Origin of the sequence: Burkholderia catarinensis, assembly GCF_001883705.2 — a bacterium.
Taxonomy (GTDB): Bacteria; Pseudomonadota; Gammaproteobacteria; order Burkholderiales; family Burkholderiaceae; genus Burkholderia; species Burkholderia catarinensis.
On the sequence record NZ_MDEQ02000007.1, the window covers coordinates 168,821 to 346,936 of the forward strand.

A 178,116-nucleotide genomic window follows, 5' to 3' on the forward strand; every position below is an offset into this window, starting at 1 on the left:
ACGAGACGATCCAGTGGGTGATGTTCCAGATGGGCGGCATCGGGCCGATGTTCGGCCAGGTCGGCTTCTTCCACAAGTTCGCCGGCCGCGACTACGAGGACAAGCGCCCGCGCGACCGCTACGTCGACGAATCGAAGCGCCTGCTCGGCGTGCTCGACGCGCATCTCGCGAACCGCCAGTGGGTGATGGGCGATAGCTACACGATCGCCGACATCGCGATCTTCCCGTGGGTGCGAAATCTCGTCGGCTTCTACGAAGCGGGCGACCTGGTCGGGTTCAGCGAATTCCGGAACGTCAAGCGGGTGCTCGACGCGTTCGTTGCGCGGCCGGCCGTCGCGCGCGGGCTCAATATCCCGGCGCGCGACTGAGCGACTGAGCGACTGAGCGGCAGTGCGGGCACGCGCGTGCGGCCCGCGGTTGCGCGTTGCGCAACGACAGTCTGCACAGCCCGCCGCATCGCGCGGCGGGCGTTTTTTTGCCTGCCTGGTGGTCGCGTCCGCATCCGGCGGCGCTACTTTCCGTCCGGCCCTTCCGGCGCGCCGCCTTCCAGCCCCGCCAGCAGCTTTCCCAGCAGTTGCGACAACTGCGCCTGTTCCGCATCCGACAGCGCGGCCAGCAACGCGCGCTGGTTGTCGATGTGCGCGACGACCGCGTCGTCGATCAGCGCGCGGCCGGTGTCCGTCAGCGCGACGAGCGTGCCGCGCCCGTCGGCCGGGTTCGGCCGGCGCTCGACCCAGCCGGCCTTCTGCAGCCGGTCGATGCGCGCGGTCATCCCGCCGGACGACATCATCAGCGCGTCGTACAGCGCCGTCGGCGTCAGCGCGAACGGCGCACCGCCGCGCCGCAGCGTCGCCAGCACGTCGAATTCGCCCGGCTGCATCCCGTAGCGCGCAAACAGCGGATTGAGACGGTCACGCGCGATCACGAGCGCGGCTTCCTGCAGCCGCCCCATCACGACCATCGACGACGCGTCGAGATCCGGACGCTCGGTGCTCCATTGCGCAAGCGCATGCGCGGCTCGATCCATTAACCCTCCTCGGCTCACCAGTTATCTTGACGTCGAGATAAATCGGCGTTTATCTTGATGTCGAGATACTTTACCTGAAAAACGCGCGGCGCCTCGACGGCGGCCGCGCATCGATATCGAGGGCCTCGCGATGAATCGCTTCACTTCCCCCGGATGGCGGCTCGCCGCCATCGTGCTCGTCGGGCTGAACCTGCGGCCGGCGCTCGCCGCGGTCGGCCCGCTGCTCGACTTGATCCAGCGCGCGACCGGCATCGGCGACGGCGCGGCGAGCCTGCTGACGACGATCCCGATCCTGCTGATGGGGCTCGGCGCGCTGAGTGCGCGGCGCCTGCAGCGCGTCACCGGTATCGCGGGCGGCGTCTGGCTCGGCGTCGTGCTGATCGGGCTGGCCTGCGTGTCGCGCGTCGGCGCGCAGCACGCGTGGCTGCTGCTCGCGAGCGCCTGCTGCGCGGGCGTCGGGATCGCGATGGTGCAGGCGCTGTTGCCCGGCTTCGTGAAGGCGCATTTCGCGACGCGCATCGGCGGCGCGATGGGCGTCTATTCGACGTCGATCATGGGCGGCGCGGTGCTCGCGAGCGTCTTCGCGCCGTTCGCCGCGGCCCGCTGGGGCTGGCTCGCCGCGCTCGCGGGTTGGGCGCTGCCGGCCGCGGTGGCCGCGCTGGCCTGGCCGCTGGCCAGCCGCGGCGGCGACGCGCTTGCCGCCGGGCCGGCATCGGCGTCGAACGCGCAGCCGTCGCGCTCGCCGCGCGCCTGGCGGCTCGCGCTGTTCTTCGGCATCGCGACGGGCGCGTACACGCTCGTGCTCGCGTGGCTGCCGCCGTATTACATGCGGCTCGGCTGGTCGCCGACGGCGGCCGGCAGCCTGCTCGGCGGGGTGACGCTCGCGGAAGTTGTCGCGGGGCTGACGATCTCGGCGACGATCGACCGCCTGCCCGATCGCCGGCCCGCGCTGCATGCGGCGATCGCGTCGCTGTTCGCCGGGTTGCTGGTGATGCTGGCCGCGCCCGAAGCGCTCGCGTTGCCGGCCGCGCTGCTGCTGGGGGCGGGGATCGGCGCGCTGTTTCCGCTGTCGCTGATCGTCACGGTCGACCATGCGGCGACGCCGGCCGATGCCGCGTCGCTGACGGGGTTCGTGCAGGGCGTCGGCTACCTGATCGCCGGGTTGTTTCCGTTCGCGGCCGGCGTCGTGCGCCAGCATCTCGCGGACCTGACGCCCGCGTGGGTGGCGATGGCCTGCCTGTGTGTCGCGCTGTTCGCGCTGGCGGCGGGGTTTGCGCCGAAGCGGGTGCTGAGCGCCGCGCGTGCGTAGCGTCGGCTGCCGCTCAGTTGACCGGCTCGCAAAACGGGATCTTGTCGCGCAGCGCGTTGCCTGCGGCGACAGGGTCTCGTCCTGCCGGCAACGTGACGGAAACCGACGTATGCCCGGTCTTGCTTTGCGGTTCCTGGCCCGGCCAATGACTCTCCTTCCAGGTGGCGATCCAGTCGAGATTGCCGGTGCTCGCGCCGGGCACGAAGCGCAGCCGCAGGGAACCGTCGAAGTCTTCGCTGCAATGCGGCGAGTGCTGATAGTCGTGCTCGGTGAAGCAGGCGCGAATCTGCTTGTTGCAGCTGAACGGAAGCTTCGATACGCGTGGCGGGCGGGCATGCCCGCCGTTCGGCCAGAGTTCGACGAAGTCGGCGTTTTCCCAGCTTCCGCCACCGCCTGAATAACTTTCGGACCAACCGGCCAGCACCGCGACCGCGAACCGCTCGCCGCCGAGCGGATACAGCGCCGGGTAGATCCCGAGCGGCGGAGGCTCGCCGTCGCCGTCGACCCGGCCGACGGGCTGGTAGTCGGAGAAGTCCCACTGCTGCACGACCTTCCAGCCGGACGCAGGCGCGAAACTCATTTTGAGCAGTTGCGGCCCCGGCAGGATCACGTAGTAGTTGCCCGACGTGTCGTTCCTGGCCCGATACAGCGACGGCGCCTTGTCCGCGTCGCCGGGCTGACCGGGGGCGCCGCACGATGCCGACGCCAACTCGCAAACCTTGCGCTGCCAGTCGCGATCGGGCACGGCGGTTTTCGCAACCTCGGCAAAAGGCACGGCGCGGGCTTCGTTGGCTTCACCGGCGGCGTTGACCGTGGATGCCGCCAGCAGAGCGGCCGTCAATCCCGCCAGGCCGCACATGCCTGATCGAATACGGATACCCATTCAACGTCGTCCTTGTAAGGTGGTTGGCGCGCCGCGATCCCGCGAAATGGCCCAGTCTGCCCGAAAGTGCCCGCCCCGCCCAGACACTGCATCCTCGGCGAATCGGCGTCGCCGATCGACTTCGTCGGCGGCGCGATCACGATCGGCGCGGCGCTCTACACGTACCTGCCCGAACGTCGTACCGAACGCGGGCCGGCCCGCGCGTGATCAACCGGCGCTCGCGTACAGCGTCGAATCCGCGAACCCTTCGGCGTCCAGCACGCGCCCGATCAGGATCAGCGCGGTGCGCTCGATCCGCGTGCCCTGCACCTTGCCGACGATGTCGGCGAGCGTGCCGGTCACGCGCGCCTCGTCGGGCCAACTCGCGCGATAGATCACCGCGACTGGGCAATCGGCGCCGTAATGCGGCAGCACTTCGTCGACGATGCGGGCGAGATGGCGCACGCCGAGATGGATCGCGAGCGTCGCGCGGTGCGCGGCAAGCGAGCCGAGCGCTTCGCCTTCCGGCATCGTCGTCTTGCCCGCGAAGCGCGTGAGGATCACCGTCTGCGCGACGCCGGGCAGCGTCAGCTCGACGCCGAGCGTTGCCGCGCATGCGGCCGTGGCCGTGACACCCGGCACGATTTCGTACGGAATCCCGAGCGCCTTCAGCCGGCGGATCTGCTCGCCGATCGCGCCGTACAGCGACGGGTCGCCCGAATGCACGCGCGCGACGTCCTGCCCTTTCGCGTGGGCGGCCGCGAGCAGCGCGACGATTTCGTCGAGGTCGAGCTCGGCCGTATTGACGACCTGCTCCGCGCAATGACCGTCGAGCACGGCCGCCGGCACCAGCGAGCCCGCATACAGGATCACCGGGCACGTGCGCACGAGGCGCTGGCCCTTCACCGTGATCAGCTCCGGGTCGCCGGGGCCCGCGCCGATGAAATACACCGTCATCGAAAATTCTCCGTCAATTCGTTGGATGATCGGCCGCGCGGCGTCAGGCGCGCGCGGCCGGATCGAGCGCGTCGATGAGCGCCGCGGCCGAGTCGAACGCGCGGTCGGCGTCGGGCAGCGGCGGCCGGCGCAGCATCACGACCGGCAGCCTGCGTTCGCGCGCGACGTCGAGCTTGGCCTCGGTGGCCGCGCCGCCGCTGTTCTTGCTGACGACGACGTCGATGCCCATCAGCGCGAACAGCGCGCGCTCGCCGTCGAGCGTGAACGGCCCGCGCGCGGCGACGATCTGCGCATGCGCGTTGCCGGGATGTGCGTCGAGGCAGCGCACGAGCCAGAACTGGTGCTCGGGAATCGCGTCGAGATGCGCGAGCGGTTCGCGGCCGAGCGTGAACAGCGGCCGCCTGAACGGCGCGAGCGCGGCCTCGATGCCGGCCCAGTCGTCGACCATCCGCCAGTCGTCGCCGGGTTGCGGCACCCACGGCGCGCGGCGCAGCGCCCACAGCGGCACGCCCGCTTCGCGCGTCGCGGCAGCCGCGTTCGCGCTGATTTGCGCGGCATACGGATGCGTTGCATCGATCACGAGACCGATACCGGCGCTGCGCAGATACGCGGCCAGTCCGGCGGCGCCGCCGAAGCCGCCGACGCGCACGTCGCAGCGCAGGTCGTCGGGCACCTTGCCGAGGCCGGCCAGGCTATAGACGTGACGGGGCCCAAGCGCGCGCGCGATTTTCAGCGCGTCGCCGGTGCCGCCGAGCAGCAGGATGCGCACGCTCATCGCGCTTCCCCGACGAAGCGGCCCTGCCGGTCGATCGCGAACATCTCGACGGCGACCGATGGCGGCACGATGTCGCGCGCGACGCGCAGCGCCTGCGCGCAGACGAGATCGCCGAGCGGCACGCCGTCGGCATGCGCGAGCTTCAGCGCCTCCTGGCTCGTGTTGGCGGCGCGCATCGCGGCCTGCAGCGCATCGCTCGCGCCGGCCTCGGCCGCCCACTGCGCAAGCAGCGGCAGGTCGATGCTGGAATGGCGGCTGTGCAGGTCGAGGTGGCCGGCCGCGAGCTTGCTCAGCTTGCCGAAACCGCCGCACATCGACAAGCGCGCGACCGGCGCGCGCCGCAGGTGCTTGAGCACCGCGCCCGCGAAATCGCCCATCTCGATCAGCGCCATGTCGGGCAGGCCGTAGTGCGCGCGCATCGCGTCCTCGCTCGCGTTGCCCGTGCACGCGGCGATATGCGCGATGCCGTTCGCGCGCGCGACATCGATACCCTGGTGGATCGACGCGATATAGGCCGAACACGAGAATGGCCGCACGATGCCGGTCGTGCCGAGGATCGACAGCCCGCCGACGATGCCCAGGCGCGGGTTCATCGTCTTCAGCGCGAGCGCCTCGCCGCCGTCGACGCCGATCGTCACGTCGAAGCCGCCCGCGTAGCCGTGCTCGGCAGCCAGCGCTTCCAGGTGCGTCGTCATCATCCGGCGCGGCACCGGGTTGATCGCCGGTTCGCCGACCGGCAGCGTCAGCCCCGCGCGCGTGACCGTGCCGACGCCCGGCCCCGCATGAAAACGCACGCCGGGCGCCGCCGCGAGCGCGACGCGCGCGAAGATCAGCGCGCCGTGTGTAACGTCCGGATCGTCGCCGGCATCCTTGATCGTGCCGGCTTCGGCGCCGTCGGCCGTGGTCCGGCAGAACTCGAGCCGCATCATCACGCGCTGCCCCTTCGGCAGCACGATCTCGACCGCGTCGTCCGCATGGCCCGCGAGCAGCAGCTGCGCGGCCGCGAGCGATGTCGCGGTCGCGCAGCTGCCGGTCGTATAGCCGAAGCGTAGCGGCGCGGGCTGTTCGGGGGTTTCGTCGCGCATCACGCGTCCGCTGTGTCCGTTGCGTTCGTCGTGCCCGACGGTCCGGTCGGGTCGGCCGCGTCGGGCTTGCGCACGTCGTACAGCGTGACCGGCAACGGCTGCCGCCACGTGTCGAAGCGGCCGAGCGGTTCGGCATGCGCGAGCGACACGCGCGTGAGCGTGCCCCCGTGCGCATCGCGCCATTCGGCGAGCGCCATCTCGCCCTGCAGCGTGACCGCGTTCGCGACCAGCCGGCCGCCGGGCTTCAGCGACGCCCAGCACGCGTCGAGCACGCCGGGCGCCGTCGCACCGCCGCCGATGAAGATCGCGTCGGGCGCGGCGAGCCCCGCGAGCGCATCGGGCGCGCGGCCCGCGACGAGTTGCAGGCCCGGCACGCCGAGCGCGTCGCGATTGTGCTCGATGAAGCGTTGCCGTTCCGCATGCGCTTCGATCGCGATCGCCTGGCACGACGGATGCGCGCGCATCCATTCGATGCCGACCGAGCCGCTGCCGGCGCCGACGTCCCACAGCAGTTCGCCGGGCGCGGGCGCGAGTCGCCCGAGCGTCATCGCGCGCAGGTCGCGCTTGGTGAGCTGGCCGTCGTGGCGGTACGCATCGTCGGGCAGGCCGGGCGTGAGCGCGCGGCGCGGCGCGTCGGGGCCGGCCTGGCAGTCGAGCGCGACGAGATTGAGTGCGGCTGCTTCGTCGACGTTCCAGTCCTGCGCGAGGCCGTCGACACGCCGCTCGAGCGGGCCGCCCAGGTGTTCGAAGACACTGATGCGCGTCGGCCCGAAGCCGCGTGCGACGAGTTCGGCCGCGACGGCGGCCGGCGTGCGGCCGTCGGCGCTCAGCACGAACAGGCGCCGGCCCGGCAGCAGGTGCCGTGCGAGTGTCGCGAGCGGACGGCCGACGAGCGATACCGCGCCGATATCCTGCAGCGCCCAGCCGAGGCGCGCGGCCGCCAGCGACAGTGACGACGGCGCGGGCAGCACGCGCCATTCGTCGGACGACAGCTGACGCGCGAGCGTCGCGCCGACGCCGAACAGCATCGGATCGCCGCTTGCGAGCACGCACACGGGCGACGGGCGCCGCGCGAGCACGCCCGCGAGATCGAACGGCGACGGCCATGCTTCGCGCGCGGCCGGCAGCCGTGCGGGCAGCATGTCGAGATGCCGTTTCGCGCCGACGACGAGCGTCGCGTCGAGCAGCGCGCGCCGCGCGCTGCGGCCGAGCCCCGAGTAACCGTCGTCGCCGATGCCCACTACCGTCAGCCACGCCGTCATGCACCCTTCCCCATCGTTCGATTTCATCGTGTCGCCGCGCGGCCGTGAAAGCGCCGGTGCAAAAAACGGCATGGTACCGTGTTCCATCCCGCGTTTCATCTGCCGGCCCGCCCGAACAGGGACGTCGTCCGCTTCGCACGCTGCGAGCGGCCTGGCGGTCGCGAACCGCGGTCGAAATCGGGTATCCTACGGCCGTTCGTTCGCCGGTGCCCTTCGGGGCCGAAGAGGGAACACAGGGCGCACCGCGCGCCGCTGTGGCTGCCCCCGCAACTGTAGACAGCGAGCCGATCTCCCCCCTCATGCCACTGGTTCCACCGGGAAGGCCGGGAGCCGGCGCCGACCTGTCAGCCAGGAGACCTGCCGGCCAGAAAGTGCGTGCGTGCCAATGGGCGTCGGGCGGGGTGTACCGATGCGTTGGCCGCGGCGCGACACTGCCCCGGTACCCCGTGAGTTCCGCCCCCGATTCGATTCCTGCGTCGCCTGTCGTGCGCCCGTCGGCCTGCCCGGGGCTCGTGCGCGTGGTCGCGGCCGCCGACGGCGGGCTGTGCCGGATCAAGCTGCCCGGCGGCCGCCTCGACGCGCGCCAGGCGCGTGCGATCGCCGCCGCCGCGCGTGCATACGGCTCCGGCGCGATCGACGCGACCAATCGCGCGAATCTCCAGTTGCGCGGCATTCGCGACGGCGCGGCCGACACGCTGACGCGCGCGTTGCTCGACGCGGGCCTTGGCCCGCCCGTCGGCGCAACCGCAGACGCCACCGCCGATGCGGCCGCGCTAGCCGCGAGCGACGACGTCCGCAATGTGATGCTCAGCCCGCTCGCCGGCCACGACCCCGCTGCGCTCGTCGACAGCCGTGCGCTTGCCGCGCCGCTCTTCGACATGCTGGCGCGCGAGTCGCGCCGCGGCGAGCTGTCGCCGAAATTCTCGATCCAGCTCGACGGCGGCGAAGCGGTCGCGGCGCTCGATCATCCGCACGACATCTGGCTGGCCGCGTGGCGCCGCACCGACGGCGCGGTACGCATCGCGGCCGGGCTGGCCGGCTGCCCGCCGGTCGCACCCGGCGACCGGCCCGCTTCGGTCGACGTGTCGCCCGATCAGTGTGTCGCGCTGGTCCGCGCCCTGCTGCTCGCGTTCCTCGATCTCGCGCCGGCCGACATCACGCGGATGCGCGCCCTGCTCGCGACGTGCGGCGAACGCACGCTGCTCGAGCGTGCTCAGCATTATTTACCCTTCCCGCTCGCGGCCGATCCGGCGCTGGCCGGCTGGCGGCGCACGCGCGCCGACCCGGCGCTGCGTTTCGGTGCGCACCCGTCGCTCGACGCGGCGCGCTGCAGCATCGGCGCGCAATTCGCGCTCGGGCGGCTCGACGCGATGCAACTGGAACGGCTCGCCGCGCTGGCCGAAGCCGACGGCGACGGCACGCTGTCGATGACGCCGTGGCAAGGCGTGTTTCTCCACAGCGTGTTGCACGAACGCGCATCGGCGACGCTCGAGGCACTCGCATCGCTCGGCCTCGTCTGCGCGTCGTCCGACCCGCTTGCGACGCTCGTCGCGTGCACCGGCAGCGCGGGCTGCGCGAAAGCGCGCGCCGATACGAAACACGACGCGCTTGCCCTTGCCGCGCGCATCGGCCATCCGGTCGACGTGCATCTGACCGGTTGCGAGCGCCACTGCGCGCTGCCGCATCCCGCGACGCACACGCTCGTCGCGGTTGCTCCCGGGCACTACGACCTTTACCGGCGCAACGCGACCGCGGGCCTTGGCGCCCCGCTCGCGCGCCATCTGACGATTGACCAGGCCGCGGCCCGACTGACGGACGCGCGGCACAGCCAGGAAATCACCGATGCTTGACTACATTCGCGACGGGCAGGAAATCTACCGCCAGTCGTTCGCGACGATCCGCACCGAGGCCGACCTGTCGCAGGTTCCGCCCGATCTCGAGAAACTCGCGGTGCGCGTGATCCATGCGAGCGGGATGGTCGACGTCGTCTACGACCTGCGCTTCTCGGCCGGCGCCGGCACGGCGGGCCGCACGGCGCTCGCGGCCGGTGCGCCGATCCTGTGCGACGCGAAGATGGTCGCCGAAGGCATCACGCGCGCGCGGCTGCCGGCGGCCAACCGCGTGATCTGCACGCTCGGCGAGCCGGAGGTGCCCGACCTCGCGCGGCACCTCGGCAACACGCGTTCGGCCGCCGCGCTCGAACTGTGGCGCCCGCATCTCGCGGGCAGCGTCGTCGTGATCGGCAATGCGCCGACCGCGCTGTTCCACCTGCTCGACATGATCGACGCCGGCGCGCCGCGCCCCGCGCTGATCCTCGGTTTCCCGGTCGGCTTCATCGGCGCGGCCGAATCGAAGGCGATGCTCGACGCCGACAGCCGTGGCGTGCCGTACGTCGCGCTGCTCGGCCGGCGCGGCGGCAGCGCGATGGCCGCTGCCGCGGTCAATGCGCTCGCGACGGAGGTCGAATGACGTCCGCGCGCGGACGCCTGTTCGGGGTCGGCGTCGGCCCCGGCGATCCCGAACTGATGACGATCAAGGCGCTGCGCGTGCTGCAGGCCGCGCCCGTGGTCGCGTACTTCGTCGCGAAGGGCAAGAAAGGCAATGCGTACGGCATCGTCGAAGCACACCTGCTCGATGGGCAGACGCAACTGCCGCTCGTCTACCCGGTGACGACCGAGGCGCTGCCGCCGCCGCTGTGCTACGAGACGGTGATCGCCGATTTCTACGATACGGCCGCTGAAATCGTCGCGGCGCACCTCGACGCGGGCCGCGACGTCGCGGTGATCTGCGAAGGCGACCCGTTCTTCTACGGCTCGTACATGTACCTGCACGACCGCCTCGCGCCGCGCTACGACACCGAGGTGATACCCGGCGTGTGCGCGATGCTCGGCGGCACGGCGGTGCTCGGCCAGCCGCTCGTCTATCGCAACCAGAGCCTGTCGGTGCTGTCGGGCGTGCTGCCCGAGCACGAACTGCGCGAGCGGCTCGCGCGGGCCGACGCGGCCGTCGTGATGAAGCTCGGCCGCAATTTCGACAAGGTACGGCGCGTGCTCGACGAACTGGGGCTCGCGAAGCGCGCGCTGTATGTCGAGCGCGCGACGATGGCGAGCCAGCGCATCGTGCCGCTCGACGAGGTCGATCCGATGGCGTCGCCGTATTTCTCGCTGCTCGTCGTGCCGGGGGAAAAATGGCAAGGATGACGACCCCGCCCGCGATCGTGATTCTGGGCGCCGGCGCGCTCGACACCGCGCGGCGCATCCAGGCGCGCTATCCGGGCGCCCGCGTGCACGGGCTCGCATCGCGCGTCGATGCCGACGTGCCGTTCGACGAACTCGGCACGCACCTTCGCGAACTCTATGCACGCGGTTTGCCGATCGTCGCGCTGTGCGCGGCCGGCATCGTGATCCGATGCCTCGCGCCCGCGCTCGCCGACAAGGGCGTCGAGCCGCCCGTGCTCGCGGTCGCGGAAGACGGCTCGGCCGTCGTGCCGCTGCTCGGCGGGCTGACGGGCGTCAACGTCATGGCGCGTGAAATCGCCGAATGCGTCGGCGTCGCGCCGTCGATCACGACCAGCGGCGAGCTGCGCTTCGGCGCATGCGTGCTCAATCCGCCCGAAGGCTATGCGCTCGCAGATCTCGCCCAGGGCAAGCGTTTCGTGTCCGATTTGCTCGCGGGCGCGGCGACGCGCGTCGACGGCGTGGCGCCGTGGCTCGACGACGTTGCGCTGCCGCGCGACGACGCGGCCGCGCATGCGATCCGCGTGACGCCCGACGCGTGGCGCGGCACGCGCGACGAACTCGTGATCCATCCGCGCAGCGTGGTGGTCGGCGTCGCTGCGCATGCCGTGCAGGTGGACGAAGCGCTCGCTGCGCGCATCGATGCCGCACTCGATGCGCAAGGTCTCGCACGGCTGGCGCTCGCGGCCATCGTGGCGCCCGCATCGGCGATCGGCGATGCCGCGCTGGAGCAAGCCGCGCAAACGCTCGGCGTGCCGCTGCGCTTCGTCGATGTCGATCCCCTCGCGCAAGCCGACGCGGCCGCGCTGCTCGGCCGTGCGCTGCGCGTCGCGCACACGCTGCGTGCAGCGACGAACGGCCTCGCGTGCGCGATCGCGTCGCATCCGGTCGACCCCGCCACGCTCGGCCGTGCACGCGGCCGCCTGACGGTGCTCGGCCTCGGCCCGGGCGCCGCCGCGTGGCTCACGCCGGCCGCGCGCGCCGCGCTCGCTGACGCGACCGACATCCTCGGCTACACGACCTACGTGAACATGGCCGGCCCGTTCCGCGACGACCAGCGCGTGCACGGCACCGACAATCGCGAGGAGATGCAGCGCGCGCGCCATGCGTTCGAACTCGCGGCCGAGGGCCGGCGCGTCGCGGTCGTGTCGTCGGGCGACCCGGGCGTGTTCGCGATGGCCGCGGCCGTGCTCGAAGCGCTCGACGAATTGCGCGACCCGCAGTGGGCCGCAGTCGACCTGCGCGTGGAGCCCGGCATCTCGGCGTCGCTCGCAACCGCCGCGCAGGCCGGCGCGCCGCTCGGCCACGACTTCTGCGCGATCTCGCTGTCGGACAACCTGAAGCCGTGGGACGTGATCGAGACGCGCCTGCGGCATGCGGCGCAGGCCGATCTCGTGATGGCGTTCTACAACCCGATCTCGCGTGCGCGGCCGTGGCAGCTCGATCGTGCGCTCGATGTCGTGCGTGCGCACCGCGCGGCCGATACGGTGGTCGTGCTGGGCCGCGACATCGGCCGGCCGGGCGCGGCGCTCGCGACGACGACGCTCGGCGCACTGCGCAGCGACCAGGTCGACATGCGCACGATGGTGATCGTCGGCTCGTCGACGACGCGGCGCTTCGCGATCGGCAACGCACGCGAGTGGGTCTATACGCCGCGCTGGTATCGCTGAACCCGGTTATCGCGTCAGCCCGATGCCGCGTGCGTCGGCATGCTCCATGCCGGTCGCGCTGCCGGTTCGCCAGAACCGGTACACGAGCACGCCGACGATCGCCTGCGCAACGACCACGAACGCGACGCAGCCGGCCCATCCCCACCGATGCCAGCCGGGCACCGGCAGGATCGAGCCGAGACTGCCGCCGAAGTAATAGCAGGACAGGTAGATGCCGATCGCCGTCGAGCGCGCGCTCGACGCCGCCTGCGAGATGAACGTGTTGGCCGACGCCTGTTCGACGAACACGGCGGTCGAACCGAGCGCGAGGCCGGCCAGAATCACCGGCACGCTGTCCGACAGCGTGAGCAGCGCCCCGCCGATCGCGAGCGTGGCCGCGGCGAGCGCCGGTGCGCGCGGGCCGCGATGCCGCGCGAGGCGCCCCGCCAGCGGCGTCACGACCACCGCCACCAGGAAGACCGCATAGATCGCGCCGATCCCGACCGTGCCGAAGCCGAACGGCGCGCGGGCAAGCCGCAGGCCGACGAACGTGAACGTCGCGACCTGCGACGCGAGCACGCATGCGCCGATCGCGAACGACGCGAGCAGCGGGCCGCGCGTGACGATGCGCCACGACGGCCCCGCGCCCGCTTCCGCATCGTTGCCGGAGCGCCGCGCGAGCGCGCCGGACGCCGGCAGGCTCGTGTAGATCGCGATGCCCGTCACGAGACACAGCGCCGCGACGACGTCGAGCGCATGCCGCCAGCCCCATATCGACGTCAGCAGGTTGGTCGCGAAGCGGCCGGCGAAACCGCCGAGCGTCGTGCCGGCGACGAATAGCGCGCTGATCTCGGCCGACGTGCCGCGATCGAAGCGTTCGGCGATAGATGCGATCGACAGTGCAAAGATGAACGGCATGACCAGGCCGGCCGCAAAGCGTGCGCCGAGAAACGACGCGAAGCCTGCCGCATGCGCGGACCACACGACCGGCAGCGCGACGGCCAACGCTGCCGACGAAATCGCGACGCGCCGCTCGATGCGCGCGGCCAGCATGCCGACGAACGGCGCGATAATGGCGACGGCCGTCGTGGTCGCGCTTACGCCTTGCCCCGCACGCTCCGCGCTGACGCCGAAGGCGGCCGCGAGTTCGTGCAGGATGCCCTGCGTCGAATAGAGATTGAGAAACGCGGCGAAGCCGCAGAGAAAGAACGCGATGCGTGTGGTCCTGTCGTTCATCGGGGCTGCCCTGTCGTCGATGCCGACAGTCTGACGAGCGCGCCGCGCGCACGCCAATACCGTTTTCACCGCCATTGATACCGGAACGACAACAATGCTCGACCTGCGCCGCCTCCGCTATTTCGTGGTCGTCGCCGACGAACTGCACTTCGGCCGCGCCGCGTTGCGCCTGCGGATCGCGCAGCCGCCGCTCACGCGCCATATCGCCGCGCTGGAAAGCGAGCTCGGCGTCCGGCTGTTCGAGCGTTCGACGCGCGCGGTGCGGCTGACGCCGGAAGGGACGCTGTTTCTCGAGCATGCGCGCCACGTCGTCAGCGCGGCCGCCGAGGCCGAAGCGAGCGCACGCAAGATCGCGCAAGGCATCGCCGGGCGGATCGTGATCGGCTACGCGAGTTCGATTCCGATGTCCGACACGTTCCCGGACGTGATCCGCGCCGCGAGCCGGACGATGCCCGACGTCGAACTCGCGTTCCGCGAAGCGGCGACCGCCAGCCAGCGCCAGCAGATCGCGGACGGCACGATGGACATCGGCTTCGGCTGGGCGTGGGACGGCGCGCCCGGCGTGCCGGTGGCGTCGCTAGTCGCGTCGCGCGAACCGATCGTCGCGGCCGTGCCGGCCGGGAATCCGTTCGCAAGCCGTGCGAGCGTCGACGTCGCGGAGCTGGCAGGCGAAACCTTCGTCACCTTTCCGCCCGGTTACGGTTCGGCGTTGACCGCCGCGCTGGACGACCTGTGCGCGCAAGCCGGATTCGCGCCGCGGATCGGGCCGACCGCGTCGCAGATCACGACGCTCGTGTCGCTGGTGGCCGCCGAACGCGGCATCGCGATCGTGCCGGGCTTCACGGCGACGCTGCAGCGCCCGGGCGTCGTCTACGTGCCGCTCGCCGACACGCGCGCGGTCGAGCAGATCGTGTCGTGGAGCGAGCCGTTTTCGTCGGCGTGCGTCGAGCGCTTCGTCGCACTCGCGCGTTCGCTTGCGCAGCCGGCATCGGCCTGATGCGACTCGAGCGACGCGCGTCGCGCTTGATACGACCGATCGGGAAAATCGCCCGCCCGACGTGTTGCGCAACGCTGTCGAATCGGCAAGATCATTACGTATCGGGAATCAAATAACAAAAAGAACACCTAAGCATTCACTAATCGGCGCGAATCCTCCAAGATGGGCACGCCGCCGGCCGGGCATGCCCGGTCTCGCCCGACCGGCGGCGATACGCGGGCCAGCGTATCCCTCTTCCACTTGGAGAACACAATGAACAACAATGTGTTGCCGCGTTTCATCCCGCGTGCGCTTGCCGCGGGTTGTCTGCTCGCGATGGCGAGCGTGTCCCAGGGCGCCGGCGTTTATGCGCCCTATGTCGACGTGACGCTCTACCCGACGCCACTGGTCGACCAGATCGGCGTCCGGCAAGGCATCCAGCAGTTCACGCTCGCGTTCGTGGTCGCGGGCAGCGGCTGCGCGCCGTCGTGGGGCGGCGTGCAGCCGATCGGCAACGGCGCGAGCGGCGGCCTGCTGACCGCGCTGTCGACGTCGATCGCGAGCTATCGCGCGAAAGGCGGCGAAGTCGCCGTGTCGTTCGGCGGCGCGAACGGCACACCGCTGATGCAGGCGTGCTCGACGGTCCCCGCGCTGAAGGCCGCGTACCAGACGGTGATCGACACGTACGGCCTCACGCATGTCGACTTCGACATCGAGGGCGCGTCGCAGCTGGACACGGCAGCGGTCGCCCGCAACTTCCAGGCCGTCGCGCAACTGCAGTCCGACTACGCGGCGAAGGGCAAGCCGCTGCACGTCACGCTGACGCTGCCGACGATGCCGACCGGGCTCACGCAGGACGGCCTGAACGTCGTCAACGCGGCGATCGCGAACCAGACCGTGTTCGATGCGGTGAACGTGATGGCGATGGATTACGGGCCCGCGAACATCGACATGGGCGCCGCCGCGATCAGTGCCGCACAGGCGCTGTACTCGCAGCTCGACACGGCGTTCAAGTCGGCCGGCAAGCCGCAGACCAATGCACAGCTCTGGCAGATGGTGGGCGTCACGCCGATGATCGGCGTGAACGACGTGCAGGGCGAAACCTTCACGCTCGCGAATGCGCAAAGCGTGCTGAGCGCGGCGGTCAACAACGGCTACGGCTTCTTCGGCAACTGGTCGGTCGGCCGCGATCAGGCGTGCCCGTCCGGCGGCACGTATGCGTCGCCGACCTGCTCGGGCGTCGCACAGCAGCCGTACGCGTTCGCGGCGATCTTCAGGGCGCTCGACGGCAAGTGGGGCGCGGGCGTCACGCAGGACCCGAACTACGGCGGCGGCTCGGACGGCGGCACGCCGCAGCCGGGCGCGCCCTGGGCGGCCGGCCAGGTCTATACGGCTGGCGCGACGGTTACCTACCAGGGCACGACGTATCAGGCGCAATGGTGGACGCAGGGCGACGTGCCCGGCCAGGCGGCCGTGTGGAAGCCGGTCGGCGGCGGCTCGCCCGTGTGGTCGGCCACGACCGCCTACCCGGGCGGCACGTGCGTGATGTACCAGGGCGCGAAGTACTGCGCGAAATGGTGGACGCAGGGCGACAACCCGGGTGCGGGCGGCGTGTGGGTGAAGTCGTGACGTCGCGGCGGCCGATGCACCGACTCATCGGCGCGTGACGCGCGGCGGGCCGTTTCCGGTGCGGCAGGATCGTGCGCCGGAACACGGCCCGCCGCCGGTCGTGGCGTACCGCCCTACCCGCGCACGTGCTCGGCCAGCAGCCGCGCCTTCGCGTCGACGAGCAGCGCCGCATGCGTGTCGCGATGCTGGCGGATCCGCTCGGTCGGCCCGACGACCGACAGCCCGTACCAGTCGCCGTCGAGCGTCAGCGCGACCGCGAGCGCCGACAGCTCGGGCGCGCTCTCGCCGAAGTTCTCGGCCCAGCCGAGTTCGCGAAACCGTGCGGTTTGCGCGACGAGCGCCGGCAGGTCCGCCACTGTCGCGTCGGTGAAGCGTTCGAACGGCAATTGCGCGCCGAGCGCCTGCTGCGCGTCGCCGGCGAGTTCCGCGAAGATCGCCTTGCCGATCGAGTTCGCGTGCAGCGGGCGCAGCTCGCCCGGCTGGCGCGTATAGCGGATCGCCTGCTCCGATTCGACGACGTCGAGGTACGTGACCGACGGGCCCTGGATCTTGCCGAGCACGGCCGTCTCGCGGCTCGCGTCGCGCAGCGCGACGAGATGCGGATGCACGATGTCGACGACGGGATCGGTCGCGTCGATCGCGGCGGCGAGCGTCTGCAGGCGGCGGGTCGGGTAATAGCCGCCGCGCTTGCGCACTTCGTACAGGTAGCCGCGGCTCACGAGCGTGCGCGCCATCGCGAGGCAGCTCGACGCCGGCACATTGAGCAGGCGCGCGAGTTCGGTGAGCGGCAGCGGCCGCCGTTCGGCGGCGAACAGCTCGAACAGGTCGAGCGTGCGGGCAACGAGTTTGACGTCCATGGCGAGCGCTTGAATCGGAACGGGATGTCGCGCACCGGGCCGGCCGCCAGGCCGGTACGGTCAGTACGACTTCGGCAGCCCGAGCACCTTCTCCGCGATGTAGCACAGGATCAGTTGCGGACTCACGGGCGCGAGCCTCGGAATCATACACTCGCGCAGGTAGCGCTCGACATGGTATTCCTTCGCATACCCCATCCCGCCGTGGGTCGCGACCGCCGTCTGGCATGCCTGGAACGCGGCTTCCGCGCCGAGGTATTTCGCCGCGTTCGCCTCCGCGCCGCACGACTGCCCCGCGTCGTAGCGCGTCGCGGCCTTCATCACCATCAGCCACGTGGCCTCGAGCTGCATCCATGCCTGCGCGAGCGGATGCTGGATCGACTGGTTCTGCCCGATCGGCCGGCCGAACACGACGCGCTCGCACGCGTACTGCGTCGCGCGGCGCAGCGCGGCCTGCCCGAGCCCGATCGCCTCCGCGGCGATCAGGATCCGCTCGGGATTCAGCCCGTGCAGCAGATAGCGGAAGCCGTCGCCCTCGTTGCCGATCAGGTCGCCCTCCGGCACGCGCAGGTTGTCGATGAACAGCATGTTCGAATCGACGGCCTTGCGGCCCATCTTCTCGATCTCGCGCACCTCGACATGCGAGCGGTCGAGGTCGGTATAGAACAGGCTCAGCCCGTCGGTCGGCTTCGCGACCTGGTCGAGCGGCGTCGTGCGCGCGATGATCAGCATCTTGTTCGCGACCTGCGCGGTCGAGATCCAGATCTTGCGCCCGCTCAGTACGTAGTGGTCGCCGTCGCGGCGCGCCTGGGTGGTCAGGTGTGTGGTGTCGAGGCCCGCGTCCGGTTCCGTCACCGCGAAGCACGCCTTGTCGCGCCCGGCGATCAGCGGCGGCAGGAAGCGCGCCTTCTGCGCGTCGTTGCCGAACACCTGCACCGGGTTCAGCCCGAAGATGTTCATGTGGACGGCCGACGCGCCGGACAGGCCGGCGCCCGACGCGCTGATCGTGCGCATCATCAGCGCGGCCTCGGTCATCCCGAGCCCGGCGCCGCCGTGGGCCGGGTCCATCGCGATGCCGAGCCAGCCGGCCTCGGCGAGCGCCGCGTGGAAATCGGCCGGAAATCCGCCCGCGCGATCGCGCTCGAGCCAGTAGTCGTCGCCGAAGCGCTCGCAGATTTTTTCGATCGCGCTTTCGATCGCGCGCTGGTCGTCGGTCAGGTCGAACTGCATGGACTGCTCTCCCGTAAAACGTGAACGGCCGCGCCGTTCTCAAGAAGCCGCCGGGTAATCCCCTCGGGGGGCCTGGCGCTCACAATGGAAACACGCCCGTCGCGACCGCGGCGAAGACCATCAGCACGGTGGCGGCGAACAGGAACGGAATCGTGAACTTCTGGTGCTCGGCAAGCTCGACGCCTGTCAGCCCGACGATCAGGAACGTCGCGGGCGTGAGCGGACTCACCGGGAAGCCGGTCGTCATCTGGCCGAGCAGCGCGGCCTGCGCCATCTGGATCGGCGGCACGCCCAGCAGCTTGCCGCTCTCCGCGAGCACCGGCAGCACGCCGAAGTAGAACGAATCGGGGTCGAACAGCAGGCTGAGCGGCATCGACAGCAGCCCGAGCACGAACGGCATGTGGCGCGCATGCTCGACGGGCACGTGCGCGACGACGACTTCGGCCATCGCCTTCAGCATCCCCGTGCCGGACATGATGCCGGTGAACGCGCCGGCCGCGAGCAGTACGCTCGCCATCATCAGCGCGGCCTTCGCATGCGCGTCGATCCGCTCGCGCTGGGCCTGCACGTCCGGGTAGTTGATCACGAGCGCGGCCACCGTGCCGAGCATGAACATCACCATCGGGTCGACGATGCCCGACACCAGCGTGGCGAGCACGACGAGCGTCAGCGCGAGGTTGATCCGGAAGCGGCCCGGCCGGCGCAACGCGCGTTCGGCGTCGCTCAGCTCGCGCGGCGCGATCGCGAGCGACGCCGCGCCGGCGCGGTCGAGCCCGAGCCGTTTGGCTTCGCGCACACCGAGCACGTACGCGGTGCCGAACACGAACACGAGCCCGACGATCTGGACCGGAATCATCGGCATGAAGATCGCCGAGCCGGGGATGTGCAGGGCCGCCGACGCGCGCAGCATCGGCCCGACCCACGGCAGGAAATTGACGCCGGCCGCCATCGACGCGACGCACGCGAGGATGCGGCGATCCATCCCGAGCCGCGTATAGAGCGGCATCATCGCGGGCAGCGTGACGAGAAACGTGACGGCGCCCGAGCCGTCCAGATGGATCAGCAGCGCGAGCAGCGCCGAGCCCATCACGATGCGCGGCGGATGGCAGCCGATCACGCGCAGCACGCCCGCGATGATCGGGTCGAGCATTCCCGCATCGGTGAGGATTCCGAAAAATAGAATCGCAAAAACGAACATCCCGGCGATCGGCCCGATGTTCTGTACGCCGTGCACGATGAACTTGCCGGTCGCGAGCCCGAAACCGGCCGCGAGCGACGCGGCCACCGGCACGACGATCAGCGCGACGAGCGGCGACAGCCGCTTCGTGATGATCAGGCCGAACAGCGCGACGATGGCGATCGCGCCGATCCATGCGAGCATGATGTGTCTCCTCTTCAGCCGGTTCGCGTTCGTGCGCGGGCCGGCGTGCTGTCCGAATGGTCGTGCGGCACGCGCGGCCGTGCGGCGCCGTCGGGCGCACGACACGGCCGGCGGCCGCGATGCCGCTCAGTCGCGGCGTTGGTCGTGATCGTTGTCGTCGGCAAACACCTGCGCCGCGTGCTCGTTCAGCGCGGGCGGCGGCCGCCGGTACGTGGCCGGCGTGCGGCCGAGCTTGATCGGCGACGCGATGCCGCGATGCCGGCCCAGCTCCACCTTCATCTCCCGATGCGCGACATGCGGATGGTCGAGCGCCGCATCGAGCCCGAGCACCGGCGCGCACGGCACGCCGCGACGCATCAGTTGCTCGGCGAGCGCCGCGCCGTCGTGTCCGGCCAGCGCCGTTTCGAGCAGCGTGCGCAGTGCCGCGCGGTTCGCGCTGCGCGCGCGGTTGTCCGCGAAACGCGGATCGGCGAGCCAGTCGCGCGTGCCGAGCACGTCGCACAACGCCGCGAACTGCCCGTTGTTGCCGACCGCCAGGAAGATGTCGACGCCCGCCGTCGGAAAGCTGTCGTACGGCGTGATGTTCGGATGCGCGTTGCCGGTCCGCACGGGCGCGTTGCCCGAATGGAAGAAGTTCGGCGTATGCGGATGCAGGATCGACAGCGCGCAGTCGAACAGCGTCGATTCGACGAACTGGCCGCGGCCGCTCGCGTCGCGCTCGCGCAGCGCCATCAGCACGCCGAGCGCCGCGTTCAGCCCCGTGACGAGATCGACGATCGGCACGCCGACGCGCAGCGGTGCGCCGCCGGCTTCGCCATTGACGCTCATCAGCCCCGCGAGCGCCTGCACGGCCGCGTCGTAGCCGGGCAGCCCGCCGAGCGGGCCGTCCGCGCCGAAGCCCGACACGCGGCAATGGACGAGGCGCGGAAACCGCGCATGCAGCGCGTCGAAGCCGAGCCCCCAGCGCTCCATCGTGCCGATCTTGAAGTTCTCGACGATGGCGTCCGCGTGTTCGAGCAGGCCGAGCAGCCGCTCGCGGTCGCCCGGTTGCGTCAGGTCGAGCGCGATGCCGAGCTTGTTGCGGTTCACGCCGAGGAAGTACGACGCGGTGTCGCCGTCGAACGGCGGGCCCCACGTGCGCGTCTCGTCGCCGGACGGCGGTTCGACCTTGATCACCTCCGCGCCGTGGTCGGCGAGGATCTGCGTCGCGTACGGGCCGCCCAGCACCCGCGACAGATCGATGATGCGCAATCCCGCCAGCGCGCCCTGCTGCTCGTGTTCCGCCATGCGTCTCGCTCCTGGTTCCGGTTGATCGGACTGCCGGTTCCGATGGCCCGGCGCCTGCGGCGCGACCTTCCGGATCCGGCGAATAATTCTTGTATGTGAATTTATATTCACACTCACGAATTATATTGTCAAGCCCGGCAACACCCGGCTGTCGCACGGATAACGTCGCCACCTGCCGGTGAGGACGACACCGAACCCGGGCCAGTTGCGGTGCGGCCCCGCCCTTCGTTAAGCTGGCGGAAAACGTTAATCTCAAAAATTGAGGCGGAATATTCATGAAACGGTTGTTGCTGGCGGCCTTCGTGCTGGCGTCGACGCTTGGCGTCGGACACGCGCAAACCCAGACTTTCCATTTCGGCGAAGGACAGACAGGGCCGGGCGCGGCGCCCCGGGCCGCCGCGCCGACCGCACGGCCCGCGCCCGCGCGCCGTCATGTGACGGCGCCGTCGCCCCACCACCGGCGCGCCGTTCACAAGCGCAGCCATCCGCGCCACGTGAACCCGACGCGCAACGGGATCTATACGCACGCGTGACGCGGCGTCCGTCGCGCGACGCCGTGCACGGAACTGTCACGAACGGCCGGTAAGATCGGTGCGGCTGCCTGCATGCCGTCGCGGTCCGCTGCCGGACGAGCGCTCCGCCGACGCGTATTTTCCCCACGATTCAGCACCTGCTTTGCCGAACATGAGTACCGTGCCGGACACCCTCTTCGTCATCAAGGAACGCGCCACGATCGTGTGCCGCCAGCGCAGCAGCGTGCTGCTGGTCGCCCGCGCCGCGTCGCGCTGGTCGCTGCCGGGCGGCACGATCCGGCGCGGCGAGACGCCGCTTCAGGCCGCGCAACGGGAGCTTGCCGAGGAAACGCGGCTGGAGGGGCTCGCGCTCGACTACGCGGTGCAGTTCGGTGGGCTGACGAAGCTGCATCACGTGTTCGTGGCCGACGTGCCGGCGCACCTGACGCCGCGCGCGAGCAATGAAATCGCCCGCTGCAAGTGGTTCACCGTCGACCGGCTCGAAACACTTCGCGCGAGCGTGCCCACGCGCAAGATCATCGAACTGCTGCGCCTCGACGGTTTTTCGGCGATCGTGAACGGCCCGCTTCGTTGACGCCGATGCGTCCCGCGCCGGTCAAGTGCGCAGGAACGGGCCGGCCTTGCGTTCGAGCAGCGCGACGAGTTCGGGCTGCATGAACGCGTAACGGTCGGGGATGTCGAGGCAGACGATCTTCTTGTGCTTCAGATGCGCGCCGAATTGCGCCGACAGCCTCGCCTTGTGCGCGCGCTCCATCACAAAAACGATGTCGGCCCAGTCGAGCTGCTCGGCCGAGAGGCGCGCGTGCGCATCGGGCGCGAGGCCCGCGGAGTCGGTTTCGACCCCCGGCCACGCGGCGAACACCGCTTCGGCCGTCGGGCTGCGCAGCCGGTTGCGGCTGCAGACGAACAGCGCCCGCGTCATGTCGCTGCTCCGTCCGCTTGCCCGCTCACCCTTGCGGAATCGTGCCCGGCCGCACGTACGCGAGCATGTGCGGCACGTAGTCGGCCTTGCCGAGCTCGACGCCGTGATGGCGCAGGATCGCGTACGCGGCGATCGCGTGGAAGTTGAACTGCGGCAGCGCCCAGTCGCGCGCGTACTGTTCGCCCGTCATGTCGAACGCGACTCCGTTCGGCAATTCGAGCGCGATCGGCAGCGCGGCACCGCCATCGAGCGCATCCGGCGCGAGTTCGCCGAGAAACGCGAGCGTGCCGGCGATGATCGCCTGCGCGTCGCTCAGCGAACCGGGCTGCGCATCCGCATTCCATCCTGCCTCGCGCAATGCCGTCAGCGCAGCGGGCAGCGGCTCGCCGCGCAGCCGGTAGACGGGCTCCATTGCCTGGAAGCAGGAAAAGCGCACCTGTGCGGCAAGCGGATACATGTCGGCCGCCAGCTTCAGCGTCATCGCTGCATCGGGCTCGGCGCCGGCCGCCTGCTGGTGCGCGATGGCCTTGTCGAGCCACGCGGTCTGCGCGCGCAGCATCTGGGTAAATGTCGGAACGAGAAGTTGGGTCGGTGACACGCGTGCTCTCCTGTGCAGTTGTTCGCGCCACGATATCAGCGTCGGCGAGAACGCGCATCGACGTACACGATCCGGCGCGGATCCGGCGATGGGTCGCGTGGCGCGAGCGTTCCGGCACGCGGGACGATCGACGGCGCGCGGCCGCCGAAACGCGGCTTCAGGGCTTGCCGTGTCGTGCCAGGAACCGGTCGAGCTGCGACGCAAACGCCTTGCCGTCGCGCGCGCTGAACGGCGCCGGCCCGCCCGTGTCGATGCCCGCGCTGCGCAACTGATCCATCATCGCGCGCGTCGACAGGCGCTCCTCGATGTTCTCGCGGCTGAACCAGTTGCCGCGCGGGTCGAGCGCCTGCGCGCCCTTGTCGAGGACGGCCGCGGCCAGCGGGATGTCGGCTGTGATCACGAGATCGCCGGCTTCGACCAGCTCGACGATGCGCGCATCGGCCACGTCGAAGCCGGCCGGCACCTGCACCGCCTTGATGAACGGCGACGGCGGCGTGCGCAGAAACTGGTTCGCGACCAGCGTCACGCAGATTTCGGCACGACGCGCGGCGCGAAACAGCATGTCCTTGATGACGGCGGGACACGCGTCGGCATCGACCAGTACTTGCATGGCGGGTTTTCCCAATGGGCAGAAGCAGAAGCGGCGATCATATCGCACCGCAGGCCGGCCATCAGCCAGCCGGGTCGGTGCAAAGCGCATCGGCCGTCACCCACTGCGCGCCCCACGCGGCGGCAAGCCTTGCGCCCTGCCCGATCCGCACGGCCGCATCGTCGAAGTCGACGAACACGACGTGATCGGCCGCCGCGGGCTTCGCCGGCGTCTCGTGCGTGCGCCCGTCGGACAGCACCCATAGCCAGCGCGCTTTGCCGGGCTCGCGCCGCGCATCGCGCGCGAGCAGGCTCGCGGCGGCGGCGATGCCGTCCGCGAGCGGCGTGCCGCCGCCGCCGTCGACGGGTTCGAGCCAGCGCGCATTCCACCAGCGCGGCACGGCCGGGCCGAAGCGCCGCGCGGCGCCGTTGCCGCCGAAGCAGATCAGCGCGGTTTCGACGCGGTCGCGCGCGGCGCGATCGAAATACGCGACGATCAGCCCCTTCGCGAGCGCGAGCCGTTCATGCGACAGCATCGACGCCGAACAGTCGAGCACGAAGCAATGCAGCGCGTGCGGCGTGCCGGCCCGTTTCCGGAAGCGCAGGTGGCCGTGATGCAGCGGGCCGCCGCGCTTGGCGGCAAGCGTCGCCGGCCATGCAACGGCCGTGCCGGCGCGCGCCGTGCCCGGCACGCGTGCGGCTGCGCCTGACTGCCATCGAGGACCGCGAACGGCTTTCGCGGCGGCGCCGGCTCGATGGCTCAGCGTTTTTTTAGCGGCAGCGGCACCACGCTTTTCACGTCGCGCAGCCCGGCCGGCTCGGGCGGCAGGTAGCCCCAGTCGCCCTGCGATGCCGCGGCATCGTTGTTCGTCGCGCCCGGTGGATCGTCGGGCCGCCGGCGTGCATCCGGCGGGGAACGATCGTCGCGTTCGCCGCGCTGCTGCGACGCGCCGGACGATGGCGGCGTACCCGCATGGCGCCGGTGCCGCAGCACCGCTTCGGCCACGCGCTCCACCTGCGACACCGTCACCGCATCGGCCTGCTCCAGCGCGGCGAGCGCGCGCGCGGCGCGCAGCATCACGAGATCGGCGCGCAGCCCGTCGACCGCCGCGTCGATGCACAGCGCGCTCACGCACGCATGGACCGCATCGTCGAAATCCAGCGTCGCCAGCCGTGCGCGCGCCGCGTGAATCCGGTCGCCGAGTTCGCGCTGCGCGGGTGCATGGCGCGCACGGAACGCGTCCGGATCGAGATCGAACGCGAGGCGCGCCTTCACGATCCGCTCGCGCTGCGCGGCATCGAAACAGTTCTCCAGCTCGACCATCAGCCCGAAGCGGTCGAGCAACTGCGGGCGCAGCTCGCCCTCCTCGGGATTCATCGTGCCGACCAGCACGAAACGCGCATCGTGCGCGTGCGACACGCCATCGCGCTCGACGATGTTCACGCCGCTCGCGGCGACATCGAGCAGCGTATCGACGAGCCCGTCGGCGAGCAGGTTCACTTCGTCGACATACAGCACGCCGAGATGCGCACGCGCGAGCAGGCCCGGCCGGAAGCGCACGCCGTTTTCGGCCAGCGCATGCGCGAGATCGAGCGTGCCGGTCACCTGCTCGTCGCTCGCCGACAGCGGCAGCGTGACGAACTGCCCTTCGGGCAGCAACTCGGCAAGGCCGCGCGCGGCGGTCGATTTCGCGGTGCCGCGCGGCCCGCTCACGAGCACGCCGCCGAGCGACGGGTCGATCGCGGCGAGCAGCAGCGCCTGCTGCAACGCATCCTGCGCGACGAGCGCAGCAAACGGAAAGACCGCGCGGGCGCGGTGCAGTGTCGGATCGGTCATCGCCGTCCCCCTTCCTGGAGTTGTTCGCTCGTGAGCCAGACCGATTCGATCCGTTCGCGATAGTCGCCCGGCTGCTGCCACAGGCCGCGCTGCATCGCTTCGACGAAGCGTTCGCAGATGCCGTGCAGCGCTTTCGGGTTGTGCCGTTCGAGGAACGCGCGGGTGGCATCGTCGAACAGGTACGCGTCGGCGACGAGCGCGTACTGGTGGTCGGACAGCACGCGCGCGGTCGCGTCATAGCCGTACAGGTAGTCGACGGTCGCGGCCAGCTCGGCCGCGCCCTTGTAGCCGTGGCGCTTCACGCCGTCGAGCCATTTCGGGTTGACGACGCGCGAGCGGATCACGCGCGCGATCTCCTCGCGCAGCGTGCGCATCTTCGGCGCGGCCGGGTTCGCATGATCGCCGTGATAGATGCTCGGCTGCTGCCCGGACAGGTGCCGCACGGCCGCCGTCATCCCGCCCTGGAACTGGTAATAGTCGTTCGAATCGAGGAGGTCGTGCTCGCGGCTGTCCTGGTTCTGCACGACGACGTCGATCGTCGCCAGCCGCTCGCCGAATACGTCGGGCGCGGCGTCGCCCGCGCTGTTCTGCGCGTACGCATGGCCGCCCCACTGGCGGTACGCATCCGCGAGATCGGCGTCGGTCTGCCAGCCGCGCTGGTCGATCAGGTCCTGCAGGCCCGCGCCGTAGCTGCCCGGCCGCGCGCCGAACACGCGCCAGCCGGCGCGGCGCCGCGCTTCGTCGGGGGCCACGCCCTGCGCAATCGATTGTGCGCATTCGCGCTCGATGCGCGCGCGGATCGGGTTCAGCGCCTCGGGCTCGTCAAGCGCGGCGACGGCCTGCACGGCCGCGTCGAACAGGTGCATCAGGTTCGGGAACGCGTCGCGGAAGAAGCCCGACACGCGCAGCGTCACGTCGATGCGCGGCCGGTCGAAGATCTCGATCGGCAGGATCTCGAAGTCGGTCACGCGATGGCTGCCGTGCGCCCATTTCGGCCGCACGCCGAGCAGCGCGAACGCCTGCGCGATGTCATCGCCGCCCGTGCGCATCGTCGCCGTGCCCCATACCGACAAGCCGATCGCGCGCGGATAGTCGCCATGATCCTGCAGGTGGCGCTCGATCAGTTGCTGCGCGGATTTCAGGCCGAGCGTCCACGCGGCCTGCGTCGGCACCGCGCGCGTATCGACCGAGTAGAAATTGCGGCCGGTCGGCAGCACGTCGGGCCGGCCGCGCGACGGCGAGCCGCTCGGCCCCGGCGGCACGAAACGGCCGTCGAGCCCGCGCAGCAGCTGGCGCATTTCCTCGCCGCCGCATGCGTCGAGCGCGGGCAGCAGCGTCGCGCGGACACGTTCGAGCACCGCGAGCGTGTGCGGCCATTCGCCGGGCGGCGTCGTGTCGGTGTCGATGTCGATGTTGCCGCCGGTCGCCGCGCACAGCCCGTCCAGCCATTGCTGCGCGAGCCGTTCGAGTCGCTCGCGCGTATCGCCCGCATGGCGCCACGGCGACGCATCGAGCGCCTGCAGGATCGCCGGCCGCGGGCCGGCCCACGGCGCGGCCCAGTCGGCCGCGAGCGGGTCGAACCCGTCACCGAGCGCGAGATCGCGTGCGAGCGCGCCGATCAACCCCGCCCGTGCGCCCTTGCCGTCGCCGACCGGAAAGCGCGCGAGCGCGAGCAGTGTGTCGCGCCGCTGGCGATCGGCCGGCGACAGGCCGAATACGTGCAGCCCGTCGCGAATCTGCGCTTCCTTCAATTCGCATAGCCATGCGTCGACGCGCGTGAGCAGCGCATCCTCGTCGCCCGCATCGCGCGGCGGCGACACGCTCAGTTCGTCATGCAGCCGATGCTCGGCGATCGTCGCGAGGATCGTCTTGCGCAGCAGCTTCGCGCGCCGCGCATCGACCATCAGCGCTTCGTAGTATTCGTCGACCTGCCGTTCGAGATCCTGCAGCGGGCCGTAGTTTTCCGCGCGGGTGAGCGGCGGCATCAGGTGATCGACGATCACGGCCTGCGCGCGGCGCTTCGCCTGGCTGCCCTCGCCCGGATCGTTGACGATGAACGGATACAGGTGCGGCAGCGGCCCGAGCGTCAGGTCGGGCCAGCACGCGTCGGACAGCGCGACGCTCTTGCCCGGCAGCCATTCGAGGTTGCCGTGCTTGCCGAGATGGATGACCGCGTCGACGCGATACGCATCGCGCAGCCAGAAATAGAACGCGAGATACGCATGCGGCGGCACCAGATCCGCGTCGTGGTAGCTCGCGTAGTCGTTCTCGCCGCGCGAGCGCGACGGCTGGATGCCGACGAACACGTTGCCCGCGCGCCAGCCGGCGATCGCGAAACGCCCTTGCCGCAGCGTCGGGTCGGCGTCGGGCGGCCCCCAGCGTTCGTTCAGCGCGTCGCGCACGGCCGCCGGCAGCCGCGCGAAATGCGCGACGTAGTCGGCCAGCGGGAAGCTCTGGAATGCCGGGCGCAGCGCATGCACGGCCGGGTCGTTGGTCACGCCTTCGGTGAGCCGCGCGATCAGCGCGTCGCCGTCGGGCGGCAGGTCGGCCAGCGCGTAGCCCGCATCGCGCAGCGCCGCGAGCACGCGCAGCGCGGACGCCGGCGTGTCGAGCCCGACGCCGTTGCCGATCCGCCCTTCGCTCTGCGGATAGTTCGCGAGAATCAGCGCGACGCGCTTGTCGGCGTTGTCGAGCGTGCGCAGCCGGCACCAGCCGCGCGCGAGCGCCGCGACGAACGCGATCCGCTCGGCGTCCGGCTGGTAGCGCACGACGTCGACCTCGGTGTGCGGGCAGCGATACGCGAGCCCCTTGAAACTCACCGCACGCGTGACGATGCGCCCGTCGACCTCGGGCAGCGCGATGTGCATCGCGATGTCGCGCGCGTGCAGGCCCTGGTTGTCGGCCACCCATGCGTCGCGATTGCCGCCGGACAGGATCACCTGCAATACCGGTGCGTCGCCGGCGAGCACGTCGTGCCCGGGGCTGTCGATCGCGCCGGCCGCGAACGCGGTCGTATTCAGCACGAGCGCGACGCCGTGCGTGTCGCAGAGCTGCGTGATGACCTCGCGGCTCACCGCGTCCTTCAGCGACGTCACCGCGATCGGCAGCGGATTCAGCCCCTCTTGCACGAGCGCGTCGGCCAGCGCGTCGAACACGGCCGTGTTCGCGGCCTGCCAGTGCGCGCGATAGAACAGGATCGCGACGACGGGCGCGCCGGGCGTCCAGCGCGGCCGCCAGTCGTCGGCGCTCGCGCGGTCGCGCGCCGGGTGATACAGCGCGGCGGCCGGCAGCGGGCGCGGCAGCTCGGGTTCGTCGCCGAAGCCGAGCGTGTGGAAGGCGATGCTGCGCAGCAGCGCCTCGGCGTTGTGCACGCCGCCTTCGCGCAGGTAGCGCCACCACAGCCGGCACAGGTCGGGCGCGACCGTGCTCTTCGCGACGAGGTTCGGGTCCTCCTGCAGGTCGCCCGAGAACATCGCGAGCTGCTGCCCGCGCTTCGACGCGAGCGACACGGCCTGCTCGATCCCGTACGGCCAATACGCTTCGCCGCCGAGATGATCGATCACGACCGTCTTCGCGTGGCGCAGCACGTCGTCGACATAGAAATCGACGGACGCCGGCTGCCGCAGGAACGTGACGTTCGCGAGCCGCACGCTCGGGAAGCCTTCGGGCAGCCGCGGCACGACGCTCGCGAGCAGCGACAGCGTCGTGTCGGCCGAACTCAGGATCACGATGTCGGCCGGCTGCTGGTCGATCCGGACGACCCCCTGCGTATCGTCGACGAAGCCGCCCGGCGTGGTGCGCAGCAGATGCATCGTGCGTTACGCCTGTTGCGGCTCGGCCGCGCACGCGGCGTCGAACGCGCGTTGCAGCGCGGCCGCGTCGAGATCCTCGCCGATCAGCACGAAGCGGCTCGCGCGCGTTTCGCCATCCTGCCAGCGGCGGTCGAAATAGCTGTCGAAGCGGCGGCCGACGCCCTGGATCACGAGCCGCATCGGCGCGCCGGGCAGCGCGGCGAAGCCTTTCGCGCGATAGATCGTGTGCGTCTCGACGACGCGCTGCAGCGCGGCGATCGTCGCTTCGCGCGTGCCGGCGTCGCCCGACACGACCACCGAGTCGAAATCGTCGTGATGGTGATCGTGATCGCCGTCGTCGGCCGAGCCGTGATGGTCGTGACGCAGGTGGATCGTTTCTTCCGATGCCGATTCGAGGCCGAGCAGCATCGCGAGGTCGAGCTCGCCGCGCGTCGCGCGCACGATCTTCACCTGCGGCGGGATCTCGTCGCGGATCGCGGTTTCGATCTGCGCGAACTGCGCGTCGCCGACGAGATCGGCCTTGTTCACGATCACGAGATCGGCGGACGACAGTTGATCGGCGAACAGTTCGTGCAGCGGCGATTCGTGGTCGAGGTTCGGATCGGCGCGGCGCTGCGCGTCGACGGCCTGCGGGTTTTCCGCGAACTGGCCGCTCGCGGCGGCCGGCCCGTCGACGACGGTCACGACCGCGTCGACCGTGAAGCTGTTGCGGATCGTCGGCCAGTTGAACGCCTGCACGAGCGGCTTCGGCAGCGCGAGCCCGGACGTCTCGATCAGCACGTGGTCGATGTCCGCGCGCCGCTCGACGAGCGCTTCCATCACCGGATAGAACTCTTCCTGCACGGTGCAGCACAGGCAGCCGTTCGCGAGTTCGTAAAGCTGGCCCGACGCCTCGCCCTGCGCGCCCTCCGTATCGTCGCAGCCGATGCCGCAGCCCTTGAGGATTTCGCCGTCGATGCCGAGCTCGCCGAATTCATTGACGATCACCGCGATGCGGCGGCCTTCGGCGTGCTGCAGGATGTGGCGCATCAGCGTCGTCTTGCCGCTGCCGAGAAAGCCCGTGACGATCGTGACGGGAAGCTTGCGTAGGGTCATGGTAGGTTCTGTGTCGAAAAAGAAATCAGGCCGGGATCGTCGCGGCGGTGGCGGCGCGGTAATTCATCGGGCGGAGCGCGGGAGAGTCGCCGCGCGATCCGGACAGACGGCCGCAGGACGAGCGGAACAACGAATCGGACATGGTGCTTCCTTGCGAACGGTCGACATCGTGAATGCCAACACGGCTGCCGCCGGCCCTGCCCGCGCCGCCTGCCGTTCGCCGCACGGGCCCGGATGCGTGTGCGCAAGGGGCGGATCGGCGGAGGGAAGCGGGAAATGCCCGGGCGTCGGGCCTGCTGCGGCCGTGGACGATGCGCCGCCTCCCCGCGGCGCTGAACCCCAATGTTTAGGCCGGTATCCGGGCTGGCGAACACGCCGCTTCGCCTTCCCGGATGCGCGCGGCATCCAGTGGCGGTCGTCCGCATGCGTGCGGCATGCGGCGAAGCGGCGCTGCGTCGCGCTGCGCGCGACACGTTCGCTTACCGTTGCGGGGGCAGCACAGGTTGGCTCGACTGCGGCGCAGGCAGGCTCCCTGTTTCCCGTTTAACTGCGCGCGCCGGAGCGGCGCGCGCGAGCACCAAAACGCGTGCGAGTGTAGGCGGCGGTGCGGGGAGCGTCAAGGCGGCGCGGTGAGCAGCGAACGCGAATGATTGTCGTTTTCAACCAGTCAAGATAAACTTCGCCGATCAACAAAACGAACCACGACGCAACGGCAAAGCGAGGCAGTCATTCAGTGATCCTTAAATTTTCATGTCAAAACGACAGATCTCCGGGCGGCGTTTTCCTGCGCTGGCCCTGTCGCTGTGCTCGATCGCCGGCGTTGCCTCCTGCCCCGCAGCGGCGGCCGAGTTCGACGACGAACTGCCCGCGGTCGAGGTGCGCAGCCGTCGCCATCCGAACGACCCGCGTCCCGAACACGTAAGCACGGCGACCCGCACCGCAAGCGATCCGCGTGACGTACCGCAAACCATCGACAGCGTCTCGGTCGAGGAAACGCTGTCCTATGGCGGCCGCACGCTTGCCGACGCGTTGGCCGGCGTGCCGGGTATTTCCAACACGTCGGATACGCGCTTCGATTCATTCCGCATCCGCGGCTTTTCCGGCGCGGGCGACTTGCTGCTCGACGGCATGCGCGACGATGCCCAATACGTGCGCGGCCTCGGCAACGTCGAACGCGTCGAAGTGCTGAAGGGGCCGGCGGCGGTGTTGTACGGGCGCGGCAGCGGCGGCGGCGTCATCAACCGGATCACCAAGCAGCCGTTGCCGGAAAACTTCGGACACGTCTCGGTGGCAACCGGCAGTTACGGGCGTCTCGGCGCATCGGTCGATCTCAACCGCATGCTGTCGGGGGCATGGAGCGTGCGGCTCAACGCCGGACGCGAACACGCGGGCAGCTTCCGCGACCACGTCGACGGCACGCGCCAGTACGTCGCGCCGTCGATCAAATGGAAGGATGCGCAGCGAAGCTGGCTGCTGCAGTTCGAATACGAGACGTACGAGCGCGTGCCCGATCGCGGCATGCCGGCGCCGGTCGTCGCGGTCGACCCGGCCGGCAAGCCGTTCGCGTTCTCGCTGCCGTCCGCGTCACGCGCAACCTTCTTCGGCGCGGCGGGCCGCGATACCGTCCGCGACGCGAACATGAACTGGCGCTCGGTCTTCACGCACGCGCTCGGCGGCGACTGGCAGGTGCGGCACACGCTGGGCGTGCTGGATTTGCGCAGCACATTCGACAATACCTTCGTCACGCAGAGCTACGTCGCGAAACCCCGCGACTACGGGCACGTGCAACGTGCGCGCTATCTGCAGGACATGACGCACCTCAACGTGCAGACCGGCGTCGAACTGAGCGGCACGCTCGCGACCGGACCGGGGCTGCATCACCTGCTGTTCGGCATCGAATATGGCTGGCAGAGACGTGCCCCGAAGCTCTGGCAGGCCGACGCGGCGCCGGTCCCGATTACCGGGCCGGATCGTTCCGCGCTTGCCGGCCCGGCGCCGCGCCCGTTCGCGATGAACCGCCATCGCGTCAGCGACTACGCGGTGTTCGTGCAGGACCGGATCGACCTCGGGCGATCGTGGAAGCTCCTTGGCGGCCTGCGCTGGGAACGCTTCGACGTCGATTCGGCCAACGTGCTGAACGACTTGCGTTCGCGGCGCACGACAGCGGCATGGAGCCCGCGGCTCGGCGTCGTGTGGTCGCCGGTCGGCGCGCACAGCGTGTATGCGTCGTACAGCAAGAATTTTGCGCCGGTCGGCGGCGACCTGATCGGCATCACGCCGGGCGCGCGCGGCAATGCCAACGATCTCGGCCCGCAATACACCCGCCAATACGAGATCGGCGTGAAAAGCGACTGGCGCGACGGCGCGCTGAGCACGACGCTCGCGCTGTTTCAGCTCGATCTGTACAACCGCCGCGTCGCCGACCCGATCCGGCCGGGATTTTTCGACCTCACCGGCCTCGAGCGCAATCGCGGCCTGGAACTGGGCGTCGCCGGCCGGCTCACGGGCGACTGGTTCGTCCGCGGCGGAATCGGCTGGCAGCACGCGCGGGTGGTCGACGCCGAGCCGAAGTACGCGGGCAAGCGGTCGGCGGGCGTGTCGCCGTCGAACGGCAGCCTGTTCGTCAGCCATGCGCCGCTGCTCGGATTTTTCGCCGAACTCGGGTTGGTCTACGAAGGTGCGCGTTACGCCGATCGCGACAACCTGCTCATGCTGCCCGCGTATGTACGCTGGGACGGCAAGGCCGGATACCGCACGCGCGACCTGGAGGTGACGCTGGCGGCCATCAACCTGACCGATCGCGACCATTACGCCAATGCGACGAGCCTGGCGCAGATCATGCCCGGTTCGCCGCGGACGTTCACGCTGACGGCCGCGTACAAGTTCTGACGTCGAGGGCAAGCGCCGACGCCCGCGCAGCCGGTCCGCCGGGCGGTTGGTCCGATGCACGCTGTGCTATCGTATGCGCCGCGTTCGGTGCTCGCATGCGCAATCCGCGCATGCAGTTAAACGGGAAACAGGAGGCGGACGACCGCCCGGCCTGTGCTGTCCCCGCAACGGTACGCCGCCCGCGCAACGCGCTTCCCCGCGCATGCGCCCAGGCCGCCCGCGATGCCACTGCCCTTCAGCCGGGCGGGAAGGCTGCGGCCTGGCAAGCGGCCAGCCCGGATACCGGCCGACGCAAGGGGCGAGCCCGACGCTCGCCGAACGCCCGGTCCGCGGGGGACGGATGGGGTGCGCACTCCGCCCGCGTTCGCGCGGGCTTCGCCCGATCCGTCATGTCTTGCCTGTTCGCCGGCCGCCGATGTGCCGCCCGCCTTCCCCTTTTCACTGTTTCGACACGGTGCGCGCCGTGCCGCGTGCGATGAGCCGCGCGTGGCTGATCGGCGCCGGCCCCGGCGACGCCGACCTGCTGACGCTCCGGGCCGTGCGCGCGATCGGCGCGGCGGACGTGCTGCTCGTCGATGATCTCGTGAACCCCGACGTGCTGCGCCATGCGCGCGCCGACGCGCACATCGAGCACGTCGGCAAGCGTGGCGGCCATGCGTCGACGCCGCAGGAGGCGATCGTCGCCGCGATGCTCGCGCACCTGCGCGCGGGCCGCAGCGTCGCGCGGCTCAAGGGCGGCGATCCGTTCGTGTTCGGCCGCGGCGGCGAGGAGCTGGTCGCGCTCGGCGCGGCGGGTTTTCCGGTCGAGGTCGTGAACGGCATCACCGCGGGCATCGCCGCGCCGGCCGCGCTCGGCATTCCGGTCACGCAGCGCGGCGACGCGCAGGGCGTGATCTTCGTCACGGGCCACGGCGCGGGCGCCGACGAACCCGACTGGCGCGCGCTCGCGGCAACCCGCATGACGATCGTGATCTACATGGGCATCCGCCGGCTCGACGCGATCGCGGCAGCGCTGCGCGACGGCGGCCTGCCCGGCGATACGCCGTGCGCGGCGATCGAGAACGCGACGCGTCCCGAGCAGCGGCACGTGCTCGCGACGCTCGACACCCTCGTCGAACGCGTCGGCGCGACCGGCATCGGTTCGCCGGCGATCGTCGTGATCGGCCGCGTCGCGGCGCTCGCCGGCGATCCGGCGGTGCGTGCCGCGCTCGGCGGCGGCGCATGATGCGCGTCGCGCTCGGCATCGGTTTCCGCGCGGGCGTGACGGCTGCGCAACTCGATGCTGCGATCCGCGCGGCGCTGGCGCTCTACCCGGCCGCTGAACCGGCGCTCGTCGCGACGCTCGCCGACAAGGCACGTGCCCGCGCGCTGCGCACGCTGTGCGCGCGGCGCGGCTGGCCGCTCATCGCGTTCGACGCGGCGCGGCTGGCGAGCCGTCCCGAACTGGCCGCGAGCGGCCCGTCGGACGCCGCGCTGGCCCGCTTCGGCATCGCGGGCGTGGCGGAACCGTGCGCGCAGCTCGCGGCGCCGCACGGCCGGCTGCTGGGCCCCAAATCCATCCGGGACGGCGTGACGGTCGCACTCGCCGGCCCGCTCTGAACCCTTTGTTTCGCTTTCTTTCGACAGGACGAATCCGATGAAAACCGACGCCGAATCCCATCAACGGATGACCGAACGCCGCCGCGCGGGCCACGAGAAGAAGCAGGCCGCCGCCACCCACGAAAAGGGGCTGCTGATCGTCAATACCGGTAACGGCAAGGGCAAGAGCACGGCCGCGTTCGGCATGGCCGTGCGCGTGCTCGGCCACGGCATGCGGCTCGGCGTCGTGCAGTTCATCAAGGGGGCGCTGCACACGTCCGAGCGCGACTTCCTCGGCGCGGTCGCGGAATGCGATTTCGTGACGATGGGCGACGGCTATACGTGGAACACGCAGAACCGCGACGCCGACATCGCGACCGCGCGCAAGGGCTGGGACGAGGCGCGCCGGATGATCGAAAGCGGCGATTACCGGATGGTGATCCTCGACGAGCTGAACACCGTGCTGAAGTACGAATACCTGCCGCTCGACGAAGTGCTCGCGACGCTCGTCGCGCGTCCGGATTCGGTGCACGTCGTCGTTACCGGGCGCCACGCGCCCGATGCGCTGATCGATGCGGCCGATCTCGTCACCGAAATGCGGCTCGTCAAGCATCCGTACAAGGAGCAAGGCGTGAAGGCGCAGCCCGGCGTGGAGTTCTGAGCGTGCCGGCCTGCCCCGCGCTGTTCGTCAGCGCACCCGCGTCGGGCCAGGGCAAGACGGCGGTGACGGCCGGCCTCGCGCGGCTGCACCGCCGGCTCGGTCGTCGCGTGCGCGTGTTCAAGACCGGGCCCGATTTTCTCGATCCGATGCTGCTCGAACGCGCGAGCGGCGCGCCCGTGCATGCGCTCGACCTCGGGATGGTCGGCGAGGCCGGCTGCCGCGCGCTGCTCGCCGATGCGGCGCGCGACGCGGACCTGATCCTGATCGAAGGCGTGATGGGGCTGTTCGACGGTACGCCGAGCAGTGCCGATCTCGCGGCCGCGTTCGGCGTGCCGGTCGTCGCGGTGATTTCCGCGAAGGCGATGGCGCAGACGTTCGCGGCGATCGCGTTCGGGCTCGCGCGGTTCCGGCCGGGGCTGCCGTTTCACGGCGTGCTGGCCAACCGCGTCGGCTCGGCCCGGCACGCGGAACTGCTGCAACAGGCGCTGCCCGGCGACCTGCGCTGGCTCGGGCACGTGCCGGCCGATGCGGGCATCGCGCTGCCTGAGCGGCATCTCGGCCTGCACCAGCCGGCCGACATCGACGATCTCGATGCGCGGCTCGATCGCGCAGCCGACGTGCTCGCGCAGACGGCGCTCGCCGAACTGCCGCCCGCCGTTTCGTTCGCGGAACCGGATGCCTCGGCGGCGCTGCCGCGTGCGCTCGCCGGCAAGCGGATCGCGGTCGCGCGCGATGCGGCGTTCTCGTTCATCTATCCGGCGAATCTCGCGCTGCTCGATGCGCTCGGTGCGCAGGTACGGTTCTTCTCGCCGCTCGCCGACGAGCCCGTGCCCGACGATTGCGACGCGCTGTTCCTGCCGGGCGGCTATCCGGAACTGCATGCGGCAACGCTCGCGGCGAATGGCGAGACCGCGCGGACGATTCGCGCGCACGCGGCGGCCGGCCGGCCGATCGTCGCGGAATGCGGGGGGATGGTGTACCTGTGCGAATCGCTGACCGATGCGGACGGCTTGAAGACGGCGATGCTCGGCGTGCTGCCGGGCCATGCGACGATGCAGCGCCGGTTCGCGGCGCTCGGCATGCAGCAGCTCGACACGCGCACCGGACCGATGCGCGGTCATACGTTTCATTATTCGCGGCTCGACACGCCGCTGTTGCCGGCCGCGATCGCCGCGCGCCCCGACGGCGCGCCGGGCAGCGGCGAAGCCGTCTATCGCAGCGGTGCGGTGGTCGCGACGTACATGCACATGTACTGGCCGTCGAATCAGGATGCGGTCGTGGCGTTGTTCGGCGGGGAAGCGTTTCTGGATTGATCGATGCCATGCGGTGCCCGCATGCGTGCCGGGAAGGCCGCGCTGTCGAATGGCTTGGCCCCCCCTGATGCCTCACCGGCCTTCAACGCTTCTTGTAACGCACGCGCCTGCGTTTCGTGTAATTCGAGCCGCCGCAAACCGGCTCGCGCGACGTCGCTTGCGGAACCGTATCGCCCCGATTGCACTTGAGCGTCGACGAATTCGGCAAAGTGGTCGTCTTCCGTCACACCAGAAACGCCTCGGCCAGCTTGACCCAGTACGACGCGCCGGTCGGCAGCGCCGCGTCGTTGAAGTCGTAGCCGGGGTTGTGCACCATGCAGCCGCCCTCCCCGTCGCCGTTGCCGATGATCAGGTAGCAACCCGGCCGCTTCTCGAGCAGGAACGCGAAATCCTCGCTGCCGGTGAGCGGCACCATCCCGTCGATCAGGTTCGCATCGCCCACCCACTCGCGCGCGACGCCGCGTGCGAACGCGGTCATTTCCGCATCGTTGACGAGCACCGGGTAGCGGCGCTGGTAGTCGAGCGTCGCGGTCGCGCCGAACACGGCCGCCTGCGCATGCACGACTTCCTTGATGCGCGTCTCGAGCAGGTCGCGCACGTCAGGCTTCAGCGCGCGCACCGACAGGCGCATCTGCGCGCGATCGGGAATCACGTTCGGCGCCTCGCCCGCGTGGATCGCGCCGACCGTGACGATCGCCATGTCGAGCGGCGACACGTTGCGCGACACGATCGTCTGCAGCGCCAGCACGATCTGCGCGCACACGACGACCGGATCGATCGCCTTGTGCGGCACCGCGCCGTGGCCGCCGCGGCCCTGCACGTCGATGACGACGGTATCCGACGACGCCATGAACGGCCCCGGCAGGAAGCCGAACTTGCCAGTCGGGAAGCCCGGCATGTTGTGCATCGCGAAGATCGCGTCGCACGGGAACTGCTCGAACAACCCCTCGTCGAGCATCTTCTTCGCGCCGCCGAGCCCTTCCTCGGCCGGCTGGAAAATCAGGTTCAGCGTGCCCGAGAAGCGGCGCTCGCGCGCCAGATGCTTCGCGGCCGCGAGCAGCATCGCCGTGTGGCCGTCGTGGCCGCACGCGTGCATCTTGCCCGCGATCGTGCTCTGGTACGGCAGCCCCGTCGCCTCGTGGATCGGCAGCGCGTCCATGTCGGCGCGCAAGCCGAGGCGCTGCTGGCCGTCGCCCACCTTCAACTGCGCGACGACGCCTGTGCCGCCGAGCCCGCGATGCACCGTGTAGCCCCACGACTGCAGCTGCTGCGCGACGAGGTCGCTCGTCGCGAATTCCTCGAAGCCCAACTCGGGATGGGCGTGGATGCGGTGCCGGATCTCGATCATTTCGTCGGCAAGGCCTGCGGGGATCACGCTGTGCGTCACGGTGTCGTCTCCTGATGTTCGGTGGGGAATGTGCAGGCAAGGATAGTCCGTGGAGCAGCAACCGAACAGGCAGAAAGTCGTCACTGCGACAACCTGTGGTTGCTAGCCGATCATGGTGGCGCGCGGCGAATCGCACGGACGGTGGAAACCGGCCATCCGGACGACTGCCGCGCCTGATCGGGACCCTCGATACTGCATGTTCAGTCTCGATTTTTACTTGGGGGGGTAGCGTTGAGTGCCGTTCACCATTCCGGAATAATTACGGTACATCAAAGGGTTGAGCGTTCTTGTTCATTTTTTGACGGCTGTACATTTTTTGTGTACGCTGACAAAAAAGTGAACAAGCGAACCGCCCTGATGCCCGAGAACGCCACCTTGCCGATATCGGAACAGCACGTGCTCGACGACGCCTGTGCCGCGTTCGAACGCGTGACCCGACGCTTCGACGCACGGCCTGTCCGCGTGCCGGCCGCATACAGCGCGCATGCCGACGCGATGATCCGCTTCGGCATCGCCGGGCAAACCTTCGAGATGCCGGTGGCCGTGAGCAGCAGCGTCGAATCGCTGCAGGGCGCGCTCGCCGCGCTGCGTCGCCGCGGCGGCGCCCCGATGCCCGGCGAGCGACCGCTGATGCTGATCGTGCCGCATCTTTCGGCCGAACTGGCCGCTCGCCTGGCCGACCATGACATCCCGTTCCTCGATACCGCCGGCAACACATACCTGATTCAGCCGGAGGCGGCGGTGCTGATCTCCGGCCGGCCGAAACCCGCCCGCACGCCGCGCCGGCAGGCGTCGCGCGCGACCACGCCGAAGGGGCTCGCCGTGATGTTCGCACTCGCGACGCAGCCGGGCCTCGTCGCGCAGCCGTACCGGGCGATTGCCGCCGCGTCCGGCGTCGCGCTCGGCACGGTCAATCTCGCGATGGACGACCTGATCGCGCGCGGCCTCGTCGCGCAGCGCCGCAACGGCGAGCGCCTGATTCCCGACTGGCCGCGCTTCGTGCAGGAATGGGTCGCGCTGTACCCGAGCCGTTTGCGCGCGAAATTGCCGAGCCGCCGGTTTGCCGGCCTCGCGCCCGACTGGTGGCGCGATTTCGATTTCGCAGCATTCGATGCGCGGCTTGGCGGCGAACCGGCGGCCGACCTGCTGACGCACGATCTGAAGCCGGCCACGATCACCGTCTATACGCATGGCGCAGTGCCGAACCGCCTGCTGCTCCAGGCCCGCCTGCGTCCGGACGAACGCGGCGACGTCGAAATCCTCGAAGCGTTCTGGCCGCGCTCGCCGGCGCTCGACTGGCGCGAGCAGGACGTGCCGCTCGCGCCACCGCTCCTGATCTATGCGGATCTCGTCTCGTCCGGGGACAGCCGCAATCTTGCCGCCGCCGAACGGATCCATGACCGATACCTCGCCCACCCGCCCGCTTGAAGTCGACGCACGCCGGCCGCTCGAGCCGGCGGCGGTCGCGCTGCTGCAAGCGGTCGGCATGGCCTGCACGCGCGTCGATGCGGCCTTCGTCGTTGCCGGCGCAACCGCGCGCGACATCCTGATGTGGCACGTCCACGGCATCCGGCCGGTGCGCGCGACGCGCGATGTCGACGTCGCAGTGTGCGCGGTGAGCTGGCCGTTTCATGAGCAGCTCGTCGATGCGCTCGTCGCGACCGGCCAATTCACGCGCGCGCCGAAGCATCAGCAGAAACTGCTGTTTGACAGCGGAGCGCGGGGGTTTCGCACCGAACTCGATCTCGTGCCGTTCGGGCCGCTCGAAACGCCGCCCGGCGAAATCGCGTGGCCGCCGGGCGGCGATTTCGTACTGAACGTGCTGGGGTTCCAGGAAGCGGTAGACACAGCGCAGCCGGTGTCGATCGACGCGCGCACCGTCGTGCCGGTGGCCAGCCTGCCGGCACTCGCGCTGCTGAAGTTGCTCGCGTGGAAGGACCGGCGCGCGCGCCAGAACAGCGACGCATACGACCTGCTGTTCCTGCTGCGGAATTATCACGACGCCGGCAATCGTGAACGTATCTGGGATGCCGCACCGGACCTGATCGAGGCGCATGCGTTCCAGCCGGGCCTCGCCGCCGCCGCGCTGCTCGCGCGAGATGCGAAACGGATTGCTTCGCCGCAAACGCGCGACGCCATCCGCGCGCTGCTATCCGACGAAGCCACTTACGCTGTGCTCGGCCAGGATCTGCTGGCACGTGCGTTCGCGCTGTTGCCGGGTGAATTCAGCGATGACGCCGACCGGTATCTCGACGCGTTCCGCCACGCGTTTCTCGTCGATCAGCCCGCCCCGCGTGCGTAACTGCGTGACGCGCCGCTGCGGAACAGCAACGTCATCGCACTTGTGCCCCGCCGCGCTCAGGCCGCCCAGTCTTCGAGCGACAACGCGGCGACACGGCCGAATTCCCGGCCGTTGTTCGTGACGAGCACCGCGCCGGCCGCGATCGCATGCCCGGCGATCGACGCATCGTTCGCGCCGATCGGCGTGCCGCGCGCGGCGAGATCGGCGCGAATCGCGGCCGTTGCATCGACGGCCGCCGTATCCCACGACAGCACGCCATCCAGCCGCGAAACAAAGGCCGTCACGAGTTCCGCATGCTTCGGCGACGCCTTCCTGCCGATCGCGCCGAACCGCATTTCGGCATAGGTAATGGCCGACACGACGATCCGGTGCTGCGCGTTGACGCACGACTGCAACCGCGACAGCACCACGGGCGGCCGCTCGCGCATGATGAACGAACAAATGTTCGTATCGAGCATGTAGAGCGTGGTCACCGGCTGGACTCCGTCGGCGAGCCGGCATCGCCGGACAGGTCGAAACGGCCGGACTCGATGACGGCCGGGCGTTCGGCGAGGAAATCGGCGTCGGCCAGCGGTTCGTTCGAGAACGAGAGCCACGTGGGACGCACCGGCCGCAGCAGCAGCGTATCGCCCTCGCGGCGGATCTCGAGTTCGGTCACGCCCTCGAACTCCATGTCCTTCGGGATGCGGATTGCCTGGTTACGGGCGTTCTTGAAAATGGAAACGGTGCGCATGAGCCACTCCATGGGAGTACGATGCACCCATTCTAAACATATGCTGGCATATGTCAATTTCAGGGGGCGCGAATCGGACGTCGCGCCCCACGCTGTCATGGGTGTTTTTGTCATGCTGCCGCCTGTCGTCGATGAGGAGAGCAATCCATTCTTCATGACGCAGGCCGCGCGGTCCATATCCCGAACGGCCGATGCAGACGCGATGCACGAGCCGCGCGCAACGTCGTACCGACGCTGCGCCCCCACCCCGTCACGGCAACCGGAAAGTGTCGAAGAATGTATCGCGCTCGATCACGGTGAGCGCCGCGCGCTTGTGCGGGAAGTCGAACTCCTTCAGCGTGTAGAACCCGAGCCGGTGCATGTACGCGATGTGCCGCACGTGATCGACCCGCGGCTCGCCGACGAGCCGCTGCGTGCGCGGTTCGTCGACGAACATGTAGTGCAGCACCCCGCTCCACCACGCATGCAGCTTGCCGGCGCTCTGGAAGCGCGGGTCGCCGATCAGCAGGTGCAGCCCGCGATCGTAGTCGTGCGCGTCGTAGAACGGTGCGAGACGGTCCTCCTTCGCCCAGTAGAACTCGAAATAGCCGAACGGCGTGTCGTCGAAATAGCCGATCATCGGGTGCATGTGCGGATCGGCAAGCCGCTCGGCGAGATACGCCGCGTGCTCGTCGCGCGTGCCGCGCTGGTCCCAGAAATGCGCGACGCGATCGAGGTTCATCCAGCCGCTGAACAGTTCCGCGTGCGCGTCGATGTCGACGGTGCGCAGGCTGAACGTCATCCCGACCTGCGGCATATGGCGCGCATAAACCTCGCCGGCCGGCGACGGCGGCCGCACCGGGTGCCGGTGGCCGTTCGTGATCGCGTAGCGCAGCGGCATCCCGCCCGACGCGCTCGCCTTCAGCCACGGCCGCGGGTTCTGCCAGAACGTCGTGCGCGACACGGTGACGCGCAGCATATTGCCCACGACCTGTGCGCCGTCGATCACGCCCTCGCGCACCGCGCGCGCGACGTACGACGCCACGGCCGCCGCATCGGCGCCGCCGAGCGGCACCGAGATCGTCGCCGCGTCGTGTCGCGTGTCGGTGTTGAACAGCGCGACGAACGCCGCGAGCAGCGCGTCCGGCGAATCGTCGGGCCGCCACGCGTCGAGCGTGCGCTCGGCGACCGGCGCCGCCTGCCCGTGCGCGGCGCCGTCGAGCGCGGCGGCCACTTCACCTTCGACGGCGTCCGCGGCGCCGGCCGGTTTCGTCAGCGTGTCTTCCATCACAGTGCTCCCGCGTCGTGGCGGTCGGCGAGGACGTGAAGCCCCTGCTCGAGCGCCGGAAACAGGCTGCGCTGGAAGTTGTTCCAGCGCAGCTCGAGAATCGTGTCGTCCGGCGCGATCGGCGTGTCGAGCACGTCGCAGATCACCTCGCCGGAATCGATGCCGTTGTCGACGTAGTGGAACGATGCGCCCGTCATCGTCACGGGCTCGACGGACGACGTCGCGCCGCTCGCCCAGTCGACCCGTTCGCCGCGCGCGCCGTGCAGCGCGTCGAGCGTCGCCCACGCGCCGCGCCGCTGGTACGGCGAATCGTCGGCCGTGATGCCCGGGTGGATGTTGGCGATGCGCCGGTGAAAGCGCGCACCGGGCCGCACGAGCTCGTCGAGGATCACGAGCAGCCCGTCGAGCACGACGATGTCGGCATCGAGTTCGAGCAGGCGCTCGAGCAGGCGGCGCTCGAACGCCTGCTTGGCCGCAGCGCGCTCGCGCGCGTCGCGCGGCAGCCGCCGGTAAGTCGACGGAATCGAACAGAACAGTTCGTCGACCGGCCGGCCCTGCACCGTCAGAGCGTCGGGCAGGATCCACGGGCGGCCCGGCGTGCGCGCGAACCCGTAATCGGCGACTTTCGCGCGATCGGCCGGCGACCCGTCGTCGTCGTCGACGATCACGCCCCGGAGCGTGTAGCGTTCGCCGAGCGGCGCATCGTTCAGGCGCTCGACGAGGAATTCGAGCGGCGCCTTCATGTAGCGCGCGCCGCCCCGATAAGCGACCGGCTGGCCGGCACGATCGGCCGCGCCGTTGCGCAGCGACTGGATGTAGACGAGATTTTTCTTCGGCATGGATGCGTCGTGGAAAAGCGGACGAAGGCGCCGCGGCCGGCGGGCCGCGGCGCGCGTCGTCACCAGTTGTATTTCGCGGTCGCGATCACGGTGCGGTCGGTACCGAACACGCAGACGTTCATCGACTGGCAACCGCTGATGTAGTGGCGATTGAAGAGGTTCGTTCCGTTCACGGCGAAGCGCCAGTTACGCATGTCGTAATGCACGCCCGCGTCGAACAGCGTGACGCTCGACACCGTCAGCGAATTGTCGGCTGCACCGGCCGACGCGCTCTGGTAGCGAATGCCGCCGCCGAGGCCGAGGCCCGCGAGCGGCCCCGTGTGCCACGTCCAGTCGGTCCACAGCGACGCCATCTGGCGCGGCCGCGGAATGTCGACCGGCCAGTTGTTCAGCGAGATGTCGTTGGCCTTCACGTTCTTCACGTCCTGATAGACGTAAGACGCGATCAGCGACAAGTTCGGCGTGACCTTGCCGGTCGCACTCAGCTCGATCCCGCGCGAACGCACTTCGCCGGTCTGCACCGACTTCGTGCCCGTAATGTCCTGGCTCGGCAGCGCCGGCGTGAGCACGTTGGTCTGGTTGATCTGGTAGATCGCCGCGTTCAGCATCAGGTTCTTGCCGGGCGGCTGCCAGCGCAGGCCGGCCTCGATCTGCTTGCCGCGCGTCGGCTGCGGCAGCCCGCCGCCGAGCAGGTTCACGCCGATCAGCGGGTTGAACGACGTCGCGTAGCTGATGTACGGCGACAGCCCGTAGTCGCCCTGGTACGTGAGGCCGACGCGGCCGGTGAATGCCGTGACGTCCGCCTTCGTCGACGTGCCGGCCGCGCGGTCGTCCATCCGCATGTTGACCCAGTCCTCGCGGCCGCCGAGCGTCAGCGTCCAGCGGTTCCACTTGATCTGGTCCTGCGCGTACAGGCCGAACGTGTTCATCGTCGTGTACGTGTTGGTGCGGAACGTCGAGTCGGGCGTGAACACCGCGGTCGTGACGGGCAGGTAGACCGGGTTGTAGATGTTCAGCGGCGGCGCGGCAGCGAGCCATTCGCTGTCGGTCGCGGTCTGGCGGTTGTACTGGAAGCCGAGCAGCAGCGTGTGCTGGAGCGGGCCCGTCGCGAATCGGCCCTGCACGTTGTTGTCGATGTCGAAACGGCTGTAGTTCATCTGGAACACGCCGGCCCAGCGCGACACGTCGGTCGTGCTGCCTTCGACGAAGCCGTTGCCGAACACCGAACCGTTGTCGAGCGACAGGTGCATCAGGCGCACGTTCTGGCGGAACGTCCAGGCCGACGTCAGGTTCTGCTCGAACTGATAGCCGACCGACCACTGCTTCTTGCGGTAGTAGTTGAAGTTCGGATCGCCTTCGTACACGTCCTTGTTGATCTGACCGTTCGGGTTCGGCAGCACCGTGCCCGACGCGGGCAGGAAGTTCGACGAAATGTCGCCCCAGTCCTGCAGGTAGGTGGCCGACAGCGTCAGCGACGTATCCGCGTTCGGACGCCAGCGGAACGACGGCGCAAGCGCGACGCGCTGGTCGTTGTTCGGGCCGGTCAGCGCGTTGCCGTCGCGCGCGACGCCGACGAACCGGTACGCGTACTTGCCGTCCGGGTCGAGCTTGTCGCCGACGTCGATCATGAACTGCTTGCGCGCGTAGTTGCCGATCTGCACGCCGGCCTCGCGCACGCGCTCGCCGTCGGCGAGCTTGGTCTGCACGTCGACGATCGCGCCCGGGTCGCCCGCGCCGTACAGTACCGAGGTCGGCCCGCGCAGCACGCTGATGCTGTCGATCATGTACGGATCGACGCGCCAGCTCGCGAGGTTGATCGTGTTCGGCACCTGCAGCCCGTCCACGTACGCGGTCGGCGTGAAGCCGCGCAGCGCCGCGTACCAGTCCGAACGGTTGTCCGAGCCGTACGACGAGAAGCCCGGCACGTAGCGCAGCGCCGCGTTCACGTCGGTCGCGCCGGTCATCTCGATCTGCTGCGCGGTGACGACGTTGATCGTCTGCGGAATTTCATTGATCGACGTATCGGTCTTGGTGCCGGTCCTGCTGCGCTTCGCGACGAGCCCGACCGTGCCGTCTCCTGCCGAGGCCGCGTTGACGGTGATCGCCGGCAGCGTGCCGTTCTGCGCGCTGGTCGACGCACTGGCCGCCGCGCCGTTCTGCGCACTGCCGGCCGACGCCGCGGCGCCTGCGTTCACGGCCGGCGCCGTCTGGGCGAATGCGTGCCCTGCCGCCGCCATACCGAACGCCACGCTTGCCGCGGCTGCGATCGCACGCAAACGCGTGCCTGTTGCCCACTGCATCTTGTTCTGCTCCACTTTTTTCATGCGGTCTCCGACCGCGCCTTTGTCAAAGAGCGAAAGCCATCCGGCCCGCGCTCGCCCCGTTTTCCTGTCGTTTTTCATGCGTTGCCCGGGCCGCGCCTTCGTCATGGGCGGGCGCGATCCCGTCTTCGAGCGACGCGCAGATTTCGTCCGCGCGGCGCGCCAGTACCGACAGCAGCGTGTCGGACAAGCCGTGGCTGTCTTCGCAGCAGCCTTGCAGGTAGATGCGCGGCGCGAAGTGCTCGGGCGTCGCGAGCAGGTAGTCGCGCGTGACGTCGCCGCGCGTGAGCGCATCGCCCAGGTGCGGCGCGAGCCCTTCGAGCAAGGCTGAATGCGTGTCGCGGCGGTAGCCGGTCGCGAGCACGAGCGCGTCGAAGCGCTCGACGCGTGTGGCGCCGCTCATCCGGTCGCGCAGCGTCAGCTCGATGCGGCCGTCGGCGGTCCGTACCGCGGCCTCGATCGCGCTGTTCGCGAGCAGCGCATGACGCGGCGTGCCGTCGACGCGCTGCAGGTACAGCATTTCGTAGATCTGCTCGATCAGCGGCCGGTCGACCACCGCGTAGTTGGTGTCGCGATAGCGGTCGAGCAGCGCGCGGCGCGCATCGTGCGGCTGGGCATAAACGACATCGGTGAACTCGGGGCTGAAGATCTCGTTGACGAACGGGCTGTCGTCGGCCGGCTTCAGCGCGCCGGCGCGCATCACGAGGCTCGCGTCGACGTGCGGGAAGCGGCGCGCGAGGTCGATGAATACCTCGGCCGCGCTCTGCCCCGCGCCGATCACCGCGACGCGGCGGCGCTCGCCGTCGGGCGACGCGACGAGCCGGTCGATGTCGGTCAGATACGACGACGAATGGATCACGCGGTCGCGGCCGAGCGCGGCGAACGCGTCCGGAATCGCGGGCGTGCCGCCGACGCCGACCGACAGCGCGCGCGTGACGCGCTGGCGCTCGCGGCCGGCGGCGTCGCGCGACAGCACGCGCAGCGCATCGACCCGCGCGCCGTCGCCACGGATGGGTTCGATCGCCAGCACGGTCTCGCTGTAATGGACGCGATCGTCGAACGCGTCGGCGACCCAGCTCAGGTAGTCGTGGAATTCGACGCGGGTCGGATAGAAGTTCTTCAGGTTGACGAATTCGTTCAGCCGGCCGCGTTCGAACAGGTAGTTGATGAACGTGTAGCGGCTGGTCGGATCGCGCATCGTGACGAGATCCTTCAGAAACGAGATCTGCATCCGGCAGTCGTCGAGCAGCATCCCGCGATGCCAGCCGAATTCCGGCTGGCGCTCGACGAAGCAATGGGCGAGCGTGCGCGCGCCGCTGCGCTCCGCGAGGCGCACGGCCAGCGCCAGATTCGACGGCCCGAAGCCGACGCCGATCAGGTCGAATACGGTTTCTCTCTGCATGTCTCAGTTCCCTTGTCGGTGAATCCGGCCCGTCAGACGTGACGGCCGGAGAAGAACGTCTCGCGCAGCGTGCGCATCCACAGCGGCTGCGCGTCGGCGAGCGCAAGACGGCGCTGCCGCGCGAAGCCGTGCCGCGCGAGATGGTCGGCAACCCGCGCGTGGCCGGCCGGAACGGCACAGCCGACCGCTTCGGTACGCGGGTCGTCGAGAAACAGGTAATGAACGACGGACGGCAGCCAGCCCGCCACGCAATGCGGGCCGCGCCAGCGCGATTCGCCGACCAGCATCCGCAGCCCGCGGTCGTAGTCGCGCGCCGCGACGTGCGGCGCGAGCGCGTCTTCCTTCAGCCAGAACGCTTCGAAATACGCGAACGGTTCGCCGTCGAAACAGCCGACGAGCGGCGTGACGTGCGGATCGGCATCGGGTGCGGCGCCTGGCGCGCCATCCGGGCCGGGTTGCGCGGATGGCGCGGGTTGTGCGCCCGGCCAGCCGTCGCGCACGCGCGGCTCGTCGAACCAGCGCGCGAGCCGTTCGGCATCCTCCGCCGGCTCGCAGCCGCGCAGCGTGAAGCGCACGCCGAGCGCCGGCAGGTCGCGCACGTAGACGTCGCCGCGCGGCGCGGGCGGCCGGCGCGGATGACGCCGGCCGTCGGTGAGCATCGGCAGCGTCGCGCACGGCAGATGCGGGCCGACGAGCCACAGATCGGCCTGTTGCGCCCAGCCGTCGCGCATGCAGCGGCCGCCGTCGGCGAGCACGCCGCTCGCGCGCAGCGCATCGAGCGCCACCGCCGGCCACGCGGCCGGGTCGAGCCGGATCGCCGCGTGTTGCGCTGCGTCCGAAAACGCCGCGGCCAGCGCGGCCAGCAGTGCACGCCGCTGGTCGGCCGGCGCCGCGCGATGGTTGTATGCGACGAGGCGCAGTGCGCCGTCGTCGCCGAGTTGCGCGCGCAGCAACTGCGCGCCGATGCCGTCGCCCTGAGCGACCCGGATCTCCGTGCCGTCGCGCACGGCGAACAGGCCGTCCGCGAACGCGAGGCGGTACGTATCGAGCATCGTGAATCCGTCCGGACGCACTTCAGCCAGCATGGCGTTCCTCCTGCGCTGTTTCTGTTTCTGTTTCTGTTTCTGTTTCCGCTTTCGCATCGAGCCGCGCGCCGAGCGCCGCGAGCGTCGGCGACGCGAACACGTCGGCGACCGTCAGCGCATGACCGGCACGGCCGGCTGCGTCGACGAAGCGCACGACGTCGAACGACGTCGCGCCGGCTTCGAACAGATCCGCATCCGGCTCGGGCGCGGCCGTCGCGAACGTGTCCGACCACAGCGCCGCGAGCACGGCGGCCGCGTGCGGCGCCTGTGACGGCGCGGCGGCGGGCGCGTCGCCGCTTGCCTGCGCGATGCGTGACGCGTACGCAACGGCACGCATGTCGGGCGCGCCGAGCGCCGCCTCCGACGCGCCGGCGAAGCGCGCGACTTCGTCGTGATAGACATCGACGAGCGCATCGACGAAGCCGCGCTCGAGCAGTTCGTCCGCATACGAGAACGCGGCGCTCACCCGGCCGTCCGGATGCTCGACGACATCCAGCTCCAGCGTGAACACGACGCGATGGCGCACGTCGTCGAATCCAGTCAGCGTCAGGCCAGCCCAGTCGCGTGCGGCCGCACCGGTCGGGCGCAGGTAGTTGAACATCACCTGGAACAGCGGATTGGCCTGCGCGGCACGCGGCGCGCGCAGCGCGGCGACGACGTCCGCGAACGGCACGTCGGCATGCGCATACGCGGCAAGCGCCGTGTCGCGCACCTGCGCGAGCACGTCCGTGCGGCGGGCGGCCGGGTCGATCCGCGTGCGCACGACGACCGAATTGATGAAGAGACCGAGTGCATCGCGGGCCGCGTCGCCGGTCAGCTCGCGCGTGGACGCGAGCACGCCGACCGGCTGGTCGGCCGCGCCCGTCGCGCGGAACAGCGCGGTGTTGAGCGCCGCGTGCAGCAGCATCGGCAGCGTTGCGTGCGAGGCCGATGCGGCGTCGCGCGCCGCGCGAATCAGCTGCGCATCGAAGTCGAACGCGATGCGTGCCGCGCGCCATTGCGGCACGGCCGGCGCGTCCGCGCGCTGCGGCAGCACGCGCGACGGCAGATCGGCCAGCGCATCGCGCCAGTACGCGACACGCGCCGGATGGCACGGCGCGGGCAGCACGAGCGGCACGGCCGGTTGGGCGGCCAGTTGGACGACCGGTTGAGCGGCCAGTTGGACCGCTTGTCCGGCCGGCACGGCACTGCCCTGCACACGGGCGACGTAGCTCGCGCGCACCGCATCGAGCCACAACTCGATCGATTCGCCATCCGACACGATGTGATGAATCGTCACCGACAGCACGTGGTCGTCCGCGCCGAGCCGCAGCACGCGGGCGCGCCACAGCGGCGCATCGGCCGCGAGGTCGAACGGCGCGAGCGCGTCCTCGTCGGTCAGCGCCGCCGCGCGGGCAAGCGCATCGGCTTGCGCCGACAGGTCGACAACCGGCAGTTCGACAGAAACGTCTGCATCGATCCGCTGGCCCGGCAACGCGCCGTCGCGGACGACCAGCCGCGCGCGCAGCGCCGGATGCACGGCTGCCGCATCCGCGAACGCGGCGCGCAGCGCCTCGACATCGAGCGGGCCGCGCACGCGCAGCGCGACCGGAATGTTGTACGCGGCGCTGTCCGGCTGCGCGCGCCACAGGAACCACAGGCCGAGCTGTGCGGGCGACAGCGGCCACACGCCGTGTGCGTCGGGTTTGGCCACCGCGACGCCCGGCGCCGCAGCACCGGCATGCACCGCGCGCGGCGCATCGGCCACCTGAAGCGCGTACTGCGCGAGCACGGGCGCCTCGAACAGCGCGCGCACCGGCACGTCGCGGCCAAGCCGCTCGGCCACGCGCGTCGCGACGCGCACCGCGGCGAGCGAATGGCCGCCGAGATCGAAGAAGTGATCGCCGCGGCCGACGCGCTCCAGATTCAGCACGTCGCACCAGATCGCCGCGAGCGCGGCTTCGTCGCCGTCGTGCGGCGCTTCGTACGCGCGTTCGACACGCACCGGTGCCGGCAGCCGCGCGCGATCGACCTTGCTGTTCGCATTGCGCGGCAGCGCGTCGAGCACGATCAGTTGCGCGGGCACCATGTAATCGGGCAGCGTGCGGCGCAGGTGCGCATCGAGCGTCGCGGCTTCGACCGGCTGCGCGGCAGCCCGGGCATCGGCGGTCAGCTCGACATACGCGACGAGCTGCGCGAGCGCGCCCTGCCCGTGCACGACCGCACACGCTTCGCGCACCGCGTCGTGCGCGGCAAGCTGCGCCTCGATCTCGCCGAGTTCGATGCGCAATCCGCGCAGCTTCACCTGGTGATCGACGCGGCCGATGAAGTCGAACACGCCGTCCGCGCGGCGCCGGACGAGGTCGCCCGTACGGTACAGCCGCGCGCCCGGCGCGCCGTACGGATCGGGCACGAAGCGCTCGGCCGTCAGCGCCGGGCGGTCGAGATAGCCGCGCGCGACGCCGATCCCCTCGCCGCCCAGATACAGCTCGCCGATCACGCCGACCGGCAGCGGATGCAGCCGCTCGTCGAGCACGTGCGCGGTACGCGCGCCGACCAGCGTGCCGATCGGCAGATACGCGGCGTCGCCGAGCTTCGCGAGATCGTCGCCGGGCCCGAACATCCACAGTGTCGGCGTGATGACCGTCTCGGTCGGGCCGTAGCCGTTGACCACGCGCACGTCCGGCAGCGCGCGGCGCAGCATCGCGAACGCCTCGCGCGACGTCGCCTCGCCGCCGACGGTCAGCGAACGCAGCGTCGGCGGCGCGCCGTGCGCGAGCGCCCATTCGGCGAGCTGCGCCGCGCAGCCGGGCGGCACGTAGGTCATCGTCACGCCGTCGCGGACCATCATCGCGCAGGTCTGTGCGGGCGGCCACAGCACGTCGGCCGTCACCGATACGGCGGCGCCCGACATGTATTGCGAAAACCAGCCCTCGTGCGCGCCGTCGAAGTTGACCGACTGGAACAGCAGGAACACGTCCTGCTCGCCCGCGCCGTAGCGCGCGGCGATCGCCGCGCAATGCAGCGCGAACGACGCATGGTCGACGATCACGCCTTTCGGCTTGCCGGTCGAGCCCGACGTATAGATCGCGTAGGCTGCATGGCCCGGCAGCACGTCCGGCAGCGCGATATGTGCAGCTTCGTCGAGCGCATCGATTTCATCGGCGCGCCACACACGCAGCGCCGGCAGCTCGGGCAGTGATGCGGCGCTCGCGCCGTCGGTCAGCACGTGCGCGATGCCCGCATCGCCGACGATCTGTGCGAGCCGTTCGCGCGGGTGAGCCGGATCGAGCGGCACGAACGCCGCCCCCGACTTCAGCACCGCGATCAGCGCGACGAGCAGGTCGACCGAGCGCTGCAGCGCGACGCCGACGCGCATCTCGGGCCGCACGCCGGCCGCCGCCAGATGACGCGCCAGACGCGCCGCACGTGCGTCGACTTCGCCGCGCGTCAATGCGCGATCGATATCGGCGACGCCGCGTGCGTCGGGCCGTGCGTGCGCATGCGCGGCGATGCGCGCGTGCACGGGCACGAACGGTTCGGCTTCGGTCGCGCCGGCCGGCGCGTTCCAGGCGAAGAGCTGCGCGCGCTCGTCGGCGGGCAACCAGTCGAGATCGCCGACCGGCATGTCGGGGCGCGCGAGCGCATCGCCGAGCAGCGTGACAAAGCGCGCGGCCAACCGTGCGATCGCGTCGGCGTCGAACAGGTCGAGCGCGTAGATGAATGCGGCGTCGAACGTGCCGTCGGGCGTCGCCTCGACAGAAAGCGTCAGGTCGAATTTCGCGGACGGCGTGCCGGACGGCAGCAAAGCGGCCGACGCCGCGCCCAGCGCCGGCAGCGCACGGCGTTCGCCATATGCGGCCATCACCTGGAACAGCGGATGATGGCTCGCGCTGCGCGGCACGCCGAGCGCGTCGACCACCTGCTCGAACGGTACGTCCTGGTGCATCTGCGCGTCGACGAGCGCGCGCTGCGTGCGGGCGACCAGCGACAAGAAATCGCCATGCGCGGGCACGTCGACGTCAATCGCCAGCGTATTGACGAAAAAGCCGATCAGGCCGGCGACTTCCGCGCGTTCGCGGTTCGCGGCCGGCACGCCGACGCAGATCCGCGCATCGCCGGTCGCACGCGCCAGCAGCGCATCGAGCGCGGCCAGCAGCACCGCGAACGGCGTCGCACCCGACGCGGCCGCGAATGCGCGCAGTTGCGCGCCGACCCGCGCGTCGAGCGAAAACACATGGCATGCGCCGCGCGCACTGCGGCGTGCCGGCCGTGCGGTCGCGCCCGGCAGCGTCAGCACGCCGCGTTGCGGATCGAGCCGTTCGCGCCAGAACGCGAGCTGGCGATCGCGTTCGCCGGCGTCGAGCCAGCGGCGCTGCCACAGCGCGTAGTCGGCGTACTGGATCGGCAGCGGCGCGAGCGGCACCGGCCGGTCGGACGCATACGCGCAATAGAACGCCGCGAGCTCGTCGAGCATCACGCCCGACGACCAGCCGTCCGACACGATGTGGTGCACCGTCAGCGCGAGCCAGTGACGGGTCGCGTCGAAGCGCACCAGGTGCGCGCGCACGAGCGGCGCCGCGCCGAGGTCGAACGGTTCGGCTTCGTCAACTGCCGCGACGGCCTCCGCGCGTGCAACGCGCTGCGCGTCCGGCAGCGCTTCGAGATCGGTTTCGCGCCACGGGCAGCGCAGCGGCGCATGGATCGCTTGCGCGACGCCGTCCTGCGCTTCGTCGAAGGTCGTGCGCAGCGCTTCGTGGCGCGCGATCAGTGCATCGCATGCGAGACGCAGCGCATGCACGTCGAGCGGCCCTGTCAGCGCGAGACGCTCGGTGATGTGGTACGCGTCGGGTGCATCGATCAGCCGCGCATGCAGCCACAGCCGCGTCTGTGCGAACGACGCCGGCACGCGGTCGTGGCGCGCCGTGCGCGGCGGAATCGGCAGCACGCGAAAATCGATGCCGGCCGCGCCGAGCTTGTCGATGAAGACCGCGCGCTGCGCGTCGGGCAGTTGCGCGAAACGCGTCGCGAGCGCGAGCCAGTCGGGTTGAACCTTCGTCATCCGTCGTCCTTATTGGGTTTCCAGTTCGCCGAGCAGCGCGTCGATCGCGCTCGCCGCATCGGTCGCGCCGCGCGCCGCGCAGGCCGCGTCGATCGCTTCCGCGCAGCGCGCGAGCGTGCGCGTGTCGAACAGCGTGCGCAGCGGCATCGCAAGCCCCCAGTGCAGGTTCGCCTGCGCATGGGCCTGCGTCGCGAGCAGCGAATGGCCGCCGAGCAGGAAGAAATCGCCGTCGCGGCCGATCGCGTCCACGTGCAGCACGCGTTGCCAGATTTCCGCGAGCGCGCGTTCGGTGTCGGTCGCGAGTGCGACGGCGTCGGCCGCTTCGCGCACCGGCGCGGGCAGCGCATGGCGGTCGCACTTGCCGTTCGGCGTGACGGGCAACGCGTCGAGTTCGATCAGTTGCGTCGGCACCATGTACGCCGGCAGTTGCGCACGCAACGCATCGAGCAACGCCGCGCGGTCGAGCGGGCCCGCGTCGCCGCGGGCGACATAGCCGACCAGCTGCTCGTCGCGCACGATCACGACCGCATCGTTCACGCCGGGCGCCGCGCGCAGCAGCGCCTCGATCTCGCCCGGCTCGATCCGCTGGCCGCGCAGCTTCACCTGCGTGTCGACGCGGCCGAGGTAGTCGAGCGCACCGTCGGCGCGCCGGCGCGCGAGGTCGCCCGTGCGGTACATGCGCGCGCCCGGCACGAACGGATCGGGCACGAAGCGCTCGGCCGTCAGCGCCGGACGGCCGAGATAGCCGCGCGCGAGGCCCGCGCCCGCGAGGTACAACTCGCCGGTCGCGCCGGCCGGCACCGGCTGCCACGCGGCATCGAGCACGTGCAGTTGCAGGTTCGCGATCGGATGGCCGATCGGTACCGCGACCGCGTTCGCGTCGTCGGGGCCGCAGGTCCAGTGCGACACGTCGATCGCCGCTTCGGTCGGCCCATACAGGTTCACGAGCGTCGCGTCCGGCAGCAGCCGCGCCATCTTCGCGACGAGTTCGGGCGCGAGCGCCTCGCCGCTCGCGACGATCAGCCGCACGCTGTCGCATTGCGCGGCGGCCGGGAAATCGTCGAGATACGCGGCGAACGCGGCGAGCATCGACGGCACGAAGTGCAGCACCGTCACGCCGTGCGCAAGGATCGCGGCCGCCAGGCGCGCCGGATCGCGGTGGTCGCCGGGCGCGGCGATCGCGAGCTTCGCGCCGATGGCCAGCGGCCACACGAATTCCCAGACCGACACGTCGAAGCCGAACGGCGTCTTGTGCAGCACGACGTCGTCGCGCGTCAGCCGGTATGCGTGCTGCATCCACGCGATCCGGTTCGCGAGCGCGCCGTGCGTATTGCCGGCGCCCTTCGGCTTGCCGGTCGAACCCGACGTGTAGATCAGGTACGCGAGCTGCGCGTCGTCGATCGCGGCGGCTTCGCTTGCAGACGTGTCGTCTACTTCTTCGGCCAGCAGGTCCGCCACCGTCAGCAACTGCGTGTCGGAGCCCTCACCCAGCGCGGCCTCGACCTGCTCGCGCAAGTGGGCCTGCGTAATCGCGACGGCCGGCCGCGCGTCGCGCAGCAGGTACGCAATGCGCTCGGCTGGATAGTCGGGATCGACCGGCAGGTACGCGGCGCCGGCCTTCAGCACGCCGACGAGCGCCATCACCATGTCGAACGAACGCTCGACGCACAGCGCAACCGGCGTGTCGGGCCGCACGCCGCGCCGGCGCAGCGCGGCCGCGATGCGCGACGTGCCGGCGTCGAGTTCGCGATAGGTCGCTCGATGCACGCCGCCGTGAATATCCGCGTATTCGAGTGCGATCGCGTCGGGCGTCGCCCGTGCCGCATCAGCGAATTGCAGGTGCAGCGGCTGCCGTTGCGAAGCCGGCCACACACGCGCCGTGTCCTGCGCAAGCGCCAGTGCGTCGCGGGTTGCGTCGTCGGCGATCGACAGCGCGCCGAGCAGCGCGTCCGGCGTGCGGGCCAGCGCATCGAGCGCGCACGCGAACGCGCGGTGCCAGGTCTCGACCTGCCGCTGATCGATGCGCGCGGTGTCGTAGCCGTAGTCGATCGTCAGCTCCGTGCCGCTTTCGATCACGAGCGTCAGCGCGAAATCGGTGGCTTCGATGCTGCGCACGCCGCTCAATGCCAGCGCGCGCGGATCGGCGTCGCGCGCCGTGTCGTCGACCGGGTAGTTCTCGAACACGACCAGCGTGTCGAACAGTGCGCCGCCCGCGCCGCGCGCCCAGCGCTGGATATCGGCGAGCGGCGTGTGCGCATGCTCGGCGGCGGCCGCGTTGTCGCGTTGCAGCGTTTGCAGCCAGTCGGCCGCACGTTGCTGCGGTGCAGGCGCGGTGATGACCGGCAGCGTATTGATGAAGAGACCGAGCACCGAGTCGACGTCCGCGAGCGCATCGGGACGGCCCGCGACGGTCGCGCCGAACGCGACGGCCGGCTGGTGCGTCATCCGCTGCAGCGCGAGCGCCCACGCGCCCTGCACCAGCGTGTTGACGGTCAGCCTCAGTGCGCGTGCCGCCTGCGCGACGCGCGTCATCGCATCCGCATCGAGCGTCGCGCGCCACGTGACCATCTCGGCATCCGCACGGTCGGCCGCGCGCTCCGCGATCAGCGTCGGCGCATCGAGCCGCGCGAGGCGTGCGGTCCAGAAGCGTTCGTCGGCGTCGCGGTCGCGCGTGCCGAGCCACGCGATGAAATCGCGGTAACGCAGCGCCGGGCGGCTTGCGAACGGCGACACGGCGTCCGGGTCGCGATAGTCGCGCAGCACGTCCGCGAGCAGGCGCGCGGTGCTCCAGCCGTCGAGCAGCACGTGGTGACGCGTCCACACGACGCGCCATGCGTCGTCCGTCACGCGGATCAGCGTGAGCCGCATCAGCGGCGGTTCGCGCCAGTCGAAGCCGCGCGCGCGGTCGGCCGCGAGCCATGCGTCGAAATCGGCGTCGAGCGTGCCGCCGCGCGTGCGCCAGTCGAGCTGTTCGACCGGCATTTGCGCATGACGATGCACGCACTGCAGCGGCGCGGCTTCGTCCGGCATCACGCTCGTGCGCAGGATGTCGTGACGTGCGACCGACGCGTCGAACGCGGCCGCGAGCCGGTCCGCGTCAAGCGCAGTTGCAGTCGCGACGAGCTGGTTCACGTAGCTCGCATGACCGGGCGCGAACAGCGCATGGAACAGGATGCCCTGCTGCATCGGCGACAGCGGATACACATCGTCGATCGCGCGCCAGTCGAGCGGCGCGCGTTCGATCGCGGCCTGCGTGAGCCCGGCGGCCTGCGCGAGCGGGAAATCGCCCGGCGTCGCGCCTGCACCGCGATGCGTGATGCGCGACGCGCACGCTTCAACGATTTCGCGCAGCGCGGCCGCGAAACGTTCGGCGAACGCGTCGATCGTCGCGCGCTCGAACTGCGGTGCGCCGTAGACCCAGTGCACCTTCAGCGTGCGCGCGCCGTCGCGGTCCGTATCGAGGTACGCGTGGATCGCGAGCGTATTGCCGAGCGGCCCCTGGCGGTCGCGCTCGACGCCGGTGCCGCCGAAGCGCGGCACGAGCGTCGCGTCGCGCGGTGCGTCGAACTGGCCGAGATAGTTGAACGTGACGCGCGGGCGCGGCACGGCGGCCAGCGCCGCGCGCGTCGCCGCGTCGCCGTAGTGCGCGAGCACGCCGAAGCCGAGCCCCTTGTGCGGCACCGCGCGCAGCGTGTCCTTGATCGCGCACAGCGTGTCGCGCGCGGTGGCCGCGACCGGCAAGGTCACCGGGTAATGGCTCGTCAGCCAGCCGATCGTGCGGCTGGCGTCCGCGTCGTCGAACAGCGCCTCGCGACCATGCCCTTCCAGTTCGATCCGGCACGATGCGGCGCCGCGAGCACCGGCCAGCGCCAGCGCGAGCGCCGCGCCCAGCAGTTCGATCGTCTGCGTGCGATAGGCGGCATGCGCATCGGTCAGCGCCGCGCGGGTCAATGCCGCATCGATCGTCTGCACGACGACGGCCGCATCGGCGTTCGTCGCCGCTGCGTCGGGATGATCGGGCACGAGGTCGTCGCCCTGCGCCATGCCGGCCCAGTACGCGGCTGCGGCCGCGAACGGCGATGCCGGTTCCGTCGCGGCGCGCGCGAGCCGTGCGGTCCATGCGTCCGCGCGCAGGCCCGGCTGCGACAGCCGGACTGGCGTGCGTTCGCATGCGGCGCGGTAGGCCGTGTCCAGGTCGTCGAGCAGGATGCGCCACGACACGCCGTCGACGATCGCATGGTGAATCGCCAGATAGAGCCGAGTCGAACCGTCGGGCAGCCGTGCCGCGCACGCGCAGGCAAGCGGCCCGCGGCCGAGGTCGAGACGGCGCTGCAACGCGTCGAAGCGCGCAAGGGCATCGGCTTCGTCGCGGGCGGCGACTTCGACGAACGGCAGCGTGTCGTATGGCTTCGCGGCATCGCTCGCGTGCCATGTGCCGTCCGCGCCGCGCGTGAAGCGCTGGCGGAATGCGTCGTGATGCGTCAGCAACGCGTCGAATGCGCGCGCGAACGCGTCGGCATCGAACGGCCCGCGCACGTCGAACGCGACCGACTGGTTCCAGTGGCCGCGATGCGGGATGTCGAGCGCGAAGAAACGCTGCTGCGCGGGCGTCAGGATCGGCACCGCAGCCGGCGCCGCCATTGCCATTGCCGTGGCGGTCGCAACCGCGGGCTGTGCTGCGGCGGCGGCCACGTCCTCGGTCTTCGCGATGCGCGCGAGTTCGGCAACCGTCGGGCCGTCGAACAACTGCTTCGGCGTAAAGCGCACGCCGCGCTTGCGCGCACGGGCAATCACCTGCAGCACGAGGATCGAATCGCCGCCGAGCTCGAAGAAGTTGTCGTCGCGGCCGACCTGCGGTGCCTTCAACACGGCCTGCCAGACTTCGGCGAGCACCGTTTCGACCGCGCCCTGCGGCGCGTCCCCAACAGCGACCGCGACCGGCGCGGCCGCCAGTTCGCGCAACGCGGCGCGATCGATCTTGCCGTTCGCGGTGACCGGCAGGCGCGCGAGCGCGACGAACTGCGCGGGCACCATGTAATCGGGCAGCTTCGCGGCGAGCGCCGCGCGCATCGCGGCTTCGTCGAACGCCGCGCCGTCGCGCATCACGACGAACGTCGCGAGCCGCACGCGGCCGTCGTGCTCGATCGCGAGCGTTTCGGCCTGCGCGACCGGGCCGGCCGCGCGCACGGCTGCACTCACCTCGCCCGGTTCGACGCGGTAGCCGCGGATCTTCACCTGGTCGTCGATGCGGCCGAGGAACGCGAGGCGGCCGTCCGCGCACAGCCGCACGCGGTCGCCGGTGCGATACAGCCGCGCACCCGGCGTGAACGGATCGGGCACGAAGCGCTCGGCGGTTTGCGCCGGGCGTCCCAGGTAGCCGCGCGCGACGCCCGGCCCGCCCAGATACAGCTCGCCGGTCGCGCCGGCCGGCACGCACGCGCCGAACGCGTCGAGCACGAGCGCGCGCGCATTCGGCAGCGGCTGGCCGAGCGGCACGCCGCTCGCGGGATCGCGCGCGTCGGCGCCGATCGACGCCGTATCGCATGCAATCGCGCCGACCGTCGCTTCGGTCGGCCCGTAATGGTTGATCACGCGGCAGGCCGGCGCGAGCGCGCCTAAGCGCGCGACGAGCGCCCACGTGAGCGTTTCGCCGCCCGTCACGAGCGCATGACGCGGCAGCACGTCGGCCGGCACGCGCGCGTCGAGCAGCGCCTGCAGGTGGCTCGGCACGATCTTCAGCACGCCGACGTCGCGGCGGCGCATCTCGTCGGCGAACAGGTCCGGATCGAACGCGCATGCGGCCGGCAGCAGATGCAGCGTGCGGCCCGCGCACAGCGCGCCGAACAGCGTCGTGTGACCAAGGTCGGCCGCGACGGTCGACACCATCGCGAACGACGCGTCCGGTGCGAACGCGAGTTCGTCGAGCATCCCCTGCACATAGTCGGCCAGTGCGCCGTGCGACACGACCACGCCCTTTGGCGTGCCGGTCGAGCCCGACGTATAGATCAGGTACGCGCCCTGTTCCGGATGCGGCGCGACGCGCACGCCGGCCGCATGCGCAAGCGTCGCGTCCTGCGCGAGCGTGTCGGCGTCGAGCGGCTGCGTGCCGATGCCGGCCGGCCACGCGGCCGTATCCGCGACGAGCGCCCAGCGCGCGCCGCAGTCGGCCGCTGCCGCGGCCAGTCGCGCGGCAGGTTGCGCGGGATCGAGAAACACAGCGAGCGCGCCGGCCTTCAGCGCGCCGAGCAGGCCGACGACGAAGCGCGCCGAACGTTCGATGCAGACGATGACCGGCGCTTCGGCTGCCACGCCGCGCTGCGTCAGCGCGCGCGCGATGCGGTTCGATGCGTCGTCGAGTTCGGCGAACGTCAGCGATGCCGATGCATCGGCAAGCGCGACGCGATGCGGATACGCGGCCGCCTGCCGCGCGAACGCGGCGACGATGTCGGCATGTTCGACACGCAGCGCACGGCCGTCGCGCGGCTGGCGCGCGGCAGCCGATGCGTCGCACGGCAGCGCGGCCGTCGTGTGTTGCGGGTCGTGCGCGGCCGCGCCGACGAGCGCCGCATAGCTGTCGAGCCACACGCGTGCGGTATCGGCGTCGATGCAGTCGGTCGCGTAAGCCGCGACCAGTTCGATCCCGTTCGCATCGTCGGTGAAATCCAGCGCGAAATCGAAGCGCGCGGCGAGATCGGGCCCCGGCGTCGCGACCGCCGTTGCGCCCGGCAGCACGCTGTCGTGCCGCGCGTCGAACTGCTGCGCGAATTTCACGCGCAGCCATTCGTCGCCGCGCTTGACCGGCGGCTTCACCGCATCGACGACGCGCTCGAACGGCACGTCCTGGTGCGCGACCGCGTCGAGCGCCGCCGCGCGCGCCGCATCGACGAGCGCGCGGAACGGCAGCGTCGGCGCCACGCGCACGCGCAGCGCGACCGTATTCAGGAACAACCCGAGCAACGCGCGGGTTTCCGGGCGCTGGCGATGCGCGACCGGCACCGCGACGACGACATCCGTCTCGCCGGTCAGGCGCGACAGCCATGCGTCGAGCGCCGCCAGCAGCACCGTGAAGACGGTGGCCTGCGCGTCGCGCGCGAGTTGCCGCACGTCGGCCGCGACCGTGTCGGGCAGCCGCACCGACACGCGCGCGCCCTGCAGCGTGCGCGCGGCGCCCGGCTGGCGGTCGACCGGCAGTGCGATCGGGCCCGGCGCGTCGCGCAATGCACCGCGCCAGTAATCGAGCTGGCGCTCGCCCTCGCCGCCGGCCAGCATGTCGCGCTGCCAGTCCGCGTAGTCGGCGTACTGGATCGGCAAATCGGGCAGCGACGGTTCGCGGCCTTCGGCATACGCGCGGTACGCGGCCGACAGTTCGTCGAACGCGCAGCGCGAGCTCCAGCCGTCGGTGATCGCGTGATGCGCGGTCAGCAGCAGGCGGTGACGGTCGTCGGCGAGCGCGACGAGCGTCGCGCGCAGCAGCGGGCCGCGTGCGAGGTCGAACGGCTCGGCCGCGTCGCGCTCGGCGAGACGCGCGGCTTGCGCATCGCGCGCGGCCGGCGGCTGGTCGCGCAGGTCGACATCGGCGATCGACACCGGCAGATGCGCGTGAATCCGCTGCATCACGACGCCGTCGTCGTTGTCGACGAGCGTTGTGCGCCACGCTTCGTGCCGTCCGATCACGTGATCGAGCGCGCGCTGCAGCGCAGCGCGTTCGAGTGCGCCGTCGATCGTCCAGTGCGCGGCGATGTGATACGCGGCGCTCGCGTCACGCGTTTGCGCGAGCACCCAGAAACGCTGCTGCGCGAGCGATGCCGCACGGTCGACATACGGCGTGCCCGAGGCGGCCGCGTCGGCCGTCGCGCAGTATGTCGATCGTGCGGAAATGGCGGCCAGCGGCTCGCCGGTCTCGCGCTCCGCACGATCGACCGTTTCGGCCAGTTCGGCGAGCGCCGGATCGGCGAACAGCGTGTCGAGCCGCAGGTTCACGCGCCATGCGGCGCGGATCGCGGCCTGCAGCTGCATCGCGGTGAGCGAATCGGCGCCCAGCACGAAGAAATGCGCGTCGCGCGCCGGCGCGACATCGAGGCCGAGCAGCGTCTGCCAGAGCCCGGCGAGCTGCTGTTCGGTCGGCGTGCGCGGCGCGTCGCCGGAACCTTGCGCCGTGTCGCGCGCGGCGGCAATCTTCTCGCGCAGCGCGGCACGGTCGAGCTTGCCGTTCAGCGTATACGGCAGCGCATCGCAGCGCACGAACCGGTGCGGCTGCCATGCGGCCGGCAGTTGAGCGGCCACGTGCGCCTTCAGCGCCGCGTCGTCGGCTGCCGCGCGCAGCGCGATGCACGCGATCAGCCGCGTCGGCCCGTTGCCCGTTTCGGCGACCACGGCCGCGTCGGCCACGGCCGGATGCGAGCGCAGGCATGCGGCGATTTCCGCGGGTTCCACGCGCACGCCGCGCACCTGGACCTGGTCGTCGAGGCGGCCGAGATAGTCGAATGTGCCGTCGTCGCGCAGCCGGGCGAGATCGCCCGTGCGGTAGACCCGCGCGCCGGGTTCGCCGTCCGCATCGGGAATGAAACGTTCGGCCGTCAGTGCCGGGCGGCCGTGATAGCCGCGCGCGACGCACACGCCGCCGAGCAGCAGCTCGCCCACACCATCGGTCTCGCCGCCGTCGACGCGCGCGACGCGCGGGCCGATCACGCTGCCGATCGGCAGCGACGCATACGCGTCGTCCGCGGCCAGCACCGGCGTTTCGCCCGGCTCGACCGGCCACAGCATCGGCGAGATCACGGCCTCGGTCGGCCCGTAGCCGTTGATCAGGCGTACCGACGGGAATGTGCGGCGCACGAATTCGAACGCTTGCTGCGGCAGCGCTTCGCCGCCGAACGCGAGCACGCGCAAGGCCGGCGGCACGCCGGCGCGGGCGGCCACAGTCGCGAATTCGCGCAGGTAGGCAGGCGGGAATGCGGCGACATTGACCGCTTCGCGCACCATCAGCGCATGCGCGTCGTCCGGCGCGAACGGTTGCGGCGGCGCCACGACGATACCGGCGCCGATCGCGAGCGGCGCGAGCCAGCATTCGTGCGCGGCGTCGAAGTTGACCGACGCGAAATGCAGCAGGCGGTCGCCGGCCTCGATCGGCAGCGCGGCCGCGAGCGCGTCGCAGTGTGCGGCGAGCGGCCCGTGCTCGACGACGACCGCCTTCGGCGTGCCGGTCGAGCCCGACGTATAGATCATGTACGCGGCCGAACGCGGATGCACCGGCACCGCTTCGTCATCGGCAGCGAGGTCCTGCCCGCCCGCCGCTTCGGCGGCCGCGTCGAACGCGTGTTCGAACGGCGCGCCGAGCGCCGCACGGCCGGCCGCGTCGACGATGCCATGCCGCAGTTGCGCATCCTGCACGATCCAGTCGAGGCGCGCGGCCGGGTGACGCGGATCGAGCGGCACGAACACGCCGCCTGCCTTCAGCACGGCCAGCAGCGCGACAAACAGTTCGCACGAGCGCTCGACGCAAACGCCGACCCGCACTTCCGCGCCGACGCCGGCTGCGCGCAGTTGCCGGGCCAGTTGCGACGCACGGGCATCGAGCGCGCCGCGCGACAGGCGCAGGTCATTCTGGAAAGGTACCGCGATTGCAGGTGCGTCGGGCGCGATGTGCGCCAGTTCGCGGATTCGGTGATGCAGCGCAGTCGGGAAACTCGTCATGTGCGTGAAATCCTTCGGTCCGGCCGCTTCGGCCAAGTCTCGGGGCCGCTTGGGGCGGCTTCACTGGTGTGACGAACGGCGCGGCCGATTTTTTACCGTTTTGCGTTCAACGTGCGTGCGGACGGTTTTTTTGAAGGGGTTGTTAAATATTTGCGTGGCCCGTTCGTCTATCAGGGAGGAAAGCCGGAACGGGGCACGCCCCGTCCGCCGCTTCCACGTCAGTTTTGCCATTCCCGCGTTTTCGCTTGCCTTCCCTTTAACGACGTTGCCGATGACAGCCGCCCACGAGCCTTCTTCCCCGCCGTCCCTCGACGCTTCCCCCGGCCGCCCCGCGGCGCGCCTGATCCTTGCGCTGTTGCGCGAAAGCCGCGTGTCGCTCACGCTGGCGCTCACCGCATGCGTGCTGAACGGCGTCGCGAGCGTGCTGCTCATCGCGACGCTGAACCGCGCGCTCGCGCAACCGGGCGCGGCCGATGCGTCGCTCGCGTGGCGCTTCGCGCTGTGCGCGGTGATCGCGCTCGTCACGCGGATCGTGTCGGGCACGTTGTTCGCCCGCCTGTCGCAGGACACGATGGCGCGGCTGCGCGTGCATCTCGCGCGGCGCGTCGGCGCGGCCGAGCTGCGCGACATCGAGCGGATCGGCGCCGCGCCCGTGCAGTCGGTGCTGACCGACGACGCGACCAACGTGTCGATGCTGTTCTTCGCGCTGCCGAACCTGGTGATGCACGGCTCGATCGTGTTCGGCTGCCTCGGCTATCTCGCGTGGCTGTCGTGGCCCGTGTGCCTGCTGGCGCTGGCCGCGATCATCGCCGGTTCGCTCGGCTATCACACCGGCGACCGCCGTGCGATCGCGTCGCTCGAGGCGGCCGGCCAGGCTCAGGACCGCCTGTTCGGCTATCTCGGCTCGCTGTTTTCCGGCGCGAAGGAACTGAAGCTGCACGATGCGCGCGCACGCCAGTTCGTCGACGGCCAGCTCGGCGCCGCGATCGGCGAAGTGCGCGACCACCGCCGCCGCGCGTTCAGCGCGTACGCGGTCGGCGTCGGCTGGATCATCTTCCTGTTCTATGTGTTCCTCGGCGTCGCGTCGTTCTGGCCGCAGCTCGGCGTGCATGCCGATCCGAGCGCCGCAGCCGGCTACGTCGTCGTGTTCCTGTTCATGCTCGTGCCGCTCGACGGGCTCCTGAACAACCTGCCGACCGTCAACGCGGCGCGCGTGTCGCTCACGCGGATCGAAGGCGTGATGGCCGAATTCGGCGCGCTGCGCACGGTGCCGCCCGCGACCGACGCGCCCCACGTGCCGCCGGCCGGCGCAGTCACGCTGCGCGGCGTCACGCACGCTTATTTCCACGAACGCGACGAACGGATGTTCAGCATCGGGCCGATCGACCTGACCATCGAGCCGGGCGAGCTCGTGTTCATCGTCGGCGGCAACGGCAGCGGCAAGACGACGCTCGCGAAGGTGCTGACGGGGCTCTACGAACCCGAGGAAGGCACGATCGAGGTCGACGGCCGGCCGATCGGCTGGCGCGAGCGCGCCGCGTACCGGCAGCGCTTCAGCGCGGTGTTCAACGATTTCCACCTGTTCGATGCGCTGCTCGGCATCGTCGATCCCGACGCGCCGTCCCGTGCGCAGGCCGATGCGCGTGCCAACGCGCTGGTCGCGAAGCTCGCGCTCGACCACAAGGTGAAAGTGGTCGACGGCGCGTTCTCGACCCGTGCGCTGTCAACCGGGCAGCGCAAGCGGCTCGCGCTCGTCGTCGCGTACCTGGAGGACCGGCCGTTCTACCTGTTCGACGAATGGGCGGCCGACCAGGATCCGTCGTTCAAGGCCGTGTTCTACGAGCAACTGCTGCCCGAGCTGCGCGCGCGCGGCAAGGCCGTGATCGTGATTACGCACGACGACCGTTATTTCGATCTCGCCGACCGGCTGCTGAAGCTCGACAACGGGCGCATCGTCAGCGACACGCAACCCGCGCGCCTGCGTGCGCAGGATGACGTCGATGCGCTGAGCGCGTAAAACGGCAGTCGATGGAGATCGCCGACGCGCTGCAATGGCAGTGCGTCGGCGATTTTCGTTTCAGAGGGGAATGCGGTTGGCGCGATGGAAAGGCTTGGGTCATCCACCGTGAATCAAGCCGATAACAACGCCCTGCTCGCCAAAACGGCGTGATCCGCCGATCAACCTCCGCACGCTCAACGCGCGGCCGGCAGCTTCAGCATCGTATCGGTCATCACGTCGGCCAGCTTCAGCGCCGACATCGGCCCGCCGAACCCCCAGATATTGCGCTCGATCAGCGCGATCCGGTGCTCCTTCAGCGCGGGCACGAAACGCCACACCGGCGAATCGAGTTTCGCCGACAACGGCACGTCCATCCCCGATGCGGTCACGAACAGCACGGCCAGGTCGCGCTGCCTGAGCAGGTCGGCCGACGTCACGTACAGCGTGCCTTCCCGCGTCGGCTTGTTCGGCCACGGATCGAGCCCGAGCGCACGCGCGAGGCCCGCCGACGTGCTGTTGCCCGTATAGGCCCAATAACGGTCGGGCAAGCCGAGATCCTGCAGCAGCGCGATGCGCTCGCCCTTTCGCCCTGCGGCCGCGAGCCGCGCCGCGTTGTGTGCGATTCCTGCATCGAGTTGCGCATCGACCGCCTGCGTGCGCGCGTCGCGCCCCGTCACCACGCCGATCGTCCGGAAGATCCGCCGCATCCAGTCGAGCTGCGTGACGGGCACGCCGCCGTCGGACACGTTCGGGCTGAACTGGAACAGGACCGTCGGCGCGATCCGGTCGAGCGCGTCGAAGATCGGCGCATGCCGGAAACCGACGCCGATGATCAGGTCGGGCCTGACCGCCGCGATCGCCTCGAGCCCCGGCTCCTGCCGCGAGCCGATGTCGGTCACGTGCGCGAGCCGGTCGCTTTCGTAGCCTAGCCAGCCCGGATAGAACGCCGTATCGGCCATTCCGACCGGCACGATGTCGAGCGCGATCACGCTTTCCGCGAACATGAAGTCGAGCGCGACCACGCGCTGCGGCCGCACGGGCATCTTCGCGCTCGCCTGCGACACGACGGGATTGCCGGCCAGCGATACGGCGCCCGATGCACGAACGCCCTGCGCGCCGGGTGCATCGACGGCCGCGGCAACGGCACCGGCCGACGCGGCAAGCGCGCCGCAGCACGCAGCGCCAAGCGCGGCGAGCGCGCCGAGTGCGTGCCGGCGGCCGGCGTGCGTCACCGGATCGCGTCCTGCCCGGCCAGCGCCGCGTCGTCCATCGTCAGTAGCAGGGGGCAGCTTCCACACAGTTGTGTTTCTCCAGGAATTTCGTAGCGCAGGCAGCACACGCGGCGTGCTCGAAACGGCGTCGGCAGCAGCGGCGAGCGCGGCACGGCGTCGCGCACGGGCACGCGCAGCGGATTCGATTCGCCGTGGACGCAGGCCGGACCGAACAGCCAGTCCGCGTCCCGGACGGGATCGGCCGCGCACGGCAGCGAACGGCACGTGTCGAGCAGATAGTCGAGCAGGTTGCCCGCGTTGCTCCACAGCACGCGCGGCGTGACGCGGCCCATCGCCGCGAGCAGGTCGATCACCGCGCCGAGATGCGCGACGAGCCCCGCATAGCGCGGCGCGGGTTCGTCGCACGGCGCGCCGAGCGCGTCCGGCGCGAAATACAGCGCGGCGGGCATCCCGTGGTCGAGCGCAACCAGCGTGCGCTCGGGCGTCATGTCGAGCGGCCGGCCGAGCGTCAGCGCGGCGACGACGCCGGCCGGCGCCGCGCGGCCGAAGTAGTACTTGCTCCATTGCGACATCAGCGCGCGCGCATGCTGCGCCGGATCGCCGCCGTAATGGCGGACCATCGCGTCGAGCACGGCGTCGCGGTGCGCGGGCAACGCGCTCACGGGCACGACGATCCGCCCCGGCGCGTGTGCGTCGTCGGGCATGCCGAGCCAGACGACGTCGAGGTGTTCGGCGAACGGTTCGGGCGCGAACGCCGAGAAACGCGTGGCGCGCGCGCCGGCGGGCAACGGCGTCATCGTCCCGCGCGCCGGGCGCGGCGCCCCTCGAGGATCAGCAGCCCGAGCAGGTACGGCGCACCGATCAGCGCGGTCAGCACGCCGGCCGGCACTTCGCGCGGCGCGACGACCGTGCGCGCCGCGAGATCCGCGACGCCGAGGATCAGCGCGCCGCACGCTGCCGCGAGCCACAGCCGCGTGCGATGCCGGCGCGCGCCGAGCATCGTCGCGACGTGCGGCGCCATCAACCCGATGAACCCGACCGGCCCGACCGCCGCGACGGCCGCGCACGCGGCGAGCGTCGCGATCGTCAGCGCGAGCGGCCGCAGCGCGGCCACCGGCAGGCCGAGCGCGGCCGCCTGGTCGTCGCCGAGCGCGAGCATGTCGAGCGGTTTCGCGAGCCATGCGAACACGGGCACCGCGAGCACGCACCACGGCAGCAGCATCGACACCTCGCCCCAGCTGCGGCCGTAGGTGCCACCGACGAGCCACACGACGAAGCGCGCGGGCTGCACGCTTTCCTGCGTGATCAGCCATTGCGCGAGCGTCGTCCACAACGCGCCGATCGCGATGCCCGTCAGCGCGACCGCGAGCGGCGCATAGCGATGCCGGTGATTCAGCGCGAGCGTGATCGCGAGCGACAGTCCGCCGCCGATCAGCGCGGCCGCCGCGAGCGTCACGTGGCCCATCAGCGGCCACGTCGACAGCGCGAACAGCGTGACGAGCCCGGCGCCCTGCGTCACGCCGAGCACCTCGGGGCCCGCGAGCGGATTGCGCACGACGCTCTGCATCGCGACGCCGCTGATCGCCAGCAGCGCGCCCGCGAGGAGCGCGCACAGCAGGCGCGGCATGCGCAGGTCGATCAGCATCCGCGCGAGCGCATCGTGACCGGACAGCGCCGCTGACCAGCGTGCGGGCGACAGCCATTCGGGGCCGGCCGACACGCCGACAAAAATCGCGAGCGCGCCGGCCACGACGAACAACGCCATGCGCAGCGGCCAGCCGAGCTGCTCGAGCCAGCCGACGAGCCGCGTCGAGCCGCCGCCCGCCGCGCGTTCGGCATCCGCATGCAGCACGCCCGACCACGCGGCGCCGCGCCGGATCATCGCGAGCATCAGCGGCGTGCCGACCAGCGCGATCGCGACGCCGGTCGACAGCGTCGCGTCGAGGCCCGACGCGAGCACTGCGCTGTCGGTGACGAGCACGAGCGCGCCGCCCGCGAGCGCCGACAGCGGCACCAGCACGCCGAGCCGCGCCGCGCGCGCGCCGCGCACCTGGCGCAGCAGGTTCGGCGCGACGAGGCCGACATACGACAGCGGGCCCGCGATACTCACGGCCACACTCGTGAACGCGACCGCGACGATCGTCGCGGCGAGCCGCGTCGCGTCGACGCGCACGCCGGCCGCGGCGGCCGCATCGTCGCCGAGCGTGAGCGGATTCAGCGGCCGGATCACGAACGGCAGCGCGAGCAGCGGCACGACGAGCCAGCGCGCGGCGAGCGCGAGGCCCGTCGCGCCCGGCTGGTAAAGGCTGCCGTTGGTCCAGAGCGCGGCACCCGCGATGTTCTGCTCGAAGAACGCGAGCACGAGCGTCGACAGCGCGGCGAACAGCAGCATGCACACGCTGCCCGCGAGCACGAGCCGCAACGGCGTCGCACGCCAGCCGCCGGCCGCGACGATCGCGCACGCGGCGGCGGCCAGCCCGCAGACGAACAGCAGCGGCACCGACGCGACGCCGGCCAGCGCCGGCACGAGCATCGCCGCGAGCAGGCCGAGCTGGGCGCCGCCCGTCACGCCGAGCAGGTCGGGCGACGCGAGCGGGTTGCGCGTCAGCGACTGGAACAGCGCGCCCGCGATGCCGAGGCAGCCGCCCGCGACGAGCGCGGCCGCGACGCGCGGCAGGTTGAGGTCGAACAGGAACACGTGCGCGAGCGCGGCGGCGTCGCTGCCGGGCGTCGCGTCCCACCACACGCGCAGATCGGGCGCGATGCGCAGCGCCGCGAGTATCGCGATCAGCGTGACGAGACCGAGCGCGATCGCGCCGGCCCGGCCCGGGGCCGCGCCCTTCCCCGTCGCCGCGAGGCGCTTGCGCATCGCGAACGTCGTCATACGGCGAGATCCCGGTCGAACACACCGGCCGCCTGCGGCACGCCGTCGGTCGACGGCCCGTAGGCCGGCACGCACATCGGCGCGCCCGTCTGCGGATGCGCGAGCTTCAGCATCTCGACGCCGAACGCCGCGCGCAGCCGCGCCGGATCGAGCATCGCATCGGGCGAGCCCTGCGCGACGAGGCGGCCCGCACGCATCAGCACGATCTCGTCGCTGTACGCGGCCGCCTGGTTCAGGTCGTGCAGCACCCACACGATCGTCAGCCCGCGCGCGCGGTTCAGCGCGCGCAGCGCGTCGAGGATGTCGAGCTGGTGATGGATGTCGAGATAGGTCGTCGGTTCGTCGAGCAGCACGATCGGCGCCTGCTGCGCGAGCGCCATCGCGATCCACGCGCGCTGGCGTTCGCCGCCCGACAGCGCGCCGACGTCGCGATCCGCGTCGCCGGCGAGGCCGCTCGTCTCGAGCGCCTCGTCGATCGCCGCGTGGTCGGCCCGCGACAGCCCGCGCAGGAAGCCGCCGTACGCATAGCGCCCGTACGCGACGAGTTCGCGCACCGTGAGGCCCGACGGAATCTGGTTGAACTGTGCGAGCATCGTCAGCTCGCGCGCGAGCGCGCGGCGGCGAAACGACGCGAGCGGCCGGCCGTTCACGTCGACATGGCCGGCCCGCGCGGGCTGCAGGCCCGCGAGCGTGCGCAGCAGCGTGCTCTTGCCGCAGCCGTTCGGTCCGCACAGCGCGGTTACGCGGCCGGCCGCGATCGACAGGTCCAGCCCGTCGATCACGACATGGTCGCGATAACCCACCGTCAGCCCGCGCGCGGCAAGCGCGGCGGTACTACGCATCATCAATCCTCCGTTCGGTCGCGCGGGACCGTGTAGCTCTGCGCCATCGCGACGACGACCTTGCGCGGTCCCTCGAACGGGTCGCGCGCATGCGCGGTCAGCATGTTGTCGAGCATCAGCACGTCGCCCGTGCGCCACGGGAACACGATGCGCTGCTGATCGAGCACGCCGCGGATCTCCGCGAGCGCGTCGGCCTCGAGCGGTTCGCCGTCGCCGTAGTACACGTTGCGCGGCACGTTCTCGAGCCCGACCGCGTCGACGAGCGCTTCCTGCATCTCATCGTCGAGCGCCGACAGGTGGAACAGGTTCGCCTGGTTGAACCACACGCGCTCGCCGGTGCGCGGATGGCGCGCGACGGCCTGGCAGCGTTCGCGGGTGCGCAGCAGCAACTCGCCGTCATCGTCGGTGCGCCATGCGCATTCGATGCCGCGCGCCGCGCACATCCGCTCGACCTCGGCCGGCGCGTCGGTGCCGAACGACTGCTGCCACGGCAGGTCGAGCCCCTGTCCGAAATTGCGCACGTACAGCAACTCGCGCCGCTCGAAGCGCGCGACGAGCGCCGGATCGAGCGAGCGATGGACGGCACGGCTGTCCGCGATCGGCGTCGCGCCGCCCTTCGGCGCCGCGAGCGCGCAGTGGAACCAGATCCGCAGCGGCCATTCACGCGTATACGACTGCTCGTTGTGCAGCGGAATCGCGCGGTGCGGCGGGTATTCGGTCGACGTGTAGACAGCGCCTTCGACCTGGCTGCGCGGCGTCGACGCGTATTCATAGCCGATCAGCGGATCGCCGAACGACGCCGCGAACTGCTGGAACGCGTCGATCGACGGCACGTGAAAGCCCGTGAACAGCACGCCGCCCGCCCGTTCGAGCGTGTCGGCCGCGATCTCGCGCGCCAGCGGCGCGACGTCGTCGATCGACATGCCGTCGCCGCCGCGCGGCGACACGACGGTGGGCAGCCCCGGCTCGATACGCAGGTCATCGAGCGTCGGCAACGAAAGCTGGGTCATGCAACGTCCTCTTCAGGTAGCGCGCCGCAAACGCGGCGCAGCGGGTCACGATGCGCGCTCGTCCATCGCACGGCGCAGGCTCGCGGGGCGCATATCGGTCCAGACGGTCTCGATGTGCGCGAGACAGTCGGCCTTCGGGCCGCGCACGCCGACCTCGCGCCAGCCGGCCGGCACGGGCCGGAACGTCGGCCAGATCGAATACTGTTCTTCGTCGTTGATGACGACCGTATGGACGAGATCGTCGGTGTCGGCGGAAGGCGTCGGGGCTTGCGTCATGATCGGAAATCGCTGGGACGGTTGAAGGAGGCGAAGCGGCAGATTCGGCCGCTCCTGTCTGATAGACGATTGGCCGTCGCGATTTTTTACCGCCGCCGCGCGCGGCCGCCCAGGAAGACCGGGCACGCGACGCCGCGGTGGCACGCGTCGAGGCATTCCGCGCAGTGACGCTCCGCGTCGCGCACCATGAAATGCACGAGCGTCTGCGACACGTTCAGCGCGCGCGCCGCGGTCTGCAGCGTCTCCTCGCGCAGCCGCACCATCTCGAATGCCGCACGGCTGCGCGCCGGCAGGTCGTCGAGCGCGGCCCAGACGCGCCGCAGCGTGTCGCGCGTCATCAGCGCGGCTTCCGGCGTCGGCTCGGGCGACGGCACGTCGAAGCCGTCGTCCTCTTCCGTGTGATAGACGTTTTCGAGGCTTTGCCGGCGGCATGCGTCGATCGACGCATTGCGCACCATCCGCGCCACATACGCGACCGGCTGACGCACCGCGTCCTGGTTCGGGAATTCGACGAGCTTCACGAACACGTCGTGCACGACGTCCTCGGCGCGGCTCGCGCAGCCGACGAAGCCTCGTGCGACATTGACGAGCATCGCGCGATGCGAGATCAGCACGTCGAGCAGCGCGCCCTGCGCGCGGGGCTCCGCGGCACGGCGCGCACGCGGCGCGGCGCGCGGCGGCAGGTCCGGATAACTGCCGAGGAACGGGTTCGCCGTTGCCGCCGCCGGTCGGTCGAGCACTTCCGCCATGGCCATCGATCTGCTCCGTCAAATTCCGAGATAGGGAAATTTAACGTAAACGCAAATCATTCTCAATACTATTACCAGATAACCCTTTCAGTCGTCAGGATTTGTCTGAACAATTTCCGGAATCGTTGCCCGGGCAGGCGGGACGCGCACGCGGCGGGCGCGTACGGCTTGCACCCGGCCGACACAGGCTTTCACGTATCTGACGAAGTGCCTGCACCGGTCATGTGCGGTAGCAACTTATTACCACGTGAAATTTTGGGGGCTCGTACGATCGACTTGCCGTTTCCAAGGGAGAACAACATGAAATCCATCGTGTTATCCGCTGTCATGGTTGGCGCGCTGTCGAGCGTGATGCTGACCGGGTGCGTCGCCTATCCTGGCCCTGCCGAAGTCACGCTCGGCTGGCATGGCGATCGTTACTGGGACGGAAATCGCTACTGGGAGCGCCGCGACTGGGAAGCCCAGCATCGCGGCGGACGTGACGAACGCCGCGATGACCGCCGCGACGATCGCCGGGACGACCGTCACGACGATCAGCGGCCGCAGTGGTAATGCCCTGCCGCTCCCGTGACCCGCTAGTCAACGACAAGACCTCAACACGAAGACGATACTCAAAACCCTGACCGTCGCGGCGCTCGCTGCCGCCGTGCTCGTGCCGGCCATCGCCGAAGCGCATCCTCACCGCGTGTGTCACTTCGACCATCACCATCACAAGGTTTGCCGCTGGGTGCGGTAAACGAAACAAGGCGCCGGAGAACCGGCGCCTTGTTTCATCGCTTCACCTGCATGCGACCACGCTCGCTAGCGTGCGGCCGGCAGCAGCAGCCGGCATTGCGCGAGCCGCGCCGGGTTGACGGGCATGCGGCAGACGCCTCGCCGTACCGCTACGTTCGGCTTCGCCGCCAGCATGCGTGACGCCACCTTCGGTTGCACCGCCCGTACCCGCAATGCGTCGGCGCCCGGGCTCGCCGGCGGCAACGCGCGCAGCGTCGCCGCATCGATGTGCACTTGCCAGAACTGCGGCTTCGCGTCGAGGTCGCCTTCGCGATAGCCCTGCCCCGTGATGGTCTGCCCATCGGGGCTCATGCCGATCACACCGGACAGATTCAGCGTGCCGACCGACAGGCCGGCCGCTTCGAGCAACGCAACGAGGCTGCGCATGCCGCTTTGTGGCGTCCAGACGAAGACACGCGTGCCGTCTATCTGCCCGTTGCTCGATTCTCCGACCACGACCCGCCCGTCCGTGCTGATCGACGACACGTAGCTGCTGTTGTCGCCGTCGAGAAAACCGAGACGCTGGATGCTGTCGCCGCCGTTCGTCCACAGCACGGCCTCCGAGTCGACCCGTTGCCCATCCGGCGTGACCACCAGGGTGCCGAGCGAGCCGGCGATCGTTCGTTCGTCTTCGGTCACGCCACGGGCCATATCCATTCTGGCCTCGCCCACGCTGATCGTCGGCAACAGTCGCTCGCCGGATTTTTCGGTCCACAGGAGTGCACGCGAGCCATATACGCCGTCGACATTGCCAGCGAACCCGGTTGCCGCACTACCGGACGGGTTCATCGCCAGCAGGTGCACGAGATAGTCGCCTCCCGATGGCAACTCGCGGAAACCGGTCCGCTCGTCCCACAGGAACCGTGCATTCCGGCCGCCGGTCGCCGTGAAGCCGCCCGTCATCCTGGAGCCGTCGCGGTTCGCGACTTCGACTGATCCGCCCCGGCCCGCCGTACTCGGAACGAGTTCCTGTGTGCGACCGTCGCCGGGCCATCGCACCGCCCATCGATCGAGATTGCTGCTGTTCGGCTGGAGCGCGCTGATCGAGCCACCGATCACCCGGCCATCGGCCGACACCGTCTGTGCCAGCACGTCGTAGACATTCGCCGGTGCGGCCAGCCTCTGCCAACCCGCCGCGGCCGACCACGAGAAGGCCATTGAGCCACCGGGCTGTGCTTCGCTCCAGTAGGAGCCGATGATCGTCTTGCCGTCCGCGCTGACGGCATAGCCGTCGTACCGCGCATCGCGCGGCCCGCCCAGGTCGCCGAGCACGGTCAACGAATACCCGCCTGCCGATACCGTCTGTGCGTGAACCACGCTCATTGCCGACACGGCCAGCACGGCCGTGACGACGTTGCGTCTCAGATGCATCCCCTTCTCCTCCGTCAGTTCGTCAATGAAAGTCCGGTGCAAGCGACGTGTTTCTCGACACACCCCGCTCATGCCGCACAACGCTCAATACAGGAAAATCCGGATCGTCGCGGACGCGTCGAACGGCCCGATCTTCGGTGGTCCGAACGACTTGAGCACCGCGTCGAGCAACACGGTCTGATTCGCGACGTTGGCCGCAAACTGCGTGAGCGTGAACTGCTTGTTGAACTCGATCGCCTTGCCCTGGCTGTCCTCGAGGCCGATACCGAAGTTGCTGTCCTTCGCCGGTACCAGCAACCCGTTCTGCACGGTGCCCTTGGTCGCCTCGAAATAGCCGTCGACGCGGATCGGGATGCTGCACTTCTTCGTCAGCGACAGCGAGAACCGCCGGCGCGGCACGGCCGGAAGGAAACCGTTGCCGGACGCCTGCACCTGGCCGAAATTGACGATGCCGGGCTCGGGCGTCACGAGCACGTCGACGAGGCAGGGCGTCGGCTTCAGGCGCGACAACCCGCTCAGCCGGTATTGAAAACTCGATCGGGCCGCATTGAGGCCATCCCTCCCGTCGAACTGGAAGACCGCGTAGATATCGTTCGGCGGCTGCATCCATTGACCCTTCTTGCGCACCACCACCTGATAGGTAATGCTGAGCGGCACCTTCTCGCAGCGCCCCCGGTCAAAGTCCCGTTGCGAACACGTGCCCACGGTGGTGGTGGTTTCCACGCGCGCGCTCGGCCCGCTACCCAGGCCGAAATAGTCCTGGCCACCATAGCGAATACCGATCTCCAGCCCCCAGGCGGCAGGATCCTGCGACCTCGGGTTCGCATAGAAGTAAACCTTCTCGGCAAAGTTCAGTGCATTCCCGCCGTAGTCCTTGTAGCAGTACCCCGTCGTCGTGCGCGGCGACGATACCCAGATCACGTACCCATCCGGCGCGTCCGTCGGATACGATGCGACACCGCCGATCGGCTCGGTGAGCGAATCCGCGCCGCCGTCGCTCAGGCAGCGCAGCGCCCACGCCGGCTGCACCGCCGCGATCAGCATCGCGAGGACGACCCAGCGCAGCCACGTCGCGAGCGACGACACGCGTTGTCTCGCGCCCCCGCTCATTTCTTCACGCTCTTGCAAGCACCGGCCTCACACGCATACTCGACCGCCACCTGGCCGCCGTAATCGTCGACATGCGTGACGAACAGCGTCGTCGGCATCGCAGCCTTGAACGGTACGTCGGCCGTACTCATCGGGCTGACCATCACCGGGTCCAGCGGCACGGGCGTCTTCTGCGCACCCGAGCTCACGTCGACCACCGTCACGTGGTACGGCGTCGGGTTGTCGAACACCAGCTTGTGCGCGGTCGTATCGACCCGCAGCGTCATCGGCAGCGTCCAGTCCTCGTCGCGTACCGGCCGCACGGACTTCGGCCGGTAGAACAGCTTCATCTGCGTATGCAGCGCGATCTGCAACGAGTTAGGCGTATCGCTCTTCGGCGGCACTTCGCGGATGTTCAGGTAGAACACCGTTTCGCGATCGGCCGGCAGGTCGGCACCCGGCAGCTTCGCGATCCGCAGCACGTTGCGCTCGTTCGCCTCGACGCGTTGCAGCGGCGGCACGACCATCAGCGGCGACGTGACCTTGTTGTGTTTCGCGTCCTCGAGCCACGACTGCACGAGATACGGATAGGTCGTGCTCTTGTTGGTGATCGTGACGATCGCGGCCTGTTCGCCTTCGTTGAAGATCACGCGCGTGCGGTCCGGCACGATCGCCGCCTGCGCGGTGCCCGCGAGCAGCGCGCCGGCGGTCGCGAGCACGCACCATGCGCGCCGCGGGCAAGAAAGGGAGAAGGATTGGTTCATCGCTGGATCCGTGAAATCATCGTTCGACCCGCGCGGCCGCTGCATGCGACTCGCCGGGCGTCTGGCACGTCACCGGGATCGGCGTGCCTTCGAGTTGGAGCTGGTTCGGCAGTGCGTCGACCGTGCAGAGCGTGCGTTCGCCCGCCCGCACCGCGAGCGTGGATTTCGGCTGAACCTGGGTCAGGAACGCCGCCCCACCCTCGCCGACGATGCCGAGCTCCTTGCCGTTCGCCGCGTCCTGCACCGACGCGCCGAACGGCAGCGGCTTGCCGGCCGCGTCGGTCAGCGTCAGGTACAGGTTGCTGCCGCGCGCGGCGGTGAACTTCACGAAACCGATCGCGCCGTCGGTCAGCACCATGCGCTGGATCGGGTTCGTCACCTGCACTTCGAGCGGCAGCTTCTCGACGTTGACGGTCGCGTCGTACACGTTGTACGGCGAGATGCCGTCGAGCACCGCATAGCCGCGCGAATTGGTATGCGTGAGCGAGCCGGACAGCGGCACATCGGGCACGCCGTCGGTCGACACCAGCAGACGCGTATCGCCCGCATTGCCGTTCGCGTGCGCGGAGAGGCCGTACTGCGTCGCGACGAACGAGCCGTCGACTTCAAGCGACGCGGCCGCATACGAGTTGGCAAGCGTCGACGCCTGCGCGGTGAGCTGGTACGCCGACGTGCGCTGACGGAAGCTCGCGTTTGCCGATGCGCGGCCGTTGGTCGCACCCGTGTTGATCTGGTAGGTGCGGCCGTCCGAATCGTCGTAGATGTAGCCGGCGTTCACGCTCGTGCTGCCGCTGCCCGTCGTCACGTTCGACGTGACGGTGTGGTTGACGCCAATCGGCAGCGTCGCGGTGACGGAGAACTGGTTGCCGCTCGCGCCTGCACTCTGCGTGCGAAATGCCGACACGTTCACGCTCAGGTTACGCAGCGTGCCGACCGAGAACGAGCGCGTCAGCGTGATACCGACGCGCTGCTCGGACGCGCGCGCCCAGTAGGTCGTCTGGTCGTACGAGAAATAGGTCGACGTGTCGCCGAAGCGCTTCGACATCGATGCCGAATAGCGCTGCTTGCTGTTGGCAAGACCGTACGAGGTCGGGTCGCCCGTGAACTGCGCGAAGTTCGTGTATTCGCGCTCCGAAAAACGGTAGCCGAAGAAGCGTACGTCGGCATCGAGCGTGTCGAAGTGCTTCGAATAGTTGACGCGGTACGAGTTGCCGTTGCGCGTCGCGCCGTTCCACCACAGGCGCGCCCGCGCATGCGTGACGTCGGCCGACAGCGCGCCGAACGTACCGAAATCGCGGCCGACGCCGAGCGCGATCGACGTATAGCCCGACGCGGCGATGAAGCCGCCGTACACGGTTAAGTCCAGCGGCAGGCCATACGCGGCCTCGCCGAAGCCGAAGAACGGCGTGATGCCGGCGCCGCCGAACAGGCGCGGCTTGCCGAGCGCAGCCTTGTAGCGCAACTGCCCGGTACGCGCGAGGAACGGCACGGCGGCCGTCGTCACCTGGAAGCGCTGCACGCTGCCGTCCTCTTCCTCGACCGCGACGTCGAGCGTGCCCTGCACGCTCGTGTTGATGTTCTGCAGCGCGAAGGCGCCTGGCGACACGCGCGTCACGTACAGCACGCGGCCCGCCTGCGACACGGTCACGGTCGCATTGGTGCGCGCGACGCCCGAGATCAGCGGCGCATAGCCGCGCAACGCCGGCGGCAGCATACGGTCGTCGCTGCGGATCGACGCGCCCGTCAGCGCGAACGTGTCGAAAATGTCGGAGCTCAGGTAGTCGTCGCCGAACGTCGCCGTCGACTGGATCGACGGCAGCGCGCGAAATGCGTAAAGCCGGCTGAAGCGGAACGTGCGGTCCGCGTACGCCGTGTTACCCGCGTTCGATTGCGCCTGGTAGTCGCCGCGAAAGCGCCACGCATCCCAGTTCGCGCCGATCGTCCCGTAGGCCTGGATCGAATTGGTCTGTCCGCCTGTCGCACCGAAATTGCGATTCGTGTTCACGAGCACGCGATAGTCGAGCATCGCACCAGGAATGCCTGCAGACCAGTTCTCGGGCGGCAGGTAAGTCGAATCGGTGAACTCGAGCGCGGCCTGCGGAATCGTGATCCTGAGCCGCCCGTCGCTCTTCAGGTAACGCACGGTCGCCCCTTCGATCGCCGTCAGGTCGACGCAGCTTCCGCCCTGGAAGCGCGGCAGGTCCTTCGCAAGCGACGGCTTCAGGCCGAACCGCGCGACGAGTTCCGGACGCAGGCATGGCTTGCCCGCACCGGACGCGTCGACGGCCACGAACTCGATCGCCTGCAGCCCGAGGAACAGGTCGTTGACCTGCACGTCGAGCATGTACTCGCCCGGCAGCGTGAAGTCGGCCTGCGAGAACTGCGACAGGTCGACGTTGCCCGTTCCATCGATGTCGAGGAACGACGAATTGAATTCCGTCGCATGGCCCGGGCTGCCGACGACCAGCACGGAGACGCAAAGGAAGGAATGTCTGATTCGCACGCGGCGCTACCGGAAGTCCGAGGAGAAGAAAACGGGGAGGAAAGAAGAGGAAGGGATGCATGCACCCCTCCTCCGATACGGGCGCTTACTCGTAGCGAACCGTGAAGTTCGCGACGCTGTCGGCCGTACCCGGCGTCACGCCGGCTGCCGTCGCTTCGTAGCGCGCCGAGAACTTCACGACGTTGTTGCCGTTCGACAGCAACGTCGGCGCTGCTTGCTCGACGCCGTTGTCGACGTCTTCACCCGACGCGCCCTGCAGGCGGATGCCGACGTTGGTCGCGGAGCCGATCGTCGCGAGCAGCTTCGGCTGCGTTGCGCTCGACGAGCCCGTGAACGTGAACTTCGCCTGTTTCGAAACGCTGGTGTCGCAATCCGTCAGCTTGATCTCGAAGCCAACCGGCGCGGACTTGTCGCCAGCCTTCGTGAACGTGTGAGTCGGCACCTTGCCGAGCTGCACGGTCTGGTTGACCGAGCCCGAATCGATGCCGCATGCGCCCGCGACGATCTCGCCGGTGAAGTTGATCGTGCCGGCGCCCGCTGCGAAGGCCGAGGTCGACAGGGCCGCGAGTGCGACAGCGGTCAGGAGGGATTTTTTCATGACGTTTCCCGTAAGGAGTACAAATGGAATGGACGACGTGGCGGACACAAACGGCAGCGTGTGGTTGGCTCCCGTCCGTCACGAGGCAGCATTATCGAGATAATCTTGAAAGTTTTCTGTAAATCATTGTCAAATGCCTCTGACAATGTTCGATTTACCCCTCTAAACCCGCACTATTTCCTGTCGATTTTCAATCCCGCCATTTTTATCCGCAGTCCTTTTTTATTCGACGGAAGCAATTGAAGATTAAATATATTTCCGACAATCAACCAACACCACCCCGCCGATCCTTGCTGACATTGGCCCCCACAAGATCCATCTAAAAAAGACAAAACATTGTCCGGCGCCGCCATCGTTGTCAGTCGACAACGCCAATATCAAATCATTTTCAACAAACAGGAAATTAACCGGCGACTCAATCAATTCGATTTTTTCGCGCAAACGATTGCGACGTGAATACAAACGTTTTGCTGCGACACTTTGCCACCCTCATTAATTCCAATGCATGGATTAATTCGACCGTCAATTCCAGGTCGGAAATCGCGTGCGTGCACGGCCACCGGGACCCGACATCCGGGCCGCATCGCAGGGGAGGAAATGGGAAAAATGAACCGCACACGTTTGCGCCGGATTGCGACACGAGCGGTCGCCGGACGCGGGCCGTTCCGGAACGCGCACTTGCGCGTTGCTGCAGGATGAAAGACGTCCTGGCCGGCCTGTCGGTGGGGAAAGATAGCGCTGGAACAGCGATATCGGTCGAAGGAGGCGGCGACGGCACGTCGCATCGAACCGCCGCCGTCTTGCCGCCCGACGCGCTGTCGTGTCGGGCGACGGGTATTACGCGGAAGCCGCGGCCTCCACCGACGCCGGCGACCAGCCGCCGCCGAGCGCGCGGTACAGCGCGATCGCATTCGCGAGCCTGAGCTGCTTGAGCCGGATCAGCTCCTGCCCCGACTCGTATGTGCTGCGCTGCGCGTCGAGCAATTCGAGATACGTCGCGACGCCACCCGCGTAGCGACGCTCCGCGAGCTTCAGCCGCGCACCGTCCGCCGTATACACGTCCTGCTGCGCGGCAAGCTGGCGATCGATCCAGTCGCGCGCGGCGAACGCGTCGGCTACTTCGCGGAACGCGGTCTGCACCGCCTTCTCGTATTCGGCGACCGCGATGTGCTTGCGCGCGTTCGCGACATCGAGGTTCGCGCGATTGCGTCCGCCCGCGAAGATCGGCAGCGTGAGGCGCGGCGCGAACGTCCACACGCTCGTGCCGCCCGCGAACAGGCTCGAGAACGCGTCGCTGACCGAGCCGTAGTCGGTCGTCAGCGCGATGCGCGGGAAGAACGCCGCACGCGCGGCGCCGATCTGCGCGTTGGCGGCCCTCAGCCGCGCCTCGGCCTGCCGGACGTCCGGCCGCCGTTCGAGCAGCTCGCTCGGCGCGCCCGGCGCCACGGGCGCGATCGACAATGTGTCGAGCGCGGTCGCGTCGCCCGGCACGTTGCGCGCGAAATCGCCCGCGAGCAACTGCAGCGCCCGCACGGCCTGCGCATGCTCGCGCTGCAGCGCGGCCTGCGACGCACGCGCGGATGCCACCAGCATCTCGGCCGAACGCAGCTCGATCGCGTCGCTCGTGCCGGCCGCGTAGCGACGCTGCGTGAGCGCGGCCATCCGTACGCGCGCGTCCAGCGTGCGCTGTGCCAGCGCGAGCTGCTCGTACAGCGAGCGCTCCGATACATACGCGCCCGCCACTTCGGCGATCACGCCGATGCGGACCGTGCGCTGCGCGTCGGCCGTCGCGAAGTATTCGGCGAGCGCCGCATCGGACAGGCTGCGCACGCGGCCGAACAGGTCGAGCTCGTACGCGCTGACGCCGACGCCCGCGCGATACAGCCCGCTGATCGCGCTTTCGCGCACGACCGGATCGTACTGGCGCACGCGTTCATAGCCGAGATTCGCATCGACCGACGGCATCAGGTCCGCGCGCTGCACGCCGTACAGCGCACGCGCCTCCTCGAGCCGGCCGGCCGCGATCCGCAGGTCGCGGTTGTTCGCGAGCGCCGCATCGATCCATGCCTGCAGCGCCGGATCGGTGAAATACGCCTGCCAGTCGTCGAGCAGCGCGGCATCCTGCGCCGCGGCCGGTTCAGCGGCCGGCGCCGTGCTGCCGTCCACCGGCGCATAGGTCGCCGGCACCGGCGCCGCCGGCCGTTCGTAACGCGGCGCGAGCGAGCAGCCGGCGAGCGCCAGCGCGGCGGCCAGCGCGACCTGAACCCGCAGCGCGGCGCGTGCATTCAGCGCAAACATCATGGCGAACCCTCCATCGTCGCCGGCTGCGCCCCGCCGCGCCGGCGCGGGCCGACGTCGAACAGGCGGCCGACGATCACGAAAAACAGCGGAACGAGGAACACCGCGAGCACGGTCGCCGTGATCACGCCGCCCAGCACGCCGGTGCCGATCGCCATCTGCGCGCCGGACGCGGCGCCCGACGCGAACGCGAGCGGCAGCACGCCCACGCCGAACGCAAGCGACGTCATCACGATCGGCCGCAGCCGCAGGCGCGCGGCCTCGAGCGCGGCGTCGACGAGCGACATGCGCTGCGCGACCAGGTCCTTCGCGACTTCGACGATCAGGATCGCGTTCTTCGCGGACAGCCCGATCGTCGCGATCAGCCCCACCTTGAAATAGATGTCGTTCGGCATCATCCGCAGCGTGACGCCGAGCACCGCGCCGATCACGCCGAGCGGGACGACCAGCATCACCGCGAACGGGATCGACCAGCTCTCGTAGAGCGCCGCGAGCGCGAGGAACACGACGAGCACCGACAGCGCGAACAGCATCGGCGCCTGCGCGCCCGACAGCCGCTCCTCGAACGACTGCCCCGACCATGCGTAGCCGATGCCGGCCGGCAGCTTCGCCGCGATCCGCTCGATCGCGGTCATCGCCTCGCCGCTGCTGTGGCCTTCCGCGGCCGAGCCGTTGATCGTGAACGACGGATAGCCGTTGTAGCGCGTGAGCTGCGGCGGCCCGAGCGTCCAGTGCAGCGTCGTGAACGCCGCGAGCGGCACCATCTCGCCGCGCGCGTTGCGCACGCGCAGCTTCTTCACGTCGTCCGGATCGAGCCGGTGCAGCCCGTCGGCCTGCACGATCACGCGCCGCACCTGGGTGCCGTGCATGAAGTCGCCGATATAGTCCGAGCCGAACATCACCGCGAGCGTCGTGTTGATCTCGTCCATCGACACGCCGAGCGCGGAGGCCTTCGCACGATCGATATCGAGCTTCAGTTGCGGCGCGTCCTGCGTGCCGGCGAACATCAGGTCGGTGAGCGCCCGGTCCTTGCCGCCCGCCGCGAGCAGTTGCTCGCGCGCGGCGCTGAACGCCGCGTAGTCGAGACCGCCGCGGTTCTGCAGCCGGAAGTCGAAGCCGCTCGACGAACCGAGATCGGGCAGCGCCGGCGAGTTCATCGCGAACACCGTCGTGTTCGGCGTGCCCGCGAATCGCTCGTTGATGCGCGCGACGATCGCCTGCACGTGATCGCGCCCGGCCTTGCGCTCCTTCCAGTTCTTCAGCGTGACGAAGATCATCCCGCCGTTCGGCCCTTCGCCGTACAGGTTGAAGCCGCCGAGCGCGAACGTATACGCGGCCGGCTCGTCGTGGAGGATAGTCGACTCGACTTCGCGCACGCTCTGCATCGTTTCCGCGAGCGGCGTGCCTTGCGGCCGGATCACCATCACCATGAAGTTGCCCTGGTCCTCGTCCGGCAGGAACGCGGTCGGCAGTTGCGTGAGCATCAGCGCAGCGGCCGCGGTCAGCGCGCCGTACACGACGAGCCAGCGCACCGGCTTCTTCAGCATCGCGCCGACCCGCGTCGCGTAGCGCTGCGTCGCACGCGCGACGAAACGGTTGAACCAGCCGAAGAAGCCGCGCTTCTCGTGATGCTCGCCGGAGACGGGCTTGAGCAACGTTGCGCACAGCGCGGGCGTCAGCGACAGCGCGAGGAAGGCCGAGAAACCGATCGACACCGCGAGCGACAGCGCGAACTGCCGGTAGATGTTGCCCACCGCGCCGCCGAAGAACGCCATCGGCACGAACACCGACGTCAGCACCACGGTGATCCCGATGATCGCGCCGCTGATCTGCTTCATCGCCTTCACGGTCGCGTCGTAGGGCCCAAGCCCTTCCTCGACCATCAGCCGCTCGACGTTCTCGACGACGACGATCGCATCGTCGACGAGGATGCCGATCGCAAGCACCATCCCGAACATCGTCAGCACGTTGATCGAGAAGCCGGCCGCATACATCACGCCGAACGTGCCCGCGAGCGCGACCGGCACGACGAGCGTCGGGATCAGCGTCGCGCGCAGGTTCTGCATGAACAGGAACATCACGAGGAACACCAGCACGCCGGCCTCGATCAGCGTCGTGACGACCTTGTTCATCGACACGCGCACGAACGACGACGTCTCGTACGGGATCTGGTATTTCACGCCCGGCGGGAAGTACCTGGACAGCTCGTCCATCGTCGCGCGCACGCGCTTCTCGGTCGATACCGCGTTCGAGCCCGGCGCGAGCTTGATGCCCATCCCGGTCGCGACCTTGCCGTTCACGTACGACGGATAGTTGTAGTCGTTGCCGCCGAACTCGACGCGCGCGACGTCGCGCAGGTAGAGCGCGGAGCCGTCGGCCTGCGTACGCAGCGCGATCGCGCCGAAATCGGCCGGCGTCTTCAGCGGCGCATCGGCGAACACGGTCGCCGCGATCGGCGCGCTGGCCGGCACCGCGCTGCGGCCGATGTCGCCGATCGTCACGCGCGCGTTGTGCGCGCGCACGGCCGACGCGATCTCCGACGCGGTGAGGCCGTGCCCGGCCATCTTCACCGGGTCGGGCCAGATCCGCATCGCATATTCGGCGCCCCAGAACTGCACCTTGCCGACACCCTCGACGCGGCGCAGCGCCTGCACGACGTTCGCCGACGCATATTCGCCGAGCCTCACGCTGCTCATCCGCCCGTCGTCGGACGTCAGCGACACCACGAGCTGGATGTTGTCGGCGGCCTTCTCGACCTGGATGCCGTCGCGCCGCACGGGTTCGGGCAGCCGCGCCTCGACCGTCTTCAGCCGGTTCTGCACTTCGACGGCCGCGAGATCGGCGTTCACGCCCTGCTTGAACGTCAGGTACAGCGACGCCATCCCGGCGCTGCTCGTCGCCGACGTGTACATCAGCCCCGGCGCGCCGTTCATTTCGCGCTCGATCAGCGCGGTCACCGATTCCTCGACGACCTGCGCGGACGCGCCGGGGTACGTCGCATAGATGCTGACGACGGGCGGCGCGATGTCCGGGTACTGCGCAACGGGCAGCGTGCGGATCGCGAATGCGCCGCCCAGCATGATGAAGATTGCGATCACCCACGCGAAGACGGGGCGATCGATGAAGAAACGTGCCATGGTGGTTGGGTTTGAACCGGTCAGGTTTGACGGGCGGCCGCCTGCGAAGCGGCCGCGGCCGGCGCCGCCCGCGACGGCGATGCCTTCTCGACGGGCTTGACGGCCGTATCGGGCGCGAACTGCGCGGCGTTGTCGACGATCACGCGCTCGCCGCCCGCGAGGCCGCGCGTGATGCGCCAGTCATGGCCGCTCATCTGGTCGGCCGCGACCTCGACGTCCTTGACCTTGCCGTTCGCGCCGACGACGCGCACCGACGTGCGGTCGGTCGTGCGCAGCAGCGCGTCGCGCGGCACGAGGATCGCCCGCTGGTCGACCGCCGTGTCGAGCGCGATCCGCACATACGCGCCGGGCAGCAGCTCGCGCTCCGGATTCGGGAATAGCGCGCGCATCGCGACGGTGTCGGTGGTCGGGTCGACCGCGAGATCGCTGAACAGCAGCTTGCCCTTCAGCGGATACGCGGTGCCGTCCGCGCGCAGCAGCGTCACCGCGACGTCGTGCTGCGCGATGCCCGTCGCGCGCCCGCTCTTCACCGCGCGGCGCAGCGCGTCGACATCGGCGGCCGGCTGCGAGAAGTTCACGTAGATCGGATCGAGCTGCTCGACGGTCGTGAGCGGCGTCGCCTGGTCCTGGCCGACGAGCGCGCCTTCGGTCACGAGCGCGCGCCGCGCGCGGCCGGCGATCGGCGCGGTGACGGTCGCATAGTCGAGCTGCAGTTGCGCACGCGCGAGCTCGGCCTTCGCGGACGCGACCTCGGCCTTCGCCTGCGTGTCGCCGGCGACGGCCTCGGTGTGATCGCGCTCGCTCACCGCGCGGTCGCGCACGAGATCGTCATAACGGCGGCGCTTGTCGCTTGCCGCGAGCGCGGCGGCCTGCGCCTTCGCGAGCGCGCCCTGCGCGCCGTCGCGCGCGGCCTTCAGCGGCGCGGGATCGATGCGGAACAGCACCGCGCCCTGCTTGACTTCCTGGCCTTCCTCGTAGGTGCGCGCAGTGACGATGCCCGCGACCCGCGCGCGCACTTCCGCCTGCCGGTACGCGTCGAGCCGGCCCGGCAATTCGACGGTCATCGGCACGGCCGTCGGGCGCACCGTCACGACGGTCGCCTGTTTCGCGGCCTCCGGCGCGGCGTCCTTGTCGCCCTTTCCACATCCGGCCACGGCCAGCACGGCCGCCAGCGCGAACGGCGCCAGCCGGCGGCGCAACAGGGAGCGATTGTTATTCATGGTGACCTCGGATCGTTCGCCGCCGATAAAATGCGGCAGCTCAGGGTGGCCGATTATAATCAGTCACGACTGATTAATTACGAGCGGTTTCAATCTGACCGCCATACTGTCTCAATAAAACGACAGCGAATTGTAAGGAAATTCACGCCATGGCCCGCAAGACCCGGGAAGAATCGCTCGCCATCAAGCACCGGATCCTCGACGCCGCCGAGCTCGTGCTGCTCGAGAGAGGCGTCGCGCAAACCGCGATGGCGGACCTCGCCGAGGCCGCCGGGATGTCGCGGGGCGCCGTCTACGGCCACTACCGCAACAAGATGGAAGTGTGTCTCGCGATGTGCGACCGCGCGTTCGCGCACACGTCGGAAGGCTTCGACGCGGGCGACGGGCTGCCGCCGTTCGCCACGCTGCGGCGCGCCGCGTCGCACTACCTGCAGGAGTGCGGCGAGCCGGGCCCGATGCAGCGCGTGCTCGTGATCCTCTATACGAAGTGCGAGCAGAGCGAGGAAAACGGCGCGCTGCAGCGGCGCCGCATGCTGCTCGAACTGCAGATGCTGCGGATCACGAAGGCGCTGCTGCGCCGCGCGATCGCGGCCGGCGAAATCGCCGCCGATCTCGACGTGCATCTGGCCGCCGTCTATCTCGTGTCGCTGCTCGAAGGCGTGTTCGCGTCGATGATCTGGACCAACCGGCTGCGCGGCAACCTGTGGAACGACGCCGAAGCGATGCTCGACGCCGGCTTCGACGCCGTCCGCACCTCCGTCGCGCTGCGCGTCCGCGCGCAAAAATTGCCAGACGAGCGCCAATCGTCGTAATAAATGCTGATTTAACCCGATTTACCGCACTGCGAAACGAATGAGCTGACCCCCTTTAAAATTTTTAACGTTTCGCGGAACATCGGTAGACTGACGCTGTCATCTTTCTTTAGCGTCTTCGTGATAACCGGGTTCGACCCGGCATGCACGCCGCCGTTCGAAGCGGGCCCGTCCCGCGCGTTGGGTCGAACGGAAACGACACAGGCCCCTGGCGGGGCCTGTTTTGTTGCACGCCCGCCGCCCGCCCCGTCACCGTTCGACGGTTGTGCCGCCGACGGCCCCTGCCCACACCCCTTTGAACCGCTTTCCTGGATGTGGACACCCTTGGTCAAGCCTGCCGCAATTCCTGATGCTGTCGCGCCCGGCCGCGCGCAGCGCGTCGTGCGCGCGCTCGTGCCGGCCGCCGTGCTCGGCGCCCTCGCCGCATTCGGCCTCGCCGCCGCGCTGCCGGCCGTGTCGCAACTGCCGGGCGCCGTCGACTCGGGCACAGCCGCGCTGCCGCAGCGCGTGCTGTCCGACACGCCGTTTCCTACCGCGCAGCATTTCGTGTCGAGCGAGCTCGCCCGCACGATCGGCGAGCGCGATGAACACACCGACCGCAATGATCGCAGCCTGCAGCCGGGCCTGTTCGCGCCGCTCAGCGCACACCGCAACGACATGCTCGGCTATACGAGCCTGTTTCAGTTCGCGACGCCCGAAAACCAGCACGGGATGCGTGCGGGCAACATCGAGCTCACGCTGTCCGATACGCTGAACCGCCTCGACGTGCCGCCCGAGGTGCGCATCCAGCTCGGCGATCTCGTCAGCGGCAAGGTCGCGATGCGCGCGAGCGCGCAACGCGGCGACTATTACCGCGTCGCGTACGAGTCGAACGATGGCACGCCGCGCCTCACCGCGCTCGAGTTGCGCGTCGCCGGCCGCACGTTCGGCGCGATCTGGTTCCGCGCACCGGGCGCCGAGCACGGCGCGTACTACGCGCTCGACGGCTCGCCGCTCGAAGCCGCCGCATTCACGATGCCGGTCAAGTGGACGCGCATCAGCTCGTTCTTCGGCGAGCGCATCCATCCGCTGTCGCAAGCGATGGCGTTCCACACGGGCGTCGATCTCGCCGCGCCGACCGGCACGCCCGTCGACGCGGCGGCCGACGGCGTCGTGTCGTTCGTCGGCACCGATCCGGGCGGCTACGGCCACTACGTGATCGTCGATCACGCGGACGGCTACTCGACCTACTACGCGCACCTGTCCGCGTTCGCGCGCGGGCTCAAGACGGGCGAAACCGTGAAGCAGGGCCAACGGCTCGGCTCGGTCGGGATGACGGGCGCCGCAACGGGCCCGCACCTGCATTTCGAGGTGCGCGTGGCGAACGATCCGGTCGACCCGCTCGTCACGCTCGCGAGCGCGCAGACGGCGCTGTCCGACATGCAGCTCACTGCATTCCGCCAGGAAGCGGCGCAATGGCGCTTCCGCCTCGCGTCGATCAGCACGGCGCCGTTCGCGTTCGCGCAGAGCGACGGGCCGCTGTGGGGCGATTTCGCCATCGACAAATCGACGCTGCGCGCGGTCTTCAATGCGCACTACGCGGCATCGTGACGCACGTGCCGCCTGCTGCCGATCGAGCAGCGGCGGCACCACTGAAAGGCTGTCCGTCGTCCTTGCCCGCACTGCACGCCGGGCCCGACCGGCCCGCTGCGGATCTTCACTGACGCGCTGTCACCGACAGTTCGCCGCGGCCGCGAGCGCGGCGCGCCGTCATCGCGCGGGTTCCGTGCATTCGGCCGCCGCCTGCGCGGCGCGTTCCGCGCGCGGCCGGCGCGACAGCAGCCAGCGCGCTGCGCCATCCAGCGACGTGCACAGCACCAGATAGATCACCGCGACGAACAGGAAGATCGGCGCCGGATACACCATCAGCCGGTTGTTCACCTGCGTCGCGACGAACGACAGCTCCGGCACGCCGACGATATACGCGAGCGACGTGTCCTTCACGAGCGCGACCCACTGGTTCACGAACGACGGCGTCATGATCCGGATCGCCTGCGGCAGCAGCACATGGCGGATCGTCTGCCAGCGCGTGAGCCCGAGCGACAGCCCGGCCTGCCATTGCCCGTCGCCCGCCGCGACGATGCCCGCATGCACCGCATGCGCGAGATACGCGCCGCCGACGAGCGCCAGTGCGCACACGACCGTCGCGAGCCCCGGCACGTCCATGTGCAGCAGCACGGGCATCAGGAAATACGTCCAGAAAATCAGCATCAGCACCGGAATCGCACGGAAGAAGCCGATGAACGCGAGCAGCAGCACGCGCACCGGGCCGCGCGTGAGCGCCATCGCGACGCCGAGCGCCACGCCGAGCACTGCCGACGCAATCGCGGACGCGATCGCCAGCACCAGCGACAGCGCGGCACCGCCCAACGGGCCCTCCGGGAACGCGCCGACGAGCAGGTACGGCAGATTGGAAAGAAGCAGCGAAAGGTCCATCGTCAGCGCCCCGCTCCCAGCCTGTCACGCCATTGCGTGGCCGCGTAGGCGCCGGCCTCGATCGCGGCCACCGCCGCGACGTACAGCACGGTCGCGACGCCGAACGCGGCAAAGGTCTTGAACGTCTCGGTCTCGACCTGCCGCGATGCATACGACAGCTCGGCCACGCCGATCGCCATCGCGAGCGACGAGTTCTTCACGAGATTCATGTATTGGCCGAACAGCGGCGGCAGCGCGATGCGCACGGCCTGCGGCAGCACCACGTAGCGCAGCGACTGCATCGGCGTGAGGCCGAGCGCGGCTGCCGCGTCGTGTTGCGCACGGCGCACGCCGCGCAGCCCGGCTTCGCATTCCTCGGCGACGAACGCGGCCGTGTACGCGCTCAGCCCGACCCAGCCCGCGACGAATTCGAACGACGGCCACGCGAGCGTGAACGGGCCCGCGCTCACTTCATGGCGCGCGTTCAGCCATGCGATCCACGTGTCGGGCAGCAACGACGCGACACCGAAATACCAGAACAGCAACTGCACGAGCAGCGGCGTGTTGCGGAACGCGACGACGTAGGCGGCGGCGGCCGCGCGCGGCGCCAAGCCGCGCGCATGACGCATGACCGCGAGCAGCAGCCCGCCGGCGGTCGCGACGACGGCCGACGCGGCCGCGAGGCCGAGTGTCAGCAGGAAGCCCTGCCAGAGCCAGGACAGATATTTGGGAGCCAACCCGAGCATGCTGGGGTGCGGGCGCTAAGCGCGCGATCGAAAGAAAATGGAAAGCGCCGCGATGCCGATGTTCCGACCGATCGCGGCGCGCGTGCGGCACGGCTCAGGTCTTGTCGCCGATGCGGAAGATCCGCGTAAGCGGCGTCTTCGTCGTCGGCCCGAACCAGGCATCGTAGATCTGCACGGCGCGGCCGCTCGCCTCGAGCCCCTTCAGCGTGTCGTTGACGAAGCCGAGCAGGCGCGTCTCGCCCTTCGGCACGCCGACGCCCATGTAGTCGTTCGAGATCGTGAACGCCGGAATCTCGTAGTTCTGCTTGTCGGGCACGTTCGCGAGCAGGCCGATCAGCTTCGGGCCGTCCTGCGTGATCGCCTGCACGTTGCCGGCGCGCAGCGCGGCGAACGCGAACGGCGTATCGTCATACGCGACGATCGTCGCCTTCGGGAATTTCTCGCGCAGCGTGATCTCGTTCGTCGTCCCCTTGTCCGCGCCGACGCGCAGGCCGTTCAACTGGTCGGCCGATTTCAGCACGCCCTTCTTCGCGAGAAATTGCTGGCCCGACGAGAAATACGGAATGCTGAAGTCGACCTGCTTCGCGCGTTCGTCGGTGATCGTGAAGTTCGCGAGCACCAGATCGACCTTGCCGGACGTCAGGAACGGAATGCGGTTCGCGGGGTTCGTCGGCTGCAGTTGCAGCTTCACGCCGAGCTTGTCGGCGAGTGCCTTCGCATAGTCGGCGTCGAGGCCGACGATGTGATTGCTCTTGCCGTCGACATAGCCGAACGGCGGGTTGCTGTCGAACGTCGCGACGCGCAGCACGCCGGCCTTCCTGATGTCGTCGAGACGGTCCGCATGCGCGACGGTGCCTGCGGTGACGAGCGCGGCCCCGATGAGCCATATAGCGAGCGTGTGGATTTTCATGAGCACGGCCTGGTTTGTTATGAAGGCCGCCGCGGATCACGCGGCGGCCCGGTTCGAGGAATCTCGCGACGGAGTGTGTCGTCGCGAAGCCGCTAACGTATCAGCGCGTGCGGCGAATCCGAACCAACAAATGGTGCTTTGCTCTGCGGGTTTCGTGATGAGGTCGGCGCGCCCTCACCTCACGCATGCGGCGGTCATGGAAACGTGAACGTGAACTCCGCCGCGCCGCCGGCATAGCCCGCCTTGAGTTCGCCGTCGGCGCCGGTGCGGATGTACTGCGCGCGCAACGGCATGACGGCCGTATCGCCGACGCGCTTCATCGGATAAGGCGGTGCCGCGTTTGGCTCGTCGTATGCGATCCGCTCGCCGGTCAGCGTATTCGTCATCACGATGTTGAACCCGCGCGCGACCGCCTGGCCGCCCGGCGCGCTCAACTGCAGCAGCGTCTTGTCCGGGTTCGGTTGCGCCGCCTTGTCGCGAAAGCTGATGGTCGGCTTCGCCGCGGCCGCGCACTGGTTGAGCGTGATGCTGAAATCGACCGGCTGCGACGTGGCGTTCACGCTGGCGAAGCGGTTGAGCGCGATATTGCCGAGCGAGACCGGCACGATCATGCCCGACTGCACCTCGCAGGTGTTCGGCACGGGAATCGGGCCGCCGCCGCCGATCGTCAGGTTGCCGGCACCGGTATATCGGATCGCCTTGTTGCACAGATCGGGCGGGTTCGTGGCGCCGGGCACCGATACGGCGCCGCCCACCGATGCAACGCCGGCCGGAAAATCGATCGCGTACAGCGCGACGGTCGGATTGCCGGGCAGATTATTGACGACGAGCTCCCCCGGCGGCAACTGCGAGGGCGGCTTCTCGAGAATCAGATACTGCCGGAAGTTCGAAACGATGGTATTGGTCGTCGCGCCCCCAGGATTCAACACGGCGCTCTTGGCCAGGGCGATCGGGTTCACGGCTTGCGGCACCGTGTGCTCGACGCCTTCGCTGGTGGCGCCGGCCCACTTGAATCCGATGCCGTCGACGTTCGTTGGCACCGTTTCGAGGCTACCGGACTGCCAGTGTCCAGCGGTCACCAGTTCGTGCGCCGTCTCAGACGAACCTCCGTACTTGTACGAGACGTACAGCGACACGCCGCGCCTATACAGCGTTGCACCCACCGGCGTCGCGTTCGTCAACGGCGTCACCACGGTCCAGGGCGAGGCCTGGATGTTGCTGAACGTGCAGTCGAGCGCCGATGCATTCTGATTCGCCGCATTCGCGCCACATGCGAACACCGCGCACCAGATTGCCGGCATCCAACGCACGGCCGAACGGCTTCGCCGTTGAGCCTGCTGCAAAAAACTTGTCATGCCACCTCCAGTCGGATCGGCGGCGGGCGCCCCGCAACCTGTCGCACGGACGCCCACCGCGCTCGCCGCGTTACTCGATCACACCGAGGTTGAGCCCTGCGAGCTGCTGCAGCGCTGCTTGGCCTGCCGTGCCGCTCTGCCGGAACACGCCGCGATTGACGCCGACGAGGCCGCCGAAGGTCTGCCGCCAGCTCGAGCTGCTGTTTCCGTTGACCTTGCCGCTCGCGACCGAGCGCAGCACCTCGCCGACGTTCTGGCCGATGAGGCCGCCGAGCGTCGCCGCGCATCCGCCGCCGACCGTGCCCGACGCCGACGTGTCGGCCACGTAGCCGAAGTTGTCGCCCACGAGGCCGCCGACCGAGCTCGACGCGCCGCCCTGCACGTTGCCCGATGCCGCGGCGATCTCGATCTTGCCGGACATCGTGTTGACGCCGACCAGCCCGCCGACCGAAGCCGACGAGCCGGCGGATACATCGCCGCTCGCATCGACGTCGGCCAGCTCGCTCGCGTTATTGCCTGCGAAGCCGCCCGTCTGGCTGTAGCTGCCGCCCGTCGTCTTGCCGCGTGCAACCGAGTGCGAGATCTTGCCGCCGAGATGGCTGCCGACGAAGCCGCCATTCGCGCCCGCCCCGCCCGATACCGTGCCGTGCGCCTCCGCCATGTCGATCCACGCATCGCGGCCCTCGTTAATACCGACGAAGCCGCCCGTCGAGCCCGACGACGAGCCCGAAACGGCACCGGTCGCCTTGCCGTCCCGCACGATGCCCAGGTTTCGCCCGACGAAGCCGCCGATCGCTTGCGCGTACCTGCCGTCAACGATGCCGGTCGCGATCGAATGAACGATCATGCCGCTGTTCAGCCCGACGAGCCCGCCTGCCGAGCCGCCCGTGCCGCCCGTCGTGCGGCCGGACGCCGTCGCACCGTCGATCGTGCCGAACAGGTTGGCGCCCACGAGGCCGCCCACGTTTACGCCGGAGAGGTAGTACCCGTTCGTCGCGCCGAGTGCCGACACGTTGATGAGCTTCCCGCCTCGATTCACGCCGATCAGACCGCCGATCGACGCGACGTTCGACGCGCCGCCGGATACCGTTGCGTTGGTCGAGCTATTGGTCACCCGGCCGTCGCCCAAATTCGCATCGTTCTCGCCGATCAGGCCGCCCACCGCATACGACATGGAATTACCGGTCACCGTCCCGGCAAACGACGCATTGTCGACGTTGCCGCGGTTGATGCCGATCACGCCGCCCAGCGCGTTGCTGCGGCTCGCGCCGGCGCTCACCTGCATGCCCGTCACGTTGATGTTCGAGACCGAGCCACGGTTTTCGCCCACCAGCGCGCCGATCGCCACCGGTCCGACGCCAGCACCGGCGCTGACCCTCAGCGATTTCAGGTTGAGGTTCGCGATGCTGCCGCTGTTGAAGCCGAACAAGCCGGCGTACGGGCCGCCGCTCGTGATGGTCAGGTTGCTGATCGTGTTGCCGAGACCGTCGAACTTGCCGCTGAACGCCGCGCTGCCGCCGATGGTCCTGAACGCGGTGCCGTAATACGAGCCCGCAATGCTGCTGCCGAGCACGTAGAGGCCGCCCAGGTTCGCGTCGATCCCCTGCAACTGGTTCAGGTTCTGAATCACGATATACCGGTAGCCGTTCGACTCGAAGCCCGCTCCGGAACCGGAAAGCGTGACGGCCGCGCCGTTGCCGAGCGAATAGGCGCCGCCGTAATTCAGCGTGAGCAGCCCGCTCACGCCGGTCAGCACGATCGGCGCCGCGATTCGCAGGTTCTTCGCCGCATCGAGCGTCACCGCCGCGTTCGCGCCGGACGCGCGCAGGTCGCCCTTGACCTCGACGTCGCCGTTCAGGCTCGCGAGCGTCAACCGGCTGCCGCTCGCCCACGTCACGGGGCCGCCGACCGACAGGTTGCCGCCCTCGGCGACCAGTTCGACGTGGGTCGTCCCGAGATTGCGCGACAGCGTGTCGGCGGCGATCGTGCCCGGCTGATTCGCCCCCGGCTTGACGGTCACGTCGGACGACGCGATGCGCCACGTACCCGTCCGGCCGTTGCTGGCGCGGGTATCGACCATCGCCCCGAGCGCGACCTTCACGTCGGCGCCGCGTGTGACGATCGTGCCGCCGTCGCCGGGCGTCGCGGCGCTGGCGTTCAGCATGCCCGCAACGTTGACGACACCCTTGTCCTGCCCGTCCAGCGAGATCCGCCCCGCGACATTATTGAGCGTCCTGGCCTCGATGCTGCCTTGATTGTTCACGACCGTTTCCAGCAGCGCATTGGCGGACCTCGCGCTCATCAGCACCTGGCCGCCATCGGCCTTCAGCAGCCGCTCGTTGCCGACGAAAGCATCGAGGATGCTCTTGTCGATCTGCACGCTGAGCAGCCTGCTGCCGTCGAAACTGAGCGTGACGTCGCTGCCGGCGCCCAGTGCGACCGTGCCCATTTGCGCCTGGACCACGCCGCGGTTCATCACTTGCGCGCCGAGCAGCGCGATCGCGCCGCGTTCGCTCGCGACGAGCTTGCCTTCGTTCATCACGACCCTCGGCGAATCGCCGGCGAACCGGTAGCGGCCGGCCGCGAAGTCCTCGTTGCTGATGTCGAGGGTCGACGCCACGAGCCCGCCGACGTTGATCTGCGCACTGGCGCCGAACAGGATCCCGTTCGGGTTGACGAGAAACACGCGGCCGTTCGCGTCGATGTTGCCGTAGATCGCGCTGGCGTCCTGGCCCTTGACCCGGTTGAGCGCGATCGAAGCCGTCGACGGTTGGTTGAACGTGACGCGTTGCCCCTTGTCGACGCTGAACGCCGTCCAGTCCGTCACCAGCTTGTCGGTGTGCTGGTTGATCGACATCTGCTGCCCGTTGTCGTAACGCAGGATGTCCGCCTGCCCCGCCACGATCTTCTCGCCGGTCGGCAATGCGTACGCGGACGTGAACGCGGCGCCCCCCAGCCAGACAAGCGCGATCGCGACACCTGCCCGTGCCGACGACTTGCCACGGCGACGCACCCCTTCGCCGGCCACCTGCCAGATGCGTTGCCCGCTGTTCCACACCAAAGCGTAAGTTTTATTCACTGTCGATTTTCCTTGTATTGGTTGGTCTTGAATCCCTGCCGATTCCCCCGGCAGGATGGGTGCTGCACGATTTGGCGCCGGGCTGGCGGAGGCAGTCGCCCGGCGCCACGCGGGACCGTCATGGCGGCTGGAGCGAAGTACGGTGCTCGCGCGAGGTGCCGTCGTCGCCGACCGCATCGAAGACGATCTCGCGTGACGCCGCGCCGTCGGGCGCATTCAGCGCCATGTCGACGCGGGCGAACGGCGCCACATCCAATGCACCGCCGGTTATCGGAACGGCGTTGCCGCTCAGCAGAAGCCGCGTCAGCGTCACGTAGTACGGCGTCGGGTTGGCAATGACCAGCGACTTGCGCTGCGGCGCATCCGTCAGCGTCCAGCGCAACTGTTTCGGTGCGTCGGTCTGGCCGCCGTTCAAGCCGGCCGGCCGATACAGCAGCTTCATCCGCAGGCGGTATGCGATGCGCAGCGCATTGCCCGCCGTCTCCTTGATCGACGGCACCTCGAGCAGGTTGATCCAGAAGCGCGACTCGCGATCCGTCGCCAGTTCATCGCCGATGGATCGCACGCTGATCGCCAGAGGCTGTTGCGGATCGACCCGCGCGATCGGCGGTGCGACGACGAACGGCACCCGCAACAGGCTCGGGTCGGCGCTCGCGTCGCCGTCGTCCAGCCACGTCTGCACGAGAATCGGCGCGTCGCCCAGGTTGCGCGCGGTGATCGTCAGCGTGCGCGCGTCTCCCGGATAGACGAAGCGCGTCCCGACGACGGCCAACGCCGCGTCGGCGCTGGCGGGCACGATGCACGCGGCCAGCATCGCGATCAGCACATGCGCGATGCGGCTTTCGCCGCGTTTCCCACGCGTTTCGCGCCGCCGGCCGCATGCCGACCGCCATGCGTGCATGTCAATGTCGAACACTTTCCCGAGGCTCCTTGACAACGCGCGTAGGCGTAGGCGTCAGCATCGACAGTGCCGCGGAACGGCACACGCGTGTCAGCATCACGTAGCCGCGCGACGATCGTTGCTCTGCCGGCACCGCGTAATCGACCACGCATTGCTGGTCCGGCTGCGGCCCCCATTCGACACGGATCTGCCCTTCGGCTTCCGCGCTGCGGACGAACAGACGGCTGCCCTGCCCAACCCCGCCAAGCTGCGCGCCCGTTTGCGCATCGACCGCGCGAGCGGCGAACGGCAGCGGCCGGCCGTCCTCGGTCTGTGCGTCGATCAGCAGCGGGCGCGCCTTCAGCGTGTCGTACGACAGCATGACGACCGCGCCGGCGCGCGGTGCGACGCTGCGCGAAACCGTCTTCAGTTCCACGTCGTCCGGAATGTCTTTCGGATCGAGGTCGATTTTGTTGAGCTGGTAAGGAACGAGGCTCGGCACCACGGCATAGCCGCGCCGGTTCAACCGCGCGCTGGAATTCGCCACCGCCGCACCCAGCGCGTCCGGGGCCTGCACGACGCCCACTGTCTCGCCGAGCGTCGGTCCGGCAGTCAGCCCGCCCGGGTGCAGCACCAGGCCGCCGATTGCACTGGCGGAGAACTGCTGATAGCCACGCCCGGCCCCCACGTTCGCGGCCAGCGCCGCGACCGGCAGCCGATAGCCGATGCCGGCGTTGCCCGATGTCGCGCGATTGTTGCTGTCGTAGCCCGACGACACCGAATAAGAGCCGTCGTTGCGCTCGCCGAAGCGGCCCGAGAGGCCGGCCGTCGTGCTGGTTCCCGCATCGCTGTCGTGCGTGGAGAGCAGGTTGAGCGTCGGCGCGCGACGCGAGTTGCGATCCAGCGGAATCGACAGGTTCAGGCTCGCGATCGTACTGCTCGCCCCACGCCCGAACGAGAATGCGTCGGCGGAACCGCTGCGGACCCGCTGCACCGACGCTGTCATCGTCACGTTGCGCCATTGCGTGCTGTAGCCGAGCGTGAAGCTCAACGTACGGCCTTGCTGAGCCCAGTAACTGAGCGCGGACCCGTTCAGATAGAGGTTGCCCGCGCGGCCGATCTGCTGGCTCACGTTGACGTCGACCCGATTGCGCAAGCGGGAGAACAGGTCGGGGGCAGTCCCGTCGCCGCTTCTGCCGTTCAGCAGCAGTGCGTCGCGCAGGCCGAGATACCCCTTGGTCGAATAGCGATAGGCGAGCAGCGAAAAGTTCGTGCCGCTGTTCGGCAGGTTCTTGCTGTAGGACAGGCGGAAGCTCGAGCCATTCTGATGTTCGCGACCGGAGGGCTCGGTGCGCGCAACCGTGATATCCGCCGCCAGGCCGCCGATCGCCGTATTGAGCGCGACACCCATCAGCACCGATTGATACCGGTCCGCGAACGCCGCGCCGCCGTAGGCCGTCACCCTGTTGCTGAGCCCGCGCTGCAGCGAGAACTGGGCGACGTACTGGTTGCCGACGGACGCGCCGAAATCGACCGCCCGGCCGATCATCGCGCTGTAGCGCGTGTTGCCCGGCCTCAGCAGTTGAACCGTCGTCGCGAACGGCACCACGAAACTGCGCGTGTCGCCGTTCGCCTCGGTCACCGTCACGGTCAGGTCGCCGCCGTAGCTCATCGCCTGCAGATCGTCGATCTCGAACGGTCCGGGCGCGACGGTCGTTTCATGAATCAGGTAGCCGCGCTGGAAGATCGCGACCTTCGCGTTCGACTGCGCGACACCTCGCACCACCGGCGCGTAATAGCGCTGCGTATCCGGCAGCATCCGGTCGTCGCTGGCGATCTGCACGCCGCGAAACGATACGGAATCGAAAAACTGGCCGCTCGTCGAACTCTCGCCGACCAGCAACTGCGCCTTCCACGCGGGCAGGTCCGTCTGCACATAGGCGTTCCCGCGTTGATAGCTGACGCCGCCGCGCTGCGACCAGGTCAGGTTGCCGGTGTGGCGAAAGCGGAACGCGCCGGCATTGGCCCCGAAGCTGAGCCCCGTATAGAGCTGCGAGAAATCGTTACCGCCGGACCGGGTCGAAAAGAGATTCGTGCTGTAGTTGAGTAGCGCTGCCGGCACGCCGTTCGTCCATTTCGACGGATCGACGTACGTATTCTGGCTCGACAGCCGCATATAGAACTGCGGTACGGTCAGATACAGCTTCTGCTCGGCCTGATCGAACGAGAATTCGGCGCCGGGCACGTATCGCGACGGGGCGTCGCAAATCAGCCCGTCGGGCATCGGGTTCGGCGCCGCGTCCGGGTCCTGGCCGCGCTCGCTCCTGTCGAGATCGACGCCGGCCCGTTGCAGCAGTGCCCGGTCGTAGCACGGCCGTGCACCCGCGCCGTCCTCACCCGCCAGACGGAACGTGACCTCCTCGACTCCGCGCCACTGCCCGTTGACGACGAAATCGACACGATGCACGCCCGGCGCGACGGTATTCGAGCGCTCGAACGGCCGCGTGTCGATCGGCGCGCTGTCCGCACCGCGCATCAGCATCGAGTCGTCGAATTGAACGGCCCCGGAATCCGCACGGCCCACCGGGCCGGCCAAAGCGTCTGCGCGCGCGCCTGCCGGCGCGATCCCGCTTTCCGCAAACGCGCTGGCGCTCGCTGCTGCCATCGCGACCGGCGCGAAGACCGATGCGACTGCGCGAAGACACGGGGTCTGTCTGGCTCGAAACATCGGACCGGGAATGCTCAAAGGATGGGTTCCTGAAAAACGCCGCATGCTGGATCACATTTGTTGGTATACCGAAACAAATTGCCTGCAATGCAGGCGTGTGCATCGGCATACCCGTTCGAGCCTCTTCGTGCGTTGCTTGATGGACGGGTCAGTCAGCCATTTTTTTCGTTATCGTGCTGCGTCCGCCGTAATCGTCGATGGTCATGTAACGGACCGTGGCCGGCCGGTGCGGCAATGCGGCGACGCCTCGCAGCGGAAACCGTTCGGTTGCGAATGGCGCGACCATCCCGCCGCCGGCCGACACGAACGTCCCGCCCACGTCGCTCTCGACACGACCGAACGATACGAAATACGGAGTGGGATTGTTCACTTCGAGTGCGACGCTCGTTTCGCCGGAGGCCCGGCTTCCATCCGACGACGTACTCTTGACCGCCTTCCAGGTCAAACGGTCCGGCGCACCGTCGGCGCCATCGGCCAGCGCCGCCGGCCGGTAAAACAGCTTGATGCGCGTCCGGAACGAGAAGCGAAGCTGATTTTCGTCGGCATCTTGCTGGACGGACGGCGCCTCGAGCACGTTGAGCCAGAACACGGATTCGCGATCGCCGGGCAGCGGTTGATCCTGCATATACGTGACGCGCAGCACCGCGCTCCTGCCCGGCTCGACGCGCAGCACGGCAGGCGCCACGACGAACGGCGTACGCAACTGTTCCGGCGGAACATCGACCCGGCCGTCGTCGATCCAGCTCTGGGCCAGGACCGGACGGCTCGAAACGTTCTCCATCCGGATCGTCACGTCGCGCGACTGTTCAGGAAAGATCACTCGCGTGCCGTTGAGCACGAGCGCCGCCTGCGCCGGCGCGGCGCAGGCAGCCCATGCCACGACGCAGGCGGTCGCGATCCATGCAGGTATGCGGGGTGACGGCATCATGACATGAGACGGTTCGAGCACGTTCAGTGGTACGCGAGCACGTATCGGATCGACGACAAACCGGAACCGGAACCGATCTGGGCCTTGGTCGACACGTAAGACGCCGTGTAGCTCAGCGTCGCCTTGTTCTTGTCGACGGTCGCGACCTGCGCGTCGGCGAGGTTCTCCGGCTTGCCGAGCGGGATCTTCCCGGTCTTGCCGTTGCCCGCGTTTTTGATCTCGATTTCGATGCCGTCTGCCGGCTTCGTGCCGACGAGCTTCAGGTTGCCGGTCACCGGATTGACGTTGACGGAGCTCGGATCGAAATCGACCACGACCTTGCTGCCATCGGTGCAGCCAGCGTTGCCGCCGATGTTCAACGCAAACGGAACCGGCGTCGACGTCTTGCCGATCGTGTCGAACGTGGACGGACTGATCGCCTCGCCGAGCGGCACTTCAAGCAGGTTGTTGACACCCGGCGCCTCGCCGTTGATGTTGCACGTGACATCCGTGATGCTGCCGTTGAACGAGATCGTGCCGTCGTACGCATAAGCCGCAGCAGGTGCCAGCGCGACGCACGCGATACCGATTGCAGTACTGAACAATGCTTTTTTCATTTCTGTATTCCTTTGAAAAAAAGATGTGTTGCCTCGCCACTACCCTTCGATGCACGTAACGCCTGTTCTTTGCTCAGGGCTTTCGTAACATCGGCAGACCGCCTTTTTTCGGCAATATGGCTCGTTCTCGACCGGCACCGAAAAAAGACAGCCCGGCAATTCTATTAACAAGCCGACCAATTTCATATCGTACGAGTATGAAATTATTTTGCAAATTTCAAATGCCAGGAAAATTACACATTCCGCCAATTATCTTGAAAATATAATGGCAGTTATCGATGGACTTGTTCGTCTCGACTATCTCTTGTCGATCGAGCGGGCCCTTTTCCGTTGGAGATAGCCCTGCGCGAACGTGCGTCGGACTGGCGGGCCGTATGACATCACTCTCGGCAGAGACTTCGGGTGGTTGATACTTTGCTGCTATCGCGTCCTGTGGGGCGCCCGACTATCAATGGACTTCGTTCTTGAATAGGACAAGTCCGCATCACATAGCGACAAAATTGCATTTCTCAACAAAAATCAACCGGCGAGGCCCATCACGCGATACGCCGATTCTCTAAATAAGAAATTTATTATGGTTTTTATCTGCGCGTCGCGCCCCATCCACTTTCGACAAATCGCAAAGCCTGCAATGTGTCAAAAAAAGTGAATCCGAACATCGACCGCGTTGCATGGCCCGGATTTTGAGCGCGATCTTTATCGACTCGCCGAGCGACTTCATCGCGCGATACCCGCGCCGGAGCGCGCAAAAAAAAACGCCCGTTGCAAGCAACGGGCGTGAATCCCAGTCAAGGAGGTGTCACACGAACTACGGGCTCAGGGTAAGCCGTTCGCCTTCCGCCGGCAACGAAGCGATTTCGATATCCTTATTGCTCGCGGTCCGATGAGCTTCCGATCACGGCTCGTGACGCAGATACCCTTCCTTGCTCGGATCGCGCATCCGCCACGACACGATCAGCGAGATCGCGCACAGCACGGTCACGTACCAGTAGAAGGTTTCCTCGCTGCCGATCGACTTGAACCACAGCGCGACGTACTCGGCCGAGCCGCCGAAAATCGCGTTCGCGACCGCGTACGACAGCCCGACGCCCATCGCGCGCACTTCCGGCGGGAACATCTCGGCCTTGATGAGGCCGCTGATCGACGTGTAGAAACTGACGATCGCCAGCGCGACCGTGATCAGCACGAACGCGGCCACGGGGCTCGTCACGTCCTTCAGCGCATGCATCAGCGGCACCGTGCCGATCACCGCGAACGAACCGAACAGGATCATCGACGTGCGGCGGCCGATCCTGTCGGACAGCGCGCCGAACACCGGCTGCATCAGCATGTAGACGAGCAGTGCGACGGTCATCACGTTGCTGGCCGTCTTCGCGTGCATGCCGGCCGTGTTCACGAGGTACTTCTGCATGTACGTCGTGAACGTGTAGAAGATCAGCGAGCCGCCGGCCGTGAAGCCGACCACCGTGAAGAACGCGCCCTTGTGCTCCCACACGCCGCGGATCGTGCCCGCGTTTTTCTTGTCGCGCGACGACGTCGTCGACGTCTCGTCGAGCGATTTGCGCAGGTACAGCGAAACCAGCGCGGCCGCCGCGCCGACCACGAACGGAATGCGCCAGCCCCACGCCTTCAGTTCGTCGGTCGACAGCGTCTGCTGCAGGATCACGAGCACCAGTAGCGCGCACAGCTGGCCGCCGATCAGCGTCACGTACTGGAACGACGCGAAGAAGCCGCGCCGCCCCTTCAGCGCGACCTCGCTCATGTAGGTCGCGCTCGTGCCGTATTCGCCGCCCACCGACAGCCCCTGGAACAGGCGAGCGACCAGCAGCAGCGCCGGCGCGAACGCGCCGATCTGCGCATAGGTCGGCAGCACCGCGATCACGAGCGAGCCGCCGCACATCATCAGCACCGAGATCATCATCGCGTTGCGGCGGCCGTGGCGATCCGCGATGCGGCCGAACAGCCAGCCGCCGATCGGGCGCATCAGGAAGCCGGCCGCGAACACGCCGGCCGTGTTCAGCAGCTGCGTCGTCGTGTTGCCGCTCGGGAAGAACGCCGGCGCGAAGTACAGCGCGCAGAACGAGTAGATGTAGAAGTCGAACCACTCGACGAGGTTGCCCGATGAGGCGCCGACAATGGCGAACACGCGCCGCCGGGTGTCATGCGCGGACAGCGCAGCTTGGTCGGTCTGGACGTCCATGGGTTGGTCTGTTCCTTTTAGTGCTTTCTGGGCGAGACGGCTCGGGCCGCCGCGTGCGGTCGCACGTGGCACCGGTTCCGGTGCACGGCGCTACGGGATTTTAGCGAAATGTAAAGTAACAGGCTTTCCGGGTTCGTCCGGATGTAGAAAAATTTTCTACCGCCACCCGTTCGTCATATGAAAACGCCAGCCTGCAGGCTGGCGTTCGATGCAAACTATTTGAAAGCGGCGTTCAAACGCGCACCTCCGGCGGCACGTAGCGGCACTCGTAGCGCTTGCGCACGGTGCCGCCCTCGTCGACGCTTTCCAGGTACACGTCGAACTGCCAGAGCCGCACCATGTGCTTGAGCACCTCGTCGCTGTCGCTCGACAGGTGGCGGTTGTCGGTCATGAAGTGACGCAGCGTGAGGCTGCGGTCGCCGCGCGTGTTGACGGCCCACACCTGGATGTTCGGCTCGCGGTGATGGATGTCGTACTGCCTCGACAGCGCCTGCCGCACGTACTGGTAGCCGGAATCGTCGTGGATCGCCGACACCTCGAGCGAATCGCGCATGTCGTCGTCGAGCACCGAGAAGAGCCGCATCTCGCGGATCAGGCTCGGCGACAGGTACTGCGCGATGAAGCTCTCGTCCTTGAAGTTGCGCATCGCGTAGTGCATCGCCGGCAGCCACGGGGTGCCCGCGATCTCCGGAAACCACTTGTAGTCCTCTTCCGTCGGCGCTTCGCAGATCCGCCGGATGTCGCTCATCATCGAGAAACCGAGCGCATACGGGTTGATCCCGCTGTAGTACGGCTTCGTGACGGGCGGCTGGTAGACCACGTTGCTGTGCGAATGCAGGAACTCCATCATGAAGCCGTCTTCCAGCTTCCCCTGGTTGTACAGCGTGTTCAGCAGCGTGTAGTGCCAGAACGTCGCCCAGCCTTCGTTCATCACCTGCGTCTGCCGCTGCGGGTAGAAATACTGGCCGATCTTGCGCACGATGCGGATCACTTCCCGCTCCCACGGCTCGAGCAGCGGCGCATTCTTCTCCGCGAAATACAGCAGGTTCTCCTGCGGCTCGGACGGATAGCGGCCTTCCTGCTCTTCCATCAGCTCGGGCTTCTTGCCCGGCAGCGTGCGCCACAGTTCATTCACCTGCGACTGCAGGTACGCCTCGCGCTCGCGCCGCAGCGCCGCTTCCTTCGACAGCGACGGCTTCTGCGGCCGCTTGTAGCGGTCGACACCGTAGTTCATCAGTGCATGGCACGAATCGAGCAGTTCCTCGACGCGATCGAGGCCGTAGCGCTCCTCGCATTCCGCGACGTAGTTCTTCGCGTACACGAGATAGTCGATGATCGCGTGCGCGTCGGTCCACAGCCGGAACAGGTAATTGCCCTTGAAGAACGAGTTGTGCCCGTACGCCGCGTGCGCGATGACGAGCGCCTGCATCGTCATCGTGTTCTCTTCCATCAGATACGCGATGCAGGGGTTCGAGTTGATGACGATTTCGTACGCGAGGCCCATCTGGCCGCGGCGGTAGCTCTTCTCGGTCGACAGGAAATGCTTGCCGAACGACCAGTGACGGTAGTTGACGGGCATCCCGACCGACGCATACGCGTCCATCATCTGTTCGGCGCTGATCAGTTCGAGCTGGATCGGGTAAATGTCGAGCTCGTATTGTTCGGCGACCTGCGAGATGTGCGTGTCGTATTCCTCGAGCAATTCGAACGTCCAGTCGGACGGGCACGGCAGCGGCTTGCGTTCGGCAACGTTCATACGCGCTTCCTTTTGCCCGGAACCGGGCAAGTCGGCGGCCGACGGCGGCGGTTCGGCCTGCGCGCGTTGCTGCGGTGCGGCAGGGCCGGCCGTTTCGTCGCCGGAGGGGCGCGGCTGGTAGCCGCGCGACTCGTTGTGCAGATGGCGGGTCGTCATGACATTTCCACCTGCTTTTCGAACAATTCGCGAAACACCGGGTAAATATCGGCAGCCGATTCCGCTTTTTTCATCGCGAGATGCGGCTGTGACAGGGCCAGTTGCGCGTATTCCAGCCACAGGTTCTGCTCTTCCGGCGCGACCTGGATATACGCGAAGTAACGCGTCTTCGTGAGGATATCCTCTTCCAGGATTTTGCGACACTTGGGCGAATCGTCGGTCCAGTTGTCGCCGTCGGACGCCTGCGCGCCGTAGATGTTCCACTCGGTCGGCGAGTAGCGCTCGTTCATCACCTTGCGCATCAGTTCGAGCGCGCTCGACACGACCGTGCCGCCGCTCTCGGTCGAATGGAAGAAGGTTTCCTCGTCGACTTCCTCGGCGCGCGTGTGGTGACGGATGAACACGACCTCGATGCGCTCGTAGTTGCGCTTGAGGAACAGGTAAAGCAGGATGAAGAAGCGCTTCGCGAGATCCTTGCGCTGCTCGTCCATCGAGCCCGACACGTCCATCAGGCAGAACATCACGGCCTGGCTGGACGGCTGCGGCTGCTTCACGCGGTTGATGTAGCGCAGGTCGAACGGGTCGATGAACGGGATCCGCCAGATGCGCCCCTTCAGGTGATGGATCTCGGCCTCGAGCGTCGCGATTTCCTCGCGGCGGTCTTCCGGATCGATCTTCATCGCTTCGAGCTGCGCCTCGAGTTCGCGCAGCTCGTTGACGAGCGGCGAGCCGAGCGCGATGCGCCGGCCGAGCGCGCTCCTCAGCGAACGCACGACGTCGATGTTGTTCGGCGTGCCTTCCGCCGACCAGCCCGCGCGCACGTTCTTCCAGCTCGGCACCGTCAGCAGGTGCGTCTTCACGAGGCGCGGCAGTTCGAGATCGTCGAAGAAGTACTGCATGAACTCGTCGCGCGACAGCTCGAACACGAAGTCGTCCTGCCCTTCGCCCTCGTTGCTCGCCTGACTGCCGCCGCCGCCCGAGCCGCCCTGCGGACGCGGGATCTTGTCGCCGCGCACGTAGTCCTCGTTGCCGGGGTGCACGTATTCGCGACGCCCGCCCGGCGCGTGCCGGAAATTCGGCTCCGCGATGTCCTTGCGAGGGATCGTGATGCTCTGCGTGCTCTGGATATCCTTGATGCTACGGTCGCGCACCGCGTCGGACACGGCACGACGAATGTAGTTCTTGACGCGACGCAAGAAGCGTTCGCGATTGGCGATGCTCTTGTTCTTGCCGGCCAGCCTGCGGTCGATGATTTGATGAAGCACTCCCGGTCTCCCGCTCGAAAGTCGATCTGCCGGGACGCTCGCCGCACATGCCGTCTGCCGTCATGCGGGCGGCGTCTCCGAAGGCGCCCGTACGGACTCGCCGCACGGGCGCGGTACCGCGCGCGTCATGACGACTTGCGCACGCGCAGGTACCAGTCGCAAAGCAGCCTCACCTGCTTCGGCGTATAGCCCTTCGCGACCATCCGATTCACAAAGTCCTCATGCTTGCGCTGCTCCTCCGCCGACCCCTTCGCGTTGAACGAAATCACCGGCAACAGTTCCTCGGTATTCGAGAACATCTTCTTCTCGATCACGACGCGCAACTTCTCGTAGCTCGTCCACACGGGATTCTTGCCGGCATTCGCCGCCCGCGCCCGCAACACGAAGTTCACGATCTCGTTACGGTAATCCTTCGGATTGCTGATGCCGGCCGGCTTCTCGATCTTCTCCAGCTCCGCGTTCAGCGCGGCGCGGTCGAAGCTCTCGCCCGTGTCGTGATCGCGGAATTCCTGGTCCTGGATCCAGAAGTCCGCATACGTGACGTAGCGGTCGAAGATGTTCTGGCCGTACTCCGAATACGACTCGAGGTAGGCCGTCTGGATCTCCTTGCCGATGAAATCCGCGTAACGCGACGCGAGCACGTCCTTCACGAAGGACAGGTACTTCTGCTCGATTTCCGGCGGGAACTGCTCGCGCTCGATCTGCTGTTCGAGCACGTACATCAGGTGCACGGGGTTGGCCGCGACCTCGCTCGAATCGAAGTTGAACACGCGCGACAGGATCTTGAACGCGAAGCGTGTCGACACGCCCGTCATCCCTTCGTCCACGCCCGCGTAGTCGCGATACTCCTGGTACGACTTCGCCTTTGGATCGGTGTCCTTCAGGTTTTCGCCGTCATACACCTGCATCTTCGAGAACAGGCTCGAATTCTCCGGCTCGTGCAGGCGCGACAGCACCGAGAACTGCGACATCATCTTCAGCGTGCCCGGCGCGCATACGGCCTCGGCAAGCGACGAGTTGCGGATCAGCTTCTCGTAGATCTTGGTCTCTTCCGACACGCGCAGGCAGTACGGCACCTTCACGACGAAGATCCGGTCGAGCAGTGCCTCGTTGTTGCGGTTGTTGCGGAACGCCTTCCACTCCGACTCGTTCGAGTGCGCGAGGATCACCCCGTCGAACGGAATCGCGCCGAAGCCCTCGGTGCCCTTGAAGTTGCCTTCCTGCGTGGCGGTGAGCAGCGGGTGCAGCACCTTGATCGGCGCCTTGAACATTTCGACGAACTCGAGCAGGCCCTGGTTCGCGAGGCACAGGCCGCCCGAGTAGCTGTACGCATCGGCGTCGTCCTGCGCGTACTGTTCGAGCTTGCGGATATCGACCTTGCCGACCAGCGACGAGATGTCCTGGTTGTTCTCGTCGCCCGGCTCCGTCTTCGCGATGCCGACCTGCCGCAGGATCGACGGATAGCGGCGTACCACGCGGAACTGGCGGATGTCGCCGTTGTATTCGTGCAGCCGCTTGACGGCCCACGGACTCAGGATGCTTTTCAGGTAGCGGCGCGGAATGCCGTACTGTTCCTCGAGGATCGGGCCGTCTTCGTCGTAGTCGAACAGCCCGAGCGGCGATTCGTTGACGGGCGAGCCCTTCAGCGAATAGAACGGCACGCGCTCCATCAGTTGCTTCAGACGCTCGGCGATCGACGACTTGCCGCCGCCCACCGGACCGAGCAGGTAGAGGATCTGCTTCTTCTCTTCGAGCCCTTGCGCAGCGTGGCGGAAATACGCGACCACCTGCTCGATCACTTCCTCCATTCCGTAGAACTCACGGAATGCGGGATAGACCTTGATGACCTTGTTCGCAAAGATCCGCGACAGGCGCGGCTCGTTGCGGGTATCGATGTGTTCAGGTTCCCCGATTGCTGCCAGCATGCGTTCACCAGCCGTCGCGTACGCGGATGGCTCGTTCTTGCAGAGCGCGAGATACTCCTCCAGCGAGAGCTCTTCCTCTCGCGTTTTTTCGAAGCGGTTCGCGAAGCTGCTGTAAATATCCATGCTACCTCCCTCGCCTGAGTCTGAAGACGTGCCTGCCTTCGTACGACTGCGCAGAAGCAAGCTCGTTCGAATTCATCCTAAACCCTTTCTTATTTTTTTTCACGAACTCTTCGTATGAAGTTCGTCATTCTCGACAACAGCGCTTGGACAACGCAATTCGTCGTTTTACAATCGATCTCCCGAGCCGCAGAAACTGCATCCGGCGCGTCTCGTCCAACAACGGAACGTCTTGTGCGTTGGACACATCCGACGTCGTCACTTCCCCCCTTCACCCTATACGTTCGAGCGGCCGTTTCCGACGACACGCCGCGCGCGCCGTTACAAATTTTTTTCGCAGTGCCCTTACGGAGATACCCGTACGACAGATGCGGGAACATGACGCATGACGCGCACGCGTGCGCGTATCCGTCGATGCGGGTCTCGCGACGCACGCGACGATGCGCGATCGTTCATGCGCACCGTCACATTTTGTCCAGCGCGGAAACGACAACGCCCGCTGGTCGCGGGCGTCGTTCGTCACCAAATGGGGATAGATGCGCGGCACGCGCGAATCAGAAGGTCTCCCAGTCATCGGCGCCGGCGGCGGCAGCCTGTGCCGGCGCAGCGGATGCAGCGACGGGCTTGCGTGCCGGCGTCGCTGCGGCCGCGTGTTTCGGCGGTGCATCGCGATCGTCGCGCGCAGCAGCCTGTACGGGCGCGGCTACCGCCACGGCGGGCGCACGCGATGCGCGACGTGCCGCAACCGGCGCCGCAGCGCCCGAGCGTGACGCGTCGTCGTCGAGCTGGAATACCGCCGCCGTTTCACGCAGGCGCCCAGCCTGTTCGTCCAGCGACTGCGCGGCGGCCGCGGCTTCCTCGACGAGCGCCGCATTCTGCTGCGTGACCTCGTCCATCTGCGCGACCGCGCGCGCCACCTGGTCGATCCCGCCGCTCTGCTCCTCGGACGCCGCCGCGATCTCGCCCATGATGTCCGTCACGCGCTGCACCGCACCGATCACGTCGCTCATCGTGCGCCCCGCTTCGTCGACCAGCGTCGAACCCGTCCGGATGCGCTCCACCGACGCGTCGATCAGCGCCTTGATTTCCTTGGCCGCGCTCGACGAGCGCTGCGCGAGGCTGCGCACCTCGCCCGCGACGACCGCGAAGCCGCGGCCTTCCTCGCCCGCACGCGCGGCTTCGACGGCCGCATTCAGCGCAAGAATGTTGGTCTGGAACGCGATTCCCTCGATGATCGCGATGATGTCCGCGATCTTCGCCGAGCTGTCGTTGATCTCGCCCATCGTGCCGACCACCTGGCCGACCACCGTATTGCCCTTGTTTGCAATCTCCGACGCGTTCGCGGCCAGCGAGCTTGCCTGACGTGCATTGTCGGCGTTCTGTTTCACGGTACCGGTCAACTGTTCCATGCTCGACGCGGTTTCCTGCAGCGCCGCGGCCTGCTCCTCGGTGCGCGACGACAGGTCGATGTTGCCGGCCGCGATCTGGCGAGCTGCGGTCGCGATCGACTCGCTGCCGCCGCGCACCGTGCGTACCGTGTCGACGAGCCCGCGCTGCATCTTCGCGAGCCCCTCGAGCAACTGGCCCATCTCGTCGCGCCGGTCCACGACGATCGGCCGGCGCAGGTCGCCCGCGGCGATCGCGTCGAAATACGACAGCGCGTCGGCGATCGGGCGGCCGATCGCGCGGCTCAGCGTCAGCCACGACAGCAGCGCGGCGCCGATGCCGGCCACGAGCGCGACGATCGACAACACGCGCAACGTGTCGAACAGCGATTCCGATTGATTGAATCCCGCCTGCGCATCGGTGAACTGGAAGTTGCGCAGCGCGTCGCTGGCCACCGAGAGGTCGTTGTAGAGCGCCTGGAGCTGCTTGGCGCCGTCGGCGATGCGATCTCGCTGGTCCGCCCCGAGCATGCCCGAGAACGCGTCACAGCCGTGCTGCAGCGCCTGACGCTTCGCGGCAACGTCCTGCGCGAGCCGATCTTCTTCCGGGCCGCGCGGCAGCGCGAGGTACTTCTGCCACCACGCGTCGGACTGCGTGCGCATCGCACGGCTGCGCTCGACGGCGGCCGCCGAGTCGGGCGTACCGGCCAGCAGCGCCGCGCGATCGAGTGCGAGGCGCTCGCGCGCGGCGAACAGTTCCGCGATCGACACGTCGACCGCGCTCGGCATCTGGTTCGTGAAAATCTCGCGCGTCGAGTCGTTCGAACGCGTCATCCCGTACAGCCCGAGCACGCCGGTTACACCCAGCAGCACCGCCAGAAACGCCATCGTCAAACCGATGCGCGCACGAATCGTCAGGTTCCTGAACACCATCATCCATCCTGTGTTGCGTCGTCATGAACGGGCCCGGCCCGTTGGCTCGAAGCATTGCTTCACCTGACGCATTTACGACCGTGCAGCGCACAACTTGATGGTTTTCTCTATTTTTTTCGAATTATTCGTCTGTTTATTACAAATGGCTGAAGAATTGACGCAAAGCCCGACAGGCTCGACAAGCCGGATGGGAGAAGGTCCGCCAAGGCTCCGGCGCGTTGCCGGAAACGCGACCGGCCGTCTCATATGACGGACCGGCCGCGATGCGGAATCGGGAATCGGAGATCAGGCCCTAATCGGCCAGCTCGGCGAGCGTCGGAATCGACGGCTGCGCGCCCGCTCGCGTGACCGACAGCGCCGCCGCGCGTTGCGCGAAGCGGATGGCCGTGTCGACGTCCGCGCCGGCCGCGAGCCGCGCGGAAAAGCCGCCGATGAACGTATCGCCGGCCGCCGTCGTGTCGACGGCCTGAACGGCCGGGGCCGGATAGTGCCGCGCGGTGCCGTCGGCCGTCAGCGCGAGCACGCCGCGGGCGCCAAGCGTGACCAGCACGTTGCGCGCACCGCCAGCCTGGAGCGCACGCGCGGCGGCTTCCGCGTCAGCCGGGTCGCGCACGGGCAGCGCGGTCAGCGCGGCCGCCTCGACCTCGTTGGGGATCAGGTAATCGACGAGCGGCAGCCAGCCGTGCGGCAGCGGCGCGACGGCCGGGGCCGGATTGAGCACCACCGTGCGGCCGAGCCGGCGCCCGGCCGACAGCGCCGCGAACACCGCGTCCGGCGGCGTCTCGAGCTGGCAGATCAGCACGTCGGCCGATGCCAGCGCGGCTTCATGCCGTGCGATCGTTTCGGTCGTGACCTCGCCGTTGCCGCCCGCGACGATCACGATCGCGTTCTGGCTCGCATCGTCGACGACGATCAGCGCGACGCCGGTCGACGCCGACGCGCTCGTCGCGAGCCCCGTGCAGTCGATGCCCTCGGCTTCGAGGCACGCTCGCAATGCCGCGCCGTGCGCATCCGCGCCGACGCAGCCGATCATCGCGACCTGCGCGCCAAGCCGTGCGGCGGCGACGGCCTGGTTGCCGCCCTTGCCGCCCGCCGCCTGCGCAAACGCGTGACCGGCGAGCGTTTCGCCCGGCAGCGGCAGCCGCGGCGCACGCACGACGAGATCCATGTTGAGGCTGCCGACCACCGTCACGCGGCCGGCGCCCGCTGCCGGCGCCGTCATGCGCGACCGCCGGAGGCAGGCGGTTCGCGGTAGATCGCCGTCGATTCGCGCAGCACGAGGCGCGGCGACACGACGCGGCGGCGGCTCGGCACGGCCGTCGAGCCGCCGCCGATCCGCTCGATCAGCGTCTGCGCGGCCATTTCGCCGAGCGCGCGCACCGACTGGCCGACCGTCGACAGTGCCGGATACGTGTAGCGGGAAAATTCGATGTCGTCGAAACCGATGATCGAGCAGTCGTCGGGCACGTGGATCCCACGCTCGGCCGCCGCGCGCAGCGCGCCGACGCCCATCAGGTCGTTGCCCGCGAAGATCGCGCTCGGCCGCACCGATTCGAACAGCCGCGACGCCGCGTGATAGCCGCCGAGGCACGAGAAGTCGCTTTCCGCGATCGCGCCCGGCACGATGTCGACACCGCGCTCGGCCATCGCGCGGATGAAGCCGTGCACGCGCATCGCGCTGACGGCCGTGTCGGTCGGCCCCGTGATGCAGCCGATCTTCGCGTGCCCGAGTTCGAGCAGGTGGCGCGTCGCCAGGTACGCACCGCGCTCGTGGTCGATCTGCACGAGGTCGGCCGCGAGCCCCTCGATGTTGCGGTCGACGACGACGAGCGGCGCATGCGTGTCCGCGAGCGTCTGCGCGAGCACCGCATCCTCGCCCGCCGACGCGACGATCAGCCCGTCGATGCGCTTTTCCTGCAGCACGCGCAGGTAATTGCGCTGTTTCACCGGATCGTCGTCCGAATTGCAGAAGAACACGCAATAGCCGTTGGCCGCGCATTGATCCTCGATACCGCGCGCAAGTTCCGCGAAATACGGATTCGTGCTGTTCGGCACGACTAGGCCGATGGTCGCCGTCGAACGCGCCTTCAGCGAGCGCGCCACGGCCGAAGGCACGTAGTTCAGCTCGCGAATTGCCCCCTCGACCTTCGCGCGCACATCCGCGGACACCGGACGCGAATTGTTCACCACATGCGAGACGGTCGTAAACGACACGCCCGCCATGGCTGCCACATCCTTGATCGTCGCCATTTCCCGTTTCTCTCTGGTCTGTTCTGTCTGTCTTTCTACCGCACGCGCGTGCGCCGGCTGCGATAAGTATCGAGCACGACCGCCACCACGATGACCGCGCCGGTGATGATCCGTTTCGTCGGCTCGTTCGCGCCGATCTGCGCGAGCCCCGCGGCCAGCACGGAGATGATCAATACGCCGAAGAACGTGCTGATCACCGAGCCGCGCCCGCCCATCAGGCTCGTGCCGCCGATCACGACGGCTGCGATTACCTGCAGTTCGAGACCCACGCCCGCGTTCGGGTCGGCCGCCTCGAGCCGTGAAATCTGGAACAGCGACGCCAGCCCCGCGAGCGCGCCCATCAGTGCGAATACGAGAATTTTATACGGCCTCGGGTTAACCCCCACAAGTCGGACGGCTTCCTCGTTCGTGCCGATCCCGACGAGATAGCGTCCGAACACGGTGCGTGTGAGCACGAACTGGGCCGCGATCATCACCGCGACCGCGATCAGGAACGCCGGCGAGATGCCCAGCGCGATCGGATTCGACAGGAAATCGAACGCATCGCCGATATAGGCCGTGCGCGAATTCGTCAGCTGGTACGCGAGGCCGCGCGCGGCCTCCAGCACGCCGAGCGACACGATGAACGACGGGATCCGCCAGCCGACCGTGACCGCGCCCGTCAGCGCCCCCGTGACCGTCGCGACCGCGATGCCGATCAGCGCGGCCGGCAGCGGCCCCCACTGCCATTTCAGCGCGGCGACGCTGACCATCGACGCGGCAAGCGCGAGCACCGAGCCGACCGACAGGTCGATGCCGGCGATGATCAGCACGAAGGTCATCCCGACCGACATCACGACCAGATCGGGAATCTGGTTCGCGATCGTGCTGAACGTGTCGTAGGTCAGGAAGTGCGAGCTCAGCACCGAAAACAGCGCGATCATCGCGGCGAGCGCGCCGGCCAGCCCGAGATAGTTCGACAGGCCGAGCCGCGTGCCGGACAGCGTGCGCGCGCGGCGCCCCGTCACGTCCTGCTGTGCGCCTGCGTCGGCCGGGGATACGGGAGGCTGGGTCATTGCTGTCGTCCTGTCGTCGAAGTGCCGGGAGCGGCGCCCAGCGCCGGCCCCGCGTCCGGATGCTGCGCGCCGCCCGGCAGCGCCTCGCGGCCGAAGCCGGCGAACGCCGCGGCCAGCAGCGCATCCTGGGTCCAGTTGCCGCGCTCGAACACGGCGGTCATGCGGCCGGCGGACATCACGCCGATCCGGTCGCAGATCAGCATCAGCTCGCGCAGGTCGCTCGACACGACGACGAGCGCGCGGCCTTCGCGCGCGAGCGCGCCCATCAAAGTGTAGATCTCGAACTTCGCGCCGACGTCGATCCCGCGCGTCGGCTCGTCGAACAGCAGCACGCCCATGTCGCGCGCGAGCCAGCGGCCGATCACGACCTTCTGCTGGTTGCCGCCCGACAGCTCGCCGACCGTCTGCGTCGCGCCATGCGTGCGGATCCGCAGCGCGTCGATCTGCTGCTCGGCGAGCGCCGTTTCGCGCGCAGAATCGACGATGCCGCCGCGCGCAAGCCGGTCGAGCTGGCCGAGCGACACGTTCGCGGTGATCGACTGCGACAGCAGCAGCCCTTCGCCCTTGCGATCCTCGGTGATCAGCGCGATGCCGTGCTTCACCGCATCGACGGGCGAACCGATCCGTGCCGGCTTCAGCGGCTGGCCGACCGCGATCATCCCTGCATCCGGTGTATCGGCGCCGTAGATCAGCCGCAGCAGTTCGGTACGCCCCGCGCCGATCAGCCCCGAGATGCCGAAGATCTCGCCCGCGCGCACCTCGAGCGACACGTCGCGCACGGCCGTCCCGCGGGTGAGGCCCGACACGACGAGCCGCGGCGCGCCGAGATGGCGTGCGCCGAGATCGATGTGCTCGCCGATCTCGCGCCCGACCATCAGCGTGACGAGCCCGTCGGACGTCGTCGCCGCCATGTCGCCCGCATGCACGAGCCGGCCGTCGCGCAGCACCGCGACGCGCTCGGCGACGCGAGCGAGTTCCTCGAGCCGGTGCGAGATGTAGACGATCGCGACGCCGCGCGCCTTCAGCCGGTCGATCTGCTCGAACAGCAGCTCGACCTCGCGCGCGGTCAGCATCGCGGTCGGCTCGTCGAGAATCAGCACGCGGCAGTCGCCGATCAGGTTGCGCGCGATCTCGACCATCTGCTGGTGGCCGATGCCGAGCGCGCCGACCGGCGTATCGGGATCGACCGCGTCGAGCCCGACCTGCGCCATCGCGGCCCGCGCGTCGTCGCGCAGCCGCGCGCGGTCGATGATCCCGAAGCGCCGCGGCAGGCGGTTCAGGAACAGGTTTTCGGCGACCGTCAGCGTCGGCAGCAGGTTCAGTTCCTGCATCACCATGCGCACGCCGAGCGCCTCGGCCTGCGTGCGGCTCGCCGGCACATACGCGCGACCGCCGAGCTGCATCGTGCCGGTGGTCGGTTCGACGAGTCCGCCGATGATCTTCGACAGCGTGCTCTTGCCGGCGCCGTTCTCGCCCGTCAGCGCGAGCGCCTGGCCCGGCGCGAGCGTCAGCGTGACGTCGGAGAGCACGGGTTCGGCATAGGTCTTGCCGATACCGGATACGGACAGCACGGGAACGGCTGAACGGGAGGGTTGGAAGGTCGATTCCATCGCGATCCTGGTTGCGGCCGCGCGCACGCGGCGCGCGGGTATGACGCTCACAAGTGCATGTGCATGCAGTGGCCGTGATCGCGCTCACCCAGAATAACGGCCGCCGCGCCGGATTCTTGAGGGCGGCGGCCGTATCGGGGCCGCGTCACTTCGTCACGAGATCCACCGGCGTCTCGACCACGCCGGACATGTCTGCCTGCTTGCGATGCTCGGCGATCGCCTTGAGCGCGGTGTCGATGCCGAACACGGCCTGCTTCGCCGCATATTGATCGGCGGTCGCGAGCACGCGACCGTCCTTCAGCATCGGCTTGATCGCGTTGATGTTGTCGTAGCCGACCACCGCCACCTTGCCCTGCTTGCCGGCCGCGCGCACCGCCGACACCGCGCCGATCGCCATGTTGTCGTTGCCGCACAGCAGCGCCTTCAGGTTCGGGTATTCGTTGAGCATCGCGGCAGCGACCGCATTGCCCTTGTCGATCTCCCATTCGCCCGACTGCACCGAGACGACCTTCATCCCGCCCGCCTTCATCGCGTCCTGGAAGCCGGCCGTGCGCTGCTGCGCGTTGGTCGTCGTCGACACGCCTTCGACGATGCCGACCTGGTCGCCCGCCTTCAGCCGCTTCGCGAGGTAATCGCCGATCTTGCGCGCGCCCTTGCGGTTGTCCGGGCCGACGAACGGCACGTTCAGGTTCTTCGCCTTCAGCACGTCGGGATCGAGCCGGTTGTCGATGTTCACGACGACGATGCCCGCGTCGACGGCCTTCTTCACGACCGGCACGAGCGCCTTCGAATCGGCCGGCGCGAGCACGATCGCGTCGACCTTCGACACGATCATCTGCTCGACGATGCGGATCTGGTTCGCGGTGTCGGTCTCGTCCTTGATGCCGTTGGTGATCAGGTCGAACTGGCTCGCGTTGTGTTTCTGGTATTCCTTCGCGCCGGTTTCCATCGTCAGGAAGAACTCGTTGGCGAGCGACTTCATCACGAGCGCGACCTTCGGCTTGGCCGCAGATTGCGCGTGGACGGCCGGTGCGGCGGCGACCGCGACGGCGGCGAGCGCGGCGGTCAGGAAGCGACGGCGAAAGCGGACATTCATACACATCTCCTGGCGACTGGCCCGAAGGGCCGGATTATTGTTTGGTTGTTGTTTTAATGTGAGCAAACGTTTGCGCCACACTACCCGGGCAATGGCCATCGATGCTGCTGTCGGTACCACGAAATGGAAGCGAGGCAGACGGCCGACTGCCTGGCGCGTGCTGTCGTTTACGCGCCGCCGCCGGCGGGACGCCGGCGGAGTGAAAGACATGCTGTACCGATTCGCTTCGACGCGCAACCTGTCTGAACAATATTTAAGGGTTTATTCGGAGTGCGCGATCGTGCGTCACGACGCGCAAATGCCACACTTGCGAAAGGCCGCCGCGCGTCACGCCGGGTCCTGCGGCGCCGGTTCGTCTTCATCGGCTGACGGCGGTTCGCCGAAACGGTTCGCATACGGCGTGCCGGCGATGAAGCCGTTCATCACGAGCAACGCGATCGCACCGACGATCGGCACGAAGAGCAGCAGCATCCACCATCCCGACCTGTCAATGTCGTGCAGCCGCTTCACGCCGACGGCAATCGACGACCACACCGCGACGGCCGCGATCGCGACGAAGACAAGCATCGCCAGCAGCGGTAGATCGTCATCCGACGCCCCGCGGGAACCCGCATCGAAAAACACGCTGATCAACGTGGAAACCAGCGCGTAGAGCCACCACGGCAGGCGCCCGATGCGGCCTTCGAAGGAAAAGAGAAACCACTTCAGATTCATTGTTCGCCTCTCCGTCGCGCGTGTTGCGGCCCGCGCAATATGTCGTCGAATGTGTCGGAACCGGTAATTCGCGTGCGTTGTTTTGTGAATGCGGACTGCCTGCCGGTTTCGCTTGCCGCGCTTCGCCCCGGCGTTGCGCCGCAGGTGCAGGTGCAGGTGCAGGTGCAGGTGCAGGTGCAGGTGCAGGTGCAGGTGCAGGTGCAGGTCCAAGCCGGTCGGTCGGGATGACAGCCGTGGGACAGCCTGAACGCCCGTCATCCGGCATTCACGCGCATTGAATCATATCTTCTGAAAAACAGCCCGTTCGGCAAGACGTCCGGCCGGAACCGCAACGAAGCGTTCGGACGTGCCCGTCTTGTTCTTCTGCCCGCAGGCGAACGCGTGTCGATCGCCGCTTGCGGCGAAGCACCGGACTGACAACCGCGATTGCGGTCGACGATTCGATGAGTCGGACAACCATCACGCCGGCCAATCCGTTGCCGTCTCGTGCATGGCGTCCTGCGCGCACGTCGCGCCGCCCGCGGCAACTGCCCGGACGGCGCGCGACGCACGGTGGTCAAACGGCTTCGCGCAACTGCCCCGCGATTTCCGCTTCGTTCAGGTGCGGCGCGAACATCTCGATCAGCCGGTACGCATACGCGCGCAGGAACGCGCCCTTGCGCAGCCCGACCCGCGTCGTGCTCGCCTCGAACAGGTGCTGCGTATCGAGCGCGACGAGCCCCGTGTCGCGCTGCGGATCGTAGGCCATCGCCGCGACGACGCCGATCCCCATCCCGAGTTCGACATAGGTCTTGATCACGTCCGCGTCGATCGCGGTCAGCACGACGTCGGGCACGGCGCCCGCCTGCGTGAACGCCTGGTCGATGTGCGAGCGGCCCGTGAAGTCCTGATCGTACGTGATGATCGGATACTCGGCGATTTCCTCGAGCGTCAGGTTCTCGCGGCCGACGAGCGGATGGCCCTTCGGCACGACGACCGTGTGGTGCCACGAATAGCACGGGAACGTGACGATGTCCGGATAGCGGTCGAGCGCCTCGGTCGAGATGCCAAGATCGGCCTCGCCGTTCAGGATCATCTGCGCGATCTGCTGCGGGCTGCCCTGGCGCAGCGCGAGATGCACCTTCGGGAACACGTCGGTGAACTGCCGGATCACCTTCGGCAGCGCGTAGCGCGCCTGCGTGTGCGTCGTCGCGACGACGAGGTGGCCGCTGTCCTGGTCGGCGAACTGGCGCGCGACGCGGCGCAGGTTCTCGGCATCGAGCAGCATCCGCTCGATCAACTGGTGCACGGCCTTGCCGGGCTCCGTGAGCCCCGTCAGCCGCTTGCCGCGCCGGATGAAGATGTCGACGCCCAGTTCATCCTCGAGATCCTTGATCTGCTTCGACACGCCCGACTGCGACGTGTACAGCACGTTCGCGACTTCCGTCAGGTTCATGTTCTGGCGCACCGCTTCGCGCACGAATCGCAATTGCTGAAAATTCATGGGTATGCCTCTTAGGCTGTCGTTGTTTGATTGTCGAATCGGAGCGAATTCCGCCCCCTGCCGCGCATTGTCTCGTCAACGCGCGGGAAATACGCGCACCGCGCGCGGCACGGCCGTCGCGCCGTCGCCGACCTGCAGCGAGAGCGCACGCCATGCGTCGCGGTCGAGTTCCGCTTCGAGGGCACCGCCCGCGCGCGCCTCGAGCTCCACACGCACCGAACCGCCGAGCGGGATCACGCGGCGCACGTCCACCGCGATGCCGTCGCGGTGCCCTTCGCCCGCCGGCCAGAGCTGCAGGTCGTGCGGCCGCACATACGCGTTCGCGGGGCCCGCGAAATCGGCGTCGACCTCGATCGGCGCGGCCGCCCCCTCGGCAACGAAGCCGCGCCCGGCGACCGTGCCCGGCAGCCGGTTGGCCGCGCCGAGGAATTCGTACACGAACGCGCTCTGCGGATGATCGTAGACGTCCTGCGGGCTGCCGACCTGCTCGACGTGGCCGCGATTCAGCACGACGATGCGGTCCGCGACTTCCAGCGCCTCCTCCTGGTCGTGCGTGACGAAGATCGTCGAGATGTGCAGATCGTCGTGCAGACGACGCAGCCAGCCGCGCAGCTCCTTGCGGACCTTCGCGTCGAGCGCGCCGAACGGCTCGTCGAGCAGCAGCACCTTCGGCTCGACCGCGAGCGCGCGGGCGAGCGCGATGCGCTGGCGCTGGCCGCCCGACAGCTCGGACGGATAGCGCTGCGCGAGCCAGTCGAGCTGCACGAGCTTCAGCAGTTCGTGCACCTTGTCGCGAATCGCGGCGTCCGACGGCCGCTCGCGGCGCGGCTTCACGCGCAGCCCGAACGCGACGTTCTCGAACACCGTCATGTGACGGAACAGCGCGTAGTGCTGGAACACGAAACCGACCTGGCGGTCGCGCGCGCCGACCGATGCGACATCGAGCCCCTGCAGCACGACCTGGCCGGCATCCGCGTGCTCGAGGCCCGCGATCACGCGCAGCAGCGTGGTCTTGCCGCAGCCGGACGGCCCGAGCAGCGCGACCAGTTCGCCGGGCGGGAAGTCGAGCGAGACGTTGTCGAGCGCCGTGAAATCGCCGAAGCGCTTCTGAAGGTTACGGACGGTGATACCCATTCTGGTTGCCTCTTTACGATTTCGACGAAACGGCGGCGACAGGGCCGGCATGTGCGGGAACGGCGTCGCGCGCGCCGGCCAGTTCGGCGGCGAGATGACGCTCGGCGAGCAGCTTCAGCGCGAGCGTGACGAGCGCGAGCAGCGCCAGCACCGACGCCACCGCGAATGCCGCCGCGAAGTTGTATTCGTTGTACAAGATCTCGACGTGCAGCGGCATCGTGTCGGTCTGGCCGCGGATGTGGCCCGACACGACCGACACCGCGCCGAACTCGCCCATCGCACGCGCATTGCACAGGATCACGCCGTACAGCAGGCCCCACTTCACGTTCGGCAGCGTCACGCGGCGGAAGATCTGCCAGCCCGACGCGCCGAGCACGCGCGCGGCTTCTTCCTCGTCGGTGCCTTGCGCCTGCATCAGCGGAATCAGCTCGCGCGCGACGAACGGGAACGTGACGAAGATCGTCGCGAGCACGATGCCCGGCACCGCGAAGATGATCTGCACGTCGTGATCCTGCAGCCATGGCCCGAACCAGCCCTGCGCGCCGAACAGCAGCACGTACACGAGGCCCGAGATCACCGGCGACACCGAGAACGGCAGGTCGATCAGCGTCGTCAGCAGCGCCTTGCCGCGGAATTCGAACTTCGCGATCGCCCACGATGCGCACACGCCGAACACCAGGTTCAGCGGCACGGCGATCGCGGCGACGGTCAGCGTCAGCTTGATCGCCGACCACGCGTCGGGATCGGCCAGCGATTCGAGATAGAAGCCGACGCCCTTTCGCAGCGCCTCGACGAACACCGCGGCGAGCGGCACGACGAGGAAGAACGCGAGGAACACCAGCGCGATGCCCGTGAGCAGCCAGCGCACGACGCGCGACTCGCTGACGGGGTCGAGCCGTTTCGCGGCGCGCGCGGCCGGAGACGGGGTTTTCAGCACGACGGTGGCCTCCTGGCTCATTGCTGGCCTCCTGCTGCGATTGCGGTGACGGTTGCGGGCGCCGGGCCGCTCGCGCCCTTGCTCGTGCGGCGCTGCAGATACCACTGCAGCGTGTTGATCAGCAGCAGCATCAGGAACGACACGACGAGCATCACGACCGCGAGCGCGGTCGCGCCCGCGTAGTCGTACTGTTCGAGCTTCGTGATGATGAGCAGCGACGTGATCTCGGATTTCATCGGCACGTTGCCGGCGATGAAGATCACCGACCCGTATTCGCCGAGCGCGCGCGCGAACGCCAGCGCGAAACCGGTGAGCAGCGCCGGCAGCACGGCCGGCAGCACGACGCGGCGGAACGTCAGCCAGCGCGACGCGCCGAGGCACGCGGCGGCCTCTTCCTGCTCGCGCTCGAAATCCTCGAGTACCGGCTGCACGGTGCGCACGACGAACGGCAGCCCGATGAAGGTCAGTGCGACCAGCACGCCGGCCGGCGTGAACGCGATCTTGATGCCGAGCGGCGCGAGATACTGGCCGACCCAGCCGTTGGTCGCGTAGACGGCCGCGAGCGAGATGCCGGCGACCGACGTCGGCAGCGCGAACGGCAGGTCGACGATCGCGTCGACGATCCGCTTGAACGGGAACGTGTAGCGCACGAGCACCCACGCGACGAGGAAGCCGAACACGGCGTTGATCAGCGCGCCGCCGAGCGCGGCCGAGAACGTCAGCCGGTACGACGCGAGCACGCGCGGCGACGTGACGGCGGTGACGAACTGGTCCCACGACAGCGTCGCGGTCTTCAGGAACGTGGCGGCGAGCGGAATCAGCACCACGAGGCTCAAATAGGCCACCGTGATGCCGAGCGTCACGCCGAAACCGGGCAGCGCGCTCGGCTTGCGAAAGGTGTACGTCGTCATCGGATGCTCTTGCTGGGTCGATGCTGCTCACGGGTCCGACGCAAACGCCGGCGCGATGAATTGCGCCGGCGGCCCGTCGGGAATGCGGCGCACTGTCGTGGCGCGCCGCTGTCGTTATGGCGTTACTGCGGCTTGTAGATCGAATCGAACACGCCGCCGTCCGCGAAATGCGTCTTCTGCGCATTCGTCCAGCCGCCGAACGTGTCGTCGACCGTGTACAGCTTCAGCTTCGGGAACTGCTTCGTCAGCTCCGCCGGCACGTTCTTCGAACGCGGCCGGTAGTAGTTGCGCGCCGCGATCTCCTGGCCCTGCGGGCTGTACAGGAAGTTCAGGTAGGCGTCGGCCAGCTTGCGCGTGCCCTTCTTGTCGACCACCTTGTCGACCACCGCGACGGGCGGCTCGGCCAGGATGCTCACCGACGGCACGACGATCTCGAACTTGTCGGTGCCGAACTCCTTGACCGACAGGAATGCCTCGTTTTCCCATGCGATCAGCACGTCGCCGATCCCGCGCTGCACGAAACTCGTCGTCGCGCCGCGCGCGCCCGAATCGAGCACGCCTGCGTTCTTGTAGAGCTTCGTGACGAATTCCTTCGCCGCCTGCTCGTTGCCGCCCGGCTTGTGCACCGCGTACGCCCACGCGGCCAGGTAGTTCCAGCGCGCGCCGCCCGACGTCTTCGGGTTCGGCGTGACGATCGAGATGCCCGGCTTGGTCAGGTCGTCCCAGTCCTTGATCCCCTTCGGATTGCCCTTGCGCACCAGGAACACGATCGTCGACGTGTACGGCGACGCGTTGTCGGGCAGGCGCTTCTGCCAGTCCTTGTTGACGAGCCCCTTGTTCGCGAGCGCGTCGATGTCGTATGCCAGCGCCAGCGTGACCACGTCGGCCTGCAGGCCGTCGAGCACCGAGCGCGCCTGCGCGCCCGAACCGCCGTGCGACTGCTTGAAGTTGACGGTCTCGCCCGTCTTCGCCTTCCACTCCTTGCCGAACGCCTGGTTGAAGTCCTGATAAAGCTCGCGCGTCGGGTCGTACGACACGTTCAGGAACGTCGTATCGGCCCGGGCATGCGTCACGACGCCCAGCGCCGCCGCCGCGCCCAGCGCGAGTGTTGCGATCAGGCGGCCCGCTCCGCCCACCAGCCCCGTATTGCGCTTCGCCATCCTTGGTTCTCCCGTGTTGTCGGTCTTGCGATGTCGGGCCAGTCTAGCGAACGGGCTACATGATTAAAAATAATCGTTCCTCATTTTTTAATACCCAAAAGTGCTAACGCATACGGGATGGACGGTTGCGGCAGATGAACCGGCGTCCGGACGTCGCGAAACCACGCCGGAACCGGCGTGATCGCGTCGAACCTCAAGTAACACTTGAAATTCGCGAAGTACTGTATAAAAATACAGCGTACTGTCTATCCATACAGTTAAGCCATGACCAAACTCACCGCCCGTCAGCAGCAAGTGTTCGACTTGATCCGTCGCGCGATCGAGCGCTCCGGATTCCCGCCCACCCGCGCCGAGATTGCGGCCGAACTGGGCTTCAGCTCGCCGAATGCGGCCGAGGAGCACCTGCGCGCACTGGCGCGCAAGGGTGTGATCGAGCTGGCCGCCGGTGCGTCGCGCGGCATCCGCCTGCTCGGCCTCGACGACGCCCCGCACCAGTTCACGCTGCCGCACGCCGGCCTGATGCAGTTGTCGCTGCCGCTCGTCGGCCGCGTCGCGGCCGGTAGCCCGATCCTCGCGCAGGAACACATCTCGCAGCACTACGCGTGCGATCCCGCGCTGTTCTCCAGCAAGCCCGACTACCTGCTGAAGGTGCGCGGCCTGTCGATGCGCGACGCCGGCATCCTCGATGGCGACCTGCTCGCCGTGCAGAAGCGCACGGAAGCAAAGGACGGCCAGATCATCGTCGCGCGTCTCGGCGACGACGTCACGGTCAAGCGCCTGATGCGCCGGCCGGGCGGCCTCGAGCTGATCGCGGAGAACCCGGATTACGAAAACATCTTCGTCAAGGCCGGCAGCGCGGAATTCGCGCTGGAAGGCATCGCCGTCGGGCTGATCCGCTCGGGCGAACTCTGACATTCCGTCTCGCTGAGGAGAACATCATGGAACGCCTTTCCCGTTTGCTGCCTTTCCGTCAATTCGGTCGCCTGCGCCATCTGCGCGGCCGCACGCCCTGCGCACCGCTGTCCGCGGCGGCGCCCGTGCAAGAAGAAGTCGCAGTCGAACGGCAGGCGTCCCTGCTGCCGTCGGCGCTCCCCGCTTTCGCGCGGGTGTCGCTGAACGCCGGCCTGAATCACGCGGAGCCAGCGCGCCGCGCGCCGGTGCGCATCTATCACGGTCGTTCGCGCCTGATCATGGTCGGCACGATCGACGCCGTGTGCCGGATGCTCGATCGCTGCATCGCGGAGGAACGATCGGCCGCGCAAAGCGGTCTCTGATTGCGGAGCATTCCCGCACCGGAGGCAACGTGACTGGATCTTCGGGCCGCGCATGGCGGCTCAAGCCCGTGCTGATCGTCGTGCTGGCGGTCGCCGCCATTGCGGCGATTTGCTATGCATACGCGTCACCGTACGTCGCGCTCGGTCGCCTGAAATCGGCGATCGATGCGCGCGATGCGCAGGCCATCAGTGAACATGTCGACTTTCCGTCGCTGCGCATCAGCCTGAAGCAGCAGGTCACGGAAGAATTGATGCGCCGGATCGACGCGGTGAAGAAGGACAATCCGCTCGCGGTGATCGGTGTGCTGATCGGGTCCGCGCTGGTCGGCCCGCTGGTCGATGCGTATGCGACCCCGGAGGGCGTGGCCGCGCTGATGAGCGGATTGCCGCCGCGCGGCAATCGGGGCGAGCGTCCGCCTGAATGGTCGAATCTGCCGCCTAGCGATGCGCGTGGCAACCCGCCGGCCGCACCGCCGGTCAATCCGGCTCCGGCGAGCGCAGCCGTTCCGGGCAGCAACGCGCCCGCCGCCGCGTCATCGCCGGCACCGGCCGCTGCCGCACCGGCCAGTCCGGGCAATGCAACCCATCCGCCGCACCAGCAGCAAACCAGCGCCGGCTACCGGAATGTCGACGAATTCGTCGTGACATACCAGCGCAGCGCCGACGGCACACGCTATGCGGCGATATTCCATCGCTTCGGGCTGTTTTCGTGGAAACTGTCTGCGATCGACCTGCATGCGTAGCCGGCCCGCTGTGCGGCGCAGCGCCTGACCGGCATTCATCGCTGGTCAGGCTGTCATTGCATCATTTGCCGTTCGCCGTGGCCGCTTCACGCTCGCGCGCGATTTCGGCCTTCTGCTCTTCCGCCGACGAACACGCAACCAGAATGCTGCAGTTCACGCGATCGAGCAGTTGCGTATTGCCCGACCCCATCCACCATCTCGACAGCCCGCTGCGGCACCGGTGGCCGACGACGACGAGGTCGACCTTCAGCTCCTTCGCGAGATTCGCGATTTCGTCGATCGGGTAGCCGAACGCGAAATGGCCTTCGGCCTGCACGCCGCGCTCGCGCAGCCAGTTCACACCTTCCTGCAGAATTTCGCGCGCGGTTTCCTCGAATCGGCCGCATGCGACGTCGGTCAGCAGCCCCGCGCTCTGTGCAATGCTCGAGCGCATGTCGACGACCGACAGCAAGTGCGTTTCGGCCTTCAGGTCCATTGCGAGATTGGCGCCGCAACGCAGTGCCTTGCGCCCTTCGAGCGAGCCGTCGTAACACAGCAAAATCTTGTTGTAGCTAGCCATGAAGCCTCCCTATCGCGACTACGAGCCTACGCATTCATCATGGTGCGCCGCAATCCAGGACGCAAGGGATGGAAAACGCTGATTCGCCCCGCTCGGCGCGTGCGCGATGATGCAGTGCACGATCGGTGTGCGCATGCATCGCACCGTGTGCAGGCAGGCCCTGAAGAGACGCAACCGATGCACTAGAATGGCCCGTTCGTACTCCAGCGGATCATCAGGCGCCGGCGTCGTGCGCTTCGGCCATGCCCATGTGACACGCAGTCGCCCGATCCGTTCGCAAACCGGCCACGCATCCGGCATGCGGAACGTTTCCGCGCCCGCTTACAACGACAACATGCCCATGTCCGTCGCACCGATCGATTTACGCAACGTCGAAAAGCGCTATGGCGACAAGCTCGTCGTCAACGGCCTGTCCTTCAACGTGCAGGCCGGCGAATGCTACGGCCTGCTCGGGCCGAACGGCGCCGGCAAGACCACGACGCTGAAAATGCTGCTCGGCCTCGCCCATCCCGATGCGGGCACCATTTCGCTGTGCGGCGAACCGGTCCCATCGCGTGCGCGGCATGCGCGCCGGCGTGTCGGCGTCGTCCCTCAGTTCGACAATCTCGACCCCGACTTCACCGTGCGCGAGAACCTGCTCGTGTTCAGCCGCTATTTCGGGATGTCGGCGCAGGCGGCCCGCACGCTCGTGCAGCCGCTGCTCGAATTCGCGAAGCTCGAGAACAAGGCCGATGCGAAGGTCGGCGAGTTGTCGGGCGGCATGAAACGCCGCCTCACGCTCGCCCGCGCGCTGGTCAACGATCCCGACGTGCTGGTGCTCGACGAGCCGACGACGGGCCTCGATCCGCAGGCGCGGCACCTGATGTGGGAGCGGCTGCGCTCGCTGCTCGCGCGCGGCAAGACGATCCTGATCACCACGCATTTCATGGAAGAAGCCGAACGCCTGTGCGACCGCCTGTGCGTGATCGAGGAAGGCCGCAAGATCGCTGAAGGCGCGCCGCACGTACTGATCGAATCGGAGATCGGCTGCGACGTGATCGAGATCTATGGGCCCGATCCGGTCGCGCTGCGCGACGAGCTGTCGGCATTCGCGAAGCACACCGAGATCAGCGGCGAGACGCTGTTCTGCTATGTGAGCGACGCGGAGCCGCTCAGCGCGCGGCTCAAGGGTCGCACGGGGTTGCGCTATCTGCATCGCCCGGCCAATCTGGAGGATGTGTTCCTGCGGCTCACGGGCCGCGAAATGCAAGACTGATCGATCATGGACGTCCGCAACTATTCCGCCGCCACACCCTCGGCACCGCTGCGCGAGTCACGCTTCGCGATCGCGATGCCCGCGAACGCGACCAACTGGGTCGCCGTCTGGCGGCGCAACTATCTCGTCTGGCGCAAGCTTGCGCTTGCGTCGATGTTCGGCAATCTTGCCGATCCGATGATCTATCTGTTCGGGCTCGGTTTCGGGCTCGGCCTGATGCTCGGCCATGTCGACGGCGTGTCGTATATCGCGTTCCTCGCGGCCGGCACGGTCGGGTCGAGCGTGATGATGTCCGCAAGCTTCGAGTCGATGTATTCGGGCTTCTCGCGGATGCACGTGCAGCGCACCTGGGAAGCGATCATGCACACGCCGCTCGCGCTCGGCGACATCGTGCTCGGCGAGATCGTCTGGGGAGCCAGCAAGGCGATGCTGTCGGGGGGCGCGATCATGCTCGTCGCGGGCGCGCTCGGCTATGCGCGGTTTCCGTCGATGCTCGCGGTGCTGCCCGTGATCGCGCTCGCGGGCCTCGCGTTTGCAAGCCTCGCGATGGTCGTCACGGCGCTCGCGCCGTCCTACGATTTCTTCATGTTCTATCAGACGCTCGTGCTGACGCCGATGCTGCTGCTGTCGGGCGTGTTCTTCCCGATCACGCAGTTGCCGCCGATCGCGCAGCACGCGGCACATGCGCTGCCGCTCGCGAACGCGGTCGAACTGATCCGGCCCGCGATGCTCGGCCGGCCGGCAACCGACATCGCGTTGCATATCGCGGTGCTCGCCGGTTACGCAGTCGGCGGATTCCTGCTGTCCGCGTGGCTGTTCCGGCGGCGGATGATGCGCTGACGGCCGGCGCACCGGGCGCCGGCTTCATGCAACGACGTTACTCGTCGTCGTCGCTCCACGGGATCTCGACGTCGGTCAGGAACGCGACGGTTGCGAGCGGGCCGCCTTCCTGGCGCCCGAGCTTGCCGTCCGCGCGATGCCATTCGACGCGGAACTGCGTGCCCGGATCGTCGGCTACCAGATAAACCGTGCGCAGTTCTTCCTTTTCGGCTTCATCCACCGGGCCGTCGAACGACACCAGCATCTTCTGCGGCCACAGGCCGTTGACGGGATCGTAAATGCGGTCGCCCTGCGGAATGTCGATGCTGGCGTCGACGCCGATCGTTGCGGAGGCCTCGATGATCATCGTGCCGAGTGCGTTCAGCACGGCAGTCGCCCGCGCGGAATTGGCCTGGCGGATCGCGAGATCGCCGCGCGTCAGCGCCTTTTCGAGTCGAGGATGGATCTTCGGTTGGGTCATGCGTTTTCCTGTTTGCTTCTTGTAAAGGGCGCCGCCCCCATGAAACGGCGGCGCCGGGTAAATATGACGATTGCTCCCGACTGGCGCGCCGCTCGGCGCGCGTCAGAACCCCAGCGCGACCGCGAGCAATCCGCTCGCGATCCCGAACACGACGACAAGGATCGCGACGATTGCCAGCATGTAAGGCTTGAACGAACGCGCGAGCATCGCGAGCGACGGCACGCTGATCGGCGGCAGCGTCATCAGCAGCGCGGCGGCCGGGCCGACGCCCATGCCGAGCGACAGCATCGCCTGGATGATCGGCACCTCGCCCGCCGTCGGGATCACGAACAGCATGCCCGCGACCGCGAATGCAACGATCCAGCCGAGATGATTGCCGATGTCCGGACCGATATGCGGGAACAGCCACGCGCGCGCGGCGCCGAGCAGCAGCACGAGCACGATGTATTCGGGCACGAGCCGCACGGCCATGCGCGCGAGCAACTTCACCCAGCGGACAAACGGATTGCCGGCCGCGGCCTGCCCGGCCGCCAGCGCGGCGAGCTGCGCATCGTCGATGCCGCGGTCTTCAGGACGCGCGATGCGGTTCAGCAGATAGCCGATCCCGAACACCATCGCGATGCCGAGCACGAGGCGCAGCGCGCTCCAGTGCCAGCCGAGCACGAAGCCCATGAAGACCAGCGCCGCCGGGTTCAGCACCGTGTTGCCGAGCCAGAACGCGACCGCGCCGCCCGGCGACGCGTGGCGCGCACGCAGGCCCGCGACGACCGGCGCCGCGCAGCACGTACACATCATGCCCGGCAGCGACAACAGGCCGCCCGCGGCGACGCTGCCGAACCCGGTGCGGCCGAGTACGCGCGCAACCCAGTGCGCGGGCAGCAGCGCCTGCACGGCCGAACCGAGCAGCAGGCCGAGCACCATCGCCTGCCAGATCGCCTTGCCGTACGCCCACGCGTAGTCGAGCGCGGCTTTCAGCGACGGCTCGGGTGCGGCCGCCGACGTGCCCATCAGGATCGACTGGCCGATCGAATGATGCTCGGCGGCAACGAACGCCTTGTTGTAGTACGGGAACCATTTCACATAGAACAGTCCCGCGACCGCGATCAGCAGGAAGGTCATCCAGCCGAGGGCGGGATTGGGTTGGGTGCGTGTCGTCGTCATCGTGTGGTCGTCGATTGGTCTTGATCGGTTTCGGATTTCGCGCCTGCGGCAAGCGCGGCCGAGGCGTGCAACCCGGCTTGCGCGAGTTGGGCCAGCAGCATGCGCGCCTGATCGCGCACATCGGCCGCATTGGGCCGGAAAGTGAACGTCAGCGCCCGGTTCGGCTTGTTGTACGTCGCGCGGTAAGTGCGCGCATAGGCGGGATCGTAATGCTTGTCGATCAGTTCGGTGAACAGGTCGGCCCGCGCGTTCGCATCGATCAGCGCATTCCAGTGCGTCACCTCCTCGCGGCTGTGCAGGCCGATCAGCCGATGAAGTTGCGCCTTGAACGCAGCGGGTTCGTCGAACAGGTGGGCGTAATCCTCGAGGAGGAACGCGATGCGCTCGTCGTGTGCGGCGTCGACCTGCACCCACGGTCCTGCGTGAAACGCGTCGATCAGCGCAATCGGCAACTGCACGAGCCCGATCCTGCGGCTTTCCGACTCGACGAACACCGGCCATTCGGGGTCGAAACACCCAAGCGTTTCGACGAGCCCCGAATCGAATCCCTTCTGCGTCGGCTGCGGCTTGCCCGGCAGCGCGCCGAGCAGCGAGCCGCGATGGCACGCGAGCGCTTCTAGATCGAGCGTCTGCGCACCCACGTCGCGCAGCGCGTTCAGCAGGCGCGTCTTGCCGCATCCCGTATGGCCGACGAGCGCGATGTAGCGAAAGCGCGTCGGCAGCGAGTCGAGCGTCGCGCACACCGAGCGCCGGTACGCCTTGTACCCGCCGTCGAGCTGGCGCGCCTTCCAGCCGATCAGGTTGAACCAGGTCGTCATCGAGCCCGAGCGCTTGCCGCCGCGCCAGCAGTAGATCAGCGGCCGCCAGTTGCGCGGCCGGTCGGCGAACGTCGTGTCGAGATGGCGCGCGATGTTGCGCGCGACGATCGCCGCGCCGACGCGCGTCGCGTCGTAGGCCGACACCTGACGGTACATCGTGCCGATGAGCACGCGCTCTTCGTTGCTGAGCACGGGCGCGTTCAGTGCGCCGGGAATATGGTCCTCGGCGAACTCGAGCGGCGTGCGCACGTCGATGATCTCGTCGAACTCGCCGGCGCGATCGAGGGTGACAATCAGGTTCTTCAATTTGGCGTCGAACAGGGGCGATGCGACTCGATGAGCCGCATGGGCACGGAAGGCGGATTGACGATTATCTCACGGGCCGGCGTCTCGGGCCGCGCACGGTAGTCGGCGGCGACGATGCGACCTGCATCGCGTCGATCAGGTGGTCGCGGAACGCCCGTACCGACGCGGGCAGATCGCGCCCCGCCATCGTCTGCACCTGGATGCTGCGTTCGCGCAATTGCGGGTTTGTCATAGGTACGACGACGAAGCCGTCCGCATCGAAGCGGTCGCGCACCGACAACAGCCCCGTGAACATCACCGCACCCGTGCGCCGCGCGTAGCCGTACATCGCCGCCGTGTTGTTGCTCGTCAGTTCGGGTTCGAGCAGCGGCCCGTCGAGCGCGCACGCGATGTCGATCAGTTGGCGCACCGTCGTGCCGGCCTCGGGCAGCACGTGCGCGTGCCGTGCGACATCGGCGAGCGACACCGCGTCGCGCGTCGCGAGCGGATGATCGTGCCGCACCAGCGCGAAAACCGGCGCGCGCTCGGTGTGCTCGACGCGCACGCCCTTCTCCGGCGCGAGGCTGAAGGTCAACGCGATATCCGCATCGCCGTCGCGCACGCGCCGCGTCGCATCCGCCGGCGACACGACCCATACGGTGAAATCGACGCCCGGGTGGCGCGCCTTGAAGGTCGCGAGCGCGCCCGGCAGGAAATCGATCGCGAACCCTTCCGAGCATGCGATCTTCAGCAGGCTGCCGTGCAGCGCGTCGAGCCCGCCGATGTCCTTCATCACGTGCTCGGCCTCCAGCAGGCTGCGCTGCGCAAAGGCCAGCAGCCGCTCGCCGGCCTCCGACAGCGCCATCCCGCGCGGCCGGCGCTCGAACAGCGGCGCGCCGAGCTCGCTTTCCAGTTTCGCGATCTGGCGGCTGATCGCCGATACGGCCACGTGCAACCGCGCGGACGCGTCGCTGATCGAGCCGGTCCGCGCCACCTCGACGAAATACCGCAACGCCAGGCCATGCAGGAAAGCCGCCATCGTTCTGTCTCCGCGCCGCATCCGGCCGTTCTGCTTTGCCTTTTCGGCAAAGAAAGATTCGAAATTCGATCATTGTGACAAAAAAAACGGCTTTCTAGAATCGATCGCACTTCACGTTGCATGCATGACCCGTGTGCACCGCGAACCCGACAGAGGAGACACGACTTGACCCGTACCGCCGCCATCCAGCACGCGCTGAACCAGTTCGAATCCGGCGCGTTCTTCACGACCCTGAGCCGCCGCGTGGGCCTGCGCACCGAAAGCCAGGAAAGCGGCACCGAAGCCGCGCTGCGCGCATACCTGACCGACGAGATCGCGCCCGAGGCCGCCCGCCTCGGCTTCACGTCGCGGATCGTCGACAATCCCGTCGACGGTGGCGGCCCGTTCCTGCTCGCATCGCGCCACGAAGACGACGCACTGCCGACCGTGCTGATCTACGGCCACGGCGACGTCGTGCGCGGCTACGACGCGCAGTGGCGCGCGCCGCTGTCGCCGTGGACGCTGACGGCCGACGGCGACCGCTGGTACGGTCGCGGCAGCGCCGACAACAAGGGCCAGCACACGATCAACCTGGCCGCGCTGGCAAGCGTGCTCGACGCACGCGGCGGCCGGCTCGGCTTCAATGCGAAGCTGCTGATCGAGATGGGCGAGGAAACGGGGTCGCCGGGCCTCGACGCGCTGTGCCGCCAGGAGCGCGACGCGCTCGCGGCCGACGTGCTGATCGCGTCCGACGGCCCGCGCATCGCCGCCGCGCGCCCAACGGTATTCCTCGGCTCGCGCGGCGCGGTCAATTTCAAGCTGAGCCTGCGCGCCCGCGACGGCGCGCACCATTCCGGCAACTGGGGCGGGCTGCTGCGCAATCCGGCGATCGTGCTCGCGCATGCGCTCGCGAGTCTCGTCGACGCGCGCGGCGCGATTCGCGTCGCGGGGCTGCGCCCGCCGCCGATCCCGGCCGCCGTGCGCGACGCGCTCGCTGATCTCTCCGTCGGCGGCGGCCCGGGCGACCCCGCGCTCGACGCCGACTGGGGCGAGCCCGGCCTGTCCGCGGCCGAGCGCGTGTTCGGCTGGAACACGTTCGAGATTCTCGCGTTCAAGGCCGGCAACCCCGAGCACCCCGTCAATGCGATTCCGCCCGCCGCCTTTGCGCACTGCCAGTTGCGCTTCGTCGTCGGCACCGACTGGAAAGCACTGCATGCGCATCTGCGCGCGCACCTCGATGCGCACGGCTTCACCGACATTGAAATCGACGTCGAACGCGGCGCACCGGCGACGCGCGTGCCGCCGGACGATCCGTGGGTCCGCTGGGCCGTCGCGTCGCTTGCGCGGACCACCGGCAAGAAGCCCGCGATCCTGCCGAATCTCGGCGGCACGCTGCCGAACGAAGTGTTCGCCGACACGCTCGGGCTGCCGACGCTGTGGGTGCCGCATTCGTACCCGGCGTGCTCGCAGCACGCGCCCGACGAGCACCTGCTCGCAAGCGTCGTCAGCGAGGGGCTGCAGATGATGGCCGGCCTCTTCTGGGATCTCGGCGACGACGCGCCGCCCGTTCGCCGCGCGGCGCACGCCGCGGCCGGCGCCGCCCTGTAACGCGCTTCGCCCCTTTCTCGGGACTCGCACACACAATGAATACGACCACCCTGACCTCGCAGGATGCTGCCCGCCCTAGCGCCGCGAAGATGCGACGCATCATTTTCGCGGCATCGATCGGCAACGCGCTCGAATGGTTCGACCTGATCGTCTACGGCTTCTTCGCCGTGACGATCGCCAAGCTGTTCTTCCCCGCGACGAGCGAAGCGACGTCGCTGATGCTCACGCTCGGCACGTTCGGGCTGTCCTACCTGATCCGGCCGATCGGCGGCTTCGTGCTCGGCGCGTACGCGGACCGCGCGGGCCGCAAGGCATCGCTGCTGCTGTCGATCGCGATGATGATGGCCGGCACGCTGCTGATCGCGCTGATGCCGACCTACGCGTCGATCGGCATACTCGCCCCGCTCGGGATCATGCTGTCTCGGCTCATGCAGGGGTTCTCCGCGGGCGGCGAATTCGCGAGCTCGACCGCGTTCCTCGTCGAGCACGCGCCGCAGCGGCGCGGCTTCATGTCGAGCTGGCAGTTCGCGAGCCAGGGCCTCGCGACGCTGCTCGCATCGGGCTTCGGCGCGCTGCTGACGTCCACGCTGACATCCGCGCAACTCGAAAGCTGGGGCTGGCGCGTGCCGTTCCTGTTCGGTCTCGCGATCGGCCCGATCGGGCTGTACATCCGCCGCTACGTCGACGAAGGCGTCGAGTTCAAGACGCAGGCGCGCTCCGAAGCACCCGTGCGCGAGCTGTTCGCGGACCAGAAGCTGCGGCTGCTGCTGTCGATCGGCGCGCTGGTGATCTCGACCGCGATCAACTACATGGTGCTGTACATGCCGACCTATGCGATCAAGCAGCTCGGGCTGCCCGCGTCGACGGGCTTCACGGCGACGCTCGCGACCGGCTTCGTGCTGACGCTCGTCACGCCGGTCGTCGGCCACCTGTCCGATCGCACCGGGAGGATCCGCATGATGGCGGTCGCGGCGGCCCTGATGCTCGTCACCGTCTGGCCGACGTTCGCGTGGCTCACGCGCCACGCATCGTTCGCGACGATGCTCGCCGCCCTGGTCTGGATCGGTGCGCTGAAGGCAATGTACTGCGGCGCACTGCCGGCGCTGATGGCCGAACTGTTCCCGCCGCAGACACGCGCAACGGGGCTCGCGGTCAGCTACAACACGGGCGTCACGCTGTTCGGCGGCTTCGCGCCGTTCGTCATCACCTGGCTGATCAGCACGACCGGCAACCGGCTGTCTCCGGCGCTCTATCTGATGGGCTGCGCGCTGCTGAGCCTTGCCGCGCTGTTCGTCGCGCGCACACGGCTCAAGATGCGATAGCAAAAAGCAACGACGGCGGAGCAGCGCCGACGCGGCCCGTAGCGGCATCGCTGCCGCACGGGCCGCCCGCCGTTTACGGCGCCGGGTTCGGCTGCAGTTCGTGCAGCGCGTCGATCTCGGCGAGGATCTCGTCGGACAGCTTCACGTCGATGCTGCCGATGTTCTCCTTCAACTGCTCGAGCGACGTCGCGCCGACCAGGTTGCTGCGCACGAACGGCCGGCTGTTGACGAACGCAAGCGCGAGCTGCGCGGGCGACAACCCGTGACGCTGCGCGAGCGCGACGTAGCGCGAGGTCGCGCCGACGGCCTGCGGCTTGCTGTAGCGCTGGAAACGCTCGAACAGCGTGATGCGCGCGCCGGCCGGACGCGCGCCGTTCTCGTACTTGCCGGACAGCCAGCCGAACGCGAGCGGCGAATACGCGAGCAGGCCGACGCCGTCGCGATGCGTGAATTCCGACAGCCCGTTCTCGAACGTGCGGTTCAGCAGGCTGTACGGATTCTGGATGCTCGCGATGCGTGGCAGCCCGAGCTTCTCGGCCGCGCGCAGGAACTGCGCGACGCCCCACGGCGTTTCGTTCGACACGCCGATCGCGCGCACCTTGCCGGCCTTGACGAATTCCGCGAGCACGCCGAGCGTTTCCTCGATCGGCACCGTGTACGCGTCGTCCACCCACGGATACGCGGGACGGCCGAACGTGGTCGTGCTGCGATCGGGCCAGTGCAACTGGTAGAGATCGACATAGTCGGTCTGCAAGCGCTTGAGGCTGCCGTCGAGCGCTTCGGTCAGGTTCTTGCGGTCGAACTGGTTGCCCTCGCCGCGAATATGGCGCGGATTGTGCGGCTGCCGCGCCGGCCCCGCGATTTTCGTCGCGAGCACGACGCGGTCGCGCTGCGCGCGATGCTGCGTGAGCCAGGTGCCGATGTATTGCTCGGTGCGCCCCTGCGTGTCGGGCTTCGGCGGCACCGGATACATTTCCGCGGCATCGATCAGCGTCACGCCCTGCGCGATCGCGTAGTCGATCTGCTCGTGCGCGTCGCGCTCCGAATTCTGCTCGCCCCACGTCATCGTGCCGAGACCGATCAGGCTGACCTCGATGCCAGAATCGCCGAGTGTGCGGTATTCCATGCTGTTCCTGTCGCGTCGGTGGAAAGCAGGAACGCTATCACATTGAAGCGGCCGCTTCAGACGTGCGCCGCGAACGCTTACAGGCGGCCTTCGACGCCGCCATCGATATTCGAGCCTGCGAGGATGACGGCCTGGCCGCCCTCCGTTACTGAGGCCGCTGGATGAAGCAGGTCGCCGATGCATGCGCGACGATCTTGTCGTCCGGCGTCTTCAGCGTGCCCTCCGCGACGCCCAGCGAACGGGACAGGTGAATCACCCGCCCTTCCGCGATCAGGTCGACGTCGCGCGGCACGGGCCGCAGCATCTTCACATGCAGATCGACCGTACCGTAGCCGACGCCCGCGTCGAGCATCGAATGCACCGCACAACCCGTGACCGAATCGAGCACCGTCGCGGCGAACCCGCCGTGCACGCCGCCAAGCGGATTCAGGTGCCGCCCGTCCGCACGCGCCGAAAACTTCACATAGCCGAGCTCGACGTCCAGCGGACGCATCGGGATCGTCTCGGAAATCGACGCGAGCGGCGCATCGCCCGATACGGCTGCGCGCAGCAGATCGAGACCAGACAGGGAAAGCGGATTCATCGGGTTGTCTCCGGGTTGAAAGCGCGTCGCCGCGCGAGTAAGTTCTAAATTGGAACTTATTATTGACAACGAAGCCGGCGTTTGTCAACGCAGCCGCACCCGTTGCAACCGAAGGCGGGTTCTATAATCGAACCCGCTATTTCGCTGAACCGCCGCCAGAGGCAAGAGACCCGACGATGAAATGGGATGACATCGGTACGCTGAACTGTTCGGTCGCACGCACGCTCGCCGTGCTCGGCGACCGCTGGACCATGCTGATCCTCCGCAACGCATTCCTCGGCTGCCGCCGCTTCGACGCGTTCCAGACACAGCTCGGCGTCACGCGCCATGTGCTGGCCGAACGACTCGCGCGGCTCGTGGACGAAGGTGTGCTGGTCAAGCGCGCGTATCAGGAGCGCCCGCCGCGCTTCGAATACCGGCTGACGGACAAAGGCCTCGACCTCTATCCGGCCCTGCTCGCGCTGATGGCGTGGGGCGACCGCTGGAAAGACGACGGCCAGGGGCCGCCGGTGCAATTGCGCCACCGTACCTGCGGCCAGCTGATGCATGCGGTCACCCTATGCTCGGCCTGCGGCGAACCGCTCGACGCACGCGACGTGCAGCCGGAGCCCGGCCCTGGATGGATCGCATCCGACGAAGCCGGGGCGCCAGCAGCCAGGGATTGACGTGTTGCGCGTGGCTCGCGGCCTGACGCACACGAATCGTTCTTGGCACTCGCGCTTCCGTCACGTGCCGCACCGAGCCCTCGACCGCGCACTGCTTGCCGCCGATATCCCGCCGCTGCAAGCGCAATCGCACGCCGTCAGCAACATCCGTTGATCAACCCGGTCGCACACACGGATGCCGCGCAACGCAACTTTGCGTCATGGTTTTCGCCGCCACGCATCATCGCGCATGCATTCCCTTCACATCCGCGCGTGACCGGGCCGCCGCGTCTGCGTTACACTCACGGCCCGCTGTCTCGAAATTATTCGCTGTCCAAGATGTTGTCGCGCAATCGCCTCGCCGCTGCCTGTCTCGCCACTTCCCTGCTCGCTACACCGTTCGCCGCCTTCGGCAAGACGCAAAGTGAATCGCTGCTCCAGCAGGCGATCGACTTCGTGTCGCAATGGTTGCCGGCGCCCACCCACGAAGCACCCGCGACACAGGTCGTCGAATCGGCGTTCTCGCCCGACGGCGGTGCCGAAGCGCTCGTGCTGAAAGCGATCGGCGCCGCGCGCAGCTCGATCCGCGTCGCCGCCTATTCGTTCACGTCGCCGCCCGTCACGCGCGCACTGCTCGCTGCCAAGCGACGCGGCGTCAATGTCGCGGTAGTCGTCGACGACAAGGGCAACCGCGCAAAGAGCAGCAAGCAGGCGCTGAACCTGCTCGTCAACGCCGGCATCCCGACGCGCACGATCGACGCCTATGCGATCCATCACGACAAGTACCTCGTGATCGACGCCGAGCATGTCGAAACGGGCTCGTTCAACTACAGCGCGTCGGCGGCCAGCCGCAATTCCGAGAACGTCGTCGTGGTCTGGAACAATCCGCAACTCGCGTCGCGCTACCTCACGCACTGGCAAAGCCGCTTCGACCAGGGCGCGCCGTACCGTTCCAGCTACTGACGCATACCGCGCGCGTTTGCCCGGCGCACTTTTGCCCGACGCTCGCCCCCTCACACGCGATCCGCAACGCTACAGATGATCGGCGAACGAGGCGCGAGACTCAATTCAGCCGAATGGCCAACGCGCCGCGTATCGAACGACCCGCGCGACGAACCGCCGCGCTCAATGGATTTCAGGCATCCGTCCAGTCGCGGCACCGGCCTGCGTGGTCGGCGCACAGCGATTCGCGTGCCCGTCGACGCCGCTTGCCGACGACGTCGACAAGCCACCGGCGCTTCCCGGCAGCGCACTGCGCACGCAATCGGTGCTGAATGCCAATGTGTTCTGGACCATCGGGTACAGGAGATACAGCGCAAACGCGAGATAGCCCGCGTACAGAATTCGAATCATGGTGCGATGGGATGCGATGAACGATTGGACTCGCCCTGTTTACGGCATTGCGCCGAGCACCTTGAGATATCGCGCATCCGATTCCGCATCGGGACGAAACGCGGAGCCATGGAGCCCGCTTCTCACCGCATCTGCATCGATCCGGACAGAGCCGAAAACGCCCGGCGCCGGACTCGCGGTTCAGCGTCTGGCACGTCGCCTACGATCCCGCACACCGTCACGCCGTGGCCGACCTGCTCGCATCGGCCGATCACCGGATGTACGAGCACAAGCAGCGCGGCAAGACGGCCGGCACGTGAGCGCGGGCGAACCGGGCGCGGGCGCATGCCGCCGCCCCGCCGTTCAACTCAGGTTGCGCGGCTGCGTCAGCTTCCGCACGGCGGCGCGCTGGCCATTGCCTCCGCGATCTGTTCGGGCGTCAGGTCGCGCTGATGCGTCGCGAGCGACCAGCGATGCCCGAACGGATCCTCGACCTGTCCGTAGCGATCGCCCCAGAACATGTCGGCGGCCGGTATCGTGACCGTCGCGCCGGCCGCGACAGCCTTCGCGATCGCCGCATCGGTGTCCGGCACGTACAGGTGCAGGCAGACCGCCGTGCCTTTCAGCGCCTTCGGCCCGAGCGCGCCGTGCTCGGGCATTTCATCCACCAGCATCAGTGTCGAATCGCCAATCGCGAGGCACGCGTGCGCGAGCCTGCCGTCAGGCATCGCCAGGCGAAACTGTTCGCTCGCATTGAATGCGCGCTTGTAGAAGTCGATGGCTGCTGCTGCGCCGGCGCAGATCAGGTGCGGTGTCAGCGTGCGCATCCCTTCCGGGATCGGTTTGACGGACGTGGACATGGGTGTCGCTCCTTCGGTCGGTTGTCGTATCGGGAAACGGGACGGACGCGCGATGCGCACGCCTCCGATGCTACGACGGACGGACCCGACGGAAATCGACACGGCACCCGACATTTTTTTGTTTTCTTGCGTGGCGGGTCGCGCGGGTCACCCGCATCGGGCGTCATCGGCCTGGTCGTCCGGCACACCGAACTGACGGCGGCAGGCCTCCAGCAACCCGGCCACCGCGTCGAGCGGCAGATCGGCAAACCGGGAGATCGGCAGCATCACGCCACCCGGCACCCTGGTGCGCGACGAATGCGCCGAGAACTGGTAGCCGATGTAGCGATTTCCGGCGACGCTGACGATCCGGAATTCGGCGACGTCGCGCCATGGCGTGACGGGCCTTTCCCGCACCGCCCCGATCAGCGTGAAGCCCGTCTCGTCGATATGCAGTGCCATGTTGCGCCGCGACGAGAAGAAGAAGGCAATGCCCGCCAGCGCCAGCAACACGGCCAGCGCCGCCACGGGCCAGAGCGTCGGGGCGGCCGCATAACCGCACACGCTCGCCGCGGCCAGCACCGCGCAGACGGCCGCCCTTCTTCGCAGGCTCCGGCTGTCGACCGCCAGCGTCACCGGCAACTGGCCGGTGAGCGTTCCCACAACGGGATCGGCCTGCCAGCCGGAATCGTTCGCTTCGCGTTCGCCGTTCATCGTTCAATGACTCGCATCGACAGCAATCGGCCCATCGAGGTCGAGCGCCATATCGCGGCTCCGGGAGTGAATCGGAAAACAGGGGTTGGCGACGGGAAATGTTCGCGGTCGAGGAAGGTTCGCGTCAACGCGCAGCCACGCTCTTTCATTCGTGCGTAACGGACGCTGCTCCGTCAACGTCGGTCAATTGCACACGTTGACGGTGCCGTTGGTCGTGCATTGGCCGGTGGCCCAGTGACTCTGCGCTGCCAGATGAGGCGCCAGGCCGATGCCGCGGATCGGCGCGGCCGGCGACGATGCCGGAACGGCCACCGACGCTGTCTCGGGCGACGGCTGCAGAGGCGGCTCGGACGCGGTCTGGCAGGCCGACAGCATCAGACAAAGTGCAGCTGCCAACGGGGCGAAGCGAGGTCTGGACATGGTCTCGTACGCGTTTGCGATATTCGCTTGGGGTACCGGCTCGCCGCAAATCGCGTGGCCCGTCAAACCATTCGGCGCGACCAGCAATGCAGCACGACGGTGATCCGATACTACTCCTCCCGATCGGCGTTGTGCGGGCGGCCATTCGGCCGGGTGCCGCCATCCATGCGGCGGCACGCGCTATCGCCGGCGCATGCCGCGCCGGTCAGATTTGCGGAAGATCCCGCAACGTGCGCGACTCGCTCGTTGCATCGATGTCGAGCTCGATGCCTTCCGACGCATCGCGATACAGCACGCGTTTCAGCCTCGGCCCGATCGCGGTGGCGTCCCACTCCGAGAAGATCGCACGGACATCGTTGCCGGACGCGAGCGCGCGCGCGACGTCCGCCACCGGCGCCTCGCTCGGCATCGCCGCCCACGACCGGTCGGCCGGATTCACGGCCGCCCAGCGCACATGCGTCACGCGCGCGCTGAGCGGATCGATTCGGACACCATTCACCGCAAACATCGACATCGGAACCTCCTTCCAATTTTTCGAGGCCCGCCATGCAAATGCGCGGGTTACGTGCAGCCCCAAATCTCGCATACGTTACCCACCGGGTCCGCCACGGAAATCGCCACCGTGCCGTCGCCATAGTCCCAGTCGTTCAGGATGCCGACGCGGTGCGATTCAAGTCGCGCAACGGCTTCCGAGACGTGCGCCTCTTCGATTGCCAGCGCGACTCCATGGCCGGTCGGACGAAACTCCGGATACGGAAGCTCGCCGCCCCTGCCCGTATGAACGGTCAGCGTCACGCCCTGCACGACAAAGCGATGCCACGGATTCCCCGCGGCCGACACACCCTCGGAATGCACCGGAAGCGCGAGCGCAAGACGATAGAAATCAATCACTGCCCGATAGCGATCGTATTCGACCGGCACCAGGATGCCCAGACTCGCGATCATGCGCGCTTCCCCGGCCAACGCGATTTTCGATGATACATTGGGACGCTTTGCAACCGTCAACAGACAATCGTGTACGGGAGAAATACATGAGCGACGCCTGGGGAACCTTCCCTGCCAGAATGGGCGACCATCAGGCTTTCATCAGCTTCAACCAAGGCTTTGCGGAAATCGCGGAAGGCGATCCGCGCACGTCGCTGCTCAGCGTGCGCGTTCCCTTTGCGCATCCGACGCCGGAAGGCCTGCCGACCGGCGACGAATTCGCCGACCTCGCGAAGATCGAGGATCTGCTGGACGCCACGATCACCGCGAAAGGCGGCGTGCAGGTCGGCCGCGTCACAGTCGACGGCAACCGCGATTTCCTCTTCTACGTACCGTTCGACGAAGAGGCGGCGGCGGAAATCGTCGACTCGCTGGCCGAACAGACAACCTACGCGCTTCAATACGCACACCAGGACGATCCGGACAAGGAAGCGTACTGGCAGACGCTTTACCCGACCGACGACGACTGGCAGATCATGCGCGACATGCGTGTGCTGGATGCGCTGCGGCAGAAAGGCGATGCCAGCGACGTGAGCCGGCGCGTGATGCACTGGGCGTACTTCCCGGACCCGAGCGATGCGCACCAGTTCGCTGACTGGGCCGAAGCGAAAGGTTATCCGGTCGAATCGGTCGCACCGACCGAAGACGGCAAGTCGGCCGTACGGTTTTCGCACGAAGGCACGATGGCACTGGCCGACATCACGCGCCATACGATCGCGCTCAATCGCGAGGTACGTTCGCTCGGAGGGGAATACGACGGATGGGAAACCAGCGTCGAACCGGCTGGCTGAGCGGGTCGACATGTCCGCAGCGCACGACGTGATGCAACGCATTCGGCGCAAAAAATATCCCGGCAGCGTTGCTGCGCGCCGCCGGGACCAAGGCATCGCCGGCCGAAACCGGCAATGGGCCTGAGGGTTCGCTCAGGCACGAGGAAAGCGATTCGTGCGGATCAGGCAAACGGATGCCGGGGTGCGCAATGGGTGCCATTACGCAGCCTGCCGAACGCCTGTCCGGTTCCGCCGACGCAGCCTTCCGGCGTCGGACGGGCAAAAAGCCCCCGCTCCTGCGCGAGCGAGCGGGGAAACCGTTGACCGGGCCGGGGAAGAACGGTCAACCGGCAAATTGTGATCGCGGGCCGCGCGACGGTATGTGCGGCAACTCACCCTCTGGTGACAATGTCGCGGCAACCGGCGGGCTCGCGTGCCGCGCGGGTAGCGTCACGGCCCGAGCGGTGACGAATTTCTTGCCGCCCTCGGTGACGAGGAGCCGGTCGACGGGCTCTTCGTATCCGATGTCTTCGAACAGCGTCACAGGCCGGCAGCAGTCGTGATTGCGTCAGCCGTCAGCAGCGGCCTTCTTTTCATTTCCGGCGTTCCATTTTTATTTTAATTCAAGTGGATTTTTCAGCCCCGGGCGCAGTTTCAGGCAAGTCGCGCGCATTGTCAAAGCAGGATTATTCTATTTTTCGAGCGATGCAATTCCAGCTTCATTTTTCGTGCGGAATTTCGAAGATACAATGACCTGCGTCACGAAAAGCCGGTTTTTTCATTAAATCGAGCCACTGGAAAACCAGTCGGCGATCATATCGACCCAGTCGAGATCGCTGACGATTTCAATGACGGTTTCGCCCACGATTTCGGCAGTCGACGCGTCTGTCGCCACCACCCCGGAAGCAACCGCGCTCGCCTTCGCAATTTCAGCCGACGCGCCGGACCTCGGATCGGCAAGCCGCTCCAGCCAGTCGACGATATTTGCACGCGCATCCTCTTCATCGGCGAAATCATTCCGCTCGAGAAAACGGTCGAACACGATCCACGCAAGCGTCTTGCGTCGCGCATTGGATTCGAGCTGCCGGTCGACAACGGCGGTACGGCCGGACTCCCTGATTTCGAGCGTCGCGGTGAAACAGTAATCGAGATATTCGATCTCAAGTTTCGACGACATGGCTTTCTCCGGTCAATCTGCCCCCTCTGTTCTTATGATGATCCATGCCTGCCCGGTATCGTGACGCTGCGTGAAGCTTGCATGAATTTCGCGCGGCGCGTTATTCCCGCCGGCAGTATCGCGATATTCTCGCGACCTGTCGATATGGATCGCCGGCACATGACCGCATCCGTTTTTCCACCCAGCTCGTTTTGCGCTTTTGCTCCCGGTTCCTGTCTCGCTGCAAGTCGCTCCGTTTTCCCATTCCAGGTATCGACCTGCTCCGCGATTGCAACCGCGCTGCTAAACTCGAAACACTGAGACCGCTTGCGCTACCAGAGGAAATAATGACACTCGCCCACGCACAACAGAGCGGCGTAGATGTCTGGATTATCCAGCTTCCCGGGCATGTCCCCTATGCCTATACGCACCTCAAGCGGGTATTCTCGTCCGACGACTCGCGACATCGGGTCGTGACGGTCGACCTGAAGAAACTGCTGGCCTGCGCCGACCGCGACACGACGGACTACGTGCTGCCGTCGGTTCAGTACTGGGCCCCTGGAAAAGCCGCGGGTATTCGCGAATTCCTCGATCCGGACCAGGACAGGATTCCGGACATGCCGTTCATCACGTTTCGCGAGACGAGAACGCGAACGCTGCTCGGCATCCCCGGCCTGTCGAAAGTTGGCGTCGCGTCGTTCCGCAACGGCCAGCATCGCGCGCGCTATCTTGCCTATGCCGGAGTGACGACCTTGCCCGTCGAAGTGCACGAGACGGAGGCCGCTTTGCTCGTGCGATATTGCGGCGAGTAACGGCAGAGTACGCTCGGCTTTCGCCCGGCGTAGCGTCGTAGCTGCCACGAATGGCTGCATTCGCGCGCCGCCGTGCGCTCGGATGCCGGCAAGCTTTCATGCCTGTATCGCGTAGATCCGGTCGGTGACCTCCGTCTGGCCGATGCGGCACGTTTCGATACCCGCCAATTGCCAGCCGTTGTGCTCGTAGAAGCCGATCGCGCCTTCGTTGCCCTCCAGCACCTGCAGGTGGACCTTGTCCACGCCGAGCGTTCGTGCCCACGCGCGAACGGCTTCGATCATGCGCTTGCCCGTACCGCCTCCGTGATGCGACGGATGGACGTGCAGGCAGTCGAGCAACGCGCCGAGCGCCGGATCGACCGGGCGCTCGGCACTGACGAAGCCGACGGGCTCGCCATCCGACTCGGCGATCAGCACGAGGCCCCACTCTTTTTCATTGCGATCGAAATACTTTCGCCACCGGATCGCGTGCTCCGTCGGCACCTCGTCGAGCAGATAGGCGGCCGGAAGGATATGGCTGTATGCGGTTTGCCAGCTCAGGGTGTGCAGGCGAGCGATGTGGTTTGCGTCGTGCGTCGTCGCGGCACGCAGCGTGGTCCGGATTTCCGGTATCGGTGGCGGCTCCTTCTGCGTGTTCTCGTGATCGGAATGTCTCGTCGCAAAATATACCGTGCTTTGCGGTACGCGAAGGCCGCCACGGGTTCGGTGTCGTAGCGCGGCGTAGCTGTCAGTGCCATCGCATCAATGTGTCTCCGTCGAACTCCGCGACGATTTTGCATTCCGCGGCGGTTCGTCGCTGAAGCAGCGGGACGCTGGCAAAAAAAATCCCGACGCCTTCTCTGGTCGCCGGGATCGAACGGCCCTGGAAAACATGAGGGCACGAGGAAGACGATACATTACGCGAATGCAAGACTGTTGCGCTTTGTCGGTTTACGCCAAGCTCCTGCTCCATTCCGCCACATTGCCAGCCCATGGCCGCCGTAAACGAAAAAAGCCTGCTCGCGCGGAACGCGAGCAGGCAAGAAAACGGATCAGCATTCGAGGCACGAGGGCTGTCCAGGGTAGATAACGGCACGGCGCGCACGAACCTTAGCCGGGGAAGGAAGTTTCGTTTGCGAACTGGCGTGCGTGTCGTCGGTGGATCGCAAAAGAAAGGCGAAGCACATCTGGCCCGGGTCCGCTGACGTATTGCGATCTGCGCCAGCGACGTCGGAGACACGGGAAGAAGTGAAGCTATCGATTGATACCAAGCACGATGGCGCGCCCAATCTCGACGCCTGCACCCTTCGCCTCGTCCAAGGTGTCATACGAAGTGTCGAAGTCTTATCGCCTCGGCGATTCGACTCTGTCTTCGCAAACCCGAACGTTCGCAATCCAACTGCTACCCAGTGCTGGTTGCACGGACTCGACGATGATTTCGTGACCGTCGGATTCATCGGTATGGCGTTCGATTCTCTTGTGCATATGAGATCCCCGCGCATTCGTTTGACGTTGTTGGTACGGCAGCGGCTTTACGCTTCCCTATGCCGAAACCGCGCTACACGTGGCGCATTGGATATACGCCATACAACCCCTCGTCGAAATGCTTTGGCAAGAACTGGCTACGCGGACTACGGAGCCATAAAGCAAAAAGCCCGGTTCGAGGAACCGGGCTTTTTGCTTGAATTTTGGGGTGGCTGATGGGACTCGAACCCACGACGACAGGAATCAAAATTCTTATACATTTACCACATATTTCAATTACTTGGGATGATACCTTGGAATATGTGGCTCCAGGAAATCCTTGCCTTGTATAGCGTCCATCCCTCATCTTCCAGAATAAGCGTCCGTCAACTTCAGCACTACCTCGCCCAAGGTCACATCTTTCGCACTCGTAGCACTTGCTGAATAGACCGAGAAAGAAGCGCTTAATTAGGCATCGGTTTGCTCCCGACAATCAAAACGACCGTGCCCGGCGCTGGCAATACTGTTCGCATCGGTTCCTGATCACGAACAATTCCGTTATGTTGGAGCGTGCGAAAAAGAGCTGCCGCAGATGCTAAAGTTATTCCGCCATTGTAATTTCCAGGATTCACAATCATTCTAACCCCAGTTGGCGCATCTCCATTTACCAAAATTGGATTCAAAACAACATCCCACCCTGCCTCAGCCAATGCATCTGCAATTTCTCGCGCATATGTCTGACATTCAGCATCCCCAGCCAAACCTTTGACCGAAATATGTTGCCCAGGAAACCCTCTAACAGCCTCAATTAACGCTTGCCTTTGTTGTGGAGATACATCCCTCCACGCCAACTGTTGCTTCAAGCGCAAATTTTCAGCCTCAAGCTGCGCCGTTTGATTATTTAAATCAGCCGTTTTATTGTTTGCGTCCGCCGCACTCTTTTCAGCAAGAGCCGCCCTCTCATTTGCCCCTGAAATTTGCTTGCCGGCATTCGATTGATATTCACGTAACGCTCGATCTTTTTCGCCTTGAATTCTATTACTTGTTATATATTGCACAAGACCAGCACCAAAACTGATTCCAGCGGAGACAGCTGCAACGCCTACAGCCCAAAAATAAACATTAGATGCAACGCCATAAAGTCGCTCATCATCAATTCCGAACATAGATCCCCCGTTTGTTCAGCGTATATTAGTCACTTTTCGCAGCCGGTTCAGCCATCATCTCGTCAGCTGGGGTATAACTGCAACAGCGTGCGCGCGACGTCAGCGTTCGAAGTGTGTAACCACTCGTCATAATCGGACGGCCGCAGGATCACAACAGACCGTTTCTTGTCGCCCGGCCGATGCATGTGCTTCATGACCAGATGCTTATCGGCGTTCACGGTCCACATCGACATCGCCAGCGTCTCGACGCCGTCCGCGCCGCGCCACGCGCGCCAAATACCCGCGACGCAGCACGGCCGCCAGTCCCCGACACCGACCCGATACCGCACGTGCTTGCCGGTCTCCCAGTTCGGTTCTATCGGTGCGAGATAGTCGGGGTAGATCTCAAGTCGATCGCAACATCGTGCGGTTGGCCGATCCCAACATCGAGCATGTGCCGAAAATGCCCGAGTTCGAAGCGCTGACCGATTCCGAACTACGCGAACCATGGCGCACGCATCGCGACCCCGAAGTTCGAGTTCTCATCCTTGAAATCGTGACGCTCAGAAAGTCGCTCCAGAAGATGATGGACTGGTGAGTATTGGTCGACAAATCGACCAAGGATCATGGCAACCTCGGCGGCCCATTCGGACAGTTCCGGAAGTTGTATTTCCTACTACGCGAGGAAATGCGACGTGCAGGGATAGGGTGTTGACACGCCTGTGGCATCCTGATGTGCATCGAACAGGAGGCGACCATGTCTGCGATCGAGGAAGAGTTTCGAAAATCGACGGACGACTGGCACGGCACCGTGTACGCCCACGAGCGCGAGGGCCCAGGTTCGTTTCGGGCCTACCTGCATCGGATCGCACCGGAAATTCCGCCCCATCACGTAATCACGAATGTGCAGATCATGATGCGCGCGACGTACGCCAAGGAATGACGCACCCCATTTCTCAGGATCTCGCACTTCGATGTGGGCGACTCGCCGGACTCCGTCGCGATATTCCACGAACATGTCGCAAGCAACACCCTCGAGTCGAAATTCACCATATTGAAGCGGCCCTGATCTGTTCGAGGCGTTCAGCGACTTCGAGATCAGCCTGACGGGCGCGCGGCTACGACATCGTGCCGATCGAAATTCCAGGTGCCAGCTATTGCGGCCCGGACGAGTTGGATGATGGCCCCGAGAACTGATCATGCGACGCCGGTGCTCGGAGATACGTCAGACGTCAATCTCGAAAGATCGGTTAGACTTGACTTTCATCAAAGAAGAGTACGGGGTGCGAATTGAATCAACACGTCATAAGCCGGTTAAACGGCATTCACAAAATGCTAGTTGGAGCGTATGAATCCAACATTAGCCTATCTTCCAACACCAAAGGACTTGAGCGCCAGACCTTCATCGATAGCTTTCTGTCACAGGTGTTGCCGTCGCATTTTCGCTTTGGTACTGGTGACGCAACTGACCAGGCGGGGAACAGAAGTGGTCAATTAGACGTAGTCATCGAATACCCGTTCGTGCCGAGCTTGCCGATTGTTGGATCGGAAAAGACTCGCCTCTACTTGGCCGAAGGGATTTCTGCTGTTATCGAAGTAAAGTCTGATTTATCGAGTTAATGGAGTGAGGTCGAAGCAACTGCGAACAAGCTCTCAGTCATCAAACGGCAGTTCGGCAGTGGTATCGCCTTCGGCCCAACAGCCCCGCCACACATACCGTTTTTCGTCGTTGGATTCAAAGGATGGAAATCACTCGACACGATGAAATCGAAGTTGAGACCCGGAGTGATCGATGGAATCCTTGCCGTCGATTCGTTGATGTTCTGCAGCACGGACAATTTCCACGGCATTAGCACCCCGGGCAATCCAGCCGCGCTTTGGGCCTTGATCTGTTGCCTGCACTTCGCTGGCAGTATGGGCGGATCCCTTGCGGTCGAAGCACCGCTCCAATACGTGCTGGGGCAATGACTCGGGCTAGGTGTCGGAACTAACATCCCGGCGTTGCCGGGCGCACCGCGCGCACCCACCCCTGCACTGCCTTCAGTTTGTCGATTTCGCGCTGGTCGTCGCCAGCGACGGCGAAAGCGCGTTCCGCAACCGCTGGATCGAGGTCCGCGACGGCGGCGGCACCATCGCCCAGGCCGGCGGCGCCGGTAGTTCCGGGCAGACCGTCGGCACCGGTTGCAGTGCAGTTTCGGACGGCAATGCGCAGCCGCTCAGTGCCAGCAGAGAGCGCAGCGCGATAGCTGCGATTTTCGGTTTCATGGTCGGTTCGCTCCTTCGTGAGTTGTGCGTCGACGGCGGCCATCTGCGAAGCGGCCGAGTCATGCGCGGCGATCGCACGCTGCTCAGCATCAAGCGCAGCCTTCGAGATAGTCGTCAGGTCGTTGGCGTGCTGCTGCCCGCCGGCCGCGCGAGCGGCGCGCTCGTCGGCGAGCTGCCGCGCACCTATCAGGTATTCAACGCTGGCCGAGCCGCGCAGCGCAGCCAGCAGATACTGGCCATGCGGATTTCACGAAGATCATTTTGGCTCCTTCGCATGCAGCTGCTTCAGCTCGTCCGGCGAGTAGACGAAACCCGGCAGCTGGAACGCCTGCACGCTCCAGACCGGGTCGCTTCCCTCATGTCGGCCGTGATCCTTGCCCCGGTGATGGAGCGCGCACAGCAGCAGTTGGTTGTAGGTTGAGTCGACAAACGCCTCGAGCCGTGCCGGATCGAACGCCTCCCAGTCGAAGCCCTGCGTCAGCTTGATCACGTCCCAGATCGGATGCCGGCGCGGGATCGGAACGACGTGCTGCAGCTTGTGACTGAACATCGTGTCGACCTGGTTGAGCGCGACGCCGCGGATCCACTTCCAGTCGATTGCGTGCGAGAACGCCCACTCGAAGAATCGGTGATGCGACTCGACCGCCTGGTCGTCGCCGCAGACCGCGCAGACCTAGCCACCGGCCGCCTTCATCGCCCGCTTACTCGCACGAAACATCGACGACTCGGTGCGCAGTTGGTGGTCCGGGTAGAAGACGTCCGCGGCGAGCGTGCACCGCGTCTCACGTGATTCCGCGATATTCATAAGGTCTCCAAGCAATAAAAAACTCGCCGAGCGCTTGCGCCGGGCGAGTCAGAACAACGGGCAATTGTGTGCAGCGAACAACCATCGTCGCGAAAACCTCACCGGTCCTGCCGATTCTCGGCAAGCAGTAGGCACGCATCGCATTACACTTCACTTTCTACAATATTTCTATTACCCTATGCGATGCGTTGAGATTTAGAGGTCATTTTGCATAAATCTCACGCGCAGACCGTCATTCACACGCGAACGGAGGCACTTGGTTATCAACTTGTGAGATACATGAAAAAGACATCAATCCTTGCAGTGCTGTGCGCATTTGCCGCTTCGACTGCCATCGCAGCAACGCAGTCCTCGATCACAGCATCGGCGAAGTCGGTATCAGCAAAAGACCGGACCGTCAGTATTAACGTTTTGTTGAAAGGGGATATTGTCGTTAGGCGAATCCAGCCAAACCCGCAAAATTCAACATCGAAGATACGAATTTTCGTCAACAACACCGAAGTAGCGAGTTACACAGCGACGCAGCTTAAGCATACGGCCGAATATCCTAGGTATGACTACGTTCAGAACTGCAATCAAAACGGATGTTGGTCCACACAATTGATTTTCTCGAACACCGCACAGGTCGAAGCGTCACACGTTATTACGCTTCCTGCTGGCGTGCGCTCGGTACCCGTATATGCAACCTTCGACGGTGACCGATATTCAACGAGCGCAACTTCGGGAAAGATCGACGCGACACTCAAGTCAGCGACGCCAGTCGGTGCACTTGACCTCCTTCTCAACGACTAATTCACAAGAATCAAAACAATGAAAGCCACGCAGACCATCATCAAAGTAGCATTGGCCGCATCGATCGCCGCTGCGGCGCAATCCAGCTTTGCGTACACGGAGTGCAAAGCCAATGTTCAGAGCATCTATGCCGGGAACGACGGCACGATCGTGGCCGTATTCGATTCTGCAGCCCCCTCGTCGTTCAGCGGCCAATACGCCAAGAACATGCACGCGACTCTTTTGACCGCAATCAGCAGCGGGCAGACGGTCCTCGTGCGTTGGGCCGCCGATGGAGTTCCGTGCAACAACGGCGGCTCTATTCGCGGTGATACGGTCGGCCTCTGGATCAATCGCAACTAAGTCACGATGATTTGGCTCCCGCCGCGCATACCTTGCGGCGGGAGCATTGATACTGCCCCCTCCCTCTCACAGAGGGCACGCTCTTTAGAGCGCCGTTTCACCAGACCAGGCAGCACGCGGCCGCCGGCCGTCACCCACTGCTGCCGGCCGTTGTCCGCCTCGTTCATCGCACGGCAAGCGCCCTTCCAGTCGCCCGCATTGAACCGCTTCGTCGTCGTGCTGCCGCAGTACGCGCCCACACCGACGTTATAGGCAAAGCTCACCGCGGCCGCGAGCTGGTACGTATGCCCCTTCAGGACCAGCGTGCACTTCAGCACCGGCTCGGCAATGCGCGTGCGATGCTCAACGAAGTTGTCGACGAGTTGTCGTGTGGGCTCAACACGTGGGACGAGCTGCCGTGGCCCGGCGTCTGGATCGGCACGATCGTCGTCAACCAGGCCGAGGCCGACCGCGACATCGAAAAGCTGCTCACGACACCCGCGCGGTGCCGGTTTCTTTCCATGGAGCCGCCGCTTGGTACAGTCGATCTCCAAGCGTGGTTCGATCCGACTGGCGTTTGCTGCATGCGGGAAATGCACTCCTGCGAGAACAGCCCCGCCGAGGCGCCATGGATCCACGGTCCGACCACTGAATATGCCGAGGATGGTTCGGGATATAGCTCGCCAGGAATCGACTGGGTGATCATCGGCGGCGAAAGCGGGCCGGGCGCGCGGCCGCATCAGAAGAACCGAATTTCACCGCACTCACAGCATGATTGGACGATGCAAGCGACCGGACGGATTGCCGTTCCGGCTCTACGCGCACTACGGAAAGCACAAGGTCAGCTTCGGCTACAAGCTGCCGAAGGGGCGCTGGGCGTTTCGCCTTTCAGCACCGACACGCCAGAAAGAAGCGATCGCCGAGATCCGCAAGCAGGCGATCGAGCGCGCGGAAGCGCTCAACGAATCCTATTTCGACTGGCAGGGGGGATTGCCAGCGTCCGACGAGCGGCGCAAGGCACAGATCACGCTCGACGAGAACCGTCGCGAAGCGAAACGGCTCGTCGCTGTGTTCGGCAAGATGTCGCCGGTCGCCATCAAGTCGAAGCATGTCTACGGCTTCCTCGATGCACTTTCGTTGCAGCGGACCATCGGCGTCCACGTTTTCGGCAACATGGACGGTCAGGGGTACACGCGCCGCGGATGGAACACGAACTGGTCGCGCCTGATGGGTTACTGCGAGAAGGAAGAGAAGGCGCGCGGCGTACCGTTCGAACGGTTTGCGTTGCGCGACATGCGGCCGGCGGCCGTGACCGATCGGCAAGAAGAAGACGACGACCGAATCATCGATGCGACTGGGCATGCGGACGAGCACATGGTGCGCAAGACATATGACCGACGCCGGCAGAGAAAAGTGCGTGCAACGCGATAGTTGCCTAGGTACTAAGGTAGCAAGTGCCCTTCAGCAGCCTTCAAGTGGCGCGCCATACTTTGCGCCGCAGAATATGCTGCGGTCGACATGAATGCCACGATGCAAGACGATATCGCATAGAACCCGAAGACAAACGCCGGAATGAAACTGACTTTCGATGCACCTATAGCTACAGACCCGCCCGGCGTAAGCCCATGCGAATCAATAATAGAAACGGCTGCCAAGAGTCCCAGGAGGAAGGTGGCCACGACGGCGCCGAAGATCGCCGTATGGCGATACCTCACCTCTTCCCGAAAATAGGCGGCACGCGCCTCCGGGCTCTGCTGCAACACTGCAACTTTCCGAGCAAACTTATCCTTCGATTTTTCCGACCGATCAGCCCATTTCTTACCAAAGTATCGGAAGAGTCGATCTAGACCGCGCGTTGCGTATGCAGCGACGACACTCAAGAGTATGCCTACGGTAACCACCGACAACCACCAAGACGGCGAATGCAGATTCTGCAGAAAGTCGTCCATCACTTCCTCAAAAAATGAGCGCAAAAAAGCCCGCTCATCGGCGGGCTTCCATTTATTCATCTTCCAAATTTTGGAATGTCACCTTCCAAAACTTGTAACACGTCAGCTTATTCCTGCTGCAAGTGCTTGAATTTGTTGGGGTGGCTGATGGGACTCGAACCCACGACGACAGGAATCACAATCCTAGTCATGAAGCCATATGTAGAATGCCTGATGATGAATTTTGTGGAATTTTGATAGTAAACTCGCCTTTGATTCTACAGGGATTTTTCGGCTTCGTTCCATACCATTCCATGCCAATGGGGACGCATCACCGGGCTTGCAATCCTCAGCTTGAATGGGAATACTCTCCATCGGCAGCGGCTGGAATGAGACACCCCCACCGAAGGTGAGCATGGACCGCAATAAAAAACTGATCGGCGACCTTGACGTCAAAAAATTGACGGGGCTGGAGATCGGCCCGCTTTGCCGACCTGTTGTCACGCGATCGGACGGTAATGTGCTGTATGTCGACCACGCGGATACGGAGACGCTCCGCGGCAAGTACGCCAACGACTCAGGAGTTGATGCGGCTGCGATCGTCGACATCGATGCAGTGTGGGGTGCGAATACGCTCTTGGAGGCGCTGGGCGCCCGGAAGGTCGACTACATCGTCGCCTCTCACGTCATCGAGCATGTGCCGGATCTGGTGACCTGGCTGCTCGAACTGCGGTCGGTCCTGAAGGATGGCGCTCAAGTGCGTCTGGCAATCCCGGACAAGCGTTTCACGTTCGACCACCTGCGGCGCGAGAGCAGCCTCGCCGATGTGCTCGCCGCCTATGTCTTGCGCGCGCGCCGGCCGCAAGTTCAGCAGATCCTCGACTATCGGCTCAACGCGGCACCGATCGAATGCAGCCTGGCATGGGCCACCTATATCGGCGACAGGCCGGCGCACATGGAGCACGATTTCTCGACCGCGCTCTCGATCGGTAAGCACTTCGCTACCAGCGACGAGTACCACGACGTGCACTGCTGGGCATTCACACCGAAGTCATTCGCGTTGCTGATGTCGACGCTCGTCGAGCACGACATCGTTGATTTCGGATGCGAGCGGTTCTACGACACGGCTCACAACGAGCTCGAGTTCTTCGCGTGGCTAAAAACCATGTCGAAGGATCGCGCACTCCGAAGCTGGGCGGAAGCGGCCCAATCTGCGGCCAACTTCCCGGCGCCGCCTTCAGCGTTAGAGCTGAAGCTTCAGGCCGATCTTCAGGCGGCTCATGCCGCCCTTCAGGAAAAGAGCGAGCGAGTCGCGGCGCTGGAGCACTCCACTTCGTGGAGGATCACAGCGCCGCTTCGAAGGATCAGCGGCTGGGTACGCAGGTAATCTGGCCGGACGAGGTAGACGTGCCAGAAGCGAACGTGGCTATCGAGACGAGATACAGCGTCGTCGGGTTTGATGAGGCGACGACGCGCTGAGTCGAATTCAGAACCGTGCCGGCCGCGATGCTGCCGCTGTTCAGACCGATGTACGAGGCGAAGCTCGGCATCGATGCGCTCGTCGTGCTCATACCGCTCTGCACCACCGACAGATTATTTGCCGATGACGTCCAGTTCGCCTGAGACGTGCAAAACCACGTGCCGAGGGGAAGCGATACGGAACCCACGTTCGTCGCCGTGTTGGTCGTCAGGGACGCGAAGCCGAAGCTGCCCGTGATGGCGGAGAAGTCCAGCACGGAATTGCTCGAGCTGCCGTTCGAGATATTCTGGCCGTTGGAGTTGAACACGTTGTCGTTCGAAGTGACGTTCGATGTGCCGCTGTTGATCTGAATGGCGACCGTTCCCATCCGGTCGAAATTGTTCCCCGTGATCGATCCGCCGCGCGCACTTGTTGCACCGATGTTCAACCCGATGGCAGACGTCCCGGTCGTTGCCACCGTGAACATATTGCCGATGACGCTAAACTTGTCAGTCGCAGCCAGATTCACACCCGTGGTGCTGTTGGCAACGTAGAACACGTTCCCCATCAGAACGGTGTTGGGGACTGCCGTCGTGAGCAGGATGTCGGAAGTGTTGTTCTCGAACTGACTGCCAACGACTGTCAGCTGATCCAGCCCGGACTCGCTCGCATTCGAGATGATCCCGTAGTTCGCCGAGACGAAGTTCGAATTGCTGACCTGCACCCCTTGCACGTAGTTGCCGTACGTCAGCGAGTTGTTGCCGCCTTCGAAATAGCAATTCGCGAAGTTGAAAATGACCGGCACCTGTGTTGACGTGCCGCCAAGCACGACCTGATTCCCGTTGCCGAGCGGGTTGACGAAGTGGTTATTCGAGAAGTTGACGTTCGAGACGCTGACATTGATCCCGGTCGCCCAGTAGTCGGTCACCTGATAACCATCGTCACCCCTGATGGTCACGTTCGTCACATCGGATTCGGCCGAGTTCGACTGGTTGCTGGTGCTTGCAGCCTGATTCAGTGCGAGAGCAGTTCCTGTCGCCGTGGTGCCGGTGGTGAGCGCCAGGTTCTGAACGTGGGCCGCACTCGTAGTGCCCGCGTAGTTGATGGCGATCCCGCCCCCGGCCGGCCATGCCAGCGTAGTGGATGTCGGGCCAGCCCCAAGAATCGTGATCGAGGCCACGCCTGACGGGATCGTGTACGAGACGTTGCTCCCGAACTTGTACTTCCCGGGCGGGAAATAGATGCACTTGTTCGCGCTCGGACCAAGGGCGAGCGTCGCCGTCCACGCGGACGCGTTGTCATTGGTGAAGGTGTTGTCTCCACCGCTGTCCATGATGGAGTAGCACTGCGGCCGGCCGGCGACAAAAGCTGTCGTCGCGATCTGGGTGCTGTTCGTGCCAACGGCTGCAGTCGGCGCTGTGGGTGTGCTGGCAAATGCCGGCGACGTGGACAACACAACCGAGCCCGTCCCGGTCGACTACCAAGCGTTCACGGCATGGCTCTCGGCCCAAGGCGGCCAGCGCGCAATGATGGGCATGGCGGCCGAATATGCGGCACTCGCCGGCAATCGGAAAGTCGAGTTTCTGGATTTGTCATGGCCGCAGGTTGATCGCAAGGCAGGCCACATCCGCATCAAACGCGCGAAGCAGCGCGGCAAGAAACGTGGCGAGGTCATCGAGCAGATCGAAATCACGCCGCCGCTTGCTGGGTTACTCGACCGTCTGGAGGCCGTCCGCGGCGACAAGGAATGCCTGTACGTCTTCACGACGAAATACGGCACGCACTACACGCGTGACGGCTTCAAGGGATTCTGGGGGAAGTTGATGAACGAAGCGATCGAGGCAAAGGTCATCGCCGGCCGATTCACGTTCCACGATCTAAGGGCGTATTACACGACGCAGTTCAAGCAGGAGCGCGGCACGCTGCCCGACCTTCATGCCAATCCGGCGACCACGGCTCGGGTCTACGACCGTACCAAGATCGTGAAGAGGAAGGCGCTATGAATTCCATTTTGTGGAATTTCAAAACAAAAACGGCACTGGATAAAATCTCAGTACCGTTTCTAACTACTTGATATTGCTATGAATTCAGTGGGGTGGCTGATGGGACTCGAACCCACGACGACAGGAATCACAATCCTGGACTCTACCAACTGAGCTACAGCCACCACTGATACTGCTTTTTGCTCCCCGCTGTTTTTGTTTCAGCAGCGAAGAAGGAAGATTATACGAAGTCTTTTGAATCTTGCAAAGCCTTTTTTTCAAAAAATTCTTCGGCTTCGTTCAGATGCGCGCGTGCCTCGTCGAACACAGCCAGATCGCCGCGCGCGAGCTTCTTGTTGTCGGACAGCACGCGACGCCAGCCGCGTGCGCCCGGCATGCCGCGATACAGCCCGAGCGCGTGCCGCACGATCGCGCCGAGGTAGGTCCCGCGCTTCAGCTCAGCCGCGCAGTATTCGATCAGTTGAGCCTCGGCCTCTTCGCGCGTCGGCACCGCTGCGGTCGATCCGTAGAAGCGCGCATCGACCTCCGCCAACACGTACGGATTGTGATACGCCTCGCGGCCGAGCATCACGCCGTCGACATGCTCGAGGTGCTGCGCGACTTCGTCGAGTGTCTTGATGCCGCCGTTGATGACGATCTCCAGCGACGGAAAATCGCGCTTCAACTGATACGCATAGTCATACTTGAGCGGCGGGATCTCGCGATTCTCCTTCGGCGACAGCCCCTTCAGGATCGCGTTGCGGGCATGCACGACGAACGTTTCGCAACCGGCCTCGGCCACCTTGCCGACGAAGTCGCGCACGAACGCGTAGTCCTCGACCGCATCGACACCGATCCGGTGCTTGACCGTGACCGGCACCGACACCGCATCGCGCATCGCCTTCACGCAGTCGGCGACGAGTTGCGGCTCGTTCATCAGGCACGCGCCGAACGCGCCGCGCTGCACGCGCTCGGACGGGCATCCGCAATTCAGATTGATTTCGTCGTAGCCCCACTGCTCGCCGAGCTTCGCGGCGCGCGCGAGATCGTCACGCTCGCTGCCGCCCAGTTGCAGCGCGACCGGCGATTCGTTCGGCGTGAACGCGAGATGCCGCTGGGCATCGCCGAACAGCAGCGCGCCCGTCGTGATCATCTCCGTATACAGCCACGTATCACGCGTCAGCGTACGGTGGAACGACCGGCAATGGCGGTCGGTCCAGTCGAGCATGGGCGCGACGGATACGCGGCGGGGAGGAAGCGAGGACGGTACGGACATGGATTTCGGGCAACAGGCCAGACGGCGCGGGAACAACCCGACATTTTACCGCAACACGGGCCGCACCTGCCCGGCACGCGCGCTAACCGTCGCCCAGTTCCGCATCGACCGCCCGCCGCGCCTCGTCGAACACGCGCTCGAGCACGCGTCGCTCGGTCAGCAGCATCCCGTCGACCTTGACGAGCCGCCAGTCGATCCGCACGGCATCGCCCTGCAGCACGCGGTAGTGCGCATGCTCGCCGTCCCAGACCTGCTCGGTCTTCACCTCGATCTCGAAGCCGCGGTATGGCTCGCTGAAATCGCCGAGGTCGCTGCCTCTCGGTTCCATCGCACGCTCCGTGGCGACGCAGCGCCAGGCCGCCCACGCGGCAGGCGCCGCGCGCTCAATCGTATTCGTCTGATAAAAAGGATTTGCCGTCGGCCGTCAGGTCGACCCGGTCGGCCGCCGCCTGATAGATCAGCCCCTCGTTCAACAGCGCATAGACGACGTCGCCGAACGCGGCCGGAACCGGCCGGCTTTCGCCGAACTGGTCGATCCACTTCAGCGCCTCGATGGCTTCGGGGGAAAGGATGGGGGTCATGCGTTCGCCTCCGGCATCGGTGTCGTTCCATCCTAGCACTTCGTCCGGACATCGAATACCGAGGCAAACGCGCTGTAGAAATACCGGGCGGCGCCAACTGGCTGGTTGCCTGCGCCGCCGCACTGCGCAGGCAACACCCGTTCAGAGACGCGCGATCGATACCTCGGTCGACTTCACGAGCGCGACGACTTCCGCGCCGACCTTCAGTTCGAGTTCGTCGACCGAACGGGTCGTGATCACCGACGTGACGATGCCGAACGGCGTCTCGACGTCGACCTCGGAGACCACGGACCCGCGAATGATCTCCTTCACCTTGCCCTTGAACTGGTTACGTACGTTGATTGCAGTGATGCTCATCAGGTTGATCGCTCCGAAGAAAAAGTCTCAGAACGGGCGGCGGGTGCCGCCCGGATTTAAACGGCCCAGCGGATCTGCCCGACCGGTCGTACGTTGCTCGCTTCTTCATGCACCTCGCCCGGATCGTCCGCGCCGGGGCCGCCGGCGAGCACGCGTTTCAGCACGCGATCCTCGAGCGCCGCAAACGCCGCCGATGCGCGGGCACGCGGCCGGTCGAGCGGCACGGACTGATCGAGCGCCACGCGTCCCTGCTCGATGAGCAGGATGCGGTCGCCGAGCGCGACGGCCTCCTGCACGTCGTGCGTGACGAGCAACGCCGTGAACCGATGCTCGCGCCACAACCGTTCGATCAGCGCATGCATCTCGATGCGGGTCAGCGCGTCGAGCGCGCCAAGCGGCTCGTCGAGCAGCAGCAGTTGCGGCCGGTGCACGAGCGCGCGGGCCAGTGCAACGCGCTGCCGCTGGCCGCCCGACAGTTGCGCGGGCCAGTCGTTCGCACGTTCCAGCAGGCCGACTTCATCGAGCACCGCGCGCGCCTGGTCGCGCGCGCCGCGCCCGAGGCCCAGCATCACGTTCTGCAGCACGGTCTTCCACGGCAGCAGGCGCGCATCCTGGTACATGATCCGCGTGTCGAGCGCGCCGCCGCCGTCGCCGCGCGTCACGAGCGCGCCGCTGCTCGGCTGCTCGAGTCCCGCGACAAGACGCAGCAGCGTCGATTTCCCGCAGCCGCTGCGGCCGACGATCGCGACGAAGCTGCCGCGCGCGATGCCGAGTTCGACGTTGTCGAGCACCGTGCGCGCGCCGAAGCGCTTGCTGACGCCCGACAGCGTCACCGCGTCGTCGGGTGCCGGACTTCCCGCGCGCCGCCGCGCGAGCGGCACGACCGATGCGCTGCCGTCACGATCGAGGATCGCCGCGTCTCGCGCGTTGCCGTCCGCGACGCGTGCCTGCGCAAGCTCGGCCTCGAGATCTGCGCCGGCTAGCAGGCCGTAGGCGGCCGCCGAAGTCGTCGCATTCATGCCTTTGCTCCTGATTGGTAAGCGGGGTGCCAGCGCAGCGTCACGCGCTCGAGCCATTTCGCCAGCACATCGGCCAGCTTGCCGAGCACCGCGTACAGCAGGATGCCGACCACCACCACGTCGGTTTGCAGGAATTCACGCGCGTTCATCGTCATGTAGCCGATGCCCGACTGCGCGGAGATCGTCTCCGCGACGATCAGCATCACCCACATCAGCCCGAGCGCGAAACGCACGCCGACGAGGATCGACGGCAGCGCTCCGGGCAGGATCACGTCGCGGTACAGTGCAAAGCCGCGCACGCCGTAGCTCTTCGCCATCTCGATCAGGTTCGCGTCGACCGAGCGGATCCCGTGATACGTGTTGATGTAGACCGGGAAGAACACGCCGAGCGCGACGAGGAACAGCTTCGCCTTCTCGTCGATGCCGAACCACAGGATCACGAGCGGGATCATCGCGAGCGCCGGGATGTTGCGGATCATCTGGATCGTCGAATCGAGCGCGACCTCGGCGGCCTTCGACAGGCCGGTCGCGAGCCCCAGCGCAAGGCCGACGCCGCCGCCGATCACAAAGCCGAACAGCGCGCGCCACGTGCTGACCTTCACGTTCGCCCACATCTCGCCCGACGCCACCAGCGACCAGGCCGCGCGCACGACTGCAACCGGCTCGGGCAGCACGCGGGTCGACAGCCAGCCGGTGCGTGCGCCGACCTCCCATGCAACCAGCAGCGCGAGCGGCACGAGCCACGGCGCGACGGCGCGCCATGCACGGGCAGCCACGGCTGCGCCCGTCGTCGATGTTTTCGTTGTCATCGCAGGCCTCCCCTCGCTCAGCTCTGGCTCGCCTTCGGCAGATAGCTGTTGCCGACGATCTCGCCGAACGGCCCCGACAGCGGGCCGGTCGCTTTCTCCGCGCCCTTGCCCTTGATCAGCGGGAACACGAGTTCGGCGAAGCGATACGACTCCTCGAGGTGCGGGTAGCCGGACAGGATGAACGTCTCGATGCCGAGATCCGCGTATTCGCGCATGCGTTCCGCAACCTGCTCGGGATTGCCGACGAGCGCCGTGCCTGCACCGCCGCGCACGAGGCCGACGCCTGCCCACAGGTTCGGATACACCTCGAGCGCGTCGCGGCCGCCGCGCTTGCCGCCGTGCAGCGCGGCCATCCGGCGCTGGCCTTCCGAATCCATGTTCGCGAATGCCTTCTGCGCACGCGCGATCGTGTCGTCGTCGAGACGGCTGATCAGCCGCTCGGCGTCACGCCATGCTTCGTCCTCGGTCTCGCGCACGATCACGTGCAGGCGGATGCCGAACTTGATCTTGCGGCCGCGCGCGTCGGCGCGGGCCCGGATGTCCGCAATCTTCTTCGCGACAGCCTCGGGCGGCTCGCCCCAGGTCAGGTAGGTGTCGATGTGATCGGCCGCGATCGAATGCGCGGCCGGTGACGAACCGCCGAACCACAGCGGCGGATGCGGACGCTGCACGGGCGGATACAGCGCCTTGCCGCCCTTCGACTGCAGGTGCTTGCCGATGTAGTCGAAGCCGCCGTTGTCGTGCGACGCGGCAAGCAGCCCGCGCCAGATGTTCAGGAAATCGTCGGTAATCTCGTAGCGCGTGTCGTGATCGGCAAAGAGGCCGTCGCCTTCGAGCTCGGCCGCGTCGCCACCCGTCACGACGTTGATCAGCAGGCGGCCGCCCGACAGGCGGTCGAACGTCGCGGCCATTCGCGCCGCCAGCCCCGGCGAAGCGATACCGGGACGCACGGCGACCAGGAACTTCAGCCGCTGCGTCGCCGGGATGAGGCTCGACGCGACGACCCACGCATCCTCGCAGGAACGGCCGGTCGGCAGCAGCACGCCGTCGTAGCCGAGCGTGTCGGCCGCCACGGCGACCTGCTTGAAATAGTCGTAATCCGCGGCGCGCGCACCCTCGGCCGTGCCGAGATAGCGGCTGTCGCCATGCGTGGGGATAAACCAGAACACATTCATCTGCTGCTCCTGCTTGACTGTCACTGCCGAAATTTGAAAAAGACATCGCCCTGCTCGCGTCGCGAATGAGCGACGCATGCATGGTGTGCGTTCGAATCGGGATGGCTCGCCGGTCAGGCCGTGCAACGGGCGAGGACGCGATTGCACGGCTGTTTCTGGGAAATCAGTCTAGGGATCGGTGCAGGGCTTTGGAACGATTTTTTTGAGCTTAGGTTTTCCGCTTTCGTGATTAGCATGACGCTGGAGCGAATATCGCGGCGGCCGGGCCCTATAATGACGCACCTATCCGAATAACTCCGCGCGTACGGCCCCGGCCGTGCGCGCCTGCGGTGCACTCATCGATGCAGAAAGTCATCCTGCCATTCCTGTCCGGCTTCCTGGCCGCCCTGTTCTTCCGCGAAGCCACGCTCGCACTCCTTCACACGGCTGACCTGATCGCCGCAACCGGCTTCTCCACGCAGCCGTTCGCGCCGCTCGGCATTCCTGAATTTGTCGCGAATGCGCTGATCAGCGCGTGCTGCGCAATCCCGATGGCGTGGTTGTTGCGCGTCTCGCCGGAACGCGAGGCATCGTGGATCGGCGCGCTGGTGTTCGGCGGCATCGTGCTGACGGCCGCCCGCGTGTTCGCAATCGATCCGCTGCGCGGCATCTGGCCGACCGGCAACATGATGCCCGTGCTCGCGGCCGGCTTCGCGGCGAATGCGGTGTGGGGCTTCGGTGCGCTCGTGTTCATGCGCGCGTTCATGTCGGACGACGCGGGCGACGAGTAACGCGAGTCCTGCCTCCCCATCGTTCGACCGCGGTCGAATCGACGCTCATCAACGAAAAAGCCGCCTGCACATGCAGGCGGCTTTTTCGTTTCGGTATCGCGCGTTACCCGGCCCGGCCGACGTCAGTCCCGCAGATTCCGCAGCGGATGCGTGTCGGGCGTCCACGGGCTGTCGAACATCGCGAGCACGTCTGCGCGATCGATGTCGGCGGCCGACTTGAAGCGCCAGGCCGGCTGGTGATCCTTGTCGACGATCAGCGCGCGCACGCCTTCGATCACGTCGCCGCGCGCGAACGTCGAGCGCGTGAGATCGAGATCGCGCCGCAGGCAATCGGCCATCGTCGCGCCGCGTGCGCGTTCGACGACTTCCAGCGACACGGCCATCGACAGCGGCGACAACTGTTCGCGCATCGCGTGGGTCGCCTTCTCCACCCATCCGTCGACGGCCGCGCAATCCTGCTCGGTGTCGAGCGACGCAAGGATCGCGCCGATGTCCGGCTGCGCGAAATGCCGGTCGATCCCCGCTCGCGCATCGGCAAGCGCCGACGTGTCGGGCGTCGGCACGACCTTGTGCGCGGCAGCCGCGTCGGCCACGCAGGCGACGGCCTGCGCGCCGCTATCGATGCGCGCGTGGCGCAATGTGTCGAGCAGCGCCGGCAGCGCGGCATCGGGCAGATACACGTCGGCGAGTTGCGCGTACAGCGCGCCGGCCGCGTCGAGCGGCGCGCCGGTCACGGCGAGATAGCGGCCGAGCGCGCCGGGCGTGCGCGCAAGAAACCAGCTCATCCCGACGTCCGGGAACAGGCCGATGCGCGTTTCGGGCATCGCCATCTTCGTCGAGTCGGTCACGACGCGCAGGCCGCCCGTATGCCGCGCCGCCTGCGAAATACCCATGCCGCCGCCCATCACGACGCCGTGCATCAGCGCGATGTAAGGCTTCGGATAGGTGAAGATCGCATGGTTCAGCGTGTACTCCTCGATGAAGAACGTGTCGACCGCATCGCGGTCGCCGCGCTGCCACGCGTCGTGGAAGAAGCGCACGTCGCCGCCCGCGCAGAAGGCGCGCGGATGCGGGCTGTGCACGACGACCGCGACGACCTCGGGATCGTCGCGCCACGTGTCGAGCGCCTGCTGCATCAGCCGGATCATGCCGACCGACAGCGCGTTCAGCGCTTTCGGCCGGTTCAGTTCAAGAAAGCCGATGCGGTTCGCGACATACGCGCGTACGTCGGGCTGGGTGGATTCGGCGGAAACGGCGGCGGAAGTGGAATCGGTCATGAGGGCCATCCGGCAAATGGCAGTCGCACGCTCAGTGCGCCTGCATCTTCGAAAACAGGTTCAGCACCACGACGCCGGCGATGATCAGCCCGAGGCCGATCACCGCCGGCAGATCCGGCACCTGACGATAGAGCAGCATCGCGACGAGCGTGATCAGCACGATGCCGGCGCCCGACCAGACTGCATAGATGATGCCGACAGGCATCGTGCGCAACGTGAGCGACAGGCAGTAGAACGCGATGCCGTAACCGACGACGACGAGCGACGACGGCCAGAAGCGCGTGAAGCCGTCCGCCGCGCGCAGCGCGGACGTGCCGATCACTTCCGCGACGATCGCGATCGCGAGCCATGCGTAACCAGGAAGCTGCATCGCTCAGCTCCTTGCAAGGGCCAGCACGGCGTAGTCCTGGCCGAGTTCGGCACACAGCGCCTCGACGACGAATTCGTGATCCGCGCGCTGCGGCAGCCCGGACGCGGTGATCGAGCCGATCACGCCGGCGCCGGCAACGGTCAGCGGAAACGCGCCGCCGTGCGGCGCATACTCGGCGATCGGCAGCCCGTGCTTGTCCGCCAGCGTCGCGCCGGCCTGCTGCATGCGCAGGCCGATTGCATACGAGCTGCGGCGGAAATGCGCGACGACGTTGCGCTTGCGGCGCACCCAGTCGGCGTTGTCGGGTGTCGCGCCGGCGAGCGCCGCATAGAACAGCGGCTGGCCGAACGTGACAATGTCGATCGCGATCGCATGGCCGCGCGACGTCGCGAGCGCATGCATCCGGTTGCCGAGCGCCCATGCGCGGGTCGCGTCGAAATGGGGAAACACGAGCGCCTGTTCCTGCGCGCCGATCGATTGCAGATCGTGAGCGATGTCCATGAATCCGTCGATGCAGTATTGAGAGTCGCAACGGCGCCAATGCGATCGTGCATGGCCCCGCTGCCGGGATGACGACACAAACCGCTCGATTCTAGCGCACGTGCTCCACGTACCGGCCCCACAAGCGATTGCAACGCGATTGTCAGAAAGTAGTTGCACGCATTCTGGTTACCCCCTATAATTCATTTCTTCGACGGACGCGGGGTGGAGCAGTCTGGCAGCTCGTCGGGCTCATAACCCGAAGGTCGTAGGTTCAAATCCTACCCCCGCAACCAAACGTCCAGAATTACGCAAAAAGCCCGGCCCTGCGCCGGGCTTTTTGTTTTCCGCGCACGATCCCGCGCCCTCTTCCCGCAAGCGAGCGCCCCGCTTCGCGCGGCACGCCGCACGCATGCGCGGCCGTTCAAGAATGCCCCGCCCCGGTGATACACTCGCATCACCTCGTCCCTTCCACTCGACATGAAATTCTGCTCCGTCTGCGGTCACGAAGTCATCGCGCGCATTCCTCCGGGCGACAACCGCGAGCGCTTCATTTGCGATCACTGCGGCACGATCCATTACCAGAATCCGCGCAACGTCGTCGGCACGGTCCCGGTATGGGGCGATCAGATCCTGCTGTGCCGCCGCGCAATCGAGCCGCGCTACGGATTCTGGACGCTGCCGGCGGGCTTCATGGAAATGGGCGAGACGACGGCGGAAGCCGCCGCGCGCGAAACGCTCGAGGAAGCCGGCGCGCGCGTCGAGGTGCAGAACCTGTTCACGCTGCTCAACGTGCCGCATGTACACCAGGTTCACCTGTTCTACCTCGCGCGGCTCGTCGATCCGGCGTACGAAGCCGGCGAGGAAAGCCTCGAAGTGAAGCTGTTCGACGAAGCCGACATCCCGTGGGACGAGATCGCGTTCCCGACCGTCAGCCAGACCCTGCGATTCTTCTTCGCCGATCGCGCCGCGGGCGACTACGGCGTGCACACCGGCGATATCTTCCGCTCGCTGCGCAACGGCTGAGCCCGCGCCCATGGTCCCCTGGCTCGGCCCGGACGATCCGTTTCCGCCCATCGAGCGTGCGCTCGGTCCCGCGACCGGCGCGCCCGGGCTGCTCGCCGCGAGCGCCGACCTGCTGCCGTCACGCCTCATCGACGCGTACCTGCGCGGCATCTTCCCGTGGTACTCGGACGGCCAGCCCGTGCTGTGGTGGAGCCCCGACCCGCGCATGATCCTCGCGCCGGCCGAATTCAAGGTGTCGCCTTCACTGCGCAAGACGCTGAAGCGCGTGCTGCGCGAGCCCGGATGGGAAGTGCGCGTCGACCACGACTTTGCGGGCGTGATGCGCGCCTGCGCGCAGGCGCCGCGCCGCGGGCAGCGCGGCACATGGATCACGGCCGAGATCATCGACGCGTACACGTCGCTCTACCGCTCCGGCAACGCGCACAGCATCGAGACGTGGCACGACGGACGCCGCGTCGGCGGCTTGTACGGCGTATCGTTCGGACGGATGTTTTTCGGCGAGTCGATGTATGCGGACGTGACCGACGCATCGAAAATCGCGCTGGCCACGCTCATCGCGCACCTTCGCGAGCACGGGCTGGAGATGATAGACTGCCAGCAGAATACGTCGCATCTAGCGTCGCTCGGCGGCCGCGAGATCGCACGCAAGGCCTTTGTCGCTCACGTGCGCAGCGCGGTAGCCGAACCGCCGATTCCGTGGCAGTTCGACAAGCGCGCGCTCGCCGCGCTGACGGGCCCCGGCGAAACGGCGGCCCCCTCCGGGATCGAGCGCTAGCGGCGGTACTCCCTCCCTGCATCGAGAGCTGCCCATGACTCACCCGACTGAGCTGCCGCTTTCACCGCTTTCGGCGCTGCAATTCTATGCAACGGCGCCCTATCCGTGCAGTTATCTGGACGGCCGCATCGCGCGCTCGCAGGTCGCGACGCCGAGCCACCTGATCAACTCCGACATCTACACCGAACTCGTGAAGGCCGGCTTCCGCCGCTCCGGCGTGTTCACGTATCGGCCGTACTGCGACGGCTGCCGCGCGTGCGTGCCGGTGCGCGTGCCCGTCGACGCGTTCGAGCCGTCGCGCACGCAGCGCAGGATGTGGAAGCGGCATCGCACGCTCGTCGCGACGGTTTCGCCGCTGCACTATGACGAAGAGCACTACGCGCTCTACATGCGTTACCAGTCCGCCCGCCACGCAGGCGGCGGCATGGATCGCGACAGCCGCGACCAGTACGAGCAGTTCCTGCTGCAGAGCCGGATCAACTCGCGCCTCGTCGAATTCCGCGATCTCGACGCACCGGGCGGCGAGCCCGGCAAGCTGCGCATGATCAGCATGATCGACATCCTCGGCGACGGGCTGTCGTCCGTCTACACGTTCTTCGAGCCCGACGATCGGCACACGAGCTACGGCACCTACAACATCCTGTGGCAGATCGAGCAGGCGAAGAGCCTCGGCCTGCCGTACGTGTACCTCGGCTACTGGATCCGCGAGAGCCCGAAGATGGCTTACAAGGCGAACTTCCACCCGCTCGAAGGGCTGATCGACGGCCGCTGGAAGATACTCGATCCGGAACGGATCGACCTGCCGCCCGTCGATGCGGCGCTGGCCCGCGCGCCGCTGCCCGGCGGGCATTCCGGCTCGGACTGACACACGCTGCGGGGGCTACGAAGCAAAGCGCGCCCCTGCCGCGCAACTCCCGGTAAAATACCGGGTTGTCATTCATTCCGGCTGTCCGTCCGCCCAATTCCCGTGTTCAGTTCCCTTTATCCGCTGGCCCGCGCATCCCTGTTCAAGATGGATGCGGAAGACGCTCACCACCTCACGCTGCGCGCGCTCGGCGCGGCCGGCCGCACGGGCCTCGCCTGTGCGCTGTCGGCCCGCGTGCCCGACGCGCCGCGCACCGTGATGGGGCTCACGTTCCGCAACCCGGTCGGCCTTGCGGCCGGCCTCGACAAGGACGGTGCGGCCATCGACGGCCTCGCGGCGCTCGGCTTCGGCTTCATCGAGGTCGGCACGGTCACGCCGCGCCCGCAGCCCGGCAACCCGCGTCCGCGGATGTTCCGCCTGCCGCAGGCTGACGCGCTGATCAACCGGATGGGCTTCAACAACCACGGCGTCGACCAGTTCGTGAAGAACGTCCAGGCCGCCCGCTATCGCGGCATCCTTGGCCTGAACATCGGCAAGAACGCCGATACGCCGATCGAGCGCGCCGCTGAAGACTATCTCTACTGCCTCGAGCGCGTGTATCCGTTCGCGAGCTACGTGACGATCAACATCTCGTCGCCGAATACGAAGAACCTGCGCCAGCTGCAAGGCGCGGGCGAGCTCGACGCGCTGCTCGCGGCGCTGAAGGACAAGCAGCAGCGCCTCGCCGACCTGCACGGCAAGCTCGTGCCGCTCGCACTGAAGATCGCGCCCGATCTCGACGACGAACAGGTCAAGGAAATCGCCGACACGCTGCTGCGCCACAAGATCGAAGCGGTGATCGCCACCAACACGACGCTGTCGCGCGCGGCCGTCCAGGGCCTGCCGCATGCGGACGAAGCCGGCGGCCTGTCGGGCCGCCCGGTGTTCGACGCGTCGAACGAAGTGATCCGCAAGCTGCACGCCGAAGTCGGCAGCGACGTGCCGATCATCGGCGTCGGCGGCATTTTCTCGGGCGAGGACGCCCGCGCGAAACTCGCGGCCGGCGCGGCGCTCGTCCAGCTCTATACGGGCTTCATCTACCGCGGCCCCGCGCTCGTCGCCGAATGCGTGAAGGCCGTCGCCAGCGAGCGCGCCGCGTAATATAGGCATAAACAAACAATATTTAGAGTTCGATTGCGTTTTCACTATCATCGACTCTATTGTCAGAATCAAGCGCCCCGCCGGGGCAAGGAAGCTCACACGATGAAATTTTCGCTGCTGAAGAAGTTGCTGGTTGCCGGCCTGATCGGCACGTCGTTCGCCGCCACCGCGCATGCGGCCGACCTCCTCGACCAGGTCAAACAACGCGGCACGCTGCGGATCGGCCTCGAAGGCACGTTCCCGCCGTTCAACTCGAAGAACCCGCAAGGCGAGCTCGTCGGCTTCGACGTCGACGTCGCGAAGGCCGTCGCCGCGAAGCTCGGCGTGAAGGCCGAGTTCGTGACGACCGAGTGGAGCGGCATCATCGCGGGCCTGCAGGCCGGCAAGTTCGACGTGATCGCCAACCAGGTCGGCATCACCGACAAGCGCAAGGAAACGCTCGACTTCTCGCCGGCGTACACGTACTCGTCCGCGCAACTGATCCAGCGCAAGGACGACACGCGCGAGTTCAAGTCGCTGGAAGACCTGAAAGGCAAGAAGCTCGGCGTCGCGCTCGGCACGAACTACATGGACATGGCGAAGTCGGTGCCCGGCATCGACGTGAAGACGTACCCGGGCGCACCCGAGTACCTGCGCGATCTCGCGGCCGGCCGCCTCGACGCAGCGCTCAACGACCGCCTGATGCTCGCCTACCTGACGAAGAATTCGCAGCTGCCGCTGCGCCCGGGCTCGAACGTCGGCTCGGCGAACCCGTCGGGCATCCCGTTCAAGAAGGGCAACCCGAAGTTCCAGAAGGCGATCGACGACGCGATGGTGCAGCTCGAAGCCGACGGCACGTTCACGAAGATATCGGACAAGTGGTTCGGCATCGACGTGACGAAACCGATCAAGTAAGCACGCCTGCATTTCCCGCCTGACGGCGGGCCGGAAAGGGTGGCATCCGCAGCGATGCCGCCCTTTGTTTTATTCGTCCGGTTTATGATTGCGCTTTCGCGCAAGCATTCGATTCGTATTCCATGTCGACAACGTCCCTGCTCGTCCAATCGCTGCCGGTGCTCGCCCAGGGCGCCGTACTGACCGTCAAGTTCGCCGTTCTGTCGATGGTGTTCGGCCTGCTTGGTGCCGTCGTGCTCGCGATGATGGGCATCCGGCAGAGCGAAGCACTCCAAGGCTTCGAGCGCATCTGGATCAACGCGCTCGCGTGGCTTGCACGCGCGTACGTGAGCCTGATGCGCGGCACGCCGCTGCTCGTGCAGATCTTCGTCATCTATTACGGGCTGCCGAGCCTCGGCATCTCGCTCGACCCGACGCCGGCCGGCGTCATCGCGCTGTCCGCGAACGTCGCGGCTTACATGTCCGAAAGCATGCGCGGCGCGATCAACGGGATCGCCCGCGGCCAATGGCTCGCCGCGTACAGCCTCGGGCTGTCGTGGGGACAGACGCTGCGCTACGTGATCGGCCCGCAGGCGCTGCGCATCGCGGTGCCGAGCCTGTCGAACAGCCTGATCAGCCTGATCAAGGACACGTCGCTCGTGTCCGTGATCACCGTGACCGAACTGCTGCGCAGCGCGCAGGAAGTGATCGCGGCGACCTATCAGCCGCTGCCGCTCTATCTCGCCGCCGCGGCCGTGTACTGGATCCTGTGCCAGATCCTCGAATGGGTGCAGCGCTGGTACGAAAAGCGCCTGTCGCTGCCGTCGCGGCACTGAGCGCACGCGCCCTGCCGGGCACGCGTGCCCGGCGCCCTCTCGTTTCCGCCTACTCGCCCGAATAGCGCACGCCGAGCACGGCGCGCGCCGCATCGGTCATCGCGATCATCTGCCGCGAATGGTCGTGCGTCATGATCGGGCTTTCGGTTTCGCCCGCACGCAGCAGGTCGCAGAAATGCGCGGTCTCGTAGTTCAGCCCGCCGCCGTCGGCCGGCGCGTCGAGTTCAACCGTGCGCCCGTCCGCATAGCGGATCGTCGCGCGCACCGGGTTCCACCACTTCTCGTGAATCGTCACGTGGCCGCCGGCCGCGGCGATCAGGGCGTCGCCGCGCCCCATCACATCGAGCCCGCAAAAGAGCTGCGCGATCCCGCCGTTCGCGTGCAGGCTGTTCAGGCTCGCGAACAGGTCGACACCCGTCGCACCGACGCGGCCGAGCGTCTGCACGTCGAGCGCCGCACCAAGCCAGTCGACCGCGAGAAACGCCTCGTAGATCCCGATGTCGAGCAGCGCGCCGCCCGCACGATCGAGGCGGTAGACGGGATGGTCGTCCGGTACCGACGACGACGCACACCCCGCGCGCACGAGCCGGATCTCGCCGATCGGATCGTCATGCAGGTGCGCACGCAACTGACGGTACAGCGGAAAGAACGGCGGCTTCATCGCTTCCATGAACAACCGCCCGGCGTCGCGTGCCGCTTGCAGCACGGTGTCGAGTTGCGCCGCGTTCAGCGTCGCGGGCTTTTCGCACAGCACGGCCTTGCCGGCGGCAAGCGCGGCCAGCGTGTACTGCGCGTGACTGTCATGGAGCGTCGCGATGTAGACCGCGTCGATATCGCTCGCGAGGAGCGCTTCGAGGCTCGCGGCAGGCGTGCCGCCGCAAGTCCCGCAAAAGGCTGCCGCGGCGTCGGCGCGGCGGGCCCAGGCACCGGCGAGCGTGGCGCCCGGCACGTGCGCGAGGCTTTGCGCGAAGCGGCGCGCAATGCTGCCCGCGCCGACGATGCCGAAGCGCACCGGGCGATGGTCGTTGTCGTTCATCCTGATCTTCCGTGTCGGTCGTATGACGGCGGCCGGCACGCTGCCGGCAGACCGTCATGATAAACGGCTCGCCGACACACGGATGAGCGACACGAGCCACGTCAGGCGCGCACGGGCACGTCGACGGAGAAATCGCGCGAGATCTCGTCCGCGCTGAAATCGATCAGCGCGAGCGAAGCCGCTTCGGCTTCGCGCGGATCGCGCCGCTCGATCGCATCGACGACACGCGCATGCGCCTTCACCGCGATATCGTGCGCCCCTTCCTTCTGCACGACGCGCGGGTTCACGAGACGCACCGCACCGCGCACGATCGCCGCCATCTGCTGGAAGAACTGGTTGCCGCTCGCCTGGACGATACGCGTGTGCAGCAACTCGTCCGCCGTGTCGTAGCCGGGGTCTCCCGGCCGCAGCACCTTGAACGCATCGAACGCTTCGCGGATGCCCGCGATGTCGGCCGCCGTCGCACGCACCGCCGCCTGCGCGGTCGCACGTGGTTCGATCAGCATCCGGAATTCGATGACGTCGCGCATGAACTGCGGATCGGGTTTCGCCCGAAATCGCCAGCTCACCACGTCTTCGTCGATCATGCGCCAATCGCGCATCGGTCGCACCCGCGTGCCGACTTTCGGGCGCACGTCGAGCATGTCGCGCGCAAGCAACATCGACAACGCTTCCCGCATCACGGTGCGACTCACGTCGAACTCTTTCGACAGCACATCCTGTGGCGGCAAAATGCCGCCGTACTTGTCTTCGACGATACCCGAGACAAGCCCATCCATCACTTTGGCGACCAGTGACCGGTCTTTGCCCTGCTCCATGACACCTCCCCGTGCGTCGATTTGCGAACACCTGCTCCGCAGTTCCGCCGGCCCTGGTTACTACTGTTCTTATGATCTATAAGTTGATGAGTTCGAGGATATTTCGCTATCTGGTAAACACCTGACAGGGTTATCCCTCTTTTTGACGGGGTGATTTATACGGCTACAAAAAAGGCCCGGGAAGCGCGCCGCGCCTGCCGGACCCCGATTTCCACAAGATTTAAACATCCAATCCATCACGGCCGATACCGCGCCGTTACGGACTGCTTCTCATTCAAATTCAACCAGCCGGATAAACGATCGTTTCGACGCCGTTTTCCGTACCGAGCAAGCACAGATTCGCGCCGCGCCCCGCAAACAGGCCGACCGTCACGACACCCGGCCATGCGTTCACCTGCGCTTCGAAGCCGCGCGGATCGGCAATCTGCAGCCCCTTCACGTCAATGATCTCGTTGCCGTTGTCGGTGATGTACGGTGCGCCGTCCCCGGTCACGCGCAGCACGGGCACGCCGCCGAGCGCGGTCACGCGCCGGCCGATCGCCGTGCGCGCCATCGGTACGACCTCGATCGGCAGCGGGAACGCGCCGAGCACCGGCACGCGCTTGCTGGCGTCGGCGATGCAGACGAACGTGTCGGCCACCGACGCGACGATCTTCTCGCGCGTCAGCGCGCCGCCGCCGCCCTTGATCATCGCGCCGCTCGCGTCGATCTCGTCGGCGCCGTCGACGTACACCTGCAGCGCGTCGACCTCGTTCAGGTCGAACACCTTGATGCCATGCGATTTCAGGCGTTCGGTCGTGGCGACGGAGCTCGACACGGCGCCGCGATAGCGTGACTTGACGACGGCGAGCGCGTCGATGAAGCAGTTGGCGGTCGAGCCGGTGCCGACGCCGATCACGGCGCCTTCCGGCACGTTCTGGATCACGTAATCGGCGGCGGCCTGGCCGACGAGGCGTTTGAGTTCGTCTTGAGTCATGGAGTGGTCATGCTGCGGGATTGCGGAAAACCGCCAGTTTACCGGACTCGGATGACGGCACGCGTTTTTCGGCGCGCGGTATGTCGCGGGTTCAGGGCGGGCCCGCCGCGGGCGCATTGTCCGCCGGTTGCGTGCCGGCGAAGTACTTGTCGAGCAACGCCTGCGCGATCGCGTCGGTTTCGGCGTCCGGATCGCCCGCATAGTCGGACGGCCGGAAATGCATCTGGAACGCCGCGAACACGCGCCGCGTGCGTGCGTCGAGCACGCCGTCGGTCGGCACCTCGTAGCCGTAACGCGCGAGCTTGATCTGCAGTTCGCGCACGTCGGCCGGCGCATGCGGATCGCGGCTGCCGAGCCGCGCGGCCACGGCGGCGTCGTCCGGCCATGCGCCGACACCGGCCTGTGCCAGCGCATGCCACGGAAACAACGGCCCCGGATCGATCTTGCGTTGCGGCGCGATGTCGCTGTGCCCGACCACGCGCGTCGGCGCAATCCCGTAGCGCGCGACGATGTCCTTCGACAGGCGGGTCAGCGCGTCGCCCTGTTCGGGCGGATACGGCTGCCAGGTGCGATGCTGCGGATCGAGCGGTCCGCGGTTCACGTTCTCGATGCCGATCGACGCCGCGTTCAGCTCGGTCGTGCCCTGCCACTCGCTGACGCCCGCGTGCCATGCACGCTCCGCTTCCGGAACGAGCTGGTAGACGACGGGCATCCCGTGTTCGGTGCGCGGCTGCGGCGGCACGACGTAATGCACGCTGACCGAATCGCCTGTCAGCGTGCGCAGCGATTTCGCTTCGTCGCTTTCGGTGTAATGCATCACGAGAAAGCGGATCCGCGAATCGGCGCCGCGCGCGTGCAGGCTCGCATCGGCGTAGTAAGTGCCGCGTTCGACGAGCGGCGACGACGTGCAGGCAGCCAGCAGGCATAGCACGGCACAGGCTGCGCCAGGACGAAACAGAGTCATCGGTCGCGGGTTCCGGGGAACCGCGTGCCGCACGCCATCGCGGCACGCGTCGTTCGATTCATGCCAGGCAGACCCACGCATGTTGCGCGGGACCGGCTGCGTCAGCCCTTCACGCGCCGCTGGCGTACGGCTTCGTACAGGCACACGCCGCTTGCGACCGACACGTTCAGGCTTTCCACGCTGCCGGCCATCGGGATGCTCATCACGTTGTCGCAGGTGTCGCGCGTCAGCCGGCGCATGCCTTCGCCTTCCGCGCCCATCACGAGCGCGACGGGGCCGTCGAGCTTCGTTTCGTAGAGCGTCGACGACGCTTCGTCCGACGTGCCGATGATCCACACGCCGGCTTCCTTCAGCTCGCGCAGCGCGCGGGCGAGGTTCGTCACCGTGATGTACGGCACCGTATCGGCCGCGCCGCTCGCCACCTTGGCCGCGGTCGCGTTCAGGCCGACCGCACGGTCGCGCGGCGCGATCACCGCGTGCGCGCCGGCCGAATCGGCGACCCGCAGGCACGCGCCGAGATTGTGCGGATCGGTGACGCCGTCGAGCACGAGCAGCAGCGCGGGGCCCTGGATGCCGTCGAGCAGCTCGGACAGGTTCTGCGCGAGCGGGACGTCCTCGACGCGCGCGACCACGCCCTGGTGGCGCTCGGTATGGGCGAGGCCCCACAGGCGCGTTTCGTCGGCCGCGATCAGCCGCACGCCCGCTTCCTTCGCGGTGTGCAGGAAGTCCTGCATGCGGCGGTCACGGCGCGTCTGGTCGTACAGCACCTCCGCAACCGTCGATGCATCGTGCCGCAAACGTGCGGTCACCGCATGAAAACCGTAAAGAACCTTCAGACGTGACATGACTGGAACAACCTTCGATCAAACGTGCGGCCGCGCGACGCGCGCAGCCGCGATCCATGGAAAAGGAAAGCGCCGCGTTGCCGGCCGATGGCCGGTGACGCGGCGTCTCTCGATACTGCAGGGCGGGCGCTTGCGCCGCCCCGAACGCTCAATACTTCTTGCGGGGGCGAGCCTTCTTCGCGGTCGTCGGCTTCGCCACCGCACCACTACCACCACCGCCACTACCGCTCTTCTTCTTCGCGGCAGCACGTGCGGCGCGCGCCTCCTTCACCGCGACGCTCGGTGCGCTCGCGGCCTTCTTGCGGTGCGGCGCGAGTTCCTCCGCCTGCGGCAGCGCGCGGACGCGCGGGCCGTTGCGATCGATACCGGGGCCTGCGACAGCCGGCGCGGGCGACGGGCGCGGCGCCTTCACCGGCGTATCGCGCACGAGGCGGAAATCGATCTTGCGCGCGTCGAGATCGACGCGGCTCACCTGCACGCGCACGCGATCCGACAGGCGATAGCGGATGCCCGTCCGTTCGCCGCGCAGCTCGTTCTTGATCTCGTCGTACTGGAAGTAGTCCGAGCCGAGTTCCGTGACGTGCACGAGCCCTTCGATGAAGAGCGTGTCGAGCTGGACGAAGATGCCGAACGACGTGACGCCGTTCACCATCCCGCCGTACTCCTCGCCGAGCTTGTCGCGCATGAAGTAGCACTTGAGCCATGCCTCGACGTCACGCGACGCTTCGTCCGCACGGCGCTCGTTCGCCGAGCAGTGCAGGCCGAGCTCTTCCCAGATCGCCGTGTTCGGGCGCGAGCGGCCGCGCGTTTCGTCGTCCGCCTGCTGCATCGCGCGGGCGCGCGGCGACAGCGCGGTGTTCAGCTCGAAACCGTCCGGCGCCTTCGGCGCGTACTTCTTGCCGGACAGGATCGCGTAGATCGCGCGGTGCGTGAGCAGGTCGGGATAGCGGCGAATCGGGCTCGTGAAGTGCGCGTACGCCTCGTATGCGAGACCGAAGTGACCGATGTTGTCCGGGCTGTAGACCGCCTGCTGCATCGAGCGCAGCAGCATCGGCTGCAGCATCTGCGCATCGGGCCGGTCGCGAATCTGCGCCATCAGCGCTGCGTAGTCGCTCGCATGCGGCTTCTCGCCGCCGCCGAGCGACAGGCCCATGCCGCGCAGGAACGCGCGCAGGTTCTCGAGCTTCTCCGGCGTCGGCCCCGCGTGCACGCGGTACAGGCCCGGATGCTTGTTGCGCTTCAGGAAATCGGCCGCGCAGACGTTCGCGGCCAGCATGCATTCCTCGATCAGCTTGTGCGCATCGTTGCGCTGGCGCGGCACGATCTGCTCGATCTTGCCCTGCGAGTTGCAGACGATGTAGGTCTCGGTCGTGTCGAAGTCGATCGCGCCGCGCTTCTGCCGTGCGGCGAACAGCGACTTGTAGACGCCGTACAGGTCCTGCAGGTGAGGCAGCAGGTCCGCGCGGCGCGCGGCCTCCGGCCCCTTCGTGTTCGACAGCACGGCCGCGACTTCGGTGTACGTGAGACGCGCGGCCGAATGGATCACGGCCGGATAGAACTGGTACGCCTTGATCTCGCCGCGCGAGGTGATCACCATGTCGCAGGCGAGCACGCAGCGGTCGACCTGCGGATTCAGCGAGCACAGGCCGTTCGACAATTTTTCCGGCAGCATCGGGATCACGCGGCGCGGAAAATACACCGACGTGCTGCGTTCGAGCGCGTCGGCATCGAGCCCGTTGCCCGGATGTACGTAGTGCGACACGTCGGCGATCGCGACGATCAGCCGGAAGCCGTCGCCGCGACCGACCTTGACCGGTTCGCAGTAGACGGCGTCGTCGAAATCGCGGGCGTCCTCGCCGTCGATCGTCACGAGCGGCACGTCGCGCAGGTCGACGCGGAAACGCAGGTCGGCCGGCAGCACCTTGTCGGGCAGCGCGGCGGCTTCGTTGAGCGCCGGCTGGCTGAATTCATGCGGCACGCCGTACTTGCGCACCGCGATTTCGATTTCCATGCCCGGATCGTCGATGTCGCCGAGCACTTCGACGACACGGCCGAGCGGCTGCGAATGACGGCTCGGGAAATCGGTCAGTTCGACCACCACCACCTGTCCGACCTTCGCCTTCTTCACGTTCTGCGTGATCAGGATGTCGTGGCCGATGCGCTTGTCTTCCGGCGCGACGATCAGCGCGCCGTTCTCGTTGAGCAGGCGGCCGATCACGCGCTTGTTCGCGCGCTCGGTGACTTCGACGACATGCCCTTCCGGGCGGCCGCGGCGGTCGTAGCCGACGATCCGCGCGAGCACGCGATCGTTATGCATCACCTTCTGCATTTCGCCGTTCGGCAAGAACAGGTCGTCCTGGCCGTCGTCGCGGATCACGAACCCGTAGCCGTCGCGATGCCCCTGCACGCGCCCGGCGACGAAGTTCGACGGATGGGTCAACTGGTAGTGGCCGCGCTTGTCGAGGCGGATCTGGCCGTCGCGCTCCATCGCGGCGACACGCCGGAAGAACCCTTCGCGCTCCTGACGCTTGATCGACAGTGCTTCGGCGATGTCGTTGGCGGCCAGCGACGCGTCGCTCGTACGCAGCACGCCGAGAATTTCTTCACGGCTCGGAATGGGGTACGGATATTTGCTCAAGGGTTTGTCGATGATTGTTCTCGTTGCGTTGACTGATGGTGCTCGGCATCAACATAGAGGTGTCCGTCAGACAGTTCTATATTGACGGCGGCGGGTCATTCTATCACCCGCCTGTGTCGGCAAAAAACGGGGAATGCCGCGTGCGGGCACGACGGTGACCGGTTTGCGATGCGCCGCAAAAAAGTGTTGACACGAATAATTGGGGCGCTATAATTTCGCTTCTTTGCAGCAAGCAGCTACTGCAAAACGTGCCCAGGTGGCGGAATTGGTAGACGCACTAGGTTCAGGTCCTAGCGGTGGCAACATCGTGGAGGTTCGAGTCCTCTCCTGGGCACCATCTGTTTTCTAAAAAGGTCGGCTTTTAGCCGGCCTTTTTTCATTTCCGGCGCTCGCCTCTCGAGCGCCAGTCATCGGCCCCATCGGCTCTTATGTCGGCCGCTCCCCTTATGTCGGCCGTTCCGATCGATAGCAGAATTTATCGGTTATCAATCGCCCTCCCCGTTGGTACGTTACCCGCCGTGCTTTCAACGAATCCAACGAGGAACACGACCCATGACGTCGATGAACCGCCGCGCGTTCGCGCGCGCGATGCTGGCCGCAGGCCTCACTGCCGCAGGCGTCCGCGCGCACGCCGAGAATGCGCCCGCCGCGCTGCGCATCGGTTACCAGAAGTCGTCGACGCTCATCACGCTGCTCAAGACGCGCAGCACGCTCGAGCAGGCGCTGACGCCGCTCGGCCTGCGCGTGTCATGGCATGAATTCGCGAGCGGATTGCCGCTGACCGAAGCGCTCAACGTCGGCGCCGTCGACTTCAGCGCCGACGTGGCCGACACGGTGCCGGTCTTCGCGCAGGCCGCGCATGCACGTTTCGTGTATGTCGCGCAGGAAGCGCCTTCACCGAAGGCACAGGCGATCGTCGTCAAGCAGGACAGCGCGCTGCGCACGCTCTCCGACCTCAAGGGCAAGCGCATCGCGGTCACGAAGGCGGCCGGCAGCCATTACCTGCTGCTGGCCGCGCTCGCACGCGTGAAGCTCGCGCCCGCCGATGTGGCGATCCACTACCTGACGCCCGCGGACGGCCGCGCGGCGTTCGAGCGCGACAGCGTGGACACCTGGATCACGTGGGATCCCTATGTCGCGTCGGTCGACCGGAATCCCGACGTGCGGATTCTGGCCGACGGCAACGGGCTCGCGTCATATCAGCGCTACTACCTCGCATCGAGCAGTTTCGCCGCCGCGCGTCCCGATGTCGTCCAGATCCTGTTCGACCAATTGTCGCAGGCCGGCACGTGGCTGCGCGGCCACCCGCAGGAGGCCGCGAACACGCTCGCGCCGATCTGGGGGCTCGACGCAGCGACGATCGCGCGCGCGAACACGCGACGAAGCTACCTCGTCCGCGCCGTGGTCGCGCAAAACTTCGGCGAACAGCAGAAGATCGCCGACACATTCCTCGCGGCCGGACTGCTGCCGGCCCGCGTCGATACGAGCCAGGCGCAGCGCTGGAATTTCACGGCGAAACGCGCGGATCCGGTCGGCGCGTGAGCGTCCGCCGCGCAAGGGGCAATATTCTTATCGCCTTGGATGAAATTGTGTTGACAGACTCCGTCGACACGCTAGAATAGCGGTCTTCGCATCGCAGCAAGCGAAATGTGCCCAGGTGGCGGAATTGGTAGACGCACTAGGTTCAGGTCCTAGCGGTGGCAACATCGTGGAGGTTCGAGTCCTCTCCTGGGCACCATCTGTTTTCTAAAAAGGTCGGCTTCTAGCCGGCCTTTTTTCATTTCCGCCCCAGAAATCGATACGCGCCGTACGCGCAACGGAATCGCCTGTTCGACGATGCATGCACGTTGGCGCGCCGCGAGTGCGCGCACCCTGCCCGACATCCCACGGCAAGTCCGACAAATTATTTTCGTTCGCGACCTCAAATTATGTTGACAGCCTGCGAAGACACGCTAGAATAGCGGTCTTCGCATCGCAGCAAGCGAAACGTGCCCAGGTGGCGGAATTGGTAGACGCACTAGGTTCAGGTCCTAGCGGTGGCAACATCGTGGAGGTTCGAGTCCTCTCCTGGGCACCATCTGTTTTCTAAAAAGGTCGGCTTTTAGCCGACCTTTTTTCATTTCCGTGACCCGTCCTGAAATAGGTTGACACTTTTTCGCCGAAACGAAGAGGTGCCAAGTGGAGCAAGGGATCAAGCGGACCCAGCGGGACTACAGTCTGGCTTTTAAGCTGTCGGTGGTGACGCAGGTCGAAAAAGGCGAGCTGACGTACATAGAGGCGCAGCGACGCTACGGAATTCAGGGACGCTCGACCGTACTGGTATGGTTACGTAAGCACGGCTTGCAGGATTGGGCCGATCCATCCGGGCGTGC

Annotated in this window: 157 protein-coding genes, 5 tRNA genes, 4 pseudogenes and 3 riboswitches (1 of these 169 running past the window's edge); of the genes and pseudogenes, 56 read left to right on the plus strand and 110 right to left on the minus strand. The window is 67.3% G+C overall.

Translation table 11 applies throughout. The annotated features are described in order from the left end of the window. Positions 1-368, plus strand: partial view of a glutathione S-transferase N-terminal domain-containing protein gene (locus BFF94_RS13615; RefSeq protein ID WP_128847579.1) — the 3' portion only. Its footprint begins 337 nt before the window's first position; only the last 368 of its 705 coding nucleotides appear in the window; the start codon falls outside the window, past its left edge; it ends in the stop codon at positions 366-368. 143 nt (positions 369-511) lie between these two features. On the opposite strand, the gene BFF94_RS13620 is transcribed toward BFF94_RS13615, so the two are convergent. Further along, entirely contained in the window at positions 512-1,027 is a 516-nt protein-coding gene (locus tag BFF94_RS13620) for a MarR family winged helix-turn-helix transcriptional regulator (RefSeq protein WP_128847581.1), read from the minus strand. 130 nt (positions 1,028-1,157) lie between these two features. On the opposite strand from BFF94_RS13620, the gene BFF94_RS13625 reads away from it, so the two are divergent. Further along, on the plus strand, positions 1,158-2,336 hold the full coding sequence (locus tag BFF94_RS13625) for an MFS transporter (protein WP_219139440.1): 1,179 nt from the start codon (positions 1,158-1,160) through the stop codon (positions 2,334-2,336). A gap of 13 nt (positions 2,337-2,349) precedes the next feature. Here BFF94_RS13625 and BFF94_RS13630 read toward each other — a convergent pair whose 3' ends face one another. Next, the gene (locus tag BFF94_RS13630; protein WP_128848632.1) at positions 2,350-3,219 is read right to left on the minus strand and encodes a hypothetical protein; all 870 of its coding nucleotides are present in this window, start codon (positions 3,217-3,219) and stop codon (positions 2,350-2,352) included. Between the two features lie 66 nt (positions 3,220-3,285). Between BFF94_RS13630 and BFF94_RS13635 the strand changes: the two genes are divergently transcribed. Further along, entirely contained in the window at positions 3,286-3,426 is a 141-nt protein-coding gene (locus BFF94_RS13635) for a hypothetical protein (protein WP_158062099.1), read from the plus strand. Here BFF94_RS13635 and cobM read toward each other — a convergent pair whose 3' ends face one another. From cobM to cbiE, 4 genes are read right to left on the minus strand one after another with little or no spacing between them, the layout of a single operon-like run. Then, positions 3,427-4,155 (minus strand): precorrin-4 C(11)-methyltransferase, encoded by a 729-nt coding sequence (gene cobM / locus BFF94_RS13640; protein ID WP_128848634.1) that lies wholly within the window; start codon positions 4,153-4,155, stop codon positions 3,427-3,429. Between the two features lie 43 nt (positions 4,156-4,198). Continuing rightward, the gene (locus BFF94_RS13645) at positions 4,199-4,930 is read right to left on the minus strand and encodes a cobalt-precorrin-6A reductase (protein WP_219139441.1); all 732 of its coding nucleotides are present in this window, start codon (positions 4,928-4,930) and stop codon (positions 4,199-4,201) included. Next, a complete protein-coding gene (locus BFF94_RS13650) occupies positions 4,927-6,015 on the minus strand; it encodes a cobalt-precorrin-5B (C(1))-methyltransferase (RefSeq protein ID WP_128847553.1) in 1,089 nt (362 codons plus the stop codon). Before BFF94_RS13650 ends, BFF94_RS13645 begins: the two co-directional genes overlap by 4 nt. Then, positions 6,015-7,277 (minus strand): precorrin-6y C5,15-methyltransferase (decarboxylating) subunit CbiE, encoded by a 1,263-nt coding sequence (cbiE, locus tag BFF94_RS13655; RefSeq protein ID WP_219139482.1) that lies wholly within the window; start codon positions 7,275-7,277, stop codon positions 6,015-6,017. The genes BFF94_RS13650 and cbiE overlap by 1 nt, the downstream gene beginning before the upstream one ends. A gap of 187 nt (positions 7,278-7,464) precedes the next feature. Then, positions 7,465-7,656: riboswitch (cobalamin riboswitch) on the plus strand. A 106-nt stretch (positions 7,657-7,762) separates the two neighbouring features. On the opposite strand from cbiE, the gene cobG reads away from it, so the two are divergent. Genes cobG through cobJ form a run of 4 tightly spaced genes read left to right on the plus strand, consistent with a single transcriptional unit; the run spans position 7,763 to position 12,183 of the window. Then, complete coding sequence (gene cobG / locus BFF94_RS13660) at positions 7,763-9,127, plus strand: precorrin-3B synthase (protein WP_281426131.1); 1,365 nt, start codon at positions 7,763-7,765, stop codon at positions 9,125-9,127. Further along, positions 9,120-9,746 carry a precorrin-8X methylmutase gene (locus BFF94_RS13665; RefSeq protein ID WP_219139443.1) on the plus strand — a complete coding sequence of 209 codons (627 nt, stop codon included), beginning with the start codon at positions 9,120-9,122 and terminating at the stop codon, positions 9,744-9,746. The genes cobG and BFF94_RS13665 overlap by 8 nt, the downstream gene beginning before the upstream one ends. Beyond that, positions 9,743-10,477, plus strand: a complete 735-nt coding sequence (locus tag BFF94_RS13670) for a precorrin-2 C(20)-methyltransferase (RefSeq protein WP_128848211.1) — start codon at positions 9,743-9,745, stop codon at positions 10,475-10,477. Before BFF94_RS13665 ends, BFF94_RS13670 begins: the two co-directional genes overlap by 4 nt. After that, entirely contained in the window at positions 10,474-12,183 is a 1,710-nt protein-coding gene (gene cobJ / locus BFF94_RS13675) for a precorrin-3B C(17)-methyltransferase (RefSeq protein WP_219139444.1), read from the plus strand. The genes BFF94_RS13670 and cobJ overlap by 4 nt, the downstream gene beginning before the upstream one ends. A 6-nt stretch (positions 12,184-12,189) precedes the next feature. Here the strand turns inward: cobJ and BFF94_RS13680 are convergent, their stop codons facing one another. Further along, entirely contained in the window at positions 12,190-13,398 is a 1,209-nt protein-coding gene (locus BFF94_RS13680; RefSeq protein ID WP_219139445.1) for an MFS transporter, read from the minus strand. Between the two features lie 94 nt (positions 13,399-13,492). On the opposite strand from BFF94_RS13680, the gene BFF94_RS13685 reads away from it, so the two are divergent. Both BFF94_RS13685 and BFF94_RS13690 read left to right on the plus strand, forming a co-directional pair. Further along, positions 13,493-14,395 (plus strand): LysR substrate-binding domain-containing protein, encoded by a 903-nt coding sequence (locus tag BFF94_RS13685; protein WP_128844515.1) that lies wholly within the window; start codon positions 13,493-13,495, stop codon positions 14,393-14,395. A gap of 252 nt (positions 14,396-14,647) precedes the next feature. Beyond that, positions 14,648-16,003 (plus strand): chitinase, encoded by a 1,356-nt coding sequence (locus BFF94_RS13690; protein WP_162285555.1) that lies wholly within the window; start codon positions 14,648-14,650, stop codon positions 16,001-16,003. 113 nt (positions 16,004-16,116) lie between these two features. Here the strand turns inward: BFF94_RS13690 and BFF94_RS13695 are convergent, their stop codons facing one another. From BFF94_RS13695 to BFF94_RS13710, 4 genes are all read right to left on the minus strand, one after another. After that, positions 16,117-16,860 carry an IclR family transcriptional regulator gene (locus BFF94_RS13695; RefSeq protein ID WP_219139446.1) on the minus strand — a complete coding sequence of 248 codons (744 nt, stop codon included), beginning with the start codon at positions 16,858-16,860 and terminating at the stop codon, positions 16,117-16,119. 60 nt (positions 16,861-16,920) lie between these two features. Further along, positions 16,921-18,087, minus strand: coding sequence for an acyl-CoA dehydrogenase family protein (locus tag BFF94_RS13700; RefSeq protein ID WP_128844520.1), 1,167 nt, complete (start codon positions 18,085-18,087; stop codon positions 16,921-16,923). Positions 18,088-18,166: 79 nt separating this feature from the next. Further along, complete coding sequence (locus tag BFF94_RS13705) at positions 18,167-19,468, minus strand: CitMHS family transporter (RefSeq protein WP_128844523.1); 1,302 nt, start codon at positions 19,466-19,468, stop codon at positions 18,167-18,169. Between the two features lie 126 nt (positions 19,469-19,594). Beyond that, positions 19,595-20,755, minus strand: a complete 1,161-nt coding sequence (locus tag BFF94_RS13710; RefSeq protein ID WP_219139447.1) for a CaiB/BaiF CoA transferase family protein — start codon at positions 20,753-20,755, stop codon at positions 19,595-19,597. Positions 20,756-21,030: 275 nt separating this feature from the next. On the opposite strand from BFF94_RS13710, the gene BFF94_RS13715 reads away from it, so the two are divergent. Together BFF94_RS13715 and BFF94_RS13720 are read left to right on the plus strand one after the other, a co-directional pair. After that, a complete protein-coding gene (locus tag BFF94_RS13715; protein WP_219139448.1) occupies positions 21,031-21,288 on the plus strand; it encodes a hypothetical protein in 258 nt (85 codons plus the stop codon). A gap of 151 nt (positions 21,289-21,439) precedes the next feature. Beyond that, complete coding sequence (locus BFF94_RS13720) at positions 21,440-21,862, plus strand: NUDIX hydrolase (RefSeq protein WP_128848530.1); 423 nt, start codon at positions 21,440-21,442, stop codon at positions 21,860-21,862. Between the two features lie 21 nt (positions 21,863-21,883). Here BFF94_RS13720 and BFF94_RS13725 read toward each other — a convergent pair whose 3' ends face one another. The 7 genes from BFF94_RS13725 to cobW form a co-directional block, all read right to left on the minus strand. After that, positions 21,884-22,210 (minus strand): low molecular weight protein tyrosine phosphatase family protein, encoded by a 327-nt coding sequence (locus BFF94_RS13725; RefSeq protein ID WP_128848532.1) that lies wholly within the window; start codon positions 22,208-22,210, stop codon positions 21,884-21,886. Positions 22,211-22,235: 25 nt separating this feature from the next. Then, positions 22,236-22,808, minus strand: a complete 573-nt coding sequence (locus BFF94_RS13730) for a DUF1993 domain-containing protein (protein ID WP_128848534.1) — start codon at positions 22,806-22,808, stop codon at positions 22,236-22,238. A gap of 157 nt (positions 22,809-22,965) precedes the next feature. After that, positions 22,966-23,418, minus strand: a complete 453-nt coding sequence (locus BFF94_RS13735; protein ID WP_128848537.1) for a YaiI/YqxD family protein — start codon at positions 23,416-23,418, stop codon at positions 22,966-22,968. 61 nt (positions 23,419-23,479) lie between these two features. Beyond that, complete coding sequence (locus tag BFF94_RS13740) at positions 23,480-24,088, minus strand: vWA domain-containing protein (protein ID WP_219139449.1); 609 nt, start codon at positions 24,086-24,088, stop codon at positions 23,480-23,482. 68 nt (positions 24,089-24,156) lie between these two features. Next, complete coding sequence (locus BFF94_RS13745) at positions 24,157-25,233, minus strand: magnesium chelatase ATPase subunit I (protein ID WP_219139450.1); 1,077 nt, start codon at positions 25,231-25,233, stop codon at positions 24,157-24,159. Next, positions 25,230-29,045, minus strand: coding sequence for a cobaltochelatase subunit CobN (cobN, locus tag BFF94_RS13750; protein WP_219139451.1), 3,816 nt, complete (start codon positions 29,043-29,045; stop codon positions 25,230-25,232). Before cobN ends, BFF94_RS13745 begins: the two co-directional genes overlap by 4 nt. A 6-nt stretch (positions 29,046-29,051) precedes the next feature. Then, the gene (gene cobW, locus BFF94_RS13755; RefSeq protein ID WP_128846250.1) at positions 29,052-30,140 is read right to left on the minus strand and encodes a cobalamin biosynthesis protein CobW; all 1,089 of its coding nucleotides are present in this window, start codon (positions 30,138-30,140) and stop codon (positions 29,052-29,054) included. Between the two features lie 332 nt (positions 30,141-30,472). Further along, a riboswitch (cobalamin riboswitch) is annotated at positions 30,473-30,737 on the minus strand. A gap of 153 nt (positions 30,738-30,890) precedes the next feature. On the opposite strand from cobW, the gene BFF94_RS13760 reads away from it, so the two are divergent. From BFF94_RS13760 to BFF94_RS13780, 5 genes are all read left to right on the plus strand, one after another. Beyond that, positions 30,891-33,029, plus strand: coding sequence for a TonB-dependent receptor (locus BFF94_RS13760; RefSeq protein ID WP_128846248.1), 2,139 nt, complete (start codon positions 30,891-30,893; stop codon positions 33,027-33,029). 67 nt (positions 33,030-33,096) lie between these two features. Continuing rightward, a riboswitch (cobalamin riboswitch) is annotated at positions 33,097-33,334 on the plus strand. Between the two features lie 110 nt (positions 33,335-33,444). Further along, a complete protein-coding gene (cobA, locus tag BFF94_RS13765; RefSeq protein ID WP_219139452.1) occupies positions 33,445-34,254 on the plus strand; it encodes a uroporphyrinogen-III C-methyltransferase in 810 nt (269 codons plus the stop codon). Continuing rightward, positions 34,251-34,628 (plus strand): cobalamin biosynthesis protein, encoded by a 378-nt coding sequence (locus tag BFF94_RS13770; RefSeq protein ID WP_219139453.1) that lies wholly within the window; start codon positions 34,251-34,253, stop codon positions 34,626-34,628. The genes cobA and BFF94_RS13770 overlap by 4 nt, the downstream gene beginning before the upstream one ends. A 37-nt stretch (positions 34,629-34,665) precedes the next feature. Further along, on the plus strand, positions 34,666-35,268 hold the full coding sequence (gene cobO, locus BFF94_RS13775; RefSeq protein WP_128844627.1) for a cob(I)yrinic acid a,c-diamide adenosyltransferase: 603 nt from the start codon (positions 34,666-34,668) through the stop codon (positions 35,266-35,268). Between the two features lie 2 nt (positions 35,269-35,270). Beyond that, entirely contained in the window at positions 35,271-36,581 is a 1,311-nt protein-coding gene (locus BFF94_RS13780; RefSeq protein ID WP_128844625.1) for a cobyrinic acid a,c-diamide synthase CobB, read from the plus strand. On the opposite strand, the gene BFF94_RS13785 is transcribed toward BFF94_RS13780, so the two are convergent. Both BFF94_RS13785 and BFF94_RS13790 read right to left on the minus strand, forming a co-directional pair. After that, positions 36,533-36,808, minus strand: a complete 276-nt coding sequence (locus BFF94_RS13785) for a type II toxin-antitoxin system ParD family antitoxin (RefSeq protein WP_372454198.1) — start codon at positions 36,806-36,808, stop codon at positions 36,533-36,535. The two genes, BFF94_RS13780 and BFF94_RS13785, sit on opposite strands and share 49 nt — an antisense overlap. Next, complete coding sequence (locus BFF94_RS13790; RefSeq protein WP_128844622.1) at positions 36,805-37,968, minus strand: M20 aminoacylase family protein; 1,164 nt, start codon at positions 37,966-37,968, stop codon at positions 36,805-36,807. The genes BFF94_RS13785 and BFF94_RS13790 overlap by 4 nt, the downstream gene beginning before the upstream one ends. Before the next feature lie 357 nt (positions 37,969-38,325). Here BFF94_RS13790 and BFF94_RS13795 point away from each other — a divergent pair, with 357 nt between their 5' ends. Further along, the gene (locus BFF94_RS13795; protein WP_128844620.1) at positions 38,326-39,396 is read left to right on the plus strand and encodes a type IV toxin-antitoxin system AbiEi family antitoxin; all 1,071 of its coding nucleotides are present in this window, start codon (positions 38,326-38,328) and stop codon (positions 39,394-39,396) included. Further along, positions 39,365-40,270, plus strand: coding sequence for a nucleotidyl transferase AbiEii/AbiGii toxin family protein (locus tag BFF94_RS13800; RefSeq protein ID WP_128844618.1), 906 nt, complete (start codon positions 39,365-39,367; stop codon positions 40,268-40,270). Before BFF94_RS13795 ends, BFF94_RS13800 begins: the two co-directional genes overlap by 32 nt. A gap of 56 nt (positions 40,271-40,326) precedes the next feature. Here the strand turns inward: BFF94_RS13800 and BFF94_RS13805 are convergent, their stop codons facing one another. From BFF94_RS13805 to BFF94_RS13845, 9 genes are all read right to left on the minus strand, one after another. After that, positions 40,327-40,743, minus strand: coding sequence for a PIN domain-containing protein (locus tag BFF94_RS13805; protein WP_128844616.1), 417 nt, complete (start codon positions 40,741-40,743; stop codon positions 40,327-40,329). Further along, entirely contained in the window at positions 40,740-41,003 is a 264-nt protein-coding gene (gene vapB / locus BFF94_RS13810; protein ID WP_128844613.1) for a type II toxin-antitoxin system VapB family antitoxin, read from the minus strand. Before vapB ends, BFF94_RS13805 begins: the two co-directional genes overlap by 4 nt. 250 nt (positions 41,004-41,253) lie before the next feature. After that, positions 41,254-42,270, minus strand: coding sequence for a GNAT family N-acetyltransferase (locus tag BFF94_RS13815; RefSeq protein ID WP_219139454.1), 1,017 nt, complete (start codon positions 42,268-42,270; stop codon positions 41,254-41,256). Continuing rightward, positions 42,270-43,109, minus strand: a complete 840-nt coding sequence (locus BFF94_RS13820) for a formyltransferase family protein (protein ID WP_128846639.1) — start codon at positions 43,107-43,109, stop codon at positions 42,270-42,272. The genes BFF94_RS13815 and BFF94_RS13820 overlap by 1 nt, the downstream gene beginning before the upstream one ends. A 59-nt stretch (positions 43,110-43,168) precedes the next feature. After that, a complete protein-coding gene (locus BFF94_RS13825) occupies positions 43,169-45,409 on the minus strand; it encodes a TonB-dependent siderophore receptor (protein ID WP_504740293.1) in 2,241 nt (746 codons plus the stop codon). Positions 45,410-45,455: 46 nt separating this feature from the next. Beyond that, the gene (locus tag BFF94_RS13830; RefSeq protein WP_219139456.1) at positions 45,456-46,832 is read right to left on the minus strand and encodes a lysine N(6)-hydroxylase/L-ornithine N(5)-oxygenase family protein; all 1,377 of its coding nucleotides are present in this window, start codon (positions 46,830-46,832) and stop codon (positions 45,456-45,458) included. Between the two features lie 32 nt (positions 46,833-46,864). Further along, complete coding sequence (locus BFF94_RS13835; protein ID WP_219139457.1) at positions 46,865-47,917, minus strand: GNAT family N-acetyltransferase; 1,053 nt, start codon at positions 47,915-47,917, stop codon at positions 46,865-46,867. Continuing rightward, on the minus strand, positions 47,907-52,958 hold the full coding sequence (locus BFF94_RS13840; RefSeq protein WP_219139458.1) for a non-ribosomal peptide synthetase: 5,052 nt from the start codon (positions 52,956-52,958) through the stop codon (positions 47,907-47,909). The genes BFF94_RS13835 and BFF94_RS13840 overlap by 11 nt, the downstream gene beginning before the upstream one ends. Before the next feature lie 9 nt (positions 52,959-52,967). Then, positions 52,968-62,651: a non-ribosomal peptide synthetase gene (locus BFF94_RS13845; protein WP_219139459.1), complete on the minus strand. Its 9,684-nt coding sequence runs from the start codon at positions 62,649-62,651 to the stop codon at positions 52,968-52,970. 271 nt (positions 62,652-62,922) lie between these two features. Between BFF94_RS13845 and BFF94_RS13850 the strand changes: the two genes are divergently transcribed. Beyond that, entirely contained in the window at positions 62,923-64,668 is a 1,746-nt protein-coding gene (locus BFF94_RS13850; RefSeq protein WP_128845494.1) for a cyclic peptide export ABC transporter, read from the plus strand. A 176-nt stretch (positions 64,669-64,844) separates the two neighbouring features. Here the strand turns inward: BFF94_RS13850 and BFF94_RS13855 are convergent, their stop codons facing one another. The 7 genes from BFF94_RS13855 to BFF94_RS13885 all read right to left on the minus strand — a co-directional run bounded on the left by BFF94_RS13855 (position 64,845) and on the right by BFF94_RS13885 (position 71,649). Then, positions 64,845-65,882 carry an ABC transporter substrate-binding protein gene (locus BFF94_RS13855; RefSeq protein WP_219139460.1) on the minus strand — a complete coding sequence of 346 codons (1,038 nt, stop codon included), beginning with the start codon at positions 65,880-65,882 and terminating at the stop codon, positions 64,845-64,847. Continuing rightward, positions 65,879-66,679 (minus strand): siderophore-iron reductase FhuF, encoded by an 801-nt coding sequence (gene fhuF, locus BFF94_RS13860; protein ID WP_219139461.1) that lies wholly within the window; start codon positions 66,677-66,679, stop codon positions 65,879-65,881. The genes BFF94_RS13855 and fhuF overlap by 4 nt, the downstream gene beginning before the upstream one ends. Next, positions 66,676-68,766 carry a Fe(3+)-hydroxamate ABC transporter permease FhuB gene (gene fhuB / locus BFF94_RS13865; protein WP_219139462.1) on the minus strand — a complete coding sequence of 697 codons (2,091 nt, stop codon included), beginning with the start codon at positions 68,764-68,766 and terminating at the stop codon, positions 66,676-66,678. Before fhuB ends, fhuF begins: the two co-directional genes overlap by 4 nt. Then, positions 68,763-69,611, minus strand: a complete 849-nt coding sequence (locus BFF94_RS13870; protein WP_128842510.1) for an ABC transporter ATP-binding protein — start codon at positions 69,609-69,611, stop codon at positions 68,763-68,765. Before BFF94_RS13870 ends, fhuB begins: the two co-directional genes overlap by 4 nt. Further along, positions 69,611-70,618, minus strand: a complete 1,008-nt coding sequence (locus BFF94_RS13875) for a TauD/TfdA family dioxygenase (RefSeq protein ID WP_128842509.1) — start codon at positions 70,616-70,618, stop codon at positions 69,611-69,613. The genes BFF94_RS13870 and BFF94_RS13875 overlap by 1 nt, the downstream gene beginning before the upstream one ends. Before the next feature lie 45 nt (positions 70,619-70,663). Continuing rightward, complete coding sequence (locus BFF94_RS13880) at positions 70,664-70,894, minus strand: MbtH family protein (protein WP_128842508.1); 231 nt, start codon at positions 70,892-70,894, stop codon at positions 70,664-70,666. An 86-nt stretch (positions 70,895-70,980) separates the two neighbouring features. Then, complete coding sequence (locus BFF94_RS13885) at positions 70,981-71,649, minus strand: RNA polymerase factor sigma-70 (RefSeq protein ID WP_128842507.1); 669 nt, start codon at positions 71,647-71,649, stop codon at positions 70,981-70,983. A 294-nt stretch (positions 71,650-71,943) separates the two neighbouring features. On the opposite strand from BFF94_RS13885, the gene BFF94_RS13890 reads away from it, so the two are divergent. Together BFF94_RS13890 and BFF94_RS37850 are read left to right on the plus strand one after the other, a co-directional pair. After that, positions 71,944-72,195 (plus strand): hypothetical protein, encoded by a 252-nt coding sequence (locus BFF94_RS13890; protein WP_128842506.1) that lies wholly within the window; start codon positions 71,944-71,946, stop codon positions 72,193-72,195. 55 nt (positions 72,196-72,250) lie between these two features. After that, entirely contained in the window at positions 72,251-72,379 is a 129-nt protein-coding gene (locus tag BFF94_RS37850; protein WP_246637307.1) for an HHHH-motif protein, read from the plus strand. Between the two features lie 65 nt (positions 72,380-72,444). On the opposite strand, the gene BFF94_RS13895 is transcribed toward BFF94_RS37850, so the two are convergent. The 8 genes from BFF94_RS13895 to BFF94_RS13930 form a co-directional block, all read right to left on the minus strand. Beyond that, positions 72,445-73,689 carry a calcium-binding protein gene (locus BFF94_RS13895; RefSeq protein WP_246637308.1) on the minus strand — a complete coding sequence of 415 codons (1,245 nt, stop codon included), beginning with the start codon at positions 73,687-73,689 and terminating at the stop codon, positions 72,445-72,447. Positions 73,690-73,872: 183 nt separating this feature from the next. Beyond that, the gene (locus tag BFF94_RS13900; RefSeq protein ID WP_128842504.1) at positions 73,873-74,898 is read right to left on the minus strand and encodes a fimbrial protein; all 1,026 of its coding nucleotides are present in this window, start codon (positions 74,896-74,898) and stop codon (positions 73,873-73,875) included. Then, positions 74,895-75,641, minus strand: a complete 747-nt coding sequence (locus tag BFF94_RS13905; RefSeq protein WP_128842503.1) for a fimbrial biogenesis chaperone — start codon at positions 75,639-75,641, stop codon at positions 74,895-74,897. The genes BFF94_RS13900 and BFF94_RS13905 overlap by 4 nt, the downstream gene beginning before the upstream one ends. Positions 75,642-75,657: 16 nt before the next feature. Further along, on the minus strand, positions 75,658-78,144 hold the full coding sequence (locus BFF94_RS13910) for a fimbria/pilus outer membrane usher protein (RefSeq protein WP_504740292.1): 2,487 nt from the start codon (positions 78,142-78,144) through the stop codon (positions 75,658-75,660). An 85-nt stretch (positions 78,145-78,229) separates the two neighbouring features. Then, positions 78,230-78,742, minus strand: coding sequence for a fimbrial protein (locus BFF94_RS13915; RefSeq protein ID WP_128842501.1), 513 nt, complete (start codon positions 78,740-78,742; stop codon positions 78,230-78,232). 837 nt (positions 78,743-79,579) lie between these two features. Continuing rightward, on the minus strand, positions 79,580-81,040 hold the full coding sequence (locus tag BFF94_RS13920) for an efflux transporter outer membrane subunit (RefSeq protein ID WP_219139483.1): 1,461 nt from the start codon (positions 81,038-81,040) through the stop codon (positions 79,580-79,582). Continuing rightward, a complete protein-coding gene (locus BFF94_RS13925) occupies positions 81,040-84,177 on the minus strand; it encodes a multidrug efflux RND transporter permease subunit (protein WP_219139463.1) in 3,138 nt (1,045 codons plus the stop codon). Before BFF94_RS13925 ends, BFF94_RS13920 begins: the two co-directional genes overlap by 1 nt. 20 nt (positions 84,178-84,197) lie before the next feature. Next, positions 84,198-85,397, minus strand: a complete 1,200-nt coding sequence (locus BFF94_RS13930) for a MexX/AxyX family multidrug efflux RND transporter periplasmic adaptor subunit (RefSeq protein ID WP_219139464.1) — start codon at positions 85,395-85,397, stop codon at positions 84,198-84,200. Positions 85,398-85,546: 149 nt separating this feature from the next. On the opposite strand from BFF94_RS13930, the gene BFF94_RS13935 reads away from it, so the two are divergent. Further along, positions 85,547-86,209, plus strand: coding sequence for a TetR family transcriptional regulator (locus BFF94_RS13935; protein WP_128846311.1), 663 nt, complete (start codon positions 85,547-85,549; stop codon positions 86,207-86,209). A gap of 324 nt (positions 86,210-86,533) precedes the next feature. Next, positions 86,534-87,799, plus strand: a complete 1,266-nt coding sequence (locus BFF94_RS13940; RefSeq protein ID WP_219139484.1) for a M23 family metallopeptidase — start codon at positions 86,534-86,536, stop codon at positions 87,797-87,799. A 159-nt stretch (positions 87,800-87,958) separates the two neighbouring features. Here the strand turns inward: BFF94_RS13940 and BFF94_RS13945 are convergent, their stop codons facing one another. The 25 genes from BFF94_RS13945 to BFF94_RS14065 all read right to left on the minus strand — a co-directional run bounded on the left by BFF94_RS13945 (position 87,959) and on the right by BFF94_RS14065 (position 121,975). Then, positions 87,959-88,684, minus strand: a complete 726-nt coding sequence (locus tag BFF94_RS13945; protein ID WP_219139465.1) for an amino acid ABC transporter permease — start codon at positions 88,682-88,684, stop codon at positions 87,959-87,961. Positions 88,685-88,686: 2 nt separating this feature from the next. Beyond that, on the minus strand, positions 88,687-89,409 hold the full coding sequence (locus tag BFF94_RS13950) for an amino acid ABC transporter permease (RefSeq protein WP_219139466.1): 723 nt from the start codon (positions 89,407-89,409) through the stop codon (positions 88,687-88,689). Between the two features lie 94 nt (positions 89,410-89,503). Then, on the minus strand, positions 89,504-90,319 hold the full coding sequence (locus BFF94_RS13955; protein WP_128843711.1) for an ABC transporter substrate-binding protein: 816 nt from the start codon (positions 90,317-90,319) through the stop codon (positions 89,504-89,506). Positions 90,320-90,513: 194 nt separating this feature from the next. Continuing rightward, positions 90,514-91,620, minus strand: a complete 1,107-nt coding sequence (locus tag BFF94_RS13960) for a fimbrial protein (protein ID WP_246637298.1) — start codon at positions 91,618-91,620, stop codon at positions 90,514-90,516. Between the two features lie 124 nt (positions 91,621-91,744). Then, positions 91,745-94,930 (minus strand): two-partner secretion domain-containing protein, encoded by a 3,186-nt coding sequence (locus BFF94_RS13965; protein ID WP_246637299.1) that lies wholly within the window; start codon positions 94,928-94,930, stop codon positions 91,745-91,747. Continuing rightward, on the minus strand, positions 94,872-95,669 hold the full coding sequence (locus BFF94_RS13970) for a fimbrial biogenesis chaperone (protein ID WP_246637300.1): 798 nt from the start codon (positions 95,667-95,669) through the stop codon (positions 94,872-94,874). Before BFF94_RS13970 ends, BFF94_RS13965 begins: the two co-directional genes overlap by 59 nt. Beyond that, a complete protein-coding gene (locus BFF94_RS13975) occupies positions 95,656-98,298 on the minus strand; it encodes a fimbria/pilus outer membrane usher protein (RefSeq protein WP_246637301.1) in 2,643 nt (880 codons plus the stop codon). Before BFF94_RS13975 ends, BFF94_RS13970 begins: the two co-directional genes overlap by 14 nt. 211 nt (positions 98,299-98,509) lie before the next feature. Next, entirely contained in the window at positions 98,510-99,199 is a 690-nt protein-coding gene (locus BFF94_RS13980; RefSeq protein WP_281426129.1) for a fimbrial biogenesis chaperone, read from the minus strand. Positions 99,200-99,312: 113 nt separating this feature from the next. Continuing rightward, entirely contained in the window at positions 99,313-99,885 is a 573-nt protein-coding gene (locus BFF94_RS13985; RefSeq protein WP_128843707.1) for a fimbrial protein, read from the minus strand. Positions 99,886-100,780: 895 nt separating this feature from the next. Further along, a complete protein-coding gene (locus BFF94_RS13990; RefSeq protein ID WP_128843706.1) occupies positions 100,781-102,085 on the minus strand; it encodes an MFS family transporter in 1,305 nt (434 codons plus the stop codon). Positions 102,086-102,317: 232 nt separating this feature from the next. Next, the gene (locus BFF94_RS13995) at positions 102,318-103,997 is read right to left on the minus strand and encodes a SpoVR family protein (RefSeq protein WP_128843705.1); all 1,680 of its coding nucleotides are present in this window, start codon (positions 103,995-103,997) and stop codon (positions 102,318-102,320) included. Next, the gene (locus BFF94_RS14000) at positions 103,994-105,262 is read right to left on the minus strand and encodes a YeaH/YhbH family protein (RefSeq protein WP_128843704.1); all 1,269 of its coding nucleotides are present in this window, start codon (positions 105,260-105,262) and stop codon (positions 103,994-103,996) included. Before BFF94_RS14000 ends, BFF94_RS13995 begins: the two co-directional genes overlap by 4 nt. A gap of 125 nt (positions 105,263-105,387) precedes the next feature. Further along, positions 105,388-107,310, minus strand: coding sequence for a PrkA family serine protein kinase (locus tag BFF94_RS14005; RefSeq protein WP_128843703.1), 1,923 nt, complete (start codon positions 107,308-107,310; stop codon positions 105,388-105,390). 551 nt (positions 107,311-107,861) lie between these two features. Continuing rightward, positions 107,862-109,625, minus strand: coding sequence for a methyl-accepting chemotaxis protein (locus BFF94_RS14010; RefSeq protein WP_219139468.1), 1,764 nt, complete (start codon positions 109,623-109,625; stop codon positions 107,862-107,864). 292 nt (positions 109,626-109,917) lie between these two features. Further along, positions 109,918-110,847 carry a ribokinase gene (gene rbsK / locus BFF94_RS14015; protein WP_219139469.1) on the minus strand — a complete coding sequence of 310 codons (930 nt, stop codon included), beginning with the start codon at positions 110,845-110,847 and terminating at the stop codon, positions 109,918-109,920. Beyond that, positions 110,844-111,875: a LacI family DNA-binding transcriptional regulator gene (locus BFF94_RS14020; protein ID WP_219139470.1), complete on the minus strand. Its 1,032-nt coding sequence runs from the start codon at positions 111,873-111,875 to the stop codon at positions 110,844-110,846. The genes rbsK and BFF94_RS14020 overlap by 4 nt, the downstream gene beginning before the upstream one ends. 35 nt (positions 111,876-111,910) lie before the next feature. After that, positions 111,911-112,930 carry an ABC transporter permease gene (locus tag BFF94_RS14025; RefSeq protein WP_128843702.1) on the minus strand — a complete coding sequence of 340 codons (1,020 nt, stop codon included), beginning with the start codon at positions 112,928-112,930 and terminating at the stop codon, positions 111,911-111,913. Continuing rightward, complete coding sequence (locus BFF94_RS14030) at positions 112,927-114,540, minus strand: sugar ABC transporter ATP-binding protein (protein WP_219139471.1); 1,614 nt, start codon at positions 114,538-114,540, stop codon at positions 112,927-112,929. The genes BFF94_RS14025 and BFF94_RS14030 overlap by 4 nt, the downstream gene beginning before the upstream one ends. A 145-nt stretch (positions 114,541-114,685) precedes the next feature. Next, on the minus strand, positions 114,686-115,636 hold the full coding sequence (locus BFF94_RS14035) for a sugar ABC transporter substrate-binding protein (RefSeq protein ID WP_128843701.1): 951 nt from the start codon (positions 115,634-115,636) through the stop codon (positions 114,686-114,688). Between the two features lie 327 nt (positions 115,637-115,963). Then, positions 115,964-116,560: a DUF805 domain-containing protein gene (locus tag BFF94_RS14040; protein WP_219139472.1), complete on the minus strand. Its 597-nt coding sequence runs from the start codon at positions 116,558-116,560 to the stop codon at positions 115,964-115,966. Between the two features lie 346 nt (positions 116,561-116,906). After that, the gene (locus BFF94_RS14045; protein ID WP_027784384.1) at positions 116,907-117,833 is read right to left on the minus strand and encodes a CysB family HTH-type transcriptional regulator; all 927 of its coding nucleotides are present in this window, start codon (positions 117,831-117,833) and stop codon (positions 116,907-116,909) included. A 75-nt stretch (positions 117,834-117,908) separates the two neighbouring features. Next, positions 117,909-118,967 carry a sulfate/molybdate ABC transporter ATP-binding protein gene (locus BFF94_RS14050; RefSeq protein ID WP_219139473.1) on the minus strand — a complete coding sequence of 353 codons (1,059 nt, stop codon included), beginning with the start codon at positions 118,965-118,967 and terminating at the stop codon, positions 117,909-117,911. 13 nt (positions 118,968-118,980) lie between these two features. Further along, on the minus strand, positions 118,981-119,925 hold the full coding sequence (gene cysW / locus BFF94_RS14055) for a sulfate ABC transporter permease subunit CysW (protein WP_128843699.1): 945 nt from the start codon (positions 119,923-119,925) through the stop codon (positions 118,981-118,983). Next, positions 119,922-120,815, minus strand: coding sequence for a sulfate ABC transporter permease subunit CysT (cysT, locus tag BFF94_RS14060; protein WP_219139474.1), 894 nt, complete (start codon positions 120,813-120,815; stop codon positions 119,922-119,924). The genes cysW and cysT overlap by 4 nt, the downstream gene beginning before the upstream one ends. 122 nt (positions 120,816-120,937) lie before the next feature. Beyond that, on the minus strand, positions 120,938-121,975 hold the full coding sequence (locus BFF94_RS14065) for a sulfate ABC transporter substrate-binding protein (protein ID WP_128843697.1): 1,038 nt from the start codon (positions 121,973-121,975) through the stop codon (positions 120,938-120,940). A gap of 264 nt (positions 121,976-122,239) precedes the next feature. On the opposite strand from BFF94_RS14065, the gene lexA reads away from it, so the two are divergent. From lexA to BFF94_RS14080, 3 genes are read left to right on the plus strand one after another with little or no spacing between them, the layout of a single operon-like run. Next, positions 122,240-122,887, plus strand: a complete 648-nt coding sequence (gene lexA / locus BFF94_RS14070) for a transcriptional repressor LexA (protein WP_174969164.1) — start codon at positions 122,240-122,242, stop codon at positions 122,885-122,887. 26 nt (positions 122,888-122,913) lie between these two features. Further along, positions 122,914-123,249: a hypothetical protein gene (locus BFF94_RS14075; protein WP_128843696.1), complete on the plus strand. Its 336-nt coding sequence runs from the start codon at positions 122,914-122,916 to the stop codon at positions 123,247-123,249. A 29-nt stretch (positions 123,250-123,278) separates the two neighbouring features. Then, positions 123,279-123,992, plus strand: coding sequence for a DUF2939 domain-containing protein (locus BFF94_RS14080; protein ID WP_219139475.1), 714 nt, complete (start codon positions 123,279-123,281; stop codon positions 123,990-123,992). Between the two features lie 61 nt (positions 123,993-124,053). Here BFF94_RS14080 and BFF94_RS14085 read toward each other — a convergent pair whose 3' ends face one another. After that, positions 124,054-124,551, minus strand: coding sequence for a universal stress protein (locus tag BFF94_RS14085; RefSeq protein ID WP_128843694.1), 498 nt, complete (start codon positions 124,549-124,551; stop codon positions 124,054-124,056). A gap of 340 nt (positions 124,552-124,891) precedes the next feature. Here BFF94_RS14085 and nodI point away from each other — a divergent pair, with 340 nt between their 5' ends. After that, entirely contained in the window at positions 124,892-125,806 is a 915-nt protein-coding gene (gene nodI / locus BFF94_RS14090) for a nodulation factor ABC transporter ATP-binding protein NodI (protein ID WP_128843693.1), read from the plus strand. 6 nt (positions 125,807-125,812) lie between these two features. Further along, a complete protein-coding gene (locus BFF94_RS14095; RefSeq protein ID WP_128843692.1) occupies positions 125,813-126,646 on the plus strand; it encodes an ABC transporter permease in 834 nt (277 codons plus the stop codon). A gap of 37 nt (positions 126,647-126,683) precedes the next feature. Here the strand turns inward: BFF94_RS14095 and BFF94_RS14100 are convergent, their stop codons facing one another. The 4 genes from BFF94_RS14100 to BFF94_RS14115 form a co-directional block, all read right to left on the minus strand. Continuing rightward, the gene (locus BFF94_RS14100; RefSeq protein WP_162285549.1) at positions 126,684-127,106 is read right to left on the minus strand and encodes a hypothetical protein; all 423 of its coding nucleotides are present in this window, start codon (positions 127,104-127,106) and stop codon (positions 126,684-126,686) included. A gap of 102 nt (positions 127,107-127,208) precedes the next feature. Beyond that, positions 127,209-128,267: a permease gene (locus BFF94_RS14105; RefSeq protein ID WP_128843690.1), complete on the minus strand. Its 1,059-nt coding sequence runs from the start codon at positions 128,265-128,267 to the stop codon at positions 127,209-127,211. Further along, positions 128,264-129,391, minus strand: coding sequence for a tRNA 2-selenouridine(34) synthase MnmH (gene mnmH, locus BFF94_RS14110; protein ID WP_128843689.1), 1,128 nt, complete (start codon positions 129,389-129,391; stop codon positions 128,264-128,266). The genes BFF94_RS14105 and mnmH overlap by 4 nt, the downstream gene beginning before the upstream one ends. A 64-nt stretch (positions 129,392-129,455) precedes the next feature. Next, complete coding sequence (locus tag BFF94_RS14115; RefSeq protein WP_128843688.1) at positions 129,456-130,409, minus strand: LysR family transcriptional regulator; 954 nt, start codon at positions 130,407-130,409, stop codon at positions 129,456-129,458. A gap of 165 nt (positions 130,410-130,574) precedes the next feature. Here BFF94_RS14115 and BFF94_RS14120 point away from each other — a divergent pair, with 165 nt between their 5' ends. After that, positions 130,575-131,996 (plus strand): M20 family metallopeptidase, encoded by a 1,422-nt coding sequence (locus BFF94_RS14120; RefSeq protein ID WP_219139476.1) that lies wholly within the window; start codon positions 130,575-130,577, stop codon positions 131,994-131,996. Between the two features lie 35 nt (positions 131,997-132,031). After that, positions 132,032-133,318, plus strand: a complete 1,287-nt coding sequence (locus BFF94_RS14125; protein WP_128843511.1) for an MFS transporter — start codon at positions 132,032-132,034, stop codon at positions 133,316-133,318. Positions 133,319-133,391: 73 nt separating this feature from the next. Here the strand turns inward: BFF94_RS14125 and BFF94_RS14130 are convergent, their stop codons facing one another. Continuing rightward, a complete protein-coding gene (locus tag BFF94_RS14130; protein WP_128843510.1) occupies positions 133,392-134,444 on the minus strand; it encodes an NADP(H)-dependent aldo-keto reductase in 1,053 nt (350 codons plus the stop codon). Positions 134,445-134,589: 145 nt separating this feature from the next. Next, positions 134,590-135,027, minus strand: a complete 438-nt coding sequence (locus BFF94_RS14135) for a PaaI family thioesterase (RefSeq protein WP_006484216.1) — start codon at positions 135,025-135,027, stop codon at positions 134,590-134,592. A 176-nt stretch (positions 135,028-135,203) separates the two neighbouring features. Here BFF94_RS14135 and BFF94_RS14140 point away from each other — a divergent pair, with 176 nt between their 5' ends. Both BFF94_RS14140 and BFF94_RS14145 read left to right on the plus strand, forming a co-directional pair. Continuing rightward, the gene (locus BFF94_RS14140; protein ID WP_128843509.1) at positions 135,204-135,692 is read left to right on the plus strand and encodes a winged helix-turn-helix transcriptional regulator; all 489 of its coding nucleotides are present in this window, start codon (positions 135,204-135,206) and stop codon (positions 135,690-135,692) included. A gap of 318 nt (positions 135,693-136,010) precedes the next feature. Then, positions 136,011-136,634, plus strand: coding sequence for a phospholipase D family nuclease (locus BFF94_RS14145; RefSeq protein ID WP_128843508.1), 624 nt, complete (start codon positions 136,011-136,013; stop codon positions 136,632-136,634). A 162-nt stretch (positions 136,635-136,796) separates the two neighbouring features. Here the strand turns inward: BFF94_RS14145 and BFF94_RS14150 are convergent, their stop codons facing one another. The 6 genes from BFF94_RS14150 to BFF94_RS14170 all read right to left on the minus strand — a co-directional run bounded on the left by BFF94_RS14150 (position 136,797) and on the right by BFF94_RS14170 (position 139,921). Then, positions 136,797-137,024: a hypothetical protein gene (locus BFF94_RS14150; protein WP_128843507.1), complete on the minus strand. Its 228-nt coding sequence runs from the start codon at positions 137,022-137,024 to the stop codon at positions 136,797-136,799. A gap of 365 nt (positions 137,025-137,389) precedes the next feature. Next, positions 137,390-137,863 carry a VOC family protein gene (locus BFF94_RS14155; RefSeq protein ID WP_096470843.1) on the minus strand — a complete coding sequence of 158 codons (474 nt, stop codon included), beginning with the start codon at positions 137,861-137,863 and terminating at the stop codon, positions 137,390-137,392. 147 nt (positions 137,864-138,010) lie between these two features. Then, a complete protein-coding gene (locus tag BFF94_RS14160) occupies positions 138,011-138,556 on the minus strand; it encodes an aspartyl-tRNA synthetase (RefSeq protein ID WP_128843506.1) in 546 nt (181 codons plus the stop codon). 183 nt (positions 138,557-138,739) lie between these two features. After that, positions 138,740-138,976 (minus strand): hypothetical protein, encoded by a 237-nt coding sequence (locus BFF94_RS38315; RefSeq protein WP_128843514.1) that lies wholly within the window; start codon positions 138,974-138,976, stop codon positions 138,740-138,742. A 205-nt stretch (positions 138,977-139,181) separates the two neighbouring features. Continuing rightward, a complete protein-coding gene (locus BFF94_RS14165) occupies positions 139,182-139,490 on the minus strand; it encodes a phosphatidylserine/phosphatidylglycerophosphate/cardiolipin synthase (protein ID WP_128843505.1) in 309 nt (102 codons plus the stop codon). A 47-nt stretch (positions 139,491-139,537) separates the two neighbouring features. Further along, complete coding sequence (locus BFF94_RS14170) at positions 139,538-139,921, minus strand: VOC family protein (protein WP_128843504.1); 384 nt, start codon at positions 139,919-139,921, stop codon at positions 139,538-139,540. A gap of 86 nt (positions 139,922-140,007) precedes the next feature. Between BFF94_RS14170 and BFF94_RS14175 the strand changes: the two genes are divergently transcribed. Then, positions 140,008-140,751, plus strand: coding sequence for a DUF695 domain-containing protein (locus BFF94_RS14175; protein ID WP_128843503.1), 744 nt, complete (start codon positions 140,008-140,010; stop codon positions 140,749-140,751). 322 nt (positions 140,752-141,073) lie between these two features. Here the strand turns inward: BFF94_RS14175 and BFF94_RS14180 are convergent, their stop codons facing one another. Together BFF94_RS14180 and BFF94_RS14185 are read right to left on the minus strand one after the other, a co-directional pair. Beyond that, positions 141,074-141,274: a hypothetical protein gene (locus tag BFF94_RS14180; protein WP_128843502.1), complete on the minus strand. Its 201-nt coding sequence runs from the start codon at positions 141,272-141,274 to the stop codon at positions 141,074-141,076. Positions 141,275-141,511: 237 nt separating this feature from the next. Next, positions 141,512-141,907: a hypothetical protein gene (locus tag BFF94_RS14185; protein WP_128843501.1), complete on the minus strand. Its 396-nt coding sequence runs from the start codon at positions 141,905-141,907 to the stop codon at positions 141,512-141,514. Between the two features lie 326 nt (positions 141,908-142,233). On the opposite strand from BFF94_RS14185, the gene BFF94_RS14190 reads away from it, so the two are divergent. Further along, positions 142,234-142,698, plus strand: a complete 465-nt coding sequence (locus tag BFF94_RS14190; RefSeq protein WP_128843513.1) for a plasmid fertility inhibition factor family protein — start codon at positions 142,234-142,236, stop codon at positions 142,696-142,698. 96 nt (positions 142,699-142,794) lie between these two features. On the opposite strand, the gene BFF94_RS14195 is transcribed toward BFF94_RS14190, so the two are convergent. The 3 genes and pseudogenes from BFF94_RS14195 to BFF94_RS14205 form a co-directional block, all read right to left on the minus strand. After that, positions 142,795-143,310, minus strand: coding sequence for a GNAT family N-acetyltransferase (locus tag BFF94_RS14195; protein ID WP_128843500.1), 516 nt, complete (start codon positions 143,308-143,310; stop codon positions 142,795-142,797). Between the two features lie 1,295 nt (positions 143,311-144,605). Next, positions 144,606-145,307 (minus strand): hypothetical protein, encoded by a 702-nt coding sequence (locus BFF94_RS14200; protein ID WP_128843499.1) that lies wholly within the window; start codon positions 145,305-145,307, stop codon positions 144,606-144,608. Between the two features lie 25 nt (positions 145,308-145,332). After that, a pseudogene (locus BFF94_RS14205) lies at positions 145,333-145,663 on the minus strand (SOS response-associated peptidase family protein); the annotation flags it as partial. Between the two features lie 47 nt (positions 145,664-145,710). On the opposite strand from BFF94_RS14205, the gene BFF94_RS37855 reads away from it, so the two are divergent. The 3 genes from BFF94_RS37855 to BFF94_RS14220 all read left to right on the plus strand — a co-directional run bounded on the left by BFF94_RS37855 (position 145,711) and on the right by BFF94_RS14220 (position 146,906). Continuing rightward, the gene (locus BFF94_RS37855; RefSeq protein WP_246637311.1) at positions 145,711-145,884 is read left to right on the plus strand and encodes a hypothetical protein; all 174 of its coding nucleotides are present in this window, start codon (positions 145,711-145,713) and stop codon (positions 145,882-145,884) included. A gap of 159 nt (positions 145,885-146,043) precedes the next feature. Continuing rightward, complete coding sequence (locus BFF94_RS14215) at positions 146,044-146,229, plus strand: hypothetical protein (protein ID WP_128843498.1); 186 nt, start codon at positions 146,044-146,046, stop codon at positions 146,227-146,229. A 347-nt stretch (positions 146,230-146,576) separates the two neighbouring features. Beyond that, positions 146,577-146,906: a DUF6602 domain-containing protein gene (locus BFF94_RS14220; RefSeq protein WP_128843497.1), complete on the plus strand. Its 330-nt coding sequence runs from the start codon at positions 146,577-146,579 to the stop codon at positions 146,904-146,906. On the opposite strand, the gene BFF94_RS14225 is transcribed toward BFF94_RS14220, so the two are convergent. The 3 genes from BFF94_RS14225 to BFF94_RS37860 form a co-directional block, all read right to left on the minus strand. After that, positions 146,903-147,118, minus strand: a complete 216-nt coding sequence (locus BFF94_RS14225; protein ID WP_128843496.1) for a hypothetical protein — start codon at positions 147,116-147,118, stop codon at positions 146,903-146,905. The two genes, BFF94_RS14220 and BFF94_RS14225, sit on opposite strands and share 4 nt — an antisense overlap. A 155-nt stretch (positions 147,119-147,273) precedes the next feature. After that, positions 147,274-147,777: a lysis system i-spanin subunit Rz gene (locus tag BFF94_RS14230; RefSeq protein ID WP_128843495.1), complete on the minus strand. Its 504-nt coding sequence runs from the start codon at positions 147,775-147,777 to the stop codon at positions 147,274-147,276. Positions 147,778-147,807: 30 nt separating this feature from the next. Then, the gene (locus tag BFF94_RS37860; protein ID WP_246637302.1) at positions 147,808-148,101 is read right to left on the minus strand and encodes a hypothetical protein; all 294 of its coding nucleotides are present in this window, start codon (positions 148,099-148,101) and stop codon (positions 147,808-147,810) included. 534 nt (positions 148,102-148,635) lie between these two features. On the opposite strand from BFF94_RS37860, the gene BFF94_RS14240 reads away from it, so the two are divergent. Further along, the gene (locus BFF94_RS14240; protein ID WP_128843494.1) at positions 148,636-149,148 is read left to right on the plus strand and encodes a hypothetical protein; all 513 of its coding nucleotides are present in this window, start codon (positions 148,636-148,638) and stop codon (positions 149,146-149,148) included. 18 nt (positions 149,149-149,166) lie between these two features. Then, positions 149,167-149,490 (plus strand): hypothetical protein, encoded by a 324-nt coding sequence (locus BFF94_RS14245; protein ID WP_128843493.1) that lies wholly within the window; start codon positions 149,167-149,169, stop codon positions 149,488-149,490. 62 nt (positions 149,491-149,552) lie between these two features. On the opposite strand, the pseudogene BFF94_RS14250 reads toward BFF94_RS14245, so the two are convergent. Beyond that, a pseudogene (locus BFF94_RS14250) lies at positions 149,553-149,927 on the minus strand (glycoside hydrolase family protein); the annotation flags it as partial. On the opposite strand from BFF94_RS14250, the pseudogene BFF94_RS14255 reads away from it, so the two are divergent. Together BFF94_RS14255 and BFF94_RS37865 are read left to right on the plus strand one after the other, a co-directional pair. Beyond that, positions 149,829-150,158, plus strand: a pseudogene (locus BFF94_RS14255) (DUF5131 family protein); the annotation flags it as partial. The pseudogenes BFF94_RS14250 and BFF94_RS14255 sit on opposite strands and share 99 nt — an antisense overlap. Positions 150,159-150,270: 112 nt before the next feature. Next, positions 150,271-150,900, plus strand: a complete 630-nt coding sequence (locus BFF94_RS37865) for a hypothetical protein (protein WP_246637303.1) — start codon at positions 150,271-150,273, stop codon at positions 150,898-150,900. 11 nt (positions 150,901-150,911) lie between these two features. Here the strand turns inward: BFF94_RS37865 and BFF94_RS14265 are convergent, their stop codons facing one another. Next, a complete protein-coding gene (locus BFF94_RS14265; protein WP_128843492.1) occupies positions 150,912-151,478 on the minus strand; it encodes a hypothetical protein in 567 nt (188 codons plus the stop codon). Between the two features lie 334 nt (positions 151,479-151,812). Between BFF94_RS14265 and BFF94_RS14270 the strand changes: the two genes are divergently transcribed. Further along, entirely contained in the window at positions 151,813-152,784 is a 972-nt protein-coding gene (locus BFF94_RS14270; protein ID WP_158061956.1) for a methyltransferase domain-containing protein, read from the plus strand. Here BFF94_RS14270 and BFF94_RS14275 read toward each other — a convergent pair. Further along, positions 152,762-154,189, minus strand: coding sequence for a hypothetical protein (locus BFF94_RS14275; RefSeq protein WP_128843490.1), 1,428 nt, complete (start codon positions 154,187-154,189; stop codon positions 152,762-152,764). The two genes, BFF94_RS14270 and BFF94_RS14275, sit on opposite strands and share 23 nt — an antisense overlap. A 52-nt stretch (positions 154,190-154,241) precedes the next feature. On the opposite strand from BFF94_RS14275, the gene BFF94_RS14280 reads away from it, so the two are divergent. Beyond that, positions 154,242-154,859 carry a tyrosine-type recombinase/integrase gene (locus tag BFF94_RS14280; RefSeq protein WP_246637304.1) on the plus strand — a complete coding sequence of 206 codons (618 nt, stop codon included), beginning with the start codon at positions 154,242-154,244 and terminating at the stop codon, positions 154,857-154,859. Between the two features lie 88 nt (positions 154,860-154,947). Here BFF94_RS14280 and BFF94_RS14285 read toward each other — a convergent pair. The 8 genes from BFF94_RS14285 to ssuD form a co-directional block, all read right to left on the minus strand. Next, positions 154,948-155,023 (minus strand) — tRNA-His (locus BFF94_RS14285). A gap of 56 nt (positions 155,024-155,079) precedes the next feature. Continuing rightward, a complete protein-coding gene (gene dusA / locus BFF94_RS14290) occupies positions 155,080-156,066 on the minus strand; it encodes a tRNA dihydrouridine(20/20a) synthase DusA (RefSeq protein WP_246637310.1) in 987 nt (328 codons plus the stop codon). A 130-nt stretch (positions 156,067-156,196) separates the two neighbouring features. Beyond that, positions 156,197-156,442 (minus strand): hypothetical protein, encoded by a 246-nt coding sequence (locus BFF94_RS14295; protein ID WP_128843488.1) that lies wholly within the window; start codon positions 156,440-156,442, stop codon positions 156,197-156,199. A 55-nt stretch (positions 156,443-156,497) separates the two neighbouring features. Continuing rightward, complete coding sequence (locus BFF94_RS14300; protein ID WP_011351863.1) at positions 156,498-156,695, minus strand: hypothetical protein; 198 nt, start codon at positions 156,693-156,695, stop codon at positions 156,498-156,500. 141 nt (positions 156,696-156,836) lie between these two features. Further along, complete coding sequence (locus BFF94_RS14305; protein WP_006476104.1) at positions 156,837-157,052, minus strand: TOBE domain-containing protein; 216 nt, start codon at positions 157,050-157,052, stop codon at positions 156,837-156,839. 56 nt (positions 157,053-157,108) lie between these two features. Further along, a complete protein-coding gene (locus tag BFF94_RS14310) occupies positions 157,109-158,071 on the minus strand; it encodes an ATP-binding cassette domain-containing protein (protein WP_219139477.1) in 963 nt (320 codons plus the stop codon). Next, entirely contained in the window at positions 158,068-158,880 is an 813-nt protein-coding gene (ssuC, locus tag BFF94_RS14315; protein WP_128843487.1) for an aliphatic sulfonate ABC transporter permease SsuC, read from the minus strand. The genes BFF94_RS14310 and ssuC overlap by 4 nt, the downstream gene beginning before the upstream one ends. A gap of 17 nt (positions 158,881-158,897) precedes the next feature. Next, on the minus strand, positions 158,898-160,055 hold the full coding sequence (gene ssuD / locus BFF94_RS14320) for an FMNH2-dependent alkanesulfonate monooxygenase (RefSeq protein WP_128843486.1): 1,158 nt from the start codon (positions 160,053-160,055) through the stop codon (positions 158,898-158,900). Between the two features lie 341 nt (positions 160,056-160,396). On the opposite strand from ssuD, the gene BFF94_RS14325 reads away from it, so the two are divergent. After that, positions 160,397-160,825, plus strand: coding sequence for a hypothetical protein (locus BFF94_RS14325; RefSeq protein ID WP_128843485.1), 429 nt, complete (start codon positions 160,397-160,399; stop codon positions 160,823-160,825). Positions 160,826-160,947: 122 nt separating this feature from the next. Here BFF94_RS14325 and BFF94_RS14330 read toward each other — a convergent pair whose 3' ends face one another. The 3 genes from BFF94_RS14330 to BFF94_RS14340 are packed head-to-tail and all read right to left on the minus strand — an operon-like array spanning position 160,948 to position 162,973. Next, on the minus strand, positions 160,948-162,102 hold the full coding sequence (locus BFF94_RS14330; protein ID WP_128843484.1) for an enoyl-CoA hydratase/isomerase family protein: 1,155 nt from the start codon (positions 162,100-162,102) through the stop codon (positions 160,948-160,950). A gap of 31 nt (positions 162,103-162,133) precedes the next feature. Beyond that, positions 162,134-162,472: a DMT family transporter gene (locus BFF94_RS14335; RefSeq protein ID WP_128843483.1), complete on the minus strand. Its 339-nt coding sequence runs from the start codon at positions 162,470-162,472 to the stop codon at positions 162,134-162,136. A gap of 3 nt (positions 162,473-162,475) precedes the next feature. Further along, on the minus strand, positions 162,476-162,973 hold the full coding sequence (locus tag BFF94_RS14340; protein ID WP_128843482.1) for a heme-degrading domain-containing protein: 498 nt from the start codon (positions 162,971-162,973) through the stop codon (positions 162,476-162,478). Between the two features lie 198 nt (positions 162,974-163,171). On the opposite strand from BFF94_RS14340, the gene BFF94_RS14345 reads away from it, so the two are divergent. The 7 genes from BFF94_RS14345 (at position 163,172) to BFF94_RS14375 (ending at position 168,467) form a co-directional block, all read left to right on the plus strand. Then, positions 163,172-163,248, plus strand: a tRNA-Met gene (locus BFF94_RS14345). A gap of 184 nt (positions 163,249-163,432) precedes the next feature. Beyond that, positions 163,433-163,978, plus strand: a complete 546-nt coding sequence (locus tag BFF94_RS14350; protein WP_128843481.1) for an NUDIX hydrolase — start codon at positions 163,433-163,435, stop codon at positions 163,976-163,978. Positions 163,979-163,988: 10 nt separating this feature from the next. Beyond that, on the plus strand, positions 163,989-164,753 hold the full coding sequence (gene aat, locus BFF94_RS14355) for a leucyl/phenylalanyl-tRNA--protein transferase (RefSeq protein ID WP_128843480.1): 765 nt from the start codon (positions 163,989-163,991) through the stop codon (positions 164,751-164,753). Between the two features lie 34 nt (positions 164,754-164,787). Then, positions 164,788-165,618: an arginyltransferase gene (locus BFF94_RS14360; protein ID WP_128843479.1), complete on the plus strand. Its 831-nt coding sequence runs from the start codon at positions 164,788-164,790 to the stop codon at positions 165,616-165,618. Positions 165,619-165,720: 102 nt separating this feature from the next. Beyond that, positions 165,721-166,758 (plus strand): quinone-dependent dihydroorotate dehydrogenase, encoded by a 1,038-nt coding sequence (locus BFF94_RS14365; protein WP_128843478.1) that lies wholly within the window; start codon positions 165,721-165,723, stop codon positions 166,756-166,758. Positions 166,759-166,860: 102 nt separating this feature from the next. After that, positions 166,861-167,652 (plus strand): cystine ABC transporter substrate-binding protein, encoded by a 792-nt coding sequence (locus BFF94_RS14370; protein ID WP_128843477.1) that lies wholly within the window; start codon positions 166,861-166,863, stop codon positions 167,650-167,652. Between the two features lie 122 nt (positions 167,653-167,774). Beyond that, the gene (locus BFF94_RS14375; protein WP_128843476.1) at positions 167,775-168,467 is read left to right on the plus strand and encodes an amino acid ABC transporter permease; all 693 of its coding nucleotides are present in this window, start codon (positions 167,775-167,777) and stop codon (positions 168,465-168,467) included. A 49-nt stretch (positions 168,468-168,516) separates the two neighbouring features. Here the strand turns inward: BFF94_RS14375 and BFF94_RS14380 are convergent, their stop codons facing one another. From BFF94_RS14380 to rnr, 6 genes are all read right to left on the minus strand, one after another. Next, positions 168,517-169,503: a Gfo/Idh/MocA family protein gene (locus BFF94_RS14380; RefSeq protein WP_219139478.1), complete on the minus strand. Its 987-nt coding sequence runs from the start codon at positions 169,501-169,503 to the stop codon at positions 168,517-168,519. A gap of 101 nt (positions 169,504-169,604) precedes the next feature. Then, a complete protein-coding gene (locus tag BFF94_RS14385; protein WP_128843475.1) occupies positions 169,605-170,321 on the minus strand; it encodes a FadR/GntR family transcriptional regulator in 717 nt (238 codons plus the stop codon). 280 nt (positions 170,322-170,601) lie between these two features. After that, positions 170,602-171,297 (minus strand): ribose-5-phosphate isomerase RpiA, encoded by a 696-nt coding sequence (rpiA, locus tag BFF94_RS14390; RefSeq protein WP_219139479.1) that lies wholly within the window; start codon positions 171,295-171,297, stop codon positions 170,602-170,604. 91 nt (positions 171,298-171,388) lie between these two features. After that, positions 171,389-172,261, minus strand: a complete 873-nt coding sequence (locus tag BFF94_RS14395; protein WP_128843474.1) for an N-acetylmuramoyl-L-alanine amidase — start codon at positions 172,259-172,261, stop codon at positions 171,389-171,391. 101 nt (positions 172,262-172,362) lie between these two features. Continuing rightward, positions 172,363-173,106 (minus strand): 23S rRNA (guanosine(2251)-2'-O)-methyltransferase RlmB, encoded by a 744-nt coding sequence (gene rlmB, locus BFF94_RS14400; RefSeq protein WP_219139480.1) that lies wholly within the window; start codon positions 173,104-173,106, stop codon positions 172,363-172,365. A 148-nt stretch (positions 173,107-173,254) separates the two neighbouring features. Further along, on the minus strand, positions 173,255-175,744 hold the full coding sequence (gene rnr / locus BFF94_RS14405; RefSeq protein WP_128843473.1) for a ribonuclease R: 2,490 nt from the start codon (positions 175,742-175,744) through the stop codon (positions 173,255-173,257). 250 nt (positions 175,745-175,994) lie between these two features. On the opposite strand from rnr, the gene BFF94_RS14410 reads away from it, so the two are divergent. The 5 genes and pseudogenes from BFF94_RS14410 to BFF94_RS14430 form a co-directional block, all read left to right on the plus strand. Next, positions 175,995-176,081 (plus strand) — tRNA-Leu (locus tag BFF94_RS14410). A gap of 215 nt (positions 176,082-176,296) precedes the next feature. After that, positions 176,297-177,286 carry an aliphatic sulfonate ABC transporter substrate-binding protein gene (locus BFF94_RS14415; protein WP_128843472.1) on the plus strand — a complete coding sequence of 330 codons (990 nt, stop codon included), beginning with the start codon at positions 176,297-176,299 and terminating at the stop codon, positions 177,284-177,286. Between the two features lie 109 nt (positions 177,287-177,395). Then, a tRNA-Leu gene (locus tag BFF94_RS14420) sits at positions 177,396-177,482 on the plus strand. A 252-nt stretch (positions 177,483-177,734) separates the two neighbouring features. Beyond that, positions 177,735-177,821, plus strand: a tRNA-Leu gene (locus BFF94_RS14425). A gap of 101 nt (positions 177,822-177,922) precedes the next feature. Beyond that, positions 177,923-178,116, plus strand: a pseudogene (locus BFF94_RS14430) (IS3 family transposase); the annotation flags it as partial.

Coding starts and splice junctions, on each gene's coding strand:
- BFF94_RS13620 (WP_128847581.1), bottom strand. CDS start 1,027: ATGGATCGAGCCGCGCATGCGCTTGCGCAATGGAGCACCGAGCGTCCG.
- BFF94_RS13625 (WP_219139440.1), top strand. CDS start 1,158: ATGAATCGCTTCACTTCCCCCGGATGGCGGCTCGCCGCCATCGTGCTC.
- BFF94_RS13630 (WP_128848632.1), bottom strand. CDS start 3,219: ATGGGTATCCGTATTCGATCAGGCATGTGCGGCCTGGCGGGATTGACG.
- cobM (WP_128848634.1), bottom strand. CDS start 4,155: ATGACGGTGTATTTCATCGGCGCGGGCCCCGGCGACCCGGAGCTGATC.
- BFF94_RS13645 (WP_219139441.1), bottom strand. CDS start 4,930: ATGAGCGTGCGCATCCTGCTGCTCGGCGGCACCGGCGACGCGCTGAAA.
- BFF94_RS13650 (WP_128847553.1), bottom strand. CDS start 6,015: ATGCGCGACGAAACCCCCGAACAGCCCGCGCCGCTACGCTTCGGCTAT.
- cbiE (WP_219139482.1), bottom strand. CDS start 7,277: ATGACGGCGTGGCTGACGGTAGTGGGCATCGGCGACGACGGTTACTCG.
- BFF94_RS13665 (WP_219139443.1), top strand. CDS start 9,120: ATGCTTGACTACATTCGCGACGGGCAGGAAATCTACCGCCAGTCGTTC.
- BFF94_RS13670 (WP_128848211.1), top strand. CDS start 9,743: ATGACGTCCGCGCGCGGACGCCTGTTCGGGGTCGGCGTCGGCCCCGGC.
- cobJ (WP_219139444.1), top strand. CDS start 10,474: ATGACGACCCCGCCCGCGATCGTGATTCTGGGCGCCGGCGCGCTCGAC.
- BFF94_RS13680 (WP_219139445.1), bottom strand. CDS start 13,398: ATGAACGACAGGACCACACGCATCGCGTTCTTTCTCTGCGGCTTCGCC.
- BFF94_RS13685 (WP_128844515.1), top strand. CDS start 13,493: ATGCTCGACCTGCGCCGCCTCCGCTATTTCGTGGTCGTCGCCGACGAA.
- BFF94_RS13690 (WP_162285555.1), top strand. CDS start 14,648: ATGAACAACAATGTGTTGCCGCGTTTCATCCCGCGTGCGCTTGCCGCG.
- BFF94_RS13695 (WP_219139446.1), bottom strand. CDS start 16,860: ATGGACGTCAAACTCGTTGCCCGCACGCTCGACCTGTTCGAGCTGTTC.
- BFF94_RS13700 (WP_128844520.1), bottom strand. CDS start 18,087: ATGCAGTTCGACCTGACCGACGACCAGCGCGCGATCGAAAGCGCGATC.
- BFF94_RS13705 (WP_128844523.1), bottom strand. CDS start 19,468: ATGCTCGCATGGATCGGCGCGATCGCCATCGTCGCGCTGTTCGGCCTG.
- BFF94_RS13710 (WP_219139447.1), bottom strand. CDS start 20,755: ATGGCGGAACACGAGCAGCAGGGCGCGCTGGCGGGATTGCGCATCATC.
- BFF94_RS13715 (WP_219139448.1), top strand. CDS start 21,031: ATGAAACGGTTGTTGCTGGCGGCCTTCGTGCTGGCGTCGACGCTTGGC.
- BFF94_RS13720 (WP_128848530.1), top strand. CDS start 21,440: ATGAGTACCGTGCCGGACACCCTCTTCGTCATCAAGGAACGCGCCACG.
- BFF94_RS13725 (WP_128848532.1), bottom strand. CDS start 22,210: ATGACGCGGGCGCTGTTCGTCTGCAGCCGCAACCGGCTGCGCAGCCCG.
- BFF94_RS13735 (WP_128848537.1), bottom strand. CDS start 23,418: ATGCAAGTACTGGTCGATGCCGACGCGTGTCCCGCCGTCATCAAGGAC.
- BFF94_RS13745 (WP_219139450.1), bottom strand. CDS start 25,233: ATGACCGATCCGACACTGCACCGCGCCCGCGCGGTCTTTCCGTTTGCT.
- cobN (WP_219139451.1), bottom strand. CDS start 29,045: ATGCATCTGCTGCGCACCACGCCGGGCGGCTTCGTCGACGATACGCAG.
- cobW (WP_128846250.1), bottom strand. CDS start 30,140: ATGACCCTACGCAAGCTTCCCGTCACGATCGTCACGGGCTTTCTCGGC.
- BFF94_RS13760 (WP_128846248.1), top strand. CDS start 30,891: ATGTCAAAACGACAGATCTCCGGGCGGCGTTTTCCTGCGCTGGCCCTG.
- cobA (WP_219139452.1), top strand. CDS start 33,445: ATGTGCCGCCCGCCTTCCCCTTTTCACTGTTTCGACACGGTGCGCGCC.
- BFF94_RS13770 (WP_219139453.1), top strand. CDS start 34,251: ATGATGCGCGTCGCGCTCGGCATCGGTTTCCGCGCGGGCGTGACGGCT.
- cobO (WP_128844627.1), top strand. CDS start 34,666: ATGAAAACCGACGCCGAATCCCATCAACGGATGACCGAACGCCGCCGC.
- BFF94_RS13795 (WP_128844620.1), top strand. CDS start 38,326: ATGCCCGAGAACGCCACCTTGCCGATATCGGAACAGCACGTGCTCGAC.
- BFF94_RS13800 (WP_128844618.1), top strand. CDS start 39,365: ATGACCGATACCTCGCCCACCCGCCCGCTTGAAGTCGACGCACGCCGG.
- vapB (WP_128844613.1), bottom strand. CDS start 41,003: ATGCGCACCGTTTCCATTTTCAAGAACGCCCGTAACCAGGCAATCCGC.
- BFF94_RS13815 (WP_219139454.1), bottom strand. CDS start 42,270: ATGGAAGACACGCTGACGAAACCGGCCGGCGCCGCGGACGCCGTCGAA.
- BFF94_RS13820 (WP_128846639.1), bottom strand. CDS start 43,109: ATGCCGAAGAAAAATCTCGTCTACATCCAGTCGCTGCGCAACGGCGCG.
- BFF94_RS13825 (WP_504740293.1), bottom strand. CDS start 45,409: ATGCAGTGGGCAACAGGCACGCGTTTGCGTGCGATCGCAGCCGCGGCA.
- BFF94_RS13830 (WP_219139456.1), bottom strand. CDS start 46,832: ATGCAGAGAGAAACCGTATTCGACCTGATCGGCGTCGGCTTCGGGCCG.
- BFF94_RS13835 (WP_219139457.1), bottom strand. CDS start 47,917: ATGCTGGCTGAAGTGCGTCCGGACGGATTCACGATGCTCGATACGTAC.
- BFF94_RS13840 (WP_219139458.1), bottom strand. CDS start 52,958: ATGACGAAGGTTCAACCCGACTGGCTCGCGCTCGCGACGCGTTTCGCG.
- BFF94_RS13845 (WP_219139459.1), bottom strand. CDS start 62,651: ATGACGAGTTTCCCGACTGCGCTGCATCACCGAATCCGCGAACTGGCG.
- BFF94_RS13850 (WP_128845494.1), top strand. CDS start 62,923: ATGACAGCCGCCCACGAGCCTTCTTCCCCGCCGTCCCTCGACGCTTCC.
- fhuF (WP_219139461.1), bottom strand. CDS start 66,679: ATGACGCCGTTGCCCGCCGGCGCGCGCGCCACGCGTTTCTCGGCGTTC.
- fhuB (WP_219139462.1), bottom strand. CDS start 68,766: ATGACGACGTTCGCGATGCGCAAGCGCCTCGCGGCGACGGGGAAGGGC.
- BFF94_RS13870 (WP_128842510.1), bottom strand. CDS start 69,611: ATGATGCGTAGTACCGCCGCGCTTGCCGCGCGCGGGCTGACGGTGGGT.
- BFF94_RS13875 (WP_128842509.1), bottom strand. CDS start 70,618: ATGACCCAGCTTTCGTTGCCGACGCTCGATGACCTGCGTATCGAGCCG.
- BFF94_RS13880 (WP_128842508.1), bottom strand. CDS start 70,894: ATGACGCAAGCCCCGACGCCTTCCGCCGACACCGACGATCTCGTCCAT.
- BFF94_RS13885 (WP_128842507.1), bottom strand. CDS start 71,649: ATGGCCATGGCGGAAGTGCTCGACCGACCGGCGGCGGCAACGGCGAAC.
- BFF94_RS13890 (WP_128842506.1), top strand. CDS start 71,944: ATGAAATCCATCGTGTTATCCGCTGTCATGGTTGGCGCGCTGTCGAGC.
- BFF94_RS13900 (WP_128842504.1), bottom strand. CDS start 74,898: ATGAGCGGGGGCGCGAGACAACGCGTGTCGTCGCTCGCGACGTGGCTG.
- BFF94_RS13905 (WP_128842503.1), bottom strand. CDS start 75,641: ATGAACCAATCCTTCTCCCTTTCTTGCCCGCGGCGCGCATGGTGCGTG.
- BFF94_RS13915 (WP_128842501.1), bottom strand. CDS start 78,742: ATGAAAAAATCCCTCCTGACCGCTGTCGCACTCGCGGCCCTGTCGACC.
- BFF94_RS13920 (WP_219139483.1), bottom strand. CDS start 81,040: ATGTTTGCGCTGAATGCACGCGCCGCGCTGCGGGTTCAGGTCGCGCTG.
- BFF94_RS13925 (WP_219139463.1), bottom strand. CDS start 84,177: ATGGCACGTTTCTTCATCGATCGCCCCGTCTTCGCGTGGGTGATCGCA.
- BFF94_RS13930 (WP_219139464.1), bottom strand. CDS start 85,397: ATGAATAACAATCGCTCCCTGTTGCGCCGCCGGCTGGCGCCGTTCGCG.
- BFF94_RS13935 (WP_128846311.1), top strand. CDS start 85,547: ATGGCCCGCAAGACCCGGGAAGAATCGCTCGCCATCAAGCACCGGATC.
- BFF94_RS13945 (WP_219139465.1), bottom strand. CDS start 88,684: ATGGACCTTTCGCTGCTTCTTTCCAATCTGCCGTACCTGCTCGTCGGC.
- BFF94_RS13950 (WP_219139466.1), bottom strand. CDS start 89,409: ATGCTCGGGTTGGCTCCCAAATATCTGTCCTGGCTCTGGCAGGGCTTC.
- BFF94_RS13955 (WP_128843711.1), bottom strand. CDS start 90,319: ATGAAAATCCACACGCTCGCTATATGGCTCATCGGGGCCGCGCTCGTC.
- BFF94_RS13960 (WP_246637298.1), bottom strand. CDS start 91,620: ATGCCGGCAATCTGGTGCGCGGTGTTCGCATGTGGCGCGAATGCGGCG.
- BFF94_RS13965 (WP_246637299.1), bottom strand. CDS start 94,930: ATGCGGTCGGCGACGACGGCACCTCGCGCGAGCACCGTACTTCGCTCC.
- BFF94_RS13975 (WP_246637301.1), bottom strand. CDS start 98,298: ATGGCAGCAGCGAGCGCCAGCGCGTTTGCGGAAAGCGGGATCGCGCCG.
- BFF94_RS13985 (WP_128843707.1), bottom strand. CDS start 99,885: ATGAAAAAAGCATTGTTCAGTACTGCAATCGGTATCGCGTGCGTCGCG.
- BFF94_RS13990 (WP_128843706.1), bottom strand. CDS start 102,085: ATGGACGTCCAGACCGACCAAGCTGCGCTGTCCGCGCATGACACCCGG.
- BFF94_RS13995 (WP_128843705.1), bottom strand. CDS start 103,997: ATGACGACCCGCCATCTGCACAACGAGTCGCGCGGCTACCAGCCGCGC.
- BFF94_RS14005 (WP_128843703.1), bottom strand. CDS start 107,310: ATGGATATTTACAGCAGCTTCGCGAACCGCTTCGAAAAAACGCGAGAG.
- BFF94_RS14010 (WP_219139468.1), bottom strand. CDS start 109,625: ATGGTGTTCAGGAACCTGACGATTCGTGCGCGCATCGGTTTGACGATG.
- rbsK (WP_219139469.1), bottom strand. CDS start 110,847: ATGACGGCGCCGGCAGCGGGCGCCGGCCGCGTGACGGTGGTCGGCAGC.
- BFF94_RS14020 (WP_219139470.1), bottom strand. CDS start 111,875: ATGGCGACGATCAAGGATGTGGCAGCCATGGCGGGCGTGTCGTTTACG.
- BFF94_RS14025 (WP_128843702.1), bottom strand. CDS start 112,930: ATGACCCAGCCTCCCGTATCCCCGGCCGACGCAGGCGCACAGCAGGAC.
- BFF94_RS14030 (WP_219139471.1), bottom strand. CDS start 114,540: ATGGAATCGACCTTCCAACCCTCCCGTTCAGCCGTTCCCGTGCTGTCC.
- BFF94_RS14035 (WP_128843701.1), bottom strand. CDS start 115,636: ATGAATGTCCGCTTTCGCCGTCGCTTCCTGACCGCCGCGCTCGCCGCC.
- BFF94_RS14045 (WP_027784384.1), bottom strand. CDS start 117,833: ATGAATTTTCAGCAATTGCGATTCGTGCGCGAAGCGGTGCGCCAGAAC.
- BFF94_RS14050 (WP_219139473.1), bottom strand. CDS start 118,967: ATGGGTATCACCGTCCGTAACCTTCAGAAGCGCTTCGGCGATTTCACG.
- cysW (WP_128843699.1), bottom strand. CDS start 119,925: ATGAGCCAGGAGGCCACCGTCGTGCTGAAAACCCCGTCTCCGGCCGCG.
- cysT (WP_219139474.1), bottom strand. CDS start 120,815: ATGACGACGTACACCTTTCGCAAGCCGAGCGCGCTGCCCGGTTTCGGC.
- BFF94_RS14065 (WP_128843697.1), bottom strand. CDS start 121,975: ATGGCGAAGCGCAATACGGGGCTGGTGGGCGGAGCGGGCCGCCTGATC.
- lexA (WP_174969164.1), top strand. CDS start 122,240: ATGACCAAACTCACCGCCCGTCAGCAGCAAGTGTTCGACTTGATCCGT.
- BFF94_RS14075 (WP_128843696.1), top strand. CDS start 122,914: ATGGAACGCCTTTCCCGTTTGCTGCCTTTCCGTCAATTCGGTCGCCTG.
- BFF94_RS14085 (WP_128843694.1), bottom strand. CDS start 124,551: ATGGCTAGCTACAACAAGATTTTGCTGTGTTACGACGGCTCGCTCGAA.
- nodI (WP_128843693.1), top strand. CDS start 124,892: ATGTCCGTCGCACCGATCGATTTACGCAACGTCGAAAAGCGCTATGGC.
- BFF94_RS14095 (WP_128843692.1), top strand. CDS start 125,813: ATGGACGTCCGCAACTATTCCGCCGCCACACCCTCGGCACCGCTGCGC.
- BFF94_RS14100 (WP_162285549.1), bottom strand. CDS start 127,106: ATGACCCAACCGAAGATCCATCCTCGACTCGAAAAGGCGCTGACGCGC.
- BFF94_RS14105 (WP_128843690.1), bottom strand. CDS start 128,267: ATGACGACGACACGCACCCAACCCAATCCCGCCCTCGGCTGGATGACC.
- BFF94_RS14115 (WP_128843688.1), bottom strand. CDS start 130,409: ATGGCGGCTTTCCTGCATGGCCTGGCGTTGCGGTATTTCGTCGAGGTG.
- BFF94_RS14125 (WP_128843511.1), top strand. CDS start 132,032: ATGAATACGACCACCCTGACCTCGCAGGATGCTGCCCGCCCTAGCGCC.
- BFF94_RS14130 (WP_128843510.1), bottom strand. CDS start 134,444: ATGGAATACCGCACACTCGGCGATTCTGGCATCGAGGTCAGCCTGATC.
- BFF94_RS14135 (WP_006484216.1), bottom strand. CDS start 135,027: ATGAATCCGCTTTCCCTGTCTGGTCTCGATCTGCTGCGCGCAGCCGTA.
- BFF94_RS14140 (WP_128843509.1), top strand. CDS start 135,204: ATGAAATGGGATGACATCGGTACGCTGAACTGTTCGGTCGCACGCACG.
- BFF94_RS14145 (WP_128843508.1), top strand. CDS start 136,011: ATGTTGTCGCGCAATCGCCTCGCCGCTGCCTGTCTCGCCACTTCCCTG.
- BFF94_RS14150 (WP_128843507.1), bottom strand. CDS start 137,024: ATGATTCGAATTCTGTACGCGGGCTATCTCGCGTTTGCGCTGTATCTC.
- BFF94_RS14155 (WP_096470843.1), bottom strand. CDS start 137,863: ATGTCCACGTCCGTCAAACCGATCCCGGAAGGGATGCGCACGCTGACA.
- BFF94_RS14160 (WP_128843506.1), bottom strand. CDS start 138,556: ATGAACGGCGAACGCGAAGCGAACGATTCCGGCTGGCAGGCCGATCCC.
- BFF94_RS38315 (WP_128843514.1), bottom strand. CDS start 138,976: ATGTCCAGACCTCGCTTCGCCCCGTTGGCAGCTGCACTTTGTCTGATG.
- BFF94_RS14165 (WP_128843505.1), bottom strand. CDS start 139,490: ATGTCGATGTTTGCGGTGAATGGTGTCCGAATCGATCCGCTCAGCGCG.
- BFF94_RS14170 (WP_128843504.1), bottom strand. CDS start 139,921: ATGATCGCGAGTCTGGGCATCCTGGTGCCGGTCGAATACGATCGCTAT.
- BFF94_RS14175 (WP_128843503.1), top strand. CDS start 140,008: ATGAGCGACGCCTGGGGAACCTTCCCTGCCAGAATGGGCGACCATCAG.
- BFF94_RS14185 (WP_128843501.1), bottom strand. CDS start 141,907: ATGTCGTCGAAACTTGAGATCGAATATCTCGATTACTGTTTCACCGCG.
- BFF94_RS14190 (WP_128843513.1), top strand. CDS start 142,234: ATGACACTCGCCCACGCACAACAGAGCGGCGTAGATGTCTGGATTATC.
- BFF94_RS14200 (WP_128843499.1), bottom strand. CDS start 145,307: ATGTTCGGAATTGATGATGAGCGACTTTATGGCGTTGCATCTAATGTT.
- BFF94_RS14215 (WP_128843498.1), top strand. CDS start 146,044: ATGTCTGCGATCGAGGAAGAGTTTCGAAAATCGACGGACGACTGGCAC.
- BFF94_RS37860 (WP_246637302.1), bottom strand. CDS start 148,101: ATGTTCAGTCACAAGCTGCAGCACGTCGTTCCGATCCCGCGCCGGCAT.
- BFF94_RS14240 (WP_128843494.1), top strand. CDS start 148,636: ATGAAAAAGACATCAATCCTTGCAGTGCTGTGCGCATTTGCCGCTTCG.
- BFF94_RS14245 (WP_128843493.1), top strand. CDS start 149,167: ATGAAAGCCACGCAGACCATCATCAAAGTAGCATTGGCCGCATCGATC.
- BFF94_RS14265 (WP_128843492.1), bottom strand. CDS start 151,478: ATGAATAAATGGAAGCCCGCCGATGAGCGGGCTTTTTTGCGCTCATTT.
- BFF94_RS14270 (WP_158061956.1), top strand. CDS start 151,813: ATGGACCGCAATAAAAAACTGATCGGCGACCTTGACGTCAAAAAATTG.
- BFF94_RS14275 (WP_128843490.1), bottom strand. CDS start 154,189: ATGGACAGCGGTGGAGACAACACCTTCACCAATGACAACGCGTCCGCG.
- dusA (WP_246637310.1), bottom strand. CDS start 156,066: ATGCTCGACTGGACCGACCGCCATTGCCGGTCGTTCCACCGTACGCTG.
- BFF94_RS14295 (WP_128843488.1), bottom strand. CDS start 156,442: ATGGAACCGAGAGGCAGCGACCTCGGCGATTTCAGCGAGCCATACCGC.
- BFF94_RS14300 (WP_011351863.1), bottom strand. CDS start 156,695: ATGACCCCCATCCTTTCCCCCGAAGCCATCGAGGCGCTGAAGTGGATC.
- BFF94_RS14305 (WP_006476104.1), bottom strand. CDS start 157,052: ATGAGCATCACTGCAATCAACGTACGTAACCAGTTCAAGGGCAAGGTG.
- BFF94_RS14310 (WP_219139477.1), bottom strand. CDS start 158,071: ATGAATGCGACGACTTCGGCGGCCGCCTACGGCCTGCTAGCCGGCGCA.
- ssuC (WP_128843487.1), bottom strand. CDS start 158,880: ATGACAACGAAAACATCGACGACGGGCGCAGCCGTGGCTGCCCGTGCA.
- ssuD (WP_128843486.1), bottom strand. CDS start 160,055: ATGAATGTGTTCTGGTTTATCCCCACGCATGGCGACAGCCGCTATCTC.
- BFF94_RS14325 (WP_128843485.1), top strand. CDS start 160,397: ATGCAGAAAGTCATCCTGCCATTCCTGTCCGGCTTCCTGGCCGCCCTG.
- BFF94_RS14330 (WP_128843484.1), bottom strand. CDS start 162,102: ATGACCGATTCCACTTCCGCCGCCGTTTCCGCCGAATCCACCCAGCCC.
- BFF94_RS14335 (WP_128843483.1), bottom strand. CDS start 162,472: ATGCAGCTTCCTGGTTACGCATGGCTCGCGATCGCGATCGTCGCGGAA.
- BFF94_RS14340 (WP_128843482.1), bottom strand. CDS start 162,973: ATGGACATCGCTCACGATCTGCAATCGATCGGCGCGCAGGAACAGGCG.
- BFF94_RS14350 (WP_128843481.1), top strand. CDS start 163,433: ATGAAATTCTGCTCCGTCTGCGGTCACGAAGTCATCGCGCGCATTCCT.
- aat (WP_128843480.1), top strand. CDS start 163,989: ATGGTCCCCTGGCTCGGCCCGGACGATCCGTTTCCGCCCATCGAGCGT.
- BFF94_RS14360 (WP_128843479.1), top strand. CDS start 164,788: ATGACTCACCCGACTGAGCTGCCGCTTTCACCGCTTTCGGCGCTGCAA.
- BFF94_RS14370 (WP_128843477.1), top strand. CDS start 166,861: ATGAAATTTTCGCTGCTGAAGAAGTTGCTGGTTGCCGGCCTGATCGGC.
- BFF94_RS14375 (WP_128843476.1), top strand. CDS start 167,775: ATGTCGACAACGTCCCTGCTCGTCCAATCGCTGCCGGTGCTCGCCCAG.
- BFF94_RS14380 (WP_219139478.1), bottom strand. CDS start 169,503: ATGAACGACAACGACCATCGCCCGGTGCGCTTCGGCATCGTCGGCGCG.
- BFF94_RS14385 (WP_128843475.1), bottom strand. CDS start 170,321: ATGGAGCAGGGCAAAGACCGGTCACTGGTCGCCAAAGTGATGGATGGG.
- rpiA (WP_219139479.1), bottom strand. CDS start 171,297: ATGACTCAAGACGAACTCAAACGCCTCGTCGGCCAGGCCGCCGCCGAT.
- BFF94_RS14395 (WP_128843474.1), bottom strand. CDS start 172,261: ATGACTCTGTTTCGTCCTGGCGCAGCCTGTGCCGTGCTATGCCTGCTG.
- rlmB (WP_219139480.1), bottom strand. CDS start 173,106: ATGTCACGTCTGAAGGTTCTTTACGGTTTTCATGCGGTGACCGCACGT.
- BFF94_RS14415 (WP_128843472.1), top strand. CDS start 176,297: ATGACGTCGATGAACCGCCGCGCGTTCGCGCGCGCGATGCTGGCCGCA.